The 220,330-nt window shown below is 68.5% G+C and carries 192 protein-coding genes and 1 pseudogene; 93 read left to right on the forward strand and 100 right to left on the reverse strand.

Features of this window, described 5'->3' with window-relative positions; all coding sequences use genetic code 11:
* Positions 1-396 precede the first annotated feature (396 nt).
* Together M8859_RS11755 and M8859_RS11760 are read left to right on the forward strand one after the other, a co-directional pair.
* Positions 397-1,401, forward strand: coding sequence for a glycosyltransferase (locus tag M8859_RS11755; RefSeq protein WP_195070680.1), 1,005 nt, complete (start codon positions 397-399; stop codon positions 1,399-1,401).
* Between the two features lie 379 nt (positions 1,402-1,780).
* Entirely contained in the window at positions 1,781-2,467 is a 687-nt protein-coding gene (locus tag M8859_RS11760; RefSeq protein WP_159926726.1) for a PAS and ANTAR domain-containing protein, read from the forward strand.
* Positions 2,468-2,498: 31 nt separating this feature from the next.
* Here M8859_RS11760 and M8859_RS11765 read toward each other — a convergent pair whose 3' ends face one another.
* Positions 2,499-3,575: a baeRF2 domain-containing protein gene (locus M8859_RS11765; RefSeq protein ID WP_195070679.1), complete on the reverse strand. Its 1,077-nt coding sequence runs from the start codon at positions 3,573-3,575 to the stop codon at positions 2,499-2,501.
* Between the two features lie 896 nt (positions 3,576-4,471).
* On the opposite strand from M8859_RS11765, the gene M8859_RS11770 reads away from it, so the two are divergent.
* Positions 4,472-4,633 (forward strand): hypothetical protein, encoded by a 162-nt coding sequence (locus tag M8859_RS11770; protein ID WP_159926730.1) that lies wholly within the window; start codon positions 4,472-4,474, stop codon positions 4,631-4,633.
* Between the two features lie 496 nt (positions 4,634-5,129).
* Entirely contained in the window at positions 5,130-7,889 is a 2,760-nt protein-coding gene (locus tag M8859_RS11775) for a hypothetical protein (RefSeq protein WP_249644216.1), read from the forward strand.
* Here M8859_RS11775 and M8859_RS11780 read toward each other — a convergent pair.
* A complete protein-coding gene (locus M8859_RS11780) occupies positions 7,868-9,343 on the reverse strand; it encodes an MFS transporter (RefSeq protein WP_201295276.1) in 1,476 nt (491 codons plus the stop codon). The two genes, M8859_RS11775 and M8859_RS11780, sit on opposite strands and share 22 nt — an antisense overlap.
* A 114-nt stretch (positions 9,344-9,457) precedes the next feature.
* Between M8859_RS11780 and M8859_RS11785 the strand changes: the two genes are divergently transcribed.
* The gene (locus tag M8859_RS11785; RefSeq protein ID WP_159926734.1) at positions 9,458-10,114 is read left to right on the forward strand and encodes an EthD domain-containing protein; all 657 of its coding nucleotides are present in this window, start codon (positions 9,458-9,460) and stop codon (positions 10,112-10,114) included.
* A 5-nt stretch (positions 10,115-10,119) separates the two neighbouring features.
* Here the strand turns inward: M8859_RS11785 and M8859_RS11790 are convergent, their stop codons facing one another.
* Positions 10,120-10,998 (reverse strand): LysR family transcriptional regulator, encoded by an 879-nt coding sequence (locus M8859_RS11790; protein WP_159926736.1) that lies wholly within the window; start codon positions 10,996-10,998, stop codon positions 10,120-10,122.
* Between the two features lie 71 nt (positions 10,999-11,069).
* On the opposite strand from M8859_RS11790, the gene dapA reads away from it, so the two are divergent.
* A complete protein-coding gene (dapA, locus tag M8859_RS11795; protein WP_195139816.1) occupies positions 11,070-12,005 on the forward strand; it encodes a 4-hydroxy-tetrahydrodipicolinate synthase in 936 nt (311 codons plus the stop codon).
* Entirely contained in the window at positions 12,002-13,540 is a 1,539-nt protein-coding gene (locus M8859_RS11800; RefSeq protein ID WP_159926740.1) for a DHA2 family efflux MFS transporter permease subunit, read from the forward strand. The genes dapA and M8859_RS11800 overlap by 4 nt, the downstream gene beginning before the upstream one ends.
* Before the next feature lie 84 nt (positions 13,541-13,624).
* Here M8859_RS11800 and M8859_RS11805 read toward each other — a convergent pair whose 3' ends face one another.
* Positions 13,625-14,179 carry a TetR/AcrR family transcriptional regulator gene (locus M8859_RS11805; RefSeq protein WP_159926742.1) on the reverse strand — a complete coding sequence of 185 codons (555 nt, stop codon included), beginning with the start codon at positions 14,177-14,179 and terminating at the stop codon, positions 13,625-13,627.
* An 84-nt stretch (positions 14,180-14,263) separates the two neighbouring features.
* Between M8859_RS11805 and M8859_RS11810 the strand changes: the two genes are divergently transcribed.
* Complete coding sequence (locus tag M8859_RS11810; protein ID WP_249644217.1) at positions 14,264-14,980, forward strand: SDR family NAD(P)-dependent oxidoreductase; 717 nt, start codon at positions 14,264-14,266, stop codon at positions 14,978-14,980.
* A gap of 9 nt (positions 14,981-14,989) precedes the next feature.
* Here the strand turns inward: M8859_RS11810 and M8859_RS11815 are convergent, their stop codons facing one another.
* Complete coding sequence (locus tag M8859_RS11815; protein ID WP_159926746.1) at positions 14,990-15,421, reverse strand: type II toxin-antitoxin system Rv0910 family toxin; 432 nt, start codon at positions 15,419-15,421, stop codon at positions 14,990-14,992.
* A 618-nt stretch (positions 15,422-16,039) separates the two neighbouring features.
* Here M8859_RS11815 and M8859_RS11820 point away from each other — a divergent pair.
* From M8859_RS11820 to M8859_RS11865, 10 genes are all read left to right on the forward strand, one after another.
* Positions 16,040-17,410 carry an ATP-binding protein gene (locus M8859_RS11820; protein WP_195070674.1) on the forward strand — a complete coding sequence of 457 codons (1,371 nt, stop codon included), beginning with the start codon at positions 16,040-16,042 and terminating at the stop codon, positions 17,408-17,410.
* Positions 17,410-17,835 (forward strand): roadblock/LC7 domain-containing protein, encoded by a 426-nt coding sequence (locus M8859_RS11825; protein ID WP_159926750.1) that lies wholly within the window; start codon positions 17,410-17,412, stop codon positions 17,833-17,835. Before M8859_RS11820 ends, M8859_RS11825 begins: the two co-directional genes overlap by 1 nt.
* 73 nt (positions 17,836-17,908) lie before the next feature.
* Positions 17,909-18,259: a DUF742 domain-containing protein gene (locus tag M8859_RS11830; RefSeq protein ID WP_159926752.1), complete on the forward strand. Its 351-nt coding sequence runs from the start codon at positions 17,909-17,911 to the stop codon at positions 18,257-18,259.
* Entirely contained in the window at positions 18,234-18,839 is a 606-nt protein-coding gene (locus M8859_RS11835; protein ID WP_159926754.1) for a GTP-binding protein, read from the forward strand. Before M8859_RS11830 ends, M8859_RS11835 begins: the two co-directional genes overlap by 26 nt.
* Positions 18,836-20,107: a cytochrome P450 gene (locus M8859_RS11840; RefSeq protein WP_159926756.1), complete on the forward strand. Its 1,272-nt coding sequence runs from the start codon at positions 18,836-18,838 to the stop codon at positions 20,105-20,107. The genes M8859_RS11835 and M8859_RS11840 overlap by 4 nt, the downstream gene beginning before the upstream one ends.
* A gap of 12 nt (positions 20,108-20,119) precedes the next feature.
* On the forward strand, positions 20,120-21,349 hold the full coding sequence (locus tag M8859_RS11845; protein WP_195070673.1) for a cytochrome P450 family protein: 1,230 nt from the start codon (positions 20,120-20,122) through the stop codon (positions 21,347-21,349).
* 291 nt (positions 21,350-21,640) lie between these two features.
* Complete coding sequence (locus tag M8859_RS11850) at positions 21,641-22,936, forward strand: cytochrome P450 (protein WP_370523807.1); 1,296 nt, start codon at positions 21,641-21,643, stop codon at positions 22,934-22,936.
* 203 nt (positions 22,937-23,139) lie between these two features.
* Positions 23,140-24,402: a cytochrome P450 gene (locus M8859_RS11855; protein WP_159926768.1), complete on the forward strand. Its 1,263-nt coding sequence runs from the start codon at positions 23,140-23,142 to the stop codon at positions 24,400-24,402.
* 9 nt (positions 24,403-24,411) lie between these two features.
* Positions 24,412-25,641: a cytochrome P450 family protein gene (locus M8859_RS11860; RefSeq protein WP_195070672.1), complete on the forward strand. Its 1,230-nt coding sequence runs from the start codon at positions 24,412-24,414 to the stop codon at positions 25,639-25,641.
* A 339-nt stretch (positions 25,642-25,980) separates the two neighbouring features.
* On the forward strand, positions 25,981-26,481 hold the full coding sequence (locus M8859_RS11865) for a flavin reductase family protein (RefSeq protein WP_159926780.1): 501 nt from the start codon (positions 25,981-25,983) through the stop codon (positions 26,479-26,481).
* Between the two features lie 24 nt (positions 26,482-26,505).
* On the opposite strand, the gene M8859_RS11870 is transcribed toward M8859_RS11865, so the two are convergent.
* Positions 26,506-27,372 (reverse strand): TIGR03619 family F420-dependent LLM class oxidoreductase, encoded by an 867-nt coding sequence (locus tag M8859_RS11870; RefSeq protein WP_159926782.1) that lies wholly within the window; start codon positions 27,370-27,372, stop codon positions 26,506-26,508.
* Positions 27,369-27,743 carry a MerR family transcriptional regulator gene (locus M8859_RS11875; protein ID WP_159926784.1) on the reverse strand — a complete coding sequence of 125 codons (375 nt, stop codon included), beginning with the start codon at positions 27,741-27,743 and terminating at the stop codon, positions 27,369-27,371. Before M8859_RS11875 ends, M8859_RS11870 begins: the two co-directional genes overlap by 4 nt.
* A 131-nt stretch (positions 27,744-27,874) precedes the next feature.
* On the opposite strand from M8859_RS11875, the gene M8859_RS37245 reads away from it, so the two are divergent.
* Positions 27,875-29,002 carry an acyl-CoA dehydrogenase family protein gene (locus M8859_RS37245; RefSeq protein ID WP_159926786.1) on the forward strand — a complete coding sequence of 376 codons (1,128 nt, stop codon included), beginning with the start codon at positions 27,875-27,877 and terminating at the stop codon, positions 29,000-29,002.
* A gap of 100 nt (positions 29,003-29,102) precedes the next feature.
* Entirely contained in the window at positions 29,103-31,346 is a 2,244-nt protein-coding gene (locus M8859_RS11885) for a hypothetical protein (protein WP_195070670.1), read from the forward strand.
* A gap of 12 nt (positions 31,347-31,358) precedes the next feature.
* On the opposite strand, the gene M8859_RS11890 is transcribed toward M8859_RS11885, so the two are convergent.
* On the reverse strand, positions 31,359-32,219 hold the full coding sequence (locus M8859_RS11890) for an alpha/beta fold hydrolase (RefSeq protein ID WP_195070669.1): 861 nt from the start codon (positions 32,217-32,219) through the stop codon (positions 31,359-31,361).
* 64 nt (positions 32,220-32,283) lie between these two features.
* Between M8859_RS11890 and M8859_RS11895 the strand changes: the two genes are divergently transcribed.
* Positions 32,284-32,868 carry a TetR/AcrR family transcriptional regulator gene (locus M8859_RS11895; protein WP_249644218.1) on the forward strand — a complete coding sequence of 195 codons (585 nt, stop codon included), beginning with the start codon at positions 32,284-32,286 and terminating at the stop codon, positions 32,866-32,868.
* 4 nt (positions 32,869-32,872) lie between these two features.
* On the opposite strand, the gene M8859_RS11900 is transcribed toward M8859_RS11895, so the two are convergent.
* From M8859_RS11900 to M8859_RS11925, 6 genes are read right to left on the reverse strand one after another with little or no spacing between them, the layout of a single operon-like run.
* Complete coding sequence (locus M8859_RS11900; protein WP_159926792.1) at positions 32,873-33,412, reverse strand: helix-hairpin-helix domain-containing protein; 540 nt, start codon at positions 33,410-33,412, stop codon at positions 32,873-32,875.
* Between the two features lie 21 nt (positions 33,413-33,433).
* On the reverse strand, positions 33,434-33,979 hold the full coding sequence (locus M8859_RS11905) for a GNAT family N-acetyltransferase (protein ID WP_223516607.1): 546 nt from the start codon (positions 33,977-33,979) through the stop codon (positions 33,434-33,436).
* Complete coding sequence (locus M8859_RS11910; protein ID WP_159926794.1) at positions 33,976-34,953, reverse strand: ABC transporter substrate-binding protein; 978 nt, start codon at positions 34,951-34,953, stop codon at positions 33,976-33,978. The genes M8859_RS11905 and M8859_RS11910 overlap by 4 nt, the downstream gene beginning before the upstream one ends.
* 33 nt (positions 34,954-34,986) lie before the next feature.
* On the reverse strand, positions 34,987-36,069 hold the full coding sequence (locus M8859_RS11915) for a FecCD family ABC transporter permease (RefSeq protein ID WP_249644219.1): 1,083 nt from the start codon (positions 36,067-36,069) through the stop codon (positions 34,987-34,989).
* Positions 36,066-36,875, reverse strand: a complete 810-nt coding sequence (locus tag M8859_RS11920) for an ABC transporter ATP-binding protein (protein WP_159926798.1) — start codon at positions 36,873-36,875, stop codon at positions 36,066-36,068. The genes M8859_RS11915 and M8859_RS11920 overlap by 4 nt, the downstream gene beginning before the upstream one ends.
* Positions 36,872-37,018, reverse strand: coding sequence for a hypothetical protein (locus M8859_RS11925; protein ID WP_249644220.1), 147 nt, complete (start codon positions 37,016-37,018; stop codon positions 36,872-36,874). The genes M8859_RS11920 and M8859_RS11925 overlap by 4 nt, the downstream gene beginning before the upstream one ends.
* 367 nt (positions 37,019-37,385) lie before the next feature.
* Between M8859_RS11925 and M8859_RS11930 the strand changes: the two genes are divergently transcribed.
* A complete protein-coding gene (locus M8859_RS11930) occupies positions 37,386-38,075 on the forward strand; it encodes a DUF8020 domain-containing protein (RefSeq protein ID WP_249644221.1) in 690 nt (229 codons plus the stop codon).
* A gap of 265 nt (positions 38,076-38,340) precedes the next feature.
* On the opposite strand, the gene M8859_RS11935 is transcribed toward M8859_RS11930, so the two are convergent.
* The 4 genes from M8859_RS11935 to M8859_RS11950 form a co-directional block, all read right to left on the reverse strand.
* Positions 38,341-39,402, reverse strand: coding sequence for an NAD-dependent epimerase/dehydratase family protein (locus tag M8859_RS11935; protein ID WP_159926804.1), 1,062 nt, complete (start codon positions 39,400-39,402; stop codon positions 38,341-38,343).
* A 224-nt stretch (positions 39,403-39,626) separates the two neighbouring features.
* The gene (locus M8859_RS11940; RefSeq protein ID WP_159926806.1) at positions 39,627-39,869 is read right to left on the reverse strand and encodes a hypothetical protein; all 243 of its coding nucleotides are present in this window, start codon (positions 39,867-39,869) and stop codon (positions 39,627-39,629) included.
* 42 nt (positions 39,870-39,911) lie between these two features.
* The gene (locus M8859_RS11945; RefSeq protein ID WP_159926808.1) at positions 39,912-40,238 is read right to left on the reverse strand and encodes a plasmid stabilization protein; all 327 of its coding nucleotides are present in this window, start codon (positions 40,236-40,238) and stop codon (positions 39,912-39,914) included.
* Between the two features lie 114 nt (positions 40,239-40,352).
* Positions 40,353-41,513 carry a lipase family protein gene (locus M8859_RS11950; protein ID WP_159926810.1) on the reverse strand — a complete coding sequence of 387 codons (1,161 nt, stop codon included), beginning with the start codon at positions 41,511-41,513 and terminating at the stop codon, positions 40,353-40,355.
* Positions 41,514-41,980: 467 nt separating this feature from the next.
* Between M8859_RS11950 and M8859_RS11955 the strand changes: the two genes are divergently transcribed.
* Positions 41,981-42,385: a hypothetical protein gene (locus M8859_RS11955; RefSeq protein ID WP_159926812.1), complete on the forward strand. Its 405-nt coding sequence runs from the start codon at positions 41,981-41,983 to the stop codon at positions 42,383-42,385.
* 30 nt (positions 42,386-42,415) lie between these two features.
* Here M8859_RS11955 and M8859_RS36840 read toward each other — a convergent pair whose 3' ends face one another.
* Positions 42,416-52,027: an IPT/TIG domain-containing protein gene (locus M8859_RS36840; RefSeq protein WP_283779602.1), complete on the reverse strand. Its 9,612-nt coding sequence runs from the start codon at positions 52,025-52,027 to the stop codon at positions 42,416-42,418.
* A 309-nt stretch (positions 52,028-52,336) separates the two neighbouring features.
* On the opposite strand from M8859_RS36840, the gene M8859_RS11970 reads away from it, so the two are divergent.
* Together M8859_RS11970 and M8859_RS11975 are read left to right on the forward strand one after the other, a co-directional pair.
* Positions 52,337-52,528, forward strand: a complete 192-nt coding sequence (locus M8859_RS11970) for a DUF6011 domain-containing protein (RefSeq protein ID WP_195139813.1) — start codon at positions 52,337-52,339, stop codon at positions 52,526-52,528.
* Between the two features lie 60 nt (positions 52,529-52,588).
* Positions 52,589-52,828, forward strand: a pseudogene (locus M8859_RS11975) (PaaI family thioesterase); the annotation flags it as partial.
* Between the two features lie 183 nt (positions 52,829-53,011).
* Here M8859_RS11975 and M8859_RS11980 read toward each other — a convergent pair.
* From M8859_RS11980 to M8859_RS12020, 9 genes are all read right to left on the reverse strand, one after another.
* Positions 53,012-53,410, reverse strand: a complete 399-nt coding sequence (locus tag M8859_RS11980; RefSeq protein WP_159926818.1) for an NUDIX hydrolase — start codon at positions 53,408-53,410, stop codon at positions 53,012-53,014.
* 67 nt (positions 53,411-53,477) lie between these two features.
* On the reverse strand, positions 53,478-54,248 hold the full coding sequence (locus M8859_RS11985; RefSeq protein ID WP_195070664.1) for an SDR family NAD(P)-dependent oxidoreductase: 771 nt from the start codon (positions 54,246-54,248) through the stop codon (positions 53,478-53,480).
* A 76-nt stretch (positions 54,249-54,324) separates the two neighbouring features.
* Positions 54,325-55,176 carry a helix-turn-helix transcriptional regulator gene (locus M8859_RS11990; RefSeq protein ID WP_159926822.1) on the reverse strand — a complete coding sequence of 284 codons (852 nt, stop codon included), beginning with the start codon at positions 55,174-55,176 and terminating at the stop codon, positions 54,325-54,327.
* Positions 55,177-55,203: 27 nt separating this feature from the next.
* On the reverse strand, positions 55,204-56,433 hold the full coding sequence (locus tag M8859_RS11995) for a cytochrome P450 family protein (RefSeq protein ID WP_249644222.1): 1,230 nt from the start codon (positions 56,431-56,433) through the stop codon (positions 55,204-55,206).
* Positions 56,430-57,701 carry a cytochrome P450 family protein gene (locus tag M8859_RS12000; RefSeq protein WP_249644223.1) on the reverse strand — a complete coding sequence of 424 codons (1,272 nt, stop codon included), beginning with the start codon at positions 57,699-57,701 and terminating at the stop codon, positions 56,430-56,432. The genes M8859_RS11995 and M8859_RS12000 overlap by 4 nt, the downstream gene beginning before the upstream one ends.
* Entirely contained in the window at positions 57,698-58,342 is a 645-nt protein-coding gene (locus M8859_RS12005) for a GTP-binding protein (protein WP_372492904.1), read from the reverse strand. The genes M8859_RS12000 and M8859_RS12005 overlap by 4 nt, the downstream gene beginning before the upstream one ends.
* The gene (locus M8859_RS12010; RefSeq protein WP_159926828.1) at positions 58,323-58,688 is read right to left on the reverse strand and encodes a DUF742 domain-containing protein; all 366 of its coding nucleotides are present in this window, start codon (positions 58,686-58,688) and stop codon (positions 58,323-58,325) included. The genes M8859_RS12005 and M8859_RS12010 overlap by 20 nt, the downstream gene beginning before the upstream one ends.
* Entirely contained in the window at positions 58,685-59,101 is a 417-nt protein-coding gene (locus M8859_RS12015) for a roadblock/LC7 domain-containing protein (protein WP_159926830.1), read from the reverse strand. The genes M8859_RS12010 and M8859_RS12015 overlap by 4 nt, the downstream gene beginning before the upstream one ends.
* On the reverse strand, positions 59,098-60,384 hold the full coding sequence (locus tag M8859_RS12020) for a sensor histidine kinase (RefSeq protein WP_249644224.1): 1,287 nt from the start codon (positions 60,382-60,384) through the stop codon (positions 59,098-59,100). The genes M8859_RS12015 and M8859_RS12020 overlap by 4 nt, the downstream gene beginning before the upstream one ends.
* A 603-nt stretch (positions 60,385-60,987) precedes the next feature.
* Here M8859_RS12020 and M8859_RS12025 point away from each other — a divergent pair.
* A complete protein-coding gene (locus M8859_RS12025; RefSeq protein WP_159926832.1) occupies positions 60,988-61,767 on the forward strand; it encodes an MBL fold metallo-hydrolase in 780 nt (259 codons plus the stop codon).
* Positions 61,768-61,771: 4 nt separating this feature from the next.
* On the opposite strand, the gene M8859_RS12030 is transcribed toward M8859_RS12025, so the two are convergent.
* Positions 61,772-62,224, reverse strand: coding sequence for a hypothetical protein (locus tag M8859_RS12030; RefSeq protein ID WP_159926834.1), 453 nt, complete (start codon positions 62,222-62,224; stop codon positions 61,772-61,774).
* A 139-nt stretch (positions 62,225-62,363) separates the two neighbouring features.
* On the opposite strand from M8859_RS12030, the gene M8859_RS12035 reads away from it, so the two are divergent.
* A complete protein-coding gene (locus M8859_RS12035) occupies positions 62,364-62,771 on the forward strand; it encodes a TIGR03668 family PPOX class F420-dependent oxidoreductase (protein WP_159926898.1) in 408 nt (135 codons plus the stop codon).
* A 94-nt stretch (positions 62,772-62,865) separates the two neighbouring features.
* Complete coding sequence (locus M8859_RS12040) at positions 62,866-63,297, forward strand: nitroreductase family deazaflavin-dependent oxidoreductase (protein WP_159926836.1); 432 nt, start codon at positions 62,866-62,868, stop codon at positions 63,295-63,297.
* Between the two features lie 500 nt (positions 63,298-63,797).
* Here M8859_RS12040 and M8859_RS12045 read toward each other — a convergent pair whose 3' ends face one another.
* Positions 63,798-64,103: a hypothetical protein gene (locus tag M8859_RS12045; RefSeq protein ID WP_249644225.1), complete on the reverse strand. Its 306-nt coding sequence runs from the start codon at positions 64,101-64,103 to the stop codon at positions 63,798-63,800.
* Between the two features lie 209 nt (positions 64,104-64,312).
* On the opposite strand from M8859_RS12045, the gene ald reads away from it, so the two are divergent.
* Entirely contained in the window at positions 64,313-65,419 is a 1,107-nt protein-coding gene (gene ald / locus M8859_RS12050; protein ID WP_249644226.1) for an alanine dehydrogenase, read from the forward strand.
* Between the two features lie 20 nt (positions 65,420-65,439).
* On the opposite strand, the gene M8859_RS12055 is transcribed toward ald, so the two are convergent.
* The 5 genes from M8859_RS12055 to pruA form a co-directional block, all read right to left on the reverse strand.
* On the reverse strand, positions 65,440-65,922 hold the full coding sequence (locus tag M8859_RS12055; protein ID WP_159926840.1) for an Lrp/AsnC family transcriptional regulator: 483 nt from the start codon (positions 65,920-65,922) through the stop codon (positions 65,440-65,442).
* A gap of 58 nt (positions 65,923-65,980) precedes the next feature.
* A complete protein-coding gene (locus M8859_RS12060; RefSeq protein ID WP_159926842.1) occupies positions 65,981-67,390 on the reverse strand; it encodes an amidase in 1,410 nt (469 codons plus the stop codon).
* A gap of 112 nt (positions 67,391-67,502) precedes the next feature.
* Entirely contained in the window at positions 67,503-68,945 is a 1,443-nt protein-coding gene (locus M8859_RS12065) for an amino acid permease (RefSeq protein WP_249644227.1), read from the reverse strand.
* A 126-nt stretch (positions 68,946-69,071) separates the two neighbouring features.
* Entirely contained in the window at positions 69,072-70,031 is a 960-nt protein-coding gene (locus M8859_RS12070) for a proline dehydrogenase family protein (RefSeq protein WP_159926846.1), read from the reverse strand.
* Positions 70,031-71,668, reverse strand: a complete 1,638-nt coding sequence (gene pruA, locus M8859_RS12075; RefSeq protein WP_159926848.1) for an L-glutamate gamma-semialdehyde dehydrogenase — start codon at positions 71,666-71,668, stop codon at positions 70,031-70,033. Before pruA ends, M8859_RS12070 begins: the two co-directional genes overlap by 1 nt.
* A gap of 123 nt (positions 71,669-71,791) precedes the next feature.
* Here pruA and M8859_RS12080 point away from each other — a divergent pair, with 123 nt between their 5' ends.
* Both M8859_RS12080 and M8859_RS12085 read left to right on the forward strand, forming a co-directional pair.
* Complete coding sequence (locus M8859_RS12080) at positions 71,792-73,039, forward strand: PucR family transcriptional regulator (protein ID WP_308221191.1); 1,248 nt, start codon at positions 71,792-71,794, stop codon at positions 73,037-73,039.
* 297 nt (positions 73,040-73,336) lie between these two features.
* Positions 73,337-74,515, forward strand: coding sequence for an MFS transporter (locus tag M8859_RS12085; RefSeq protein ID WP_223516583.1), 1,179 nt, complete (start codon positions 73,337-73,339; stop codon positions 74,513-74,515).
* An 86-nt stretch (positions 74,516-74,601) separates the two neighbouring features.
* On the opposite strand, the gene M8859_RS12090 is transcribed toward M8859_RS12085, so the two are convergent.
* Positions 74,602-75,771 (reverse strand): type III polyketide synthase, encoded by a 1,170-nt coding sequence (locus tag M8859_RS12090; RefSeq protein WP_195139808.1) that lies wholly within the window; start codon positions 75,769-75,771, stop codon positions 74,602-74,604.
* Positions 75,772-76,000: 229 nt separating this feature from the next.
* A complete protein-coding gene (locus tag M8859_RS12095) occupies positions 76,001-76,816 on the reverse strand; it encodes an SDR family NAD(P)-dependent oxidoreductase (protein ID WP_159926856.1) in 816 nt (271 codons plus the stop codon).
* 111 nt (positions 76,817-76,927) lie between these two features.
* On the opposite strand from M8859_RS12095, the gene M8859_RS12100 reads away from it, so the two are divergent.
* From M8859_RS12100 to M8859_RS12135, 8 genes are all read left to right on the forward strand, one after another.
* A complete protein-coding gene (locus M8859_RS12100) occupies positions 76,928-77,533 on the forward strand; it encodes a TetR/AcrR family transcriptional regulator (protein ID WP_159926858.1) in 606 nt (201 codons plus the stop codon).
* Between the two features lie 168 nt (positions 77,534-77,701).
* The gene (locus M8859_RS12105; RefSeq protein WP_249644228.1) at positions 77,702-79,708 is read left to right on the forward strand and encodes a serine/threonine-protein kinase; all 2,007 of its coding nucleotides are present in this window, start codon (positions 77,702-77,704) and stop codon (positions 79,706-79,708) included.
* 35 nt (positions 79,709-79,743) lie between these two features.
* Complete coding sequence (locus tag M8859_RS12110) at positions 79,744-79,884, forward strand: hypothetical protein (RefSeq protein WP_195070655.1); 141 nt, start codon at positions 79,744-79,746, stop codon at positions 79,882-79,884.
* Positions 79,885-80,291: 407 nt separating this feature from the next.
* Positions 80,292-81,353 (forward strand): protein kinase family protein, encoded by a 1,062-nt coding sequence (locus tag M8859_RS12115; protein WP_249644229.1) that lies wholly within the window; start codon positions 80,292-80,294, stop codon positions 81,351-81,353.
* Positions 81,354-81,491: 138 nt separating this feature from the next.
* Positions 81,492-81,938 carry an ester cyclase gene (locus M8859_RS12120; RefSeq protein ID WP_201295281.1) on the forward strand — a complete coding sequence of 149 codons (447 nt, stop codon included), beginning with the start codon at positions 81,492-81,494 and terminating at the stop codon, positions 81,936-81,938.
* 3 nt (positions 81,939-81,941) lie between these two features.
* Positions 81,942-82,418 (forward strand): DUF3237 domain-containing protein, encoded by a 477-nt coding sequence (locus tag M8859_RS12125; protein ID WP_223516577.1) that lies wholly within the window; start codon positions 81,942-81,944, stop codon positions 82,416-82,418.
* An 826-nt stretch (positions 82,419-83,244) separates the two neighbouring features.
* Positions 83,245-83,835, forward strand: a complete 591-nt coding sequence (locus M8859_RS12130) for a TetR/AcrR family transcriptional regulator (protein ID WP_308221193.1) — start codon at positions 83,245-83,247, stop codon at positions 83,833-83,835.
* An 89-nt stretch (positions 83,836-83,924) separates the two neighbouring features.
* Positions 83,925-85,484, forward strand: coding sequence for a phytoene desaturase family protein (locus tag M8859_RS12135; RefSeq protein WP_195070652.1), 1,560 nt, complete (start codon positions 83,925-83,927; stop codon positions 85,482-85,484).
* On the opposite strand, the gene M8859_RS12140 is transcribed toward M8859_RS12135, so the two are convergent.
* The 5 genes from M8859_RS12140 to M8859_RS12160 all read right to left on the reverse strand — a co-directional run bounded on the left by M8859_RS12140 (position 85,472) and on the right by M8859_RS12160 (position 89,600).
* Positions 85,472-86,458 carry a zinc-binding dehydrogenase gene (locus tag M8859_RS12140; protein WP_159926868.1) on the reverse strand — a complete coding sequence of 329 codons (987 nt, stop codon included), beginning with the start codon at positions 86,456-86,458 and terminating at the stop codon, positions 85,472-85,474. The two genes, M8859_RS12135 and M8859_RS12140, sit on opposite strands and share 13 nt — an antisense overlap.
* A 16-nt stretch (positions 86,459-86,474) precedes the next feature.
* Positions 86,475-86,897, reverse strand: a complete 423-nt coding sequence (locus M8859_RS12145) for an organic hydroperoxide resistance protein (RefSeq protein ID WP_159926870.1) — start codon at positions 86,895-86,897, stop codon at positions 86,475-86,477.
* Positions 86,898-86,899: 2 nt separating this feature from the next.
* Positions 86,900-87,346 carry a MarR family winged helix-turn-helix transcriptional regulator gene (locus M8859_RS12150; protein ID WP_159926872.1) on the reverse strand — a complete coding sequence of 149 codons (447 nt, stop codon included), beginning with the start codon at positions 87,344-87,346 and terminating at the stop codon, positions 86,900-86,902.
* 128 nt (positions 87,347-87,474) lie between these two features.
* A complete protein-coding gene (locus M8859_RS12155) occupies positions 87,475-88,593 on the reverse strand; it encodes a PQQ-dependent sugar dehydrogenase (protein ID WP_159926874.1) in 1,119 nt (372 codons plus the stop codon).
* Positions 88,594-88,700: 107 nt separating this feature from the next.
* Positions 88,701-89,600, reverse strand: a complete 900-nt coding sequence (locus M8859_RS12160) for a dienelactone hydrolase family protein (protein ID WP_195070650.1) — start codon at positions 89,598-89,600, stop codon at positions 88,701-88,703.
* A gap of 175 nt (positions 89,601-89,775) precedes the next feature.
* Here M8859_RS12160 and M8859_RS12165 point away from each other — a divergent pair, with 175 nt between their 5' ends.
* Entirely contained in the window at positions 89,776-91,827 is a 2,052-nt protein-coding gene (locus M8859_RS12165; RefSeq protein WP_223516571.1) for a CocE/NonD family hydrolase, read from the forward strand.
* 37 nt (positions 91,828-91,864) lie between these two features.
* On the opposite strand, the gene M8859_RS12170 is transcribed toward M8859_RS12165, so the two are convergent.
* On the reverse strand, positions 91,865-92,785 hold the full coding sequence (locus M8859_RS12170) for an LLM class F420-dependent oxidoreductase (protein WP_195070648.1): 921 nt from the start codon (positions 92,783-92,785) through the stop codon (positions 91,865-91,867).
* Positions 92,786-93,020: 235 nt separating this feature from the next.
* Here M8859_RS12170 and M8859_RS12175 point away from each other — a divergent pair, with 235 nt between their 5' ends.
* On the forward strand, positions 93,021-93,503 hold the full coding sequence (locus M8859_RS12175) for a gluconokinase (RefSeq protein WP_159928420.1): 483 nt from the start codon (positions 93,021-93,023) through the stop codon (positions 93,501-93,503).
* Here the strand turns inward: M8859_RS12175 and M8859_RS12180 are convergent.
* The 7 genes from M8859_RS12180 to M8859_RS12210 form a co-directional block, all read right to left on the reverse strand.
* Entirely contained in the window at positions 93,500-94,414 is a 915-nt protein-coding gene (locus tag M8859_RS12180; RefSeq protein WP_249644230.1) for a DUF5995 family protein, read from the reverse strand. The two genes, M8859_RS12175 and M8859_RS12180, sit on opposite strands and share 4 nt — an antisense overlap.
* A 149-nt stretch (positions 94,415-94,563) precedes the next feature.
* Positions 94,564-95,358 (reverse strand): M50 family metallopeptidase, encoded by a 795-nt coding sequence (locus M8859_RS12185; RefSeq protein ID WP_159928389.1) that lies wholly within the window; start codon positions 95,356-95,358, stop codon positions 94,564-94,566.
* Positions 95,359-95,438: 80 nt separating this feature from the next.
* Positions 95,439-97,121, reverse strand: a complete 1,683-nt coding sequence (locus tag M8859_RS12190) for a serine/threonine-protein kinase (RefSeq protein WP_249644231.1) — start codon at positions 97,119-97,121, stop codon at positions 95,439-95,441.
* A gap of 87 nt (positions 97,122-97,208) precedes the next feature.
* Positions 97,209-98,099, reverse strand: coding sequence for a bile acid:sodium symporter family protein (locus tag M8859_RS12195; protein ID WP_159928385.1), 891 nt, complete (start codon positions 98,097-98,099; stop codon positions 97,209-97,211).
* A gap of 89 nt (positions 98,100-98,188) precedes the next feature.
* Positions 98,189-99,241 carry a Gfo/Idh/MocA family protein gene (locus M8859_RS12200; protein WP_159928383.1) on the reverse strand — a complete coding sequence of 351 codons (1,053 nt, stop codon included), beginning with the start codon at positions 99,239-99,241 and terminating at the stop codon, positions 98,189-98,191.
* Positions 99,242-99,525: 284 nt separating this feature from the next.
* Complete coding sequence (locus M8859_RS12205) at positions 99,526-100,200, reverse strand: response regulator transcription factor (protein WP_159928381.1); 675 nt, start codon at positions 100,198-100,200, stop codon at positions 99,526-99,528.
* Complete coding sequence (locus M8859_RS12210; protein WP_159928379.1) at positions 100,182-101,870, reverse strand: sensor histidine kinase; 1,689 nt, start codon at positions 101,868-101,870, stop codon at positions 100,182-100,184. The genes M8859_RS12205 and M8859_RS12210 overlap by 19 nt, the downstream gene beginning before the upstream one ends.
* A gap of 245 nt (positions 101,871-102,115) precedes the next feature.
* On the opposite strand from M8859_RS12210, the gene M8859_RS12215 reads away from it, so the two are divergent.
* From M8859_RS12215 to M8859_RS12245, 7 genes are all read left to right on the forward strand, one after another.
* The gene (locus tag M8859_RS12215; RefSeq protein WP_159928377.1) at positions 102,116-102,493 is read left to right on the forward strand and encodes a hypothetical protein; all 378 of its coding nucleotides are present in this window, start codon (positions 102,116-102,118) and stop codon (positions 102,491-102,493) included.
* Between the two features lie 473 nt (positions 102,494-102,966).
* Positions 102,967-103,773, forward strand: a complete 807-nt coding sequence (locus M8859_RS12220) for an ABC transporter ATP-binding protein (protein WP_159928375.1) — start codon at positions 102,967-102,969, stop codon at positions 103,771-103,773.
* Positions 103,763-104,650, forward strand: a complete 888-nt coding sequence (locus M8859_RS12225) for an ABC transporter permease (RefSeq protein ID WP_159928373.1) — start codon at positions 103,763-103,765, stop codon at positions 104,648-104,650. The genes M8859_RS12220 and M8859_RS12225 overlap by 11 nt, the downstream gene beginning before the upstream one ends.
* Positions 104,651-104,652: 2 nt before the next feature.
* Positions 104,653-105,705 (forward strand): ABC transporter substrate-binding protein, encoded by a 1,053-nt coding sequence (locus M8859_RS12230; RefSeq protein ID WP_249644232.1) that lies wholly within the window; start codon positions 104,653-104,655, stop codon positions 105,703-105,705.
* Between the two features lie 160 nt (positions 105,706-105,865).
* Positions 105,866-107,077 (forward strand): NupC/NupG family nucleoside CNT transporter, encoded by a 1,212-nt coding sequence (locus M8859_RS12235; protein WP_249644233.1) that lies wholly within the window; start codon positions 105,866-105,868, stop codon positions 107,075-107,077.
* A gap of 91 nt (positions 107,078-107,168) precedes the next feature.
* Positions 107,169-108,113 (forward strand): GlxA family transcriptional regulator, encoded by a 945-nt coding sequence (locus M8859_RS12240; protein ID WP_249644234.1) that lies wholly within the window; start codon positions 107,169-107,171, stop codon positions 108,111-108,113.
* Positions 108,114-108,143: 30 nt separating this feature from the next.
* Positions 108,144-108,878 (forward strand): HD domain-containing protein, encoded by a 735-nt coding sequence (locus tag M8859_RS12245; protein WP_195140323.1) that lies wholly within the window; start codon positions 108,144-108,146, stop codon positions 108,876-108,878.
* Positions 108,879-108,932: 54 nt separating this feature from the next.
* On the opposite strand, the gene M8859_RS12250 is transcribed toward M8859_RS12245, so the two are convergent.
* On the reverse strand, positions 108,933-109,688 hold the full coding sequence (locus M8859_RS12250) for a siderophore-interacting protein (RefSeq protein ID WP_159928363.1): 756 nt from the start codon (positions 109,686-109,688) through the stop codon (positions 108,933-108,935).
* Between the two features lie 101 nt (positions 109,689-109,789).
* Here M8859_RS12250 and M8859_RS12255 point away from each other — a divergent pair, with 101 nt between their 5' ends.
* Positions 109,790-110,626 (forward strand): NADPH-dependent oxidoreductase, encoded by an 837-nt coding sequence (locus tag M8859_RS12255; protein WP_372492905.1) that lies wholly within the window; start codon positions 109,790-109,792, stop codon positions 110,624-110,626.
* A gap of 10 nt (positions 110,627-110,636) precedes the next feature.
* Here M8859_RS12255 and M8859_RS12260 read toward each other — a convergent pair whose 3' ends face one another.
* Together M8859_RS12260 and M8859_RS12265 are read right to left on the reverse strand one after the other, a co-directional pair.
* The gene (locus M8859_RS12260) at positions 110,637-111,629 is read right to left on the reverse strand and encodes an LLM class flavin-dependent oxidoreductase (RefSeq protein WP_159928359.1); all 993 of its coding nucleotides are present in this window, start codon (positions 111,627-111,629) and stop codon (positions 110,637-110,639) included.
* Positions 111,630-111,697: 68 nt separating this feature from the next.
* Positions 111,698-112,885, reverse strand: a complete 1,188-nt coding sequence (locus M8859_RS12265; protein ID WP_159928357.1) for a serine hydrolase domain-containing protein — start codon at positions 112,883-112,885, stop codon at positions 111,698-111,700.
* A 219-nt stretch (positions 112,886-113,104) separates the two neighbouring features.
* Here M8859_RS12265 and M8859_RS12270 point away from each other — a divergent pair, with 219 nt between their 5' ends.
* Entirely contained in the window at positions 113,105-114,541 is a 1,437-nt protein-coding gene (locus M8859_RS12270; protein ID WP_370523820.1) for an amino acid permease, read from the forward strand.
* Between the two features lie 22 nt (positions 114,542-114,563).
* Here M8859_RS12270 and M8859_RS12275 read toward each other — a convergent pair whose 3' ends face one another.
* The 7 genes from M8859_RS12275 to M8859_RS12305 all read right to left on the reverse strand — a co-directional run bounded on the left by M8859_RS12275 (position 114,564) and on the right by M8859_RS12305 (position 121,717).
* The gene (locus M8859_RS12275; protein WP_159928355.1) at positions 114,564-114,932 is read right to left on the reverse strand and encodes a DUF4345 family protein; all 369 of its coding nucleotides are present in this window, start codon (positions 114,930-114,932) and stop codon (positions 114,564-114,566) included.
* Positions 114,933-115,134: 202 nt separating this feature from the next.
* Positions 115,135-116,544, reverse strand: coding sequence for an MDR family MFS transporter (locus tag M8859_RS12280; protein ID WP_159928353.1), 1,410 nt, complete (start codon positions 116,542-116,544; stop codon positions 115,135-115,137).
* A gap of 184 nt (positions 116,545-116,728) precedes the next feature.
* Positions 116,729-117,130 (reverse strand): DUF779 domain-containing protein, encoded by a 402-nt coding sequence (locus M8859_RS12285; protein WP_195070642.1) that lies wholly within the window; start codon positions 117,128-117,130, stop codon positions 116,729-116,731.
* Positions 117,130-118,647: an aldehyde dehydrogenase gene (adh, locus tag M8859_RS12290; RefSeq protein ID WP_159928349.1), complete on the reverse strand. Its 1,518-nt coding sequence runs from the start codon at positions 118,645-118,647 to the stop codon at positions 117,130-117,132. The genes M8859_RS12285 and adh overlap by 1 nt, the downstream gene beginning before the upstream one ends.
* A 106-nt stretch (positions 118,648-118,753) precedes the next feature.
* Positions 118,754-119,956 carry a sigma-54-dependent transcriptional regulator family protein gene (locus M8859_RS12295; RefSeq protein WP_159928347.1) on the reverse strand — a complete coding sequence of 401 codons (1,203 nt, stop codon included), beginning with the start codon at positions 119,954-119,956 and terminating at the stop codon, positions 118,754-118,756.
* 257 nt (positions 119,957-120,213) lie between these two features.
* A complete protein-coding gene (locus M8859_RS12300; RefSeq protein WP_159928345.1) occupies positions 120,214-120,765 on the reverse strand; it encodes a DUF8020 domain-containing protein in 552 nt (183 codons plus the stop codon).
* A 604-nt stretch (positions 120,766-121,369) separates the two neighbouring features.
* Positions 121,370-121,717: a hypothetical protein gene (locus M8859_RS12305; protein WP_159928343.1), complete on the reverse strand. Its 348-nt coding sequence runs from the start codon at positions 121,715-121,717 to the stop codon at positions 121,370-121,372.
* A 217-nt stretch (positions 121,718-121,934) separates the two neighbouring features.
* On the opposite strand from M8859_RS12305, the gene M8859_RS12310 reads away from it, so the two are divergent.
* Together M8859_RS12310 and M8859_RS12315 are read left to right on the forward strand one after the other, a co-directional pair.
* The gene (locus M8859_RS12310) at positions 121,935-122,447 is read left to right on the forward strand and encodes a mycothiol transferase (RefSeq protein WP_236565634.1); all 513 of its coding nucleotides are present in this window, start codon (positions 121,935-121,937) and stop codon (positions 122,445-122,447) included.
* Positions 122,448-122,544: 97 nt separating this feature from the next.
* Positions 122,545-123,801: a metallophosphoesterase gene (locus M8859_RS12315; RefSeq protein ID WP_236565633.1), complete on the forward strand. Its 1,257-nt coding sequence runs from the start codon at positions 122,545-122,547 to the stop codon at positions 123,799-123,801.
* A gap of 15 nt (positions 123,802-123,816) precedes the next feature.
* Here the strand turns inward: M8859_RS12315 and M8859_RS12320 are convergent, their stop codons facing one another.
* Together M8859_RS12320 and M8859_RS12325 are read right to left on the reverse strand one after the other, a co-directional pair.
* Positions 123,817-125,310 (reverse strand): AIM24 family protein, encoded by a 1,494-nt coding sequence (locus M8859_RS12320; protein ID WP_249644236.1) that lies wholly within the window; start codon positions 125,308-125,310, stop codon positions 123,817-123,819.
* Between the two features lie 380 nt (positions 125,311-125,690).
* Positions 125,691-125,987 carry a hypothetical protein gene (locus M8859_RS12325; protein ID WP_159928339.1) on the reverse strand — a complete coding sequence of 99 codons (297 nt, stop codon included), beginning with the start codon at positions 125,985-125,987 and terminating at the stop codon, positions 125,691-125,693.
* 456 nt (positions 125,988-126,443) lie between these two features.
* Here M8859_RS12325 and M8859_RS12330 point away from each other — a divergent pair, with 456 nt between their 5' ends.
* The 13 genes from M8859_RS12330 to M8859_RS12390 all read left to right on the forward strand — a co-directional run bounded on the left by M8859_RS12330 (position 126,444) and on the right by M8859_RS12390 (position 137,975).
* Positions 126,444-126,593, forward strand: coding sequence for a hypothetical protein (locus tag M8859_RS12330; RefSeq protein ID WP_195070638.1), 150 nt, complete (start codon positions 126,444-126,446; stop codon positions 126,591-126,593).
* A gap of 415 nt (positions 126,594-127,008) precedes the next feature.
* A complete protein-coding gene (locus M8859_RS12335; protein WP_195070637.1) occupies positions 127,009-127,233 on the forward strand; it encodes a hypothetical protein in 225 nt (74 codons plus the stop codon).
* The gene (locus tag M8859_RS12340; protein WP_195140328.1) at positions 127,233-127,418 is read left to right on the forward strand and encodes a hypothetical protein; all 186 of its coding nucleotides are present in this window, start codon (positions 127,233-127,235) and stop codon (positions 127,416-127,418) included. Before M8859_RS12335 ends, M8859_RS12340 begins: the two co-directional genes overlap by 1 nt.
* A 343-nt stretch (positions 127,419-127,761) precedes the next feature.
* Complete coding sequence (locus M8859_RS12345; protein ID WP_249644252.1) at positions 127,762-128,580, forward strand: MlaE family ABC transporter permease; 819 nt, start codon at positions 127,762-127,764, stop codon at positions 128,578-128,580.
* A gap of 2 nt (positions 128,581-128,582) precedes the next feature.
* Positions 128,583-129,446: an ABC transporter permease gene (locus tag M8859_RS12350; RefSeq protein ID WP_159928329.1), complete on the forward strand. Its 864-nt coding sequence runs from the start codon at positions 128,583-128,585 to the stop codon at positions 129,444-129,446.
* Positions 129,447-129,452: 6 nt separating this feature from the next.
* Positions 129,453-130,892: an MlaD family protein gene (locus M8859_RS12355; protein WP_195070635.1), complete on the forward strand. Its 1,440-nt coding sequence runs from the start codon at positions 129,453-129,455 to the stop codon at positions 130,890-130,892.
* 1 nt (position 130,893) lies between these two features.
* Positions 130,894-131,916, forward strand: coding sequence for an MlaD family protein (locus M8859_RS12360; protein WP_195070634.1), 1,023 nt, complete (start codon positions 130,894-130,896; stop codon positions 131,914-131,916).
* Complete coding sequence (locus tag M8859_RS12365) at positions 131,916-132,926, forward strand: MCE family protein (protein WP_372492906.1); 1,011 nt, start codon at positions 131,916-131,918, stop codon at positions 132,924-132,926. Before M8859_RS12360 ends, M8859_RS12365 begins: the two co-directional genes overlap by 1 nt.
* 11 nt (positions 132,927-132,937) lie before the next feature.
* Positions 132,938-134,026: an MCE family protein gene (locus tag M8859_RS12370; protein ID WP_236565631.1), complete on the forward strand. Its 1,089-nt coding sequence runs from the start codon at positions 132,938-132,940 to the stop codon at positions 134,024-134,026.
* Positions 134,023-135,147, forward strand: a complete 1,125-nt coding sequence (locus M8859_RS12375; protein WP_159928323.1) for an MCE family protein — start codon at positions 134,023-134,025, stop codon at positions 135,145-135,147. The genes M8859_RS12370 and M8859_RS12375 overlap by 4 nt, the downstream gene beginning before the upstream one ends.
* Positions 135,144-136,322, forward strand: a complete 1,179-nt coding sequence (locus M8859_RS12380; RefSeq protein WP_159928321.1) for an MCE family protein — start codon at positions 135,144-135,146, stop codon at positions 136,320-136,322. The genes M8859_RS12375 and M8859_RS12380 overlap by 4 nt, the downstream gene beginning before the upstream one ends.
* Before the next feature lie 8 nt (positions 136,323-136,330).
* Positions 136,331-136,975, forward strand: a complete 645-nt coding sequence (locus M8859_RS12385) for an Rv1363c family protein (RefSeq protein WP_195070633.1) — start codon at positions 136,331-136,333, stop codon at positions 136,973-136,975.
* A 97-nt stretch (positions 136,976-137,072) separates the two neighbouring features.
* Entirely contained in the window at positions 137,073-137,975 is a 903-nt protein-coding gene (locus M8859_RS12390; protein ID WP_195070632.1) for an oxygenase MpaB family protein, read from the forward strand.
* Positions 137,976-138,047: 72 nt separating this feature from the next.
* Here the strand turns inward: M8859_RS12390 and M8859_RS12395 are convergent, their stop codons facing one another.
* From M8859_RS12395 to M8859_RS12405, 3 genes are all read right to left on the reverse strand, one after another.
* Positions 138,048-138,752: a DUF6081 family protein gene (locus tag M8859_RS12395; protein WP_249644237.1), complete on the reverse strand. Its 705-nt coding sequence runs from the start codon at positions 138,750-138,752 to the stop codon at positions 138,048-138,050.
* A 5-nt stretch (positions 138,753-138,757) separates the two neighbouring features.
* Positions 138,758-139,681 (reverse strand): SAM-dependent methyltransferase, encoded by a 924-nt coding sequence (locus M8859_RS12400; RefSeq protein ID WP_159928313.1) that lies wholly within the window; start codon positions 139,679-139,681, stop codon positions 138,758-138,760.
* A 175-nt stretch (positions 139,682-139,856) separates the two neighbouring features.
* Entirely contained in the window at positions 139,857-140,324 is a 468-nt protein-coding gene (locus tag M8859_RS12405) for a hypothetical protein (protein WP_201295321.1), read from the reverse strand.
* 424 nt (positions 140,325-140,748) lie between these two features.
* Here M8859_RS12405 and M8859_RS12410 point away from each other — a divergent pair, with 424 nt between their 5' ends.
* The gene (locus M8859_RS12410) at positions 140,749-141,645 is read left to right on the forward strand and encodes a Sco1979 family transcriptional regulator (protein ID WP_159928311.1); all 897 of its coding nucleotides are present in this window, start codon (positions 140,749-140,751) and stop codon (positions 141,643-141,645) included.
* Between the two features lie 572 nt (positions 141,646-142,217).
* Here M8859_RS12410 and M8859_RS12415 read toward each other — a convergent pair.
* The 3 genes from M8859_RS12415 to M8859_RS12425 all read right to left on the reverse strand — a co-directional run bounded on the left by M8859_RS12415 (position 142,218) and on the right by M8859_RS12425 (position 145,081).
* Complete coding sequence (locus M8859_RS12415) at positions 142,218-143,228, reverse strand: zinc-binding dehydrogenase (RefSeq protein ID WP_195070631.1); 1,011 nt, start codon at positions 143,226-143,228, stop codon at positions 142,218-142,220.
* 54 nt (positions 143,229-143,282) lie between these two features.
* The gene (locus M8859_RS12420) at positions 143,283-144,032 is read right to left on the reverse strand and encodes an LGFP repeat-containing protein (protein ID WP_159928307.1); all 750 of its coding nucleotides are present in this window, start codon (positions 144,030-144,032) and stop codon (positions 143,283-143,285) included.
* Positions 144,033-144,199: 167 nt separating this feature from the next.
* Positions 144,200-145,081: a LysR family transcriptional regulator ArgP gene (locus M8859_RS12425; RefSeq protein WP_159928305.1), complete on the reverse strand. Its 882-nt coding sequence runs from the start codon at positions 145,079-145,081 to the stop codon at positions 144,200-144,202.
* Between the two features lie 74 nt (positions 145,082-145,155).
* Between M8859_RS12425 and M8859_RS12430 the strand changes: the two genes are divergently transcribed.
* Complete coding sequence (locus tag M8859_RS12430) at positions 145,156-145,779, forward strand: LysE/ArgO family amino acid transporter (protein ID WP_236565630.1); 624 nt, start codon at positions 145,156-145,158, stop codon at positions 145,777-145,779.
* Between the two features lie 7 nt (positions 145,780-145,786).
* Here M8859_RS12430 and M8859_RS12435 read toward each other — a convergent pair whose 3' ends face one another.
* Both M8859_RS12435 and M8859_RS12440 read right to left on the reverse strand, forming a co-directional pair.
* Positions 145,787-146,593: an LLM class flavin-dependent oxidoreductase gene (locus tag M8859_RS12435; RefSeq protein ID WP_195070630.1), complete on the reverse strand. Its 807-nt coding sequence runs from the start codon at positions 146,591-146,593 to the stop codon at positions 145,787-145,789.
* A 151-nt stretch (positions 146,594-146,744) separates the two neighbouring features.
* Positions 146,745-147,332, reverse strand: a complete 588-nt coding sequence (locus M8859_RS12440) for a TetR/AcrR family transcriptional regulator (RefSeq protein WP_249644238.1) — start codon at positions 147,330-147,332, stop codon at positions 146,745-146,747.
* 66 nt (positions 147,333-147,398) lie between these two features.
* Between M8859_RS12440 and M8859_RS12445 the strand changes: the two genes are divergently transcribed.
* Both M8859_RS12445 and curA read left to right on the forward strand, forming a co-directional pair.
* Positions 147,399-148,172, forward strand: a complete 774-nt coding sequence (locus M8859_RS12445; RefSeq protein ID WP_159928299.1) for an SDR family oxidoreductase — start codon at positions 147,399-147,401, stop codon at positions 148,170-148,172.
* 60 nt (positions 148,173-148,232) lie between these two features.
* Complete coding sequence (gene curA / locus M8859_RS12450) at positions 148,233-149,249, forward strand: NADPH-dependent curcumin/dihydrocurcumin reductase (protein WP_159928297.1); 1,017 nt, start codon at positions 148,233-148,235, stop codon at positions 149,247-149,249.
* Here the strand turns inward: curA and M8859_RS12455 are convergent, their stop codons facing one another.
* From M8859_RS12455 to M8859_RS12465, 3 genes are all read right to left on the reverse strand, one after another.
* A complete protein-coding gene (locus tag M8859_RS12455; protein ID WP_195070627.1) occupies positions 149,250-149,603 on the reverse strand; it encodes a hypothetical protein in 354 nt (117 codons plus the stop codon). It abuts the gene before it with no gap.
* A gap of 85 nt (positions 149,604-149,688) precedes the next feature.
* Complete coding sequence (locus M8859_RS12460) at positions 149,689-150,507, reverse strand: SAM-dependent methyltransferase (protein ID WP_159928293.1); 819 nt, start codon at positions 150,505-150,507, stop codon at positions 149,689-149,691.
* Positions 150,508-150,658: 151 nt separating this feature from the next.
* Complete coding sequence (locus M8859_RS12465; RefSeq protein ID WP_195070626.1) at positions 150,659-151,414, reverse strand: IclR family transcriptional regulator; 756 nt, start codon at positions 151,412-151,414, stop codon at positions 150,659-150,661.
* 256 nt (positions 151,415-151,670) lie between these two features.
* Between M8859_RS12465 and M8859_RS12470 the strand changes: the two genes are divergently transcribed.
* From M8859_RS12470 to M8859_RS12510, 9 genes are all read left to right on the forward strand, one after another.
* Positions 151,671-152,711, forward strand: coding sequence for an NrtA/SsuA/CpmA family ABC transporter substrate-binding protein (locus M8859_RS12470; RefSeq protein ID WP_159928289.1), 1,041 nt, complete (start codon positions 151,671-151,673; stop codon positions 152,709-152,711).
* A gap of 1 nt (position 152,712) precedes the next feature.
* Positions 152,713-153,552: an ABC transporter permease gene (locus M8859_RS12475; RefSeq protein WP_159928287.1), complete on the forward strand. Its 840-nt coding sequence runs from the start codon at positions 152,713-152,715 to the stop codon at positions 153,550-153,552.
* Positions 153,549-154,328: an ABC transporter ATP-binding protein gene (locus M8859_RS12480; protein ID WP_249644239.1), complete on the forward strand. Its 780-nt coding sequence runs from the start codon at positions 153,549-153,551 to the stop codon at positions 154,326-154,328. The genes M8859_RS12475 and M8859_RS12480 overlap by 4 nt, the downstream gene beginning before the upstream one ends.
* Positions 154,325-155,350: an ABC transporter substrate-binding protein gene (locus M8859_RS12485; RefSeq protein ID WP_159928283.1), complete on the forward strand. Its 1,026-nt coding sequence runs from the start codon at positions 154,325-154,327 to the stop codon at positions 155,348-155,350. Before M8859_RS12480 ends, M8859_RS12485 begins: the two co-directional genes overlap by 4 nt.
* Complete coding sequence (locus M8859_RS12490) at positions 155,347-156,447, forward strand: LLM class flavin-dependent oxidoreductase (protein ID WP_195070624.1); 1,101 nt, start codon at positions 155,347-155,349, stop codon at positions 156,445-156,447. Before M8859_RS12485 ends, M8859_RS12490 begins: the two co-directional genes overlap by 4 nt.
* Positions 156,444-157,613, forward strand: coding sequence for an LLM class flavin-dependent oxidoreductase (locus M8859_RS12495; protein ID WP_195070623.1), 1,170 nt, complete (start codon positions 156,444-156,446; stop codon positions 157,611-157,613). Before M8859_RS12490 ends, M8859_RS12495 begins: the two co-directional genes overlap by 4 nt.
* Before the next feature lie 13 nt (positions 157,614-157,626).
* Positions 157,627-158,334, forward strand: a complete 708-nt coding sequence (locus tag M8859_RS12500; RefSeq protein ID WP_159928277.1) for a class II aldolase/adducin family protein — start codon at positions 157,627-157,629, stop codon at positions 158,332-158,334.
* Between the two features lie 31 nt (positions 158,335-158,365).
* Positions 158,366-159,307: an ABC transporter substrate-binding protein gene (locus M8859_RS12505; protein WP_249644240.1), complete on the forward strand. Its 942-nt coding sequence runs from the start codon at positions 158,366-158,368 to the stop codon at positions 159,305-159,307.
* Between the two features lie 604 nt (positions 159,308-159,911).
* Positions 159,912-160,193, forward strand: coding sequence for a hypothetical protein (locus M8859_RS12510; protein WP_159928273.1), 282 nt, complete (start codon positions 159,912-159,914; stop codon positions 160,191-160,193).
* Positions 160,194-160,350: 157 nt separating this feature from the next.
* Here M8859_RS12510 and M8859_RS12515 read toward each other — a convergent pair whose 3' ends face one another.
* Together M8859_RS12515 and M8859_RS12520 are read right to left on the reverse strand one after the other, a co-directional pair.
* Positions 160,351-160,578 carry a hypothetical protein gene (locus M8859_RS12515; protein WP_236565628.1) on the reverse strand — a complete coding sequence of 76 codons (228 nt, stop codon included), beginning with the start codon at positions 160,576-160,578 and terminating at the stop codon, positions 160,351-160,353.
* Between the two features lie 359 nt (positions 160,579-160,937).
* Positions 160,938-161,891, reverse strand: coding sequence for a DUF5996 family protein (locus M8859_RS12520; RefSeq protein WP_195070621.1), 954 nt, complete (start codon positions 161,889-161,891; stop codon positions 160,938-160,940).
* Positions 161,892-162,802: 911 nt separating this feature from the next.
* On the opposite strand from M8859_RS12520, the gene M8859_RS12525 reads away from it, so the two are divergent.
* Both M8859_RS12525 and M8859_RS12530 read left to right on the forward strand, forming a co-directional pair.
* Complete coding sequence (locus M8859_RS12525) at positions 162,803-163,030, forward strand: hypothetical protein (protein ID WP_159928267.1); 228 nt, start codon at positions 162,803-162,805, stop codon at positions 163,028-163,030.
* Positions 163,027-163,767 carry an oxygenase MpaB family protein gene (locus M8859_RS12530; protein ID WP_159928265.1) on the forward strand — a complete coding sequence of 247 codons (741 nt, stop codon included), beginning with the start codon at positions 163,027-163,029 and terminating at the stop codon, positions 163,765-163,767. The genes M8859_RS12525 and M8859_RS12530 overlap by 4 nt, the downstream gene beginning before the upstream one ends.
* 313 nt (positions 163,768-164,080) lie before the next feature.
* Here the strand turns inward: M8859_RS12530 and lipB are convergent, their stop codons facing one another.
* Together lipB and M8859_RS12540 are read right to left on the reverse strand one after the other, a co-directional pair.
* Positions 164,081-164,716: a lipoyl(octanoyl) transferase LipB gene (gene lipB / locus M8859_RS12535; RefSeq protein ID WP_159928263.1), complete on the reverse strand. Its 636-nt coding sequence runs from the start codon at positions 164,714-164,716 to the stop codon at positions 164,081-164,083.
* 180 nt (positions 164,717-164,896) lie between these two features.
* Entirely contained in the window at positions 164,897-166,000 is a 1,104-nt protein-coding gene (locus M8859_RS12540; protein WP_159928261.1) for a glutamate--cysteine ligase 2, read from the reverse strand.
* A 281-nt stretch (positions 166,001-166,281) separates the two neighbouring features.
* Here M8859_RS12540 and M8859_RS12545 point away from each other — a divergent pair, with 281 nt between their 5' ends.
* Entirely contained in the window at positions 166,282-167,037 is a 756-nt protein-coding gene (locus M8859_RS12545; protein WP_195070619.1) for a ZIP family metal transporter, read from the forward strand.
* A 14-nt stretch (positions 167,038-167,051) separates the two neighbouring features.
* On the opposite strand, the gene M8859_RS12550 is transcribed toward M8859_RS12545, so the two are convergent.
* Together M8859_RS12550 and M8859_RS12555 are read right to left on the reverse strand one after the other, a co-directional pair.
* A complete protein-coding gene (locus M8859_RS12550; RefSeq protein ID WP_159928257.1) occupies positions 167,052-167,717 on the reverse strand; it encodes a hypothetical protein in 666 nt (221 codons plus the stop codon).
* Positions 167,718-167,875: 158 nt separating this feature from the next.
* Entirely contained in the window at positions 167,876-168,817 is a 942-nt protein-coding gene (locus M8859_RS12555; RefSeq protein WP_249644241.1) for an alpha/beta fold hydrolase, read from the reverse strand.
* Positions 168,818-169,221: 404 nt separating this feature from the next.
* Between M8859_RS12555 and M8859_RS12560 the strand changes: the two genes are divergently transcribed.
* Complete coding sequence (locus M8859_RS12560) at positions 169,222-170,433, forward strand: cytochrome P450 family protein (protein WP_159928253.1); 1,212 nt, start codon at positions 169,222-169,224, stop codon at positions 170,431-170,433.
* Positions 170,434-170,560: 127 nt separating this feature from the next.
* On the opposite strand, the gene M8859_RS12565 is transcribed toward M8859_RS12560, so the two are convergent.
* The 6 genes from M8859_RS12565 to M8859_RS12590 form a co-directional block, all read right to left on the reverse strand.
* Positions 170,561-171,445 carry an alpha/beta fold hydrolase gene (locus tag M8859_RS12565; RefSeq protein WP_249644242.1) on the reverse strand — a complete coding sequence of 295 codons (885 nt, stop codon included), beginning with the start codon at positions 171,443-171,445 and terminating at the stop codon, positions 170,561-170,563.
* A gap of 271 nt (positions 171,446-171,716) precedes the next feature.
* On the reverse strand, positions 171,717-187,253 hold the full coding sequence (locus tag M8859_RS12570) for a non-ribosomal peptide synthetase (protein WP_249644243.1): 15,537 nt from the start codon (positions 187,251-187,253) through the stop codon (positions 171,717-171,719).
* A 262-nt stretch (positions 187,254-187,515) separates the two neighbouring features.
* A complete protein-coding gene (locus M8859_RS12575; protein WP_223516449.1) occupies positions 187,516-188,616 on the reverse strand; it encodes a magnesium and cobalt transport protein CorA in 1,101 nt (366 codons plus the stop codon).
* A gap of 117 nt (positions 188,617-188,733) precedes the next feature.
* Positions 188,734-189,348 (reverse strand): hypothetical protein, encoded by a 615-nt coding sequence (locus tag M8859_RS12580; protein WP_195070616.1) that lies wholly within the window; start codon positions 189,346-189,348, stop codon positions 188,734-188,736.
* Positions 189,349-190,361: 1,013 nt separating this feature from the next.
* A complete protein-coding gene (locus tag M8859_RS12585) occupies positions 190,362-191,273 on the reverse strand; it encodes a manganese catalase (RefSeq protein WP_159928245.1) in 912 nt (303 codons plus the stop codon).
* A 187-nt stretch (positions 191,274-191,460) separates the two neighbouring features.
* Positions 191,461-192,168 carry a hemerythrin domain-containing protein gene (locus M8859_RS12590; RefSeq protein WP_195070615.1) on the reverse strand — a complete coding sequence of 236 codons (708 nt, stop codon included), beginning with the start codon at positions 192,166-192,168 and terminating at the stop codon, positions 191,461-191,463.
* Between the two features lie 387 nt (positions 192,169-192,555).
* Between M8859_RS12590 and M8859_RS12595 the strand changes: the two genes are divergently transcribed.
* Both M8859_RS12595 and M8859_RS12600 read left to right on the forward strand, forming a co-directional pair.
* The gene (locus M8859_RS12595; protein WP_159928241.1) at positions 192,556-193,518 is read left to right on the forward strand and encodes a DUF8129 domain-containing protein; all 963 of its coding nucleotides are present in this window, start codon (positions 192,556-192,558) and stop codon (positions 193,516-193,518) included.
* 700 nt (positions 193,519-194,218) lie between these two features.
* Positions 194,219-195,487, forward strand: coding sequence for a TMEM143 family protein (locus M8859_RS12600; protein ID WP_195070614.1), 1,269 nt, complete (start codon positions 194,219-194,221; stop codon positions 195,485-195,487).
* Between the two features lie 124 nt (positions 195,488-195,611).
* Here the strand turns inward: M8859_RS12600 and M8859_RS12605 are convergent, their stop codons facing one another.
* Both M8859_RS12605 and M8859_RS12610 read right to left on the reverse strand, forming a co-directional pair.
* The gene (locus M8859_RS12605; protein ID WP_195070613.1) at positions 195,612-196,205 is read right to left on the reverse strand and encodes a hypothetical protein; all 594 of its coding nucleotides are present in this window, start codon (positions 196,203-196,205) and stop codon (positions 195,612-195,614) included.
* A gap of 215 nt (positions 196,206-196,420) precedes the next feature.
* Positions 196,421-197,506: a fatty acid desaturase family protein gene (locus M8859_RS12610; RefSeq protein WP_195070612.1), complete on the reverse strand. Its 1,086-nt coding sequence runs from the start codon at positions 197,504-197,506 to the stop codon at positions 196,421-196,423.
* A gap of 312 nt (positions 197,507-197,818) precedes the next feature.
* Here M8859_RS12610 and M8859_RS12615 point away from each other — a divergent pair, with 312 nt between their 5' ends.
* On the forward strand, positions 197,819-199,003 hold the full coding sequence (locus M8859_RS12615; RefSeq protein WP_249644244.1) for an NAD(P)/FAD-dependent oxidoreductase: 1,185 nt from the start codon (positions 197,819-197,821) through the stop codon (positions 199,001-199,003).
* Between the two features lie 317 nt (positions 199,004-199,320).
* Here the strand turns inward: M8859_RS12615 and M8859_RS12620 are convergent, their stop codons facing one another.
* The gene (locus M8859_RS12620) at positions 199,321-200,721 is read right to left on the reverse strand and encodes a DEAD/DEAH box helicase (RefSeq protein WP_249644245.1); all 1,401 of its coding nucleotides are present in this window, start codon (positions 200,719-200,721) and stop codon (positions 199,321-199,323) included.
* A 439-nt stretch (positions 200,722-201,160) separates the two neighbouring features.
* A complete protein-coding gene (locus M8859_RS12625) occupies positions 201,161-201,493 on the reverse strand; it encodes a hypothetical protein (protein WP_236565627.1) in 333 nt (110 codons plus the stop codon).
* 475 nt (positions 201,494-201,968) lie between these two features.
* Between M8859_RS12625 and M8859_RS12630 the strand changes: the two genes are divergently transcribed.
* Complete coding sequence (locus M8859_RS12630) at positions 201,969-203,171, forward strand: FAD-dependent monooxygenase (protein WP_159928229.1); 1,203 nt, start codon at positions 201,969-201,971, stop codon at positions 203,169-203,171.
* Between the two features lie 3 nt (positions 203,172-203,174).
* On the opposite strand, the gene M8859_RS12635 is transcribed toward M8859_RS12630, so the two are convergent.
* From M8859_RS12635 to M8859_RS12645, 3 genes are all read right to left on the reverse strand, one after another.
* Positions 203,175-203,699 carry a MerR family transcriptional regulator gene (locus M8859_RS12635; RefSeq protein WP_249644246.1) on the reverse strand — a complete coding sequence of 175 codons (525 nt, stop codon included), beginning with the start codon at positions 203,697-203,699 and terminating at the stop codon, positions 203,175-203,177.
* Between the two features lie 235 nt (positions 203,700-203,934).
* Positions 203,935-204,378, reverse strand: coding sequence for a MerR family transcriptional regulator (locus M8859_RS12640; RefSeq protein WP_195070609.1), 444 nt, complete (start codon positions 204,376-204,378; stop codon positions 203,935-203,937).
* Positions 204,375-204,725: a hypothetical protein gene (locus tag M8859_RS12645; protein WP_195070608.1), complete on the reverse strand. Its 351-nt coding sequence runs from the start codon at positions 204,723-204,725 to the stop codon at positions 204,375-204,377. The genes M8859_RS12640 and M8859_RS12645 overlap by 4 nt, the downstream gene beginning before the upstream one ends.
* Positions 204,726-204,842: 117 nt before the next feature.
* On the opposite strand from M8859_RS12645, the gene M8859_RS12650 reads away from it, so the two are divergent.
* The 7 genes from M8859_RS12650 (at position 204,843) to M8859_RS12680 (ending at position 211,784) form a co-directional block, all read left to right on the forward strand.
* The gene (locus M8859_RS12650) at positions 204,843-205,220 is read left to right on the forward strand and encodes an ArsR/SmtB family transcription factor (protein ID WP_159928223.1); all 378 of its coding nucleotides are present in this window, start codon (positions 204,843-204,845) and stop codon (positions 205,218-205,220) included.
* Entirely contained in the window at positions 205,217-206,338 is a 1,122-nt protein-coding gene (arsB, locus tag M8859_RS12655; protein ID WP_249644247.1) for an ACR3 family arsenite efflux transporter, read from the forward strand. Before M8859_RS12650 ends, arsB begins: the two co-directional genes overlap by 4 nt.
* A 70-nt stretch (positions 206,339-206,408) precedes the next feature.
* Positions 206,409-206,819, forward strand: coding sequence for an arsenate reductase ArsC (locus M8859_RS12660; protein WP_159928219.1), 411 nt, complete (start codon positions 206,409-206,411; stop codon positions 206,817-206,819).
* A 183-nt stretch (positions 206,820-207,002) separates the two neighbouring features.
* Positions 207,003-208,763, forward strand: a complete 1,761-nt coding sequence (ctaD, locus tag M8859_RS12665; protein ID WP_370523819.1) for an aa3-type cytochrome oxidase subunit I — start codon at positions 207,003-207,005, stop codon at positions 208,761-208,763.
* A 118-nt stretch (positions 208,764-208,881) separates the two neighbouring features.
* Positions 208,882-210,579 (forward strand): GMC family oxidoreductase N-terminal domain-containing protein, encoded by a 1,698-nt coding sequence (locus tag M8859_RS12670; RefSeq protein WP_249644248.1) that lies wholly within the window; start codon positions 208,882-208,884, stop codon positions 210,577-210,579.
* 51 nt (positions 210,580-210,630) lie between these two features.
* Positions 210,631-211,119, forward strand: coding sequence for a GNAT family N-acetyltransferase (locus M8859_RS12675; protein WP_159928213.1), 489 nt, complete (start codon positions 210,631-210,633; stop codon positions 211,117-211,119).
* Positions 211,101-211,784 (forward strand): NAD-dependent epimerase/dehydratase family protein, encoded by a 684-nt coding sequence (locus M8859_RS12680; RefSeq protein WP_308221194.1) that lies wholly within the window; start codon positions 211,101-211,103, stop codon positions 211,782-211,784. The genes M8859_RS12675 and M8859_RS12680 overlap by 19 nt, the downstream gene beginning before the upstream one ends.
* A gap of 6 nt (positions 211,785-211,790) precedes the next feature.
* Here M8859_RS12680 and M8859_RS12685 read toward each other — a convergent pair whose 3' ends face one another.
* The 8 genes from M8859_RS12685 to M8859_RS12720 form a co-directional block, all read right to left on the reverse strand.
* A complete protein-coding gene (locus tag M8859_RS12685) occupies positions 211,791-212,924 on the reverse strand; it encodes a MarP family serine protease (RefSeq protein ID WP_236565635.1) in 1,134 nt (377 codons plus the stop codon).
* 153 nt (positions 212,925-213,077) lie between these two features.
* Positions 213,078-215,786, reverse strand: a complete 2,709-nt coding sequence (locus tag M8859_RS12690) for a fumarate reductase/succinate dehydrogenase flavoprotein subunit (RefSeq protein ID WP_159928209.1) — start codon at positions 215,784-215,786, stop codon at positions 213,078-213,080.
* Positions 215,783-216,523, reverse strand: coding sequence for an ABC transporter ATP-binding protein (locus tag M8859_RS12695; protein WP_195070606.1), 741 nt, complete (start codon positions 216,521-216,523; stop codon positions 215,783-215,785). The genes M8859_RS12690 and M8859_RS12695 overlap by 4 nt, the downstream gene beginning before the upstream one ends.
* Positions 216,520-217,380: an ABC transporter permease gene (locus M8859_RS12700; protein ID WP_195070605.1), complete on the reverse strand. Its 861-nt coding sequence runs from the start codon at positions 217,378-217,380 to the stop codon at positions 216,520-216,522. The genes M8859_RS12695 and M8859_RS12700 overlap by 4 nt, the downstream gene beginning before the upstream one ends.
* Positions 217,377-218,801, reverse strand: coding sequence for an ABC transporter substrate-binding protein (locus M8859_RS12705; RefSeq protein ID WP_249644249.1), 1,425 nt, complete (start codon positions 218,799-218,801; stop codon positions 217,377-217,379). Before M8859_RS12705 ends, M8859_RS12700 begins: the two co-directional genes overlap by 4 nt.
* A 12-nt stretch (positions 218,802-218,813) precedes the next feature.
* Positions 218,814-219,041 carry a 4Fe-4S dicluster domain-containing protein gene (locus tag M8859_RS12710; protein ID WP_043690033.1) on the reverse strand — a complete coding sequence of 76 codons (228 nt, stop codon included), beginning with the start codon at positions 219,039-219,041 and terminating at the stop codon, positions 218,814-218,816.
* Positions 219,042-219,827, reverse strand: a complete 786-nt coding sequence (locus tag M8859_RS12715; protein WP_195070603.1) for a GntR family transcriptional regulator — start codon at positions 219,825-219,827, stop codon at positions 219,042-219,044.
* 270 nt (positions 219,828-220,097) lie between these two features.
* Positions 220,098-220,330 (reverse strand): integrase core domain-containing protein (locus M8859_RS12720; protein ID WP_249643902.1); only part of this gene is annotated, 233 nt, incomplete at its 5' end.

A 220,330-nucleotide genomic window follows, 5' to 3' on the forward strand; every position in this document is an offset into this window, starting at 1 on the left:
GAGTGCCCGCGTGGGGCGGGGCCGCCCGCTGAATCCGGGCCCCCGGGGGGGGGCGGGGCCCCCCCCCCCCGCCCCCGCCACGTCCGTAAGCCTATCCGCCCTCGGGTGAAGGCTCACTCTCGTGGCGGCTCGAGCGGAGGTGTCGCGGTGGCCACGCCCGCGCATCTCGGCTGGTTCGCGGGCCTGTGCCCAGGTCCGCCGATGCTGGGCGGTCGACCTCGTGCCTTCCATGCCGCGTCGGCACTCGTGAATGTTTGCTAGACATTTGCCTGGGTAGAACCGGCACACGTCAGCCCTCAGTCCCGGAAGGCCCGATGCCATGGTTGTCAGGCTCGACCCCCGCCGCTTCCGCGCGCTGATCGGCGCGCGGTCACCGTCGGCGAATCCGGGGGCGGCATGATCGGCTACTACATCCATCACCACGGCTGCGGGCACCTGCTGCGAGCGCAATGTATTCGCGCGCACATCGATCAACCGGTCGTCGCGCTGTCCTCGTTGTCGCCGGCAAGCCACCAAGGCTTCGACGACACGGTGGAGTTGCCCGCAGGCGACCGGGCCGCGAGAGCCGACGACCCGACCGCGGGCGGGATGCTGCACTGGGTGCCACGCCGTGATCCCGGCCTCGCCGATCGGATGGCGGCGGTCGCCGCCTGGATCGCCGACACCCGCCCCGACGCCCTGGTGGTGGACGTGTCGGTGGAGGTGGCGCTGCTGGCCAGGCTGCACGGTGTGCCGGTCGTGGCGATGGCGCTGCCGGGTACCCGGACGGACCCGGCACATCAGATGCTGCACCGCATCGCCGAACGATTGATCGCGGCGTGGCCGCGCGGGCTCTACGACCCGTCGTGGCTGCACCCGTATGCCGACAAGACCCACTACGTCGGCGGCATCACCCGCTTCGCCGAGCGCGTGCCGGCCCGGGCGGTCCGCGGGGACGAGCGCCCTGTGGTCCTGGTACTGGCGGGAGCAGGTGGCGCACCGTTCACCGCAGCGATGGTTCGCGCGTGCGCGCAGCGCCACCGCCGATACCGGTGGCGCACTCTCGGATCGGGTGACTGGGTCGACGACCCGTGGCCGCAGCTGTGCGAGGCCGACGTGATCGTCTCGCACGCCGGTCAGAGCGCTGTCGCCGACATCGCCGCCGCGGGCAAACCGGCCATCCTGATCCCGGCGGAGCGCCCGTTCGGCGAGCAGCACGCGACCGGTCGCGCTCTGGCCGCCGCGGGCATGGCGCTCACCCTCGACCGCCGGCCGGACCTCGACGACTGGCCCGCGCTCCTGGAGCGGGCGCGGGCGCTGGATACGGATCGTTGGCGGTGGTGGCATACCCGGGGTGCGGCGGCACGAGCCGCGGCGGCTGTCAACGAGATCGACGCACGCGGCCTTTGTTCCGCGTCGTGAGAACCGCCGCGTCGTGAGAACCGCCGCCATCACCATCGCGGCCGGGAGTACGGCGCATGGTGCGGCTCGGCGCGGGACTCCCGACTCCGGCCCGACCACCACGTCGGGGTCGTCATGAGTTACCCGGCAGCACGTGCGCGGGCATCCGGCGCGCCGCGTACCGATGCGAGGGGGCGGTCGCCACTGTCGTCGTCGGCGCCGCGATCCGGGTGCGGAGACCCCGCTCGGGCAATAGCCGAGTTCTGGTGTTACTCGGCGTGAACCGCGTCCCCCGCAGAATAAGATGATGTTGTCACCTCGGGAGGTGAGCGGTCGGGACGTTGCGCTTCGATCGGCGGGATTCACGGTGAGACGCTGCAGGTAGGAGCATACTGACGCGATGAACGAATCGGGCGACCGAATCGTGGACACGGCTGAAGGAGCGGTAGCCCGGGTGGTCGGGGCGGGGACGCCCCAGACGACGGGAAGCTTCCGGTTCTGGTTCGCCGATCAGCGGTGGGAGTGGTCGGACGAAGTCGCCGCGATGCACGGCTACGCGCCCGACACGGTGACGCCGACGACGGAGTTGCTGCTCGCGCACAAACACCCCGAGGACCGGGATCATGTCGCCGAGGCGATCGAGAAGTCGGTTCGCAACGCCGAACCGTTCTGCAGCCGCCACCGCATCATCGACACCGCCGGTGCGCCGCACCACGTCATCGTGCTGGGCGACACGATGACCGACAAGGACGGCACCGTCGTCGGCACCGCGGGTTACTACGTGGACCTGACGGCCACGATCGCCGAGGAGCGGCAGGATCTCCTCGACGGCACCCTGCCGAAACTGTTCGAGGCACGCGCGCTGATCGAGCAGGCCAAGGGGGTGCTGATGCGGATCTACCGGATCAACGCCGACCAGGCCTTCCACGTCTTGCAGTGGCGTTCGCAGGAGACCAACGTCAAGTTGCGCGACTTGGCCGCCCAGCTCATCGCCGAGATCGACGACTTGCCCCCGGCTCCGCCATCGGTGCAGACCGCCTTCGACCACATGCTGCTGACTCTGCACGAGCGCGTCCCGAAGTCGTGATGTCGGATCGTCGGCACGACGCGATTCCGGCCTAGTGGCCGCGCAGCACGGCGCCGACCCCGTCGCGCAGGCCGGCCACGGCGTCGACCAGCGTGATCTCGGCCCCGATGGCCAACGCGGCCACCGGCAGGGCTTCGTCGGCGCGGCGCATCTCACCGGTCGAGCCGTTCGTGGCCGAGCCGATCACGAAGTTCGGCGCGGTACCGGCGAGCACCAAGCGGTCGCCCAGCGCCGTGCGGTCCAGCAGTAGCCGCTCCACGGTGGCGGCGCGCAACGCGGTCGTGGTCGCGGCCAGCCCGGCCACCGCCAGGCCGTCCGGGCGCTCGATCTCGGCGGTGAAGCGCTCGAGCACCCGACGGCGTCGCTGCGCCACCACGCGGTGCAGGATGTCGCGAACCTCCGCGTCGAGGGCCTTCGGGTCCGAAGCCGGTGTCAGCGTGCCGGATCGGGCCTCGATGACGTCCCGGCCCTTCGCGTCGAACGCCGCGCGCAGCTGCGCGCGAGCCCGAGCTTCTCCGGCGAGCACGACCACTTCCGCGTGCACGGTGTCGGCCAGCCGGTCCAGTTCGTGCGCGAACTGGCGAATGTCGCGATGCGCGGTGTCCTCGACGCGGTGGCGAATCGTACGACGAGACCGGTCGTCGCGCCGGAGCTCGGGCACCGGCTGGTCCAGGCACCGGAGGGATTCCTCCAGTTCGCTGCCATGACCGTCGAGCGAATAGAGTTCCGAGCCCACCCGGTCCACGAGTGCGACGACATGCGGGACCTTCTCGGCCTGCATCTCGATGAGGGGTAGCAGGTAGGGAAGGGGCGAAACCCGGACGGTCTCGGTGTCCGGTGGCCAAGGCAAGCGTTCGTCGGCGAGCACCTCGGTCTCGTCGGCGATGAGCAGCCTGCCGTAGCGCCCTCGCGCCGCTGGGTGCAGGGTGATCGCCTGGGCCAGCAGCCGCCGGATCCGTGGCCGGGCCCCGCTGCGGTCCAGCTCGGCGTCGATCGAGCGCCAATGCAGCTCGGACGGACCGCCCGCGCCCTCGGTGTCGTGGGAAGTGTCGAAACAGACCGATGCGAAGGGGCCGTGCTTCGAGAGTATCCGCCGGAGGTCCGCCATCGGTATCACCTGGTTTCCCTGGCCATGGACGCTCTCGCTCGGGAGCTTCGGCAAACGTCTAGCGTTCGCTCGGCCCGGGAAATTCGCGCTCGAGTGACTTCGTCGTGTGTCCCGAAGGCTTCGATTCGGCGAACCACAGTGGGTGAGTACCCCGGCGTGTCGTGCCGAATCAGGGCACCCGGATCTGCGGGCACGGTGTACGGAATCGTGATCATTCTGCTGTTTCGTTGTGCGCGAAGTGGTTTCGGCCAACTTTCCATCGGCTCGGAGCGCCGGTGGGTGAGGTTCGGGGGACGGTTGTGAGCGCCGCTCGCCGATGGGTGGTCACCACTCGGGATCAATCCGCGAGAGTTGGCCCCGCGACGCTGCCCGGTTCGGCAATCGTTCGGCCATTGAGGAGCGGCCACCTGCGAAAGGTGGGGTCGGCGCCGCAGGCCGCGGGCGCCGGCGAACTTCGCCGATCCGAACGCGGCCGACCGCGAGGAGGGCGGTCCGGCCGCCACGAAGCCGGGGATCGAGGAGTTCAACGCGGTCGGGGGCGGGCGCCTCGAGCCCGGCGCGGTGAGCGATTTTCGGCGTCCTGCTCTTTTTCGGTTTCGTGTAATAAAGCTGTTCTAATGTCCGTTTTTACTGTTCAGCGGGCCGCAATCACCCAAGCAACCGCTTGGTGTCCGGATCGTAAACCGAAAAGATCGGTTTGTTTCAGGTGGGCTGTGGTAAATGTGGAGGTATCGGATCGACAGCGCGGTCGTCCGATAAACGGGGCGAGGAACCCGCGCTGCTCGACGTTCAGCCGATTCGAAGCGCTCTGTCGCTGATTACCGGCGGCGCACGAACACGAGGGCTCTCCGCAAGAATGTGTACGACTACGTGCACCAGCGCAGAGGAACGTCATCGTGATCGAGAAGCCCGAAGCGCCCGTCGCCGCGGACGACGAAGAACGAGATCGGATCGTATGGCCCGACCCGAGCCCGCTCAGCGGCTGGTGGGCCGAAGTCATGGCCCATCGCCGGATCACCCGGCCACACACCTCCGCCGCGGACCCGCGGCACAACTGACCCGAACCGGCGGGTTCGTCCACCTTTCGCGACGTGCGGAGGGTACGCGTCGAACGCCGTGTGCGGGCCGGTATCGGCGGCCGCGGCATCGGCGCGTATTTGCGGGCTGTGCGCTGCTCTATAGCGCCGTAGTCCGAATACCGCCCGTGAAAGTGTTTGCGCCGCAGGGCCGGAAACGCCGCGCCGACGTGCCGGTGACGTAAATCGCTTGTCGTGGCATGCGCACGACAGCACGAGGGCCACAAAATTCGCTGAGCGCCTCTGCGACATACATCTTCGAGCCGTTCGAAATGGAAGGTTCGGTCGAGTTCCGCCGAATCGTCGAAGACGCCCGCCCCGAACGAGTCTCGCGAATTGCGGGGCTCGTTCGGTGTGCCGTCCACGTGGTTGCCTACTACCTTCCCGCCGAACCGTCGGCGCTCGTGTCTCGGAGCCCCAACAGGTTTGGCGTCTGCTTCAATGGGTGGTCAGAATCGGCCGAGGACACGGGGGCGTCATGTCCGGCACCAGAGCTGTCTCCTTCCGAGGAGTCGATGTGCTCGAAGACCTGCTGCGCTGGTTGGTGCGGCGACCGCCGCGCGGGGAGCGGATGCTGCCGATGGTGGGTCTCTGTGGTGACCTCACCAATGTCGAGGCATGCCTGGACATGTTCGGCTCGGCACTCGGCGGCGCGGTGCACGTGGCCGTGGACGTGGACGTCCTCGACCCCTTGCCGGAGGGCAGCTCGCTGGTCGAGGACACCACGCCGGGCCTGACCGTTTTGCGGCAACTGCTCTACAACATGTGCAAGGGGTTGTCGGCGGACCGCTTCGGGCGTCTGCGCCCATTGCCTTTCCGGCGCTACCGGTTGGCCGAATGGTTGATGGCGCGCAAACTGAGTTCCGACAACGAACTCGATGAACTGGCGTCGCTGTTGCGCAAGGACTTCGGCCGTTGGGGCGAGGAATTGCTGGGCGAAGCCCAGGCCACGGTGGGCACGGTACAACGAATCCTGTTGGGCGTTTTGCGTATCGTTCTGCCCACGGCGGTGTTCCGGGCGCGCACGGGCGGGCGGATTCCCGGCGTGGGACGTGAGTTCCGGTGGTTCATGCGCCAGCAGTATCTCGCGCCGGAACAGTCCAGCCAGTTCGTCGGATTCGCCCACCGTCTCACCGAGGGCGCCCGCCGCCAAGAGCACGCCGAGCATCTGGCCAAGCTGCTGGTGCATGCTTTTCTCGAAGACCTGCGGGTCGCCTACCGCCGTCGATGGTGGAGCATCGGCGCCGCACGGCGCACCACCTATCCGGTCGTGATCCTGCGCGCTCTCGACGGCGAAGCCGGTCCACGGCTGCTGGATCTGATCAACGACATCCGCAACGAGACCGGCAAGGACGACCCGCTGCTGGTGGTGGCAGGCACGCGGACAGCGCCGTCGGGCGTCACCGCGCGACCCGCATACCGGGTGCGGCGGTTGTACGAGATCTGGGTGGAGGAGTTGCCCGTCGCGCGGCAGCGGCAGCGCCCGCGGGCCTGGCAGTTGTGGTTCGCCGTGCCCGCGACCGGCTCCGACGACGACGAGGCGGACCCGTTCCGCCGGATCGAGGTCCCGGCGCCGCCGTGGTGGGCACGACGGGCGTTGTCGGCGAGCGTGGTGTTCCTGGTGGCGGTGCTGGCGGTGGCGGCGGGCGGGTTCGCGACCTGGCGGCCGTGGCACGCGGGGGAACCCGTGTGCGCCACCGGAACGGCCGTCGAGTGGGTGCGCGTCGTCCCCGGTACGGACGGCAACTGCGTCGGTTTCAGCGCATACGACCCGGACGATCCCGACTCCGGCGGGCGGGGCTTCCTGTTCGCGCGCGACGAACCGGGCAGTCGCCGCCTGGTGGAAGCACAGCGGCGGGTGTACAAGCAGAACCTGCTGGTCGAGCGGCTGGCCGCACAGCAGCCGGCGCGGCCGCTGTTCACCCTCGTCTATTTCGGTCAGTTGACCGGCGTTCCGGGCGATTACCCCGCGCAGAGCGAGGACATCGAGGGCTTGGCGCTGGCTCAGTACAACGCGCTCGAATCGGTCGCGTTGTCCGACGCCGTCACGCCCGACACGGTCCCGCTGATCCGGCTGCTGCTCGCGAATACCGGTCCGGCCAATCTGCAGGGTCTCCAAGTCGTCGAGCTGCTGACGCCGCTCATCGAGGCGGAGCCGAGCATCGTCGGCGCGATCGGGCTCGATCAGAGCCGGATCGCGACGCTGGGGATGATCAACTCGCTGACCGGCCTCGGCATTCTGATGGTGGCGCCCAGTTTGTCGGCCGACGAGATGGTGCTGTCCTCGCCGCTGTACTTCCAGATCGCCCCGCCGAACCACGCGATCGCCGACATGATCAAGCAGTACCTGAACTCCCTTCCCGGGCTGGCCGGGCGCGGCGTCCGGATCTACCATCGGCCCGACCCGACCGATCTCTACACCGAGAACATGGCTGCGGACCTGCACATCCTCGCGGCCGACGGCCGGGCGATCTGGGACGGCTCCTGGGACCAGCGTGATGCCTTCACCGGGTCGGACAACACCGACGCATGCGACGAGGTGCTGTTCTTCGCGGGCCGGGATTCGGAGTTCCCCGACTTCCTGCAGAGCCTCAACAAAGCGTGCGGCGACCAGCGGGTGATGCTGATCGCGGACGACTCGGTCAACCGGTTCATGGCCAGCGTGGACCGGCGCAGGGCGGCCAACAGTGCGCGCCCGCTGGTCTACGTGGCCAAAGCGAGCCTGGTGACCTGCCGGAACAAAGGCCAGGGATTCCGCAGCCGGGTCGAGTTCTACCACCTCGCCACCACCGTGGACCCGGACATCCCGAGCTGGAACGCCTGCGCCGAGGCGGACAAGCCGCTGGGCGAGCGCGTCCAGCTGCATCCGCTGGGGGAGCGGGTCGCGTTGGCCTACGACGCGGTCGGGTTGTTCGTACGGGCAGTACAAGCACTGGCCCCGGCCGTGTCCGGGGTCTGGACCGAGCCGATCCCGATCAGCGCGGCCGCGGTGTGGGCCGCCCTGCGTGACCTGCCCCGGCATCCGGTGATCGAGTCCAGCAGTGGCGTGCTGGACTTCTCGGTCAGTCAGGGCGCCCACGCCGGCCGGGTGGCGCACGACAAGTGGGTGGGCATGCTCAGCGTGGAGCAGATCTGGGATCCCTCGACCAACGCCGAACCCGTGATGATCTACGGCTGCGGCCGGGCGAGCGCCGAGGACACGGCGCGGTGTCGTCCCTACCCCCTCGGCGGCGGCTGAGCGGCCTGCGCCGCGTCCGGCTCCCGCATAGCGCTCAGCGGCTCGGCCAGCTCCTCGAGCGACCGCCCTTCCGCCCGTACGCCGTAGGCCAGTTCGACCAAACCCGCCGCGAACATGGCGAGCGCGCCGATGGTGAACGCCAAGGCGGTCTTCCCGAGGTCTCCGTCGGAGGACAATTCGGCGAACACCAACGGTCCCGCGACGCCGCCCGCGACGGTCCCGATCGCATAGAAGAAGGCGATGGCCATGGCGCGAGTCTCCATCGGGAAGATCTCGCTGACGGTCAAGTAGGCGGCGCTGGCGCCGCACGAGGCGACGAACAGCACGGCGGTCCAGCAGGCGGTGAGGGTCGTCGCGGTCAGGTGGCCGCCCGCGAAAAGCCATGCGGTGCCCAGCAACAGCACCGCCGATCCGAGGTAGCTGCCCGCGATCATCGGCTTGCGCCCGATCGTGTCGAACAGCTTGCCCAGCAGCAGCGGACCGAGGAAGTTGCCGAAACAGAGGACCGCGAAGTAGTAGCCGACCCGATCGTCCGGAATGCCGAACGATCTGGACAGGATGAGCGCGTAGTTGAACGTGATGGCGTTGTAGAGGAATGCCTGCCCGATGAACAGCGACAACCCGAGGACACTGCGCCGTGGATAGTGCCGCACCATCACTGCCGCGATCTCCCGGAAGGAGATGGTGCGCCGCTGCTTGATCCGGATCTGTTGATCGGAGACATCCGCGAGCGCCGTGCCGGTGTCGGCCCGGACCTCCTCCTCGATCGCGGCGACGGTTTGTTCGGCTCGGTCCTCGCGTCCGTGGATGAACATCCAGCGGGGGCTCTCCGGGACATGCCTGCGCACCAGCAGGATGACCAGACCGAACACGGCGCCGAGCGCGAAGGTCAACCGCCAGCCCACATTCGGCGGGAACAGATCGGTGTTGAGCGCGATGATGGACAGCAACGCGCCGCCGACGGCACCGAGCCAGTAGGTGCCGTTGATGACGATGTCGATGCGTCCGCGGTATTTCTTCGGGATCAACTCGTCGACGGCGGAATTGATCGCCGCGTATTCGCCGCCGATGCCGAAACCGGTGAGGAAGCGGAAGAAGACGAACCACCACATCGAGAACGACAGGGCTGTCATCGCGGTCGCGAAAAGGTACACCGCGAGGGTGATCAGGAACAGCTTCTTCCGGCCGAATCGGTCGGTCAGCCAACCGAAGAAGAGCGCGCCGGAGCCGGCGCCCGCGACGTACAGGGCCGCGGCGAGGCCGGAAACCTGTGCGGCCGTGATGTTCAGGCCACTGTCCGGTTCCGACAATCTACTGGCCACACTGCCGACGACGGTCACCTCGAGCCCGTCGAGGATCCAGACCGATCCCAGCCCGATCACGACCATCCAGTGCCACTTCGACCACGTCAAGCGGTCCAGCCGGGCGGGGATGTCGGTTGATATGGTCCGCACGGATCACCACCTTCAGAAGACTGAGGTTCGTTTACCCCGAGCCGCCGCGACCAACCGCCGTGGTCGGCTAGGCTCGCACAGCGACTGAAACATGTTCTAGAAAGTGGCCCGCCGATGAAGACGATCTATGCGCTGTGGGGCGTTGGCGACCTGCTGACCGCCGATCCGGTGTCTCGCCTGTCCGGTGCAGGCGCGGTGCAGGCGAACATCTCGGACGCGGCGGTCGAGATGGCGATGCTGCGGATCACGACGTTCGACGCGCCGGTGCAGGCCGTCGTCAGCGTCTGGTGGGCGGGAACACCGCAGCCGGAGGCGGCCGAGCGGGCGCTCGGCGCCGTGGCGGAGCGGGTAGCCGGCTGGCACGTCGAGGAGGCGACGCCGATTCCGCCGCCGGTCACCGCATTACACGAGCGGGCGCCGGGATTGTCGAACATCGCTTTCCTGCGCGAACCGGATGACCTGTCACACACCGAATGGCTGGATCGCTGGCGTAACCATCACACCGCGATCGCCATCGAGACCCAGGCGACGTTCGGCTACGTGCAGAATCTGGTGACGGGGCCCGCCACGGCCGGTGCGCCGGAGATCGCCGGGATCGTGGAGGAGCTGTTCCCGATCGAGGCCCTCACCGATCCGCACGCCTTCTATGGCAGCGGCGGCGACGCGGCGGAGCTGGCCCGCCGAGTCGACCGCCTGATGGCCAGCGTCGCGACTTTCGGCGGCGACCGGAACCTGGATGTGGTGCCCACCAGTCGATACCGGTTGCGCTGAGTGGTTCAGCGGCCGGGGGAGCGTCCCGCCGATTCGCGCAGCGCCGCTAGTGCGGCGCGCACCGCGGGATGATCGCCCGCGCCGCGGCGATAGGCCAGATGCGTGCGCCGTCGCGTCGGCAGGGCGCCGAGTACGACGCCCGCGGGACATTCCCGGGTGCCGAATTCCGGCACCAAGGCGACGCCCTGACTCGCGGCCACGAGCGCGAGGACCGTGCCGAAGTCGTCGGCGTGGTGCCGGATCCTGGGTGTGAAGCCGGCCGCTTCGCAGGCGCGTACGGTCATCGTGTGGCACAGCGTGCCGGGAGTGCTCGCGATCCAGGGGCTTTCACGGTGCGCCGACAGCGAGTCGGTGGAACGTGCCGCGAGGTAGACGATCTCCTCGAACAGCGGCTCGCTGTGCAGGGCCGGATCGGCGGAAACCGGCACGTAGTCGTACTCCTGGATCAGCGCGACATCCAGTGTCCCCGCACGCAGCGCGTCGGGCGCCAGCGCCGGATCCAGTTCGGTGACCCGCAGTTCCAGTCTGGGATGCGCGCTGCTCAGCGTGACGAGCGCGGGAGAGAGGATGGTCCGCACGGCGGTGGGGAACGCGCCGATGCGCAGCGTCCCGGTCAGTTCGGCGCGAGTCGCGGCCAGATCGGCGGTGGCCTGCTCGAGCACCGCGAGGATTCGCTCGGTGTGCTGGACGAGAACCACGGCCGCCGGGGTGAGCCGGACGCGCCGCCCGGTTCGCGCCAGCAACGGCACACCGGCCTCCCGTTCCAGCGCGGTGAGTTGCTGGGAGACCGCCGAGGGGGTGTAAGCGAGGGCTTCCGCGACCGCGGCGATGGTTTCGCGACGCGCCAGTTCGCGCAGCAAGCTCAGCTTGCGGACATCAAGCATCAGTTCACCTTATGGTCTGCGACAGAAATGTGAACTGGATCTGATGGTTCGGTCCGTTCAGGCTTGTCCCTATGACGCTCGCAGGTCTCTTCGTCCCCTTGGTCACGCCGTTCTCCGCCGACGGCGCGCTGGCCGCCGACGCGCTGGAGCAGCTCGCCCGCGAGGTCCTCGACGACGGCGCGACCGGCATAGTCGCGCTCGGCACCACCGGTGAACCCGCGACCCTGACGGCCGCGGAACGCGCGCAGGTGGTCGCCGTCTGCGGGCGCGTCTGCCGGGAACGCGACGCGCCGCTGATCGTGGGAGTGGGATCGAACTCGACGGCGGCTTCCGTCGAAGCGCTCGCCGGCCTCGACCCCCACTGCACCGCGGCGCTCACCGTGGTCCCGTACTACACGCGTCCGTCCGAGGCGGGGGTGCTCGCGCATTTTCGCGAACTCGCCGCAGCCGGTCCCGTGCCGCTGGTCGTCTACCACATCCCGTACCGGACCGGCCTGTCCCTCGGGTTCGACACCTTGCTCGCGCTCGCCGAAATACCCGGGGTCATCGGGGTGAAGCACGCGGTCGGGGCCATCGATGACGTCACCATTGCGTTCATGAGCGCCCGGCCCGCGGACTTCGCGGTGCTGGCCGGTGACGACCTGTTCGCCGCACCGATGCTGGCCCTCGGCGCGGACGGCGCGATCGCGGCTTCGGCAGCCGTGCACACCTCGTCGTTCGCCGCGCTGGTCGGCGCGTGGCGCACCGGTCCGCTCGACGCGGCTCGATCGCTGGGCCACCGGCTCGCGACGCTGTCGGCCGCGCTGTTCGCCGAACCCAATCCCGCGGTGATCAAAGCGGTGCTCGCGGCGCAGGGTCGCATACCGAGCCCTGCGGTCCGATTGCCTCTGCTACCTGCGAGCGAGGGCGCGACGCGGGCCGCGTTGACCGCGCTCGCCGAATTCTCGGCACAAGGAACCGCCATCGACTGGTGTTGTGGCCCCGGAGATGCCACGCTCAAGCGGTGACACAACCTCCGGATACCCAGGCGGCTGGGCCCGACCCGACGACCGACAAACTCGACGCGGCCGTCTTCAAGATCGCGGGCGTCGTCGTGCTCGGCGCGATCATGTCGATTCTCGACATCACCGTCGTCAGCGTCGCGATCCCGACCTTCCAGCGGGAGTTCGACACCAGCTACGCCATCGCGGCGTGGACGATGACCGGCTACACACTCGCGCTGGCCACCGTGATCCCGCTGACCGGGTGGGCGGCCGACCGCTTCGGCACCAAGCGGCTCTACATCATGGCCCTCGTCTTCTTCGTGCTCGGCTCGCTGCTGTGCAGCACGGCGTGGAACATCGAGTCGCTGATCGCGTTCCGCGTGATCCAGGGTCTCGGCGGCGGCATGCTGATGCCGCTGGGCATGACGATCATGACCCACGCCTCGGGCCCGCATCGGGTCGGCCGGGTGATGGCGGTACTCGGCGTGCCGATGCTGCTCGGCCCGATCGGCGGCCCGATCCTGGGCGGTTGGCTGATCGAGAACTTCAGCTGGCACTGGATCTTCCTGATCAACCTGCCGATCGGCGTGGTCGCCCTGGTGCTCGCGGTCGTCGTGCTGCCGGGTGACAAGCCGGAGCCGTCGGAGTCGTTCGACTTCATCGGCATGCTGCTGGCCTCGCCCGGCCTCGCGCTGTTCCTGTTCGGCGTCTCCTCCATCCCGGAGGAGGGGACGGTGATCGCGGGGAAAGTGCTGATCCCGGCCGCTATCGGCGTGCTGCTGATGACGGCGTTCGTGTTCCACGCGCTGCGCACCGAGCACCCGCTGATCGATTTGCACCTGTTCGGCAACCGCGCGCTCACCTTCGCGGTGCTCACGATGGTGCTGTTCGCCGTCGCGTTCTTCGGGGCGGGCCTGCTGCTGCCGACCTACTTGCAGCAGGTGCGCGGTGAGTCGGCGCTGCAGGCGGGTCTGCTGCTCGCGCCGCAGGGCATCGGCGCGATGCTCAGCATGCCGGTCGCGGGCCGTTTCGTGGACAAGATCGGCCCCGGCAAGATCGTGCTCATCGGTATCGCGCTGATCTCGATCGGGACGGCCTACTTCGTCCAGCTCGACGCGGACAGCTCGTATCTCCCCATGATCGGCGCCCTGTTCGTCATGGGCCTCGGCATGGGCTGCACGATGATGCCGATCATGACCGCGGCGATCCAGACGCTGACCCACCAGCAGGTGGCCCGGGGGTCGACCCTGATGAACATCGTCAACCAGACCGCGGGCTCCATCGGCACGGCCACCATGTCGGTGGTGCTGACCAACCTGCTGAACAACGAGCCGCTCGCCCGTCCGGCGATCGCGGCGAACTTCGATCCGGCGCTGGCGAGCCAGCTTCCGCCGGGCACAGTGGAAACCGGCCTGCAGCAGGCCGCGCACGCGTTCAGCCAGACCTATGTGGTGGCGCTGGTGTTGATCGTGCTGACCTTGGTCCCGGCGTTCTTCCTGCCGCGCACCAAGCCGAAGAACCCGGAGGCGGCCGACGCGGTGACCGTGGTCCACGCGTAGCTGTAGGTGTCCCGGGATCGCCCTTCTGCCAGGCGATCCCGGGACCATGGCATCGAGCGGGCATAGCCGGACCGCCGAGCGTGTTCACCGTCGGCTTCGGAGGCCGTCGAACACGATCTCCGCAGCGCGTCGCCACGACGGCGAGCCTGTGGTCTCCCCGAGCAGCGACAGCGCCCACAACAAGTTGACGACGTCTTCGTCGGTCGCGTCGGCGCGCAGCTCGCCTGCTTCCCGGACGCGTGCGAGAACCGTCGACAGATGCGACATTCCGCGATGGCACGCCTCCGCCAGCCGAGCGGCCGCGGGATGGTCTCCGGTGAACGCCTCGAGCAGCCCGCGATCGCCGGTCAGCCTGCCGAGCAGGTCTTCGACGAACCCGGTGAACGCCGTCCACGCGTCCGGCTCGGCCGCAGCGCGGGCGGCGATCTCGTCCACCGCCGCCAGTCGCGGCGGCAGGAGGGCCTCGATCAGGGTGTCGCGGGTCGGGAAATGGTTGTACAGCGTCCCGATGCTGACGCCCGCGCGCCGCGCGATCTCCTCCAGGGAACCCTCGAGGCCCTGCTCGGTGAAAACGTCGGCCGCCTCCCGCAACAACTTCTCCCGGTTGCGGGCGGCGTCCCGGCGCAGCGGTTTGGTCACGCTGCCATCCTACAAAATCTGAGGGCGCCCTCGATTTCATGCTACGGTGAGAAATCGAGGGGGGCCTCAGATTAAGGAGAGAACATGTCGGACCATGGAACAGCGGTGATCGTCGGCGTCGGCCCCGGCCTCGGGATGTCGATGGCCCGCCGCTTCGGCCGGGAAGGGTTCCGCGTGGCGCTGATCTCGCGCAGCGATGCGCGGCACGCCGGATACCTCGCGGACCTGGCGGCGCGCGGCATCGACGCCACCGCCCACGTCGCCGATGTCACCGACCGCTCGCGGCTCGCCGCGGTACTCGGCGACATCCGCCGCGAAGGTCCGATCGGATCGGTCTACTACGGGCCGGGGCCGACGCAGCAGCCCGTGCCGATCACCGACATCGATTCCGCCACGGCGCGAACGGCCTTCGAGTGGGTGTGGCCCGCGGTGGACGTGGTGGCTGAAGTGCTGCCCGGCATGCTCGATCGCGGGAACGGCGCTCTGTTCTTCGCCGGCGGCTTGTCCAGCGTCCGCCCCATGCCCATGCTCGGCCACCTCGCCCTCGCGACCGCCGCGCTGCGCAACTACGCCCTCACCCTCAACGCGGCGCTGACGGGACGCAACGTCTACGCGGGCACCCTCACCATCGGCGGACTCGTCGAACGCGGCGACATCCACACCATGGTCACGGCCGACCCGGCGCGTTTCGGCAGCCCGGAAGGTCACACCCTCGATCCGGACGAGCTGGCCGAGACGGCGTGGCGGATGTATCGCACCCGCGACCGGGCCGAAGAAGTCTTCGATGCCTTGGGCGGATGACGGCCGGGGTCAGCCGTAAAGTGCGATGAAGCGGTCGAGGGAGCGTTCGATATCGCCCTTGACCGCCCGGGCCACCCCGGCGCCGATCGGGCCGAACAGCGGCGCGCCGCCGAGTTCGATGTCGACGGTGACCTCCGAGCCCGAGCCCTTCGGGGCGACGAGCAGTTGCAGGCCCAGCTTGGTGCCGCCCTTGCCCGCGCCGGTCAGATGCAGGCGGCTCGGCGGCTCGGCGGCCCGAACCGTCCAGGTGACCCGATTGCGCAGCCCCTTTACCGAGGCGATGCCGACCAGTTGGGTGCCGACGGTCAGCTCGGTGGGCACCTCGCCGCGCCAGGCTTCGTGCATGGTCAGCCATTTGTCGAGTTCGGCGAGGTCGGAGGTGTGCGCCCAGGCCTCCTCCGGCGAGATCGGGACGTCGACCGAGACCTTCAGCTTTGCCATGGGCGCATGGTATCCGGTACCGCTGGTCCGCCCCGTTGTGAGGGCGCGGACGCTCGGCCCCGAGGTGAACACAACCCTTCGTAGTCGAATTCCAGAGCCCGGCAATACTTTTGTTGATGTGTCAGTGAGCGTCCATTCCACTGGGCGGTTCCGGCCGCCGGGAGCCGCCGCCGTCGACAGCGGTGGCCCGCCTCCGCCGAAGTCCACCTGACCTGCGGTTCCGTATGCAGCGCAAACGGGGTACGGCTTGTATGGCAGCCCAACAGTATTGCGCAGCAATGTCGCGATCGGCGGCACGTATCGTCCCAGCTCCGGGAAACCGAAAGTGTCGGTGGGATCGGCAGAGACTTCTCCGGAATGCTGCTAATGTGCGAATGGTCGGGTTCTGGTTACCGTTCGGATACGATCCGGGCGGTCGGCGATTGACATGTAATCGCCTGTCCTGCGGGCACTGTGCGGTAGGCACTCTCGGCGAGTGCCGGTGCCGCCGCGGGGTTTCCGGTACTCCGACGCGGACCCCACCGACCGGTCCGTTCATGGTCGGCAGGCGAGGGAAGGCGAGCGAAGCAGGATGGCAGTGGGCCGATTCCTCGAGACCAGTCAACGACGAAAGAACTGATGAATCAAGATATCGCCGTGGTGCTTTCATGGATCCTCGCCGCCGCTTTGGTGATCGCCGTAGCGGGGGCGTTGTACGCAGTGCAGTATGCCAAGGCTCAGCGAGCCAAGGTCGAGGCCCTGACCAGGGAACAGCGCGCGACAGAGGACACGCTCGAGCGGTTCGCCGCCACCACGCTACCCGCGGTGGCCGAATCGATCCGCCGGTTCGAGTCGCAGGTTCCCCCGGTCGAAGTCCAGGCGGGCATGGAGAATTCGCGGCTCGCGCAGATCCTGCGGTGGATCTCCGAGCGGTACGCCGACGATCTGAGCCTCATCCGCTCGGAGACCAGGGACCTGACCAACAACGAAGCGCAGCAGGCGATCAAGGCCGCCGAAGAGGCCGCGCGCAACGAGGTGGCCTCGGCGTCGCGCCAGGCGACCAGCGCCGCCGTCCGTTCCTTCGGCACCTCCGTGGTCAGCCTCGGCGCGGACGTCAGCCAGGTGGTGAGCGCCGCGCTGCGTGAGCATCGCGACGACCAGGTGTACGAAACGCTCACCCGTATCGACCACACCGTGCAGCAGATGATCCGCCAGGCGCAGTCCTACGTGATCGTCTGCGGTGGCCTGCCCGGCCGTCGCTGGCCCGCTCAGACGCTGACCGACGTGGTCGGCGGCGCCATCGGCCGCGTCCGCGAATACCTGCGGGTGCGACCCAACCAGCTCGACCGCGTCGTGATCAGCCGCGCGGTGGAACCGCTCGTGCACACGCTGGCGACCCTGCTGGACAACGCGTTGCGGTACTCCCCGCCGACTTCCTACGTGGACGTCAACTTCCAGGAGGGCCATCACGGCGTCACCGTCATCATCGATGACGCGGGCGTGCGGATGAACGCCGAGCAGATGGAGGAGGCTCGCCAAGTGCTCGCGCACGAGCGGCCCGTCGACATCCACCAGCTCGGCCCTTCGCCGAAGGTCGGCTTCCCGGGTATCGCCGCGCTGGCCCGCCGCTACGGTTTCACCGTCTACATCGATGGCCCGAACGTCTACGGCGGCATGCGCGCGATGGTCTACATCCCGGAGTCGCTGCTGGTCACACCGCAGAACGTCCAGGAGGTCGCGCCCGTGACCGAGGCAAAACCGGAGCCGGCAACGGTTCCCGCGCCCGCCGCGCCGAGCGAGCAGCCCGGCGACGACGAGCATTCGCTGACGGTGAGCGAGATCACCAGCGGGGGGTTACCCAAGCGGCGACGCAGGACGGTCGCGCTAGCCCCGGTGGGGCCGCGCACCGAACCGGGGCTGGCTCGCCCCGAGGTCGCCGCAGCTTGGCATACCGGCTCCAAGAGCGGCCGCGCCGCCGCATCTGATGACACGGAAGGGATGACATCCTGATGGCCACACCCGTGACCGACAGCAGCAACAAACTGGGCTGGCTACTCGAAGATCTCAGTATCCCGGGTGTGCGGTTCGCGGTGTTGCTGTCCGACGACGGCCTGCGGATCGCGCACTCCGCGGGGATCGCTCGCGACGAGGCGGAACGCTTCTCCGCGGCGGCCTCCGGCCTGCGCTCACTCGGCAAGGCGCTCGGTGAGTTCTGCGGCGACTCCACCAACGGCGTGCGGCAGAACATGACCGAGTACGACCAGGGCATGATCCTCATCACCGCGGCGGGGGAGGGCGCGCTACTGGGCGTCGCGACCACCAACGACATCGATGTGGGCCTCGTCGCACACCGGATGAACGAGCTCGCAGGCCGGGTCGGGCGCGAGCTCGGCAGCCAGCCGCGCAGGCGCGTAGACGGCAGCGAAATGCCATGATCGAGCGCAGCGAGCGAGTCAAAGGTACTGCGCCGCTGGGCATCACGGAGCCGAGCAAGCGCGAGGTGCCGTCATGAGCAAGCCGCGGCGCGACCCGGACCTCGTCCGGGCTTATGTGCGCACCGGAGGGCGTACGCGTCCCACTCGCGAGCTGGACCTGGTCACTTTGGTCCTGACCGCCAAAGATCCACTCCCCGGCGCGTCGCCCGATGCGCGCCGGGTCATGGCCCTGTGCAGCCGTCGGGGTGCGCTGTCGATCGCCGAGATCGCGGCGTACCTCGACCTGCCGCCGTCCGTCGTCAAGATCGTCACGTCCGATCTGATGGACGGCGGGCACCTGGTCACCCCCACCCCGGCCGAGTCCCTGCCGGAGATCGCTCTGCTGGAGGAGGTACTCAATGGGCTCCGTGCTCTCGCCGTCTGATCGCGCCGTCGACTACGTGCCGGAGACCGTGACCCGCTCGGTGAAACTGCTGGTGGCCGGCAACTTCGGTGTCGGCAAGACCACGTTCGTGAGCAGCGTCTCGGAGATCAAGCCGCTGCGCACCGAGGAGACCATCACCGAGGCCAGCGTCGGCGTGGACGATATGGCCGGGCTGCCCGGCAAGTCGCAGACCACGGTCGCGATGGACTTCGGCCGCATCACGCTCAGTCCCAAACTCGCCCTCTACCTGTTCGGCACGCCGGGGCAGCAGCGTTTCGTCCCTTTGTGGGAGGAGCTGGCTCGCGGTGCGCTCGGCGCGCTCGTGCTTGTCGACACCCGTCGCATCGAGAAGTCCGACGAGGTGCTGTCGGTGCTCGAGGAGCGCGGCGTCCCGTATTCGGTGGCAGTCAACCAGTTCGAAGGAGCGCGCCCCTACCCGCTCGACGAGGTGCGCGATGCCCTCGATCTGGAACCCGGCACACCGCTGACGACGCTGGACGCGCGTGACCGGGGCACTTGCCTGCGCTCACTGATCACGCTAGTCGAATTCTTGTTCCACCGTTTGGAGTCGCGCATTTGACCACGCCGCAGTCCTCGACCTACCCCGCGCACCTATCCAGTGGCGCCTGCCCGGTCGCGCACGGATCGCCGATCGACACCGACGGCCCCCGGATCCCGCTGTACGCGGAGGGATTCGCGGCCGACCCGCACGGGGTCTACCGGGAGATGCGCAGGCGCCACGGTTCGCTGGTCCCGATCGAATTGTCGCCCGGAGTCCCCGCCACCCTGGTGATCGGATACCAGGAAGCCCTGCGGATCCTGAACGATCCTGAGCACTTTCCCGCCGATCCCCGCATCTGGCAGAAGAACATTCCCGAGGACTCGCCCATCCGGCCGATGATGGAGTGGTACCCGAACGCCCTCCGCAACAGCGGCGCCGCGCATGCCCGCTACCGGGGCGCTTACACCGCCAGCATCGACGCCATCGACCTGCACGAGGTGCACTCGATGGTCGAGCGTATCGCCATTCCGCTGATCAACACCTTCTGCGCGAAGGGCTCCGCCGATCTGGTGACGCAGTACGCGTTCCCGCTCGTCTTCGAGGTGCTCAACCGGATCGTCGGCTGCTCCACCGAACTGGGGCAGCGGGTCGCGACCGGTATGGCCATGCTGTTCGACACCGTCGAGGCGGCCAAGGGCATGCAGATGCTCTCCGAGGCATTGATGGAGCTGATCCACCAGCGCCGCGCGGAGCCCGGCGACGACGTCACGTCCCGGTTGGCCCATCACCCGGCCAAGCTCGACGACGAGGAAATGCTCTCGAACCTGATCAGCCTCTACGGTGCGGGGATCGAGCCACAGCAGAACCTGATCACCAACACGCTGCTGTTGATGCTCACCGACGACCGTTTCGGCGGTGACGTTCTGGGCGGCAGCCTGTCGACGCGCGACGCGCTGGACGAGGTGCTGTTCAACGACCCGCCGATGGCGAACTTCTGCATCACCTATCCGCGGCAACCCATCCTGGTCGACAACACCTGGTTGCCCGCGCACCAGCCGGTGCTGGTGAGTCTCGCCGCCTGCAACAACGACCCGGCCATCCGCGGCGGTGACCGCGCAGGCAACCGCTCGCATCTGGCGTGGGCGGTCGGACCGCACGCCTGCCCCGCGAAGTCGGTGGCGTCCGTGGTCGTCCAAGAAGCCATCGACCAGCTCCTCGACGCTCTCCCCGAAATGCGGCTGGCCATACCCGCGGACGAAGTGGTCTGGCGTCCCGGCCCTTTCCACCGGGCGTTGGCGGCCCTGCCGGTCGTCTTCCCCAAGTCCCCTCCGTTGAACCTGGTGTAAGGAGAGCGTCCGATGTCGCAAGAGCCGATTGTCTTGGACCTGACCGGTTCCGATATCCAAGGCGAGGCTGCGCGGCTGCGCGAGCGTGGGCCGGTGGCCCTGGTGGAACTGCCCGGCGGGGTGCCCGCGTGGTCCATCACCGATGCCGTCGTGCTGAAGAGCCTGCTGGCCGACCCCCGCGTGTCGAAGGATCCCCGGCAGCACTGGGCGGCGTTCATGAACGGCGAGATCACCGAGGAGTGGCCGCTGCACCCCTGGGTGGCGGTCGACAATATGTTCACCGCCTACGGCGCCGAACATCGGCGGCTGCGCAAGCTGGTCGCGCCCGCGTTCACGCACCGTCGCACCGTGGCGCTTCGACCGCGCATCGAAGCGATCACCGCCGAGCTGCTCGACCGCCTCGCGGCGACCCCGCGTGGCACGGCGGTCGACCTGCGTGAGGGCTACGCCTACCCGGTGCCCATCCAGGTCATCACCGAACTGATGGGTGTGCCCGAACATCTGGGCCCCGGCGTGCGGAAATGCGTCGACGGGTTCTTCGACACCTCGTTCGGGCCGGAGGAGGCCCAGGCCAACTATCTCGAGATGTTCCGGCTGATCAGCGAACTCGTGGCATACCGTCGGGAGACGCCCGGCGACGACATCACGAGCGTGCTGATCGCCAGCCGGGACGAGGAGGACGGCTCGCGGCTGGCCGAGAAGGAACTCGTCGACACGCTGATGCTGGTCATCAACGCCGGGCACGAGACGACGGTGAACCTGCTCGATCAGGCCATCTACGCGTTGCTCACTCGCCCGGATCAGCGAGCCGACGTGGTGGAGGGCCGGACCCCCTGGTCGGATGTGGTGGAGGAGTCGCTGCGCTTCGAGGCGCCGGTCGCGCACCTGCCGCTGCGCTACGCCGTCGAGGACATCGACATCGCGGGCGTCCGGATTCCCAAGGGCGAGGCGATCCTGGCCTCCTACGTGGCGGCCAACCGCGATCCGAAGGTGCACGGCGCCACCGCGGGCGAGTTCGACGTGCGTCGGTCGGTCAAGGAGCATTTGGCTTTCGGCTACGGAGCGCACCACTGCCTGGGCGCGCCGCTGGCCCGGCTGGAAGCGGAGATCGCCCTCCCGGCGCTCTTCCGTCGCTTCCCGGACATGCGCCTGGCGGCCGACCCGTCCGAGCTGCGCCCCGTGCCCAGCTTCATCTCCAACGGTCACTCCGAGCTGCCGGTGTTCCTGGAGGCTGCGGAGTAGTCCGGCCCGTACGGGCTTTGCGATCACACCTGTCGGCAGCGGAGTTCGTTCGTCCCGTGCAGGACTCGATCACCCGCGTATCCCTCGCGGATACGCGGTGTTCCGCCGCGGGTGGAGAGGGTGTCCGCCGACACCCGATCGCCTCGATTTCGCGCACGAGATATGCTGTGCCCCAGTGGATTACGGCGTAGAGTCGGATCCAGCCACGTCCGCACGACGACCCGGCCTCCGGCTGGGCACGTGTCATGCGCCTACCCTGCTCGTCGAACGTTCCGTCTTTGGAGTCACGTTTTGACCACCCCACAGTCCTCGTCATCGTCCGCGCTGTCGTCGGGCGGCTGCCCCGTCCGGCACGGCTCACCGGTCGGCCCCGATGGTCCCCGGGTCGCGCTGTACTCGGATGAATTCGCCGCGGATCCCCATAGTGTCTATCGAGAGATGCGCCGCCGGTACGGTTCGCTGGTGCCGGTGGAACTGGCGCCCGGCGTGCCGGCCACGCTGGTGATCGGTTACCACACCGCCTTGCGCATCCTGAACGATCCCGACCATTTCCCGGCCGATTCGCGGACCTGGCAGAAGAACGTCCCCAGCGACTGCCCGGTCTTGCCGCTGCTGGAATGGCGTCCGGCGGCGATCCGCAACTCCGGCCCGGAGCACACCCGTTACCGGCAGGCCACGGTCGCGGGCATCGATGAGATCGACCAATTCGCACTGCAGGCCACGGTGGAGCGGATCGCCGTTCCGCTGATCAACAGCTTCTGCGGCGACGGCTCGGCCGACCTGATCGCGCAGTACGCGTTCCCGCTGTCGTTCGCGGTGATCAACGCCATGCTCGGTTGCCCACCCGACATCGGACAGCGGGCGGCGATGGGACTGGCCGCGATGTTCGAGGGCGTGGATGCCGAGCAGGGCAACGCGATGTTCAATGACGCGATGTCGGAACTGGTGGCGCTGAAACGATCCCAGCCCGGCGACGACATCGTCTCCCGCATATTGCAGCACCCCGTCGATTTCGACGACACGGAGATGGTCCAGCAGGTGCTGATGCTCTACGGCGCGGGCATCGAGCCGCAGCAGAACCTGATCATCAACACCCTGCGGCTGATGCTCACCGACCAGCGGTTCGCCGGCGGCATCATCGGTGGCAGCCTGTCGACGCGGGACGCGTTGGACGAGGTGTTGTTCACCGATCCGCCGCTGTCGAACTATTGCGTCACGTTTCCACGTCAGCCGATCCTGATCGACGGTGTCTGGCTACCGGCGCACCAGCCGGTGGTCATCAGCATGGCCGGATGCAACAACGATCCCGCGATCAACACGGGCGTATACACCGACAACCGGTCTCATCTCGCATGGAGCGTCGGGCCGCATGCCTGCCCGGCCCGATCGGTGGCCTATCTGATCGCCCAGGACGCGATTGATCAGCTGCTCGACGCGTTGCCCGAGATGCGGCTGGCCGTTCCCGCCGAAGAACTGGCCTGGCGGCCGGGCCCGTTTCACCGTTCGCTCACCGCGCTGCCGATTGTCTTCCCCGAATCCCCTCCGTTGCCTGTCTTCCCGGACCAGCAGGGGAGCGAACCGGCCTAGCCGCGAGCCGTCCGGCGATGGTAGGAACGCGGGATCGCGATTCAGAAGGGAGGCAGCCGCTCAGAGGCCGCCTGCGCACATGCCGACGAGGGTGCGCGCCGGCCTGTCGCCGATAACCACGCATCGAGTCGACCCACCGCGTCGCGCGCGCACGTGCGCGGCGAACGCGTTCGTCGACTGCTTGTTCTCTGGAGCTCTGTCTTTTGACCACGCCACACTTCCCGCCGTCCGCCGCTGCGAACGGGTGCCCCGTTCGACACAGCTCGCCGATCGACACCGACGGTCCTCGCTATTCGCTGTATTCGGAGGAATACGCGCAGGACCCGCACAAGGCCTACCGCGAAATGCGCCGCATGTACGGTCCGCTCGTTCCGGTCGAGTTATCGCCGAATGTGCCCGCCACTTTGGTGATCGGCTACCACACCGCGCTGCGCATCCTCAACGATCCCGATCACTTCCCGGCGGATCCCCGCACCTGGCAGAAGGACATTCCAGGTGAGTGCCCGGTCTTGCCGATGCTGGAATGGCGGCCGAACGCGCTGCGCAGCGCGGGCCTGGAACATCTGCGCTATCGCCGGGCCAACGTCGCCGCCGTCGCCGGGATCGATCTGCACGCGCTGCACGGAACCATCGAGCAGATCGCCATTCCGCTGATCAACGCGTTCTGCGAGGACGGCGCGGCGGACATGATCAGCCAGTACGCGTTTCCACTCAGCTTTGCGGTGCTCAACGCGATGATCGGCTGCCCGCCGGACATCGGACAGCAGGTCGCGACCGGTATGGCCGCCATCTTCGAGGGCGTCAACGCCGACAAGGGCAACGCGATGCTCACCGACGCGCTGTTCGAACTGGTGCAGTTGAAGCGGAAGGAACCGGGCGACGACATCTCCTCCAGGTTGCTGCGGCACTCCGCGGGCCTGGACGACGTGGAGATGATCCACCAGTTGGCGACGCTCTACGGCGCGGGCATCGAACCACAGCAGAACCTCATCGTCAACACGCTGCTGCTGATGCTCACCGACGAACGCTTCGCGGGAGACTTTCTCGGCGGCAGCCTCTCGACGCGCGATGCCCTGGACGAGGTGTTGTTCAACGACCCCCCGATGGCCAACTACTGCGTCAGCTACCCGAAGCAGCCGATCCTCATCGACGGCGTCTGGCTGCCCGCGCACCAGCCGGTCCTGATCAGTATGGCGGGCTGCAACAACGATCCCGCGATCGGCGTCGGTCAACGTATCGACAGCCGTGCGCACCTGGCGTGGAGCGTGGGGCCGCACGCGTGCCCCGCACGGTCGGCCGCGTATCTGCTGGCCCAGGACGCCATCGATCAGATCCTCGACGCACTGCCCGAATTGAAGCTGGCGGTCGAGCCCGGCCAATTGAGCTGGCGGCCCGGTCCATTCCATCGCGCCCTGGTGTCCCTACCCGTCGTGTTTCCCAAATCCCCTCCATTGACTGTTTTCTGAGGAGTCCCGATGGACACACAACCCCTAGTCCTCGACCCGGCCGGCGCCGACATCCAGGGCGAGTCCGCACGAATCCGGGAGCGCGGGCCGGTGGCCCTCGTCGAATTGCCGGGCGGCGTGCGGGCATGGTCGGTCACCGACACCGCGGTGCTCAAGCAGTTGCTGGCCGACCCGAGGGTGTCGAAAGACGCCAGGCAGCACTGGCCCGCGTTCATCAACGGGGAGATACCCCAGGATTGGCCGCTGTTCCTGTGGGTCGCCGTGAACAACATGTTCACCGCGTACGGCGCCGATCACCGCAGGCTGCGCAAGCTGGTCGCCCCCGCGTTCACCCACCGCCGTACCCAGGCGATGCGCCCGTTGATCGAGCAGATCACCGCGGACCTGTTGGCCGAGCTCGCCGCGATCCCGGCGGGCGAGGCGGTCGACCTCAGGGAGCGTTTCGCCTACCCGCTGCCGATCCAGGTCATCAGCGCGCTGATGGGCGTACCGGAATCCCTGAACGCCGGTTTGCGCACCTGCGTCGACGGGATCTTCGACACTTCGCTCGGACCCGAGGCGTCACAGGCGAATTACCTGGAGATGTACCGGATCCTCGGTGAACTCGTCGCCTACCGGCGCGAGACGCCCGGTGATGACATGACCAGCCTGCTGATCGCGCATCGCGACGAGGAGGACGGCTCGCAGCTGACCGATCAGGAGCTGATCGACACGTTGCTGCTCGTCATCAGCGCCGGGCACGAGACCACGGTGAACCTGCTCGATCAAGCCGTTTTCGCGCTGCTGACCCATCAAGAGCAGTGGGCGGAGGTGACCGAGGGGCGTGCGGCTTGGAGCGATCTGATCGAAGAGGCGCTGCGCTACGAGGCGCCGGTGGCGCACCTGCCGCTGCGCTTCGCCGTCGACGACATCGAGATCGGCGGCCGGCGCATCGCCAAGGGCGACCCGATTCTCGCCTCCTACGCCGGGGCCAACCGCGATCCGAAATTGCACGGCGCCACCGCCGACGAGTTCGACGTGCGGCGACCGACCAAGGAGCATCTGGCTTTCGGCTACGGGGCGCATCACTGCTTGGGCGCGCCGCTGGCCCGGCTGGAAGCCGAGATCGCCCTGCCTGCCCTCTTCCAGCGCTTCCCGAAGCTGCGTCTGGCGGCGAGCCCCGCCGAACTCGGCGCAGTGTCCAGCTTCATCTCCAACGGACATGCCAGGCTTCCCGTGTACCTGGCACCGGTGGACTAGGAGCAGGAACGCGCCCCCGGTCGCGGGCGGGGGCGCGTGCACCGGGGGCGCGTGATCGACGCCGCTGTGTGGACGTGAACGCAGGTGGCTCGCAATGTGGCGATCGCCACTCTGCATTTTCAGTGTCGGCGCGGAAGCCGTTGTGGTGGACTATCATCCACGGGATGTAGATCGGAAAGCTGGTCTACGCAGCCGTCGCACGGGCGACCCACCCTTGTCGGCGTCGGCGTCTCAGACGAATCTGCCGCCGCGGTCGAAGGTTTGCGCCGCTCGGCCCGGCATGTTTGCGCGACGATCGCGCGGGCATCCGGAGAACGTCGCATCACGCTGGGAGGACCGATGGCTACCGAAGACCGGACCGCAGTGTTCGACGCGGTGGTCGCGGCGGCGGACTACCCCGTGCTGCTGGTCACAGTGCAGGCCGAAGGCCGGCGCGCGGGCTGCCTGGTCGGTTTCGCGACGCAGGTCAGCATCGAGCCGCGCCGGTTCCTGATCGGCCTGTCCAAGAAGAACCACACCTATCGGGTCGCCCAGCGGGCCGACCGGCTCGCGGTGCATTTGCTGGGCAGCGAACAGCGCTCGCTTGCCCGGCTTTTCGGCGGTGAGACCGGCGACGACATCGACAAGTTCATGCATTGCGGCTGGCACTCCGGCCCCGGCGGCATTCCCGTGCTCAGCACGGTGCCCTGCTGGTTCAGCGCCCACATCCGCGAGCGGTACGACTTCGGCGATCACGTCGGAGTGCTACTGGAACCCGAGGACGGCGCCGTGCTGCGCCACGCGGCGGAGACATTGCATTATCACTCGGTCGCGGATCTGGTTGCCGGGCATACTGTCTGAGGTGGTCACGTCGCGATCCGGCTGTCAGCGCGGCGTGTTCGCAAGGCCGAAGCGTTCGGCGAAGGTGGACAGCTCGTCGCGCGCGATTGCCGGGTCGCCCGTACTCGCGCTCACCACTACGCGCGTAACGCCCTGCTCGGCGAGGCCTTCGACTCGTTCGGCCGGCATGTCGATCGATCCCCAGCGCGTGTACTCGAACGCGTGAGCGCCGCGCCCCTCCGCGTCGGCCGCCGCGCGGACCTCCTGGAGCTGGCGGGCGCGTTCGGCCGGTCCGAGCATGCCGCCCGGGAAGTATCCGTCGCCGCGCGCTCCGGCGCGGCGGGCGGCTGCCCGGCTCGATCCACCGACATGGATCGGCAAGGGCTCGCCCCCAGCGGGCTTCGGGTAACTGCACAGGTTCTCGAATCGGAAGAACTCACCGTCGAAGCTAACGCCGTTCGCGTCGCCGGACCACAGCAGTCGCAGCACGTCGATGGCCTCGTCGGCGCGACGGCCGCGGGTGGCGAAATCCACGCCCATCGCTCGCGCCTCACCGGGCAGGCTGCCCAGTCCCACCGTGAGCAGGCGCATCCGGCCCTTGGACAGCACATCGATCGTCGCCAGGCGTTTGGCGAGCACCACCGGATGGTGATAGGGCAGCAGCAGCACCGCGGTGCCGAGCAGGATCCGGTCCGTCGCCGCGGCCACGAAACTCAGCGCGTCGAGCGGATCGGCGAACGGCACCGACGGCGTGATCTCCATCGGCCCGACGGTCGCGCCCGGATACAGGGCGATGTGCTCGGGCAGGTAAATGGCCTCGAATCCGCAGCGCTCGGCGTGCTGTGCGTAGCCGATCAGCCGGTCGGGGTCGACGCCGAAGATCGGCGTGCTGTAGCTGACCGCGAACTTCACCGCTGCTCCCGCACCCGGTCGAACTCGCACGCCGCGGCCAGGCGGCCGCGCAACTGTCTGCGCACGTCCTCCAGGCGGTCCAGGTAGGAATCGACCTCGGCCAGCTTGCGCCGCAAGGTGGACACCGAATCCGGGCAGACGTCCGCGGAGCCGTGACCTGCCCGCAGGCAGGCCACGAAGGGACGGACGTCGTCGAGGTCGAAGCCGGCGCCGAGCAGTTCGCGGATCTTCCCCACGATGAGCAACTCGGTGTCGTCGTAGAACCGGTACCCATTGGCCGCGCGGCGTGGCCGCACCAAACCGTGCTCTTCGTAGTAGCGCAGGGCGCGCGTGCTCGTGCCGGCCCGCCGCGCCAATTCGCCGATGCGCATCCGTCCTCCTTCGCCCAGGTCACCGCAAACGCTAAACCTTCTCGTCGACGTCAAGGCAAGCGTCTGCCTATTCTCGGGTGAGCCGTCCGGCGGTCGTGCCCGCCGATTTCCTCCCGACCAGAGAGCGATTCGTGACGAGTGCCCATTTCTTCCTTCCGATCCGAGACGACGAACGGGAACTGCTCGATCGGGTCTCGGACCTGGCGATCGGATTCGCCGCCGAGGCAGCGGATTACGACGAGCGCGCCGAGATCGCCGTCGCGCATCTCGACGCGTTGCACACGGCGGGAGTGAATCAGGCGGTCCTACCCGAATCGGCAGGCGGCGCGGGGTTGAGCTACTCGGGGCTCGGGCGCCTGATCCGGATTCTCGCCAAGGCCGATCCGTCCACCGCGACGATCTGGACGATGCACGCGGGGGCCGGTGTCGCCCTGGCCGAATTCACCCGGGAGACATTGGGTTCGTTCTTCGCCGAGGAGTTCCGTGCGGGCAAGCGCTTCGCGAACGCGCTGTCCGAACCCGCCAGCGGCAACCGTTTCCTCCAACCACAGCAGGTCGCCATGCCGACCGAGGGCGGATGGTCGCTCAGCGGGGCGAAGCGGTTCGTGTCGGGAAGCGAGATCGCCGATTATCTGCTGGTCAACGCGCTCGTGGCGGGGGAGCCCGCCTTCTTCGGCGTGGTCCCCGACGAGACGGTGTCGGTCATCCCGATCTGGGACACTCTCGGCTTGCGCGCTACCCGCAGTCAGCTGCTGGCGTTCGACAACACCCTGTTGCGCGCCGATTACCGAGGGCGGGGTCCTCGGCCCGAAGATTTCGCGGTGATCCCCGCCGGTCTGCCCGCGATCTCGCTGGGTATCGCCGATGCGGCGCTGGACGCGCTGGTCGAGCACGCTCGGGCCAGGGAGATACTGGGTAAGCCCTTGGCGCACCAGCAGTGGGTGCAATACGACGTCGCGGACGTCCAGACCCGGCTCGCGGCGGCGCACACGCTCTATGAACAGGCGTTGTGGCAGGCCGACAACGGGATCGCGTCGTTCTTCGACAACCTCGCCCGGGCGAAATACCTGGCGAACAAGGTCGCGGTCGAGGTGGCGCAACTGGGCGTCCGGGTCGGCGGCGCCTCCGGGTATCTCAAGCGGTCCCCGATCCAGCGCCACTTGCGCGATGCCCAGGCGGGCCAGCTCATGGCGTATTCGACCGAGGTGATCGCCGGTGTGATCGGCAGGGAAGTCCTGGGCGTGCCGGACGGGGCGTGAATCGCAGGAGTCGATCGAAGACCGCAGCCGCCGAGAATCCGGACATATCACGCGAACAGGTCGTGACTCGTTTACTCCTTGCGGCTACACTCCGCGCCTTGTGAGTACTGCCGCGGCAACCGGGCCCCGAAAAGAACGTTACGTCTGGGGCGCGGCCACCGTCGTCGGTGTGATCGCCGGGTATGTGTCGGTGCTGCTGGCCGACGCCAGGCATTACTACACCGACGACACCGAGGCGCAGTACGCCCCCATGTGGGTGATGCTCGGCGAGTTGCTGCGCGACGGCCGCTTTCCCGCGCTCGTCCCGCACGAGTGGATGGCGGGCAACTACACCCTGGAAGAGGCGGCGCTGTTCAATCCGCCGCAGCTGCTGGTCTATCTCCTCGCGCCCTCGATGGACGACCTCGCCGCCTACGCGACCGCGGTGAAGCTGGTCTTCTCGATCATCGCCGCGCTCGGCGTGTTCCGCATCTGCCTCGCCTACGGCGCTCGCCCCCGGTGGGCCGCTGTCGCGGGCGTCGCGTTCCCGCTGAGCGGCTGGTTCCTGTTCTTCGACCAGGCCAGCTGGTTCACCCCGCACGTGGCGACCGCCTGGATGGTGCACGCCTGGGCGTCGGCGGTGCAGTATGCCCGCGGCCGGAGTGGACCGCTGCCGGTATTCGTCTTCCTGTACCTGACGCTCACGGTTCAATACGCGTTCACCGCGGTGCAATCGGCGCTGATCATCGCCGCGGTCGCGGCCGGTGAGGTGGTGTATCAACGCCGTTGGGCGCCGACGGTCCGGCTCTGCCTCGCGGCGGGGTGCGCGGCGCTCACCGCGGCGATCGCGAATCTGTCCGGCATCCTGTCCTCGCAGGTGACCTGGCGCGGCAGCGTGCAGATCCACAACGACCCGTTTCTGACGGTGCCGTGGTCGGAGTCGCTGAACGCGAGCCTGCCGAGCACCACGCCCGCGTTCACCGCCTGGTGGGGGCACGTACAGCCGCTGCCCATGGTCTACATCGCGTGGTTCCTCATCCCGGCGCTGGCGTTCATCGGCTGGCGTGCGGCGCGCTCCGCCGCCAGGGACCTCAGCGGACCGGTCTTCTTGGCGGTCGCGGTGCTGATGTGGACGGCGGGCCCCGGCGCCATCGGTCCGCTGCGCTGGCCGGCCCGCGTGCTGCCGATGCTCGCCATCGTGTTACTCGTGCTGGTCTGCGTCTTGCTGAGCCGCCACGGCACCTTCGCCGCCTCGCGCCGACGCGCCACAGCCGCCGCCGTACTGATCGGCCTGTTGTTCGTGCGGTCGGTCTCGGCCGCTCCGGAACTGGTGCTGCGGCATGTGGCGGGGGCGCTCGCGGTGGGCGCGCTGGGCGCGGCCGCCCTGTGGGTGGTGCGCCATCGCGGCGCGGCTGCGGCGTGCGCACTGGCCGTCCTCGCCATGTTCCCCATCGCCTACGCGCAGGTGGCCGGTGCGCCGAGCACGCCGATGTCCTACAACTTCCCGGAACGGCGCTCGGCGATGCGCGCCGCGTTCCCCGACTTCGACGGCCTCACCTTGCAACTGGCCGACCGCGCCGCCGTCCACCCGCGAGACCGGAACCTGGCCGGCGCCTACGGTTCGCTGGCCATCGGCAACTACGCGAAGGCGCTCGGCCTCGACTACGTCAACGCCTATACGCCGATCGGGCACGCCGCCTTCGCCGGCATGCTGTGCATGGCCTGGGACGGCAGCACCTGCCCGGACGCGTTCCGCCGCGCCTTCGCGACCGAAACCGTCACGGGGGCGAGCATCGTCGACTTGATGAAGGTCGACCGGGTGGTCCTGCATCGCACGCAATACCCGGACGCCCGCGACCGTCCCGCGCCCCCGGGCTGGCGGTGGGCGGACTACCCGGGCCACGAGCGCCACATCTGGGTGCTGGAGCGCGCCGCCGGGCCCGTGTCCACCCGCAACGGGCCGATCGCCCACACCGCGGGGGTGGCCGCCGAGACGAAGAACGCGCTCGACGACATCACCATCCGTTCCGTGGTCAGCTCCGCCAGCGGCGGGCGCGTCGTGTTCTCCCGGCTCGCCTGGCCGGGCCACCGCGTCACCCTGAACGGGCGCGAGCTGGCGGCGGGCACGATCGGCGGCGTGTTCCTCGCGGTCGACATCCCGGCGGGCACCTCGGGCGCGGAATTGATCGTGGACTGGAGTCCGCCCGGCAGCCGGATCGGGATCGCGACCACCGCGGCCGGGCTCGTCGGACTCGGCCTTTTGCAGTGGGCGTACCACCGGACGCGTCGCCGCATGACCGAGGAACCGTCCGAGGCTGCGCAGACCCCCGTGGCCGCACCTGAACTGGTGACCGTGGACGCCTGAGCGCCTGCGCGTCTAGCGCGTGTTCGGCTCCGGTGCGCGGTGGCTCTCGACCAGGAACGCCGTCATCGCCTCGGCGACCGCCGCGGGCTGGTCGAGCATGGAAAGGACGTAGGCGTCGTCGATTTCGACCAGCTTCGCCTTCGGGATGAGTTCGGCGAGCCTGCGTCCGTGCTCGCGGGGCATCACCTTGCCCGCCGACGACCACAGGATCAGCGCGTCCCCCTGGAAGTCGCGCAGCGCTCCGGTATTCGCGATCAACTCCGGTTTGCGGAAGCCCGACTTGGTATAGGCCAGCAGGTCCCGCCGGATCCGGGCGTCCCGCAACCCCGGCTCGGTCCAGCCGCGCACCAGCGCGTCGGGCAGCGGGCGCCGCGCCATCCAGCCGAACAGCAGCGGCGAGCGGCGCAGCCACGGCACACGCAATTGCCGTAGCGCCAGCGAGATCCCACCGGGGAGATAGGTGGCGACGGTGGCCATTTTGCCCGGCAAACCGGGTGGGAAATTGTCGAACGCCTCGCACGGCAGCACGATCAGCCTGCCGACGCGTCGGTCGAGCCCGTAGGCGGTGAGGAACAGCGCTCCGCCCCAATCGCTGTGCACGAGCGTCACCTCGCGCAGGTCCAAGGCTTCGAGGAAATCGGCGACCAGCCGATTCAAGCCGCGCAGGCTCAGGTCGACATCGGGGCGCAGCGGGAGAGGATGGGCGCCGAGCGGCAGGTCCGGCAGCACATAGCGGAAGCCGCTGGGAAGGGCGTCGAGTACGTCGTCCCACAGCGTGTGGTTCATCAGCAGGCCGTGTAGCAGGACGACCGGAGGTCCGTCACCGCGCTCGACATAGTGCACCCGGCCCGCGGGGAGTTCGACGACAGGCATGTCCGCCTCCATTCGAGCGATCGCTCTAGAGTATTTGCTCTAGTCTGGAATGGTGACCGAGAAGATGTCAACCAGCACCCGGGAACGCCTCGTGACCGTGACGGCCGAGCTGATGCGCACCCAGGGCTACGCGGGAACCAGCGTCAAACAGATCACTGTCGCCGCCGAGGCCCCGATGGGCTCCCTCTATCACCACTTCCCGGGCGGCAAACCCCAGATCGCCGCCGCCGCGCTGCGCGTGTCCGGAGCCGCGTACATCCAGTTGCTGCCCCTGCTGCTCGATCCCCATGACGACCTGCGCGAAGCGGTGCCCGCCGCCTTCGCGGCCGCCGCCGAGCAGATCGAGCAGACCGGCTGGATCAACATGTGCCCGGTCGGCACCGTCGCGGGGGAGGTCGCCGACAGCGAACCCGCGCTGCGCGAAGTCGCGGCCGAGGTCATCGCCGCGTGGATCGAGGAGGGCGCCGACTATTTCGTCCGGCGTGGCCTGCCGGTCACGGATGCGCGCGACCTCATCCTCGCCGTCCTCACCGCCCTCGAGGGCGCTTTCGTCCTCAGCCGCACCCTGCGCTCCACCGAACCCTTGCACGCGGCGGGCCGGTCGTTGCGCGCCCGCATCGAGCAGGTGCTGACCACGGTCCGCGCATAGCGGTTCACTCCTCGAGCGAACGTCCGGTCGTTTCGAGCGCTTCGCGCAGCAGGCGAACGGCTTTCGGGCCGACGCCGTGCAGCGCCAGCAGTTGCGTCTGCGTAGACGCGGCGACCTGCGCGAGCGTGGTGATCCCGGCGGCGACCAGCGCTTGGCGGGCCGGTCTGCCGATGGCCATGGGCAAGTCGCTCACGACGGCGTCCACGTCGTCCCCGGCGGACACCTGTGCCGCGAGCCGTTTCGGCGCTCGCGCGAGCCAGGCGCGCCGCACCCAGTGGTTGAGCTGCTGGCCGTTGATATCCGACAGCGAGATGCGGACGCCGATCGGCACGGCGCCACGGGTCAGCCGCTCGGCGGTCGGGTGCGCCGACAGGACTTCGTCGGCGTCCGGTCCGGACAGATGAAGCTGGGCTCGCCCGTCCTCGCCTACCGCCGCGAACTGTTTGTCGCGCACGGCGAACGCGACCACACCGGATCGGGTGCTCTGTTCGACGGTCTCGGGCAGCGCCAGCGCGGCCTTGCGTAGTTGGGCGCGGGTCGTCATGCGCCCAACTGTGGCACAGCGTTACGTGCGAGTCAGCGGGATCTCCAGGTGAACGGTCTGGAACCCGGGACCGGGCCCGCGGGCGTCGTGGATGATCTCGCCGAAAGTGAGCCAGAAGTCCAAGGCTCCGGGAGTCCTGGCGTCGGTGTGCAGATACAGACGCTCGAATTCCGGTGTTGCGGAGACGTAGTCGATCGCCGCGCCGACCAATTGTGTGGCCAGACCACGCCGGTGGTGCTCAGGGCGAACGTAGACCCGGAACAGCTGCGCGGTGCTCTGGTCGGGGAATTGTTCGGCCAGCCACTGGGGGTGTGGTGGATGACGCGGACCCTGGGCGCGGATCGCGGTGGTGGCGACGACGCGGCCTTCGTGCTCGGCGACCCAGAGCCGGTTGAGCGGGTGGCGCAGATACGCCGTTTCCGGGTCGATCACATCGTGATGGTGCTCGGGCAGATAACCGATGCCGAACACCTCGTAGAAGGTGTCGAGCATGACGCTGCGGGCGCCGGGAATATCCTCGGGGCAGGCCACGCGCAGTCGGTAACCGGTGGCCGCGGGCGCGCTCACCGTTGCGCTCCGATTTCACGATCCAGTACTTCCAGGCCCTCGACGGCGACCGGTCCCGGGCCGGTGTAGCCGAACGGGACGGCGACGATCCGGTTGGCGCGGATCGCGCGCAGCTCCGCCAGTTCGGGGCGGCCGCGCAGCGCCTCGCGCGCCGATTCCGGGGTCTGGGCGCCTTGGGTGAGCAGGATGATCACCTCGGGATCGCGCTGGATCAGCGTTTCGGTGTTGACTTCGACGTTGCGTTCGGCGAGGTCGCCGAACACGTTGTCGAGGCGGAGGATTCCCATCTGGGTGGCGACGGTGCTCGTGCTGCCGTAGGCGCTCAGCTCGGCGCCGTCGCGCGAGATGATCAGCGCCGCGGCGGGCCGGGTCACCTGATCGGCGCGGTGGCGGTCGGCGATCGCGGCCACTCGCTGCCGCAGAGCGGCGACCTCGGCGTTCGCCGCCGCGGACGTGCCGAACAACCGGCCGTACAACTCGATGTCGGCGAAGATGTCGTCGAAGCTTCCCGCGGCATCGCGGCAGTAGCCGCGGCTCACCAGCAGCGGGATGTTCACCCGTGCCAGATCATCGGGCGTGACCGCGGCGCCCTCGAAACTCACCACCAGATCGGGCGTGCGGTTGATGATCTCCTCGCGCGCGAGTTCGCCGGTGGGAGCGGTGACTTCGACGTCCTTCAGCGCGTCGGCGTACCGGCCGGGAAACGGCGCGGTTTCGAAGGTGCGGGTGACGATGCGGTCGGCGGCGCCCGCGGCCGCGATGAGTGGTGCCGCGACGGAGCCGACCGTCACCACGCGCCGGGGCGCGGCGGTGAAGGCCACGTCGCGGCCACAGCTCGAGATCGTCATCGGAAAGCCCTCCGACGCTTGGACGGGGGCGGGAGCGGGGCTGCCGCAGCCGGTGAGCAGCGCCGCGGCGAGCAGCGCGACGGGTAACGGCGCGAGCCGGGCGGCCCGGGTGAGACCAATGGACACGATGATCGATGTTCCTTCCGTACGGGCTCGGTTTCAGGCGGGTGACTGCCGGAACCGGCGGATCAGCATCAGCAGCAGCGGCGCGCCGACGACGGCGGTGACGATGCCCAGCGGCAGCTCGCGGGGCGCGAAGACGACGCGGGCCGCGACGTCCGCGACGACCAGGAACAGGGCGCCCAGCACCGCCGAGAGCGGGATCAGCCTGCGATGCGTGCCGCCGCCGCAGAGGCGGGCGACATGCGGCACGATCAGGCCGACGAAGCCGATCGCGCCCGCGACCGCGACGACCGCGCCGATGGCGAGCGCGACGATGCCCAGCGCGAGCATCCGGAGCCGCACCGGCGATTGGCCCAGCGCGCGGGCGGTGTCGTCACCTGCGGCGAGCACGTCCAACCGCGTGGCCAGCAGCAGCAAGGAACCGACCGCGGCCACGGTGACCAGCGCCGTGGTGGTCACCGACGACCAGCCTGCCGAACTCAGCGAACCGAGCAGCCAGAACAGCACGGTCCGGGCGCCTTCCTGATTGTCGGAGGCGAAGATCAGGAAACTGGTGGCCGCGGAGAACAGGTAACCGATGGTGACCCCGCCCAGCAGCAGCCGCAGCGAGGTCATCTGCCCGTTGATCCTGGCGATGGCGAACAGCAGGACCGTCGCGGCCAGCGCACCGGCGAACGCGCTGGTCGCCAGCGCGCCCGCGGTGGCCGCGGTGACGCCGAACAGCAGTGACACCGCCGCGCCGGTCGACGCGCCGGAGGTGACGCCGAGGATGTGCGGGTCGGCGAGCACGTTGCGCACCATGGTTTGCAGCACCGCGCCCGCGACGGCCAGCGCCGCGCCGACCATCGCGCCGAGCAGCACGCGCGGCACGCGCACCAGCCAGACGATGGAATCCTGGGCCGGTGTCCAGTCCGCGACCACGGGCGTCCCGAAGGTGTGGTGGCCGACGATGCGCGCGACGGTGCCGGGCGGCACCCACACCGGGCCCAACCCGGTGGCCACGATCAGCGCCACTGCCAGCGTGGCGCCGAGCCCGCCGAGCCACAGCAGGGTCGTCGCGCGGTGTCGCGCGTATTCCAGATCGTCGGCGTCCTCGGTGTGCGACCGGGTCGTTGTCATCGGACGGCAGCCTTCCCGGTATCGAGCGCCTCGGCGGGCGATGCCACCTCGCGCGGGCCGAACAGCAGTTGAATCGCGCCGAACGCGGCCGACATGTGGACCGAGACGCCGTAGACGGGTTCGAGGATGCCGGGCGTGAGCACTTCCTCGACCGGCCCCGCGGCGGCCACCCGGCCTTGGTGCAGCAGCACCAAGCGGTCGCAGTAGCGGGCGGCAAGATTCAGGTCGTGCAGCACCACCAGCGTGGTCGTGGTCGTCAGATCGCGGATCAGACCGAGTAATTCGTGCTGGTAGCCGATGTCGAGATGATTCGTCGGTTCGTCGAGCAGCAGGTGGTCGGCCTGCTGCGCCAGCGCGCGTGCGATGAGGACCCGTTGGCGCTCCCCGCCGGAAAGCGCGGTGTAGGGGCGATCGGCCAGGTGACGGGCGCCGACGCGAGCAAGCGCCGTAGCGGCGGCGATCCGGTCGGCACGCGAGTAACCCTGCAGCGCACCGGCCCACGGAGCGCGGCCGAGCAGCACGGTCTCGGCGACGGTGATGGGCGTCTCGGCGGGCGACTCCTGGGCTACCACGGCCAGGCGCGCCGCCAGCTCGCGCCCGCGCAGCGCCTCGACGGGAGTGCCGTTGATGGCCACCACACCCGACCGCGGCCGCAGCGCACGGTAGAGCAGGCGCAACAGTGTGGATTTGCCCGACCCGTTGGGACCGATCAAGCCGACGGTCGTGCCGGGCTCGGCGACCAGCCCGACGCCGTCGAGCACGATCCGACCGTCATAGGAGAAGGCTACGTCGTCCACCGTGATCATCGGCTCACCACGTCCGCGGCGCGTCGCGACGGCACGGTCCAGGCCGGCGCGACGGTGTCGTCGAGGCCGAGCGCCGCGATCGCGGCACGGGCCACCGCGCTGACCGCTGCCTGCTCGTCGGCGTTCAGCGCGGCCGGGAACATGAGCCTGCCTCGTTTAACGCGGGCACTCCGGTGAGCCGCTTGTCGGTCACGCCGACCACGGTGGCGTGGCCGCGCACGGTGACCGTCTCGTATGTCCTCCGTCGCGTATTCCGGCCGGAAGCAGCGTGCTCATCGAGCCGGCCCAGGTCTCCACCCTCAGCAGATGTCCCACAAACCCTCCAAGTGTCGAGCAGCAAATAATGATAACCATTGCCACTAAGTGCGCAAGGGCGGTCGCTGGTCGAGAAGGGTGAAAGGTCTGTGCTGCAACAACTGCCGTGAAGAAGTTGTTGATAACGACAATCATTATCAATAATGGTCGAGTTGGGCACTTCAGCCCGACCGATTTCACGATGAGGAAACCCCCATGTTGCTGAGGACACTTGCCGCGCCCGCGCTCGCCGCCCTGACCGCCGCGACGGCCACCGCGCACGCCGACCCGGGTGACGACCGGTCCATCTCCTTCACCGCGCACGCCACCGACACGGCCTCGATCATCGAAATCGACTCGGGCGCATTGGTTGTCGAGGATGCGACGCTGAAAGTCAAGTCCCGACACGGCGTCACCGTCGCGGGCACGCCGCTGACGTTCACCCTCGACGAGTTCGAGTTCCCGATCATCGCCGAGATCTCCGGCCGCACCGCGACACTCACGCCGGACCTGTCGCTGGACCGTGCGGTCTACGAGCCGGTCGCGCTGCCGTTCGAGGACAAGGCGCCGTGGAAGACCGAGTACGACCGTGAGCAGGCCGCTTGGTCCCGTATGACCAGCACCATCAGCATGGGCGCCACCATCGGCACTCTGGTCGGCGGCATCGGCGGCGCGGCCGTCGGTTGTGTCCTCGGCGGCATCGCGGGCGCGACCATCGCCGCGGGCACCATCGCCGGTTTGTTCGGTCCGTTCATCCCGGCCGCGGCTGTGGGCTGCCTCGTCGGCGTCGCCGCGGTCGGCGCGCTGGGTACCGTCGCGGGCCAGATCCTGGTCACCGCACCGGTGGCCATCGGCGCGGCGATCCAGTACTTCACCACGATCAACGCGCCCTACCCGGCGAAGTAACCCGTTCACCGCCATTCGCTCGGCAACGGAGGATGCCGCCCGGTCGGAAGGGGCGGATGTGCCGGAGAACGGGGTCGGGTTGCCCGATTCCCCAGTGTCTCAGCGGTAGTCGGGTCCGTGACGTCTCACCACGTCCGGGCCCGACGCTTCCTCTCCGAGCGCGTGGTCCATTCGAACCGTCGCCATCCGCGCATAGGGGAAAACAGCCTCGGTGGGCCGATCCGCGGCTTCGGCGGCGAGCGGAATTCCGGACGCCGACCGGACCTCAGCCGACGCCCAGCTCTCGACCACCGACCCCGGAGGTGAACTCGCGCCATCGCCAGGGGCCACCCGCGTCGCGAGCCAGGGGCGGAGTGTCCTCTCCTGCGCCCGCGCGCAACCCGGCGAGCAACTGCCGGAGGGTGTCGACGGCCGTGAACCGCGGCGTCCAACCCAGCTCTGCCCGCGCGCGGCCGGTATCCAGCAGCGGCAGCCGCATCACCGCGTCGAACAGGTCCGGCGCCGCGGGCAGCGCCCTGGCGTGCCATCCCACCGCCAGCGCCGCGCGCACCAGCGCGGGCGGCACGGTCACCACACGCGCATCGAACAACTCGGCCAACCGGTCGCGGTCGATCACCGGTTCCGCGGCTAGGTTGAACGGTCCACGGGCGTCGGTGGTGATCGCGAGCGTGTAGGCGCGGCCGGCATCGTCACTGTGTACCGCCTGGAATCGCAGCCCCCGCGGAATCGGCAGGACCGGCGGCAGTCCGGGCCGGATCAGGCGATTCGGCAGCAGCGGACCAGCGAACAGGCGCCGTTGCTGGCTGGCGGTCTCCCGTCGGAAGATGAATCCCGGGCGCATGCGAACCACCCGGCGGTCCGGGTTCTCGGCCTCGAACCGATCCAGAAGTCTTTCGACGTAAGCCTTCTCACGCGTGTACGCGGCCGGTGGCCATCCGTCGGTCGGCCAACTCTCCGGCACCGGCTCGTCGTCGTGACACGGGGAGTAGGCGCCGACGGACGAGGCGTAGATCAGAGCGGGGACCTGTGCCGCGGCCACGGCGCGCAGCACGCGTTCGGTGCCGCCGACATTCGCGCGCCACGTGACCAAGGGCTGATGAGTGGGCTGGAACAACCAGGCCAGATGCACCACGACGTCGGCCCCGTGGAAGTGGGATTCCAGGTCGTCGGTCCGCACGTCCGCGCGGACCCATTCGACGCCGTCGCGCAGCTTGCCCGGCACGCGCCGCGCGATCCCGACGATCGAGCTGACCGCTGCCTCGCCCGACAGCGTCTCCAGCACGCTGGTCCCGACGTTTCCGGTGGCACCGACCACAACGACGCGCATGTCTGCTCCTTGGCTCGGCGGCGAGATTCGTGAGCGAGGTACCCAGCATCCCGGCGGCGAATCATCCGAGCGGCGGGTCGGCGGGGAACGGCAAACAGCGTGCCCGGTCCGCGAACTGGCAGGACATGGCGCGTTGCGCAGCGGACCGGCGTAACGACGTGGAGAAACACGCGGGGAGGGTGGCCCTATGGGCTGCACCCTCCGCCGTCGGTGGTTGTCTATCGTCAGATATCGGATTTGGCCAGACGCTGGGCCAGAAGCTCTTTACCCAGCCGACCGCCTTTGCGGCTGTCGGCTTGCGCCTTGCGGAAGAACTCCACCAGTTCGGTGTCTCCGTCCCGCTCCGCGTCCCGGATGAACGTGTCCAGACGCAACGCGTTCTCCAGCGACGCCTCGACGAACCAGATCAGGTTGTAATCCTTGTCCCTGGTGCCGGTGACGGTGCCGGTTTCCTGCTGCTCGGCCATTTTCACTCCTCTCGCTTCTCGATCCTCGACGGCGCGTGGGGCTCAATCCCGTCCGAGCGCGTGCGCCAGTTCCTTCTTCGTCATCTTCGAGCGGCCTTCGACATTGCGCTTCTTGGCCTCGTTGTACAGCTGATCCCGCGTCGGACCCTGTGCACCGCTGTGCGAACGCTGCCCTCCGCGTTGCTGCGGAGACTTGTCGTCGGTCGAGGTCTTGCTCGCGGTCTTGGACTGCCCGGACTGGGCACGATTCTTGTTGACCGTGCGAGCGGCCATCTCCTTCGCGCGACCGGTGCTCGCGCCCCGGTCTTTCGCCGAATCCTTGATGTGCTCGTATTGACGTTCCTGCTTGTCCGTCCAAGCCTTCGGCATGTCATCACCTCCTGTAATCACGGCTTACCCCGCAGATCTCGACGCAATCCGGCCCTGACGGCTTCCGGCGGTCCGGAGCGCACCACCTGCGCGGTCGCAGCGGGGCTCGCATCGTCAACAGTTGGAAGGGGCGGGCTCTCCACGAACACGGCCTCCGAGCCACGCCGCCACCGCGGGGGCGCCCACGGCGGCCGCGGACAGGTGATCGAAGGCGGGCACGTGCAGCATCTGGAATGGCACCCCGGCCGCGCACCAGCGGCGGGCGGTGTTGTCGATGGCATGAAGCGGAATCAGGTGGTCGGTCGGCGAATGCCATTCGAATATCGGCGTTTGGGGAGCACCGTTGTAGAGCTCCACGCTGTTCTCCTCCGCCACCGACCAAGCGCCGGGCTGTTCGAAAATCGCGGTGTTCTCGACGAACTCGCGTGCGCTGCCGCCTGCGCCGATGGCGAGGATTTCGTTGGTGCAGCTGTTGGCCATGGCGTCACGCAGCGCGCGGCCGCGCTCGTTGAGATTCGAGCTCATCGGCACCCGGTCCGGGTACTCCCGCTCCAGGCCGATCGCCGCCGCCATGGCCAAGCCGAAGGCCGGGTGCGGGTTGAGGCCGAGCCCCTCCGCCATCGCCACCAGGTTCAGCGGGGCGGCGCCGATGGCCGCGCCCGCCAGCTTCAGGTCCGGAGCGTAGGACGGTTGCAGCGCGGCCGCCCAGGCCGTCGCGAGACCGCCGCCGGAGTAGCCCGCCAGCGCCACCGGGCTCTGCTGAACGGCTAGTTCGGGCAGCTGTTTCGCCGCACGGATGCCGTCCAGGGTGATCTGGCCGCCCAAACGCCCGGCTCCGAGTGCGAAGTGCGGTCCGAGATGGTCCGGCAGCGCCAGACTCCAGCCCTGCTGCAGCAACACGTTCAACATCGGCGTCGCCATCGACAGATTGAAATCGTTCGCGTAGAGCAGGCGCGATACCGCGCAGTTGGTGCCGAGTGAATTGATGAAGTGCTGGTAGGAAAGCAGCGGCATGCCGGGTTGCTGGAAGGCGGGGGTGACGATCGTGGTGGTAGCCGCGATCGGCGCGCCCCGCGAATTGGTGGAACGGAACTCGACCAGCCTGACGGTGGCGCCGGGGAAGGAAGCCAGCGGCGGCAAGGGCCGCACGTCGAGCACGTCACCTGGTCGGTGCGCCCCCACATTGGCAGGGGCGGCGTAGAACGGGTCTGGATCGGGCAGCGGATACACCGGTTCCGCGGTTGCCGTCGTCGCCAGCAGCAGCGTGAGTGCCATACCGCCGAGCGCACCGAGGGCGCGGGCCGAACCGATGCGTCTCCTGCCCGGAACACGAAGAAATGGACGAGTCACGACCTTGACCTCCAGGGGTAGTTCGCCGCATTCGTCGATCAGCCGGCTGAAGTCTTCTGTCTGTCAGCAAATTACCAGCGAACTATCGAAGTGAGACCAGAATGGACCAGAAAGGCAAATAGAGCTGCTGTAGAACTTCGAGCCCTGCCGGTTTCAGCTGGGTATTATGGTGCGCAGCAATCTGATAGCCATTGCCAAGCGCGCGCGTGGGTTCCAGACCCTCAGCCGCGTCGACGGGCCGGTCGGCGAGGGTTCGATCCCCCGCGTGCGCGGCCGTCGGCCGCGAACGGGTCCGACGACGCCCGTTCGGTCCGTCGGCTCACACTGTTCGCGGTTGCGGCTCGGCCGGATCGCAGAACAGCGACGAGGTTCAGGACGAAGGAAGGAGCGGTATGTCCAAGACAGCAACTCAGAAGGTCCGCGAATCCGGCCCCGAGTCACCCGAGAAGGCACGTTCGGTGCCGGACACCGAAACCCGATCGCCGACCCGATCGGACACCGCGGCCGCCAGGCGCGCCGCAGTGCGTGTCCCGGTTCCCACGCTCGGCATGCGGATGGCGCGAGTCCCGCTTCCGCCCGGTCCGCGCACCGTGGCGACCGGTGTTTCCTCGGCGACCACGGCGGTGCGCAAAAGCGTGCCGGATCGGGAGTCGTTGCTCTACTTCGGCGGCCTCGGCGCGGCCGCGATCGGCGGGCTGGTGTCATGGCCGGTTGCCGGGGCGATCGGCCTCGGCGTCTGGGTGGCGGAGCACGCTCGTCGTGAGCCGGACACCGCGCGCAACGGGGCCGAAGCGTGACGAAGCCGCCGGGGTCCGGCTGACAAGGGACTAGCCGACGAGATAGGTGTAGTGGACGCCGTTGCTGATGCCGCCGGGGGCCGTGACCGTGACGGTGACGACGCCCAGCCCGGCGGGCACCGTGGCACGGACCAGCGTGTCGGACAGGACGGTGAGCGACGGCGAAGCCGTCGTGCCGAAACGTACCGCCGTCGCGCCGGTGAATCCCGTGCCGGTGAGGACGACGGTGGTGCCCCCGGCGGCAGGCCCCTGGTCGGGATGGATCGCCACGATCGCCGGTGCGGAGAGATAGGTGTAAGCGGCGCCGTTACTGGTGCCGCCCGGGCCGGTGACGGTGACAGCCACCGGTCCGGCGGGGCGAGCAGGGGTTACGGCCGCGATCCGGGTGTCGGAGATCACGGTGAAGGAGATCGCGGGAGTGGTTCCGAAGCGGACGGCGGTCGCCGTGGTGAAGCCCGCGCCGGTAAGGATGACGGTGTCTGCGCCCGCGGCCGGACCCGAAGGGGGGACGACCGAAGTGAGAGTGGGCGCGGTGACGTAGGTGTAGGTGTCGCCGTTGCTCGTGCCGCCCGCGGTGGCGACGGTGACCGCGACCGGTCCCGCCGTACCCGCAGGCACAACGGCGTTGAGCTGCGAACCCGAGACCACGGTGACGGAGACAGCGGCACTCGCGCCGAAGCGCACCCCCGTAGCGCCGGAGAGGCCGGTGCCGGTGAGGACGACGGTGTTGCCGCCGGTGGTGGGCCCCGAAGCCGGGACGACCGAAGTGAGAGTGGGCGCGGCGACGTAGGTGTAGGTGACGCCGTTGCTCGTGCCGCCTGCGGTGGCGATGGTGACCGCGACCGGTCCCGCGGCACCGGCTGGCGCCACAGCGGTGATCTGGGTGTCGGAGACCACGGTGTAGGACGATGCCGGGGTCGCGCCGAAACGGACGGCGGTCGCGCCGGTGAATCCGTTGCCGACGAGCGTGACGGTGTTGCCTCCCGTTGCCGACCCGGAGCCGGGGACGGCTGAGGCGACGACCGGCGCAGGGACGTAGGAGTAGGAGAAGCCGTTGCTCGTCCCGCCGGGCGCGGTGACGGTGACGGTGACGTTCCCGGTCGCCCCGGCAGGCGCCACGGCCCTGATTTCGGAATCCGAGACCACCACGAAGGAGACCGCGGCGGTCGCACCGAAGTCGACCGTGGTAGCACCGGTGAACCCCGTGCCGGTGAGGACGACGGTGTTGCCACCGGTGGTCGCACCCGAATCCGGCATCGCCGATGCGAGGGACGGCGCCGCGACGTAGGCATAGGGGACGGGGTTGCTCATGCCACCCGCCGTGGTGATGGCGACGCCTATCGTCCCGGCCCCGGGGGGAGCGGTGGCGCTGATCTCGCTGCCGGAGATGACCCTGAACGCCGCAGGCACGCCACCGAAACGCACCGCCGTGGTTGCCGTGAGGTCCGTGCCCGTGAGGGTGACGGTGTTGCCGCCGGTTGTGGGTCCGGCGGTGGGACGGATGGAGGTGAGGGTGGGTGCGGGGACATAGGTGTAGACGATGCCGTTGCTGGTGCCGCCGATGGCGGTGACGGTGACCGAGGTAGCGCCGGTGCCCGCGGGGGCGACGGCGGTGATCTCGGTATCCGACACGAGGGTGAACGAAGGGGCGGGTGTGGCGCCGAAGGTGACCGCGGTGGCGCCGGTGAGTCCGGTGCCGGTGAGGGTGACGGTGTCGCCGCCGGTCTCCGGTCCGGAATCCGGGACGATCGCGGCGAGTGCAGGTGGGGGCACGTAGGTGTAGACGACGCCGTTGCTGTCCCCTCCGGTGGTGGTGACCTCGACAGTCACCGATCCGATCCCCGCGGGGGCGACCGCTGTGATCCGAGAATCGGAGACCATGGTGAAAGACACCGCCGGTGTCCCGCCGAAGGTGACCGCGGTGGCGCCGGTGAGTCCGGTGCCGGTGAGGGTGACGGTGTCGCCGCCGGTCTCCGGTCCCGAGCCCGCGACCACCGAGGCGATCGTGGGTGCTGGGACGAAGACGTAGGCGAGTTGGTTGCTGGTGCCGCCGATGGCGGTGACGGTGACCGAGGTGGCACCGATGCCTGCCGGGACGACAGCGGTGATCTCGGTATCCGACACGAGGGTGAACGAAGGGGCGGGTGTCGCGCCGAAGGTGACCGCGGTGGCGCCGGTGAGTCCGGTGCCGGTGAGGGTGACGGTGTCGCCGCCGGTCTCCGGTCCGGAATCCGGGACGATCGCGGCGAGTGCAGGTGGGGGCACGTAGGCGTAGAGGACGTCGTTGCTGGTTCCGCCGGTGGCGGTGACGGTGAGCGCGGCGGTGCCGGCGCCCGCGGGCGCGACCGCGCTGATCTCGGTGCTCGACAGCACCGTGAACGAAGCGGCGGGTGTCGCGCCGAAGCGCACCGCGGTGACACCGGTGAATCCGATGCCGGTGAGGGTGACGGTGTCGCCGCCGGTCTGAGCTCCGGCATCCGGAACCACCGCGGCCAGGGCCGGTGCCGGCACATAGGTATAGACGAACGGATTACTCGTCCCGGCAGCGGTGGTGACGACGACGTTCACCGAACCGATCCCGGCAGGTACCCCCGCACTGATCTCGGTGTCGGAAACCACGCTGAAGAAGGTCGCCGGGCTGGGTCCGAAGGTGACCGCGGTGGCGCCGGTGAATCCGGTGCCGGCGAGTGTGACTGTATTGCCGCCGGTCTCCGGGCCGGAGGCGGGCGCCACCGCCGCGAGAACCGGCGCCGGGACGAACACATAGAGCAGACCGTTGCTGGTGCCGCCCACGGCGGCGACGGTAACCGCGGCGGCGCCGGTGCCCGCGGGCGCGACCGCGCTGATCTCGGAGTTCGACAGCACCGTGAACGAAGCGGCGGGTGTCGCGCCGAAGCGCACCGCGGTGACACCGGTGAATCCGGTGCCGGTGAGGGTGACGGCGTCGCCACCGGTCACCCGCCCCGAGCCGGGGACGACCGCGGCAAGGGTCGGTGCCGGGACAAAGGTGTAGAGGCCGTCGTTGCTGACACCTCCCGGGGTGGTGACGGTGACCGAGGTGGTGCCGGTGCCCGCAGGGGCGACGGCGGTGATCTGGGTACCGGAAACCACCGTGAACGAGGTCGCCGGGGTGAGACCGAAGGTGACCGCGGTGGCGCCGGTGAATCCGGTGCCGGTGAGGGTGACGGTGTTGCCGCCGGTCTCCGGGCCGGAATCGGGGACGATGGTGGTGAGAGTCGGCACCGGGACGTAGGCGTAGGCGACACTGTTGCTGACGCCACCCGTGGTCGTGACGTTGACCGCGGCGGTGCCTGCGCCCGCCGGGGGGACCGCCTTGATCTCGGTGGCCGACACGACGGTGAAGGAAACCGCGGCGTTCGCACCGAAACGCACCACAGTCGCACCGGTGAGACCGGCGCCGGTCAGAACGACGGTGTTGCCGCCGGTCGACGGTCCCGCGCCGGGGACCACCCCGGTGAGGCTCGGCGCAGGGACATAGACGTAGGAGACGCCGTCGCTGGCGCCACCCGGGGTGGTGACGGAGACATTCACCGTGCCCGTTCCAGCGGGCGCGACGGCGATGATCTGGGTGCTAGACAGCACGGTGAAGGAGATCGCGGCTGTCCCACCGAAATCGACCGCGGTGGCGGCGGTGAATCGAGTGCCGGTGAGGGTGACCGTATTGCCACCGGAGGTGGGCCCTTGGTTCGGGGCGACCGCGGTGATGCTCGGAGTTCCGAGGTAGGTGTACGGGACCGCGTTGCTGGTGTCGACCAGGTTGGTGACGGTGACCGGCACCACCCCGGCCCCGGCGGGAACGACGGCCGTGATCCGCTCGTCCGAATCGACGGTGAAGGACGTTGCCCCGGCAGCGCCGAAATTCACCGCGACCGTCCCGGTGAAGTTGTCGCCCTGGAGCACGACCGTGTTGCCGCCGGCTTCGGGCCCTACGTCGAGGACCGCCGCGACCACGGCCGGGGCGCCGCCGTAGGTGTAGAGCACCCGGTTACTGGTGCCGGAAGGCGAGACGACGGTGACCGACACCGTTCCGGTCCCAGCCGGGACGACGGCGCTGATCTGCGTACCGGACAGGATCGTGAACGAACTCGCCGCGACCGCACCGAAGAGCACCGAGGTGACGCCGGTGAGGTCGGTGCCCGTGAGGACTACGGTGTTGCCGCCCTCGACCGGACCCGAATTCGGCACGACCGAATCGAGACCGGGGACGAGAAGATATGTATAGGAGACACCGTTGCTGGTACCGCCCGGTGTGCTGACGGTGCCCGCGGCCGTACCGGTGCCCGCGGGGGCGACGGCGGTGATCTGGGTATCGGATACGACGGTGAACGAGGTGGCGGATGTGGCGCCGAACCGCACGGCAGTGGCCCCGGTGAAACCGGTGCCGGTGAGAGTGACGGCGTTGCCGCCGGTCGCGGGCCCCGAGCCGGGAACCACCGTGGCGAGAGTCGGCGCCGGAACGAAGGTGTAGGAGACACCGTTGCTGGTACCGCCCGGGCTGGTGACCGTCACCGCGACGGTGCCGGTGCGTGCGGGGGCGACGGCGGTGATCTGGGTGTCGGAGACGACGGTGAACGAGGTTGCGGGTGTGGCGCCGAATCGGACGGCGGTGGTTCGGGTGAATCCGGTGCCGGTGAGGGTGACGGTGTTGCCGCCGGTCGTCGGTCCGGAGCGAGGGGCGACCGTGGCCAATGTCGGGACAGGGGTGTAACCGTAGGCCACGAAGTTGCTGGTGCCACCGGGCGTGGTGACGTTGACCGCCGCGATGCCGGTGCGCGCGGGGGCGACGGCGGTGACTTGGGTATCGGAGACCACCGTGAACGAGGTGGCCGGGGTACGGCCGAATCGGACGGCGATCGTGCGGGTGAGGTCGGTGCCGGTGAGGGTGACGGTGTTGCCGCCGGTTTCCGGGCCGAAGCGGGGGGCCACATTGCTCAGTGTGGGTGGCGGGGTGTAGCCGTAGGCGACGAAGTTGCTGGTGCCGCCGGGGCTGGTGACGGTGATGGCCACGGTGCCGGTACCCGCGGGGGCGACGGCGGTGATCTGGGTGTCGGAGACGACGGTGAACGAGGTGGCGGGTGTGGCGCCGAACCGGACGGCGATTGTGCGGGTGAGGTTGGTGCCGGTGAGGGTGACGGTGTTGCCGCCGGTTTCCGGGCCGAAGCGGGGGGCCACATTGCTCAGTGTGGGTGGCGGGGTGTAGCCGTAGGCGACGAAGTTGCTGGTGCCGCCGGGGCTGGTGACGGTGATGGCCACGGTGCCGGTACCCGCGGGGGCGACGGCGGTGATCTGGGTGTCGGAGACGACGGTGAACGAGGTGGCGGGTGTGGCGCCGAACCGGACGGCGATTGTGCGGGTGAGGTTGGTGCCGGTGAGGGTGACGGTGTTGCCGCCGGTTTCCGGGCCGAAGCGCGGCGCCACGGTGCCGAGGGTGGGAGCCGGGGTGTAGCCATAGGCGACGAAGTTGCTGGTGCCGCCCGGCGTGGTGACGGTGATGGCCGCGATGCCCGTACGGGCCGGGGCGACGGCGGTGATCTGGGTGTCGGAGACGACGGCGAAGGAGGTGGCGGGCGTGGCGCCGAACCGGACCGCGGTGGCCCCGGTGAACTCGGTGCCGGTGAGGGTGACGGTGTTGCCGCCGGTTTCCGGGCCGAAGCGCGGGGCCACGCCAGCGAGTGTCGGCGCCGGAAGATAGGCGTATGTCACCGGGTTGCTGGTGCCCCCGGCTGTGGTCACGGTGGCATCCACCGTGCCGGATCCGGCGGGCGCGACCGCTGTGATCCGGGTATCGGAGACCACGGTGTACGACACTGCCGCGTTCGCGCCGAAGTGGACCGCGGTCGCGTCGGTGAATCCGGTGCCGGTGAGGGTGACGGGGTTGCCGCCGGTCTCGCGTCCTGAGCCGGGGACAACCGTGGTGACCGACGGTACCAGCACATAGGTGTAGCCGACGCTGTTGCTGTCGCCGCCCGGAGTGGTGACGGTGACGTCGACCGCGCCCGTCCCCGCGGGCACGACGGCGCTGATCTCGGTGCTCGACATCACCGTGAAGGAGATCGCCGCTGTCCCACCGAAATCGACCGCCGTGGCCCCGGTGAACTCGGTGCCGCTCAGGGTGACGGTGTTGCCGCCGCTCTCCGGCCCGGAGCCGGGGTCGACGGAGGCGAGCGCGGGTGCCGGGACGAAGTTGTAGAGGACGCCGTTGCTGTCGCCACCGACGGATGTGACAGTGACCGCGGCCGTGCCGGATCGCGCGGGAGCGACGGCGATGATCTCGGTATCCGACACCACCGTGAACGAGGTCGCCGGAGTGAGACCGAATTTGACGGCGGTCGCATCGGTGAATCCCGTGCCCGCCAAGGGCACGACGTTGCCGCCCGTCTCGGGACCGGAGCCCGGCTCTATCGGAGCCAGTGCCGGTGCCGCGGCGTAGGTGTAGGTCACCGGGTTGCTGGTGCCCCCGGCTGTGGTCACGGTGGCATCCACCGTGCCGGATCCGGCGGGCGCGACCGCTGTGATCCGGGTATCGGAGACCACGGTGTACGACACTGCCGCGTTCGCGCCGAAGTGGACCGCGGTCGCGTCGGTGAATCCGGTGCCGGTGAGGGTGACGGGGTTGCCGCCAGTCTCGGGTCCGGAGTCCAGCGCTATGGAGGCCAGTGCCGGTACGGGGAGGTAGGTGTAGGCGACCGGGTTGCTGGTGCCACCGGCTGTGGTGAGGGTGACGTCGGCCGAGCCGGTCCCCGCAGGTGCGACCGCGGTGATCTGGGCATCCGAGACCACGGTGAAGGTCGGCGCCGGTGTTCCGTCGAAGGTGACGGCGGTGGTGCCGGTGAGGCCGGTGCCGGTGAGGGTGACGGTGTTGCCGCCGGTCTCGGGTCCGGAGCCCGGCTCTATCGAGGCCAGTGCCGGTGTGGGGAGATAGGTGTAGATCAGTGGGTTGCTGGTGCCACCAGCCGTGGTCACGACGGCATCCACCGTGCCGGATCCGGCGGGCGCGACGGCGGTGATCTGGGCATCCGAGACCACGGTGAAGGTCGGCGCCGGTGTTCCGTCGAAGGTAACGGCGGTGGTGCCGGTGAGGCCGGTGCCGGTGAGGGTGACGGTGTTGCCGCCGGTCTCGGGTCCGGAGCCCGGCTCCATGGAGACCAGTGCCGGGGCCGCGACGTAGGTGTAGGTCACCGAGTCGCTGGTGCCACCCGCGGAGGTGACGGTGACACCGACGGAACCGGTCCCCGCGGGCACCTCGGCGGCGATCTCGGTGTCGGAGACGACCGTAAAAGCGATCGCGGTATTCGCGCCGAAACGCACGGCGGTGGTTTCGGTGAGGTGGGTGCCGGTCAGGATGACGGTGTTGCCGCCCGTTTCCGGGCCGAAGCCGGGAACGATCGAGGCGAGCGCGGGCGCCGCAACATAGCGGTAGACCATCGCGTTGCCGGTACCGCCCGCGGTGGTGACGGTGACGTCGACGGTCCCGGTGCCCGCGGGCGCGGTAACGCTGATCCGGGTGTCCGAATCCACCACGAAAGCGACCGCCGGTGTGCCGCCGAAGCGGACCGTGGTCGTGCCGGTGAAGTCGGTGCCTTCCAGAACGACGGTGTTGCCGCCGCTCTCCGGACCGGAGCCCGGGACGACCGAGACGAGAGTCGGTGCGGCGACAAAGGTGTAGAGGACGCCGTTGCTGGTGCCACCCGTGGCGATGACCGTGACGACGACCGGCCCGGCGGTCCCGGCGGGCGCCACGGCGGTGATCTCGGTGTCGGAGACCACGGTGAACGAGCTCGCGGGTGTGCCATCGAAGAGCACCGCGTCGGCGTCGGCGAGGTTCGTCCCGGTCAGGGTGACGGTGTTGCCTCCGGCTTCCGGTCCCGAGGCCGGGACGACGGTGGCCAGTGCCGGTGCCGGGACGTAGGTGTAGGTCACCGGGTTGGTGGCGCCACCGGCGGTGGTGACGGTGATGTCGACTGTGCCGGTGCCCGTTGGGGCGACAGCGCTGATGCGGGTGTCCGAATCCACCACGAAAGCGACCGCTGGTGTGCCGCCGAAGCGGACGCCGATGGCGCCGGTGAGGTCGGTGCCGGTGAGCACGACGGTGTTGCCGCCGGTCTCCGGACCGGAGTCCGGTGCCACCGTGGCGAGTGCCGGCGCCGGGACGTAGCTGTAGGTCAGGTCATTGCTGGTGCCACCGGCGGTGGTGACCGTGAGGTCGACTGTGCCGGTTCCGGCGGGCGCGACGGCGGTGACCCGGGTAGCGGAGACCACGGTGAAGGAGGCGGCGGGGGTCGCGCCGAAACGGACGGCGGTTGCGCCGGTGAATCGGTTGCCTTCCAGGACGACGGTGTTGCCGCCGGTCTCGGGACCGGAATCCGGTGCCACTGTGGCGAGTGCCGGTGCCGGGATGTAGGTGTAGGTCACGGGGTTGCTGGTGCCACCGGCGGTGGTGACGGTGATGTCGACCGTGCCGGAACCCGTTGGGACGACAGCGCTGATCCGGGTCGGGGAGATCACGGTGAAGGAGGCCGTCGGTGCGCCACCGAAGCGGACGGCGGTGGTGCCGGTGAGGGCGGTGCCCTCGAGGACGACGGTGTTGCCGCCGGTCTCGGGACCGGAATCCGGTGCCACCGTGGCGAGTGCGGGTGCGGCGACGAAGGTGTAGGGGACCCCGTTGCTGGTGCCGTTCGGGTTGGTGACGGTGACGGCAACCGTGCCGGTTCCGGCCGGCGCCACGGCCGTGATTCGGGTGCCGGAGATGACGGTGAACGAGTTCGCCGCGGTCGCACCGAATTTCACTGCCGTGGTTCCGGCGAACCCCGTACCGGTGAGGACGACGGTGTTACCGCCCGCCGCCGGGCCGGAGTGGGGGCTGACCGAGAACAGTGACGGCACGGCGAGATAGGCGTAGGTGAAGCCGTTGCTGGTACCGCCCGTGGTGGTAACGGTGACCTGTACCGTGCCCGTCCCGGGTGGAGCGATCGCCGTGATCCGCGTCGGGGAATCGATGGTGAACGTCGTCGTGGTCGAGCCGAATCGCACCGTGGCGGGACCGGTGAACCCCGTGCCGGTGATCACCACGCTGTTGCCGCCGGAGGCCGGTCCGAAAGCCGGCGAGAGCGAGGTGATGGTAGGCGAAGTCGGGGTATAGGTGTAGGGCAGTGGATTGCTCGTGCCGACCGGCGATGTGACGGTCACCGGGACGATGCCCGTCCCCGGCGAAACAGTCGCAGTGATCTGGGTCGGCGAGACGATCGTGAACGAGCCGGCGGAGGCGCCACCGAAATTCACCCCGGTCACTGCGGACAGACGCGATCCGTTGAGGGTGATCGTGGTCCCGGTCGGCCCCTGGGCTGGACTGATCGAGGCCAGAGACGGAACCGCCACATAGGTGTAGGGCAGTGGGTTGCTCGTGCCGTTCAGCATCGCGGAGACCGTCACGTGCACCGTCCCGGCTCCGGGTGGGGCGACAGCCCTGATCCGGGTATCGGATTCGATGGTGAATGTCGTTGCGGCCGTGCCGAAATACACCGTCAAGGGGCCGACACCGCTGAATCCGGCGCCGGTGATCAGCACGCTGTTACCTCCGGACGTGGGCCCCGAAGCCGGTGAAAGCGACGTGATAGTAGGCATGGGCCTGCCCTCCGGCGGTGATGTGAGCTGAAACAGAGTGCGCCGCCGACGATGTCGTAGCCCGGCCTATTCAGTAATCCTCGAGCTACCGCAGCTTCGCAACGAATCCCCGCTCCGTTTTTGTCCGTTTTCTCCGCGACTTTTCCTTCGAAGGCCCTCTGGGCCCGCCTCGCCCGGCGTTCGTACCGGCGCACTCCGTACGGCGGCGGGTGCTGGAGCCGCGGACCTGTTGACCACCCCCGACTCTCGATTCGATGTCGGTCCCTTATGTCAGGCTGTCGACAGATCTGCCCGGCCGGAGGAGAAGACATGGCTGAGACCGGCGAAGCCCCCACCGTGAGACTTGTCGCGCATTGCCGCCGTTGCCGCGGCTGGCTGCTGTCACCCGAATCGGTGGCTCGAGGCATCGGGCCGACCTGCGCGGTCCGGGAAAGCGCCGAACTGCGCGCCGTCGCCGCACGACAACCACGGGAGCTGACCTTGTTCGACATCGCGGCATGAGGTGATCGCGCTGGTGCCGGCGCGGTCGTCCCGTATGCGAGAAGTGGCGGATTCGCCACGGAGACGGCGGGCGACGGTTACACCCGGTACTACCTCGACCCCAACCCGGCCACCATCAACGCGATGTTCACCGTGCACGGCGGTGTGCTGTCCACCTTGATGAATACGGCGATGGGCAGCGCCGTCTTCACGAAACTCGGTGATGGCGTGGCGTATACGACGCTGGAGCTGAAGGTGAACTTCATCCGGTCGGTGACGCTGGACGGCTCGCGGCTGACCTCGCGGGCGGCCAGCGGCTAGCCGCAGAAGCTGGCCGGTATTCGATCGCGTCGGTCGCCGGTGCGAGCTTCGGAGCGCTCACCCCCGCATGGTGCCTGTTTCGGCGCGCCGCTCGCGCTGCTGGAAGTACGCCACCTCGGGCCGGGCAGGACTCGGCCCGAGGGGTAGGCGCTGCTCGCCGTCACGGGGGGGTATCCCGGTGGGCTACCAGTCGACCGCGCCGAGTTCGTGGAGTCTGCGGAAGACCAGCATCGAGCCGGGGGCCACGTGGTCCATCGCGGCGTACTCGCTGACGGTGAAGTAGCGCAGCTCGGCGATCTCGCTGGTCGGTCGCGGTTCGCCGTCGAGTTCCGCGGTGAAGCAGGTCATGTGCAGCCGGGTGCCGGGGGAGTGCCCATACGCCTCGGCCTGGAACACTCCGAGTTCATCGAAGGAGACGACGCCCACACCGAGTTCTTCGCGCACCTCGCGGCGCAACGCCGCCTCGGGCGTCTCACCGGGGTCGATCTTGCCGCCGGCCATGTAGAAGACTTCCTTGCCGACCGAGCGCGCCTGCAACAGGCGACGATCCCGGACATGGGCCAGCGCGGCTGTGCGAATCACCGGCCCACTGTACTGAGCGGCCCGAACGGGGCGTCGACCGGATTTCCAGCCGCCGCCCACCGGCCGGTCAGATCAGCTCACGGGAGACGGCCGCGACCAAGCCGCCGTCGATGATCAGGTCCTGCCCGTTGACGTAGGACGCCTCGGCGGAGGCGAGGAATGCCACGGCGTCGGCGACATCCTCGGCGGTGCCCAACCGGCGGGCCGCGACCTCGGCGAGCACGGCGGTGTGCGCTTCGGGGCCGACGTTGTCATGGAACATGGGCGTCTCGATGTAGCCGGGGCTCACGGAATTGACCCGGATTCCGCGCGGCCCCAACTCTGCCGCGAAGGTGCGGGCCAGGTTGTGCACGGCCGCTTTGGTGGCCGCGTACAAGGAGCCGCCGGGCAGACCGCGGTGCAGCGTCCACGACGCGTTGATGACGATCGCCGCGTGCTCGGACAACAGCGGCAGGGCCTTCTGGATGGTGAAGAAGACGCCTTTGAAGTTGATGTCCACGACGCGATCGAACTCGTCCTCGGTGATCTCGCCGCTCGGCCCGAACGACGCGACCCCCGCGTTGGCGAATACCACGTCCAAGCGTCCGTGCCGGTCGCCGATGGCGGCGGTGAGCGCGTCGAGGTCGGCCAGACGCCCCACGTCGGCCCGGATCGCGATCACACGGTCGTCGCCGTTCAACTCTTCGAGCGCGGCGTCCAGCCGAGTCTTGTCCCGGCCGGTGATGACCACCTGCGCGCCTTCGGCGAGCAGCCGTCGTGCGGTGGCCAGTCCCATGCCGCTCGAACCGCCGGTGATGAGTGCGACCTTGCCGTCGAATCGGGAGATGTTGTGCGTCATGGGAATCAGCGTGCCGAAGCGAGCACGGGCCGAACAGTGTCCAGTTGACCTAGGTGTGGCACCACCAGGTTATGCCTCATGCCGAGACGGCGAGTCCGATCCGCGTCAGCCCTTCGACTCGCTGCGCGGTCTCGGTGCCCGGTTGCGGGTTGTAGAGCACCAGGAACCAGTCCGGGTGGTCGGCCACCGCGAGGGTGGTCGTGTCGAACAGCAGGTCACCGGCCTCCGGATGGCGCACCGCCTTCACGGCTTGGACGGCGGCGTCCACGTCGTGGCGGGCCCACAACCGGGCGAACTCGGGGCTCGCGGCGGTGAGTTCGCCGACCACCCGGCCGAACTCCGGGTCACCGGGGGCATGCGCCGCGTCGGCACGGAACGCGGCAACGACCGCGGGCGCGATCGCGGCCCACTCCACGTGCATTCCGCGATACCTGGCGTTGGTGAAGAACGAGATCAAGCAGTTGTGGTCGGCGTCGGTGAATCCGAAGACGGCTCGCGCCGCGTCGTTGACCGTGAGCAGATTCCAGCAGCGGTCACGCAGCACCGCGGGTCGCGAGCCCCACGCCTCGATCAGCCCACGCAGCTGCGGGGTGACCTCGGTGTCGCGCGTGCGGCCGGACGGCGGCGGGTTGAGGCCGGCGAGCAGATACAGATGCCTGCGCTCCGGCCCGGACAGGCGCAGTGCCGCGCCGATCGCGTCGAGTACCTCCGCCGACACCGTGATGTCGCGTCCCTGCTCCAGCCACGTGTACCAGGACACGCCCACGCCGGCGAGCATCGCGACCTCCTCCCGCCGCAGCCCGGGCGTCCGGCGACGGCCTACCGCCGACAGGCCGACGTCCTGCGGCGTCAGCCGGGCTCTACGGGTGCGGAGGAAGTCGCGGAGCTGGGCACGCCGGTGCAGCTCCGCCGAGGTTTCGCTGGCCATAGCCACGGTAACAATCGGCGCTTCGGATCAGTTCCCGATATACACCGGGAACGCTTCGAGGTCGTTCTGGGTGAGCACCGGCAGATTGCGGATCTCCTCGACCGGCACGGCGAAGCGCAGGCCGGGGAAGCGGGCGAACAAGGCGGGCAGCGCGATTCCCGCTTCCAAGCGGGCCAGCGCCGCACCCGGGCAGATGTGCGGGCCGTAACCGAATGCCAAGTGCCGGTTCGCCGTGGGGCGGGCGACGTCGAACTCGTCGGCGTCCGGGCCGTGCACGGCGAGGTCCCGCCCGATCGCGCGGTAGGACATGACGACTCCCTCGCCCTTCTCGATGACGGTGTCGCCGACGACGATGTCCTCGGTCGCGAACCGCATCAGCAGATGGGTCACCGGGCTGTCCCAGCGCAGGGTTTCCTCCACCGCGGCATCCCACGTCAGATCGCCCGCGCGAACGGCGCTCAACTGTTCCGGGCGTCCCAGCAGGGCGCGCACCGCGTTGAGGATGAGCCCGATCGTCGTTTCGTGCCCGGCGGCCACCAGCGCTTTCAGGTTGCCGACCACCTCTTCCTCGGTCAGCGGCTCGGTCTCGCCGCCGACGAGGAAAGCGCTGGTCAGGTCGTCGGTCGGATCGGCGGCCTTCTTGCGCACCAGTTCGGTGAAGTAGGCGTCCAGCTCGTCGATCACCCGCAGCCGCTCACCCTGCGGCGTCAGCAGGGAGAAGAACGCTTCGTACCAGCTGAGCAGCATCGGATGGTCGGCCCGATCCACGCCCATCAGCTCACTGATGACCCGCATCGGCAGCGGATAGGCGAACACCGTCTTGAGGTCCACCACGCCGTCGCGTCCGGCCTCGGCGAGGTCGTCAAGCAGTTCGGCGGTCATGCGCTCGATCGCCGGGCGTAGCGCGTCCAGCCTGCGTTTGGTCAACGCCTGGGTGGTCTTGATCCGCAGTCTGCGGTGTTCGGCGCCGTCGACGGTGAACATGGAACGGCCCGCGTCGATCATGCCGATCAGCGGCCACTGCCTGGTCACCACGCCGGACCGCCACAGCGACCAGGCGCCGATGTCCTTGACCAGCCTGGTGTCGACGAGCAGTTGCCTGGCCAGCGCGTGCTGAGTGACGGTCCAGGCGGGTACGCCGAGCAGTTCGATCCGGGCGAGCGGGCCCGCGGCGCGCAGCAGGCTGGTCTCTGCGGCCAGGTCACCGACCATCGGATCGATGGCAAGGGTTGCGGCATGCGGGCATTCTCTGCTCACGGGGCACCTCCGACGGTACGAACGGGTGTGAAACGGACGGGGAGGGATGTCATGCCGCGCAGGAAGGCAGAGGGCCGACGGACCAGGTTCTGGGCGGGCACCGCCAGGTCGAGGTCAGGCAGCCGGTCGAGCAGGACCTCGATGCCGGTGCGCGCGATGACCTCGGCGATCTCTTGCGCGGGAAAGGGGCAGCGGTATTCGCCGTAGCTGAACGCGAAATGCGCGCTGTTGCCTGCGTGCGCCGGTTCGGCGCCGTCGCGGACATGCTGGCGCACATGGGGATCGGCGTTGGCCGCGGCCAACCCGAGCAGCAGCATGTCCCCGGCTCGGATGACCTTGTCACCCAGCCGGGTGTCGCGGGCGGCCCAGCGCCCGGCCAGGATCTGGGTCGGCGTGTCCTCCCACAGCACTTCGTTCATCGCCTGTCCCACACTGTGGCGCCCGCCGCCGAGCGCGGCGGCGAACCTGTCGTCGGTGAGCATCAGCCGCACCGAGTTTCCGATCCAGTCGGCCGTGGGCAGATACCCCGCGGCGGTGACCGCCATCAGGTCCAAGACGTATTCCTGATCGGTGAACGGGCCGGGATGGGCCAGCATCCAGGACACGAGGTCGGCGCCCGGCGCGGCCTGCTTGGTCGCGAGCAGGCGCTGTATGTGCTCGGCGAACTGCTGATGCGCGGCCTGGGCGTCGGCCCCGCCGTCGGCGAGCGTCTTCATCGTCCAGGCCAGCCGCGGTCCGTCCTCGTCGGGGAAACCGAGGATCCGCGCCAGGGCCAGCACCGGCAGCGGCTCGGCGAAATCGGCGACCAGCTCCGCTTCGCCCCGGCCACAGAACGCGTCGATCAGGCGGTCGGCCAGGTCCTCGCAGGTGCGCCGCAATTCGAAGGTGTCGACGCTCTCCAGCGCGGGCTCCACCATCGCCACGTGCCTGCGGTGCTCCGCGCCCGCGGTGAAATAGATCGACGGCATCGGCTGCCCTACCATCGGCAGCAGCGGCCAGTCCGGCGGGATGTTCGGCCACTGGTTCCACCGGCCGACATCGCGGGGGAACAACTCCGGATCGCTGGTCACCTGGTGCAGTTCGCGGTAGCCGATGACCAGCCACGCGGGGACGCCGCCGGGCAACTCGACGGCGACCACCGGTCCGTGCTCGCGGCGCATCTCGTGATAGAGCTGGTGCGGGTCGGTGTGGAAACGCAGCCCGCTCAACGGGACCGGGGCGGCGTGGACGGGGCAGTTGCCGGTGGAACTCGGCGCGGGCGTGGTCATGACGCGGCCTCCGGAGTCGGGAACAAGGGGCGCGGGGCGGCCGGGGGCGGGGCGGTGGCGTAGAGGTGCTCGACGAGGGTGATGAGTACGCCCTTGCCGGACTCCCGAGAACGGGCGTCGCAGTCGATCACCGGCACATGCGGATCGAGGTCGAGCGCGTCGCGGACCTCGTCGGGACGATGTCCGCCGCCGAAGTCGTTGCAGGCGACTATGAACGGCGTCTTCTGGTGTTCCAGCCGGTCGACGGCGTACCAGGAATCCGCTATCCGGTGCGGGTCGACCAGCACGATCGCGCCGAGCGCGCCGGTGAACAGCCGATTCCAGAGGAACCGGAACCGTTCCTGCCCCGGTGCGCCGAACAGGTACAGCACCTGCTCGTCATCGATGGTGATCCGTCCGAAGTCGAAGGCGACGGTCGTCGTCGATTTGCCCGGCGCGCCGCTGGGGTCGTCGATGTCCAGCCCCTCGTCTGTCATGATCGCCTCGGTGTCGAGGGGCCGGATCTCGCTCACCGCGCGGACCATCGTCGTCTTGCCGACGCCGAAACCGCCGACGATGACGATCTTCAGTCCCCGCCTGGTCGCCCGATGCAGCGGTGCGTCCGCGCGGGCGGGGCGCGGATCAGAGTTTGCGAAGTCCAACGAGCACCTTCTCGAGCGTGGTGGTGTCGGGCAGGGAATGCCATGGCTCGCCGGGCCGGCCGGCCTGCGGCGGTCGCACGGTGATCTTGCCCGCGTGCAGCAGGTCCGACAGCAGGATGGTGACGATGCCGACCGGAATGCGCAGTTGGGCGGCGATCTCGACGACGGAGGTCGGGGCGTGGCACATGTCGAGGATCGCCACGTGCTCGGACTGCATGCCCGGCGCCGGTGCGCACTCGCTGACCACCAAGGTGACCAGGTCGAAGGTGTCGGAGTCCGGCTGGCTCCGCCCCCCGGTCAGCGTGTAGAGCCGATCGGGGTCGTCGTCCCGGCCCGGCCTGGTCACGGCACGCCCGCTCCGGGGAAGCGCGGCGTGGCCGCCAAGTGTTCGCCGAGCTGTTCCACCAGTTCCCGCATGTTGTGGCCGACCAGCCCCGCGTCCGCGTCCTCGGCGGCGACGACCGCGATGTGCGCGCCGAGCCCGGCTTCGACGACGAACAGGATGCCGCCGTAGAACTCGGTCATCGACTGTCGTACTCCCGCCCGGCCGTCGCCGAATTCCACCGAAGCGCCGTGCGAGAGGCTCTGGATGCCCGCCGCGATGGCGGCGAGCTGGTCGGCCCTGTCCACGGTGAGTTCGGGCGTGTGGCAGATCTTCAGCCCGTCGCTCGACAGCAGTAGGGCGTGCCTGGTGCGCGGGGTGCGGGTGAGCAGCTGTTCCAACAGCCAGCTCGGGTGCGCGGTCTCGGAGGTTGTCATGGTTGGTTCTCCACGGAGGGTGCGGGGGAAGTGGCGGCGGCGCTGTCGGTCGCGCGCTTGGTCACCGCGCGCTGGAACGCACCGAGCGAGTCCGGCCGGGCCGGGAGCGGAGCCGGCGTGGCAGGTTCCGGCGCCGCGAGCCCGTCCGGGTGGACGGCGGCCAGCGTGCTGCCTCGGCGTCGCTTGGGCAGCGCCGGGCTCGCGACGGCGGGAGCGGGCCGGGCGGGTGGATGCGCGGCGCTGCGAACGAACTCCGGATCGGCGTCCGAGTGTTCCGGCGGCGCGCTGGTGCGGGCCCGCTCCCGTGCGACCGGCAGCGTGCCGGTGGTGGTGGACGGCTGGGGCCGTTGCGAGCGAGTGGTGAGATCTCGCGGGATCACCACGACCACGGCGGTGCCGCCGATGGCCGACGGCCGGTAGGAGACGGTGAGTCCGTGCTTGCGCGCCAGATGGCCCACCACGGCGAGGCCGAGCCGGGTCCCGGTCAGCGAGGACAGGTCGACGCCGGAGCCGCGTGCGTCCGGTCCGGTGGCCGACACCGCCGCCTCGGCGCGGCGCAGGGCCGAGGCGCTCATCACCAACCCGCTGTCCTCGATGGTGATGATGACGCCCGCGGGGACCTCGGCGGCGTAGACGTGCACCTCGGTGGTAGGCGGGGAGAAGTTGCAAGCGTTGTCGAGCAGCTCCGCCAGCGCGTGCATGACGCCTTCCGCTGCGTGACCGGAGATCGCGATATCGGCGATCGCGCGCAACCGCACCCGCTGATAACCGGCGACGCGTCCCATCGCGCCGCGCAGAATCGATTCCATGGCAATCGGTTTGGCCCACCTGCGGCCGGATCGCGCGCCGCTGAGCACGGCGATGCTGTCGGCCAGCCTGCCCGCCTGGGCAGTGCGGTGATCCAGTTGCAGCAGGTCGGCGAGCACGGTGGGATCGCCGTGCCGATGCTCCATCTCGCGCAGCTCCGCCAGCATGCCGGTGGTCATCGCCTGCATGCGGCCCGCGGCCCCGGCGAAGGCCGCCATGGCCGCGGCGCGACGGCTCTCGCTGCTCTTCGCGCGCGCTGTGTGCTCGGCGACCGCCTGGTTCGCGGCGGTGACCTCGGCTTGCGCCTCGGCGGCGGCGAACGCGCGGTCGGCGAGGGCTCGGTCGGCCTCTCGCCGGGCGTGCCGGGCTTCCCGGTGGAAGTGGACCGCCGCCGTCACCGCGGCGCACAGGGCGATCGCGGCGACGGCGCCGCCCGCAGCGAGTGAAATGCGGAATTCGTCGGGTGCGTAGTACACCGCCGTCGTGACGACGGCCGCGCCGGCTATAACACAGGCCGACAATGTCGCGTACGGCGTTTTCGAGCGCCGTACAGCGCTTTCGCCGGGCTCACTCGCCGGCACATCCAACGACTCTGACAAGTTCCGTACTTCCGCACTCGCGCTCACCGCGGGGAAATGGCATCCCTGACCCCCTACTGCGTGCCTACCTCACCCCAAATACGCAGACCGACAAGCAATTTCGAATCTCGCGGGGCCGAGCATAGCCGCCCGGCCGGTGTGGCGCCACTCGAAGTGAAACGGATACGAACGCGCTCGGCCGAATGTTTCGCATGCCGCGCAGATGCTCGGAAGTCACTGCGCCGACCCACAAAGGCTCCGCGCCAGCTCGTTCGGCTGGAGAATTGTTCGATGGCGGTTTGCCTAGAATTCACTATTGATAGCCGGCGTTTGCCGGACACCGCATTTCCGGCGGTGCTTGAAATGTCGATTATCGCGTTCCGTTGCGGTGTCGCGTCTGGCGGAAGCGATCCGTGCCGGGCGGGTCCACGTCGCCGGAGCTCGTCTGCCTGCGGCAGAATCGCCGGGCGCGCCGGGCGCGCGGTCTCTACCGTCGTTCGGATGAGAATCCTCCAGATCAGCCCCCAGCTGCATGCGCTCCAGTTCCCCGAAGTGAATGATCTCAACGTCTTCGTGTGGAACGACGACGCCGAAGTGAGCCTGATCGACAGCGGCCCTCCGGGTTCGGCCGAGGAGATCGGGCGTGGACTCGCGGAACTGGGATTCGAGCGCGAGCAGGTGCGCCGGCTGGTGATCACGCACGCGCACGCCGACCACATCGGCGCCGCCGCGGCGATCCGCGACTGGGGTGCGCAGGTGCTGGTGCATCGCGCGGACGCAGGCGTCGTCCGTGGTTCTCGGGTGGCTCCGCCGCCGGTGCTGCGGGAGTGGGAGATCCCCATCGCCGAGGCGCTGCCGCCGTTCTCCCCGCCACCTCCGTCACCGGTGGACCGCGAACTCGACGACGCCGATCGCATCGCCTTCGGCGGGGGCGCTGAGGTGATCGCCGTGCCCGGGCACACGGCAGGCAGTATCGCCCTGCACCTGGCGCGACATCGTCTGCTGTTCACCGGCGACACCTTGGCGAATGTCGGAGGCGTCACCATGCCCGGCGTCTTCAACGCCGACAGCGCGGCCGTGGAGGACGCCGTTGCCCGGCTGGCCGGACTGGAAGTGGAGACGATCTGTGTCGGCCACGGCGATGTGCTGTTCGGCGCGGCGGCCGCGGCGTGGCGCGCCGGGCAAGGTGTGCGGGAAGGCGGATGGGTCCCGCCGTGGGATCAGCGGTGTGGCCGGCCCACGGGCCGTCGAGCCGGGGCCGAAGCCGATCCGCTGACGTGATCGATCAGAGTTGCGCGGTTTGCTCGCACGGAGGCAGGCCGTCGGCCTCGCGGAGTACTTCGGCGACGGACTCCAGGTACAACAGCGTGCGCAGCGACACGCCGTTCACGGCTTGGCCGAGGCGGCGCAGCGCCGAATTGTCCAGGTGGGCGATCACTTCGGCGTCGTCGGCCCGATCGGGGCCCGGATCGAAGACGAAGTAATTGGGGTCGAGCCCGAACACGTGGGCCAGACCGGCCCGAGCCTGCTCCGGGAGTGCGGTGAGCTGTCCGCGCCGAACCTTCGCCAGCTGCCCCGGCTCCAGGTCGTACCCGGCCGCGGTCACCCACGTCTCGACCGTATCGTCGGCCAGTGGTCGCCCGTGCGCCCGCTCCCACATCTCGAACGCTAGATTCACCCGGGCAGTTATATCGATGTCCACGACCGCCTCCACCTTCTGGTGATTTCGCCAGTTCACGGGTCAAACATTCCCTCGACCGTAGCGTGGGAGTTGTCGATCGCCGTGATTTCACGGCAAATGTCCGGTTGCATAGGGGATGGAACGGACCCGATACCCGATTCGCCGGTGTGACGACTTCGAGGAGGTGGGTGTGCGGCTGAGTTCACAGGAGGCGCGCAGGCGATTCGCGACCGGTCCGGTCGCGCGGTTGGCAACCGTTTCGGCGCAGCTGCGCCCGCACCTGGTCCCCATCGTGTTCGTCGTGGCGGGCGAGGTGATCTACACCAGCGTCGACGCCAAGCCGAAGACGACCACCGCGCTGCGCCGGCTGGCGAATATCGCGGCGAACCCGGCGGTCACCGTGCTCGTCGACCGTTACGACGAGGACTGGGCCCAGCTGTGGTGGGCACGCGCCGACGGGGATGCCCGCATCGCGGAGGCCGCCGAATCGGAAGCGGCGATCCGCCGTTTGTCCGAGCGCTATCCCCAATACGAGCGACAGCCGCCACCGGGGCCGGTGATAGCCATCGATGTGGCCCGCTGGTCGGGGTGGTCCGCGCGCTGAGGGGGGACCGCCGTTTCGGGTACAGTCCGATTCGCCGGGGCCTCGAGCGGAGGCGTCGTGCCGTGCCACCTGTCGAGCTGACCGTGAGGATCGCATGCCCTCGAATTTCGCGTTGAAGGCCATGAATACGGCGCATCGCGCCCTGCTGAAGCTCAGCTTCGGGAAGCTGGGCAACGAGTTCGCCGGCATGCCGTCGCTGGAGCTGACGACCACCGGCCGCAAATCCGGTCGCCCGCACGCGGTCATGCTCACCGCGCCGATCGTCGACGGCGACACCTACGTCATCGTCGCCTCGCGGGGCGGCGACCCCGTGCACCCGGCGTGGTTTCTGAACCTGCGCGACAAGCCGGACGTCGTCGTGTCCGTGCAGAGCGGACCCAAGGTGCCGATGACGGCCAGAGTGGCCACCGCCGAGGAACGGGCGCAGCTATGGCCCCGGATCACCTCCGCGCAGCCGACCTACGCCGACTATCAGACGAAGACCACCAGGGAGATTCCGCTCGTCCTGCTGACGCCGAAGAAATGAGACCCTCTCCCACGATCGGCGCCGGCCGGACTCGGTAGTCGCGCAGCGCCAGACCGAGACATCCGGCCGCCGCGAGCGCGCCGACGCCGAACATCGCCGGATAGCCGAGGCCGAAGGCATTGTGCAGGAACGAAAGCAACGCCGGTCACCGCGCTCAGCGCCACCACGGCCGCCCGCGCGGTGCCGGGCCGGTCGATCCGGCGCGCGGCGGACTGGATCGCGAATCCGCAGCCGAGGTTGACGACGCACACCAGAGCGGAGAACGCGATCGGCGCCGCATCGACCCGCGGCGCCATCAGCACGGGCAGCACCGCGTACGCCGGTCGCGCCGGAGGCGAACAGCCACAGCGCGGCCGGTATCGCGACGGTGCGAAAGCGCCGGTGTTCCGCAGCCGGAATTCGTAGATCATCGCGAAGCCGACCCGGATTCCTCTGCGGGGTAACGGTTTCCGGTGCCTGGGTGACCCACACGGCCGCGATCAGGCACAGCCCCACGTTGATCAGGTCCGCCAAGGTGTTCGGCCACGGCGCCTGAGCCAGCTGCCGCCGACCGCCATCGCCGATCCGAGGGCCGAGCCACACAGCACCCGTCCCGCCGATATCAGCGGTACCGACGCGGACCCGAACGCGAGCAGCAGCGATCCGGCGGCGGCGAGGAGCAGCAGCGGCGTGAATTCGTTTCCGCCTCGGGCGATCGCGAACATCGCCGCCGCGACGCCGCGCCACCGGACGGAGACGTTCGGGTCGTGGGCGCTGTGCCGGTCGGTGTCGTCATCACCGGCCTCGTAGTCGCAGTTGGTGCACACCGGACACGGTCGGCCACAGGTGTCACGCGGAACTCGGCGTCGAAGATGTTGCGGAGAAAGCGGCGGCGGGGACCGCTGTATCGGTGGATTCGAATGATAGATTCGTAATATTGAGAATTATATTCAGAAATATAGCACTAAGCCAGAATAAAATTCATACTCACTGGAGCGGTTCGTCGAATGGCCGTCCCTCGATGACAGGAGTGCAGGTGAGAATCGGAATCCCCCGCGAGATCAAGAACCACGAGTACCGGGTGGCATGCACGCCGGCCGGCGTGCACGAACTCGTCTCGCGTGGCCACGAGGTGTATCTCGAGGCGGGCGCCGGACGCGGTTCGGCCTTCCCTGACGACGCGTACACCGTGGCGGGCGCACACGTGCTCGAGACCGCCGACGAAGTGTGGGATACCGCCGATCTGGTGCTGAAGGTCAAGGAGCCCGTGGCCGCGGAGTACGGCCGCATGCGGGCCGGTCAGGTGCTGTTCACTTACCTGCACCTGGCCGCGTCCAAGGAGTGCACCGACGCGTTGCTGTCGGCGGGTATCACCGCGATCGCCTACGAGACGGTGACCGCCCCCGACGGCACGCTGCCGCTGCTCGCGCCGATGAGCGAGGTCGCGGGGCGGTTGGCGGCGCAGGCTGGGGCCTATCACCTGATGCGCAGCGTGGGCGGACGCGGTGTCCTGATGGGCGGGGTGCCGGGTACCAGGCCCGCGAAGGTCACCGTGCTCGGCGCGGGCGTCGCGGGTGGCAACGCGATCGCGGTGGCACACGGTATGCGCGCCGATGTCACCGTCCTGGATCTGAACATCGCAAGGCTGCGCGAGATCGATGCGCGCTACGCGGGCCGGGTCCGCACCGTCATGTCCAACACGCTCGAGGTGCAGACCGCGGTCCGCGAGGCGGACCTGGTGATCGGCGCGGTACTGGTGCCGGGCGCCAAAGCGCCGACCCTGGTGCCCGGTGATCTCGTGGCGCAGATGAAACCGGGCTCCGTGCTGGTCGATATCGCGATCGACCAGGGCGGCTGCTTCGCCGACTCGCGGCCGACCACGCACGCCGAGCCGACCTATCAGGTGCACGACTCGCTGTTCTATTGCGTGGCCAACATGCCCGGCGCCGTACCCAACACCTCCACCGTCGCCCTCACCAATGCGACACTGCCGCACGTGATCTCGCTCGCCGAGCGGGGATGGCGCGGCGCGGTCGAGGCGGATTCCGGGCTGGCCGCGGGATTGAGCACCCACCGCGGCGCGCTGTTGTCGGAGACGGTGGCGCAAGCACACGGGTACCCCGCCCGGACTCTCGCCGCTTAGGTCCTGCCCAGGACGGTCGGTCAGGCGTTCCCGGACCGCGGACGCATGTGCTCGAAGATGAGGATCGTCTCGGTCGAGGCGACCGCGGGGTGGGCGCTGAGATGATCCAACACGAAAGCGCGCAACTCGTCGGTGTTCGCGGTGGCGACGTGTACGAGGTAGTCGTCGGCGCCCGCGATGAAGTACACGTTGAGCACTTCGTCCAGTTCCGACATACGCGCGCCGAACTCGGCCAGTTGCCTGCGCGCGGTCGCGCGCAGGCGCACCGCGATCATGGCTTGCAGGCTGCGGCCGAGGGCCGCCGGATCGATGTCGGCGTGGAACCCGCGGATCACGCCGCGCTGCACCAGCGATCGCACCCGGCCCAGACATGTCGAGGGCGCGATGCCCGCGGCGGCGGCGAGCGCGTTGTTCGTCATGCGTCCGTCCCGGGCCAGCTGGTCGAGCAGGATCCGGTCGATGTCGTCTATCGCGACGGTCGACGTCGAGTCGGGTTTGGCCATAGGCCGACGTTACCGAATCCCATTCGCCAGGCCGCGCGTCCGCGTGAAGCTTCTTCGGCTATCGGGCGGAGCGGCTCACCGGACGGGGGTGCGGACGCGCTTGCTCGAGTTGCGCGGCGATCGGCAGAATCGCCGTCTCGCCGTTGGTGGGGCCGATCAGCTGAACCGCCAGGGGAAGCCCGTCGTCGCCGACGCCGGCGGGCAGGGACGCCGCGGGGTGCCCGGTGACGTTCCAGAGCGCGGTGTAGGCGACCATCGGAACCGAGGCGAGCTGAGCTCGCACGGTGTTCGCTCCGTCGAGCACGCCGACCAGCGGCGGGCGGATCGCGATGGTGGGCGTCAGCAACAGATCGCATTCGGTGAAGATCCGATCCACCTTGCGCGCCAGCACCTCTCCTCGCCGGATCGCCCATTCGACCACCGGCCTGCGTGCCCAGGCCCCGAACATGACCGTCTGCCTGGTGCGGCGTTCGAGCAGTTCCGGGTGATCCACCTCGGCCAGTTCGGCGCGCACGCCGCCGAAGAACTGCGGGAAGAAGGCGTGCGTGGAATCCGGGTAGCTCGGGTCGATCTCCGCCACCGTATGGCCCAGCTCGGCGAGCAGCTTCGCGGTGTCGCGGACGGCGCGCACGTGCTGCGGATCGAGTTTCACCAGAGGGGTGGGGGACTTGGTGCTGTAGCCGATGCGCAACGGCCGGGCCGGTTCGCGCGCCGCCGCTTCGAAGGAGATCGCCGGATCCGGCGCCCGGAACCGGTCGGTGGGAGTGCTGCCGCGGATGACGTCGTAGACGACGGCGGAGTCCAGTACGCCGCGGGTGAGCGGCCCGGCGACACCCAGCGCCCACCACAGGTGCTCGTTCGGGGCGATCGGCACGCGCCCGCGTTGCGGTTTGAGACCGAACAAGCCGCAGCACGCCGCGGGAATCCGGATCGATCCGCCGCCGTCACCACCGAGTGCGGCGGGCACCAGCCCGCCCGCCACCGCGGCGGCCGAGCCGCCGCTCGATCCGCCGGGGGAGCGGCTGGGATCCCACGGGTTGCGGGCCACACCGAAGGTACTGGACTCGGTGAACGGCCACTGCCCGAATTCCGGCATGGCGGTCTTGCCGACGATGATCGCCCCGGCCGCGCGAAGCCTGCGCACCGCCTCGGCGTCCGACACCGCCGGAACCGAATTCGCCCGGGTGCCGAAGGTGGTCACCACACCCGCGACGTCGAATTCGTCCTTCACCGCGACCGGGACCCCGTGCAAGGGACCGACCGCGCCGCCCGCCGCCCGCTCACGGTCCCGCTCGACGGCCTCGGCCATCGCCTGCTCGCGCAGGACGTGGGTGAAAGCGTTGAGATCTGCCGCGGCGTCGATCTGGTCGAGCGTCGCCTCGACGAGTTGCTCCGTGGAGAGCGCACCTTGCGCCAGAAGCTCGCGCTGTTCGAGCACACCCGAGGAAACGATCTCCTGCAGATCCATCCGCTACCGCTCCTTCCCGGGACGCCGAAGCCGACATTCCCGACCGTATGCGGTGGAGCGACCGTTCCGCAACGAATACCGCCCGGCGAGTCTGTTCGGTTCGACGGGCAGATCAGGTCGCCGGGCCCGCCGTCGTGGCGGAACCGGAGCGCTCCAGCTTGGAGTGGGTACGCGAGTAGGCGAAGTAGACGATCAGCCCGGCGACCAGCCAGATCGCGAAACGCGCCCAGGTCTCCCACGGCAGCGACCAGATCAGGTACAGCGAGAAGCCTATGCCGATCAGCGGCACGACCGGCATGAACGGCAGCCGGAACTCCCGCGGCTCGTCGGGGCGGGTGCGCCGCAGCACGATCACGGCGACGGACACCACGATGAACGCCATCAGGATGCCGATATTGGTGAGTTCGGCGACCACGGTGATGTCCAGCAACCCGGCCATCAGCGCCGAACCGATGCCGACGATCCACGTCACCCGGGTGGGCACCTTCCGTACCGGATGGGTCTTGGCGAACCATTCCGGCAACAGCCCGTCGCGGCTCATGGCGAACCAGACGCGGGTGACGCCCAGCATGAAGGTGAGCACCACGGTGACGATGCCGACGATCGCGCCGACCGCGATGATATTCGCGACGCCCGGCTGCCCGACCGACTCGAACGCCGTGGAGAACCCGCTGGTCGGGCTGATCTCGGTGTAGTTCTGCATGCCGGTCAGCACCAGGGTGGCCAGTACGTAGAGCACCATGGCGATGGCCAGTGAATAGATGATCGCCTTCGGAAGGTGCTTCTTGCCGTCGGTGGACTCCTCGGCCGCGGTGCTCATCGCGTCGTAGCCGAACACGGCGAAGAAGACGGTGGCCGCGCCCGTCCACACCGCGCCCGCGCCGAACGGGAAGTAGGGGGTGTAGTTCGAGCTGTCGATATGGAACACACCGAGCACGACGATCAGCACGACGAGAGCGACCTTGATGCCGACGGCGACGGTCTCGAACCGGCCGACACTGCGGATGCCGCGCGAGAGCAGCCAGGCCGTGCCGAGACAGAACAGGACGGCGAACACGTCGACGACATGGCCTTCGCCGGTGCCCGAGGCGCCCATCATCCAATCCGGCAACGTGATGTCGACCTGCTCCAGCAGGAATTTGAAGTAGCCGGACACGCCGATGGCCACCACCGCCGCGACCGCGATGTACTCCAAGAGCAGATCCCAGCCGATGAACCAGCCGGCGATCTCGCCGAGCGACACGTACCCGTAGGTGTAGGCGGACCCGGTCTTGGGCACCATCCCGGCGAACTCGGCGTAACACAGCGCGGCGGCGCCACTGGCCACACCCGCGATGAGGAACGAGATCAGCACCGAAGGACCGGTGACGGAGTGCGCCACCGCGCCCGCCAGGGTGAAGATGCCCGCGCCGATGATGCCGCCCACGCCGATCGCGGTGAGCTGCCACAATCCGAGCGACCGCGACAGCTGCTCGTCGGCGGGTGCGCCTTCCTCCTCGATCTCGCCGAGTGGTTTCCGGCGCGTCATCTGGCTGCGTAGGTGCGCAAGGGACATGGACATCCTTTCGTCCACTGCGCTACGTGACGAGGCGGTAACGCAGAATCGCATGCTCAGCTAATACGACCACAGGGACGTAGTGGTCCGTCAGCTGAACAAATAAAGTTCAGTGCTTGCTGCGGCTCAGCGGTCGCGGCCGAAGGAACGCAGGAAGAACGCGATGTTGGCCGGGCGCTCGGCCAGCCGCCGCATGAAGTAGCCGTACCACTGGTCTCCGTAGGGAACGTAGACGCGCAGCGAATGGCCCGCCGCGACCAGGCGCCGCTGCTCGGCGTCGCGGATGCCGTGCAGCATCTGGAACTCGAAATCGCCGGATTTCCGGTCGTTCTCGCGTACGCAGCTCAGTGCCGCATCGATCAGCGCCGGGTCGTGCGTGGCTATCATGGGGTAGCCTTTGCCCTCCATCAGGACCCGCAGGCAACGCAAATAGGACTCGTCCACCGCGGATCGGCTCTGAAAGGCGACCGAGGCGGGTTCACGATAGGCGCCCTTGCACAAGCGGATCCGTGATCCGGGCCCGGCGAAGGCCCGGCAATCCTCCTCGGTGCGTTTGAGATAAGCCTGCAAGACTGTGCCCAGCCACGGAAAGTCCAGGCGTAGCTCGCGCACGATCGCCAGTGTCGAATCGGTGGTGGTGTGATCTTCGGCGTCCACGGTCACCCAGACTCCGGCGGCCTTGGCCGCCGTGCAGATCTCGTAGGCGTACTCGCGGGCGATGGCGTACCCGTTCTGCGGAAGCGCCTGCCCCAGCGCCGACAACTTGAGCGACACCTCCAGTCGAGGTACCGACGTCTCGTTCCCGGCCCGCAGCTCCGCCAGCGCCGACAGCAGCCGCAGGTAGTGCGCGACGGTTCCGCGTGCGCGGTCGAGATCGGTGGTGTCCTCGCCGAGGTAATCGATCGTCACGAATCGGCCGGAGCCCAGCAGTGCCGACGTCGCAGTCACCGCGTCGCGCTCGGTCTCGCCCGCGATGAAACGGTCGACCAGCTTCTTGGTGGCCGGCATGCGGGTGATCGCGCGCTCCACGCGCGAGGAACGGGAGGCCGCCAGGACGGCGGGCCGCAGCAGTCCGGAGAAGGCCATCACAACTCCTGGTGCGGGTAGCGGTGGTCGGTCGCGGGGACGAACGTCTCCTTGATCGTGCGAGCGGAGGTCCAGCGCAGGAGGTTCTGTGCCGAGCCTGCCTTGTCGTTGGTGCCGGACGCGCGCGACCCGCCGAAAGGCTGCTGGCCGACGACCGCCCCGGTGGGTTTGTCGTTGATGTAGAAGTTGCCGGCCGCGAAGCGCAACCGGTCGGCGGCGGCGCCGATCGCCGCCCGATCCTCGGCGACGATCGCGCCGGTCAGGCCGTAGGGCGAGCCGCGGTCGACCAGGTCGAGCGTGGACTCGAAGGATCCGGCGGCCGAATCGTCGTAGACGTGCACGGCCAGGATCGGGCCGAAGTACTCGGTGCGGAAGGCCTCGTCGGAGGGGTCGTCGCCGAGCAGGACGGTGGGCTCGACGAAGTAGCCGACGCTGTCGTCGGCGTGACCGCCCGTGGCGATGGTCAGGCCGGGGGTCGCCTTGGCGCGTGCGAGAGCGGCCGCGTTCTTGACGAAGGCGCGCTGATCGATGAGCGCTCCGCCGAAGTGGCTGAAGTCGGTGACGTCGCCGTAGCTGAGCGCGGCCACCCGGTCGACGAAATCGCGGCCCATCCGATCCCACACCGATCGCGGGATGAACGCCCGCGAGGCGGCCGAGCACTTCTGGCCTTGGTAGTCGAACGCGCCGCGGATCAGCGCGGTGCTCAGCACCTCGGGATCGGCGGAGCTGTGTGCCACGACGAAATCCTTGCCGCCGGTCTCGCCGACCAGGCGGGGATAGGAATCGTAGTGGTCCAAATTCGCCGCGACGGTGCGCCACAGGTGCCGGAAGGTCACCGTGGAGCCGGTGAAATGGATGCCCGCGAGCCGGTGATCGGCCAGCGCGACCTCCGATACCTCGGGTCCCCGACCGTGCACCATGTTGATCACGCCGGGCGGCAACCCCGCCGCCTCGAGCAGCTTCATCGTCCAGTACGCCGCCACCGACTGGGTGATGGCGGGCTTCCACACGACGGTGTTCCCCATCAGCGCGGGCGCGGTGGGCAGGTTGCCCGCGATGGCGGAGAAGTTGAACGGCGTAATGGCGTAGACGAAGCCCTCGAGTGGCCGGTAATCCACCCGATTCCACACTCCGGGCGTCGAGATCGGCTGATCCGCCAGAATCCGCCGGGCGAAATGCACGTTGAACCGCCAGAAGTCGACCAGCTCGCACGGGGTGTCGATCTCGGCCTGGTAGGCGGTTTTGGACTGGCCCAGCATCGTTGCGGCCGTGATGGTTTCCCGCCACGGACCGGCCAGCAGGTCCGCCGCCCGCAGGAAGATCGCGGCCCGCTCGGGGAACGGCAGCGCCCGCCAGTCCGGGGCCGCGGCGGTCGCCGCCGCGATCGCGTCGCGGACCTCGCCCGCCCCGGCCGTGGTGAGGGTGCCGAGGACGGCGGCGTGCCGGTGCGGCTGCACCACCTCGATCCGCTCGCCGTCAGCGTGCCGGTGCACACCGCCGATGACGTGCGCGACGTCGGTCGGCGTCGCGGTGAGTTCGGCCAGCTTCACCCGCAGGCGTTCGCGTTCCGCCGTGCCGGGCGCGAAGCTGCCCACCGGTTCGTTGACCGGCGGGGGCGGGGATACGACGCCATCCATATGACCTCCAGATTCGATGATTTTCCGGTAAGGGGAAGTCAACACCGGAAAACTGCCCGGAGAATGAGTCAGTCGGACAAAGATGGGACAAACGCGTTGTCGAGTTGGCCGAAGGACGGGAACGTGGCCGGGGATGGTGACGAGGTCGCCGCGGACGTCGACCTCTTCGGGCTGGCGCAGATGATCGCGCGCAACGCGGGCGGGATGGTGTCGATCGAGGACCCGCAGTCGCATGTGCTCGCGTACTCGGCGTCCGACGAGACCGCAGATCAGTTGCGTGTGCGATCGATCCTCAATCGGGAGGGGCCACGGGAGTATCTGACCCTGCTGCGGCAATGGGGCGTGTTCGATCGTCTGCGCGACACCGACGAGGTCGTCGATGTGCCCGCACACGACGAGCTGAACATCAAGCGCAGGCTGGTGATCGGCATTCGCCGACCCGCGGACGCGGATGCCCGCGCGCCGCGGGTGCTGGGCGCGATCTGGCTGCAGCAGGGCGATCGTCCGTTCGAACCGGACGCGGCGGACATCCTGCGCGGCGCGGCGGCCATCGCGGGACGCCTGATCTCCCGCAGCCTCGACGCACCCACCGCCGAGGCGCTGCTGATCCGGCGGTTGTTCGGTGCGGGTGGTGCGGCGGTCGACGCGGCGGCGGTGGCGCACGCGCTGAATCTGCCGTCGAGTGGTCCGGCGGCGGTGATCGGGTTCGTGCCGGTGGCCGCCGAGCAGGCGGTCACCGAGCCGGTCGTCCTGGGCACCGTTCTGCGTCTGCACGCCAGCTCTTTTCGCGGTGACTCGGTGACCGCCACGATCGGTGATCGCGTCTACGTGCTGCTGCCCGGCTATCGGTCCGCGCAGGCTGTGGCGGCCTGGACACGGCAGTTGCTCGAGCAGTTCGAAGCTCAGCGCTCGCTGTCGTTGCTGGCCGCGATCGCCTGCCCCGTCCCGGATCTCGGCCGGGTGGCCGAGGCACGCGCCGAGGTCGATCGAGTCCTCGACAGCACGGTCGCGACATCGTCCAGGAGCCGGGTGACCACCCTCGCCGAAGCGCGGACCGCGGTGCTGCTGGGTGAGGTGCTCGATCTGGTCGGGTCGCGGGCGGAACTGCGCGATCCACGGCTGCGGGCCCTGTTCGACTACGACCGCAAGCATTCCGCGAACCTGCGCGACAGCGTCGAGACCTATCTGCGCGAACACGGCGACGTGCGCAACGCCGCCGCGGCGCTGCGCGTGCATCCGAACACGTTGCGCTACCGGCTTCGTCGCGTCGAGGACATTCTCGGCATGGATCTCGACGACCCCGCCGATCGCCTGCTGCTGGAGATCCAGCTCGCCCTGCACCGCCGTCCCCGCACACGCGCGCAGAGCTGACGGCGCTCGGTACGCCGGTTCGGTGCTCGGCTTGCCGGTATCGCCCAGCGGCGTCGTCTATTGCTCGGAAAGAATTGTCTCCGAACAGGGTTGTGATCCCGGCGCACCGCAGGAGTGACCCGGGCAAATGGATGGATCTCGTCGGCGGTTCGACCTATGCTCGGCGGCGGCAAAGGAGGTTCTCATGTGTATGGCCAAGGTCCTCGCTTCGGCGTAGGTCTGTACTGACACCACGCTCCGAAGCGGCATACGGACCCTTTCCGGCCCTTCACAAGGAGCTATCCTTTGCGTGCCCTCATGTCCGCGCGCCTCGGCGCGGACTTCACCAAGCTCTGGACCGCCAGCGCGGTCTCCAATCTCGGCGACGGCTTCGGCATGGTCGCGGGCCCGTTGCTCACCGCTTCGCTGACCACCGATCCGGTGCTGATCGCCGGTGCCGGACTGGCACAGCAACTGCCCTGGCTACTTTTCTCTCTGTTCAGTGGCGCGATATCCGACCGGCTGAACCGTCAGCGGATGATCGTCGTCGTCGATGTCCTGCGTGCCCTCGTCGTGGGCGCGCTGGCCGTGGCCATCGCCACGGACACGGTTTCGATCGGGTTGTTGTACTGCGTTCTGTTCCTCTTGGGTGTCGGCGAGACTCTCGCCGATACCGCGGCCGCCGGACGGCTGCCCGCCATCGTTCCCTCCGAGCTGCTGCCCGACGCGAACGCCCGACTCGGACTGACCTTCTCGGTGATCAATATGTGGGTGGCCAAACCGGTAGGGGCCTGGTTGTTCGCGTTGTCCGCCGCTGCCCCGTTCGGGGTGAATGCGGCGACCTTCCTGCTGGCAGCGTTGATCGTGGCGGGCATGCGTCCGTACTCGGCGCCGTCGAGCGAATCCGGGGGGTTGTTCCGTGACATCCGCGAGGGGATCACCTGGATCCGGCGGCACAGGACGCTGCGCGCCTTGATCGTGACGATGGGGGTCATGCAGATTCCGTTCTGCGCGGCTTTCGCCACCTTCGTGCTATACGCGAAGATCCGACTCGGGGTGGGGGACGCCGGATTCGGGATCCTTCTCACCACCCATGCCGCGGGGGCGCTGGTCGGCTCGGCGTTCGCGGCCCGGCTCCAGCGGCGGTTCGGCGCGCTCGCACTGTTGCGGTTCGGTCTGGTGATGGAGACGTCCACCCACCTAGTCCTGGCGCTCACAGCCAGCGCATGGGTGGTCGGAGTGACGCTCGCGGTGTTCAGCATTCACGCGACGATCTGGGGCGTGGTGGTCTCGACCGTCAAGCAGCGGGCGGTCCCGGATCGTCTGCAAGGGCGGGTGGCGAGCGTGCACAGCTTGCTCGATGTCGCGGGCGTCGCCCTCGGCACGCTGCTCGGCGGCTTCCTGGCCCGGTGGTTCGGACTGACCGGCCCCTACTGGATCGCCTTCGCGGCGATGACCGCGATCACGATCATCGCTTGGAAACGGCTGCGTGGATGAGGGAGGCGCGGCAGCCTGTTCGCGGGAACGGCCGTTGTCCCGAGGTAGGACGCGCGAGTGGGCCGGATGGCCGAGAGTCGGCATGATCACCGGCGAACGACGTCGAAGACGATCCCCTCGATCGTGACTCCGGGCGCGAACGAGAACGCGACGCCTGTCGAGGTCGGTTTGTTCGCCCCGGCCTGACCGGCGATCCGTTCGAGCACGAAGATCAGTGAGACGCTCGACATGTTTCCGTACTCGGCGAGAACATCCCAGCTCGGCGACGAGGCTTCCGGCGGGAGGCCGAGCGATCGAGCGGATTCGAGCAAGATCTTCGGCCCCCCGGGGTGGATCGCCCACTCATCGATGTCCGGCTGTCGCAATCCATTGCGGCGCAGAACCTCCTCGACGACGGGAGCGACGCCGTTGTAGATGTACTGGGGTACGTTCTCCGACAGCTCGCACGTGATGGCGTCGTGGTTGACGCCGACCGCGATGCCGTCTTCGGTGCCCTCGAACAGGTGGGTGAAGTTGTCCCGGATGACGATCGTCCCGGCCGCGGCCTGCCGTGTGCCTCGGTCCGCCCCGACGACGACCGCGCCGCAGCCATCTCCGAACAGGCTGTGCCCCACCGCGTCGCTGACGTCTTCGACGGGGACGGCGTGCACCGAGTTGAGCTCGATGCACAGGACCATCGCCTTCTGGTCCGGGTTGGCCCGGACGAAATCCGAGGCGGCGCGAATTCCGTTCATCGCGGCCGCGCAGCCCATGAAGTTGACCACCAGGCGAGCGACCGACCGGGGCAGTCCGAGGTCTTCGACGACCGCGACGTCGACGCCGGGCGCCATGACGCCGGTGCTCGTGGCGAACACGACCAGTCCGAGGTCGGCCGGGTCGACACCGTCGAGCGCGCGCCGCGCCACATCGACCGCCAGTGGAACGGCGTGGCGGTAGAACAGATTCATGCGATCCTGGATCGTCGCCGGTTCGCCGTTGGGCGCATGATGTCGAGGATCCAGCGGGTCGACCGCGAATCGCCGGGTGTCGATCATGGTCTTGCGGAAGATGCGTCTGATCCGAGTTCGCTGCTCCGGATCGGTGAATTGCTCAGCTATCCAGTCCGCTGCGACGGATTGGTCGAGGACTTGGTTGGGCGCACCGGTCGCGATTGCTTCGATGACGGGTATGGTCGTCGGCGGCGCCGACGAAGTTGCCTGCTCGCGCGTGTGCCTAGCTGTTCGGGTGCGAAGTACGTGGTCGAGAGCGATTGACATAGAGCCGTTCTTCCTCGATCGAGCGATTGGGGGTTGGTACTCCAATCATCGAAGAGCAAATGTTTGGCAAATAGGAACCCCAGGGGTGAGGGTCCCCCACCCTGGGTCGGATGTCGCTCAGCGTGCGAGACCCATGCCGTCGGCAAGCCGTGATCTCGCCATGGGCGGCCGCAGCGGGACGTTGCGGCAGACCGATTGGCGCGTATGAGCATTCGTCTCGGTGCGAACGTCAGCCGGGCGCTTTGCGGCTCAGATGCTCCCAGGCGCGATATTGCGCCACACGCGCCTGAAGGTCCTGCTGGACCATGTCGAAGGATCCGGCGCCGACGATGAGACGCCGCGGCGGGTCCGGCAAGTCGACCAGTTCCATGATCACGGGGGCGGCAGTATCCGGTGCGGGGCCGGCGTCGTCGCCCCACATCTCGGTCAGCTTCTCGCGCAGCTCCTGGTAGTGCGGGTCGGGTGTCGTCATCGTGGTGCCCGTGGTGAACAAGCCGGTGTCATAGCCGCCCATCTGGACGATGGTGAGTTCGACGCCGAACTGCTCGGCCTCCATCGCCACGGCTTCGCTCACCGAGTCGAGCGCCGACTTGCCGGCTGCGTACAGGCCGACCATCGGAAAACCGCCGCCGGTGCCCATCGTCGTGACCTGCAGGATGCGCCCGCCGCCCTGCGCGCGCAGGTAGGGCAGCACGGCCTGGGTCACCCAGATCGCGCCGAACAGGTTGACGTCGAAATGAGCTCTGATCTGCGCCTCGGTCGCCTCCTCCACCATGCCCAGGAGCATGGCGCCCGCGTTGTTGACCACGATGTCGAGCCTGCCGAAGGCCGCGAACGCCTGCTCCGCGGCCGCGAACACGGCTGCGCGGTCGGTGACGTCGACCGGCAGCGGTACCAGGTCGTCGGGATATCGCCGGGCGAGTTCGGCGAGGGGCTCGACGTTACGCGCGGCCCCGACCACCTGGTCGCCCGCCCGCAGTGCCGCCTCCGCGAACGCCCGGCCCAGTCCTCGTGACGCACCCGTGATGAACCACACCCGGGCCATGGGCTCCACCTCCTCTTGCTTGGTCTGTTGTGACGAGACAAGACGGTACGTCTCGAGTGGTCCGCTGTCAAGACGGTCCGTCTCGTCTTGCATTCGTGTTAGTATCCGGGCATGGTCAAACAGCCCGATCCCGCCCGTCGCAGCGAGCGTTCCCGGCAGGCCATCCTCACCGCGACCCGAGAGTTGGTCTCCGAGATGGGATACGCCAAGCTCTCCATCGAGGCCATCGCGGCCAAGGCCGGTGTGGGCAAACAGACGATCTACCGCTGGTGGCCCTCCAAGGGCGCGGTGGTCCTGGACGCCTTCCTGGCGCTCAGCGAAGGCGGCCCGGAGCAGAGCATGGCGCTGCCCGACACCGGCGACCTGGAAGCCGACCTCAAAGTGGTAATGCGGGCGACGGTGGCCGAGTTCGCCGACCCTGCCTTCGAGGGCCCGATCCGCGCGCTCAACACCGAGATCATCAACGACCCCGCCCTGGCCGCCCAATACCGCGCCAAACTGGCCGGACCCCTGGACGAGGCCAAGAAGCACCGGCTGCGCAGCGCGCAACGAGCCGGGCAACTCGCCGCCGGCGCCGACCTCGACCTGGCACTCGAACTGCTGTACGCGCCCCTTTACCAACGCTGGCTGCTCCGCTCCGGCCCGCTCACCACCGAATACGCCGACGCCCTCGTCGAAATCTTTCTCAAAGCCATGCGACCGGACAGCGCCGGGTAAGGTGCGTGCGCCTCGGGCCAGGCGGCGGCACCGCTGCGCCATATGCCTGCCGAACGGGTCCGCGGCGCTCTACAGTTGAGCGCAAGAACCCGGGCCATGGCCCCGGGAAGGCGTTCGGCTCGGTCCGCGCAGGACACCCTCCGGGTCCCCGTCACGGAGGACGACGAGATGACGACGCGAGGTCAGACGCTCGAGGTGGGTTCGCGATTCGGGCCGTATCGCCTGGATCGTTTGATCGGTCGTGGCGGCATGGGGGAAGTGTTCGAGGCATACGACACGGTCAAGGACCGCACCATCGCCTTGAAGGTGCTGCCCGAACGCCTGCACGACGACCCGGTGTTCCGGGAGCGGTTCCGGCGCGAATCGCATGTCGCGGCGCGGCTGCAGGAACCGCACATCATCCCGATCCACGACTACGGCGAGATCGACGGCCGGCTGTTCATCGACATGCGGCTGGTCGGCGGCGCCAGCCTCCGCGCGCTGCTGAACGAGCAGGGGCCGCTGGAGCCGGAGCGGACGGTCGCGATGGTCCGGCAGGTGGCGGCGGCACTGGACGCCGCGCACGCCGACGGCTTGGTGCACCGCGACATCAAGCCGGACAACATCCTGCTCACCCCCGACGGGTTCGCCTATCTGGTCGACTTCGGGATCGCCCAGTCGGCCACCGGCGAAAGTCTCACCGGCGACGGCTCGGCGATCGGATCGTTCCACTACATGGCGCCGGAGCGCTTCCACTCCCGCGCGGTCACCCCCGCCGCCGATATCTACGCCCTCACCTGCGTGCTGTACGAGTGCCTGACCGGTTCGCGGCCGTACCCGAAGGACACCGAGGCGCAGATCGTCTCGGCGCACCTGTTCGAGCCGCCGCCCCGGCCGCACTCCCGTCGCCCCGATCTCCCCATCCGGTTGGACGCGGTGGTCGCGCGCGGCATGGCCAAAGACCCGCAGGCGCGGTACGGCACGGCGGGTGAACTCGGGGCGGCCGCCCAGGCGGCGACAGTGGAGGCCGCAGGCCCCGGCCATTCTCCGGAACGGCCGACCGAACCGGGGGACGGGAGTCCTTCGCCCGTCGCGGGTGCGGCGGCGACCGGAACGCCGCCGGGTCGCGAGCACGACGGGCGGCGATCACGCCGCCGCCGAGTGCTCCGGGTGTTCGCCCTGCTGTGCGCCGTCCTGCTCGCCGCCACCCTCGGCGTCCTCGGCTGGGAGCTGACCCGGCCGGACACCGGCACCGCCGTTCCCGACGCGAGCGCCCCGAACGGCCCGGACGTCGAACTGCTGTCGCTGGTCGGCCCGTCGGGCTACAAACGCGCCAACTGCGTGCACGAGGACGCCGATCCGCCCACCGTCGCGGTCGTGTTCTGTGCCGCGAATCCCGCGGCGAGCGATCCCGCGGCGCGGTTCCTGCGATTCGGCGATGTCGACCAACTGCGCGGCTACACCTCGGCGTTGCTGGCAAGCCTGCAAGGACACAACTGTCCCGGAGATCCGCCGGGGCAGGACGGACCCATGCTGCGCGACGGCGCGGAAGTCGGCCGCAAGTCGTGTTTTCTCAGCAAGGTGGACGATCCCGCCGCGCCGCGGCCCGCACTGCTGATCACGGACGAGCAGGCGTTGGCGGCGGCGCTGTACCTCTGGGAGCCCGCCGAGCAGCAATACCGCGACTATGTGGCCGCGCGCAGCGGCTTCGGCTTCCGTACCCCCGGTACGGGCCGGGATCCGGACTACTACACGCAGGCCGACCGTGCGGTGCTCAACCATCTGGCCGGTGATTTCGGTCCGGCCAACTGCCGCCACGCCGATCCGCCGCCCGGTCCGGCGGACGCGGTGCTGGCCTGCGGTACGAAGGCCGGGTTTCCGTCCGCGGAGTTCTACGGCTTACCCGACCAGGAATCCGCGACCTACCTGTACGAGGCCAATCGCGCACAGTTCTCGGGTCATGTGTGCGGTAGCGGCGAACCGGGCGACGACGTGTGGCGGCAGGACGGCGACGTCCTCGGCCGCTTCTTCTGCTACCCGAACACCGATCCCGCACTCGGACCCAGTTGTCTGTTCGTGGTGCACCACAAGTTCGCGATCGCGGGGCATTTCTGCACGCTGCGCGCCGATCATCCGGACGAGGGGCCCAAGAGCGAAGCCGACTTGACGGCGTGGTTCCACCGCTACTTCGGCTAGGCCCTGAACAGGCCGTGGGCGCGATAACCGGCGCCTTGGCCTCGGCCACCGCCAGCGCAGCGGTGATCGGAGTGATCTTCTTCGCACTTTGGATGATCAACGCAGCACTGCGGATACTGCTCGGCGGCAGTCTGATCGGCGAGCGCCGCAAACCCGATGCGGCGGAACAACACTGACCTAGCCGCGCACACAGCCGACATCACGGCGTTGATCATCGACGACATCTTCGGTGGCGATCTCGTTGTTCGCGAAGCCTCTTGGCGCACCGAAGTCGAGGGATATCACTGGTAGAACCGCCTACCGAGCGGTGACCCGCGAGTTCCGGCGCGGTCAGGCGATCTCCGCCGGCCGGATCGTGGAGCGGCTGCCGGGATCGACACGGCATCGCTGGGCGGAATACCTGATGCTGCGGGCGCGGGTGCGCAGTCAGCTCGGGGTGTCCCCCCTCCGGTCTGATCGCGGCAAGACCCGCTATCGAAGCGTTCACACGCGACATCGACAGAGCCGATTACCATCGGGAACGATCGTGCGGGCCGTGCACTCGGCGGGCAGCCGTGGGTACCACGGGTCGACGAAAGGTGAGATGGGCAATCAGTTTCGCGGCCTGATCGACACACTGCGATCCAGATCGGTCGAGGCGTGCCGAGAGTTGTGCGGCGGTGTGGCCGAAGGATACCGATGGGGATTCGTCCGGCCCTTGGCGGATATCGTCGAATCCTTCCAGCACCTCGATCAGCGCGGGTACGTCCGATTCGAGCCGAGCGCGGCCGAGTTGGCAATGCGCAGGGTGAGCGACCCGCTCGTACGATTGGGCAAAGGCATCGGCTGGACGTACCGCGCCAGGTCTCCCGGCGGAGGTTTTTCGGTGTACAAGCCGGGATACCTGGAAGACATGTCGGACGGGAATGCCCCCATACCGTTGCGGTACGGCATTCCCTTCGGGGCAGGACACCTCGCCTACCGCGAGCAGGCCGCCTACCGCGTCGACGAAGCTCTCGGATTCGGTCGGGTCCCGCCCACAACGGTCGCCGACGGCCCGTATGGCCTCGGCTCGAACCAGATCTGGGTGCACTCCGGCCCGGCGCACCCGGTCACGCTGGTCGAGGATCTGTCTCCGGAACAACGGGCCACGCTCGAAATCAAAGCCGGGCTGCGCCACCTGATCACCGGGTATCCGCGGGTGCAATGCGAACAGATGGCGGTGCTGGATTACGTCATCGGCAACACCGACCGCCATCTCGGAAACTACCGCACCGGGCGGCACGGCGAGATCGTTGCCATCGACCATCAGCTGTCGTTTCCCGAGTCGCCGGATCCACGGATCGGTATTCGCTCCGGCTTCGTCAAACAATTCCTCGACGTCGAATTGAGCGAGGAGGTCATGGCACAGGTGAGAGCGGTCGATCTCAATCGGCTGCGCGCGGCCCTGCTCGACAGCAAAATCAGCGAGAAGGCCGTGGACGGCGCGCTCGCTCGGTTGGTCGAGATTCGCACGCACGGCAAGATCACCGGCGCGGCTTGGCCCGGCGAGTTCACCGGATTGCGGGTGCCCTGGCATTTCACCGAACCGTTGCCGGTCGGGTGGATCGAAAAGGTCAGGCACATGCCCGAATACGAGAACGGTGTGGTCGAGGTCAGCGACTAGGTGACCTAGCGCCTCGGCCCGGCGCCGCATGTCGAAGCTCGCCACGGCGGCACCTGTTGTGTCGCGCCGGAGCCGAGCGCTGGACAACCGATGACCGACGGTCTAGACAAAAAATGCGGTCGACCGTATGGTTTCATTATGGATAGTGTCGGGATGATGGCCCTGGCGACAGAGCTCGCCATGGTCAAGAGTCGACAGGACGTGCCGGCGGCATTGCGCCTCATGCATCCGGAGATGATCTTGGAGGCGCCCGCCTTCGGGACGGTGGCGCGCGGACTGAGGGACAACGAGGTCGCACTGCAAACCTTCTTCGCCTCGTTCCCGGACTATGACATCGAACTGGGCGGACGCGCGGCGGACGGAGAGACGCTGGTGTGCTGGGGCACGGCGCGAATGACCATGGCGCACAACCGGTTCGGAGTCGAGCCGAACGGCCGGCGGGCCGAGCTGCCGGTGTTCCTCCGCTTCGCGTTCGCGGACCGGCTGATCGCGGAAGAGTACTTCCACATCGATTTGGCGGAGCTGTGCGCCCAGTCGGGCGTCTCCACCGACGCGGTACGGCGGAAGCTGTTCGGAGGGAGATGAATCGTGGACGCACGGGTCAAGGACGTCGCCGGAATCGAGACCCGGCCACTGTTCGATGTCGTGGTGGATCTGGCGCCGCCCCTGCCCATCGGGAACGGGCGGGTGCTGTTCGGAGCGGCCGGTGGGTCGTTCGAGGGGCAGAAGCTGCGCGGCGCGGTGGAACCGGGCGGGGGTGATTGGGCGCTGTTCCGGCAAGACGGGAGCATGATGCTCGATGTCCGGCTCACCCTGCGGACCGACGACGGCGCCCTGCTGCAGATGACCTATGGCGGGCGGTGGGCCATGCCGGAGGAAGTGCGGGCCGAGATCGGGAATCCGGCCACGCGGCATCTCGTCGATCCGGAGCGCTATTACTTCCGCACCACGCCGGTGTTCGAAACCGGTGCGCGAAATTATCTGTGGGTCAACGACCTCGTGTGCGTGGGCTCGGGATATCCAGTCGAGGGCGGCATCGCCTATCGCGTTTTCGAGGTCCTTTGATCCGGGGCTTCGTGGTGGATGCGGCCATGTTCGACTCTTGGATATCGGGGACGAGTCGACTGTGGGTCGCAGCGGCATTGTGGCGAGACCGATCGGACAGTGCTCGATATTCGCCGGAATGCCGATGATTCGCGTGGAAATCCCGCCGGAGGACGCGCAGACGCCCATCGTCAGCACGTAGGTACAGCAGCTTCTGGAACGGGAAGGCGTACATCGCGACCGTGCACGAAGCCAGCAGCGCGATCAGCAGCTGCCGGCCGCCGTGAACGCGAACATCGTGATGCAGTCGCCGGTGCGCGCCACGCAGATGGTGAACGCCCTGCCTTGGGCGCGGAATGGTGAATTTGCGGTGCGGCTCTGGCGCCGTGGAGGACCGAGTACTACCCGGCTGTTCCCGCATGACCCAGCGCCATCACCGTCGGCGCCACCATCGGCACCCTGGTCGGCGGCATCGGGCGGCGCGGCCGTCGGCTGTGTCCCGGCGAAGTAGATATTGGCGACCCGACGAAACGTTCGTTGGGGGACACCCGACCCCGTCCGATCACCGCCGGGCGGGGTCTTCGGCGTTCCGGGCGGCCGGGCTCAGCGCGGTCGGGCGACGTCGAGCAGTATCCGCAGCAGATCTTCGGGAGCGTCTCGCATCAGGTTGTGCCCGCTGTCGAGCGCATGGGTCGTCCACCCGGCGTCGTGCCGCAATCGCTGATAGGTGGCGGTGAACGGCGAGGGGGTTTCCCACCCGGTGGCGTAGACGTAAACCTTGCGCCGGATATGGGCGAGATCCCCGGTGAGCGTGAGCGGTTGGAGAACCGACGCGAGCGGGTGCGCCGTGGCTCGTGGTCGAAGAAGGGCAGCGGCCGGACGGCGTCACCGGTGTCGACCACGTCCAGATACCACCGCCGTTCTTCCTCCGAAACCAACGCGTGGCATCGACGAGATCGGGGTGGCCGGACTGTGTGCGCGGCTCGGGGTGTCCAAGGAGACCTTGTATCGGCACTTCGGCACCAAAGACGGGCTGGTTCGAGCGGTGCTCGAGGTGCGCAGTGAAAGGGTGGGCGCGCGGCTGGTGAGGGCCGTGGAGTCGGCCGGTGACGATCCCGCCGGGCAGTTGGTCGCGGTCTTCGACGTGCTGGAGGAGTGGTACGCACAACCCGCCTTTCGCGGCTGTGCGATGGTGAACGCGGCAGCCCAGCACTATGACGGCGAGGTGCGGGCGATCACCGCGCGGCACCTGCATCGCTATCTCGACCTCTTCGCCGGTATCGCCGCCCGTGCCGGAGCGGAGAATCCGGACGTCCTGGGTCGTCAATTGCTCATGCTGGTGGAGGGGGCGACAGTCGTGGCGGCGATGCACGGCACGGCGGGTGTCGGCCGGCAGCCTCGCGCCGCCGCTGCGGCCCTGCTCGCCGCCGGCACCTGAGCGGCTTCGTCTTCGCGGAGCGCTCCCGCTTCCTATTGTCGTCGGCCGGGATGCTGTCGTCCGGCGCCGATTCGTGCTATCGAGAACGGATGACGCCGACGCGCTCCTTCTACGATGTCGTGATCGTCGGCGGCGGGCACAACGGTTTGGTGGCCGCCGCGTACTCGGCACGGGCCGGGCGGTCGGTGCTTGTGCTGGAACGGCAGGCGCACACGGGTGGCGCCGCGGTGTCGGCGCGGGTGTTCGCGGGCGTCGACGCGCGGCTGTCACGGTATTCGTATCTGGTGAGTCTGCTGCCCCGGGCGATCGTCCAGGATCTGGGCTTGCGGTTCGAGACGCGGCGGCGGTCGGTCTCGTCCTACACGCCGGTCGGTGACGGGGGTCTGCTGGTCTCGTCGGCGCAGGCGCGGACGGCGGCGAGTTTCGCCCGGCTGACCGGGTCGGATCGAGAGTTCGCCGCGTGGCGGCGGTTCTACGAGTCCACGGGGCAGTTGGCCCGGCGGGTCTTCCCGACGCTGACCCGGCCGCTTCCGTCCAAGGAGGCGCTGCGGCACATCGTGGACGACGCGGCCACCTGGGAGGCGCTGTTCGAGCGGCCGCTGGGCGAGACGATCGAGTCGACCTTCGACGACGACGTCGTGCGCGGGGTGGTGCTCACCGACGCGTTGATCGGCACATTCACCCATGCCCACGATCCGTCGCTGCGGCAGAACCGCTGCTTCCTCTATCACGTGATCGGTGGGGGAACCGGCGACTGGGACGTGCCGGTCGGCGGCATGGGCGCGCTGACCGACGCGCTGGCCGAGGCCGCGCGTGCGGCAGGCGCGGAGATCGTCACCGGCTGCGAAGTGACGAGCATCGAAACCGACGGCCGCACAGCGGAGGTCGGCTATCCGGACGGAAAGGTCGGCGCGCGTCACGTGCTGGCGAACGTCGCGCCGTACACACTCGCCGGACTGCTCGGTGACACACTGCCGCCGAAACCCGAAGGCGCGCAGCTGAAGATGAACATGCTGCTGCGCCGTCTTCCGCGGCTGCGCGACGCCGAGGTCGATCCGCGCGCGGCATTCGCCGGGACCTTTCACATCGGCGAGTCCTACGCTCAGCTCGACCGTGCCTACGGCGAGGCCGCGATCGGCCGTATCCCGTCCGCGCCGCCCGCCGAAATCTATTGCCATACCTTGACCGACCCGACGATCCTGGCGCCCGAACTGGCCGCGGGTGGCGCGCACACCCTCACGCTGTTCGGGCTGCACGCTCGCGGGAAGCTCTTCGCCGCCGATCACGAGGCGGCGAAGAACCAGATCGTGGAAGCCACGCTGGCGCAATTGGATTCGGTGCTGGCCGAGCCGATCGCGGACTGCTTGGCGACGGATGCCGACGGCGCGCCCTGCTTCGAGGCGAAGACGCCGATCGAACTCGAGCGCGAGGTCGGCCTGCCCGGTGGACACATCTTCCACCGGGATCTGGCCTTCCCCTATTTCCCGGAGGACGCCGACCCGGCCGACCCCGCCGCCCGGTGGGGCGTCGCGACCGGCCACCGCAATGTGTTCCTGTGCGGTGCGGGGGCGATCCGCGGCGGCGGCGTCAGCGGCATCCCCGGGCACAATGCCGCGATGGCTGTGCTCGACGCCGATCAGGCGGGCTGAGCGCGCAGCGCGATCTTGGCGGCGCGGCCCGGCGTCTCGGTGGCGATCGCGGCGTCCGCCGCGGCCTCCAGCGGATACGCGCCTTCGACGTCCAGCCGCAGCACGCCGCGGGCCGCGAGGTCGACCAATTCGCTGATGAGCTGTCCGCGGTGCTCGGGGTCGATCTCCTCGATCCGCTTGGCGCCCCAGAAGCCCTTGACCACGGTCTGACCGAAGATGAGACGGCCCGGATCGAGTGCGAGCGGCTGACCCGACAGCGCGCCGAAGGAGATCAGCTGGCCGCCGGGTGCGAGCAACGCCACTTCATCGGCTGCCGCGCGCCCGCCCACCTGATCGACCGCCCGGAGGATCGGAGCGCCCGACGTCGCCGCTTCCACTTGGTCGCGCCAGCCCTCGCTCTCGGTGTCGAGCACCGGCTCGTAGCCGAGTTCACGCAGCGCCGCGGCCGAGCCTGGGCCGCGAACCAGATTCAAGACGCGCAGACCGCGTTGCCGCGCGAAGACGTTGACGAGCCTGCCGACCGCGCCATTGGCGGCATTGATCGCCAGCCACTCGCCGGAACGCAGACCGAGATCCTCGATCAGCATCAGCGCGCTCAGCGGCATGGCCAGCAGCTGCGCCGCGGTCTCGTCGGGCACCGTGTCCGGCAGTGGAACGACCTGACGAGCCGGGACGACGAAGTACTCGGCCCACACGTTCTGCGCACCGGAGACCGTCACTCGCCGGCCGACCGACATGTGGGTGACCCCGGGGCCCACCGCGTCGACGCGCGCGACCGCCTCGCTGCCCGGGACGGCGGGCAACTCGGGCCGGTAGCCGTACACGCCGCGCACGATGGCCAGGTCGTGATTGTGGATCGGCGACAGGATCAGCGCGAGCCGCACCTCGCCAGGCCCGGGTTCGGGTACCGGGCGTTCGGCGGTGGTCAGCACGTCCTTCGGTTCGCCGAATCGTTCGATGACTACGGCACGCATATCCGCTCCTTCTCGATCAGTCGTCGGCGACAAGGACCTGGACGTCGATGTTGCCGCGGGTCGCGTTGGAATACGGGCACACCTGGTGTGCCTTGTCGGCGAGCGCCTGCGCGTCCTCCCGGGACAGATGGGGGAGCGAGACCTCCAGCGTAACCGCCAAGCCGAAGCCGCCGGCGCCGTTCGTGCCGATGCCGACCTTCGCGCCGACCGCCGAGTCATCGATGTTCGCCTGCGCCTGCTTGCCGACCAGGCGCAGCGCGGAATGGAAGCACGCCGCGTAGCCCGCCGCGAACAGCTGCTCGGGGTTGGTGCCCTCGCCGCTGCCGCCCATTTCCTTGGGAGCCGACAGGCCGACATCGATCTTGCCGTCGGTGCTGCGTGCGTGGCCGTTGCGGCCGTCCCCGGTGGCCAGGGCCTCGGCGGTGTAGAGGATCTGCATGTCTAGTCTCCTTCGTTCACTTGTGACTTCAGCGCGTCGGTCAGTCGGTGCAGGATGTCGCGCAACGCGACGACGTCGTCCATCGACAGGCCACTGGCCTCGGCCATCTGGGCCGGGATGTCGCCCGCCTCGGTCCGCAGCGCGCGCCCGCGCTCGGTGAGCCGGATGTCGACGCGTCGCTCGTCGGCGGCCGACCGCCGCCGCTCGACCAGTCCCGCCGCCTCCAGCCGCTTGAGCAGCGGGGAGAGCGTGCCGGAATCCAGGTCGAGCGCGTGGCAGACATCGCCGACGCTGCGTTCGTCGCGTTCCCACAGCGCCAGCATCACCAGGTACTGCGGATAGGTGAGCCCGAGCCGTTCCAGCTTCGGGCGGTAGACCGCCGTCATCGCCCGGGACGCCGCGTAGAGCGGGAAGCACAGCTGCTTGTCGAGGGTGAGGTGATCGGTCATGAGCAATAACGTAGTGAGCAATTTTATTGTGCACAATAGAAATGACCGGTAACGCTCGTCACAGCACCAGCATCCGAGGCGCTACGGCAGTGCGGCCGACCGACCTCGGTGCCGATTCCCTCGGTGGCTCACCGGGCCGGGAAACGCAGGACGCGATCGTCACCGTCCGCGGGGTCGCCCCGGCCGTCGGTGTTGGAGGTGGTGAGCCACAACGCGCCGTCCGGTGCGACCGCCACGGTGCGCAACCGGCCGTAACGGTCACGGAGTTCGGCTCGAGGGCCACCCGTGCGACCTTCCGTGAGCGGCACGGTCCACAGCCGCTCGCCCCGCAACGCGGCGGCGTACAAGGTGTCCCCGGCGATGGCGATGCCCGAGGGGGAGGATTCGGCGGTGGTCCAGGTCACCAGCGGATCGGTGAAGCCCCGGTCGGCGCCGCCCGAGCCCTCGACGTCGGGCCAGCCGTAGTTGCGGCCGGGCTCGATCAGATTGATCTCGTCGAACCGGTTCTGGCCGAACTCCGCCGCGAACAATCGGCCGTCCCGGTCCCATGCCAGTCCTTGCACGTTGCGGTGGCCGAGACTGTAGACCGGCGAGCCGGTAGACGGATTGCCCGGAGCGGGGCGGCCTTCGGGAGTCAAGCGGAGGATCTTCCCGTTCGGGCTTGCCGGATCCTGCGATCGTCCGGCTTGCCCGGCGTCGCCGGTCCCGGCGTACAGCATGCCGTCCGGTCCGAACGCGATCCGCCCACCGTTGTGGTTTCCCGCCTCGGCGATTCCGGCGATCAGCACCTCCGGCCGGCCGTCGAGCCGGAACCGCACGATGCGGTTGTCCGTCTCGGTGGTGAAATAGGCGTATACGTAGGGATTTTCCGCGTAATCCGGCGCGACGGCGAGTCCCAGTAGTCCGCCTTCGCCGCGTGCCGCGACATCTGGCACTTGATACACCTGCTCCGGCGCACGGCCCGCGGCGACGCGCAGTATCCGTCCGGAGTCCCGCTCGGAGACCAGCGCGGCGCCGTCGGGCAGGAAGGCCAGGCCCCACGGAACATCGATGTCGGTCGCGACTTCCTCGGCGGCACCGAGGTCGGGCCACCCCGCCGGGTCGCTCGGTGCGATGGTGCCTGCACTCGCGGGCGGCGGGCTGCTCGGTCCGGCCGGGTTCTCTTCGCCACATGCCGCCACCGCCGTCACCAGGAGCACGGCGATCACCGCACGCGCTCGCGGCGCCTGCGAGTCCGCCCTCGCCATGGGGCCTCCGGTCATGCGCTGCCCTCGCGCGGCCCATCGCGATCGACGGCCGGAACCCGCGCCTCGCAGAGGCGCTCGGATCCCGAGGAAGCGGCCCGCAGTCGACATCAGCCCAGATACGTTCCGTACCAGTCCAATACGCGACGCCACGCCTCGGTGGCCGCTGTGGCGTCGTACCGCTGGCCGGTGTCGTTGAAGAAGGCGTGCTCGGCGTCGGGTGCGGTGAAGATCTGGTTCGGGTTGCCCGAGCGGGCCAGTGCCGCTTCGGCGGCGGGCCTGGAGGCGTTCACCCGAGCGTCGGACGCCGCGTACACCCCGAGCACCGCCGCCTTCGACGCGGACAGATCACCATTGTCCGGGAAAGGCCCGTAGAAGGGCGTCGCCGCGGCCAGCGGTGACGGGCCGGAGGCCAGGAGCAACCAGGTCAGGCCACCGCCGAAACAGAAACCGGTGGCGCCGAGCTTCTTACCCTCGACCCGGCGCTGGAGTTCGTCGAGCCCGGCGCGCAAATCGGCGACGAGCTGTTCGGGTGGAATACGTCCGAGTTCGGCGGTGGCCGCGGCCGGATCGGTGAACGCGGCCGTGCCGCCGCGCGCGGAGAGGAGGTCGATCGCGAGCGCGGAGTATCCGGCGCCCGCGAATCTGCCTGCCACCGAACGGATGTGGTCGGTGAGACCTTTGTTCTCGTGGACGACGAGCACACCGCCCCGTGGTTGCGGAGCGGGTGCCCAGGCGGCTTGCAACGACGTCCCGCCGGCGCCGGTGAACGTGACGGGGGTGGCGGGGAGTGCGGAGGCGGCACCGGGTGGCGGCGTAGGGGACGAAGGGGACGGCGCCCGCTCGGAGCTTCCGTTGTCGCTGTTCGCGCAGGCGGCCAGTAGGGCGGCCGCGGTGGTGCCGCCCAGCCCGAGCAGCCCCAGCCTTCGCAGTGCCTCCCGCCGGGTGAGTATGCCGTCGGCGTGATCGGCCGCGATCTCCTCCGCGATGTAGCGCTGCAGCGGCGTCATGCGCCTCACCATAATCCGCATCGCCCGCGCCTGGGCGGCGTTCACCCGCTGTCCGCCCGCGACAAACCGGCCCGACCGCACCTCCCACAAGATTTGCCAGCAGATTGCTAAGTTCGGCGCCAAGTCGGGCAATCGATGGCCGGTCTGTGAGCCGGATACCGGTCGAGGGAGCGAGATGGCATCGCGGCGTGTCGTGGGACGAACGTTGATCAGGGCGGTCCGGATGGCGGCCACGGCCGTGGTGCTGGCGACCGTGGGTCTCGCGACGGCGCCCGCGGTGGCGGAGCCGTCGGTGGACGCGCACCGGGTGCGGTGGACCGCGTTGCACGACGGTCCCCAGCCGTATGCCGACGTGCACATCGACTGGGACGTCCCGATCCGGATGAGCGACGGTGTCGTGCTGAAGGCCAACGTCTACCGGCCGGTGAAGCAGGCAGGCGTGGTGGAGCAGCAGCCGCTGCCGACCATCGTGAACCTCACGCCGTACACCAAGCTCATGACCAATCTGATCGATACGGCGCTCGCCGTGCCCGGATTACAGCCGCTGACGCTGCGGCTGGTGAACCGGGTGAACCTGTCCCGGACGCCGGTCAGTGGTTTCGGTGACCTGCTGCACGCGGTCGACGGCGGCACCGTGCAGACCGTGCTCGGTCTCGATCGCAACCTGATCCGTGCCGGATACACCCAGGTTGTCGTCGACGTGCGCGGTACCGGTTTCTCCCAGGGGGAGTGGGACACCCTCGGCGAGCGGGAACAGCTCGACACCCGTGAGGTGATCGAATGGGCTGCCGCGCAGCCGTGGTCGAACGGCCGGATCGGGATGAGCGGCGGCTCGTACTCCGGAATCAACCAGCTCCGTGCCGCCGAGAACGCCCCCGCGCCGCTGAAGGCGATCTTTCCCGTGGAACCGGGCAGCGATCTCATGCGCGACGTCGTCGCCCCGGGCGGCGGTGTGGGGACGACGTTCCTTCCGATGTGGCTCAGCACCGTCAACCAGTTGAAGCTGATTCCCGACGTGCGGTCGATGCTGAACGGCACGTTCGACTGGCAGTGGCTGCACGAACGGATGTCCGACCCGGCCAGCAATGTCGACCTGCTGGCCCAGGCGCTGCTCACCCCTTCGCTCGATCACGTGCCGCCCGCGCTGGCCGACGCGCTGGACGCCGACAGTTACTTCCGGCGCGGCATCCAGGGACATCCGGAACGCATCACGGTGCCCACCTTCGTCTACGGCGGCTGGCACGACATCTTCGCCAACAGCGCGACCAAGCTCTACAACGCGATTCCGCTGCCCGCGGGCAAGAAACAACTGATCGTCGGCGACACCTATCACGCGAATCCCGGTGCGGGGACCGGTGTTCCCGGCGCGCCGCCGCGGCTGGACGTGTTGCAGCGGATCTGGTTCGACAAGTGGTTGAAGGACATCGACCACGGCTTGGGCGAGTTCGGGCCGATCACCGTGTGGGAACAAGGCGGCGGCTGGATCACCCTCGGGCAGTTCCCGCAGAAGGACTTCAACCATCGCCGCGTGTACCTGTCGGCCGCGCCGAGCGGCACCGCCGGAAAAGCCGTGCACGACGGATCGTTGACGATGAGCGTTCCGGACGAACGGCGGACCTTGACGGTGGCGCCGGGCCTGGCCGCGGCGTGTTCCCGCGACACCGCGCAGGGCTCGGCCGGGATGGCCGCGGTGCTGGACGTGTGCGCGAAGGACTCGCGAATCGCCGAGCGCAACGCGCTGACCTTCACCAGCGTGCCGATGACCGAGCCCACGGTCATCTCGGGCCCGGTGAACGTGCATCTCAACACCGTGCACGACGCCGCCGACGGCTACTGGAGCGTCACGGTGAACGACGTCGCACCCGACGGCTCGTCGAAGGTGCTGACCACCGGGCAGCTCACCGCCTCACTGCGCGCCATCGACGAACAGAAGAGCGGCCGCACGCCGACCGGCGACCTGACCGACCCGTTCAACCCGATCACCCTCGACAGTGTGCAGCCGGTCGTGCCCGGTGAGCCGGTGGCGTTGGACATCGCGGTCATCCCGACTCAAGCGGTGCTGCAACCCGGACATCGGCTGCGGATCGACGTCTTCGCGGCCAACTCGCCGAAGGCGCTGGCCTTCCGGCCGATGCTCAACAACACCGAACTGAAGCCTCAGCACCTCAGGTTGGATCCGTCGGCGCCGAGCTTCGTCATCGTGCCGACCAACCGCCCGCTGGGCTGAGCCGCGTGGGCTGCTCCGAAGAGCGACCCACGCGAACTCACAGTTGCGAGCCCACCTCCGCGGAAATCAACTCGAGATGCCCGAGATCGCTCAGATCCAGCACCTGAAGGTAGATGCGGCTGGTGCCGATCTCGGCGTACCGGCCGATCTTGTCCACCACCTCGGCGGGAGAGCCCGCCAGGCCGTTGGTCTTCAGCTCGTCCACCTCGCGTCCGATCGCCGCGGCCCGGCGCGCCACCTCGGCGTCGTTCGCACCGACGCAGACCACCAGCGCGTTGGAGTAGACCAGATCGTCGGCCGCGCGGCCGCGCGCTTCGGCCGCGGCGCGCACCCGGTCGAACTGCCGCGCGCTGTCCTCGATCGAGGAGAACGGCATGTTGAACTCGGTGGCGTACTGCGCTGCCAGCCGGGGGGTGCGGGTGGCGCCCTGCCCGCCGATCACCACCGGCACCGGATCCTGCACCGGCTTGGGCAGGGCGGGGGAGTCGGTGATCTGGTAGTACTTGCCGTCGTAGCTGAAGGTGTCGCCGAGTTTCGTCGCCCAGAGCCCGGTGATGACGGCCAGCTGTTCTTCCAGCCGGGCGAATTTGTCGGCGGGGAAGGGGATGCCGTAGGCGGCGTGCTCCTCGGCGAACCAGCCGCTGCCGAGGCCCAGCTCGACCCGGCCGCCGGACATCTGATCCACCTGCGCGACCTGGATCGCCAGCGGGCCGGGCAGCCGGAAGGTGGCGGCGGTGACCAGGGTGCCCAAGCGGATCCGCTGGGTCTCCCTGGCCAGACCGGCGAGGGTGATCCAGGCGTCGGTGGGGCCGGGCAGCCCGTCGGCGCCGCCCATGCTCAGGTAGTGGTCGGAGCGGAAGAACGCGTCGAAGCCCAAGTCCTCGGTGGCCTTGGCAACGGTGAGCACTGTGTCATAGCTCGCGCCCTGCTGCGGCTCGGTGAAGATGCGTAGTTCCATGTCTCCCGACCCTAGTCTGTCGGCCGATCGGCGACTCGCGCCGATGGTCGCGCTTTGTCCGGCCGATCGCGTAGTTGCGGTCCTCGAAATCCAGAGGCGCTCGGTGCGATCGTCACTGCACGGGCCGACGAAGTGCCCAGCCGTGGGATTGTGGCCGATGACAAGTTCGCGAGCACGAGATGCGCCACCGTAGGGGAAGAAGGTTCGAGTGCGCGATGTACCGGTGATCGTCGTGATGGGGGTGTCGGGTTCGGGAAAGACGACGGTCGGCACCCGGTTGGCCGACGCGCTTCGCGTCGAGTACGCCGAAGGCGACGACTTCCACCCGCCCGCGAACGTCGCGAAGATGGCGGCAGGCACGCCGCTGGGCGACGCCGACCGCGAACCCTGGCTCGACGCCCTGGCCGCCTGGATGGCCGAGCGACGCGGCCGGGGAGCTGTCGTCACCTGCTCCGCCCTGAAACGGGCATACCGCGACCGGCTACGCGCGAGTGCCCCCGATACGTTCTTTCTCCACCTGCACGTCCCTCGGGGTGAACTCGAGCGCCGCATGGCCGAGCGGCGCGGGCATTTCATGCCGTCGAGCCTGCTCGATTCGCAGCTGGCCGCCCTCGAGCCACTGGATCCCGACGAGGACGGCGGCGCCGTCGACGCGACACGACCTCCCGCGGATGTGGTCCGGGAAGCCGTGGCAGCACTGCGGAGATATGCCGGTTAGAGACCGCCGAGACCGGACAGAGTTTCGAAGCCCAGATCGAGCCCGCGCCACAGTGCGTCGATCTCGGCGGTGACGACCGGCGCCGAGGCGGGATCCCGCATGGCCAACCCGTTGCCGAAGATGACGACATTGGCGCCGGCGTCGGCCAGACGGAGCAGGGGACCGGTGGCGACGCCGGGACCGAGCAACGCGTCCAGGCCCTCGCCGAAGAAGTAGAAGCGCCACAGCGGCCCGAGGTCACCGCCGTAGACCGCCTTGGTCGTCTCCACGATCAGCGCGCCCTGCTGGGCGATCGCGTCGACGATCCGGAAATAGTCGCGCGCGTTGGCGACGGTGCTGCCGACAGCGGCGACGGAATAGGACAGGTCGACGGTCAGATGCGCGTTGTAACCGGCCATCGCGACGCGCGCGGGGGACAGCTCGCAGCGGCGGGTCAGGCCGAAATAGTGCGCCCAGTGCGGTTCGGCGGGGGCGCCGGTGAATTCGGCGTGCACATTCCGCAGGAAGCGCGACAGCAGCTCGAGGCTGATCCGATGCGCCCATTCCGGGTCGTCGAACGACGCGGAGTCGCGCTGGAGCGGCAGGACGGCGGCGTGTTCCACCGCGTCGAGCCCGAGGGCGAACGCACCGCGCGGGTCGCGGCGGCCGACCAGGATCTCGGTGATCCGCCGGTGCTGGTCGATGGCCTGCTCCAGCTGCCGCAGTGACGAACCCGTCAGCGTCTCGGTGTCGGACAGTTGCGCGATCGTGGCGGTTTCGGCTGGGGTCAACGGGACGCTGCAGCCGGCGGAGAACGGTGCGGCGGAGGCGGTCGGCCCGACGAGGAAGATCGAGGCGAGTAGCGCCGTGACGACCGGCATCACCGCCGAAAGCAGGTGCCGCGCAGGCGTGCGCGCGAGGAGGGTTGCCATGCAGGCTCCGGGGGGGTCGTGAATCGCGTTCTGCGCCGGGCAGCCGCCGTGGGTGCGCTCGGCGATGTGCCGCCGCGAGTAACGCGTCGGCACGGGGCAGGATCGGAGCCTAATCGACCTCAGCGCACCGCGCAGTGTGGCCGCGGCGGTCAGCGCGCGGCGAAGCAGGAGCTGGCGGGCGCGCCCGGCAGGCAGATCTCGGCGATCGCGGAGACGAGCAGCCACGCACCGACCAGCAGTGAGCCCACGGCGATCGTGCCGAACACGAGAACCCACAGTAGGCCGGGCAGCCGGGTGAGCCGGGCGAGCTGATCGGCGTCGGAATCGACGTCCTGATAACGGGAACGCTGCTGCCGCGATCGGCCCCTTTGCAGTTCGATCACCGGACGTGCCCCGGCGAACAGCAGGAACCAGGCGCCCAGGTACGCGAAACCCGCTTGCAGGGTGTCGGTTCCGAACCAGGAGACGACGAAGACCACCGCCGCGAGCCCGAGCACGGTGATGCCGCCGTAGATGTTCCTGATCTTGATCAGGACCGCGGCGAGCAGGACGATGGCGGTCCAGAGCATCAGGGTGATCCGGCTCGCGCCCAGCAGAGCGGCGAACCCCAGACCGAGCAGCGGCGGCGCCGGATAACCCGCCATCGTGGTGAGGATCATCCCGAGGCCGTAGGGTTTTCCACTCGACACCGTGAGCCCCGAAGTGTCCGAATGCAACCGGATGCTGTTGAGCTTGCGGCCGGTGAGCAGCGCGACCAGCGCGTGCCCGCCTTCGTGCGCGATGGTGACGATATTGCGGGTGAACCGCCAGATGGGGGTGTAACCCACCAGCACGAGCGCCGCCACCGCGGCCGCCACCACCAGCCACCACGGCGGTTGCGCCTGAGTGGTCGTCAGACGTTCGGCGATGGAAGCACCGCGCTCGACAAATTCCGCTCTCTCCACCGCCGCACCTTAACCGCCCGACCACGCCCGCGCTCGGGGCATGCGTTCACCGGCGGCGTCGAACCATGACCGTCCGGGCCTCACTTCTTGCGCAGCACCCCTTCGATATTGCCGAGGATGCCGGTGAAACTGTAGGAAAGCGAACCGTCCGGCCGCAACGTGACCGTCGACCGAGAGCCGTTGTCCTGGCAGTCGGCCGCGCCGCCGGAGAGCCGTGCGACGAATGTCAGCTCTGTCTCGCCCGCGCCGGTCAGTGTCTCGGCACGTGAACATCGTTGGCCGCTCAATTTGCCGGTGTTCGACGACTGCGCGATCTCCTGGCCCACTTCACCGTCTCGAATGGTCAACTCGATGTCGAACGACGCGAGGAAGTCGCGCGCGACGCCTGTCCACTCCCCGACGAAAGCCTGCGGAACACTCGTGCCGGCAGGACTGTCGCCGGTCGTATCCGCGTCACCGGTCGGCGTCGCGGTGGCTGTGGCGACATCGCGGTTGGGACGCGTGGTCTGCACGGTCGAATCGGTCGGATCCTGCTTCCGCAGCTGGGCGCCTACGACGAAGGCGGCGACGGCGACGGCGACGGCGACGCAGACTACGAGCGCGCCGGCGATCAGCAGAGCGCTCCTCGTGCGGCGCGGAGGGGGCGCAGTGGTGACCGGACCGGATCGAGGCGCGCTCTGGTGCGTGGGGTGATGGGGTGGTTGTCCTGTGAACGTGGGGGGTGCCTGGTGCGGGCGGAAACGACCGGTCTGCATAGGTACCGATGGTCCGAGGTCGCCCGGTGTGTACTGGGGGTTGTCAAGGGGGCGGTGGACCATGGTGTCGGCGGTGCGCGCCGGGTTCGAGGCAGCAGGTGCCGGAAACTGCCGGTCGAATGGGCCGGAGTCCAGGTTCAGTAGCTCGACCGCGCGGCGGCCGACCTCCTCGAGCACCGGCGCGGGCAGCCAGCCGCCGCGGTCGGGTATGCCGAGCGCGGTGAGGCGGGCGAGTAGTTGGTCGGGAGCCGGGCGGGCCGCGGCGTCCTTGGTCAGGCAGGCCGCCACCAGCGGGCGCAGCCGTTCGGGCACGTCGTCGAGCTGGGGGTCCTCGTAGACCACCCGCCACAGCATCTGCACCGTCTCGCCGACGCCGAACGGTCCGTGACCGGTCGCCGCGAATACGAGGACGCCGCCCAAGGCGAAGACGTCCGCGGCCGGGCCGACCGGATCGCCGGTCACCTGCTCGGGACACATGAATCCCGGTGAGCCGATCACCTTTCCGGTGGTGGTGAGCTTGCTGTCGTCGACAGCGCGGGCGATGCCGAAATCGATCACCTTGGGACCGTCGAGGGCCAGCAGGACATTCGACGGCTTGAGGTCGCGATGCACCACACCGGCCCCATGGACCGCCGTCAAGGCCTCGATCAGCCCGTGCGCCAGCACGAGCAGCGAGTTCTCGGTGAACGGCCCGAACCGGTCGACCGCGTCGGCCAGCGAGAACCCCGCCACGTAGCCGGTGGCCAGCCACGGCGGATCGGCGTCCACGTCGGCGTCGAGCACTGGCGCGGTGAACCTTCCGCCGACCCGTCGCGCCGAGGCGACCTCGCGCCGGAAGCGCTCACGGAATTCGGCGTCGATCATGTCCGGACGGATGACCTTGACCGCGACGGTGCGGCCACCCGCGTTCCGTCCCAGGTAGACCCGCCCCATGCCACCCGCGCCGAGCACGCCGAGCAGACGGTAGTCCCCGATCCGCGTCGGATCGTTCGTGCCGAGCGGTTGCATGGCGCAGCTTGTTCCCTTCGAATGGCGTCGATCCTCCGAGAGGCTACCGATCGGGCACGTCGGTGTCCGGGCAGCCCGCTGCCGCCGCTAACCCGCCATGCTCGGCGCGGCCGCGGGCTGCTCCCGCCGGGCGCGCCTGGCCAGCAGATATGCCGCGCCCGCCGCGGGAATGTTCATCAGGACTCCGTACACCGCGCCCGGGACGGCCATGGTGTCGTTGTGCAACACCGAAGCGGCGACGGCGATCGCGAGCGCCGCGTTGTGCACGCCGATCTCCATGGCCGAGGCGATCGCCTGTTCGGTTTCCACCCGCCACAGCCGGGGGACGAAGTAGCCGACGGCCAGACTGATCACGGCGAAGGTCAGGCAGATCGCCGCCAGCTTCCCGACGTGCTCCGACAGCACGTCCAGATTCGTCCCCACTCCGGCCGCGATCACCAGCACGAGGACCACGACGGACAGGATCTTGACCGCGCCGCGCATCCGCCGCGACCACCCGGGGAACCGCCGGTGCACCAGCATGCCGATCGCGACCGGCACGAGCACGATGGCGAAGACCTGGGCGAATTTGTCCGGGCGCAGTCCGACCGATCCTTCGCCTTCGAGGAACAACGCGTAGGACAGCGCGACCACCACCGGCATGGTGAACACCGCGAGCACCGAATTGATCGCGGTGAGCGTGATGTTCAGCGCCACGTTGCCTCCGGCGATGTGACTGAACAGGTTGGCCGACGCGCCGCCCGGCGACGCGGCCAGCAGCATCATGCCCGCGGCCAGTGCGCCTTCGAGCCCGAACAGCTGGATCAGGCCGAGGCACACTGCGGGCAGCACCACCATCTGGCAGGCCAGCGCGATCACCGCCGCTTTGGGGTAGCGCAGCACGCGCGCGAAATCGTCGATCGTCAAGGTCAATCCGAGCCCGAACATCACCAGGGCCAAGGCAGGCGGCAGGAACACCGCGAAAACCGATGAACCCATTCGGATCTCCTCTCCGCCGAAGGGCCGGTTCCGCCCGGCCGATCCGGGGATCGACGTTATCGACTCACGGCGGAGGTGGCCAGGCCCGATCAGGCGGTGACGGTCACACCCCTGGCCGCCGACTCGCGTGCTTTCGCCAGCAGGCCCACGGTGATGACGGCGTCGCGCGGATCGACCGGAACCGGTGCGCCGTCGAGTAGCGCGGCAGCCATCGCGGAGTAGAACGCCGGGTAATCGCCGGGCGCGGTTGGTGTGGGCGCGAAGCCGGATTCAGCGCCCAGGACGCCCCAGCGGTCGGGGTCTACCGTCCCCCACGGCGATCCGTCGTCCGGGCGGCGACCGGACCGCAGCGCCTCCTCCTGCGGGTCCAGGCCGTAGGTGACATAACCGGCCGCCGACCCGAGTACCCGGAAACGCGGACCGAGATGGGGGGCGACGGCGCTCATCCACAAGTGGGAGCGGACGCCGCCGGTGTGGGTGAGCGCGACGAACGCGTCGTCGTCGGTGGTGATCCCCTCGCGCCGCCGGTCCAGCTCGCAATAGACCGAGCGCACCGGCCCGAACAGCGTCAACGCCTGATCCACCAGGTGGCTGCCGAGGTCGAGCAGGATGCCCGCGCCCTCTTCGTCGGTGCCGATCTCCCGCCAGCCGCCTTTCGGCACCGGACGCCAGCGTTCGAACCGTGACTCGAAACGGCGCACCACGCCCAGCTTTCCGGTGCGCACGAGTTCGCGCACGGTACGGAAGTCGCTGTCCCAGCGCCGGTTCTGGAAGACCGACAGAGCGACCCCGGCCCGCTCCGCTCGCGCGACGAGGTCTTCGGCGTCGGCCACCGACACCGCGAACGGTTTGTCCACCACCACCGGCAACCCGGCGTCGAGCGCCCGCCCGGCCAGCGGCGCGTGCGTGTGGTTGGGCGTCGCGATCACGACCAGATCGATCCCGGTCGGCGCGGCGAACAACTCCTCGGCCCGCGCGACCACACGCACACCCGGGTGCTCGCGACGCGCCTGCTCGGCGCGTTCCGCCGACGACGTGACGACCGCCGCCACCCGCATCCGAGGCTCGGCGGCGATCAGCGGAGCGTGGAACACCGACCCAGCCAAGCCATAGCCCACAATGGCGACGTCGAGGATGCTCATACCGCGACGCTACCGTCGCACCGCCCCGTGTCGGGGCTCGGGAGCACGGACGCGAATCTTCCGGGTGATGGACGAGTGCGGCTCGCCGACGAACCACTACATCGCGGACATTTCCGGCGGAACTCGCCGCCCGCTGCCGTGACGGCCCGATCCTCGGACTCGTCATCCTCGCGTGCTGGTATCGACTGCTCGGCTGCGTGCCCGACGCCGCGCGTGCGCCGCACGAGCCGACGGCACAGCCATTCCCATCCGCACCGCGTCAACGACCGCGGCGGGCCGTTCGTTCAGTGCGGAGTCGCCGCCGAGTACTCCTGCTCGGGCCGTCCGGTGCTGCCGTACCGTAGGCGCATGCGCACGGCGCCGCTCGAGACGAGGGCGGCGAGGTAGCGTTGGGCGGTGGCGCGGGAGACGCCGATGGCCGTGGCCACCTCACCGGCGGACAGTGGTGCGCCCGCCTCGTGAATGGATCGCAGGACAAGGTCTTTCGTGGGGGAAGGCGCCGCCGTGGCCGGTGCCGTCGTGGTGGCGGTGGGGCGCAGTGCGTGCAGCGCGGCCGACACCCGGGTGTTGTCGATCTGTGGTGCGGCGAGGATGCGTCGGTAGCGGGCGTACGCGGCCAGCCGCGCGGCCAATTCGGTGTGCGGGAACGGCTTGATCAGGTAGGCCAGCGCGCCCGCCGTGATCGCCGCTCGCACGGCGTCGCTCTCCGTTGACGCGGTGAGAATCATGGCGTCGCAGCGGATCTCGCGGACGAAGTCGATGCCGGAACCATCGGGAAGGTAGATGTCGACCAGCGCCAGGTCGACCGGCTGCGCCGCGATGAGCGTCCGCGCGGCGGCGAGGGTGTTGGCGGTGCCCGCCACGGTGAACCCCGCGATGGATTCGACTATTCCGGCGTGCAGATTCGCCACCCGGAAGTCGTCGTCGACGACGAGGGCGGTCAGAGCTGTTGTGGCCACGGCACCTCCCTGCCGACGAGCACGCCCGGCATGCGCGCGATGAATTCGGCGCCGGTGAGCGGCGGCCTGCCGCCACCCGGGCTGGACAGCCGCACGTCACCGCCGTGGGCGCGCGCGATCTGGCGGATGAGGGCCAGGCCGACCCCGCGTCCGCCGGGAGCGCCGTGGTCCTCCCGGGTGGAGATCCCCTCGGTGAACAGCGTGTCGACCAGCCCGGGCGCGACTCCGTCTCCGCTGTCGGCGACCGTGATGTGCAATGTCGAATCCTCCTGTACCAGCTCGACTTCCACCTGACGAACGGGACGGTCGGTGGCGCGGACGGCCTCCATCGCGTTGTCGAGCAGATTGCCCAGCACCGTCGTCACGTCCACCGGATCGATGAGATCGCCCTCGACCCACGTGTTGGCTCCGAGCACGAGCTCCACGCCGTTCTCCCTGGCGTGCGCGGCCTTGGCGGCCAGGAATGCCTGGAGGTAGGCGTCATGGATGGCGTCGATGCCGGGTGTCGCGGCGCCGAGCGGGCCCGCGCCGACCAGTTCGTCGATCGATCGCGAGGCCTCCTCGACCCGCCCGCTGTGCAGCAGGCCGCTGATCAGATGCATCTTGTTGGAGAACTCGTGGCGCTGCGCGCGCAGCACCGTGCTCATCGACTGCACGGCGTCCAACTGCCTGGTCAGCGATTCCACGTCGGTGCGGTCGCGTACGGTGAGCACCGCGCCGAGGTCGCGTCCTTCCCGGCTGACCCGGCGCGCCGAGACGACGACGGCGTGCGAACCGACCGTCGCCGGGGAGGGCTGCTCGTCCATCCGGCGAAATGTCTCCAGCACCCGGCGCGTCAACCCGATCTCCGCCACCGGCCGCCCGATATCCGGCGCGATACCGAGCAGCCTGCGTGCCTCGTCGTTGACGAAGGTCGTCCGCCACGACGCGTCGACGGCGAGCACGCCGCCGCCGATGCCGTGCAACACGGCGGCTTGGCCGCGAACCAGTTCGGCCAGTTCGTCCGGCTCCAGTCCGAGCGTCAGGCCCCGCCATCGCCGGGCGAGCAGGATCGAGCCCGCGATGCCGACCAGCAGCGCAGCGCCGACCAGCGCGCCCGCGGTGCGCAGATCGTCGAGCAGCTGATCGCGCACCGCGTCGGTGGAGATGCCGACGCTCACCGCGCCGACCACCTGCTCGGAATCAGGGGCTCGAACCGGGACTTTCGCGCGCACCGAGTCGCCGAGCGTGCCGCGTTCCTCGGTGATCGACTCCCGGCCCGCGAGCGCCGCGGACGGGTCGGTGCTGACGTGTTCGGCGAGCCGGCCGGGATCCGGATGCGCTAGTCGGATGCCCGCGTCGTCGACGATCACCACGAACAATGCCCGGTTGCTCAGAGTGGCGTCGACTGCCAGCCGCTCCAGTGGGCCCGTGGCGAGCTCCTGATATGTAGCGGAATCATCGCTGATGGTGCCCGGCGCATACCGGGCCACCTCGCGGCGCACCACCGGGTCGGCGGCGACCGTCCGCGCGACGGCCAGCGCGCGCTGCCCATAGGTGTCGCGCAGCCGCTGATCGCTGAGGTAGCCGAATACCGCGAACGCGACGCCCAGCGTCAGCGTGACGACGACGATCTGCGACAGCAGAACTTGTGTCCGCAACCGCACGGCCCTCGCGCCCTCACTGGCCATAGCCGCAGCATAGACCACTCGCACACGCATGAGCAGAACGCGCAAAACCTGCGAATTTCGCGTTTGTGTCTGTTGCGCGCACAAGCTCCACGTTGTGACGCAGAACACGTACGGTTCGCTTATCTCGATCTGGAGAAGTGAGCAATGGCGCAATCACTCATCGAGCCGGAAGCGCAACGAAGCACTTCTCCAGGGCCGAAAACAATACTCGCTCTTGATCATCCACCATCGATCCGAGACGCACCATGAGCACTATCAACAAGGGGAACAGCAATACGGGGGATGTCGAGTGGTCCACTGGCCCGAGGGTCCGGCCGCTGGTGTACGGATACCTTCGCTTGGACTTGCTGGAGGATTCGGAAATCTCCCGGTGCCAGGCCCAGCTGGAGGCATTCGCCAGGGAGCACGACTATGAGTTCGGGGCGGTGTTCCACGAGCCGTCACCGCAGACCTGCTCGGTTCCGCACGCGTTCGCCGAGCTCGTGCACGCGTGTCGCCGCTCGGGAGCGCCTGTGGTCGTAACGCTCGCGGGCCACCTGTCCGGGATGGCGATGCCGCGCATCTGCCTACTGGATTTCCTCGCGGCCCGCGGCAATGCGCACCTCATGGAATTGCCGGCATGACACGTCGAGGTGTATGTCGTTCCCTGTTCATCCCCCACGGCGGCGGTTCCGCGATCGACGATGGCCGGCGCGACCCGGATGGGATGTCTCCTGGAGCAGGAATTCGACGACGATGAAAGAAGTGGAGAGATACGGATACCGTGTGCACTACCGCGATGCCGATGGGCAGGCGTATCAGTCCGAGTGCATCCGTACCGGGAATCTGCACCGCGCGCTTTATCTCCCCAGTCGACTGACCGGCCGGACCGACGTATATCGGGTCGACATTCTCGAGACCCATGAGACGAAACGGATCCAGGCATGAAGGTTGCGGACACGTCGTCCGGCTGCGGCGGTCTCACCTCCTATGGAGCCTGTGCAGAATGCGCAAAAGCGGCAAATCGCGCGTTTGGGGCGGTTGTGCGCACAAGCTCCGTCATGTGACGCCGGACACGTACGGTCGCCCTATCCCGATCTCGCAGGAGTAGGAAGCAATGACGCAATCACTCATCGAGCTGCGGAGCGCCACCAAGCGCTTCCCCGGCACCGGCGGCGGAATCCACACCGCCGTTCGGAATTTGAACCTCGAGGTGCGGCCCGGCGAATTCGTCGCCGTAGTCGGCCCGACCGGATGCGGGAAGTCCACCACGCTCTCGCTGGTGTCCGGCCTGGAACCGGCCTCGGCGGGCCGGACGCTGGTGCGCGGCAAGGACGTGGACGGCATTCCGGACGGCATCGGCTACATGTTCCAGCAGGACGCGGTGCTGCCTTGGAAGAGCGTGCTGGACAACGTCGCGTTCGGCCCGCGCCTGCGCGGCGCGTCGAAAGCCGACGCGCGGGCGAAAGCAGCCGGGTGGGTGCGCACGGTCGGCCTGGCCGGGTTCGAGAGTTACTACCCGCACCAGCTGTCCGGCGGCATGCGCAAGCGCGTCGCACTGGCGCAGACGCTGGTCAACGAACCGGAGATCCTGCTGATGGACGAGCCGTTCAGCGCGCTGGACGTGCAGACCCGCCAGCTCATGCAGGACGAGTTGCTGCGGGTCTGGGCGGGCACCAACGCGGCGGTCATCTTCGTCACGCACGACTTGGAGGAGGCGATCGTGCTCGCCGACCGGGTGGTGGTCATGACCGCGAGCCCCGCCACCGTCTGCGGGGACTTCACTGTCGGCTTGGCCCGGCCGCGCAGCGTCGAGGACGTGCGCTTGACCATCGAGTTCCGCGACATCTACAAGGAAATCTGGGAAACGCTGCGCGACCAGGTCGAGGCGGCCCGAGCGAAGGGAGCCTCCCGTGTCGCATGACGTACTCGTCCAGGATGCCGTGACCGAGCCGGTACTGGAGAACGAGACCGAAGAGCAGATCCTGGCCCGGGTGCGGACCAACGCGCGCCGCGCTCGCCTGCGCACCTGGGGGCTGCGCGCGGCGCTGGTGGCGCTGTGGCTGGGCGCGTGGGAACTCACCGCGACGGTGTGGATCGACCCCTTCTTCTATTCCAAGCCCTCGCTGATCTGGGCGCGGTTGGTCGAATGGTTCACCGAGGGAACCCAATTCGGCACGATCTGGTTGCAGATCTACACCACTGTGCAGGAGGCCGTGCTCGGTTTCGTCATCGGCACGGTGGCAGGCGTCGTGCTCGGCGTGCTGCTGGGCCGCAGCCGGTACTGGGCCGAAGTGCTCGCGCCGTTCATCAAAGCGCTCAACGCGGTTCCGCGTATCGTGCTCGCCTCGCTGTTCATCATCTGGTTCGGCCTCGGGTTGAGCTCGAAGGTGGCGACGGTGGTGGTGCTGGTGTTCTTCGCGGTGTTCTTCAACGCGTTCACCGGGGCACGCGAGGTGGACGGCAATGTGATCAACAATGCCCGCATTCTCGGTGCGAGCCGTAGGCAAGTGCTGGTGTCGATCGTGCTGCCGAGCGCGACCACCTGGATTCTGTCCAGTCTGCACACCGCCTTCGGCTTCGCCCTGATCGGCGCGGTGGTGGGTGAATACGCCGGTGCGAGTAAAGGTCTGGGCCTGCTGATCAGCAATGCGCAGGGCACCTTCGACTCGGCGGGAATCTACGCGGGCATGATCATCATCACGGTGATCGCACTGATCGCGGAGTGGGGGATCGGCATGGCGGAGAACCGGTTGCTGAAGTGGCGGCCGTCGCAGGCGACATCGAACCACGGGATCTGATCATGAAGCATCGCAAGCATTGGGCGCTCGTCGTCGCCGCGGTCGCGGCACTGCTGCTGACCACCGGCTGCCGCGACTCGCGGGTCATTCCGATGGCTGACGGCCGCCCTCAGATCACCATCATGGTGGGCGGGCTGGAGAAGGTGATCTACCTGCCCGCCATGCTCACCCAGCAGCTGGGATTGTTCAAAAGCAACGACATCGATGTGAAGCTGCTCGGCGAGCAGTCCGGCGCCACCGCGGAAACCGCACTGCTCAGCGGTGACGTGCAAGGTGTGGTCGGATTCTACGACCACACCATCGACCTGCAGGCCAAGGACCAGTGCATCCGCTCGGTGGTGCAGATGTCGGACGTGCCGGGCGAGGTGGAACTCGTCTCGGCGGCCGACGCGGCCACCGTCACGTCGGTCGCCGACCTGCGCGGCAGGAATCTGGGCGTCACCTCGCTCGGTTCCTCGACCGACTTCCTCACCCAGGCGCTCACCGGCAAGGAGGGCATGACCACCGCGGACTACACGCGGGTGAAAGTCGGTGCGGGACAAACCTTCATCGCGGGCATGAACCACGACGGCATCGACGCGGGCATGACCACCGACCCCACGGTGGCGCAGATGGTGAACTCCGGCCAAGCGCGGATCCTGGTCGACATGCGCACCGAGGCGGGGACGAGGGCCGCCCTGGGCGGGTTGTATCCGGCGACGTCGCTGTACATGAGTTGCGCGACCGTCGATGCCCACCCGGAGATCGTGCAGAAGCTGGCCACCGCGTTCGTGCAGACGCTGCAATGGATCCAGACGCACACCCCGGAGGAGATCGCGGAGAAGATGCCCTCGCAGTACGCGAGCGCGGGCAAGGACCTGTACGTCCAGTCGATTCGCGACTCGATCGGCATGTTCAACGGCGACGGGTTGATGAAACCCGAGGGGGCGCAGAACGTGCTCGACATCCTCGGGAAGTACTCGAAGAACGTGCGCCCCGTGCGCGATCGCATAGACCTGTCCGAGACCTACACCACGGAATTCGTGGAGGAGGCGTTGCGCGCGCCGCGCCAGTAGCACCGGCGGGTACCCAGCCGCACCGCCCGAGAGCTCGCGTTCTCTCGGGCGGCGCGGCCGGTGGAACTCGCGAACTTCTCAACTGTGGGGGCACCGCACCATAGACCGACATGAGAGGTGCTCCCAGAAGCGGTTACCCGGCACGGCATCCGAGGTGCGCGTGCATTATCTGATCGGGTTCGCCGGGCTGGTGTGCTTCCTGCTGCTGGCTTGGTTGCCGAGTACCGACCGCCGCGCCGCCGCCGGTCGGCTGCCGCGCATCGCGGTCCTGCTGGTCGCGCAGCTCGCGCTCGGTTTCCTACTGCTCAAAACCGGCGTCGGGCAGACCGTGATCCGCGCCGTCAGCGACAGTTTCGCGCACATACTCGGCTACGCCGCCCAGGGCACCGCGTTCATCTTCGGCGACCTGCCGAACACCGGCAGCAGCGGGCCCGCGTTCCTGTTCGCGGTCCTGATGCCCATCGTGTTCGTCTCCGCCCTGATCGGCATCCTGCAACACCTGCGGGTGCTGCCGCTGATCATCAAGTTCCTCGGCCTGCTGCTGTCGTGGGTGAGCGGGTTCGGCAAGATCGAATCGTTCAACGCGGTGGCCGCCGCCATTCTCGGGCAGTCGGAAGTCTTCATCTCGCTGCGCGGCATGCTGGAGGACATCCCGCCGCAGCGGATGTACACCCTGGCCGCGTCGGCGATGTCGACGGTCTCGGCGGCCATTCTCGGCGCTTACATGCAGCTCGTCGACCCGAAGTACGTTACAGCGGCGATCATGCTGAACATGCTCGGCGCATTCGTGGTGTGCGCGCTGATCAATCCCTACTCCGTCACCGACGCCGACGATGCCGAATTGCTCGGCGCGGAGATCGCCGCCGGTCGCAAGTCGCAGTCGTTCTTCGAAATGCTCACCGACTACATCCTGGTCGGTTTCAAGGTCGCCTTCACCGTCGCGGCCATGCTGATCGGATTCATCGCCCTGCTGGCCATGGTCAACGGCATCTTCGCCGCCCTGTTCAACGGCACCACGTTCCAGGACGTGATGGGGCACGTCTTCGCCCCGTTGGCGTGGCTGACCGGCATCCCGTGGCACGAGGCGGCGGACGCGGGCCGGTTCATGGGCACCAAATTGGTGTCCAACGAGGTGGTCGCCATGCAGGAATTGCGCGAACAACACGATGGACTGTCCGACCGCACCGTCGCGATCGTGTCCACCTACCTGGTGTCGTTCGCGAACTTCTCCACGATCGCCATCGTCACCGGTGCGGTCCGCAGCCTCAGTGAGAAACAGGGAACCGTCATCGCCCGCACCGGGCTGCGCCTGCTCTACGGCGCCACCCTGGTCAGCTTCCTGTCCGCCACGCTCGTCGGCCTGTTGAGTTGAGCCGGAAGCAGACGACCGACGCATATCGTGTGTCCGGATCTGTGGGTTACGTGTCCTTGCGGACCCGGCCCCGTGGCTCGAGACTGGGCTCATGAAGGCAAGCGGTGACGTCGTGGTCGCGGTATCGGACGGGGTTCTGATGCTCGACGTCGCCGGACCGGTGCAGGTGCTGCACTGGGCCGGACACCGGGTCCTGTTCGCCTCGCCTGACGGAGCTCCGGTGCGTACCGACGTCGGCGTGCCGCTCGGTGTCGACGGTGCGCTGCGCGAGCTGGGCGGCGCGGTCGGCACGTTGCTGGTGCCCGGGTATCCACCGGGAGACCGTGTTCCGGCCGTGCTCGTGGACGCGGTGCGCGCGGCCGCGGCCGCGGCGCGGCAGGTGGCCTCGGTGTGCACCGGCGCGTTCGTGCTGGCCGAGGCCGGATTGCTGGACGGGCGGCGCGCCACCACCCATTGGCTGGCGTGTGCCGCACTGGCCCAGCGGTTTCCGCTCGTCCGGGTGGACGCCGACGCCATCTATGTGCGCGACGGTCCGATCGTCACATCCGCGGGCGTCACCGCGGGAATCGACATGGCGCTGGCGCTGGTGGAAGAGGAGCACGGCGCCGAACTCGCGCGTTCGCTGGCCAGACATCTCGTCGTGTTCCTGCACCGGCCCGGCGGCCAGTCGCAATTCAGCGTGCGTACGAGTATCCCGACGCCACGCACCGACAGCGTGCGTCAGGTGGTCGACGCCGTGATCGCCGACCTGTGCGCCGACCACAGCCTGGCCGCCATGGCCGCCCGTGCCGCGCTGAGCGAACGTCACCTCAGCCGCCTGTTCCGGCAGGAGATCGGCGTGACGCCGGGGCGTTACGTCAAGCAGGCTCGGCTCGAAGCCGCTCGAGCGCTGCTGGAGTCCGGCGACGAGCCGATGGCGGCGATCGCCCGCCGCAGCGGATTCGGCTCCGAGGAGACGATGCGCCGCACCTTCCTCGACCTGCTCGGCGCCTCGCCGAGCGACTACCGCAGGCGCTTTCGCGCGCCCGCGCGTTGATCGCACCCTTCACTCACCAGGAAGCCGACCATGTCTTTGTCACGCCGTGCCGCGCTGGGCGCGGGGATCGCCGCGAGCGCCTACGTCGTCGCCGCGAAACCTGCTACCGCACAACCACTTCCGCTCATTCTCCCGACCACCTCGTTGGCGGGCAGGGTGAGTGCGCTGATCGACACCCACCTGCCGCCGTTCCTCCGCAATCACAGCGTGCGGGGCTTCCTCTTCGGCCGCGCCGTCGCCGAACGGCAGGGCCTGCGACCCGGTGCGGACTACGACGAGGAGACCATGTACCTCATCTGCGCACTGCACGACATCGGTCTGGCCGACCTCGCCGATGGCGACCAGAGATTCGAGATCGACGGCGCCGACTACGCCGCGCGATTCCTCGAGGACAACGGTGTCACCGACGCCAGAGTGGACACGATCTGGGACACGATCGCCGCGCACCTGTCCGGTTTCACCGACTCGCCGGTGTGGCGCCGCCGCAGGCCGCCGGAAACCTGGATCGCCGTGGACGGCATCGGTGTCGACGTCGGCGGCGCGCCGACGGACCTGCCGCCCGGTTTCGCCGACCTGGTGCACGCCGCGTATCCGCGGCTGGGCGGCAGTCGCGCGCTCGGCGCGGCGGTCGAAACCCAAGCTCTGGCGAATCCACGCAAGGCCCCGCCCGGCAGCCTGGCGGGTTTGATCCTGCAACAGCGCCATCCGGAACTGCCGTCTCTGACCTGGGACGAGATCCTCGCGTCGAGCGGCTGGCGCGACTGAGCTCCCCATGCCCCGCGGGTGGTGCGGCGGGGGCGCACAGCGGAGGCTGCCGGTTCAGCCGTCGGCTTCCTCGGTCGCCCGCTGTTGCGCCTTCCATTCCCGGAAGCCTTCCTCGGTGCGGCCGCGACGCCAGTACCCGGAGATCGACGCCGCCCACTCGGCGGGGACACCGCGTTCTCTGCGCACGTAGCGGCGCAGATCCTGCATGACCGCCTTGGCCTCGCCGTGGATGAACACCTGGACCTGCCCCGGCGCCCACGGCGCGGCGCGGACGGTTTCGGCGAGCAATTCGCCCGGCGGGCGCACACCGCGGTGCAGCCAGGTCAGCTCGATGCCGTCCGGCTTCTTCAGCGGCAGCTCGTCGTCCGGGCCCGCGACTTCGACGTACGCCAGCCCGGTCGCCTCGCCGGGCATGGCCTCGAAGGCCGCGGCGATGGCGGGCAACGCCGCCTCGTCACCGGCCAGCAGATGCCAGTCGGCATCCGGCCGGGGGGAGTAGGCGCCGCCGGGGCCGTACACGTCGATGGTCGCGCCCGGCTGAACCTCGGCGGCCCACGGTCCCGCGATGCCTTCGGCGCCGTGAAAGACGAAGTCCACCGCGATCTCCCCGGCCACGGAGTCCACCGAACGGACGGTGTAGGTGCGCAGCACCTCGTTGCCGTCCTGCTCGAAGATGAACTTCACGTACGAGTCGGTGAACTCGCTGGGCCGGAACGAGGCCCAGCCGGGGCCGCCGAGATGCACCCGGATCAGGTGCGGGGTCAGCCATTCGGTGCGTTGCACCGTGAAGGTGGTGCGGGGGCGTGCCAAGGGAACCTCCGATTGGATTAATTAGGATTGCCTTACTTACCCTACCTGCGTTCGGCTCAGGGTGCGGGCAACCGCTGACGGCGCGCCGCCCGAGCGGGAAGATGAGCGCCATGACGAAGTCCGTGCCGACACCGACCCACGCCGTGCAACAGCGCTATCGCGACCCCCGGCCGGTCGAACCCGCGCAGTGGAACCCGGTGTTGCAGGTGCTGCACGAACATCGCTCGGTGCGCAGCTATCTGTCCGACCCGGTGTCCGACGCCACGCTGCGCCTGCTGATCTCCGCGGCGCAGTCCGCGCCGACCTCGTCGAACCTCCAGGTCTGGAGCGTCGTCGCGGTGCGTGACCCGCGGCGCAAGGCGCGTTTGGCCGCGCTCGCGGGCGATCAGGCCCACATCGTGCAGGCGCCGCTGCTGCTGGTCTGGACGGCCGATTTCGCGCGCGCACGCCAGCTCGCCGACGACCGGAACGCGCCGCTGGAGGGCGTGGACTACCTCGAATCGAGCTACGTCGGATTCATCGACGCCGCGCTGGCGGCGCAGAACGCGGTCGTGGCGGCCGAATCGCTCGGGCTCGGCACCGTCTACATCGGTGCGCTGCGCAACAAGCCGGAAGAGGTGGCGGCCGAGCTGGGCCTGCCGCCGCGGGTGTTCGCGGTCTTCGGCCTGGTGGTCGGCCATCCCGACCCCGCCGAGGACGCGCGGGTGAAGCCGCGGCTGCCGCAGGAGGCCGTCCTGCACCGGGAGACCTACGATCTGGACGCGCAGCGCGCGCACGTGGCCGAGTACGAGACCCGGATCGCGGAATTCTATGCCGAGCAACAGCTCTCGCATTCCTGGACCGAACGCGTGCTGGCCAGGCTGGCCTCGGCGGCGGCACTGAGCGGCAGGCACCGGCTGCGCGAGTCGCTGACCAACCACGGCTTCCGGCTGCACTGACCCTGCCGCATCAAGCCGCGACCTTCTCGGTGAGCAGTTCGAACGATCGGGCGCGGTCGTCGATGTCGTAGACCAGAGTGTTGATCATCAGCTCGTCGGCTTGGGTGCGCCGCAGCAGGTCCGCGAGCTGACCGCGCACCGTTTCCGGCGAACCGAGCAACTGGCCGGCCCGGCGCTGCCGGATGAACACGCGCTCGTGTTCCGACGGGCGGAAGGCGGCCGCTTCCTCCGGCGTGGCGAGCGCCTGCGGCGTGCCACGCACCAGATTCAGAAAGGCCAGATCGCGCGGACCGGCCAGAGCTTCCGCGCGCTCGTCGGTGTCCGCGCAGATCACCGCGACCGCCACCATCGCGTGCGGATGCTCCAGGCGCTCCGAGGGCCGGAAGTGCTCGCGGTACAGGGCCAGCGCGGGCTCGGTGTTGTCGGGGCTGATGTGGTGGGCGAACGCGAACGGCAATCCGAGCACGGCGGCCACCTGGGCGCTGTAACCGCTGGAACCCAGCAGCCAGATCTCCGGCTCCTCGCCGCGGCCCGGCGTCGCGGCGATGCCGCCGGGATCGGCGCCGCGAAAGTAGCCGAGCAAGGCGGCCAGTTCCTGGGGGAACGACTCCGCCGACAGCCCGTCGGCGGTGCGCCGCAGCGCGCGGGCGGTCGCCTGGTCGGTGCCCGGCGCGCGGCCGAGGCCCAGGTCGATCCGCCCGGGATGCAGCGCGTGCAGGGTGCCGAACTGCTCGGCGACCACCAGCGGAGCGTGGTTGGGCAGCATCACCCCGCCGGAACCTACCCGGATGGTCGACGTGGCCGCCGCCAAGTGGGCCAGGAGCACGCTCGGCGCCGAACTGGCGATGCCGGGCATGTTGTGATGTTCGGCGACCCAGAAGCGGTGGTAGCCCAAAGCTTCGGTGCGCCGGGCCAATTCGGTGGTCGCGTCGAGCCCCTCGCCGACGGTGCGACCGGACTGCACCGGCGCCAGGTCCAGTACGGACAGCGGGACGTCGATCATCTATCTCCTCCAGAGTGCCGATCTCCAGTGCCAACGCCCGGCGTCCCCGGTGTATTTCGCCGGAAGGCTCAGCCGCGCGCGATCGCCCGGAACACCTCGATGATCTCCTGCTCGTCCTGGGTGGTGCCGTGGTCGCTGAGCTTGACGATGACGGTGCCGCTGGGCGGGTCGACGTAGACGTACTGCCCGTAGACGCCGACGGCGGTGAGGTCGGCGCCGTCCCCGCCGGTCGGATGCCACCACTGCGCGGTGTAGGGCCAGTCGCCCACCCGGTGCGGGGCCGGGGTGCGGATGCGCTCGATCCATGCCCTCGGCACGATCTGCGCGTCGCCCACCCGCCCGTCGTCCAGCACCAACTGCCCGATCTTGGCGAAGTCGCGGGCCGTCGCGTTCAGGCAGCAGAACCCCTTCTCCTGGCCGCCGGCGCGATCGAGATTCCACAACGCGTCGTCCTCGGCGCCGATCGGAGCCCAGAGGTCACGCTCCAACAGCTCGCTCAGCGCCACGCCCTCGACCCGAGCCAGCGCCATGCCCAGCAACTGGGTGTCCACGCTGCGGTACTCGCCCTTGCTGCCGGGCGGGAACCGCAGGCCGTGGTGTTCGCGGACGAACTCGGCGAGATCCTCGGTGAGATACATCCGGGCCGTACCGGTCAGAGGCATGTACTTGTTGTAGTTCTCCGAGACGTCGACACCGGAGGCCATGTCCAGCAGGTCGCGAATGGTGACGGTGTCGTACGCGCCGCCGGTGGTCAGCTCGGGCAGGACCTGCACCAGGCGGTCGTCCTCGCGGAGCTTCCCCGCGGCGATCGCCCGGCCGGTCAGCAGCGACACGATGGACTTCGCCACCGACCAGGAGGACTGGCGGGTGGTCGCCGTGACGCCGTCGCGATACCACTCGTGCGTGCGCGCGCCGCCGCGCAGGACCAGGAACGAGTTGGTGTGCGTGGCGTCGAGGAAGTCGGCGATCGAGAGGTGCGAGCCCTTCCAGGGCACGCGGTCGGGCAGCGGCCGCGGGGCGACCGGCAACGGGCGCGGGGCGGGGGAGGCGGTCACCGTCCGGCTCTCGAACAACGCGCCCTGCTCGGAGGGTGGGTCGGTCATGAGCCGCAGTAGCGTCGGCGGCGACGGAATGTGCAGGACCGCCGTTGTCGCGAACGCCGCGCCGACCAGGACGGCGACGATCACGAGCAGGACAACGGTCGTGCGGAGCGCATAGCGGACCGCCCGCGAGCGCCCGGCTGGCAAAACGGTCATGACAAATGCTCTCAGTGGGGGAACCGATGATGGCACGCCGGAACGCAGCTCCGATAGATGGGCGGCCTGGAGCGGCCCGGAAACGACGCGTCCCATCGGGGCGGTAGCGTGACGAGCTGATTCAGGCCGAACGCGCGATGGTCTGACATCGGGTGTTCGGCGCACCGGCCGGCGACCGGCGTCGTCGCGTCGCGGCCCAGCGAGGGGAAGGACCACGATATGACCGCCTCCGACCGTCACCTTCAGGATGCCGGACCGTTGGATCCGGCGGACAGCGGGGACTCGGAGGGCTATGCCCGGGGCCTGAGCCCGCGCACCATCCAGATGATCGCCATCGGCGGCGCGATCGGCACCGGTCTGTTCTACGGCGCGGGCGGTGCGATCGAGCAGGCGGGCCCCGGCCTCATCCTCGCCTACCTGGCGGCGGGCCTGGCCATCTTCGTGATCATGCGCGCACTCGGCGAACTGCTGACCTATCGGCCGATCTCGGGCAGTTTCGCCGAATACGCCCACGAGTTCCTCGGCCGCTTCGCCGGTTTCGTGACCGGATGGTCGTACTGGGCGGTGTGGGTGGCCACCTGCATGGCCGAGATCACCGTGGCGGGTAAGTACGTCGAGTACTGGTTCGACATCGCGCCGTGGATCACCGCGCTGGTCGTGCTGGCGGTCATGTTCGGCGCCAACCTGATCTCGGTGCGGCTGTTCGGCGAGGGCGAGTTCTGGTTCTCCGCCATCAAGGTGACCGCGATCATCGGCATGATCCTGCTCGGCATCGGCGTGCTGCTGTTCGGCTTCGGTCACGCCTCCGATCCCACCGTCACCAATCTGTGGGCCGACGGCGGCGTTTTCCCCAACGGCATCGGCCAGTCGCTGCTGGTGTTGCAGATCGTGCTGTTCGCCTACGTCGGCGTGGAATTGGTCGGCGTCACCGCCGGAGAGGCGCGCGAGCCCCGCAAGACGCTGCGCAAGGCGATCAACACGCTGCCGTTCCGGATCGGCCTGTTCTACGTCGGCGCGCTCGTGGTGATCATGTCGGTGTCCAGCTGGCGCAATTTCCACGCGGGCAAGAGCCCGTTCGTGGAGGTCTTCGAGCAGATCGGCATCCCCGGCGCGGCGGGCATCGTGAACTTCGTGCTGCTCACCGCGGCGCTGTCGTCGTGCAACTCGGGCATCTACTCCACCGGCCGGATGCTGCGCACCCTCTCGTTGCACGGTGAGGCCCCTGCCCGGCTGAACAAACTGAGCGCGAACGCGGTGCCCTATGTCGGCATCACCGCGTCGGCGGCGGCGATGGTGCTCGGCGTGGTCGTCAACGTCATCTCCCCGGACAAGGCTTTCGCCTACATCACCTCGGTGTCGACCATCGGCATCATCTTCGTCTGGGGCGTCATCTTGGTCTGCCACCTGCTCTACCGTGCGAAGGTGGCCCGCGGCGAGCTGCCCGCGAGCGACTACCGGCTGCCCGCCGCGCCGTACACCACCGTCCTGGCGCTGGCCTTCCTCGGGCTGGTGGTCGTGCTGCTGTTGTTCACCGACAGCGGGCGCACGGCGATCGTCGTGGGCGTGGTGTGGGCGGCGCTGGTGTCGGCCGGCTACCTGGGGTTGCGCAAGCTGAGCAAGTCCGGCGCGGCCACAGGCAGCGTGCACAGCAGGTAGCGATCGGGCGCTGGTCGCGGGCTCACCGGGCGGTGAGGAACAGGACCGCGGCGCCGAGCGCCTCGACGCCGCAGTAGAACCAGTTCGGGTAGAAGGCGGTCCGCTCGTCGAGCACGGCGGCCGCCACCCGGCCGAGGGCCATGCCCGCCAGCGCGGCGGCGACGGCGACCATGATCCCGGAGCGCAGGGAACCCAGGTCCGCGGCGGCCACCGCGAGCACTGCCGTCATCGCCACGCCGAAGCCGCCGTAGACGGCGCGGACCTCGTAGCGTGCGCTCGGTTCGGTGAGGTGGATGCCGAACGGCCGAATCAGTGCGACGGGTGCGGCGAGCGCGTACACACCCATGCCCAAAAAGAAGACGCCGACGATTCCGCATACGGCCTGTGCCACTGCGACCTCCAGGGTTTCGGTTCGGTTGGAAAACCCAGCTTGTACCGAGTCGGGAGCCGCCGCTTCCGAAAACCCGCCGCTTTCGACGCGTCGCCCGGACCGGCGCGCTCGACCGATCGGATCACTCAGGCTGTGGTCGGAATGGTCGGTGAGCCCGACCACCGAGTGACCGAGCCGACGGTCGCCTGGCCCAGCACGGACGTCAGGCACTCTCCGAGCGTCGCGGCATCATGGCCGCCGCGACCAGGAGGACCACGGCCATCGCCGCGATGGTGACGAAGACCAGATGGACCGCCGAGGCCAGCGTGGCGGGCGCCGGATGGTCGGTGGGGCCGACCTGGGAGTTCACGATCGCGCCGAACACCGCGACGCCCACCGCACTGCCGATCGAACGCGCGAACATGTTGGCCGAGGTGACCACGCCCCGCTCGGTCCATTCGGCGCTGGTCTGCGCCGCGATCAGGGTCGGGGTCGCGACCAAGCCCATGCCGGCGCCGATCACGAAACAGGACGCGGCGATCTGCCACACTGTCGAGTGCTGCGTGATCAGCAGCGTGCTCGCCGCGCCGAGGGCGGCCGAACCGCTGCCGATCAGCGCGGTCGTACGAAAGCCGAGGCGCAAGTACACCTTCCCGGCCAGCGAAGCGGCCAACGGCCAGCCCAGGCTGAGCGCGCCGACCGTCAAGCCTGCCACCAGCGCCCCGGTACCGAGCACGCCTTGGGTGAACGTCGGGACATACGAGGTCGCTCCGAGCACGATGGCGCCGACCAGAACCGACACCAGGCTGCTGGCGATCACCACGCGGCGGGTGAACACCCACAACGGCAGGATAGGATTCCGCGCTCGGCGTTCCACCAGCACGAACGACACCAGCATGGCCGCGCCGCCCACGAAGATGCCGATGCCGACGGGAGAGGACCAGGCCCACGCCTGGCCGCCTTCGAGCAATCCGAGGATCACCGCGCCCGCGCCGACGGTCAGCAGTGCCGCGCCCGCATAGTCGACGCTCTGCCCGCGCCGCGGCGCGCTCTCGGCGAAGCTGCGCACCAGCATCCACGCGGCCAGCGCGCAGAGCGGAAGATTGATCAGGAAGATCCAGCGCCAGCTGACGTACTCGGCGAACAAGCCGCCCAGCACCGGGCCCGCCACACTGGACATGGCCCACACGCTGGCCAGATAACCCTGCACCCTGGCGCGTTCCGACAGCGTGTACAGATCGCCCGCGATCGTCATGGTCATCGGCTGGATCGCTCCCGCGCCGATGCCCTGCACGGCGCGGAAGATGATCAGGCCGAGCATGCTGGTCGCCATGCCGCACAGCAGCGAGCCCAGCGCGAAGATGGTGATCCCGAACAGGATCACCGGTTTGCGGCCCACGGTGTCGGCGAGCTTGCCGTAGATCGGCACCGTCACCGCTTGCGCCAGCAGATAGATGGAGAACAGCCAGGGGAACTGCGCGAAGCCGCCGAGGCTGTCGGTGATGGTGAGCACCGCCGTGGCGATGACCGTCGAATCCAGCGCGACCAACGCTGTCGCCAGCATCAGCGAACCGAGGATGGCCCCGCGCTCGGAGCGCAGGCCGATGGACGCGGGCACAGTCTCGGTCGCCACCGGGGCCCCTCTCGTTCGCCAGACTAACCACCTCGAACGACGGTATCCGCTGACCAGCTATTCCCGCACCGAGTTTTCTCCTGCCCCGAAACGAAAGAGGGGGCTGCTCACCGAGGCGCGGTCCGGTGAGCAGCCCTGGTGGTGCACCGGCCGCTGCCGTATCCATCAGCGGCCGGTGCACCGGTCATTGCGGCAGATCCGCCCCGGTGCGTGGCGGCCTCGTCTCGAGGACGGCGAGTTCCTCGTCGGTGAGCAGCCGGGAGCGGATCAGGAAGCGCACGCCTTCGGGCGCTTCCAGGGAGAATCCGCTACCCCGGCCGGGCACCACGTCGACGGTGAGGTGGGTGTGACGCCAGTATTCGTACTGGTCGGCGCTCATCCAGAACGGGGTGTCCGCCGCCGGATACCCGAGCAGCACGTCCGAGGCACCGACCCGGAATTCGCCGCGCGGGTAGCACATCGGTGAGCTGCCGTCGCAGCAGCCGCCGGACTGATGGAACATGACCGGGCCGTGCTGTTCGATCAACTGCCGCAGCAGCGCTTCCGCGGGGCCGGTGAGGTCGACGCGGTGCACCTGATCCGGCATCAGAAGAATCCGAGTTTGTCCGGCGAGTAGCTGACCAGCAGGTTTTTGGTCTGCTGGTAGTGGTCGAGCATCATGCGGTGGTTCTCGCGTCCGATGCCGGATTTCTTGTAGCCGCCGAAAGCCGCGTGCGCGGGATAAGCGTGGTAGCAGTTGGTCCATACCCGGCCCGCCTTGATGCCCCGACCGAGCCGGTAGGCGGTGTTCATGTCGCGGGTCCACACACCGGCGCCCAGGCCGTAGAGAGTGTCGTTGGCGATCTTCAGCGCCTCGTCGACGGAGTCGAACGTGGTCACCGACACGACCGGCCCGAAGATCTCCTCCTGGAAAATCCGCATGTCGTTGCGCCCGGCGAAGATCGTCGGTTCGACATAGAAGCCGTCGGGAAACCCCTCGACCTTGCGCGGGCCGCCGCCGGTGAGCACCTCGGCGCCTTCCTGGCGGCCGATGTCGATGTAGGACAGGATCTTCTCGTATTGGTCGTTGCTGGCCTGTGCGCCGATCATGGTGGCGTCGTCCAGCGGGTTTCCGCTGCGGATGGCCTCGGTTCGCTCGACGCAGCGCGCGATGAACTCGTCGTAGATCGAGGAATGGATCAACGCGCGGGACGGACACGTGCACACCTCGCCCTGGTTGAGCGCGAACATCACGAACCCCTCCACCGCTTTGTCGAGGAAGGCGTCGTCGGCGGCCATGATGTCGGGCAGGAAGATGTTGGGGCTCTTGCCGCCCAGCTCGAGGGTGACCGGGATGATGTTCTCGCTGGCGTACTGCATGATCAGCCTGCCGGTGGTGGTCTCGCCGGTGAAGGCGACCTTGGCCACGCGCGGGCTGGCGGCCAGTGGCTTGCCCGCCTCGACGCCGAATCCGTTGACCACGTTGAGGACCCCGGGCGGGAGCAGATCCGCGATCAGTTCCACCACCTTCAGGATCGAGGCGGGGGTCTGCTCGGCAGGCTTGAGCACCACCGCGTTTCCCGCGGCCAGCGCGGGCGCGAGCTTCCAGGTGGCCATCAGGATCGGGAAGTTCCAGGGAATGATCTGGCCGACGACGCCGAGAGGTTCGTGGAAGTGGTAGGCGATGGTGTCGGCGTCGATTTCGCTGATGCCGCCTTCCTGCGCGCGGACCGCGCCGGCGAAGTAGCGGAAGTGATCGACCGCCAACGGCAGGTCGGCCGCCTTGGTTTCGCGCACCGGCTTGCCGTTCTCCCAGGTCTCGGCCACCGCGAGCGCCTCGAGGTTGTCCTCGATCCGATCGGCGATCTTGTTGAGGATGTTGGCCCGCTCGGCCGCCGACCTGGCGCCCCACGCGTCGGCCGCCTGATGCGCGGCGTCCAAGGCCAGTTCGATGTCGGCGGCCGAGGAGCGCGCTACCTCGCAGAATGTCTGACCGTCCACCGGGGAGGGATTCTCGAAATAGCGGCCCTCGACCGGAGCGGTCCATTCACCGCCGATGAAGTTGTCGTAGCGCGCCGCGAATTCGACGACGCTGCCCTCGGTTCCCGGCTTTGCGTAGCTCATGGCGGGTACCTCCTCGCTTGTTGCGGACGTGATGCACACGGCGGAGCGGCCGTGATGCGGGTCACTATGCCCGGCGAGGGTTGAGGAAACGTTGAGGCGCGCGAGTTCAGCCGCGCAGGGCGCTGTGCAGCCGGGCGGCCGCGAGCGCGCGACGACCGTCGCCCGCGGGGAGCAGGCGCAGCGCGTGTTCGTGGATCTCGATGTCGTGGGGCGCGCGCTCGCCGTAGCGCAGCGCGTGCTCGACGGACCGGCTGGACAGCACCGCGGTGCGCACACCGACTTCCAGATAGTCGCGCCACTGCACGATCCCCGGCGTGTCCGAGTCCGGCAGCAGGGGTCCGCGATACAACTCGACCGCGGTGGCGGTATCGCCCGCTTCCAGCGCCGCCAGCACGTCCACGGCGTCACAGGACAGCGGGCTGATCAGCTGATAGACCCGGCTGGTTATCTCGCCGCCGGTGGCGCGCCGCAGGTGGGACATCTCCGATTTGAGCGTGCTCGCGCCGACCGGCCGGTCGCCGTACACCGCGAAGTGCAGGCGTTCGTGGGTCCAGCCGTCGGGCTCGAGCGCCAGCAACGCCAAGATCTCCAGCTGCCTGGGGCGTAGCCGCACAGGAGCGCCTTCGCGGATCAAGCGGGCGGCGCCGAGACAGGTCAGCCGGACCCCCGGCGCGGCCATCCGGTGGTGCAGCTTGGTCTCGATGGCGGTGACCAAGGTCCTGGCCGTGGACATCGCCAGCGGGTGGGCGCGATCCCAGGTGGTGGACAGATCGAGCACGCCGAGCTGGCGACCGTCCGCGGCGCGAATCGGCGCGCAATAGCAGACCCATCCGTGCAGAGCGGCGACCAAGTGTTCGGCGGAGAACACCGTGTGCGGCCGTTCGGTACGCAACGCCAGCGACAGCGCGTTCGTGCCCATGTGCGCCTCGTCCCAGCAGCCACCCGGCGCGAAGTTCACCTGTTCGGCGCGGCGGCGCATCACCGGACCGCCGTGCGACCACAAGATGGTCCCGGTCTCGTCGGTGATCGCCGCGACGTAGCCGGCGCCCTCGGTGATGTCGCGCAACTGATCGGTCAGCTCGGATACCGGTGTGCGCAACGGGGACTCGGCCCAGCGGGCCGCCACATCGGCTTCGGCCAGGGGCGCGTGCCTGCGCGCCGGATCGACCGTGCGCAGCGACCGCAGCCACGATTGCGCGACCTCGCTGCGCAGCGCGGTATCACCCTGCGGTGTCCCGGCGGGAATCCATCGGGACCACTCTTGTTCCAGTGCGGCGCGTTGCCGCGAGAGGGAACTGCGCTGTGCCATCTGGCGGATCCTGTGTCGTCGCTCCGATCGTCTGCGTGCCCTCCCATCATGCCCCAGCGCGCGCCCGGACATTCCGTTTCGGCTTGCCGTCCACGGGACTGGACGACTCGCGGTGGACGACGGCTGTCGACGATCGGATCGCCGCGTCCCCCTCGGCCGAATGCCGCGCGAAGCGTGCGTGTGCCCAGGGAATCCCGGCGGTGCGACCGGCGGTCGGTGTGCGGTCGTCGTCGGCGGCCGCACACCGAACCAGCTGGTTACGGCGTGGAGAAACCGATCAGCGCCCCGATGCCGGCTCCGATCGGAATGGTGACCAGTGCGCCGACCCCGCCGAGGAAGAAGCCGATCACGGCGCCGATACCCGCGCCGATGAGGGCGCCGACACCGGCGTTGTGCTGCTTGCGTGCGAGCGTCTCGTCCTCATTGATCTGCGTGAGGCGCTCGGTCACCGCGGGGGCGCCCACCGGCGTCACCGTGAGGGTGCGGCCCGCGTCGCTGATCGCCGGCGCGAGTCCGTGCGTCGCGCCGGAGGCCTGGAACGCCAGGGGCACGGTCGCGACGACCTGTCCCGCGCCGTCGCGCAGTTCGACCGCCCTGGCGTCGGCGGTCAACGCGAAACTGCCCGCGTCCAAGGTGGTGACCACCCCGGTGCCGTCGGCGGCGGGCGCCGAGGTGAACCCGATTCCCTGTTCGACACCGTGCACGCTGACCTGCGCGGGTGTGGCCGGCTGGGCGTGCGCGACGCCCGTCGCTATTCCGGTGGCTCCGACCGCGAGTAGGGCGGTGGCGGCGAATCTGTTGACTCTCATCGTATTCCCCACATAGTCGTGTCGGCCACGAGTGCCGACGAATCCCCAAGATGCCGGGTTTCGGCCCCACCCATTCTGGCCGCAGGGCTTTCCCGAAGCAATCGTTCTGCGAATTTCACGAGAAATCGATGAGTTGCCCGCAATGCTCTCGCGCGCGAATTCTGCCCGGGCAGAGCCGGTTTCGTGTGCTGATTTCGAGAGATTGCAGAATGTGTGCTGATTCCACCGGGGTGGTTCGGAATTAGATCGGCGTCACACCGAGTTTTCTCGAAAATTGCTGGCACCTGTCGAATTCGCGGTGGGCTCGATAGCCGGTGCTCTGCGCTGCCGGACGCACCGCGACTCGGTGCGACGCCGGGGGAGATCTTCTCCACTCGGTCGTTCGCGGTGTGGCAGGCGGTGATTCGAGGCTCCCCCGGTGTTGCGGCACTCGCGCCGGATGGCGGAGATGGCATCGGTGTGGACGTTGCCGCCGACGTAGGCGATCGTCTCCACGGTTCGGGTGATTCCGGCTCCGCGCCCGTGCTGGGTGCGGACGCCTTCGTGGCGTCCGGCCTGCGCGGAGCCGGAGATCACCGGGCGTAGCGCGCCGGAGAGTGCGTGCTCAGAACGCGCTTCCGGTGCCGGGCAGCAGCCAGGCGATGCCGGGCCAGATGCCGAACGGGCTGCCCCAGAAGCCGTACGGGTTGCCCCAGTGGCCGTAGCCGCCGTAACCACCCCAGCCACCGTAACCACCCCAGCCGCCGTAACCGCCCCAGCCGTGGCGGTGGTACCCGCCGTGGCGGTGCCAGCCGCCGTGGATCTCCTCGGCCTGACTCGTCTGCGTGACGGTGGGCTGCTGTGCCATCGCGGGCGCGGCGGCCGCGGCGACGGGTGTCAGCGCGAGCGCGGCGACCATCGCCACGCGGACGACCGCTCGCCGTGCGCGCCCGGTCTCGACGTCGTGGATCATCGGTACTTCCTCACTTCGGTACGTTCCTTGTCCTGCCGGTGACCCGATTCGGCGGCCATCGGCCCAATCTCACCATCACGCATCGTACCGTTGTATAACGGTACATTCAATGTGGTTCGGTCGTGCGAGAATTCGCCCCGCCCGGGCACGTCGACGCTCGTGCAGGCCGGTCGCGCTGGGTACCGTCGGAATACCCGACCTCGAGGAGGAGTCGACCGTGGCTACCAGTGCCGATGTGCTGACCGACGCCTACGAGCGGATCAAGGAGGTGGTGCACGAAGCGGTGGACGGGCTGGCGGAGGACGACCTCGGCTACCGCATGGATCCCGGCGCGAACTCGATCGCGTGGTTGATCTGGCATCTGACCCGCGTGCAGGACGATCACATCGCGGATGTGGCCGGTACCGAACAGGTCTGGACCGCGCAGGGCTGGTACGACCGGTTCGGCCTGCCCATCGACGAGTCGGCGACCGGATACGGTGACCGCCCCGAGGGCGTGGCCGTGATCCGTGCCTCCGCGCAACTGCTCGCTGGGTACTTCGACGCGGTGCACGAGCAGACGCTGCGCTTCGTGCGCGGCCTCGGCGACGACGACCTCGACCGCGTCGTCGACAGCCGGTGGGATCCGCCGGTGACGCTGGGGGTGCGGCTGGTCAGCGTGATCTCCGACGATCTGCAGCACGCCGGTCAGGCCGCGTTCCTGCGCGGGGTGGTCGAGCGAACGAGGTGAGCGGTGGCGCGGGGCGCGTCGGCGCAGCCGTGCCGTAGGTTGGTGCCGCGCATCCGATATGTTCACAGAGAGTGCCGCCGTAGTGGTTGGAATTGTTGTGGTCGCAGCCATCGTGCTCGTGGTACTGATTGCCGTCGCGGTGGTGGCGCTGCATTGGTACGTGTGGCGTCGCTTGGTCCGGGATACGACCGTCGTGGGCTCACCAGCCCGGCGGGCGGGCACGGCGATCGTGGTGGCGGGGCCTGTGCTGCTGGTCGGCACCACGGTTGCCGAAGTGGCAGATGCTCCGTTCGCTTTGGTGCGGGTTATCGCCTGGCCCGGCTACCTGTGGGGTGCGCTGTTCGTCTATCTGCTGCTGGCTTTGGCGGTCGGTGAGCCGATCCGCCGCCTGTTGTTGCGCCGCTTCGATCACGGCGAACCGGTGCCCGAACCGGTCGTCGCGGCCGAACCCGTTCAATCCGCGCCTGCGCCGGATCCCGTGCCGGAGAACGCCTCCGCGAGCGACCAGGCCGGACCGGCCGCCACGCGGCTACCGCGCCGCGTCTTCGTCTCGCGGGTGGTGAGCGGAGCGGCCGTCGCCGCGGCGGCGACCACCGTCGGCGTCGGCGCCTACGGCGTCCTGGACGGACCGAGCGTCAAGCGTGTCACCGTGCCGCTGGCGAAGTTACCGCGCCAGGCCGGTGGATTTCGCATCGCGGTGGTCAGCGACGTGCACCTCGGCCCGATTCTCGGGCGCGGTTTCGCCGAGCGGGTGGTGCGGACCGTCAACGACACCCAGCCCGACCTCATCGCGGTCGTCGGTGACCTGGTGGACGGCAGCGTCGAGCACCTCCGCTCGGCCGTGGAACCGCTGGCCGGGCTGCGCGCCCGGCACGGCGCGTTCTTCGTGACCGGCAACCACGAGTACTTCTCCGGCGCCGAGCAGTGGATCGAGCATGTCCAGGAACTCGGCATGCACCTGCTCGCGAATGCCCGCACGGAGTTGCCCGGATTCGACCTGGCGGGCGTGAACGACGTGCAGGGCGCACGAACCGGCCAGGGACCGGACTTCGCCGAGGCGCTCGGCGATCGCGACCGCGCCCGCACCGCCGTCCTCTTGGCGCACCAGCCCGTGCTGATCGAGGACGCGGTGGCGCACGGCGTCGATCTCCAGCTGTCCGGCCACACCCACGGGGGCCAGATCTGGCCCGGCAATTACCTTGCGGCCCTGGCCAATCCGACAGTCGCCGGGCTCGAGCGGTACGGCGACACCCAGCTGTACGTCTCCAGGGGAGCCGGGGCGTGGGGTCCGCCGGTGCGGGTGGGCGCACCGTCGGACATCACCGTCGTGGAACTCGTCTCGCTCCAGGCTTGATGACGGATCTCGCCGTCATCCGAACAGTCCGCCGAGCACACCGCCGCTCTGCCCGGCTTCCTGTCCGCCGCCGGTGCCGCCGAGGAAGCCGCCCGGCGGCAGCTCCGACGGCTGCACGATGACGAAACCGCGTCCGGAGAACGACAGCGTCATCCCCTCCCCGGTGCTGCGGCCCATCAACCGGCCCAGCCCGAACGAATCGTTGCGTTTGATGCCGGTCTGCAGACTCGACGACCAGGCCACCGCCGCCTGCGGGTCGGCGTAGGTCGGCTGGTCGACATTCAGCACCACCGGCGTGCCGTGCGTGGTGATGGCGATGCGGCCGCGGCCGGTGAAGACACAGTTGAACAAGCCGGCGTTGCTGGCGAACCCGGCGGCGCCCTGCACCATCCGGATGTCGTAGCGCAGGGTGGAATCGAAGGCGAGCACGTTGGCGCCGTTGATGGTGAGACCGTCGGTGCCGTCCAGATCGATGGTGTGCACATCCGCTGCGCCGTTGGCGACGAACAGGTCGCCGCGCCCGGTTACCTTCATCAGGGGAACGCCTTCGCCGGTCAGCCGCTGCTGGATCGCCCGGCCGATGCCGCCCGCCCCGAGCGCTTGGAACTGCAGGTCGCCCTGGTAGGCGACCATCGATCCGGCGCGAGCCATCACGTCGCCGTTGACGGCCACCTTGATCATCTTGCCGCCCTGCTTCTGGATGCCCGCGCCGGTGACTTCGGCGTGGCTGGGGGCGAACAGTTCGCTCTGCATCGGCAGCGCTCCTTGCTGAGGTGAGGGCATCGGTGGTGGCGGCGCCGCGGACGGGGCGGAATAGGCCGGTGGCGGCGGGTAGGTGGGTTGCGGCGGGTAGGCCGGTTGCGGCGGGGAGCCTGGTTGCGGCGCGGGCTGGTGCGCCTGCGGTGGGGCAGGTGGATACGGGGGAGCAGAGGCGGTTTGCTGTGGCGGGGGCGGAGCAGATCGATACGCCGGTGGGGGAGTCGAAGCGGGTGACGAGGTCGGCGGGGCCGGCTCGTCATCGATGTTCACCCCGAAAGCCGTTGCGATTCCGGCCAGCCCGTTGTCGTAACCCTGCCCGACCGCGCGCACCTTCCATCCGCCGCCGCGGCGGTAGATCTCCACGCAGACCACGGCGGTCTCGGTGCTCAGCCCTGTCATCGGGAAGGCCAGCGTGCTCGAGGCGGAGGCGATGGTCGCGCGCAGCGAGCCCGCGGACGCGAAGGTGGGCGGACCGTTGCCGTCCAGGCTCGCGGTGACGACGACACGGTCCACGTCACCGGGCAACGCGCTGGTCTGGATGTCCACCACGTCGCCTGCCCCCCGGCCGTGCCGGTAGGTGACGCCCGGTGCGACCGGCTGGTTGAAGAAGACGAAGTCGGCGTCGGAGCGCACCCGCCCCGCCGCGTTCAGCAACAGCGCGGATACGTCGACGGGAGCCGAGCAGGTGACGGTCACCGCCAGCCGATCGCCCGGCGCGGGGCGGTTCTCACCGCGGGCGAGGTCGGTCACGGCAGGCCGTCCGATCCGTCGGGGCGTCGTCGGGTTGACATGCGATTCACGGTTTCCAGTGTGTCGTGCGTCCGGAACCCGCGCCACCGGCATACCCGGCCGGACCACGACAGGCGCTTGCGTCCGTTCGCGGGCGGCGTCCTGGTCGCGGCGACAGCTCCTGCGTCCCGGTGAGGTCGGCAAACCATGGGCCGGTCGCGGGCCAGCACCCGCCCGAACGCTGATCGCCGCCTGAGCGTCCCCGGCATACGGCCCTCGCCGCACCCCGGCGACACGGCATACGGCGCGACGGCACCGCACCTGTTCGGCTGCGGCGGCCGATCCTCGGAAGCGCGACTAGAGCCCGGCCGTATCGATCGGGCTCTGGTCGGCAATCCGGCCTACAGGACTTCGGCGTACATGGTGCCGTCGAGGATGCCGAATTCGACTTGTCCGGGGAACAGGGGCAGGGCGCCGGTGGCGTGCTGGGTGTGGTTGATCGCGATGGTCTCGGTGGCCCACCGGTGCAACGGTTCGGGTAGACGAAGAACCCGATGGTCGGTGCAGCGGACGTACGGGTAGGTGATCTCGCCGGGCCCGGCGAGCGGGTTGTGGATGGCGAGGGTGGCGATGTCCAGGACCAGTCCGGTGTGCTTGGCGGAGGCGACGGTCGGTGGCTGCAGTTCGATGTCGTCCATGACCGAAGACGGTAGCTCGAAGGATGCCGGAAGTGGGTGATTCCACGCGAATGTCGGTGGGATTTCATGGGAAGTGGGGGACGGCGAGGTTCATCTAGTTGGGTGAACCCCACCGCTACCACCAGCGATCGCGGCAGGCTTGGGCGTACCGGTGCCGCGCTGGATGCCCCGGAGCCACCGGGACAGCGATGAGCCTAAGCGACGCTGAACGTTCGCGGTGGCGTTTCCGTTGAATCGCCGGACGTGGCCGCCCGGTCCGGATCCGGCGGCGACCGACCGGTAACCGTCGTGGGAATGCCGCGCGACCGGCGGCGCGGCTTACTATGCGTCCGGCGTCAAAGAAGCTGTGTGCGTTGAGTATCCGGCACGGCTGTGTGTTTCTTTTCGGTTTTCTTCAGGAGGGTGAAAGACGTGCTCTACGTAGTCATTGCGGCCATTGTCGTTACGTTGTTGGCCGTGTCGGCCGCGGCTATGGTCTGGGATCCACGCCGTCGCCCCGAGTTGGACGAGTACGAGTACGAGTACGACCTGGACGAGAGTGACGCTACCGCAGGCGAGTACGTCCGCCAGCGCGGCGTCGAGTGGCCGCGCAAGGAGACCGTCTGACCTGTGTGGCGCCGCCCGGCGGGCGGTGGAGGAACTTGGGTGCCCAGCCGAGTGCGGCTGGGCACCTTTTGTTTTGGGCCGCCCCGCTCGCTCGGCGGCCGGTGCCGGCAATCGACTCTCGCATCCGTGCTGTGGCTGGGTCGGGTGATCTCCTCGCGGGCCGATGCTGCCGTGTGATACCAGGAATTTTGAAAAACATAGCGAGACGCTATCAAGACGATTCGACTGCCGCCAACAGCATATATGGGCGGCTGTCGATGATCAGATCACCCGGCAGGGTTCCAATTATGTGAGAATGATGGGTAACATAACGGCGGTATCGGCAGCCCGGCTCGGGTAGTGCGTCACGCTCGCGGGGGTGTGGCGGACGATCCGGCCGCGCGGTGGCGATCGGACGGAAAGGATGCATCGGCGCATGCTCAAGACGCTGGACCGAATACTCGGCTACGAGATGAAGGTCTCGGAGTTCCTCGGCACCCTCATCATCCTCGGCATTCCCTACGGACTGGCCGGGGTGGTCTGGACCCTCACGCACACAGGCCATTTGCGGAACATGCACGGCATCGACCTGGTGATCTCGTTCCTCGGATCGATCGTGTGCTGGCCGGTGCTCACCTTCTCGAATGTGTGCATGACCTGATGATGGCGATGGTGTGGCTCATCGACGTCGTGGTGATCGTGGTGAAGATCCTCGGTGGGCGGATGAAGGTCAACCCGGTGTTGCGTCTCGGGTTGTGGCTCGCGGTGTCGAGCGCGGCGGTCGCGGGGTTCGCTGTTCTCGGGGCGCTGATGGTTCTGCTCCAACGTTGGCTGGCGAGCATGTGAGGGGTCGAAGTCACCCTCTCAGCGAGAGATCGTCTGATCACATATACGTACAGTCTGGCGAAGGATGCTGTGGGTATCTACCATGCTTGCTGTCAAACCTACTGGTGCAGAGGGTATAGTCGCCGGTTCCTTGCGCAGCACTCCTTGCTCATCCGCGCAGAGCTATAAGAATAACGATTAACATAATGCTTGTTTGACGCCTGTGAGGTGTGCAACACTGCACACCGCATGCCACCGCCGACGGTCATTGCCGCGCGGGGCGGATTCCAGAAAGGACCGGCGAAGAGTGACTGTCCCCACCCTCCATCGCGGGCCCGCCGACCCTGTCGGCGGAGCGAGCGAGCTGGAGAAGATCGTCGACAGCGTCTCGGGGCTGTGGCGCAGGCACCCGCAGCGATCGCTCGAGACATTGGGGCGGCAAGTCATGCTCGGCCGGGAAGCGCTCGCGCAACTGATCGTCTCTCTGGTGCGCCGTCGTTTCCCTTACCAGGAATTCATCAAGCAGTGCGCGTTCATGGCGAACGTCTCGGCCGCGCCGACGGTGTTCGTCGCGATTCCCATCGCGGTGGTCGTCTCCATCCAGGTCGGCGCGCTCGTCAACCAGGTCGGCGCGACGACGTTCATCGGCGCGGTGGCCGGTCTCGGCATCATCCGTCAAGGCGCGCCCTTGGTGTCGGCGCTGATGGTGGCGGGCGCGGTGGGCTCCGCGATCTGCGCCGACCTCGGCTCCCGGACGATCCGGGAAGAGATCGACGCGATGATGGTGATGGGCGTCGACCCGGTGCGCCGCTTGGTCGCGCCGCGGCTGGCGGCGGCGGTGCTGGTCAGCGTCCTGCTCTGCGGCTTCGTGGTCTTCGTCGGCTTCGCGACCGCCTACATGTTCAACGTCTACGCCCAATCCGGGACGCCGGGCTCGTTCATCAATTCGTTCGCCTCCTTCGCGGTCGCGAACGACCTCCTGGTCGCGCTGGCGAAGGCCGCGATCTTCGGGATGCTCACCGCGGTGATCGCCTGCGACATCGGCTTGCACGCCCACGGCGGTCCCGGCGGCGTCGCGAACGCGGTGAACTCCGCGGTGGTGAGTTCGGCGCTGATGTTGTTCGCCACCAACATCATCCTCACCCAGCTGTACAACACGCTGTTCCCGACGAAGGTGGTGTGAGCATGGCCAGCACCTATACGCCGCCCGCGATGCAGCCGGTGCGGGCCGTCGGGAAAGCCGCCATGGTTCCGGTGCACGCCAATCAGCGCATCGGGCACCAGGCCTTCACTTTCGTTCGAGCGGTCGTGGCGATCCCCTTCGTGCTGAAGCACTATCGCAAGGAAGTGGCGCGGCTGATCGCCGACGTCGGCTGGGGCAACGGCTCGCTCATCGTCGGCGGCGGCACGATCGGCGTCGTGGTGATCCTGTGCGCCTTCGGCGGGATCATCGTCGGGATGGAGTCGTTCACGGCGCTGAACCTCCTCACCATGTCGCCGCTGACCGGCGCGATCTCCGGTTTCGCCACCACCAGGGAGCTGGCGCCGATCCTCGCGACGCTGGCCTTCGCGATCCAGGCCGGTTGCCGCTTCACCGCGCAGCTCGGTTCGATGCGCATCTCCGAAGAGATCGACGCCCTGGAATCCATCGCCATCCGTCCGCTGCCGTATCTGGTCAGCACCAGGATGATCGCGGCGACGCTGACCATCATCCCGCTCTACAGCATCGGTCTCGCCACCGCGTACCTGACGACGAAGATCACCGTGCTGTTTCTGGGCGGCACCGCGGCGGGCACCTACGACCACTATTTCTTCCAGTTCCTGATCGGACCGGACGTGTTCTTCTCCCTGCTGAAAGTCGTGGTGTTCGTCCTGCTCGCGACGTTCATCCAGTGCTACTACGGCTACGTTGCCACCGGCGGCCCCGAGGGTGTCGGGGTGGCCGCCGGGCAGGCGATCAAGATGGTGATCGTCGTGATGGTCTTCGCGAATCTGTTCCTGACCCTGACGATCTGGGGCATCGATCCCGGATTCCGGATCTCGGGGTAAGCGCCGATGATCCTGGATCCCAGCGGTCGCGGGCCCTCCGGCCGGCAGTTGACGCTCTACGGGCTCGCCGTGCTCACCACGATCGCCGCGCTGCTGTATCTGCTGGCGCTGCGCTACACCGGTCACTTCGAGGACAAGGTCCCGGTGACCGTAGTCCTCACCAGTACCGGTGACGGGTTGCCCAGCCGCGCCGACGTGAAGTTCCGCGGCATGGTGGTCGGCCGCGTCGCCGGTGTGGACGTCGTGGCGCGTGGCGCGCGGCAGCACGCGAGCGTCGATCTGAAACCGGGCGTTGTATCGACCATTCCGGCGAATGTCACGGCGCGGGTCATCCCCAACAATCTGTTCGGCGTCACCGCGATCGAACTGCTCGACAACGAGCCGGGGACCGGTAGCCTGCGCGCGGGCACGACCATCGCGGAGGACACGAGCTCGGCCACCGTCGCGTTGCAGACCACCTTGAACGTGCTACGCGACGTGCTGAACAACATCCAGCCCGAGAAACTCGGCCGAGTGCTCGCGACGCTGTCGGCCGCGCTGGACCCCGCCGCGCGGGCGCCGGGCTCGACGATCCAACGACTGGACCACTGGCTCACCGAGGTGCGCGGGATTCCCGAAATCGGTGATCTGCTGGGTGATCTCGGACGCGCTTCGGTAGCGCTGAGCGTGTCCGCGCCCGATCTGGTCGGACTGCTCTCGGAGTCGGTCACCAGCGCGCGAACTCTCGCCGAACGCCGTGCCGAGCTGATCAGCCTGCTGACTACGGGCAACGCGACGGTGGATTCGGTGAACGCGCTGTTCGCCCGCAATCCCGATGCGGGCAAGTTCCTGGTGGCAGGCCTGGACGACTTGTTCGGCAACCTCGCCGACGATCCCCAGGCCATCCCGTACACGGCGCGGAATCTGAACGTCGCGTTGCAGCGGCTGGCCACCACTTTCCGATTCGGTCCGATGAAGCAGATGGTGTGGAAGATGGATGTCTCCTTCACGCCGTTCCAGCAGTACACCGCCGCGGACTGCCCGCGTTACGGTGACCGGTACGGACCGCGCTGCTTCGGCGCGTCTGTTCCGGATACCGCGCCGCCGCAGCAGTTCCCGCCGCAGTTGCTGCCCGGATGGCTCGACGCGGCGGGGCCACGGCCGATCCCCGCGGCGCAGCCGGAGCAACCTGTTCTTCAAATCCCCGGCCTGCCCGCGATTCCGGGATTGCCCGCGATTCCGGGTCTGTCGTTGCCCGGCCTGCCCGGGCCAGGCGCCCCCGCACCCGCGGAGCCCGGTCCGGCGCCGCAGGGAACCGCCCGGCCGATCGCCCTGCGCGGCGCCGACGCCGTCGCGGCGATCGTCGGCGGCCGACCGACCGTCGCGCAATTGCTGTTGCTGACCCCGGTCCTCGCGGGCGGCTCGGTGACCGTGTCCGAGCAAGCTCCCGGCAACGGAGGGCGATGAGATGAGATCCACCAGAGCGCTGATCGGTTTCAGCTTGTTCGCGGTCGTGGCGATCGCCCTCACCTACACCATCTGGTCCACTTTGCAGCGATCGGTCGAGGGGCGCACCCAGCCCTACTCGGCGGTGTTCTCCGATGTGCTCGGCTTGCGCGTCGGCGACGACGTCCGCGCGGCGGGCGTGCGGATCGGCCGGGTGGACAAGATCGACTTCACCGACGGGTACCTGGCCAGAGTCGATTTCCGGCTCGAGGACGGGCAGCGGCTGACCACGACGACAAAGGCGATGGTCCGCTACCAGAACCTGATCGGGCAGCGCTACGTGGCCTTGGCCGCGGGCGATGGGGCGGGGACGGTGCTGGAGGCGGGCGCGCAGATCCCGCTGGAGCGGACCGAGCCCTCGTTCGACGTGTCCGCGCTGCTGTCGGGGTTCGAGCCGCTGTTCGGCGTGCTGCAACCCGATCAGGTGAACTCGTTGTCGGAGACGCTGATCCAGGCGTTACAGGGCAGCCAGGTGTCGCTCAGCGCCTTGATCACGCAGGCGGCGCAGCTGGCGGGCACGTTCGGTCAGCGGGACGAGATCCTGGGCGAGGTGCTGGGCAACCTCAGCAGTGTGGTGACCGGTCTGGCCCATCGCAGCGGCGAGCTGGAGACGCTGCTCACCCAGGCGCGCGCGCTGATGGAGGGGTTGTACGCGCAGGGCGAGAGCCTGAAGCACTCCGTCGACCGGGTCGCGGGCACCACCGACTCGCTCACCCGCTTGGTGATGCAGGTCAAGCCGGGGCTGGCGACCGCCCAGCGGGAAGCCACGACGGGTGTGGCGCTGCTGCTGCTCAACGGCGCCTCGCTGGACCAGGCAGCGGTGGAGTTGCCCACGGTGCTCAACGGCATCGCCCGCTTCACCGGCTACGGGGCATACGGCAACGCCTACCTGTGCAGCCTCGACATCTCGCTGTGGGGCGTGCTGCTGCCACCGGGACTGTTCTCACAGGTGGGCGGCGATTCGCATTCGGAGGTCTGCCGGTGATCGAGAAATTGCGGCTGCCGGGTTTCCTGCGCAACCGGCATCTGCGGCTGGGGCTCCTCGCGGCCGGGCTCGTCGCTGCTCTGCTCGTCGGTTCCAGCGTGCTGAAACAGGCGCGGCTGGGGGACAAGACGATCGAGGCCGAGTTCGCGCAAGCCGCGGGCCTGCGCCCGGGTGCGACGGTGGACGTCTCGGGTATCGAGGTCGGTGCGGTGCGATCGGTGCGTCTGGAGGGGCCGAAGGTCGTCGTCGAGCTGCGCGTCCGTCGCGACCTGCGGCTGGGGCCGGACGCGCGCGCGGCCATCGAGATGTCCACCATCCTCGGCCGGTTGCACGTGGATCTGCTGCCCGGCGATGGTAAGGGCCTGCCGGGCAACCGGATTCGCCTGATCAACACGACCGTGCCGTACAACTTGAGCAAGGTGATCCAGGATCCGCAGTACAAGAATTCGTTCGAGCGGATCGAGCGCATCGATCCGCGGAAACTACGGCAGGCACTGGACGCGGTGAACCAACAGCTGGGCGATTCTCCGCAGTTGGCCGTGCAGGCGCTCGACAGCATCGGCGCGCTGGCCAAGGTGGTCGACGATCGCCGCGACGAGGTCGACGCGCTGCTCAAAGGCCTCGATCAGGTCTCCCAGCTGGTTTCGGACAATCAGAACAGCGTGCTGCTGTTGCTGACCCGCGGCGAGGCCATCGGCGCCGCGGTGCAGAAGCGCCAAGCGCTGCTGCGGCAGTTGCTCGACAACGTCGCCAGCCTGTCGGGCCTGCTGCGCGATATGGGCTTGGAGAACAACGACCAGCTCGAGCCGCTGATCCACGACCTGAACACGATGTCGGAGGGGCTGGCGAAGAACCGCGACAACCTCGACCGGCTCTACGAGATCATGCCGGTGACGTTGCGGCAGTTCACCAATGTGACCGGCAACGGTCCCTACGGCGAGGTGTGGGCGCCGTGGTTCTTCCCGGACAACTGGCTGTGTTTCGCCCAAGCCGTACAGGGGTGCAAGTGAGGAGAATGCGAATGCTGGGCAAGGCCACGGCGGTGTGCGCGGCCGCCCTGTTGGCGGCGGGATGCTCGCTGGTGCCCGACAGCCTGACCACGCTGCCCGACCGCTATCTCGGCGAACATCTGCGGATCAGCGCGGATTTCGAGAACGTCGCCGGTTTGTACGCGGGCAACGAGGTGGCCGTGCTCGGTGTGCCGGTCGGCCGCGTCGACACGGTGGAAGCCAAGGGCAGCTATGTCCAGGTGACCATGAGTCTCGACAAGGGGGTGGCGATTCCGGCCGACGCGATCGCCGCGCTGGTGTCACCGCAACTGATCACCAATCGGCACGTCGAGCTCGCCCCGGCCTACAGCGGTAGCGGACCGGTGCTCACCGACGGCACGCACATTCCGCTCACGCGGACCCGCACACCGGTCGAGCTCGACCGCATCCTGCAGAACTTCGATCAGCTCGGCGCCGCGCTGAAGGGCGATCCGGACAACGGCCCGATGGCGAGCCGGGTGCTGTTCCCGCTGCTGGACGGCAACGGCGACCGGCTGCGCGCGACCCTGGACGCGCTGTCGGCCGCGTTCGAAGTGTCCTTCGCGAATGCCGACCAGATCTCCAACACCATCATCAAGCTCACCGAGATCACCCAGATCATCGCGCAGAATGACCAGACGGTTCGCGATTTCAGCGGCAGGCTCACCGAGTTGATCGCTCTGCTGGGCCAACAGGCGCCCGGTCTGCAGGCGGTGCTGGAGCAACTGGATCAGTTCGTCACGAACACCTCGACGCTGGTCGGCCGCAACGGTGACCAGCTGGCCGGCGCGCTCGACCGTTTCACCGCGATCACCGCGCAGATGCGGGCCAACGCCCGCGGGCTCACCGAGATCATCGATGTGGGGCCGCTGCTGTTCGAGAACCTGTCCAACGCGGTCAGCCGGGAACACCAGGCGCTGCGCCTGCACGCGCTGACCGACAAAGTGGTGCTGGACAACGAGGTCGTATCCCAGTTCTGTGAACGAATCCAGCTGCGCCTCGACGGTTGCCGCACCGGGAAGCCGCAGGATTTCGGTCCCGATTTCGGGTTGACCGCCGCACTGCTCGGGATCGCAGAATGAACCGGGCGACCGCGCTGAAGCGCATCACCGCCGCCGTGGTGACCGTGGCGGCTGTCGGCGGGGCGACCGGTTGCGGCGTCGGCGTCTCGAATCTGCCGATGCCGAAGCCGGGGCTCGGCGCCCCGGGCTACCCGATCCACGCCACCTTCCGCGACGCGCTCAACCTGCCCGACCACGCGCACGTGAAGATCGGCGGCACCGACATCGGCGTGGTCACCGGCATCAGCACCACCAACTTTCTCGCCGACGTCGAAATGCTCATCCGCGAGGACATCCAGTTGCCGCGCGGCACCACCGCGGAGCTGCGTCAGGCGACACCACTCGGCGACATCTTCGTCGCGATGACGCTGCCTCCTGCCACCGAGGGCGCAGAGTTCTTGTCGGCGGGCGACACCATCGGCGCCGATCACACGGCGGCGGCCGCGTCGGTCGAACAGCTGATGATGTCGGTGTCGATGCTGATCAACGGAGGCGGCATCAATCAGGCCGCGAAGATCACCGCGGAGCTGAACACAATGTTCGCCGGCCGGGCTCCCGAACTCGCCCACCTGATCACCGAACTGACCGCCGTGATCGCCGCGCTGAACGCGCGCACCGACGACATCGACAACGTTCTGACCGGAATGAACGTCCTGACCGGCGAATTGGCCCGGCGCAAGGCCGAACTCGGGGCCGCCGCGGACACCTTCCCGCAGTTGCTCGCCTTGCTCGCCGAGAACAACCAGGCCATCGTGGATCTGCTCGACAAGGTGTCGGTGACCATGACGGCGCTCGGCGATTTCACCGAGACCACCGGACCGCAAGCGGTGAGCCTGTTCGACAGCATCCAGCAGTTGATGTCGGGTTTCACCCAGATGGGCAACGACTTGGGCGGCACGCTCGACGGGCTGCACACGATCTACCCGTCGCTGATGGGCAGCCTGGACGGGCCGGTGCTGGCGGTGGCGGCGACGGTGTCCTACCTCAGCGTCGGCGCACTGACCGACCCGTCCGGCAGCCGACTGCCCGAACTCGGTGACGTGCCCGCCTTCATCGGCAGCTTGGCCCAGGTCATCGAGAAGGTGATCGGCCGGGTCACCAGTCCGCCGCGGCAACCGGAGCAGGAAGAGGGCGGACGATGAATCCACCGTTGTGGCAATGGCTGGTCCGTCGCCGTGTCGCCGTCGCGAATCTCGGTCTGGTCGTGGTGCTGCTGGCGGGCGCGGCCTACCTGGGCGCGGTGGTGCTGCGGATCGACCCGATGCGCGGCACGTACGCGGTCACGGTGGACTTGCCGTCCTCCGGCGGGCTGCTACCGGGCAACGACGTCACCTTCCGCGGCACCCGGGTCGGGTCGGTGCGGGAGGTGACAGCGTCCGGTTCCGGCGTAGCCGCGATCGCCGAAATCGATGCTACGGCGAAGATCCCGGTCGGCGGCACGGTCGTGGTCGGTCGGCTGTCGGCGGCGGGCGAGCAGTATCTGGACTTCCGGCCGGACGCCGACACCGGGCCGTATCTCACCGACGGCGCGCTGGTCGACCGATCCCGCACGTCCGTGCCCGTCTCGGTGCAGTCGATGCTGACCAATCTGAGCGGGCTCATCGGCGGCATGAACCCCGATCGGCTGAACGTGATCATCGACGAACTCGACAAAGCGCTGGCGGGCGGGCCGGACCAGCTGCGGAACATGATCTCCGGGATCAGCCGGGCCATGGCCGGGTTGACCGATCTGCTGCCGCAGACCCGGCAGCTGATCGAGAATCTCGAGATCATCGCGGAGACGACCTCCCACGCCCAACCGGACCTAGCCACGTTGACGCGGGCCGGTGGGGTGCTGTTCGAGCAGTTGAGCGCCGCCGACCGCGAAGTGCGTCACCTGCTCGACGAAGGTCCCGGCCAACTGGCCACCCTCGGCGGGTTCGTGTCCCGCACGCAGGACCCCATCACCGATCTGGTCACCAATTTCGTCGCGATCACCAGAGCCGCCAAACTCCGTGAGCCCGCGATCGCCGCACTTTTCCCGGCGTTGCGGGCCGGTTCGGAGGCGCTGGGCATCCCGGCGCACGACAACGCATTCCACACGATGGTCGACATCTGGCCGCGACCGACCTGCGAGTACGACACCATCCCGGTGGTGCCCACCCAGAAGATGACCGACACGCGCGTGCGTCTCTACAACTACTGCGTCACCGACGACCCGGCGCTGCAGATCCGCGGTTCGGCGAACGCGCCGCGGCCGAACGTGCCGGACAACGGGTCCGGACCGCCGCCGGGCGTCACCGGCGACGAACTGTCCCGACCCGCTCCCGGCAACTAGGAGAAACGATGAGCGACACCGACGTCGAGAACACCGACGAAACGAAGGACACGACCGCGACCGAGGTGCGCGAGCCCGAAAACGCGGCGGACGACGCCGCCGACAACTCCGGTGCGCGCCGGCCCCGGCTGCGGAGCCGGTTGGGGGGACCCCGCGCGACCCTGGTGGTGCGCGCTGCGACCGCGGCCGCGCTCGTCCTGGCGGTCGCGGCGGCGGCCTTCTGGTTCGTCCAGAACAAGAACAACGAAGACCTGCTGGAAGCCCAGGATCAGGCTCGTACCGCCGCCTGCCGGTACGCACCGGTGCTGGCGAACTACGACGCGAAGGATCTCGACGCGTATTTCGCCGCGGTGCTCGACGGCGCCACCGGGGACTGGAAGAAGCAATTCGACTCCACCAGCCGCGAATTGCGCGAAGTGCTGACCCAGGGCGAGGTGGTGTCGAAGACGAACGACGTGCAGTGCGCCATTCGCACCGCCGATGAGAGCTCCGCCGAGGCCATCGTGGTCATCGGACAGAGCATCACCAGTCTCGGTACCCAGGGCAAGCCCGCGCCCGGGCAGCTGTCGATGGTGCTGCGCCTGGAGAAGTCGGGCGATCGCTGGCTGGTGAACAAGGTCAACTCGCCGCTGGCGCCGCCGCGGCTGCCCTGAACTGTCCGCGGCGACACGGCAGCGGACGCACACGGCTGTCGCCGACGCGGCTGAGCCGGGTCGCGCGAGGTGTAGGGAAGACAAGGGAAGGACCGTCATGTCCGCTGTGGCAGAACCATCGAACGGCGCCGTGCCGCTGACCAAGGATCGCACCCGGATCCATGTCGACGCGGCCCATCGGCCGCTTACAAAGCGCCCGATAAAGCTGACCGACGCGTTGGACTTCTGGTCCTTCGCGGGCGCGGCGGCGAATGTCGTCATGCAGATGGCCCGCCCTGGCGTCGGTTACGGTGTCGCCGAGAGCAAAGTCGAGTCCGGGTCGCTGATGAAGCACCCGTGGAAGCGGGCGCGCACCACCACCCAGTATCTGGCCGTCGCTATCCTGGGCACCGACGAGGAACGCGAGGCCTACCGCGAAGCGGTGAACGTCGCCCATCGCCAAGTGCACTCGGCGCCGGGTGCGCCCGTGCGATACAACGCGTTCGATCGTCACCTGCAACTGTGGGTGGCGGCGTGTCTGTACATCGGCTTCGAGGACACCTACCAGCTGCTGCAAGGCCGGATGGACGACGAGCAGGCCGAGGCGTTCTACCGCTCGTCCTCGACGTTGGGGACCACGCTGCAGGTCACCGAGGACATGTGGCCGGCCACCCGGGCGGACTTCGACCGGTACTGGAACGAGGCCTGCGCCCACGTGGCGATCGACGACTACGTGCGCGGCTATCTGAACGATCTGCTCGACCTGCGGATGATCCACTGGACGCTGCGGCTGCCGTTCCGAAACCTGTTGCGCTTCCTCACGATCGGGTTCCTCGCCCCGCTCTTCCGGGAGCAGATGCGGGTCGAATGGACCGCTGCCGACCAGCGACGTTTCGAGCATCTGTTCGTGTTCGTCGCGTTCGTCAACCGGTTCATCCCGCGGTTCGTGCGCCACGGCGGCACCTATGGCCTGATGGCCGACATCCGCCGCCGTATCCGCAGACAGAAGAACCTGATCTGAGCCGAAACCGCCGCGGACGGACCGGGGACCACGTGACCGGGGCGCTGAAAAGTGCCCTGGCCGGGAAGGCCGTCAGTCGACGGTGAAGTTGCGCCAGGACCCGTGCAGGCCCTGCCCGCGCAGCGAGGTGCTGCGGCCGTCTTCGATCGGATGCAAGGTGATGATGCCGAAACCGATCTGCACCGTCTCCGGCAGCTGCGGCGCGCGCGTGGTGTACACGGGGGAGTCGTCCACGTACCAGTCGGCGGTGCCCGCTGTACGGTCGATGGTGACGGCGTAGCGGTGGAACTCGCCGGGCTTGATGTCGACCCCGGCCAGCGGCGCGTGCACCACGTGGGTGAACGCCTCTTCCTGGGGGACGACGCCGGGCACGAACAGCCGTTCGTGGATGGCGTACGCGTGCTTGCCGGTCGCGATCAGATCGAAGACCTGGGCGCTGCTCATGTCGAGGACGTTGAACGCGGCGAACCCGTCGCGGTAGTCCTCGCCGGTGACGTCGATGTTCTCCGCGGCCATCTCCACGGCGAAGGTCCGCGCTCCGGCGGTGAGATCGAACGCCTCGGTCGACACCAGCAGATGCTTCGGATTGTCCAGTATCTGGACTTCGGCGTGGGATCGGGTGAAAGCGTCGATCCGGAGCGACACGGTGCCCTCGCCGACCTCGGTGTGTGCGGCCGGATCGGCGTAGCGCCAGGTCTGGTCGGCACCGAGCGGGACCTCCAGGAAACGCCACCGGTCTTCGCGCAGCTCCGGGCCGTTGAGGTCGTCGTATGTCATCGCGTTTACCTTTCAGCCGAGCCGTTCTCGGCGGAATCCGATAGGTCGTGCTCGGTCGCCCGGCGGCGCAGTGTGGTCACGACGCCGTTCGACGATTTGTAGCCGACACCCCCGAGTAGGAGACGTTCCTCGGTCAGCCGTGGACGTATCGCGGGACCCATCGGCCACCAGTCGTCGAGTTCGACCAGACCCGGCTCGATCAGTTCCAGATCGCCGAAGTACGAGGCGATCTGCTCGCGGGTACGGTACCAGCCGGAGCCCAAACCCATTTCGGTGAAACGTCGTTGGAGCTCGATGGCCATGTCGTGGGCCTCGCCGCCGTCGGCGGGATCGTAGAAGTGCGTGATCGCGACATAGGAGCCGACCGGCAGCGCATCGATGTACTGACGCATGATTCCGGCGGGATCGAGGTCGTCGTCGACGTGATGCAGGATGCCGCAGAGGATCAGCGCCAGCGGGCGGGTGAGGTCGAGGTGCGGGGTGACCTCGGAGTGCGCCAGCAGGGTGTTCGGCTCGGTCAGATCCGCGGGGACGAAATGGGTGTACTCGTTGCGCTCGAGCAGCACGCGGCCGTGGATGTTGCACACCGGGTCGTTGTCGACGTACACGACGCGCGCCCGGGGGTTCTCCTGCTGCGCGATCTCGTGGGTGTTGCCGACGGTCGGCAGACCCGCGCCGATGTCGAGGAATTGGTCGATACCGACCGTCCCGGCCAGGTACCGGACCACCCGGTGCAGCCACCGGCGGTTCATGCGGGCGACTTCGCTCTGCCGCGGAGCGACTTCGGCGACTTTGTCGCGTACGTAACGGTCGACTTCGTAGTTGTCTTTGCCGCCCAAGGTGGCATCGTAGACGCGAGCGATGCTCGCGCGGGTCGTGTCCACGCCGACCGGGGCGCGGACACCGGTCTGGGGAGCGGAATCGGGCATGGAGACCTCTCTCTAGTTTCCTTAGCCTGGCTCACAGCCTAGGGTCCGCCGCATCGCCGAGCAATCCGTGCGGATTCGTTCGGCCAGTGCTGATTTCGTGGGATCGATCGGCTGTCGCGCCGAATACGATCGCGCATCAAGACCGGTCGGTACTCATCTCGATGACGTGCTCGACTCAGGACGCGCCGGGCCGGTGCAGCACCCGCCCGGGCAACCATCCGCCCTGCACATGTGTCACTCGCCACCAGTGGATGTGCACCGCCACCGCCTCGATGGGCGTGGACAGGAACGGTTCGACCCGCGGCTCCTTCCGTAACAGCGTCCGGAAGGTCTCTTCTCGCTCGCTCGCCTCCGCCCGGACCACGGCCGTGCCCAAGCCCTGTGCGAACGGGTTCAGGAAACCCTCGGGGACGACCTTGACCCCGATGCTCGGATTGGCTCGCAGGCTGTCCAACGTACGCCCCCCGGACTCGAGCACGAGCGTCAAGCGGAACGGATCCCCGTTCAGCGCGGCGAAGAACGCGTTCGAGCACCAGTTCACGCCGTCTTTCGACGTCGCGAGGTCGATGCTGGTGAAGCCGAGGATGCCGGTCAGCTTGTCTCGGATGTCCTGATCGGTGATCTGCACGTCGTTCGATGTCATGGCGGGCTCCGTGGTGGGTGACGGGTGCTGACTCGTGCGACCGACGCCACCGGGGACGAGACGGTCGCCGGGCCACGGCGGCCGCAGCGGGGGCCGCCGCGCCACCGGGTCGTGCAGCACCATCTGGGGCCGCGCCCGCCGAGCGGGCCGATCCCTGTGCTGACGTCATGGCGCTTCTCCTCCGCGTGGCCGCCGTCGGGGGCGACTCTACGCACACCCGTCCCAGCTCGCGGGCGATTCAGGTCGGGATATTGCATTGTCGCTCTTGCGAATCCATGCGTGCGAACACAATCTCCGCCACGCGCTCGCGGCGGAATCGGCGCCAGGGTGGGGCCGAGTAGGATCGTCAACCGACGTTTCAGACAGCTGTGATGGTGGAGGCACAACGCCCCGCGGTCTAACCCCCGATCGGCCGGAGGCATGCATGACGAACGACGAGGACAGTGGTGACCACGCGGATTTCCCTGCGGCGGAACGTGGTCCGACCGTCCTGCGGATCGCGCTCGGCAGCCGGTTGCGTCAGCTGCGCGAGGGCTGCGGGATCAGTAGGGAGGCCGCGGGCGACGCCATCCGCGGATCGCACGCCAAGATCAGCCGGCTGGAGCTGGGCCGGACCGGATTCAAAGAACGCGATCTGCACGACCTGCTGACTCTTTACGGAGTTGTCGACCCGGCTGAACGTGAAACGTACTTCGAGCTGGCTCGCCGGGCCAACGACCCGGGCTGGTGGCAGCACTACAGCGATCTGCTCCCGGCGTGGTTCGAGACCTACATCGGCCTGGAACAGGCCGCCACCACCATCCGCACCTACGAGGCGCAATTCGTTCCCGGGCTGCTGCAGACCGCCGACTACGCGCGCGCGGTGATCCAGCTGGGCAACACCGACGAGACCGAACGCCGCGTCGCCATCCGTATGCGCCGCCAGCGGATCCTCTACCGGGTGGCCGCCCCCACGCTCTGGGCGGTCATCGACGAGAGCGCGCTGCGCAGGCCGGTCGGCGGGGTGGAGGTGCTGCAGGAGCAGATCGAGCATCTGCTCACGATGGCCGACCGCCCCAGCATCAGGATTCAGGTGCTGCCGTATTCGGCCGGCGGGCACTCGGCCGCGGGCGGTCCCTTCAGCATCCTTCGTTTCCCCGAACCCGAGCTGGCCGACATCGTCTATACCGAGCAGCTCACCAGCTCGTTGTATTTCGACAAGCAGCGCGATGTCGAGCTGTACATGTCGGTGATGAATCGGATCAGCGTAGAAGCGCTGTCTCCGGTCGACAGCATTCGTTTCCTACGCGATCTGCTCACCGAGATGCGGACGGGCGATTAGGACTCGGGCGGCGGCGTCAGGCCCCGCCTCCGCGCTCGACTTGGTGTGCTTCCCTGTGCGCGGATAGTTTGCCGATCGGGTAATCCGCGCCTTCGCAGGCGGTGATGTGAGCCCTCGGGCGCGGTCTCCGCGGAGCATTCGAGAAACCGGCCGGTCGGCTCGATGTGAGTCTGCTCCGCTGAATCTGTCAGATGCCGAGGGGGTTACTCGTGCTGAGGCATGAAATCCGTTGCACGCGGGACGAACTCGACGGAATGAGATTATCCGCAGATAACAGTTCGGCATCGTAAGCCCTTCGACGATGCGGAGCTGTTATCAATCGCCACTCGGCTACCTCGATATTCCCTGTTTTCGGTGGCGGTGGCGTCCATGCACATGCACGCGCGCATGTACGTACCGATGGACGATCACCGATGCGACGCGGCCGCTGTCATGTGGCAGTATCCCTGTCGAGGTCGGGGTCTGACGATCGGCTCGGGCACTGGCTGGTTCGGCCGCGGCGGCCCCAACGCGAGTTGGGGTCGCCGGCGGAGCCGGTGACAACACGTTCCGACATCCGGATTGCCGAGAGTTCACGGCGTCAGCACGATCCGGATCGGGTCGCCTTCTTTGTTCTCCAGCGCGTGCACCGCTGCCTCCGCTTCCGCGAGCGGGAGGACGGCGCTGACCGACCCGGCGAAATCGATGCGATGGGCGCGGCGCAGGCGCACCAGTTCGAGCACGTGATCCGGTTCGGAGCCGTAATGCCCGCGCAGCTGCTGTTGCCGGAAGCTGAAGATGGTGCCGTTCGTGATCGTGATCGGCTTGTCGGTGAGTCCGACCAGCACCAGGCGTCCTTCCTCGGCGAGACAACCGACGGCTTGCTCGCGGACGTGCGCGGCGCCCGCGAAGTCGAACGCGGCATCGAGTCCCGCGCCTTCCGTGGCGGCGTACACCTTCTTCGGCAGGTCCGGGTCGGACGGGTCGAGCGCGAGGTCCGCGCCGAATGCGAGCGCACGCTGCCGCGCGGCGGGCAGCGGGTCGACGGCGATGATCGGTGCGGCGCCGATCAGCCGGAGCAACTGGACCCCGTGCGCGCCCAGCCCGCCGACGCCCCAGACGCCCGCCGACTCGGCGGCCCGGACCTGGCCGGTGCGGGTGATGGCAGCCCACGGCGTCGAAACCGCGTCGGGGATGAAACAGGCTTGTTCGAAGGGCAGATCGTCGGGAATGGGCACCACGGTGTCCACGGCGGCCAGTGCGTAGTCCGCCCAGCCGCCGTCGTAGTCCACGCCTCGTGTGTAGGTCTTGCCGTCGCGGATCTCACCTGCCTGCAGCAACACTCGATCGCCGGGCCGGGGACCCCGGACGTCCGGGCCCAGGGCATGCACCGTGCCCGCGACCTCGTGTCCGAGAGTGACCGCATCGTCGGCCAGGTACATCGGCGAAAGCACGCCCTCGATGAGGTGGACATCCGATAGGCAGACACCGGCGGCCGCGACCTCGATGAGTACCTGGCCCGGTCCAGGGGTCGGCACCGGTACTTCCTCCAGGCGGAATCGCCGCCCGTTGGTGGCGCGCGGATACAGTCGTCCAGCAAGCATGTCGAAAACTCCTCCGCGGACGGTCGGTTGCTTCGTGTGCTGCGAGTCCCCTGGTCAGGGGGTCCAGGTGATGCGGCCGCCCTCGAAGTCCTGGGCTTTGCCGTTCTGGAAGTCGTATTCATCGCTGGTGGGGTAGCCGTAGCGGCCGGATTCGCCGCCCGCGGCTTCCCAGGACTCCCGGATGGATCCCCAGATGACGTGGGCGCCGGTGCGCGCTGACCAGTAGATGGCGCCGCCGCCGAAGAGGTTGTAGCGGCCGCCGCGGGCGCGGGCGGCGGACTCGTCGGTGATGGGGAATCCCAGCGGGCTGCTCTCCCAGCCGTAGGAGCCCCATTTGTCCCGGATGGCGCCGCCGATCTGGTGTGCGGCGGTGCCGAGGGACCAGTAGATGGAGCCGTTCTGGAAGACGTTGTAGCTACCGGGTTTCGACGGTGTCGCCGCTTCCCTGGTCACGGGGTAGCCGAGCGATCCGCCCTCGTAACCGAGATTGCCCCACTTGTCGCGGATGGCGCCGCCGACCTGGTGAGCTCCGGTGTCGGGATGCCAGTAGATGGAGGAGGATCGCTCGAACGCTTGATAGCGGCCACCGCGTGCGGCGGGAGACTCGGGGTTCACGGGATCGCCGAAGAACGCCCGCCCGCCTGCCTGGTCGTATTCGACTTCGATCGCCCCGCCGACGTCGTAGGGGCCGATCGGGCGTGCGGCCGCGTCGGTCCCGTTACCGGTGAGCAGTGCGCCGAGCGCGGCGGCGCTGGCGAATGCCGCGCGGGCGCGCGAGCGATGCGGGCGACGGTGCCGTGCCAAGGGAACTCCTGTGCATCTGGGTGTCGGGTGCGAAAGGGAGCTGAAGATGTGGTCGGCGTGCGGTGATCGAACTTACCCCGCTGTGCCCCGTCGCGGACGGATACGCGGTGCTCGGGGCGGCCGGTGTCGTGCCGCGCCCCGGTGAATCCGGATCGTCCCGGCCGGTGTCAGCGCAGCACGTTCGCCGCCTCGGCGGCGATGGTGGCGGCGACGGCGCTCAGTGCGGGAGAGTCCAGGCGCCACTGCTGCCAGTACAGCGGGACGTCGACGACGACGCCGGGGTCGATCGAGACCAGGCGGCCGGTGACTCGGTCCTCGCGGGTTTGCAGGTCGGGGAGCATGCCCCAGCCGAGCCCGAGCCGGACCGCCTCGGCGAAACCGGTGGACGAGGGCACGTAATGGCGCGGCGGATCCAGCGGCTTGCGACTGCGTCTGCGTAGCAGCCGATCCTGCAAGTCGTCTTTGCGGTCGAACAGCACAACTGGAGCCGTGGCGTAGGACTTCGCCGTCGCGCCCGCCGCGAACCAGGTGGCGGTGAACTCCGGGGTCGCCATCGGCCGGTAGCGGATCGCGCCGAGACGCTCGACCTTGCAACCCTGCACCGGCCGCGCGGTCGAGGTGATCGCCGCCATCACGGTGCCGTCGCGCAGCAGCCGGGTGGTGTGTTCCTCGTCCTCGCGGTGGATCTCGAAGCACACCCCGCGCGGTGCGCGGCCGAGCGCGGGCAGCACCCAGGTCTCCAGCGAGTCGGCGTTGACCGCGATCGGCACCCGGATCGGCCCGTCCGAGGGCTCGCCGCCGAGTTCGCGTGCGGCGTCCCCGGTCAGCAACTGGATCTGCCTGGCCAGCCGGAGTACCGCCAACCCGGATTCGGTGGCCGTCACCGGTTTCGCGCGCTGCACGAGAATCCTTCCCGCGGCGTCTTCCAGCGCCTTGATCCGCTGGCTGATCGCCGACGGCGTGACGTTCAACCGCCGTGCCGCGGCCTCGAAAGTGCCCTCGGTGATCACGGCGTCGAGGGCGCGAAGCTGGTCGAGCTGGAGATCCATATCAAGGAATTCTAATGATGGATAAGAATCTTTAGCTTGCCTGGATATCTGCCGGGGTCCTAGCGTCGCTGGACGTGAGCGTTTCCTCCGCGGCGGTAGCGGCCGCGTCCGGTTTGGGCTTCGGCCTGTCGTTGATCGTGGCGATCGGTGCGCAGAACGCGTTCGTGTTGCGCCAGGGAATCAGCGGCAGGCATGTGGCGGCGGTGGTCGCGGTGTGCGCGCTGTCCGACATCGTGCTGATCGCCGCTGGGATCGGCGGGTTCGGTGTGGTGGTGGAGGCTGCCCCCGGGGTGCTCGTGGCGGCTCGCTACGCGGGCGCGGCGTTCCTGATCGGTTATGCGGTCCTGGCGGCCCGGCGCGCGTTCGGCTCTGCCGCGCTGATCGCCGAACCGGCAGGTGCCACCGCGGCGCTCGGTGCGACGGTGGCCACCGGCCTGGCGCTGACCTGGCTCAACCCCCACGTCTATCTGGACACCGTGGTGCTGCTCGGCTCCTTGGCCAGCACCTACGCGAGCCCCGATCGCTGGTTCCTCGGCGCGGGAGCGATGCTGGCCAGCGTCCTCTGGTTCACCGCACTGGGTTTCGGCGCGCGGCTGCTCGGGCCGCTGTTCACCCGTCCGCTCGCCTGGCGGGTGTTGGATACGGTGATCGCGGCGGTGCTGCTCGCCCTCGGGCTGGTACTGCTGTGCACCGGGTGAGCCGCGATCACAGCTGTTCTTTGATCTTCGCGGCGAACTCGTAGTCGGCGCGCCACTCCGCTCCCGTCGGGGCGAGGATGACGCGTTCGGCGCCCGCCTCCGCGTAGGCGGCCAGTTGCTCGGCCGCATGGCCGGGATCGGTGGCCAACGGGGGCGCCACGATCGTGACGGTGAGCGGCTTGCGGTCGTATTCGTCGGCGAGCGAGGCCAATTCCACCACGCTCGCGCTGATCTGACGGGGTTCGAGCCCGATGGCGACCCAGCCGTCGGCATAGGCGGCGGCGCGTCGACGAGCACGCTCGCCGTCACCCGCTACCAGCAGCGGCGGCATGGTCGCGCCGGGCGCCAGGGTGACCTCCGTGCCGTCCGGGAGAGTGGCCTGCCGCCCGGCGACCAGGTCGGGCAGTACGCGCAACGCCTCGTCCGTGCGCCGTCCGCGCTCGGCGAACGGCGCGCCCGCCGCGCGCCAACCGATGTCCCCGTGCGCCGGGTTTCCGGTGCCGACGCCCAGGATCAGCCGGTCGCCGGAGACGTATTGCAAGGTGGCGATCTGCTTGGCCGCCCACGCGACCGGCCGCAACGCCAGCAGCAGCACGCCGTAGCCGATGCGGACGCGGTCGGTGACGGCGGCGGCGGTGGCCAGCACCACGGTGCTGTCCAGGATCGGCGCGCTGGCCACGAGATGATCGGTGGACCAGACCGAGTCGATGCCGATCTGCTCGGCGAGACGGGCGGCGGCCCGCACGTCGCGCAGGATGGGACGCGCGGGATCGGGGGTCGAGGTGGGCAGGATGGTGCCGATTTCCAACGTCATGCCTCGACGCTACGAAGTCGCGCCGCCCACGCCAATGTTCCGGTCGCTCGAGTCGATGCTCTGTACGCTCATCTCGATTCCGCTGCGCGCCAATGATTCCGTTGTTCGACGCGCGGATGCGTCCGTTCCTGCGACAGCGGTCGCGCTTCGGTCAGGCCGATGCGCGGGGCAGCAATGCCTCGACCAACGGGAGGGACCGGGCGGCCGGACCGGTGGCGCCGAACGCCTGCGTTGTCGCGTAGACGCCCTCCATCACCAGCATCAGCTGGTCGGCCAGCGCGTCCGGATCGGGGATCGGCGCGCACGCCGCGAGTTCGCCGACCAGGGTGCCGAACTGGGCGCGCACCCAGCTCTTCATCGCGACGGCGTGTTGGTGGCCGAGCAGGTCGTGGTCCGGGAACTCACCGAGCGCGATGAGGAAGGGGCAACCGCGGCAGGATTCGGGACGGACCTGTTCGGCCAGCGCCTCGAACAGGGCGAGGATGCGTTCGCGCGGACCGTCCCCGCTGGCCGCCGCGGTGAACCACTCCCGGTAGTGGCGGTCCTCCCGCTCCAGGTACGCGGCGACCAGATCGTCTTTGGAGCCGAAGAGCCGGTACAGGGTGGGCGGCGCGACATCGGCCTCGGCCGCGACGCGATCCACGCCGGTCGCGCGAATTCCCTGTTGGTAGAACAGCTCCCGTGCGACGACCAGGATGTGCTCCTTGGTTTCCGCGGCGGCTCGACGTTTCGGTTCCACGGGTCTACAGTAGCGCTTGTCAATGATGTTAGGGAACGTTCCATAACAAGAGTGCGGGAGTGCTGAATGACCGAGTCGAACGGGAAGACCGCCCTGGTTACCGGGGCCTCGCGGGGGATAGGCCGGGCCATCGCCGAGCGCCTTGCCGCCGACGGCGCCGAGGTGGCCGTGCATTACGGCACCAACAAGGAGGCGGCCGAAGCGACGGTGTCGGCGATCCGGCGCGCGGGCGGCCGGGCGTTCCCGGTGCGCGCCGAACTGGGCGTCGAGGGCGACATCGACCAGCTGTTCGGCGAATTGGCGGCAGGCTTGGGCGGCAGGCCGTTGGACATCCTGGTGAACAACGCCGCGATCATCGCCTACGAGGCCACCGTCGAGCAGGCCACGCCCGAGGACTTCGACCGGCTGTTCGCGGTCAACGTACGGGCGCCGCTGTTCATCGTCCAGCGGGCGTTGCCGTTGCTGCGCGACGGCGGGCGCATCGTCAACATCTCCTCCGGCGTCACCTGGTTCGCCACGCCGGAGGTCGTCTACGGCATGACCAAGGGCGCGCTCAACGTGCTGAGCAGGTCGCTGGCGAACACGCTGGGGCCGCGTGGGATCACGGTGAACACGGTCTCGCCGGGCATCACCGACACCGACATGAACTCCTGGCTGCACACCAACGACGGCGCGATCGCGGGCGTCGCGGGCATGACCGCGCTGGAGCGCGTCGGCAGCGGCGCGGACATCGCCGACGCGGTGGCCTTCTTCGCCTCCGACGACGGGCGCTGGGTCACCGGCCAGACGCTGGAGGTGAACGGCGGCTTGTTCCTGGGGCCGAAAGCGCCGTCGTGGTGAGCGCCGGACACGATCGGGCGCGGACGTCCGGCGCCCGCGTTTCCGGTTAGGGTGGGGCGCATGGTCGAGTCGACGCGAATCGTGCTTGCTTCCCGGCCGGTGGGCGCGCCCACCCCGGAGAATTTCCGGACCGAGATCGCGAAGCTCCCCGCACCGGATGAGGGCGAAGTCCTGCTGCGCACCCTCTACCTGTCGCTCGACCCGTACATGCGCGGCCGTATGAGCTCGGCCGAGTCCTACGCCGACCCGGTGGAGATCGGCGGGGTGATGGTCGGCGCCACCGTGGCCGAAGTGCTCGAATCCCGCGACCCGTCGGTCGCGGAAGGCGATGTGGTGCTGGCCTATTCGGGGTGGCAGACCCACGACGTCGCCCCGGCGCGTGGGCTACGCAAGCTCGACCCGGGCAAGGCCCCGGTCTCGACCGCACTGGGTGTACTCGGCATGCCCGGGTTCACGGCCTACGCGGGACTGCGCGAGATCGGCAAACCCCAGCCGGGGGAGACACTCGTGGTGGCCGCGGCCACCGGACCGGTGGGCTCGGCCGTCGGCCAGATCGCCAAGATCGGCGGCACGCGCACGGTCGGCATCGCGGGTGGGCCACGCAAGGTCGCCTACCTGGACGAACTCGGCTTCGACGTCGCGCTCGACCATCGCGCCCCCGACTTCACCGAGCAGTTGGCGGCGGCGGTGCCCGACGGCATCGACGTCTATTTCGAGAACGTCGGTGGCGCGGTGGCGGACGCGGTCTATCCGCTGCTGAACACCTACGCGCGCGTGCCCGTCTGCGGGCTGATCGCCAACTACAACGCGGCCGGCGCTCCGGAGGGGCCGGACCGGCTGCCCGCCTACTACGGCCGCATCCTGACCAAGAGCCTGACGGTGCGCGGATTCATCCAGACCGAGTTCGTCCGCGAGTTGTTCCCGGACTTCCTGCGGCAGATGGGGGAATGGGTCGCCGAGGGTCGTGTGCGTTATCTCGAGGACGTGGTGCCCGGCTTGGCGGCAGCGCCCGAGGCGTTCATCGGCATGCTCGAGGGGCGTAACTTCGGCAAGGTGGTCGTGCGGGTCGCCGACTGATCAACGCGCGACCGCGCCGCCGCCGATTCCGAGGTACACCACCATCAGCACGAACAGGAACCAGCCCGCACCCTGCCAGATCGGCCAGGTCCGGCCGCGGCGCCACTGCACATAGGTTTCGACGAAGGCGCCGATGCCGCCGATCAGCAGGATCGCGGACGGTCCGAGCACCACGGCGACCTGCGCGGCGCTGTCACACAGCAGCCTGTCCCGTTCCGCGCACTCGCGCTGGGCGGCCCACAGCAGGATCAGCACGAAGACCAGCGCGGCGGTGGCGAGCACCGAGGCGACGTAGGTCACGGCGCGGCGGAAGCCGCGCGGATCGCGCCAGCGCTTCTCGACGTCTTCGACCATGTTCACCGCCTTCGCCGTCCGCGGCCGTCGGGTCCATCCGACGTGATTGCCGCGCCGCGACGGCTCAAACGTCGCCCGCTTCGGCTCAGGGCTTGCGCCCGACCCCCGCCCAGTACCAGGCTGATCGCGGCTCGGCATCCGATTCCGCACGCCAGGCGGTGATCGGCACGACACCCGGCTCCAGGAGTTCGGTGCCGGTGAAGAAGGTTTCGGTTTCCTCGCGGCTGCGCGGCCGGAACGCGATGCCCGCCCGCTCGGCCGCGGCCGTCGCGCGCGCCATCGCACGCGGGTCGAAATCGGCGGTGGAATGGGTGAGCACCAGGTAGCTGCCCGACGGCGCCGCGTCCAGCAGCCTCCCGACGACGCCGTGCGGATCGGCGCTGTCGGGTAGGAACATCATGATCGCCACCAGGATTATCGCGATCGGCCGGTCCGGGTCGAAAGTGTCGGCCAGGACGGGCGCGTCCAGAATGGCGCGCGGATCGCGGAGATCGGCGTCGAGGAACGCGATCCGGCCTGGTGGTTTGCCCGCCATCAAGGCTCTGGCGTGGGCGAGTACGAGAGGGTCGTTGTCGACGTAGACTACGCGCGCGGACGGATCGATCCGCTGGGCCACCTCGTGCGTGCTGCCGGCTGTGGGCAGGCCCACGCCGATGTCGAGGAATTGATCTATGCCCGCCTCGCCGGCGAGGCAGCGCACCGCCCGGCCGAGGAACGCGCGATTGGCGCGAGCCATATCGCGGATGCCGGGAATGTGCGTGGCGATCGTGTCACCGAGCGCGCGGTCGGCGGGGTAGTTGTCCTTGCCGCCGAGCCAATAGTCGTAGACCCGCGCCTCGTGCGCGAGGTTCGTGTCGAGCTTGATCGGCGACCCGGCGCGCACCCACGCGTGACCGTCCGGCATGGCGACTCCCTTCCGAGGCGGCGCCGGGCACAGCCGGCGCGGCACCGCTGTCGCCTCCCGAATGACGACCCCGTGTGACGAATTACGCGTCAAGGATAGGGGTGCGAACATCTGGCACACGGTGATTCGACCGGATGATCCCGATCTTCGCTCAGACCTGGTCGGCGGCGGCGAATCCGGCCGAGATCTCCTGTGCGGTGACCTTCGCGAGTTCGACGAAGAACGGCACGCGTTCGGGAATCATCAACGTCGTGGGGCCGCGCAGACCCAGCGCGAACCGGCAGCGGCCCGCCGGGTCGAGGATGGGCAGCCCGATGGTGCGGAATCCGGGATCGAGTTCCTCGTCGTTGTAGGCGTACCCGCGCTCGCGTGTGGTGACCAGTTCCGCGCGCAGCTCGCCCGGCCCGGACACCGAGCGCTCGGTCCCTTCGTCGTAAGGCAGCTCGCGCAGCTGCTCGTCGGTGGCCTCGGACCAGGCCAGCAGCGCCTTGCCGAGCGCGCTGGCGTGCAGGGGCAGGCGTACGCCTTGGAGCGCGTGCCCGTCGGTCTCCCGCCACCGGCTGGTGCCGAGCAGTACGGCGTGGATCCCGTGGCGGGTGGCGACCGAGCAACTGGCGCCGGTGGTGCCCGCGAGGTGTTCCAGATATGGTTCGGCGAGGTAGATCCGGTGCTGGCGGTAGGCGATCTGTCCCCACTCCGCCAGTGCGCCGCCCATGCGATACCTGCTGGATTCGGCGTTCTTCTCCAAGAATCCCGCCTGCACGAGCGTGGCCAGCAGGCGATGCGTGGTGCTCACCGCCAGGCCCTGCTGCCGCGCCACCTCCGAGACGCCGCGCTCCCGGCCGTCGCGGAAGCAGTCCAAGACCGAGAGAGCGCGGGTGACGGTCTGCACGCCGGAGGGTTCCACGAATGCGACGGTAACACAGGGCTGCGGACCAAACCGTTCGATCTTTCCGATATTTGGAAAGCGATGAGAAGGTCAAGGTGGATACTTCCGCAACACTCCGTTTAGGAGCGGAAGTAAGGGGGGTTTCGGGCGAGCTGGGCACTGACCCCGATATGTCAAGCTTTCCGATCCACGGAAAGCATTACCTCGTGACCAGGTCTCCTCCTCCCTACTCTGCGAAGGCATTGATCGACATTTCCGACAAGGAGTCCTCACGATGTCCCGCAGGCGGCAAGCCCTCATGCGCATCGCGCTAGCGATCGTTCCCTTAGTCGCACTCGTCGCCGCGTGTGGTTCGGACGCCGACGACGACACCGGCGCGGGATCCTCTTTCGTGCTGAAGGTCGCCGATCCCGGCAACTCCGGGCCGCTGGCGGTCGGCAAGCGCGACGGAACCTTCGACGCGGCGCTGGCGCCGCTCGGCGCGAAGATCGAGTGGGTCGGTATCACCCCCGGCTTCAGCTCGAACCTGAAGCTGTTCAACACCGGAGAACTCGACGTGTCCGGCGCGGCGTTCAGCCCCGTCGTCGGCGCGCTGTCCAAGGACGTTGGCGTGCGGATCGTCGCGGTACAGGATCCGGCGGGCAAGGATCAGAGCGGCATCATCGTGGCTCCGGAATCGGGCGTGCGTTCGGTCGCCGAGCTGGTCGGCAAGCGCGTCGCGGTGAATCCCGCCGCCAAGGGCGAGTACATCCTGCTCAAGGCGCTCGCGCAGGCAGGGGTCCCGGCCGACAAAGTGACGCGGGTTCCGCTGCAACAGAAGGACGCCGCTTCAGCGTTCGCGACCGGCAAGGTGGACGGCTGGGCGTCGTTCCTGGTGCCCTACCAGGAGGCCAAGGCCAACGGCGGTGTCGAGATCGCCACCGAGAAGAGTATCGGCTCCAACGACAATACGGTCGTCGTGTTCCGCACCGAGGTGCTCGAGCAGCGCCCGGACGTGGCGGCGAAGTATCTCGAAGTGCTGCAGGGTCTGTCGGTGAAGCAACGGGCCAACCCGGCCGAGTTCGAGAACGTCTTCGAGAAGACCGGTCCGCGCGCGCTGTCGGGCCAGCGGCTGTCGGACGCCCACCGGGTCGGCGCCGAGGCCAGCGTGCCGCACCTGCCGAACGAGGCGGACGCCGCCGCCTTGGCCGACGTGGTGAACACCTTCTTCGACAACGGCGTCATCACCCGCAGGATCACCGCCGCGGACATCTTCTACGACCTGAAGTCCAAGCTGACGCCCGAGCAGCTGGCATCGGTCCAGGCGGGCAGCTGAGATGGCGGTGATCGCCGCGGCGGGGCCGGGGCCCACTGAGCTCGCCCCGCCCCGTAGCCGCGTCGGAAAGCGCAGGCCCACTTGGTTCTCGGTGCCGTTACGGTTCCTGCTTCCGGCAGTGATCGTGGCCGGTTGGTGGGTGGGCTCCGCGACCGGAGCACTCTCCGAGCGTGTGCTGGCGGGCCCGCCCGCCGTGTGGACGGCATTCACCGAGCTGCTCGGCACCGGCCAGCTGGTCGACTTCGCGGTCGCGTCGTTCGTGCGCGCCGCGCTCGGCGTCGGCATCGGCGTGGCCATCGGGTTGACGCTCGGGCTGCTGTCCGGGTTGTCCGGCCTCGGTGAGGAACTGGTCGACTCGACCATGCAGATCCTGCGCGCGGTGCCGTTCCTCGCGCTGGTGCCGCTGTTCATCGCCTGGTTCGGCATCGACGAGCTGTACAAGGTGCTGCTCATCGCCGTCGCGACGGTCGCGCCGATGTACGCGTACACCTACCTCGGCGTCCGCAACGTCGACCGCAAGATGGTCGAGGCCGCCCGCGGTTTCGGGCTGGCGGGCCCGCGGCTGGTGCTGGAGGTCGTCCTGCCTTCGGCGCTGCCCGGGGTGCTGATGGCGCTGCGGGTGTGCTTGTCCATCAGCATCACCGGTCTCATCGCTGCCGAACAGGTCGGCACCAGGGAGGGTGTGGGCTACCTGGTCACCTTGGCCCAGGAGTACAACCGCACGGACTACATGGTGCTGTGCGTCGTGTTGTACGCGCTGCTCGGTCTGGTCTTCGACGGGCTGGTTCGGCTGGCGGAGCGCTTCGCGATGCCATGGCGCGGACAGGTGGCGATCCGATGACCGCCGTCACCGAACCCGGAGCGGAGCTGACCACCGCGCCCGTGCCGACCGAACCGGTCGCGGTATCGATCACCGGCCTGCGGAAGTCCTTCGGCGACAAGACGGTTCTCGACGGCGCCGATCTGACCATCCGGCGCGGCGAGTTCGTCGTCCTGCTCGGGCCCAGCGGCACCGGCAAGACCACGCTGCTGCGCCTGCTCACCGGACTCGAAGCGCCGGACGCAGGGGAGGTGCTCGTCCCCGGCAGGCGCACCACCGTGTACCAGGAGCCGCGGTTGATCCCTTCGAAACGGGTGCTGGCGAACGTCATCGTCGGGCAGCGCCGGTCCCGGCACAACCGGGAAGCGGGACTGCGTGCGCTCGCCGAGGTCAACCTCGTCGGCAAAGCCCGGCAGTGGCCTGCCACACTCTCCGGCGGCGAAGCGCAGCGCGCTGCGTTGGCTCGCGCCCTCGTGCGCGACCCCGAACTGCTGCTGCTCGACGAGCCGTTCGCGGCGCTGGACGCGCTGACCCGCTTGCAGATGCAGGATCTGGTCGGCGACCTCGTCGCCCGGCACCGTCCCGCGGTACTGATGGTGACCCACGACGTCGACGAGGCGATCCGGTTGGCCGACCGGGTGCTGATCCTGGACAACGGGCGCTTCGCCGTGGATGTCGACATCGACGTGGCCCACCCGCGCGACCGCGCCGACCCCGAGACCCTGCGCTACCGATCCCTTTTCCTCACCCAGCTCGGCGTGGGTCACACCACGCCCGCTCCAAGGAGTGCCCCATGACCGACACCCTCTGGTACACCCGTTGCCCGGTTCCGACCGCGAGCGGGCTCGCGCACAGCCTCGGCTGGCTCGGCGATACCGCCACGCGGGCCGGGCTCGACTTCGGCGTCCTCCAGGACGCTGGACCGGAGCTGGCCGGCCACCACTTCCTGCACGACCTGTCCGGGCTGATCCGGGAGGGCGGCAACGTTCCGGCCCTCGCGGCGCGCGCACAGGGATCGCCGACCCGTTTGATCGGATTGACCTGGATCGATGAGGCACAGGCCATTCTGGTCGGTCCGGACTCGACGGTCCGCGGCCCCGCCGAGCTGACCGGGCTGCGCGTCGGCGTTCCCGCGTGGGCACAGGACCAGGCGCGCAGCTTCCCCCGGGCGATGGCCCTGCACGGCTTCGCGAACGCACTGTGGCTCGGTGGACACACCCTGGCCGACGTGACCATCGTCGAACTCGGCGTCGAGCGGAACCCGCAGGTGCGCACCGAAGTCCAGGCGAACCGGCGCGCCGTCACCTGGGGTGTCGAGGAACTGCTGCGCGGCGAAGTGGACGCCGTCTACGTCAAGGGCGCCCGCGCTCAGGAAGTCGCGCGAGAGCACGGTCTGCGCGTCGCCGTGGATCTGGACGCCACCGACGCCAAACGCTCGCGGGTCAACAACGGCACCCCCCGCCCGATCACCGTGCACGCCGACTTGCTCCAGGCGCGTCCGGAGGTGGTCGTGGAGTTCCTCGCGCAGAGTCTGCGGGCGGCGGACTGGGCCGCGGGCGATTTGCACGGGGTGCGGGAGGTGTTGCAACGGGAAACGCTGTCCGGCCCGGAGGGTGTCGTCGCGGCGTACGGCGAGAACTTCCACCGCGACCTGCACCCCTCGCTGTCGGAAGAGCGGATCGAGCTGCTCGGCGTGCAGAAGCACTTCCTCTACACACACGGTTTCCTCGCCGCCGATTTCGACCTGGACTCCTGGGTCGCGCCCGAACCGCTGGCCCGGGCCAGGGAACTCGTCGAGTCCGGGCGGGTGCCCGCATGACGGAGTTCCTGTGGCGTCTGCCTTCCCGCGGCGACGGCCGCCACGCCCGACCGCGACAGCGCAACCGCGGCGGCTTCGGCGGACCCGTGCCGGGGACACCCGCGACCGACCTGCGGCCGGGACGGTACGGCCCGTTCGACGACCTCGCCCAGATCATCGATGCCGCCGAACTGGCCGGACTGGACGGGGTGCTCGCGCCCTACGACCCGGACGGCGAGGAATCGTGGATCGTCGCGGGCGGCGCGCTGCGCGGCACGCGATACTCCCGCGTCGTCGTCGAATTCCAGCCCGCCTTCGGGACACCGGTCTACGCCGCGAAGATGTCCGCGACCCTGCAACGTATTTCGGGCGGACGCCTGGCATGGCGGCCGGCCGTGGACACCGACCCCGCCGACGCCCGGACCCGCGGCGATCGCGTCACCGGAGACGACCGCTACGCCAGGGCGGCTGAATTCCTCACCGTCGCCCGCGGCGTATGGAACGACGCTCCGGTGGCCGCGGCGGGATTCGCGGGCACCGGGTTCCACTACGCGGGCGCTCATTACGACGTGATCGACGGTGGCTTTCGCGGCATCCTGTCGGGGCTGCCGTTCCCCACGGTCTACCTGTCCGGCGATTCCGCCGCGGCGCTCGAGCTTTCGGCCCAGCACGGGGACGTGCACGTTTTCACCGAGACCGCGGCGGGCGTGCGGACCGCGATCGGCGCCCTGCGCGCTCGCGCCGCGGCGGCGGGACGGACGGTACGGGCTGGACTGGAGCTGCCGGTCATCGCGCGGGAAACCGAGGACGAGGCGTGGGCGCGCGTCGAACGGCAGTGGCGCGAGGTGCACCCGGATGGACCCGGCGCACGGGAACACGATCTGGGCGACGGCCGCTGGTCGGGGTTCGCCGACCTGGGATACGCCGCGAGCATCGGCCTCGTCGGCAGCTACGCCCAGGTGGCGCACCGCCTTACGTCCTACGCCGAGGCAGGCGTCGACAGCGTGGTGCTCTCGGGGCACCCGCACATCGAGGAACTGCATCGCGCGGGCGAACATCTCTTGTTCCTCGCCGACCCGGTCGGGCGCACCCTGACCGCTCAGGAGGCAACCGCATGACCATCGACATCTACTGGCGCATCGGCATGGAGGGTGACCACGCCTCGCTGCGCACCCCGCGCCGATACAACCGCGGCCACGCAGGCGGTTACGGGCCGGGCAACATCGCCCCCGCCATCCGTGGCGGCGCACTCGACGGCTACGGCTACATCGACCACATGGCGGCGGTGGCGAAAGCCTCCGAATCGGCCGGTTTCCTCGGCGGCTTGCTGCCGTCGTTCCCGGTGACCGACGACCCGTGGGCGGTCGCGGCCGCGCTGGCCGGGGAGACCACCACCTACCGGTTCATGGTCGCCTTCCAGCCCGGCTTCCTGCATCCGGTGCAGGCGGCGCGGATGTCGGCGAGCTTGCAGCGCGCTACCGGCGGCAGGCTGGTCTACAACATCATCAGCGGCGGCGGCGGGCCCGCCCAGCTGTGGTGGGGCGACAAAGTGGCGCACGACGATCGCTACGCGCGCACCAGCGAATTCCTCGACGTGCTGCGCGGCGTGTGGGACGGCGAGCCCTACGACCACGACGGCCGGTTCTTCCGCACCGAGGGCGCCGCGCTTGCGCCGGGCATCGCCGGACAGCCGTTCCCCGAGGTGTACTTCTCGGGGTCCTCGGCCGCCGCGGTCCAAGCCGCAGGCAAGCACGCCGACTACTACCTGTCCTGGCTGGAGCCGTTCGGCGATCTGCGCGCCAAGTTCGACGGCGTGCGCGCACACGCCGCGACGATCGGCCGGACACCGAGATTCGCCGTCCGCATCGACATCCTGGCCCGGCACACCGAGGAGGCGGCCTGGGCGGAGATCGAGAAGGGCTGGGCCTTCATCGACCGCGGCGCGGCCGAGCGGGCCGCCAAGGGCGATTCGGTCGGTGCCGCCCGTATCCAGGGCTGGGTGCCCGAAATTATCACCGGGTACCGCGACCTGGAAGTACAGCCCAACGTCTGGTGCGGGTTCAGCCTGATCCGCGGCGGACCGGCGTTCGGCCTGGTCGGCAGCTACGAGCAGGTGGCGCAGCGGCTCGACGAGCTGATCGACCTCGGCGTCGACGCGTTCATCCTCGCTGGCAACCCGCACCTGGAGGAGGCCTACCGCGTCGGCGAAGAGGTGCTTCCACTGCTCGGCCGGTCCCGGCTCACCGCGTCTGCCGCCGCGACGTCCCTTTCCCCCGCTCGATGATTCAGGAGAGACAATGACCACCACCGAGACCCGATTGCCGGAGTCCGTCACCGCTTTCGTCGCCGCCGCCACCCGCGACGCGCAGAAGGCGTTCCGAGTGTTCCGGGAGACCGGCACCGTTTCCGGCAACGGCACCGTCAACTTCGTGGAACGCGTGCCGGGCGAGGAGATCGCCGTCGCCTTGAACGAGCCGGGGCCGTGGGCCGACGACCGTACCGTCGCGCCGGTGATCGCCACCTTCGACGGCGAGGTGCTGTCCGGGACCGGCTCCGCCGGCTTCGTCACCGGCTACGCGAAGGTGTTCCGCGCGCATCCGGAGATCACCTCCGTGGTGCACATCCACACGCCGTGGCTGGGCGGATGGGCGCAGACTCACCGCACGCTGCCGATCCGATACGCGGCCTCGCAGCGCCTCACCCTGTCCAGGGCCATTCCGCCGCACATCGATCGCAGCATCGGGGCGGGGGATTTCATCCTGTCGAAGCTGGTCGACGACCCGGACCTGGTCGCGATCTTCGAAGCGAACGGCGGCGCGAACGTGATCGGCCGCTCGGGGTTGCTGGAGCTGGCGAAGTTCGTCGTGCTGCTCGAGGAGGGCGCGCAATATCAGGCGATCGCCGAAACCCTCGGCGGCGCGGTCGAATTCGATCCGTCCAACCTGGCGGTGCAGTGGAGCCGCAGCGGACTCGCCGACGAAGCCCGCCGACGCGGCTTGATCTGACCGGCGCCACCCACCGAAATCGAGGACCATCATGACCGTTCGTGTCGGCTACTTCCCGCACAACAATTCACTGTTCGTCCTGCGCCACCGCGGCATCTTGGAAAAGCTGCTGCCCGATCCGGAATGGGTCGACCTGCGTGACCTGCCCCGCCCGGCGCCGGTCGACCCGAGGACGGGACTGCCGTCGTCGCATTCGGATCATCTGTTCACCGGAGGCTACGACTTCATCGGCACCGGCTTCACACCGCCGCTGACCGCGCTCGCGGGCGGGCGCGACATCGTCTACGTCGGCATCTCCGGACCTCGGGTGGAGAACGGCCGCCTGGTCACCAAGGCCGATTCCGGTATCGAGACCGTGTTGGATCTGAAGGGCAAGCGAGTCGGCATCGCGCACGGTTCCTGGCAGACCACCCTCGCGTTGCTCGCGCTGGACAGCGCGGGACTTGCCTGGCGAGACATCGAGCCGGTGGACACCGACGTGCACGACGGCGGCGCGGCGCTGCTGCGCGGTGACCTGGACGCCTGGGTCGGCGCGTACCCGGGTCTCGCGGCGGTCGAGGCGGCCACCGAGCTGCGGACCCTCGTGGACACCGAGTCCCTGTTCAGCCATCCCTCGCTGTGGTTCACCCGCCGGGACTTCGCCGAAGACAATCGCGCGGCGCTGACGGCGATCATCACCGCTTTGCAGCAGTCCGACGCCTGGATCAGGGAGAACCCGCGAGCGGCCGCACAGTACTTCGTGGACGACGCGATCGCCCGTGGCGCCACCGCGAGCCTGGACGAGTGGGAAGCCGCCCTGCGCGGCAGGCCGTTCGGCGTCGAACCCGTATCCGAGGATTTCCTGGACGAGCAGCAGCACGCGGCGGATCTGCTGACCGCAAACGGTCTGCTGCCGCGGACGGTGCGCGTCCGGGATGTGGTCCTGCCGTGGATCGGCCGGACGGTGCTCGCCGAATCGGTGGCATCGGTCTGAACGGCTGAACGGCTGAACGCGCCGCAGTGTCGGATCGACGCCCCGGCGCGTTTGGTGTTCCGCCCCGGTCAGCGAGGTGAAATATCCGGTCGGCCACCGTGTCTCTCGGTTGAGCGCAGCTCGAACCAATACGCTGCGACAACGGTGGCATAACCGGCCACGACTGCCGTCGCGGTGACGATCAATAGTGTGATGAGCAGTGGAATCAAGAAAGCGGTGTGCATTGTGCCCTCCCCGCGGTCACGGTGATCTCAGCGGAAGGTTCGGCGCCGCACTGCACCGACATCATGTCAGCCCCTGCACTGAGTGAAATCCTAAAGGTCGCAGCCTTCTCCGGCACGGCACGTGCCTGTGAGTTGAATCATGCGCACTACGGTGTGTCGCGGGGAATACACCTTCGCCATGCGGTCTAATTGATCTTGTCACGAGTTTTCCCGGTCATCGCTCGTAAAGCGGCACACGACCACGACACGGGACCGCCGGATCGGCGGCCGTGGATGTCGCGGTGCCCGTGGTGCGCCGAACTGCTCGGTAGCCGCAGCTCTTTCTCTCGAATCTGTCTCCAGCATCACCTCGGCATGCGAAAAGGAGAACGAACGTGAGCATGATCCTCGCCGCGCTGCACGACACCGTGGTCGCGCAGCAGTTCGAAAATCCGACTGCGGAAGAGCCGCCGATCGCGGACAAATTCATGCAGCTGGGCCGCTACTTCACCTGGTTGGTCCAGCTCTCCGGAATCACGGCGATCACTTACGGCGGCGGCAGGTTCGCGTGGGAGAAATGGAACGGCGGCACCCTCCAGTCGCCGAAAATGGTCGCCAGTGCGATGGCAGGCGGCGCGGTGGCGACGAGCGCGGGCACCATCATGAACGCGATCATCGGCTGACGCACGGCCCCGCACGCGTGACCACCGGCCCGACGGCCTCTGTCGGGCCGGTGTCTTCGTATCCGATCGCTGGTCTCGATTGCTCGGTTCGATGCACACGGAAGGGCGGCCCATGCGGGGTGCCCGGACGATCCGGCCCGCTGTAGCGACAGTCGGGTCAACGCCCTCCGGTGCAGTACCCCTCCGGGGTGTACTGGCAGGGACGTTCGTTGCGACCTTGGTATCCGCCGTGGTTGCTGCTCAGGCCCCGTCTTCCCACGCCGGAACCGCGCTTGTCGGCAGGGTCGTGGGAGTACCGGTCCGCTGTGGTGGTCACGATGGGCTCCGGCGAGGCGATGGCCGCCGCCGTCACGACCGCCCCGCCGATCAGCGCCGAAGCCACCACTCGACCTACTGTTACGCGCATCCTCGTGTTCTGCATGAGTTCTATCCCGTCGATTAACGTGCCGTCATATAACGATACATTGATCAGTGGACCGATATATGCACAACTATTCCCAGGAGTGGGAGCGATGATGTAAGCGCTGATCAGGCCGACGAGGCCGGTCACCCCGGGCGGGTGGAAGTCTTACGCCCTGTCCGACGTGCCGTTCGGCCGGGCGCGAAGCGGCTTCGGGGTGTGGCAGGTGAGCAGGGGCTCCGCCATGGACGGCATGCCGAGGCGTGTCGCCGAGGTGGGTCGAAGGAGCGTGACCGTCGCTGTCGCGGCACTCTCCCGGCTCGGCCGATCACGGCTGTGCCACATTACGTCGGGGGCCGGCGCTTGTGGTTCCAGCGGCCCGGGTCCGCCTCCAGGGCCGAGCGGTCCCAGTGGCCGAGTTCGGCGGCGGCCGCATATGTCGTGTCGAGGAACTCGAGCAGCGCCGATTCGGGCGCTTCGGCGGTGCGAACTGCCTCATACGGCAGGAGGAACTGCCGGTAGTCGCCGCTGTAGGAGGCTGCGCGCGGGCCGACCCGGTAGTCGGCGAAGCCGGCGGGTTCCGGGTACGCGTAGGCATAGAAAGCGCCTTCGGTCCCGCCGCCGGGCCAGAAGCCGCAACTGCTCAGTTCGTGCGAGTAGCCCTCGACCATGACCCAGTCGCCGCAGTTGGGGGCGCCGCCCGGGTGTGGCGGCGCGGCCCGCCCGGAGAATCTGGTGCATGCCAGGTCCATCGCGCCCCAGAAGAAGTGCACCGGGCTCACCTTGCCGAGGAAACGCGAACGGAACTGGTGCATGACGCGATCGGCGGCGATCAGTTGGCGCCAGAACAAGGTGGCGGACGCGGCGTCATAGGAGCGATGCTCGTAGTCGTCGGCGAACGGGACGGCGGGCTCGACCTCGTTGGGTCTGGCCTGGATGTGCACCGGAATGCCGAGTTCACCGAGTGCTTGGACGGTTTCGCCGTAGAAGACCGCCACCGGCTTGGGCTCGAGCGCGACCTGGCGAGTGCGGCCGTCGCTGGAGCGGATGTGCAGCCGGTGGTCGAGGAAGTCGAATTCGATGTCGAAGCAACCGGACGCGTGCGGGATGGCGGAGGTGGTGAGTCCCCTCGGGCTGACGTAGAAAGTGACCTGCCACCAATGGTTGACCAGCGGCGCGCGCGAAAGCCTGATCTTGCCGACAATCTGTGTCCACATATGCAGCGTCTCGCGAGTAGAAGTCCAGCTATCGACGCGCAAGGCGGGCCAGGCTTCGGGAGCGGCATCTGTGCCCGTCATCGCTGCACCTCCGCTCATTCGGCAATTCTTGGCGCCTGCGCCGCGTTCAGACGCCCAGGCAAGTGCGGCGCAGTGTTCCTGGCATCTCAACCTACCCGGTGAACAGGTGCTCGCAGGCCCGAATGCTGAACAAATAGCAACCGTCTGGCAAATTCGATGCGAAGTGCTGTCGAGTCGGTCGCCGGACGGGTGAGCGAAGACGGAACACGATCGAGGCGCGACCCCTCAGTGCCGGTGTGGCCAAATTTCGTGCCCGGTCCGCATGCTCGTCACCGGCAGTGCGGCACCCTTCTTCATCGCCCGAGCCCTACGCCGGGAGTTCGGATCCCAAACCATGGCCGCGGCCGCACCGCTGAGCAGAATCAGGACGATGGCAACGATTGCCACCCACAGCAGTACCACCGCTATTTCTCCGATCATTTCCGTCCGCTCCATATGGCACGTTATGCTCAGGCGGACAATTGATTTCGTACTTGTGAGCATTCTTCACACGCGCCGCCGACGCGAATCGACACGCGGATTCTGTGGTGTGACAGCACGCTGGACGCCGGGGTTTGGGATACGTCCGGTAACGCATAATGCCGCGATCGGACGGCGACCGGAAGCGTCGGTGTCAATGCCGAGATCGAGGATTTGATCGAGGATCGGTGCGAGTGCTATACGCGCATTTCGAGTCGGTGACGGGGCGGGGCCGGTTCGCCTACCGGCTCGAACTCACCCGCCATCCGCAATATTCCCGGGCAGGAATCTTCGACGGACCCGGGAGTCACCCTGCTGTGACACGGAGTTGTGGACCATGTCGCAAGTGGGCCGAATCCGGCAGTGGTCGGCCGTTCGAGTCCCATGCGACCTCGCGGAGGTGACTGATGAGATAATGGAACGTATACTTTCTCATACACTCAGGAGGTGTTGTGGGCGATCATATCGTGACCCGGAAAGTGTTGTATGACAACGAAGCCGGTGGTCCTGATACGAACCAGGCGGCATCTCGGCAGGGCGTGGGTCCAGGCGGGTACCTGGACGCCGCCCTCGTCCGCACCATCCTCGTCCCCGCCGCCATGCGGACAGCAGGAACCGCCAACTGGTGGGCGCCCGGTTGGATGGCGCCGGTCGTCGCTCGGGCAAGGCTGCGGGAATGAAAACCACGCCCTTGGAACGTGGTTCCCTTCTCGGTCGTTACCTCGGCGACCGCCGTTTCGCCCTCACTCTGCCCCGCGCGGTCGGGCTGCAAATACTGCACCCATCCGTCGCGGCTGCCATCGTCGATCACGCGCCGAGCAGTTTGTGGGCGCACAAGAAGCGGACGGTGTCGCGAATGATCTACCTCGCGTACACCCTGTGCGATCCGCACCCGGCGATCCTGTACGGGCACGGGGTGGTGCACGGCGTCGACAGCCGGGGCAAGCGCTACAGCGGCCTGACGCCCGAACTGTTCTTCTTCCAGCACGCCACCTACGTCGACACCCTGTACACGGCCATCGAAACCTTCGACCGCCCCCTGAGTGTCGACGAGAAGAAGGCGTTGTACGCCGATTGCTGCGAGTGGTATCGGCGGTACGGGATCTCGGCGCGGCACATGCCGCGGACCTGGGCGGACTTCGAGGACTACCTGGAATCGGTGTGCGCCACCGAACTGGCCGTCACCCCCGACACCGACAAGCTCGCGCCGCAACTGCTGCGGCCCGACGTCTGGTTGCCCCGCGCCCTTCCGGACTTCGCCGTGCGAACTCTGCTGCACGACCGAACCCGGCAACTCCTGCGAATCTCTTTGCAGCCCGGCGACCGGACCGCGACCGCCGCTTACGCGAAGGTCGTGAAGACGGGCACGCGCGCATTGACCTCCCGAGCGCGATTGGTGCCCGCGGCGCGCGCCTGACGCCTCGGTATCAGGACTGCCGACCTCTACCGGCCGGGTTCTCGGATGGTTCGGCCGATCAGATGTGGCGGGATGTCCGTCGCGACTCCTACGATGCCCGCCGTGGAAACTGCGCAGCTCATCCCTGGCTCTCGCCTGCAAGGTCGCTGCGCTGCACCGGGTACCGACCCCGTGGTTCTCCTATATCGCTGAAACTGCGGTGCCGACCTTCATCGCTGCTGCCGTGTGGAGGTACGGAAGTATCCGCAGACCGGGCGCAGACGTGCCGGGATATCGTCTTCGGCGGTCGGTGAATCGTTCGCGAACTCTGCGGTCAGCTCGCTTCGAAGGCGGTGGCGACGGTCCGGCGCACTTGCTCCATGGTCGTTGTCCCGGATTCGCGCGCGACGGAGGTCATGTCGACGTCGGGGAGTCCGCAGGCCACAGCCCAGCGCCAGGGGTCGAGATCACCGTCCACATTGAGTGCGAAGCCGTGGCTGGTGATACCACGGCTCTGGCGCATGCCGATGGAGACGATCTTGCGGTCGGTCTGCTTGGTCCACACGCCGGTGAGCAGTTCGGAGCCGGGTGGGGTGTCGCGGCGTTCGGCGGGAACACCGAGGCGGCCGAGTGCCTCGATCAGGCGGAACTCGACCTCACGGATGTAGTCGACCACCCCTTCGCCTGCGCCGAGCCGGACGATGAGATAGCCGACCAGCTGACCGGGTCCGTGGTAGGTGAGCTGGCCCCCGCGAGTGGTCTGCACTACCGGGATGTGGTGGGCCGGGTCCGGCAGGTGTTCTCGTGGCGTCCGGCGACCAATGGTGTAGACCGGCGGATGACTCAGTAGCCACAGCGTATCCGGCCGCGCGCCGCTGTGGCGCTGCTCGACCAGTTCGGTCATGCGCTCCATGGCCTTGTCGTAGTCGACGAGGTCGTCCTGGATCAGAGTCAGCGGCCGGGACTGCATGCTCCGACGATATCGCGCTCCCTCGCCGGGCGGCGGCGCCAGGGGAGAGGACGAGCACGGGCCGGTCGGCGTCGACGAGTGCGCCGCGAAGGTGCGGTTCGATGACACCGGCACCATTCGAGCGCCGGCCGGATCCGCCATCAGCTGTCCGCCGATGACCGTCGAGCTGGGACGGGCTGCTCAAGCGCATCCCTCGAGGGTCGCGTGTGCCAGTTCCGCGACCACGTCCGCGATTTCGTGGCGGGCGCGCCTGGCTCGGATCTGACGCCGGGCGCCGTTGCCACGCGCGTCCAGAGCCACGATCGCCCGCGCGACGAAGGCGTGGTCACCGGACTCCCGGAGCGCGGGCTCGATGTGACCGACGAGTTTGTCCAGCAAGTCGCGGTGGGGGACTACCCGGCCTTCGAGCGGGTCGAGTCCGCCGCCGTCCAGCCCCGACCGCGCGGCGTTCCAGTAGGCGGCGCGAAGTACTTCGGCCGGGATGGGCGGGGCGGGCTCACCCCGTTCGATCGATCGCAAGCCCGTGGCGACGGTAGCCCTGATCAGCGCGGCGAGGAGTGCGGCTTCCTCCGCGGTGGCGGGGACGTCGCTGACGCGAATCTCCACCGTGGGGAAGGATTCCGAGGGCCGGATGTCCCAGTACACCATCTTGTTGTCCAGGATGCTGCCGCTGGCCCGCATCATCGCCACGATCGAGTCGTAGTCGTCGACGGAAGCGAAGTACGGAGGTGGTCCCGCGCTCGGCCAGCGCCGCCACAATATGCTGCGCCAACTCGCGTACCCGGTCTCGCTGCCACGGTAGATCGCGGAGTTGGCGGTCAACGCCAGGAACACCGGCAACCACGGGCGCACGTAATTGCCGACGAGGATCGCGGTGTCCCGGTCGGGGACACCCACATGCACGTGACAGCCGCACAATCCTTGCTCATGGGCGATCATGCCGAAGGTGTCGGCGATCCGCCGGTATCGAGGCGTGTCGGTGACCGGGAACTCCTCGGGCACCGTCGGGGGCACCGCGACGGCGAGCAGTCGAGCGTCGTTGTCGGCCGCGCATTCGGCGACGGTCCTGCGCAGCGTGCGCAACTCCGTGAGTAGGTCGCCGATATCGGAGTGGACACCGCTACTGGTCTCCACCTGACAGCTGGTCAGTTCCAGTTGCAGGTCGATGTCCGCCTTCTTCGCCGCTTCGGCGACCTGGGTGTTCTTGGGCGTCGGGGCGCCTGTTTCCGGATCGGTCAGCAGGAATTCCTCTTCGACACCGACAGTCGGTACATGGGTATCCATGGTCGTGGTCGCTCCCTTCTGCCAACTGTCCGGCGCGCGCGCCGACGATGCGAACGAATGTGATCGGACCGTACCCCCGGTTCGAACGGCCAAACAGGCAGCGGCGGATGGTCGTGCCACTGATCTGCCACGTCGCCGACACGGGCGGGGCAGCCCGGGTCGCCACGCGCACGAGTGAGGATCGTCCCGGTTGCGAGCGTGGACGTTTGGGATCGGGGCGGTCGGATAGCTCGTAGTGAGCGTGGTTTCGGTTGTCACCGTGTGTGGATGAGGGATGAAGAGTGCCTGGAGTATTGGTCGCGGGTGGCTGGGGGTTGCTGGCGGGATCAGCGTTGCTGATCGGAGCGCTGGCGGGCCTTTCGAAGCGGATCCCGGCACGAGTGGTGGCCGGTGTCATGGCTTTCGGCAGCGGCGTGCTGTTGTCGGCGGTGTCGTTCGAGTTGATCGCCGAAGCCCACGAACGCGGCGGGATGGCCGCGACCGCCGCGGGCGCTGTGACGGGGGCAGTGCTGTACACCCTGGCGAATGTGGTGCTCGCGCGTCGCGGTGCGCATCACCGGAAACGCTCGGGTGATCAGCAACCTTCCGAAGCCGAGCAATCCGGTTCCGGCACCGCGATCGCGTTGGGCGCGCTGCTGGACGGGATACCGGAGTCGATGGTGATCGGCACCAGCCTCGTCGGCGGCGGCACGGTGAGTGTGGTCACGGTGGCCGCGGTGTTCATCAGCAACGTTCCCGAAGGCCTGTCCAGTGCTTCGGGAATGCTGCGAGCCGGACGCAGCCGCGGATACGTGTTCACCCTGTGGGGAGGGATCGCGGTGATCAGCGCGGTCGCGGCCATGACCGGGTACGGGCTGCTCGGCGGGGTCCCCGCCGCCGTGCTGGCCGCGATCACCGCGCTCGCGGGCGGAGCGATCCTGGCGATGATCGCCGACACGATGATCCCCGAAGCATTCGGCGACGCACACCTGTGGATCGGATTGATCATCGTGGCAGGATTCCTCGCCGCGTTCGGGCTGTCCCAAGTCCAGCCCTGACCGGTGCCGCGTGCTCAGACCAGGGCGGCTCGGGTCCGCGCATAGGCGATGACCTCCTGTGCGTGAGCCGAGTCGTCGTTGTCCGCGCGGCCTTGGCGCAGGTGGTGTATCGCGTCGTCGAGTTCTGGTCCTGGTCCGCGTTCGGCGAGCAGGACTGTGACGGCCTCCCAGGTCTGTATCCGCGGGTCGGGCCGAGAACAGAGTTCGTCGAGGTAGCGACCGGGCTCCACGAGTCGGAGCGCTCTGCGCGCGTATGCGTGCACGCGCGAGGGCAGTTCGCTGCGAATGGCGTCGATGTCGGTCTGCAGCACGTGTTGGCCCGGTTGAGCCGGGTCCAGGCGCAGAGACCACGGCGTGGTCAGCCGGTCGGGTAGGGGATGGGTGTCGATGAGGTCGGGGCCGGTGGCTTTCTCCAACGGTGTGGGCGGTAGGCCCCGTCGTGCGTTGCGCCAGTTGCAGTATTCCCACCAGGCGGTCGGTGTGGCGTTCAGGTCCAAGCCGAAGCTGAGCACTTGCTGTCCGCTGACCCATGTGCGGGTGACCCTGGTGCGGCCGACGGAGGCGACACCGCCGGGCTCGACCCGTATCCAGGTGGGGTCGGCGCCGTCGAACCCGTACTGCTGTAGCAGTTTTCCTGTTTCACGCAGCAGGCGGCGCAGTGCCGAATCGGGTGAGACCATGTCGGCAGACTAGCGACGCGCGCTGACACGGCCGAGCCGCAGTATTCGCGTCCCGTCGACCAGCGGGCGGGTTGACGGCAGTCCCCGATCCGCCAACCCTGACAACCGGACGAATCCGGCGTTCTGTTCCGGTGCTCGGCTGCTCCCGTTCGTGGTGATCAGTTCAGGAAGGTCGTGATCCGGGGGATCGCCGCGGCGGGACAGTCCTCGTGCACGGTGTGGCCGCAGCCGGGGAAGATAACCGCTTCGGCATGGGGGATTCGGTCGGCCAGTCGGGTCGCCTGGGAGGACGGCAGCCATTGGTCGTCGCCGCCCCAGATCACCAGGGTGGGTGCGCTCACCTGGTGCAGTCCGGCGTCGGTGCGGCGGTAGTCGAGATTTCGCCACAGGGCCAGGAAACCGTCGCGGTTGGCGGGCCGCGAGAACGGCTCGTAGAACTCCTCGATCAGTTCGTCGGTGACGAGCTCCTGGTGGGTGAACGTACCGCGGATGCTCTCGGCGTAGAGCGACCGGGTCATGAGGTCGGTGGTCAGTTCACCGATCACCGGGGTTTGGAACAAGGGTGTGATCGGCGCCTTCTCGGCGTCCAGCCCGGGGGAGTCCAAGAGCACCAGCCGCTCGACGCGTTCGGGATGCTGTTCGGCGAAGTACAGGCTCCAGGCTCCACCCCAGGAGTGCCCGACCAGCGCGGCGCGATGCAAGCCGACGGCGTCGAGGAAGCTCGCGATGGCGTCCGCCATGGCGGGCAGGTCGAAGGCGAACTCGGCGCTGCGTGATTCGGTGTAGCCCTGGCTGGGCAGGTCCACTACGTAGACGGTGTGCCGCAGGGCGAGCGCGGGGGCCACCTCTCGCCAAGAGTAGCCCCACAAGCCGCCACCGGCGATCAGTACGACGGGCGATCCGCTACCGGAAACCGTGTAGTGGAATCGAGCGAGATCGGTTTCGGCATATCGTGATTCGACACCCGTCAGGTATCGGGAGGGCAGGTCCGACCTCGGCGGCTCCCAGGCGTTTGCGACCGGAACAGTCGGCGCGAACAGCGCGGTCATGGTGGCGGCGAGGGCAAGGGCCGAGCGGGGGAACCGGATCTTGGTTCGCATGGGGCACTCCTTGGCAGGTGGATGTCTTCGATCAGAGGACGAGACAGCCACCGCCGACGTGATGGTATGTGGCCTGTTTCACCACTCGCGCCGCCCAAGGCCGGGCTGAGCGAGTTTCGCGCTGCGGGTGGTCGGGCTCCTACCGCGTATGCACGTCGTCGCGGGCGACGGTTCGTGCGCTGGCAGTTCGGCACGGGCGCCAGGGGGATGCCGAGTGTGAAGGCTCCGGCGACGCCGAACGTGATCTCGATGATGCCATCCATCGGTTTTGTGCCGCGAAATTGCGTTCCGGGGCAGAAGAATTCGGTTCGGATGAAGCGACGCGGAGCGGCGGTCCACACTACTTGGCGCCGCAACCGACCCGGCTGCGTGCGCGCCACCTGTTCGCGATCCTGGGAGACAGCATGACCGAGGCCGTGATCCAGCTGCCCACCGCTGGAGAATCCATCTTCGACACCTATGAGCGAATCCGTGTACGTGGGCAGGTGGTTCCGATCGAACTGCCCGGCGCGGTCGAGGCGTGGCTCGCGGTCGGTCACGAAGCGGTCGGTGAAGTCCTCGCCGGCGACGGCACGCTGTTCAGCAAGAACGCCCGCAACTGCCCCGCGTTGCACGATGGGACCATCCCGGCGGACTGGCCCCTGCGCGCGCTGACCGACATCGACCACATGCTCAACAAGGACGGGGACGATCACCGCCGGTTGCGCAGGGCGATCGGCCAAGCGTTCACCCCCGGCCGAGTGGCCGCGCTGGAACCGCGAATCCGGCAGATCACCAGCGAACTCCTCGATGAGCTGCGTGATCACGACACCGAGATCGATCTGGTGCCCCACTTCACAACACCCTTACCGGTGCGCGTGATCTGCGAACTGTTCGGTGTGCCCGCGGCCGAACAAGCACAGATCCGGCGCTGGGCCACGACGGTCGTGGCACACACCAGCACAGGGGACGAGACGAAGGCCGCCGTGGAGGGAATGCTGGCCTATCTCACCGAACTTCTCGACCGCAAGCGGCGCTCACCCGGTGACGACCTGACCTCGGCCCTGCTGCGGGCCGACGTCGAGAACGGTTTGAGCGAGGAGGAACTGGTTCAAACGTTGTGGCTGGTGATCATCGCCGGACATGAGACGACAGTGCACTTGCTGGGGAACGCGGTCATCGCGTTGTGCACCCATCCCGGGCAACTCGCCAAAGCCCGCGCCGAGGATCGGTGGACGGATGTGGTGGAGGAGGCACTGCGTTTCCGTTCCTCGGCATGCGTGATGTTCAACCGCTACGCGCTACGGGACGTCAGCATCGCCGGGGTCGACATCCCCGCGGGCGCCATCGTCGGGTGGTTCGCCGGAGTCGGACGGGATCTGCGACGGTATCCCGACGCCGATGTCTTCGACATCGATCACGATCATCGCGACCAACTGGCCTTCGGCCACGGGCCGCACTTCTGCCTCGGCGCGCCGCTGGCACGACTGGAAACCCGAATCGCGCTGTCCGCGCTGTTCGACACGTTCCCGCGCCTGAGCCTCGCATGTGATCCCGCCCTGATCCCGCACAGCCCACAGTTCATCACCAGCGGTCCCCTCACTCTTCCGGTGCTGCTCGAACCTCCCGCGAACTGACCTCACCGCACAGAAAGGTCCGGGCACTTCGCTCGAGGCCGTCGCGACTCGCGGAACCCCTGCCGGTCAGGCGGGGACGGCGCTCGCACACTGCTGAACACAGTGCGCGGGCGCCTCCGGTCGCGCTCTACGACGGCGCTGTCATCCTGGTGATCTCGCGGACGATCAGGTCCGGCTCGGTAAGGGGGACGTAGTGGCCGGAGTGTTCGGCGATGACGTGACGGCCCTGGTGCGCTCGTGCGGCGCGGTGGGCATGGGAGGCGATGGCCTCGGCGCGGATGGCGGCGTTCATCCCGTCGCCGACGCGCCCGCCGGAGATGACGGTGACCGGAATCGACCCGTGGTCGGGCGGGTTGTCGCGCCAGGTGGCGAGCTCGTCGAGGAAGGTACGGGCCTGGTGCCGCTGGGTGCGCAGCACGCCGGAAGTGAATCCCTCTCGCCGCAGGTCACGGCGAACATCGGCCGGGATGTCGCGCAGGTGCCTTCGAAACAGCACTTTGGTCAGCCCCAGCGGCGTGAGGACGGTTCCGACACCGAGCGCGATGCGCTCGCCTCGGCGGAAGCTGCGGCTGAACAGCACATCGGCCGCTTCGTCGGCGGGGTCGACCAGTATCAGGCCTGCGATCCGATCGGGGCGACGGGCGGCGGCGAGGCGCACGATCGGGCCGCCGGCACTGTGGCCGACAAGGATGAACGGTCCCGGCTCGAAGTGGTCGAGCACGTCGTCGAGATCGTCGGCCATGCGATGCAAAGTGCGGCCCGCCGAGTCGGGCGCACTGCGGCCGAGGCCGGAGCGGTCGTACACGATCGCTCGCGTGAAACGGGCAACTTCCGGTTGCACCTTGGCCCACGACGATCGGCTCGTGCCGGCCCCGGCCTCGAATACGACGGTGGGCGTGGTGGTATCGGTGACGGAGCGTGGATCAGGCAACACCATCGCGAACAGTCGGCGCCCGCCCCGGGTGGCGACCCAGTCCGCGATGCCTTGCGTGTGTTGGGCGGTATCCGTCATTCCTACCTTCTTCGGTGGGTTGCTCGCGCCGGTCGCCAGGGCGTGGTGTCCAGGGGATACGGGCGGCGCTCGGTCATCGAATCCGCTGGGGCTTCGAGTGATCGGCCGTCCGATACCCTTCGGCGACTCGGCTGCGGTGGCAACTGCGTTCCGGTAGCTCTGTCGAGAACAGGGTAGTTGCCGGGCACACGCGACGGTGAAGCCCAACGGCTACACCGTCCGCGAGCCACCTCGCCGCACCGATGTTCGTATGCATACGTCACCGGTACGCTTACGAAGACTCCTCGTAACCCCGACGAATCCGGCCCTCCTGCCATGCCTTTGTCAGGACGTCGGCGATCTGGGCCAATCCCCTCGCGGTGGTCATCTGCCAGTGCGTGGTGGAAACCGCGTGGTTGTGTACGGCCCCGTCGACGATGTCACCCCAAATCGTCGCTCCGACGCGACCTGTCGGGTCGTCCAGGGCGGCGGTGAAATAGAGGACGTCGCCGTGGTAGATCGGCGGGTGGTACGCACTGCGCAGCATCACGGATTGCACGGCGGCGTCGAGTATTCGGCCCACTCGGTCGGAGCCGAAGGAGGCGAACGGTTCGGGCAGCTGCGTCAATCGCTGCGGGAGAGCGGCCCAATCCATGTCCGAGGCGGCGCCGAGATCCCCCGCGGCTTCACCGAGCAGGCCGCCGATGAGTTCGGCGACCGGTACCTGCCCGGCGTCGGTGACCACGGTGCCGGGCGGATCGGCCATGTAACTGTCCATCACCGCCAGCAGCGCGACCCGCTCGCCACCGCGCTGCAATTGCACCGCGATCTCGTGCGCGAGGACGCCGCCGAAGGACCACCCCAGCAAGTGATAAGGCCCGTGCGGTTGCACCGATCGAATCAACTCGACGTAGCGGGTCGCCCATTCCTCGATCGAATCCGGCATCGCGGCGGCGGTGGCCAGCACCGGAGTCTGCAACCCGTAGATGGGTCGTTCGGGGTCCAGGTAGGCGGCCAGTCCCGCGTAGGACCAGGAGATGCCGGAGACCGGGTGCACGCAGAACAGCGGCGCGGCCGAGCCCGCGGGACGCAACGGCAGCAGCATGTCGAACGCCGCCTCCGTTTCCAGGCTGCCGGCGGCGCGACGGGCGAGGTCGGCGACCAATCCGCTGGGCGTCGGCGTCGTGAACACCCGCATCACCGGCACCTTCGTGCCCAGCACGGTCGACAGCCGCGCGGTGAGCTTCGCGGCGATCAGCGAGTTGCCGCCGTGCTCGAAGAAGTTGTCGTCCATACCGAATCGGTCGAGGCCCAGCACCTCGGCGAAGGCGCCCGCCACGGATTGCTCCACCGGCGTGGCGGGCGCGCGGTATACCCGCGCACGGAACGCGGGGGCGGGCAGCGCACGACGGTCGAGCTTTCCGTTGTCCGTCAACGGGATGGTATCGAGCACCACGATCGCGGCGGGCACCATGAAAGCGGTCAGGAATTCGGTGACCCGGGTGCGGAGGTCGGCCGGGTCGAGGCGCGCGCCCGCCTCGGGCAGAACGTATCCGACCAGCTGATCCCCCAGCACGGGGTCGGTCCGCACCGCCGCGACAGCCTGACTCACCCCCTCGCACCGCAGCAGCGCCGTCTCGATCTCTCCGAGTTCGATCCGGAACCCGCGCAGCTGCACCTGCTGGTCGCCACGCCCCGTATAGGCCAGTCCGGACCCCACCCAGCGGGCGAGATCGCCCGATCGGTACATCCGCGAACCGGGTGGCCCGAACGGGTTCGCCACGAACCGGGTCGCCGTCAGGCCGGACCGACCCAGATAACCCCGCGACACCTGACCACCGGCGACATAGATTTCTCCGGAGGTTCCCCGCGGCACCGGATGCAGCCGCTGATCGAGCACATAGGTGTCGAGGCCGGGCAGGGCACGGCCGACGAGGGCAGCCGGACTGTCGATCAAGTCTTCGCCGATCGGCAGGAACGACACGTGCACGGTGGTCTCGGTGATGCCGTACATGTTGACCAGCCGCGGCGCGTTGCCGGGGTGGCGTTCGTACCAGCGCCGCAGCTGCCGCAGATCCAGTGCCTCGCCGCCGAAGATCACATAGCGCAGCGCCGACCCGCCGGTCGCGGCGTCCCGGTCGGTGTCCACGAGCTGGTAGAACGCCGAGGGTGTCTGGTTCAACACCGTCACCTGCTCGCGAATCAGCAGCTCCCGAAACGCTTCCGGGGCACGCGAGGTGGCGTAGTCGACGATCACGACGCTGCCTCCGGTCGCCAGCGCGCACCACAACTCCCACACCGAGAAGTCGAACGCGAAGGAATGGAACAACGTCCACACGTCGTGCTCGTCGAACCCGAACAACGGCCGGGTGGTGGTGAACAACTCCACCGCGTTGCGGTGTGTGACACCGACGCCCTTCGGCACACCCGTGGAACCGGAGGTATAGATGACGTAGGCGAGATGGTCCGGCCGCAGCGGCGCCGCGCGCTCGGCGTCCGTGACCGGATCATCCGGGAACCCTTCCGCCCGCTCCAGCAGCACGACCGGAAGGTCGTTGTCCGGCAGGCCGGATCGTTGCGCGGCTGTGGTCAGTACGCACACCGGCGTCGCATCGTCCAGCACGAACGCCAGCCGCTGCGCCGGGTAGGTGAGATCGATCGGCAGGTAGGCCGCACCTGCCGCCAGCACGCCGAGCAACGCGGCCGGCAGTTCCTCCGTCCGTGCCACAGCGACAGCGACAACGGATTCCGGCCCCGCACCCGCCGCGATCAACGCGCGGGCGATCCGATTCGCGTGCCGGTGCAACGCATCGAAGCTCACCGTGGCCTGGTCGAATCGGATGGCGGTGGCATCGGGTCGCCGCCGCGCCTGCTCGCCGACCAGCTCCGGCAGCGTCGCAGCGGGCGCCGCGACGCGGGCCGCCGCGTCCTCGCCGAGCAGGATCGCGCGTTCGGACGCGCTGAGCAGATCGATGTCGCCCACCGGCACGGTGGGATCGGCGGCCACCGCCGCCAGGATGCGACCGAAGCGCTCCGCGAAGCGCGCTACGGTCTCGTCGTCGAAGAGGTCGCTGGCGAAGGAGAATTCCGCGTACAGTCCTACGTCGTGGCCGGAGTCGGCATGCAGCGCCGCGGTGTTCTCCCGGAGGCTGAGCGACAGATCGAACTTCGCGGTGCCGACCTCGAAGTCGACTTGCTCCAAACGCATTTCGGGCAGGTCGAATCGCTGTTCGGGCAGATTGTCGAAGCTCAGCGACACCTGGAACAGCGGGTGTCTGGCGGTCGAGCGTTGCGGGTTGAGCAGTTCCACCAGGCGTTCGAAGGGCAGGTCCGCGTGGGCGAATGCCCGCAGGTCCGTCCTTCTGGTCCGGGCGAGCAGTTCCGCGAAGGACGATTCGCCCGGCACCTGCGTGCGCAGCACGAGAGTGTTGACGAACATGCCGATCAAGTCGTCGAACTCGGGCTCGCCGCGTCCCGCCACCGGCGTGCCGACCACGACATCGTCTGTGCCGGACAGCCGCGCGAGCAGGACCGCGAAGGCCGCGTGCACGACCATGAACAGCGTCACGTTCTGGTCCCTGGCCAGGGACCGCAACTGCCGATACAGCTCGGCGTCGACCGTGAAGTCGACGCGGCGACCGGCGAAGGTCTGCACCGGGGGCCGGGGACGGTCGGTCGGTAGCGGCAGTTCGTCGGGCAGTCCCGCCAGCGCCGAGCGCCAGAATCCGATCTGCTCGCAAAGGGGGCTGTCCGGGTCGTCCTCCGAGCCGAGCACGTCGCGTTGCCACAGACCGTAATCCGCGTATTGGAGCGGGAGCGGCGCCCAGTCGGGCGCGACCCCAGCCACGCGCGCGGTGTAGGCGAGCATCACGTCCCGGGTCAGCGGCCCCATCGACCATCCGTCGGCGCTGATGTGATGGGCGACGAAGACCAGGACGTGTTCCTCCTCGGACAACCGCAGCAGCGCGGCGCGCAACGGGAGTTCGACGGTGACGTCGAAACCTCTCCGGACGACCGCGTGGACTCGCTCGGCGAGTTCATCCGGGCTGATCCGCACGGGCAGCAGATCGAGCGGAACGTCGGAGGCTTCGAGCACCCGCTGCACCGGACCCGCGGGAGTCTGCGGGTAGACCGTACGCAACGTCTCGTGGCGGCCCACGACATCGAGGACGGCTTGCCCGAGGGCAGCCGGGTCGAGCCGGCCGACGAGCCGGACGGCGACCGGGATGTTGTCGACGGCGGAGGCGGTGTCGAACTGGTTGAGCAACCACATTCGTTGCTGGGCGAGCGACAGCGGAATCTGTTCCGATCGTGGGCCTGCCGCCGGCGTACGACGGCCCACTGCTCCCGCGTGGCGTTCGGACCGCGAGGCCAGCCCGGCCACCGTGGACGCCTCGAACAGGGCGCGCACCGGGACCGATGTCCCCAGTGCGGCGCCGAGCCGGGCCGCGACCTGTGTGGCCAGCAGCGAATTGCCGCCGAGGGCGAAGAAGTCGTCCTCGGCCCCCACCTGGTCGACGCCGAGCACGTCACCGTAGATACCGGCGACGATCTCCTCGATCGGCGTGGACGGCGCCCGGTAGACCGCGGGCGCGACCTCCGGTGCGGGAAGGGCGGATCGGTCGAGTTTGCCGTTGACGGTGAGCGGCAACCCGTCCAGCACGACGAACGCCGACGGCACCATGTACGACGGCAGCAGGGCGGCGAGCATCGTCCGCACCCGGGCGGGGTCGAGTTTCGCCGAGGCCTCCGACGGCACCAGATAGGCGACCAGGCGGTCACCGGCCTGAGCGTCGGTCCACGCGGTCACCACCGCCTGTCCGATCTCGGGGAGGCCGCGCAGGGTGGTCTCGATCTCTCCGGGTTCGACGCGGAAGCCACGGATCTTGACCTGGAAGTCGCTGCGGCCCCGGTATTCCAAGACGCCGTCGCGATTCCACACGGCCAGGTCGCCGGTGCGATACATGCGCTCACCGGTGCCGAAGGGGTCGGCGATGAACCGCTCCGCGGTCACCGTCGCCTGTCCGCGATAGCCGCGCGCCAATTGCGAACCCGCCAGATACAGTTCGCCCACGACACCGTCGGGCACCGGTTGGAGACGATCATCGAGCACGTACACCCGGTTGTTCCACTCCGGGACGCCGATGGGCACGCTCGCCTCGTCGCTCGTGACGACCCGGTGGCTGGTGATCGAGACCGCCGCCTCGGTCGGCCCGTACAGATTGAACAGTTCGGTGCGCGGATGTTCCCGGCGCAACCGCTGCGCGAGTCCGGCGGGCAGCGCCTCACCGATGGCCAGTACCCGCCACAGCGAATCGGGTAGCCCGACCGTGAGCAGAGCCTCCAGCATCGACGGCACGGCGTGCAGGGTGGTCACCCATTCCCTGGCCACCAGATCGGCGAGATAGGCCGGATCGCGGTGTCCGTCGGGTGCGGCGATGACCAGCCGCCCGCCGCAGGCCGCCGCCGACCAGAATTCCCACACCGACAGGTCGAACGTCGCCGCGGTCTTCAGCAGTATCGCGTCGGCGGCGTCGAGGCCGAACTCCAGGATCTTCCACTGCAATTGATTGGCGATCGCGGCGTGCGGCACCGCGACGCCCTTCGGACGACCGGTGGAGCCCGAGGTGAAGATCACGTACGCCAAGTGCTCCGGTCGCAGCGGGATGATGCGCTCGGCATCGGAGACCGATGTCGCGTCGAGTCCGGCGAGATCGAGTTCGGGCAGGCGCAGCACCGGCGCGACATCCGTGTCGAATCGTGTTCCGGCCAGCACACAGACCGGGTCGGCCGCCTCCAGGACATAGCGGACGCGTTCGGCGGGCTGATCCGGGTCCACCGGCACGTACGCGGCGCCCGACTTGGCCGTCGCGTACATCGCCACGACCAGGTCCACCGACCGCGGCAACGCGAGCGCCACCCGGTGCTCCGGACCGACGCCTCGCGAGATGAGATACCGCGCGAGTCGATTGGCGCGCGCATCCAGTTCGGCATAGGTCAGCTCGGTGGCGCCTTCCGGCGCGTCGGCGACCAAGGCGACGGCATCCGGCGAATTCGCCACGGTGGCGTCGAACAGCGAAACCAGTGTCGCCGAGGCGTCGACCGGCCGCTGGGTGGTGTTGCGCCGCCACAGGATCTCCGCGCGCTCCGCCTCGTCGAGGATGTCGATCTCGGCGACCGCGGTCTTCGGAGTACGCGCGACCGTCTCCAGCACCCGCGACAGTCGCGCGACGATGTCACGCGCTGTCGAGGCGTCGAAGAGGTCGGCGGCGTAGGTCAGGAAGCCGTGGATACCGGCCGCGGCGCCGGACTCGGCATAGGTGTCGGTGACGATCAGGTGCAGGTCGAATTGCGACAGACCGGTGTCCGGATCCACGGCGGAAACCGTCAGACCCGGCAGCTCGAGGATGGCCTCGGACAGGTTCTGGAATGAGAAACCCACTTGGAACAGCGGGTGGCGGGCGGTGGAGCGAACCGGATCGAGCACTTCGACCAGCCGCTCGAACGGCACATCGCCGTGGGCGAACGCCTGAATGTCGGTATCGCGTTGCCGAGCCAGCAGTTCGGTGAACGGTTCACCGCCGTCGATCCGGGTGCGAAAGACCAGAGTGTTGACGAACATGCCGATGAGGTCGTCCAGCACGGCTTCACCACGGCCCGCGATCGGGGTACCGATGGCGACGTCGTCGGTCCGACCCAGCCGGGACAGCAGCACCGCGAAGGCGGTGTGCACCACCATGAACAGCGTCGCGCCGTGGTCGTGGGCCAGGTCGGCGAGGGCCTGATGGGTTGCCGCGTCGACGTGGACCGCCACCTTGCCGCCGGCGAAGGACTGCACGGCCGGACGCGGCCGGTCGGTGGGCAGATCCAGCTGATCGGGCAGGCCGGCCAGGGCGTGACGCCAGTAGGCGATCTGCTCGGCGGCCAGGGAGTCCGCGTCGCTTTCCGAACCGAGGAGTTCGTGCTGCCAGATGCTGTAGTCGGCATATTGCACGGGCAGCGGCGTCCAGTTCGGCGCCGCACCCGCCGCGCGTGCGCCGTAGGCGACCATCAGGTCTGTGGTCAACGGACGCAGGGAGAAGCCGTCGGCGCTGATGTGGTGCACCACCAAGGCGAGCACGTGCTCGGTGGGGCCGGGTCGGTCCACCTCGGCGACACGGAACAGCGCCACCGCGACGGGAACTTCCACGGTTACGTCGAAGGTGCTCGAAAGGAAGTCGCCGACAACGGCTTCCACGTCACCAGCCGCCACCGTGCGAACCTCGAACCGCGGCGTGGCTCGCTCCGGTGCGAGGATCACTTGCGTGGGCCCGTGCGCGGTCTGCGGGTAGACGGTGCGGAGGATTTCGTGCCTGGTGACCACGTCCACGATGGCGGCGCGCAACGCGTCCACATCGAGCGCTCCCGTCAGCCGCACCGCCATCGGAACGTTGTAGGCCGCCGATCGGGTGTCGAACTGGTTGAGGAACCACATCCGTTGCTGCGCCGAGGACAGCGGAACATGCTCGGGCCGCCGGTGGGCGGTGAGCGGTCGCCGCCCGCCGGAGCCCGCGTACCCGGCCAGCCGGGCGGCCAGGGCAGCGACGGTCGACGCCTCGAACAGCATCCGAACCGGCACCTGGGCCTCCAGCACCGTGCCGAGCCGGGCCGCGGCCTGGGTGGCGAGCAGCGAGTTGCCGCCGAGGCGGAAGAAATCGTCGTCGGCGCCGAGTCGCCGGGTGGTGCGCAGCAGGTCGGCGAACACGTCGGCGACGGCCTGTTCGAGCGGCCCCGACGGCGGCCGGAACGGGGCGTTGGGCAGCCGCGGCTCCGGCAGCGCGCGCCGGTCCAGCTTGCCGACCGGAGTCAACGGGATCTCGTCGAGTACGACGACGGCCGTCGGCACCATGTGGGCGGGCAGTGTGCGCCCCACTTCGTCGACGAGTGCACCGGTGTCGATGGACGCGTCCGGCGCGGGCAGCACGTAGGACACGAGGATGGTCGCACCGGCATCGGTTTCCCGCCCGACCGTGACCGCGAAATCGATGTCCGGACGGCGGGACAGCACGGCATCGATCTCTCCGAGCTCGATCCGGAAACCGCGGACCTTCACCTGGAAGTCGTTGCGGCCGACGTAATCCAGGACGGTCTGCTCGCCGGTTCGGCGACGGCGCACGACATCGCCGGTCCGGTACAGCCGCGCGCCGGGCGGACCGTAAGGGTCGGCGACGAACCGGGCCGCGGTGAGCGCGAAGCGGTCGTGGTAGCCGCGCGCGAGCTGGCCGCCAGCGAGATACAGTTCGCCGGCGACGCCGTCGGGGACCGGGCGCAGCCTGCCGTCGAGCACCAGCGCGCGCATGCCCCGGATCGGCCCGCCGATCGTCACCGGTTCGTCGGGCGACAGCGGATCGCTGATATTGGTCATGATCGTGGTCTCGGTCGGCCCGTAGCCGTTGTAGAACTCGCGGGTCCGCCTGCCGGAGATCGGCTGCACCCAGCGTCGCACCAGCTCCGGCGGGCAGGCCTCGCCACCGGCGATCACCACCCGCAGCCGGTCCGGTCCGGCCGGATCCATCGATGCCAACGCCGCGGGCGTGACGAAGGCGTGGGTCACCCGTTCACGGCGCAGCACCGCGGTCAGATCGTCGCCGCCGTAGACGGTCGGTGCGACCACCACCATGGTCGCCGCGCCCCCGACGGCCAGCAGCAACTCCAGCACCGATGCGTCGAAGGACGGCGAGGCGAAATGCAGTGTGCGCGAAGCGCTTGTCACGCGATAACGCTGGCGCTGCTCCGCGCAGAAGCTGGGCAGCCCGGTGTGGGTGACCACCACACCCTTCGGTGTGCCCGTGGAGCCGGAGGTGTAGATGACGTAGGCGGGGTGCTCCGGACGGAGCGGTCGCGTCCGGTCCCGGTCGGTCACCGGGTCGGTGCTCTGTTCCCCGAGTCCGCGCGTGAACTCGGCGCTGTCGATGACCAGCCACTCCACCCGCTCGTCGGGTAGGTCGCCGCGCACCGCGCCGACGGTCAGGCCGAGTACCGGGCGCGCGTCCGACACCATGTGCGTCACCCGCTCGCGCGGATAGTTCGGGTCGACCGGGACGAAACCCGCACCGGTCTTCGCCACGGCCCATACCGCGAGCACCGACTCCGGTGACCGCGGAATGCCCACGGCCACGAGATCTTCGGGCCCGATGCCGCGCGCGATCAACGCCCGCGCCAATCGTGTGGACTGCTCGTCGAGTTCGACGTAATCCAGTTGGGCATGCGTTTGGGAGCCGTCGGCGAAGATCACCGCGACACCGTCGGGGTTCTCCTCCGCGGCGGCGGTCAGCAGGTCCGGCAGCAGCGCGACGGCAGCGGGCTCGACCCGGTTCGGTGGCACTGTCGCAGGGCCCCCGGACACCGCGCGCCGGGCCTCTTCCGGCTCGAGGATGTCGATGTCCCATACCGCCGTCGACGGTTCCTCCGCCGCCGCACTCAGGATGCGCGCGAATCGGGTAAGGAAGGAGCGGATGGTCGATTCCTCGTAAATATCGGTGGCGTAAGCGAATACGACGTCCATCTCGCCGATTCCGTGGGCGGCGTGCCGGGGTTCGATGAGCACTTGCAAGTCGAATTTGGCGGTGACCTCTCCGGTGTCCAGTGCGGTGACGGTCAGATCGGGCAGCTGCAAGGTGGGTTGCTCGATGTTCTGGAACGACAGCATCACCTGGATGAGCGGATCGGCCACAGCGCTGCGGGCGGGAGCGACTTCTTCCGCCACCCGCTCGAAGGGGATGTCCGCGTTGCCGAAGGCCGAAAGAGCCGCTTCGCGGGAGCGTTCGACGAGGTCGTAGAAGGTTGCCGCGTGATCGGCCACGACGCGCAGCGCGAGGGTGTTGACGAACATCCCGACGAGGTCGTCGAGTGCTCGTTCGCCGCGTCCGGCGATGGGGGTTCCGATGACGATGTCGGTGCCGCCGGACAGGCGTGCCAGCAGTGCGGCGAGAGCCGCGTGGACCACCATGAACAGGCTCGCGTTGTGCTCGCGCGCGATCCCGGCCAGCCGTTCATGCACCTGTGCCGGGATGGTGACCGCCGTCGCCGCGCCACGCGTCGACGGCGTGCCGGGACGGGGGCGGTCGGTGGGCAGCTCCAGCGGCCCGGAGAGCCCGGCCAGCTGCTCGCGCCAGTACGACAACTGCGCCGCGGCAACCGAAGACGGATCGCTGTCGGAGCCGATCACGGCGTGCTGCCACAGGGCGAAGTCGGCGTATTGCACCGGCAATGGCGACCATGACGGCGCGCCGCCGCCGGTGCGGGCGAGGTAGGCGGTGGCCAGATCGCGGGCGAGCGGGACGAGAGACGACCCGTCGGCCGAGATGTGGTGCACCACCAAGACCAGCAGATGTTCGTCGCCGGAGCTGAACAGCCGCAGCCGAATCGGCGCGGACGCCGTCACGTCGAATCCGGTGGACATCAATCCGGTCACCATGTCCGCGACGCCGGTGGCGCCGAACTCGACTACCAGTCCATCCGGGAGTACGGCGTCGACCGGCAGGATCTCCTGGTACGGCAGCCCCTCCGGGTCGGCTGGGTAGCGGGTGCGCAGCGCCTCGTGCCGCACCAGCACGTCGACCACCGCCTGATGCAGTGCGGGCTGGTCGAGGGCGCCGGTCAGCCGCAGGGCGAAGGGCATGTTGTAGGCGGGGGAATCCGGATCGATACGGTTGAGCAACCACATCCGCTGCTGCGCGAGGGAGAGCGGGACCCGCTCCGGTCGAACCGAACGAACGAGCGCGGGCCGGGCGGGCGCGCCGTGAGCGGCGACCCGGGCGGCGAGAGCGGAAACCCGGGTCGCCTCGAACAAATCACGCACCGTGACCCGCGCGTTCAAAGCTTCGTTGACGCGCGCGACGGCTCGGGTGGCCAGCAGCGAGTTGCCGCCGAGCGCGAAGAAATCGTCGTCGAGACCCGCCCGGTCGACGCCGAGCAGATCGGCGAACACCTGAGCGATCGCCTGCTCGACAGGCGTGCGGGGGGCACGGAACTCCTCGGCCTCGAATACGGGTTCCGGTAGTGCCCTGCGATCGAGTTTGCCGCTGGTGTTCAGCGGCAGCTCCGCCAAAGCGACCACCGCGGAGGGAATCATGTACGCGGGCAGCACCGCGGCGACCGCCGCGAGCAGGTTTCCCTGGTCGATGACCTCGCCCGGTCGGGGGACGGCGTAGGCCACCAACCGGTCGCCCAGAGGCGCTGCCACCACCGCCGCGACCGCCTGGCTGACCGACGGTTGCGCGAGGAGGGCGGTCTCGATCTCGCCGAGCTCGATGCGCTGGCCGCGGAATTTGACTTGGGAGTCGGTGCGGGCCAGATATTCCAGTCGTTGTGAACGGCCCGCGTTCGGTGCGCGCCACACGACCAGGTCGCCGGTGCGGTACATCCTGCTTGCGGCCCGGAAGGGGTTGGCGACGAACCGGGTGGCGGTCTGCGCGGACTGGCCGACGTAGCCGCGGGCGAGCTGCTCTCCGGCGAGATACAGCTCGCCGGGCACGCCGGCGGGCACCGGTCGCAGTCGCGCGTCCAGCACGTAGACCTGCGTGTTCCATTGGGGTGTGCCGATCGGCACCGCCGGTTCCTCGGCGGCGCCCGCGGGCCAGGACGTGACCGAGACCGCGGCCTCGGTGGGACCGTAGAGGTTGTGCACCCGTGCGCCGGTGACCGCGCCGACCGCGTGCACGGTTCGCGGTGGCAGGGCTTCGCCGATCACGAGCACCTCCCGCAGCGTGGGCAGGGATCCGGCGGGCAGGTGCGCGGCGAACTCCGTGAGCATGGAGGGCACGAAGTCGGTGACAGTGACCCTCTCCGCGCCAATGGTTTCGGCGAGATATGCCGGGTCGCGGTGTCCGTCGTGATCGGCGACGACGAGTTTCGCGCCCGACCGCAGCGGCATGAGGTAACCCCACAACGAGACGTCGAAGGTCGTCGCGGTCTTCTGCAGGTACGCATCTCCCGGGCCCATCGGATAGTGGGCGAGCATCCACGCGATCTGGTTGTCGATCGCCTGATGCGAGACCATCACGCCTTTCGGCCGTCCGGTGGAGCCGGAGGTGAAGATGACGTACGCCGGGTGCTGGGGAAGGACGGGGCGCAGCAGTTCACCGGCATCGACCGCCGTGCCCGGCAGCAGTTCGGTCCGGACGGTGTCCAGACACAGCACCGGCATGTGCGGCGGTATCGGCACCGCATCGGTGGTGCTGCTGAGTACGCACACCGGTTCGGCGGTGTCGAGGACGTGTCCGATGCGTTCGGCGGGGTGATCGGGGTCGACCGGCACGAACGCCCCACCCGCGGTGAGGATCGCGTACATGCCGACGACCAGATCCACCGAACGCCGAACCGCCAGTCCCACCAGCGATTCCGAGCCGACACCGTGGCCGATGAGCACTCGCGCGAGCTGGTTGACCCGCTCATCGAACTCGCGATAGGTCAACTCCTGCTTCGCGTCCGCGATGGCCACCGCATCGGCGTGCCGCGCGACAGCGCGCCGGTATCCGTCGAGCAACGGCCCAGGGGTGATCGGATAGCGCGTGTCGTTCCAGTCGCGCAGGATCGTGGTGCGTTCCTCCGCGTCGAGCAGCTCGATGTCTCCCACCACACGATCCGCCGACTCGGCCACGGCGGCGAGGATCGCGCGGTATCGCCGGGCGAATCCGGCGACGGTGGCTTCGTCGAACAGGTCCGTGCAGTAGGTGAACCCCGCCGCGATCCCCAGCGGGGTGCGGTTGTCTTCGCGCGGCAGCATGGTCAGCTCGAGATCGAACTTCGCCACCGGCACCGGCACGTCCACCGCCGAAACCGTCAGCGCGGGCAGTTCCAGCGTCGAGGGCGCGAAATTGTGGAAGGTGAGCATCACTTGGAACAGCGGGTGATGCGCGCTCGACCGCACCGGATCCAGCAACTCCACCAGACGTTCGAACGGCACCTCGGCATGCCCGAACGCTTCGATGTCGTCGCCGCGCACCTGCTCGAGCAGGTCGGCGAAGCCGCGGCCGGGGTCGATCTCGGTGCGCAAGACCAAGGTGTTGACGAACATGCCGATCAAGTCGGACACCGCGGCGTCACCGCGACCGGCCACCGGCGTGCCGACGGTGATGTCACGCGTGTTCGACAACCGTGCCAGCAGCACCGCGAAGGCGGCGTGCGCGACCATGAACAGCGTGGCGTCATACCGGCGCGCGAGGCGGATCAGCGCCGCGTGCGTGGGCGCGTCGATCGTGAACTCGTAGCTCGCGCCGCGCCCGGAGAACACCGCGGGGCGTGGCCGGTCCGCGGGCAGATCCAGCCGCTCGGGCAGGTCGGCCAGCCGCTGGCGCCAATACCCGATCTGGCGGGCGAGGATCGAATCCGGGTCTGTCTCGTCCCCGAGCATCTCCCGCTGCCACAGCGTGTAGTCCGCGTACTGCAGCGGCAGCGCCGCCCAGCCTGGGGCCGCGCCGGCCGCCCGGGCAGCATAGGCGGTCATCAGGTCGCGGGTCAGCGGCCCCATCGAGGAACCATCGCCCGCGATGTGATGGACCACGCACACCAGCACGTGGTCGCTGTCGTTCAGTCGCAACAGCCGCACCCGCAGCGGCGGCGCCACCGTCACATCGAAGCTTTCGCTTATCGCCGACAGCGTGTTCTGGGGTATCTCGGCCTCGCCGATCTCCCACACCGTCAGCTCCCGGACCGCCAGCGGGTCCGAAATCGCATGCACCCGTTGGCTACCGGAACCGTCGTGCTCCGGGTAGCTGGTACGCAGCACCTCGTGCCGCTCGACCAGATCATCGATCGCCGCCCGCAGAGCAGCGACATGCAGCCGCCCACGCAGACGCACCACAAGCGGGATGTTGTCGGTCGCACTCGCCGGGTCGAACCGGTTGAGAAACCACATCCGCTGCTGCGCATAGGACAACGGCACCCGCTCGGGTCGCGGCATCGGCCGCGGCGCCGAATCGGACCGTTCGGTCAGCTCGGTGAGCCGTTCGGCCAGTTTCGCCACCGCCGAGGCCTCGAACAGCAACGTGACCGGTACCCGCACACCCAACTCCGCACCGATACGCGCCGCGGCCTGCGTGGCCAGCAGCGAGTTGCCACCGAGTTCGAAGAAGTCGTCGTCGACGCCGACCCGGCCGGCATGGTCACCGCCCTGCGGCAGCAGCACGGCGGTGAAGGTTTCGGCGACCAACCGCTCGGTCGCTGTGGTGGGCGCCCGGAATTGCCGTGCGGCGAGCACCGGTTGCGGTAATGCGGCGCGATCGAGTTTGCCGACGGGGGTGAGCGGCAGATCGTCGAGCACCGTGATCGCACCCGGGATCATGTACACGGGCAGCGTTCGTGCGACGAATTCGAGGAGGTCGGTGGTGTCCACCCCGACCCGGCCACCGGCCGGATTCTCCGCGGACACATGGCGCGGCAGCACATAAGACACCAGCGTTTGCGCCCCCGAGGGCAGTGTCATCCCGAGCGTGACCGCATAGTCGACGTCCGGATGCGCGGTCAACGCGGTGTCGATCTCGCCCGGCTCGATCCGCAAGCCGCGGATCTTGACCTGGAAGTCCACTCGGCCGTGATATTCCAGCATCCCCGCCGTGGTGCGCCGCACCAGATCACCCGTGCGGTACATACGGCCGCCGGCTGCCGCGGTGAACGGGTTGGCCACGAATCGTTGCGCGGTCAACCCGGGACGCCGCAGATAACCTTCGGCCAGTGCGGGTCCGGACAGATACAACTCACCGACCACTCCCGGCGGCACCAGACGTAATCGCGCATCGAGGACATGCGCGCCCAGCCCTGGGACCGGCGTGCCGATATGCGGCGAGTCGTCCACGGCGAGCGCCGCGGTGCCGGTCGCGACGACCGTGGTCTCGGTCGGGCCGTACAAGATATGGAACGCCCGGCGCTGCGCCCACCTCGCGACCAGTTCGCCACCGACCCGCTCACCGCCACACAAGATCGCGCGAAGGTCGTCGAGCCCCGCCGGGTCCAGCGATTCCAACGCCGCCGGGGTGATGCACAGATGCGTAACCCGCTCCCGCCGCAGCAGGTCGGCCAGCTCCACACCCCCGAACACCGTCGGCGGCGCCACCACCAGCGTCGCGCCCGCCGAGAACGCCAGCAGTATCTCGACCACCGAGAAATCGAAACTGGGAGAACACAAGTGCGTCACCCGCGATCCCCGCGTCACTTGCCGTGCGGTGACCTCGTGCTGAACCAGACCCGCCAGACCGGCATGAGTGACCGCGACCCCCTTCGGCCTGCCCGTCGACCCGGAGGTGTAGATGACGTACGCCACATGCTGCTCGGTCAACGGCCGCAGTCGGTCCAGATAGGAAATCGAATGCGCCGGCTCGGCGGCGATTCGCTCCCTGTGTACGGCGGCATCGAGTTCGACCCACTCAACAGCACCAACCGGTAGCCCAGCCCGGTCCGCCGCGACGGTCACACCCAGCACGGCGCCGGAATCCGCGAGCATGTGCGAAACACGCTCCGCTGGATGACCCGGGTCGACCGGCAGGTAGGCCGCGCCCGTCTTCGCCACCGCCCACACCGCCAGCACCGACTCCACCGACCGCGTCAGAGCTACCGCTACGACGTCACCCGGCCCCGCCCCGAACTCGATCAGGTAGCGAGCGAGCCGCGAAGACTCCTCGTCCAGCTCTCGGTAGGTCAGCTGGCGCTGATCAACCGGGTCCCCGCTCGGATTGAACCGAAGCGCGACCGCGTCGAACGCCGTATCGACCGCCGCCGTCAGCAATTGCGGGAACAGGCGATTGCGTGATCGGGAATGGTGGACGCGACGTGCGGAACGGCGTGTTGCGGTCATGCGGTGGGGTCACTCTCTACATCGAGCAAAATGCGCCCCGGCAATGAAGCAGCAAGCAAGGCCTCGAATGCTCGAACCCATGACCGGAGCGTGCGGTCGGACCTTAGCGAACGACGAGTGGATCGACCTGCCGTCATTGGGAAGCCATCGGTGCCGCTGGATCGACCGCACGCCGAGCAACGTCAGCCGCGCCGGCTCCTCGGTGGTGTTGTCGCCGGGCCAACTCCTGGCTACGCCGGTCGGCCGTCGGTCACGGCCCTGGTCAGAGCCAGCCGTTGCGGCGGAACAGCAGGGCCAGCCAGCTGCAGGCGACGACCATGAGGATGAGGACCGCGGGGTAGCCCCAGGGTTGGCGCAGTTCGGGCATGTGGTCGAAGTTCATGCCGTAGATGCCCGCGATCATGGTGGGGACCGCGGCCAGGGCGACGAGAGCGGAGATCTTGCGCATGTCGGTGTTCTGGCGCACCGCGATCCGCGCCAGGGAAGCGGTGATCAGGGCGGAGAGGGCGTCGTCGAAGTCGTGGACGCGTTCGGCGGCGGTGGCGTGGTGATCGGCGACGTCGCGCAGGTAGCGGCGTACTTCCTTGCCGAGCCCGGAGTCGGGCTTGGTCAAAGCCTGCAGCGGGACTGCCAGCGGGGTGATCGCTCGCCGTAGTTCGACGACCTCGCGCTTGAGCTGGTAGATGGCTTCGATGGTGAGCCGGGAGCGGGGGGTGAAGACCTCTTCTTCCATTTCCTCGACGTCGGCTTCGACTTGCGCGGTGACCTCGAGGTAGGCGTCGACGACGTGGTCGGTGATCGCGTGCAGCACCGCGGCCGGTCCCAGCGCCAGCCGGGCGGGGTCGGTCTCGAGTTCGGCGCGGACCTCTCGTAGTCCGGAGTGGGCGCCGTGGCGCACCGCGACGACGAAGTCGGGGCCGCAGAAGATCAGGATTTCCCCGGTCTGCACGATCTCGCTGACGGCGTGCATGTCGTGCTCGACGTAGGCTACCGTGCGCAATCCCAGTACCAGGGTCTGGTCGTAGCGTTCCAGTTTCGGGCGCTGATGCCCCACCACCGCGTCCTCCACGGCCAGCGGATGCAACCCGAACAAGGCGGCGACCTCGGCCATCTGCCCGGCATCGGGTTCGTGCAACCCCAGCCACACGAATCCGCCACCCTCACCGGCGGCGCCGTCACCCGCGGCGCCGGTGGCGGTGTCGCGGACGGCGGCCAGCGCTTGGGCCGGGGTGAACCGGCCCGGTTCCCGGTGCCCGTCCCGGTAGACCCCGCAGTCCACGACCGCCCGCGCCACCGGCACCGGAATTCGCTTCAACGACACGACCGCGTCGGCAGCCGCGTCCCGGCCAGACTTGTTAACCACCGCACGAGCCTAGAACCCACCGGAACCCGGGGGCGCTCGCCGGGGTCGCGATCTGCTCGGTATGGGGGATCGACAGTCGATGCGCGGCTCGCCGGAGGCGGACGCCTGCGGGCCGGTTCATGGTCCGTCGGTGTCGCCCGCTTCCGAAGACGGGGGTGGTGTCTTACTGAAATGGATGTGCACGGGCATGCGGAAGAGGTTCGTCGAGCCGCTGCGCATCCACTGGGTGACTGCCGCCACGGTCGATCCGATCGACACCGCGATGGCCAGGAACGCCCACGGCGTGAGGCTCGCCGAGGCGTACGCGTGCTGACCGAAGCCCGGCACCGCGAGCTTGCCGTTGTTGAACGCCCAATTGAGCAACGATCCGACCTGACCACCCAGATCCGAGGTGCGGGAGACCATGGACTTCAGCTGGCCGCCCTTGCTGTTGACATAGAGGGCCGTGATGAGCACGAACACGGTTGTGGCCAGCGTGGACATCGTCGCCAGCCGTGTGAGCGCCTCGATGCGGAACCGCAGATTGATCACCACGGCCAAGACGGTGACGACGATCGCCGCGCTGGCGAGCAGTGCCCAGAAGCCGGTGATCTGCGGGGCGCGCGGATTGGATCGTGACCAGACATTGAGAAACACCGTTGTAATTTGCATGCGGCCGAACGCATTCGCGCGGACGCTGCCATCCGCGCCGGACGCGGTGATCCACGGCTGGAACAGTAATGCGAGTGTCACCAGGCTGCCGATTGCGGCCCAGGCATAGCCCCAATATCCGCGCAGCGCAACCTGATACGCCCTCGGCCCTCGCGCCGTGGCATTACTGACGATCTTTCCCCGGCCATTTCGAGGAGTGTTCCCTCGCCACGGCGTCGGCTGCACCATTGGCTCAGTCTAAGACCGGCTGATTGTCCGAATCGGAGTTTATCGCCACTGCTGGGAATGCGTGAATCCAGCCCTTCGTGCGTCCTCACGAAAAAAGCCACGCGTTGATGGCGGCGCGACGGCCAGGTAAATCGTGTATGAACTTTCCGACCCGTCGAGATGCTCCACTGAGACGACTCGTAATTCCTGGCGCGACTGCGTGCCCAACCCGCAGGGCGAGTTGCGGGGGCGATGCCTTCGTCGTACGGGACCGGGAGTCCCAGGGCAGCCGGGACCGATTCGGCGACCGCATGCTGATCGGGTGACGGCGGTCACCGGCGGCGACCAGGAATGAACCTTGCGGTGGAAATGAGCGGGTCTGTCGGGTGCCGGCGATCGCTCAGGCGCCTGCGTCAGCCGGAACGCGGATCATCTCGCACACCGAAGGACGCGGAGTCTCAGTTATTCGGCGGGTGTGAAGACAGTGAACTTCGCACCGGGTTCGAATACTCCCGCACGGTCGGGCACGACGCCTGACGCGCTGGCGGAGTCCCTAGTGCGTCGGGTCCGATGTTGTCGGCGATTGTAAAAATCATGAAAATTCCGGTGGTGCGGTCAATTTCGCACTCGCCGAGGATCTCAGCGGCGTGCAAGTCACGCCGAACTGCTCGACAAAGCTACATTCGCAATGCCGGATAGCGCATGCCAGCGCCCGACTTCGCCTCGGACTACTCGAGCCCGAGCCCGGATCCCATGAAAACCATCGGTTCCCTGCGTAATTCACAATCGGCGCTGCGGTTACGGGTGTACTCACGCCGGTGCGCCGGCATCCGACCACGCTCTCGTCGAACGGGTGACGCCGGCGCACCGGTGACCGGATCACCAGGTCAGGGCTTGTCCGGGTCGAGGGCGTCTTTCACCTTGCCGATCAGTCCCGCCTCGGTACCGAATGCCGCCGAGCGCGGCTCGCCCTGGGAGCCGTCGTAGGTGGCGTAGAGCTTCGGGTCCGGCGGCGGGGCGGAGGCCTTGTCGCCCAGCGGCTGCGGGTCGGCGAGGAAGCCGTTCTGGTGCACGCCGTCGGGGGCGACGCCGGTCGCCCACCGGCCCTGGTCGGACTGGGTGCCGTCGGACAGGTGCCACAGGCTCGTCGCGTGCTCGGAGTGTTCTTCGTCGAACAGCGCGTTCGGCGTGACCGTGCCCTCCAAGCCGTCTTCCTTCAGCTGTTCGATCGCCGCGAGCCAGAGATTCTGGTGGTAGGTGTCACGGGCGAGGTTGAACCGCAGCATGTCCTTGACGCCGGGGTCGTCGGTCATGTTGTACAGGCGCGCGGTCTGGAGTCGTCCGTGCGCCTCGGCGGCCACATTGGCGCGGAAGTCCGCCAAGAGATTGCCGCTGGCCACGATGTATCTGCCGTTCCACGGCACGCCGTTGCTGTCCGACAGCGAGGCCCCGCCGCCGGAGACGATCGCCTGCTGCGGATCCATGCCGCCCAGCACGGCGGCGACGACCGGATCGGCCGCGGCTTCCTGGGTGGCGCGGGTGGCGGGGGCTCCCTCGAGCAACCGCGCGATCATCGTGGCGATCATCTCGACGTGCCCGATCTCCTCGGTGGCGACGTCCATGATCATGTCCTTGTACTTGCCGGGCATCCGGCAGTTCCACCCCTGGAACAGGTACTGCATGGTGACGGTCATCTCCCCGAATGCTCCGCCGACGAGTTCCTGGAGCTTCCGCGCGTACACGGGGTCGGGCTTTTCGGGCTTCACGTCGAACTGCAGGTAATCGGTATGACGGAACATCTACGCCTCCAAGACGACGAACGGGGTCCCCACCCGCGTTGCGGATACCTCTGTCGATCCGGAGCAAACCTGGAAAAGATGACGGGTCCGAATTAGATTTTATTGTGCGGGAGCGGTATTCGTGTACACGAGCGACTACCGCTCGCGTCGTGGCGAACCTCGGGCGTACGCATCATCCGGAGCGCGCTCAGGTGCGCGTGGACGGGTGCTCGCCGCGTCGCAACGGCGGCAGATGCTCCACCACACCCGCCACCCCCGCGAGGGCGCGACTGGCGTGCGCGCACCCGCTCGCCCATCGTCGCGGCGCTCGGCGAGCCACCTCGTCGAGCCGGTCGCGCGAACGGTCCAGCGGCGCGAGCGGCACCGCCGCCAGCGCGTTACCGGGCAACCGCCGCGCGACGGTCGGATGCGGCCGTGTGGGCGCGGTGACCCGCACGGCCAGCCACGCCCAGCCCGCCCGGCGCAAAGCCTGCGCGTCGAGTGCCTCCTGCAACTTCGGCAGCAGCACGTCCTCTTCGTCCCGCACGTCCTGGCGCAGCAGCCCCTCGATTCTCGCGAACAGCCCGTGATGCTCGGGACTGTCGGCGTCGATCGTCTCCAGCTCGCTGAACAGCTCGTTGATCTCTTGATGCTCCTGCTCGACGCGCAGCGTGAGTTCCTCGCCGTCCGGGAGGACCTTCCGAGCCAGCGGCCACAGCACCGCCTCCTCCGCGAACGCGTGCGGGAAGACCAGCCGGCACAGCGCCGTCATCGCGTCCCGGCGGTCGTCGCCGCCGCTGCTGTCGATGCGGGACAGCAACCCGTCGAGGATTTGGTGATCGCGGCGCTGCAAGCTCAGCACACTGCGAGGACCACCCAGCTCCGCTTCGGTCTGATCGGCAAGTGAACGCGGCATCGGAGGCTCCTTCGGTCGGCTCGTGCTCGTCCTACCCGCACTCCGCGGAGCGAAACCGACCGCTCTGGCGAGTCGAGCCCAACCCGCGCATCCGCAGACGCCAACCCGAGAGCTGAAGGTTTGCCACGAGAGACGACTCCCAGCTGTACGGGCGCCTGGCTGCACGTAAGCCCGACGCAACCGGTGGCCCGATGCGCGACTTGGGCACAATCGCGCCGCAGCTCGAGCCGGATGATCCGTTGGCCGGGAGATTCCATGCTTACCTCGGCATATGTCGGTCAGGCATGCTTTTTCGGAGCAGGTTACTCTCGGGTAGTGCGGGGTATTCGGATAGTGGTGCACCTTGCGCCGACCCGATGCTGTCAACGTCGAAGGGACGAGATTCGCATGAGCACTCCCGACACCACCACGTTGCTGGCGCAGCTGCGCGCTGTCCTCGCTTTGACCAACACCGAAATTCAGGTCGCCGAAACCCGCATAGCTCAAGCCCGGACCGAAGCGGTGCGGCGCGAGCTGTCCGAGAACGCCGACAACGGCCGTGCCCGCGCCGAGGCCATCGAGGCCGCCATCCGCGACCTGGGCAGCGTCCCGGAATTGGTCGGCCCTTTCCTCGGGCGCGCGGCGGCCGCGGTCAAGGCGATGGTCGAACAGGCCCAGCCGTTCGACGAAGCCCTGCTGAGCGACCTCACCCTCGAACACCAACTCCTCGACCGCGCCCGCTACATCAAGGCCCTGGCTACCACCGCCGGTCAACGTCAGGTGGTGGCTCTGGCGGAGCGGTTGATCACCGCGCACTCGGCGACCGTGGACTGGCTGACCACCGTCCTGGCCGAGGACGCCCTCGGCGGGCCGGCGGCACTGCGCCGCACACCGCTGCAGGCGGCCACCGGAACTGCGGTGAAGCTGGTCAACATCCCGGTCACCTGGTCCGCTCGTGGTCTTGACCGGGCACTGGACACCGTCCGCGCGACCCCACCGGCGCTCGGCGAACTGCTCGCCCAAGGTGCGCGCGCGGGTGATGTCGCCGTCAAGACCCTGTCGGCCTCTCGCGACGCCGCCCTCGAGACCGCCGAGCAGGTCACCCGACGCGAAGGCGCCGATGCCGCCGCCGACGCGTTGCGTTCGATCCGTACCACCACCGGCGTCCTCGAACCCGAGGAGTTGCCCATCGACGACTACGACGAGCTGAACGTCACCCAAGCCGTCGCCGCGGTCAAGGACCTCTCCGACTCGGCCGACATTCGAGCGATCGTCGCCTACGAGGAAGCCCACAAGAACCGGCACGGTGTCGTCTCGGCCGCCCAGACGCGGCTCGCGGCGATCGCCCAAGAAATCGCCGGCATCAACTGAACGCCGCCGCCGAGCAGCGACACGCCCCGGCCAGCCGACGATGCCCGCCGCGCTGGTCGGCAACAGCGGCTGAGCATCGACCTGCGAGCAGCATCGCTGTCGGCGCCCACAACTAGAACGCGCCGCAGGCTTGCGCGGCGGCAGGCCGGGCACGGTCGTCCTCGCGCTGACAGGCGGGACGCCCCAACGGCGGCAGGCCGGGGCGTGGTCACCTCCGCGTCAGCACGAGGTGATCCGCGCTTCACTTCGAGCGTGCACTTCAGCCGAGCCTCTTTCGAAGTTCGGTGGTGATGTGCTTCTGACCTTGGTCTGCCGGTGGCGTTGTCTCAGCCGTTGTCATCGACCAGCGTGAAGGAGCCCGTGTAGCCGAAGTAACCACACGATGTCCACGGCTTCCTCAACCGTGGCACCGGGCCGCAGCTCGCCGACCATGCTCAACCGGAACACCGGCGCGGTGATGGCGTCCTGGTGTCGCTGGGTCGCGACGCGCACCACCTTGCCTGCCCTTGCCTGCCTCGGCATTGTGGCGCGGTCGCGAGCACGAGCCGCATGATGTCGCCAAAGGCCTCCCGCATCGAATCGACGGTGGCTGCGTGCTGCGTGCCGCACGACCTCTCCGGATCGATCAACGATCGGCGGTGAATATCGGTTTCCCCCTAGGGTTATGGCCGACGGGCTGGTCCGTCGAGAGGAGTTGCCGATGGATGCCGAACACTTCCTGCCGTTCCGCAAGAGCGCGGTGATATCTCTGTGTACCGACGAACTTCCTGATGCCGAACGCGAGTCGTTCGCGGAGTTCGCTCGTCTGCTGGCGGCTTTGGTGCACTACGAATTTCATGTGCGTGGTGAAAAGGTGCTCGACGCGTATCAGCTGGTCGATCCCGCGGAGGATGAACGGGCCATCCGTGCCGCGACAGCCGAGGATCGGGCGGCGGCGCGGGTGCGGGTGGAGCGGGAGCTGGTCGCGCTGGCCGAGGCGGCGGATTTCACGCGCATCGATGCCGCTGAGATTCAGCGCGCGTTCGCCGAGCACTCCCTGGTGAAGGTGCGGTTGGAGATCGACGAGGAGGACATCGAGACGGCGATGTTCTTTCGACGGGGGGTGTCGCAGCGCACCGAACAGGTGAGGTGGTTGTTCGGTCTGCGGCGGCGCAGCATCGAATTCACCAGCTACGGCAAAGTTCTGGTGTACGTCGCTTTCGCCGAGCGTCCGGAGGCGGTCGTGGATCGCCCCAATGGCGGTGTGCTGCTGAAGCTGTTCCAGAATGTCCCGAGAAACGACCTCGAGATGCTGTATCCGAGCGTTCGGGTGCGGATGCGGCCGCTGGACAAGCTGCTGATCGGGGTGCCCGCGGCGGTCTCCGGAATCGTCGTGGTCGTCACGAAGCTCGTTGCCTCGTTGGGGCCGCTGGTGCTGTTGCTCGCGTTTTGGGCCGGGTTGCGCGAGGAGTCCGTGCCGTTGGATCAGGCCACGCTGGTCACCCTGGGCGCGGGGGTGGCGGCTTTCGGCGGTTACCTGGTTCGGCAGTTCTCCAAGTTCAAGAACCGCAAGATCAAGTTGATGAAGACGCTGTCGGAACACCTTTACTTCAGCAATCTCGACAACGATGCGGGAGTGTTCCATCATCTGCTGGGTGCCGCCGAGGAATCGGAGGTGAAGGAAGCCGTCCTCGCCTACCATTTCCTGCGCACGGCCGACCGCCCGCTCACCGCCGCCGAACTCGATCAACGCGTGGAGGACTGGTTTCGCAGGCAGTGGGGGACGAGCTTCGACTTCCAGATCCGCGACGGCCTGCGCAGACTCCGGGACTGGGAACTGCTCATCGAGCACGAGCACGCCGCACTCGGTGTGCTGCCGCCGGACGAGGCCAGACAGCGGTTGGATCACTACTGGGACAACCTGTTTCGTGTCCGCCCTTCAGGAGACGGCACCGCCGATGCGCGCCGGGCCGCAGTCACCTCCATCTGAAGCGTTCACCGAGACCGGACTTGCTCGCGCAGACATCAGCGCACCGACATCGCTGCCGCTTCTCGTCTTGCTCCCTGTGCTGCCGAACGCGGAGGTTCGATTCGAGGGGCAGTCGGGTGCGTGCTCACCGAGTGGGGATTTCCAGGCCGTTGTCCCGGAGGAAGTCATCTACTACGCGGGTGGCTCGCTCCGGGGTGGAGTCGGATTTGATCACGGTGCTGATTCGCTGGGCTTGCGTGGTGGTCGGTAGGAAGCCGACCAGCAAGGCGGGCAGCAGGAGTCTGCGAGCCAGCAGCTCTTGCGCCGAGGCCACCCAGGGTCGGCGGATGACCGAGACGTTGACGCGGATCGCGTGTTCGTTGCCCGGCGGGACGCCCGGCCGATCGGTCTCCATTGCGGCATAACGAAATCCGTGCTCAAGGTTACATTCCGCACAGTCCATCGGTCCGCGACCGAGCCGATTGCCGCACTCGTCGCAGACGATCCGATCGAGTGCGGCGTCCACGACCCGCCAGTCGTGCCGGTCGGGCTCGGCGGCGACGAGCCGGGCGACCTCGGGCGCGGGTTCGCTCTGCCAGTCGAGGAAGAAGCGCCGCCACTCCTCCTCGACGATATCGTCGACCAGCCGCAGGCAACGATGGCACTGCGGGGCACCCGCGTACTCGTAACCGCGACACTCGACACACCGCACCACAGCGGCACCGACCTCCGGTCTCATACCACCCGATCCTCGTGCGACACGGCCACCGGCACCACCGAATCAAGCAGATCGAGGTGCGACTTCAGCCTCGAGAAGTTCACATCCCTCACATCTGATGCCGCAATGGCCGGCTGTCAGTTCCTCGCGATGCCTGGCGAGCGGGAACACCCGGGGCCGGAGAGCAGGCCGAAACGCACACCGCACCGATGGCGGTAGGCCCCGCCCTAGATCCGTCAGCGACTGCGATGTGGCATCCCGGCATCCGGGTGTCGATCGGGGGTGCGCAGGGGGGCGCCGACGTGGTGGAGGTGTCTCAGTGCCTCGCGGTAAGAGGAGATCAGCCCGGTTTCGTGATAGGGCACGCCGATCTCGGTGCAGTAGTCGCGGACGATCACCTGAGCGTGACGCAGGTTCGGCGTCGGCATGCTCGGGAACAAATGATGCTCGATCTGATAGTTGAGCCCGCCGAGGGCGACGTCGGTCAACGCGCCACCCCGCACGTTGCGGGAGGTCAGCACTTGGCGACGGAGGTAGTCGGGACGGTCGTCGCCGGTCAAGGTCGGCATGCCCTTGTGGTTCGGGGCGAAGATGCAACCCATGTACAGGCCGAAGAGGCCTTGATGCACGGCAAGGAACGCGAACGCTTTGTCGGCGGGCAGAACCGCGAACAGTGCGGCCAGGTACGCGGCGAAGTGGCCGAACAGCAGTGCGCCCTCCATTCCGCGGTGTTTGACCGATCGATTTCTGAGGGCGCGTACGCCGGCCACATGGAGGTTCAGGCCTTCCAGCAACAGCAGGGGGAAGAACAGGAACGCCTGCGTCCTCCCGATGAGACGAGGCAGACCTCGGCTGGACCGTGCCTGCTGTTGTGACCAGAGCAGAATGTCGGGTGCCACATCGGGGTCGAGTTCCTCGTGGTTGGGGTTGGCGTGGTGCCGGGTGTGCTTGTCCTGCCACCAGCCGTAGCCGAGGCCGATGCCGGCGTTGCCGACGAGACGTCCCACCAGTTCCGTCGGCTGCCGTAGCCGGAAGACTTGGCGGTGTGCGACATCGTGCATGACGAGTGCGATCTGAGCGAACGTCACGGCCATGAACCCCGCGACCAGCAGCGTCCACCACGAATCGCCGATGAGGACGAACGCCGCCCACCCGGCTGCGAACGCGACGCCGACGAGGCTCAGCCGGACGGCGTAGTAGACGGGACGCCGGTTCATCAGCCCCGCGGCGGAGATCCGGCGCAACAGACGGGCGTAATCACCGTCGGCGCCGCGCTGCGGTGACCGTGGAGATGACTCGGGGACCAAGGCAGGTGTCGTCATAGATCTTCCTGAGAGCTTGAGTCGGGGACGCCATCTCCGTCCGTCGACGATGCCGGCCGGTCGATGTCGGAGCGGGGCGCCGATTTCGATATCTCGAAGCTATCGGCCGGATTCTCGTCAGCCGTAACCCTCTGGTATTACATGGAATCGAACTGCGGTGTGATATTCGGTGCCCACCGCGGATCGAGGCGGCCGGTCGGCACGCTCACCCCCTCCAGGAAGGGTGGTGACCTAGATCACAGTCCAATTCTGTCAGGTTTCGCGCCGCTATCCGGTTCAGGAAGCGAACACCATCCAGACAGGAGTGAGACCATGAAACACCGCATCGTCGTTCTCGGCGCCGGATACGCCGGAGCCAACGCGGCCGGGCGCCTCGCCAAGCGGCTGCACCCCGCGGATGTCGAGATCACCCTCGTCAACGCCGACCCGGAGTTCGTCGAGCGCGTCCGTATGCACCAGCTGGCCGCAGGTCAGGAGCTGAAAAGCCGCGTGCTGACCGACGTCTTCGCGGACACCGGCGTGCGGGTGGTGTCGGCCCGGGTGGCCGCGGTCGATGCCGACCGCAAGACCGTCGACATCGTCGCCGCCGATGGCTCGCGGTCGATCGCCTACGACACTCTCGTCTACGCCCTCGGCAGCGCCGCCGCCGACTGTGGCGTGCCCGGTGTGGCCGAACACGCCTACGACATCGCCGGCAAGCAGTCCGCACTGCGGCTGCGCGAGCGGCTGGCGAGCCTGGGCGCGGGTGCGACCGTGCTGGTCGCCGGTGGTGGTCTCACCGGAATCGAGGCCGCCACCGAAATCGCCGAAGCCCGGCCGGACCTCGAGGTCGCCCTCGCTGCTCGCGGTGGCCTCGGCGACTGGCTGAGCGAGAAGGCCCAACAGCATCTGCGCAAAGCGTTCGACCGGCTCGGCATCACTGTGCACGAGCACACCGACATCGCCCGCGTCGAGCGGACGGGCGCCCAGACCGCCGACAGCCGCACGATCCCGGCCCGAATCACCGTGTGGACAGCCGGTTTCGCCGTCCACCCGATCGCCGCGGCCACCACCCTGCAGGTGTCGGCGACGGGGCAGATCGTCGTCGACGACACGATGCGGTCGGTGTCGCACCCCGACGTCTACGCCGTTGGCGACGCCGCGCTCGCCCCCGGGGCGAACGGCGATCCGCTGCGCATGTCCTGCGCCTCGGGTGTCCCTTCGGCTTATCACGCCGCCGACGCCATCGCCGCACGTCTGACCGGTCGCAAGATCCCCCGCAATTCGATCGGCTACACCGCCCAGTGCATCAGCCTCGGCCGCCGCGACGCTGTGGTCCAGTGGGTCACCCCCGACGATCAGCCCAAGCCTTCAGCTCTCACCGGTAGGGCGGCCGCGCGAGTCAAGGAGTTCATCTGCAAGAGCGCGGCCTGGAGCATTTCGCACCCGACTTCGATGCTCCCGTCCCGCCGCCGTCACATCGCCACCGCCGAGCCGACCCGCGCCCTCAACGCGTGACGCCGCGCCCTCTGCGGGCCGTGTCGGACGGGACGAGCCGACACTGCCCGCCCTACTTCCGCCGCAGCCCTCGAAGATCCCACTCGGCCGTGGTCTCGACCGGCCGAGTCGGACGGCCGGCCAAGATTTCGCGGCTACGCAATCGCACGGCAACCCATCAGGTGCGCGTGCGATGCCTCGCACCCGATGGGTTGCCCGCCGGTCCGGCTTCATCGGCCACGTTCACCAGCATTCGCTGTCCGGGAGTCCGCTGGCGATGCTCAGCACCTCGGCGATCTCGGTATAGGCCTGTCTGGGGAGCGACCGAAAAGCGGGCCCTATGCGGCCGTTCCGCGCGCGGAATGAGCGCGCGGCTTGGCGCGCGACTGCCCTTGCGCCGCATTGCCGTTGCGACGGCCGCTGCCTTGGCGCGGTCCGCCACTGCTCCTGCGGGGTCCGCCATTGCCTTGGCGCGGTCCGCCACTGCTGCGATACGGTCCGCCGCTGCTGCGGCGGTCGTCTTCACGTGCCGCCCGATCGCTGTAGGAGGGCGCGACGAATGGGGCAGTCGTGCCGACGAGCTCGGCCACCACGGGCGAATCGGCGGTGACCCGTTGCGGGGTCACCGTGATCTTGGCCTTGCGCATGAGGTCGGCCAGGTCGCGTCGTTCGCCGGGCAGCACCAGGGTGATCACTTCACCGGAGTTGCCCGCCCGCGCGGTACGGCCCGAACGGTGCAGGTAGGCCTTGTGTTCCGCGGGCGGGTCAACGTGCACGACCAGCTCGACACCGTCGACGTGCACGCCGCGCGCGGCCACATCGGTGGCCACCAGCACCAGGGCATCACCGGCGGCGAAGACCGCGAGGTTGCGGTCGCGGGCGCCCTGCGAGAGGTTGCCGTGCAGATCGACGGCCGGGATTCCGGCGAGGGTCAGCTGCTTGGCCAGTTTGCGAGCCTGATGCTTGGTGCGCATGAACAGGATTCGCCGACCCGAGCCCGAGGCGAGCCGATGCACGAGCTCGCGTTTGGCTTCGACGCTCGCGGTCTCGAAAACATGATGGGTCATGGCGGCGACCGGGGAGTTCGCCTCGTCGACGGAATGCAGCTTGGCATCCGGCAGGAAGCGGCTGACCAGCTTGTTGACGCCGTTGTCCAGGGTGGCCGAGAACAGCAGGCGCTGACCGGCCTTCGGGGTGGCCGCGAGAATGCGGGTCACACCTGGCAGGAACCCGAGGTCGGCCATGTGGTCGGCCTCGTCGATAACGGTGACCTCGACGGCATCCAGGGAGATCAGACGTTGGTTCATCAGATCCTCGAGCCGGCCGGGGCAGGCGACGACAATGTCGACACCGGCGCGCAGCGCCCGCACCTGCCGGTTCTGCGGGACCCCACCGAAAATCGTGGTGACGGTCATGCGATAGGCCGCGGCGAGGGGTTCCAGCGCGGCCGCGATCTGGGTGGCCAATTCCCGAGTCGGCGCCAGCACCAGGCCGGTCGGTCGGCTCGGTGCGCGTCTACCGGCGAGACCGCCGCCGAGACGGTTGACCATCGGAATGGCGAAAGCGAGCGTCTTGCCGCTGCCGGTCCGGCCACGGCCCAGCACGTCGCGTCCGGCCAGCGAATCGGGCAGGGTGTCGGACTGGATCGGAAAAGGTTCGGTGATCTGGGCGCGAGTCAACGCCTTCACCAGCGGTGCGCTCACGCCGAGCGCGGCAAAAGAGATGTCAGCAGAACTCATATGTGTTGCGGTGCCTTTCGGGCATCAGGTGGTGCCCGGGCCGTCTGCGGACCTTGCGGGTCCGCGCCGGGGGCACGAAATGGCGAGATTGCCGATGGGCAAAATCGATCGCCGTAATAAGAGCGGATGCGGCAAGCGCTGGTTGCGAAGCGAATGCGATCTACGACGCTTGGCGTGACAAGTCACGCACCTGATCGACAATAGCCTGTGATGGGGTGGTTCGTACTCATCGGGTGAGGTTTCTCGCATCTGGCCACGGCTGGGCAGCCGAACTCCTACTCGCCCGCCCCGTGACAGCGGACCCTCGGACACGCCGTCGCCGAGCGCGTACGGTGCCCGACCTCGCTGCCATCCCGGTGGCAGTCGAACTCCGCATCGCAGGCCGGGCCCGCACGCAGAGGCGCTGTCGTAGGACCCGGCGGATCAGGACGGCTTGGTATCAGTGCCCCCGCTGATCAGTGAGAGCGAGGCCTTCCTTGGCCTTGACCCGCCGGTGCTCCAGCAGTATCCACGCGATGCCTGAGCCGACCAGCGTCGTAGCGGCGATGGCACCGACAACGGCCCACCCGGCGAATCCGTAGCCGGCTGCGGTCAGAGTCAAGGCCGAAGCGACGATCCCCAGCACGCACAGGACAATCCCGGGGATGTTGTAGCCATCTTCGATCCCCTCCCCGGCATGGCTTCTGGTCGTGCGGCTGTGATCCGGAACCTCGCCGCGGGTCTGGCTGCGGCGATGGTGTGCCGGAACCAGGTGCTGGTTCGAGACGGTCATCGGGCTACCTCCACTTGCTCGCGTGTGCGGCCATGGTGCCGACGGGCTACCCGTGATCCGGACCAGTAAACTCCGGGCACTCGGTCTCATCGACCGGCGTCAGAATTCAGTGTGGCCGTCGACTTGTGGTGGGTCGCGGTGTGGGCAGGAAATCTACGGGGCGACGAGTTGGGCGGCGAGGGGCTGGGTCGACATCGCTGGCATTCAAACCCCCGGACGACGAGAAGGCCTGTTACGGCGGAGTCCTCGACGCCGACGTGGTCTGGGTCGACGGGTGTGCGGCGATCAGCCGGTAGCGGAAGGCGAATCGAGCTCGGCGAGATCGGCTGCGACTCCCTTTGGTTCATCGACACAGCATGGGCCTGCGAACCGCGATCCGGAATCAAGTGCGATCAATCGACCTTGACCTGAAGTCGACTTCAGCTGACATAGTCGCGGTACGGATCTCGACCGTGTCGAAAAGAGGTAGATCGTCGTGACTTCGCCATTGAAGGTGGCCATCGTCGGAGGGGGCATAGGTGGTGTCAGTGCAGCGCTCGCGGTGCGGCGTGCCGGGCATGAGGTGGTGTGTTTCGAACGGTCCAGCGAACTCGGCGAGGCGGGAGCTGGAATCCAGATCGGGCCGAACGCCTCACGGCTACTGCACCGCCTCGGGTTGTCCCACGCGCTCGCCGCCGTGGCCGTCGAGCCGGCCCGCGTGCAAATTCGCCGGTGGAATTCGGGAAAGATCATCAAGGAAATAGACGCCGGTGGTCATGTTGCCGCGATCTATGGTGCCCCGTACTACACAGTGCACCGCGCCGATCTGCACCGAGTGCTCGTCGATGCCCTACCTGGCGGAGTCATTCGTACCGGCCTTCGCTGTGTCGGCGTGGACCAGGACGACGACGGGGTGAGTCTCCGATTCGACGACGGCTCTGGTCATCGTGCGGACGTCGTTATCGGCGCCGACGGTCTCGGCTCCGAGCTTCGCCGGCTCCTCCATTCCGGCGCAGCGCGTTTCTCCGGGAAGGCCGCCTGGCGCGTCCTGGTCCCCGTCGATTCCGTCGCGCACCTGGCCGAGCCGCCCATGACGCGGATGTGGCTCGGGCCGGGCAAACATGTTGTCTGCTATCCGATCTCCGCGGGCAGTCTGCTCAACCTGGCCGCGGCGGTGCCCGCCCCGGACGCGGACATCGAATCCTGGACTCGCGAGGGCCCGGTCGATGAATTCGCCGCCGCGATGGCGGGCTGGGATCCCGATCTGCACACGATCCTCGCGGCCGCGACGACGACTCTTCGGCTGCCCCTTTTCGACCGGCCACCCCTCGAGAAGATCGGACTGGGACGGGTAACCCTGCTCGGCGACGCCGCGCACCCCATGCTGCCCTTCTTCGCCCAAGGTGCGGCCCAAGCGATCGAGGACGCCTGGGTGCTGGGCCGCAGCCTCGACGGGGTGAGCAGGGCCGGCGTGCCGGACGCGCTTCGTCGATATGAGCGAGCCCGGCACGCCCGCACCGCCACCGTCCAGCAACGATCCATCCGTAACGGTGATCTGTTCCAGTTGCCGGACGGCATCAGGCAGCGGGCTCGCGACGTGGTCATGCGCGGGTTCACCCTCAACCGGTTCGATTGGCTCTACGGCTACGACGCCGATCGTGCCGTGGCAGCAGGTGCTCGACTCCCCGGCCGGTCATGATGACTACGGGCGCCCCTTCCGCCCGTCGATGGATAGTTCGGTCAGTGCTTCGGAGCGTCGCTCAGGCTGCCGCGGCGTCCGCGGTGCGTGATCACAGGAACGGTCGCCGACAGACTTCAGGTACCTGTCGATCTCCTCGGCAAGGTATGGGCATCCGTCGATCGGGTCATCGCGCTGGCATGTCAACGTGTGGGACAGGTAGGCCTGGGCCGCCTGCAACCGAAGCTGCTGCTCCTCGCAGGCGGCCAGGCGCGCCCGGACAACCTGCCGCCACCCTCCCGAGTGGTGTTCGCCGCTCAGCACCGTGCGCATCTCATCAAGACTCATCAGCGCTGTCTGCTGCAACAGATGGATCAACGCGATCCGCCGTACGCCCGCCGCGTCGTACCGCCGCCGCACGGACTCATGAGCAATAGGCACCAGCAGGCCCTGCTTTTCCCACCACCGCAGCGCGGGCACCGCCACGCCGAACCGCCTGGCCACCTCGCCGATCGAGAACGTTACCGGCTCCTGAGCAGACCTTGGCATGAAGCCGACTTCAGCGATCCAGCGCCTCCAGTCGCGAGGCCTGGTCGAAGGTGTTCGACGCACGCACGATCGCCGCGCGGTCGAGTTGCGTTCCACGCTGGCGGGGATGCGCTGCTGCGGGAGGCCGAGGAGATGATCGCGTCCGTGCTCGGCGAGGTCGGTTATCCGATCGACGCGGTCGTCGAGTTGCGCGACCAGGTCAACGCTCGGTGAACGCTGGGACGCGGTGGCTCATTCAACAGTCACGGTGGCATCCGGTGACGTCGCTGTGATCGTCGGTGAAGGGCACTGGGCAGCGCGGGCTTTCACTGCACGCGATCAGGTCGTCGCATCCGGCCGCGATCGCGGCGCGCAGGGTGTCGCGCACCGCGGTCAGCTCGGCGAGCTTCGCGTCGATCTCCGCCAGTTTCGCCGTCGCGCGGGCTTGCAACCCGGCGTCGGCGCGTCGGCGCCCGATCCGGGTGAGGTCGAGCAGTTCGGCGATCTCTTCGAGGGTGAACCCGAGCCGCTGGGCGGCCTTGATCACCCGCAACACCGTCAGCGCTTCCTGCGGATACAGCCGGTGTCCGCCCAGTGACCGCTCCGGTTCGGCGAGCAGCCCACGGCGCTCGTAGTACCGCAGCGTTTGGGTATTCACCCCGGCGGCCGCGGCAAGCCGGCTGGTGCGCAACCCGGTCAACGCCGGTCCCCGCCGATCGCGGCATCGACCCGCACCGCGAGCGCGTCGAGGACCTCGACCTGGTTGCCGGGCACCTCGATGCGCATCACCAGCCCATCGATGGTGGAGTCGAAGGTGAAGGCGAAGAAAGAACAGCAGGCGGACTCGCGGGCGGCAAGATCGCGGGCGGTGGGTTCGGCGTCGGCGTCCAGCAGCAGATCCAGCCGTGTGCGGGTCGGCTGGCGCGCGCGCCGCGCGAACTCGGCGAAGAAGCGGTCGAACTCCGCGACCCGAACCGGTTGCTCGGCGGTGGGCAGGGTGCAGGAGTCCGGCACCCGATCGCCGGGAGAAGGCGTGATCATCGTCATGACCTGACGGTAAGCCTGTACCTGGGTACCGGATGCAACCCGAACAGAACAGTCCGTGCACTCTGTTCGCCCACTGTTCGCTTGCGATCCAGTATTGATATCGATCAATATAGGTCCATGTCGAAGTCGCAGCTTCCGATCGTTCCCGTACAGGCGTGTACGGCCGCGCCGATCGTGCGCCAACCGTTGCCCGCGCAGACCGCCGCCGAGCTGGCGGGGGTGTTCAAGGCGCTGTCGGACCCGGTGCGGCTGCGGCTGCTGAGCGCGATCGCCTCGCGCGAAGGGCAGGAAGCGTGCGTGTGCGATCTGTCCGAGGGCATCGACCTGACGCAGCCGACGATCTCACATCATTTGAAGGTGCTGCGCGAGGCCGGGCTGCTGGCCAGCGAGCGCCGCGCCTCCTGGGTCTATTACCGGGTGATCCCCGAGGCGCTGCAACGGTTGTCGGATGTGCTGCTGGTCGAAAGCGGCGCCGCCGCGGGGGTGCACGCGTGAGCGCCGCCACCACAACACGCGACCATGCCGTGGTGGCGAAGCTGTCGACGCTGGATCGGTTCCTGCCGGTGTGGATCGGTGTCGCGATGGCCGCGGGCCTGCTGCTGGGACGGATGATCCCCGGCCTGGGGGACGGGTTGAGCGCGGTGGAGATCGATGGCATTTCGCTGCCGATCGCGCTCGGGCTGCTGATCATGATGTACCCCGTTTTGGCGAAGGTGCGCTATGACCGGCTCGACACCGTCACCGGCGACCGCAAGCTGCTGATCGGGTCGCTGGTGTCGAATTGGGTGCTGGGTCCAGCGCTGATGTTCGCTCTGGCATGGCTGTTGCTGCCGGACCTGCCGGAGTACCGCACCGGGTTGATCATCGTCGGGTTGGCGCGCTGCATCGCGATGGTCATCATCTGGAACGATCTGGCTTGTGGCGACCGCGAAGCCGCCGCCGTGCTGGTGGCGTTGAACTCGGTGTTCCAGGTGCTGATGTTCGCGGTGCTGGGCTGGTTCTACCTGTCGGTGCTGCCCGGCTGGCTCGGGTGGCAGCAGACCACGATCGACACCTCGCCGTGGCAGATCGCGAAATCGGTGCTGATCTTCCTTGGCATCCCCCTGCTGGCGGGTTACCTGACCCGCCGCTACGGCGAACGCGCCAAAGGCCGCGCTTGGTATGAATCCACACTGCTGCCCCGCATCGGGCCGTGGGCGCTGTACGGGCTGCTGTTCACGATCGTGATCCTGTTCGCCCTGCAAGGCGAACAAATCGCCTCCCAACCCCTCGACGTCGTGCGCATCGCGATCCCGCTGCTGGCCTACTTCGCCATCATGTGGGGCGGCGGCTACCTCTTCGGCGCTGTGATGGGCTTGGGCTACGAACGCACCACCACACTGGCGTTCACCGCGGCGGGCAACAACTTCGAACTCGCCATCGCCGTCGCCATCGCCACCTACGGCGCCACCTCCGGCCAAGCCCTCGCCGGAGTCGTCGGACCCCTGATCGAAGTCCCCGTCCTCGTCGGGCTGGTGTACGTCTCCCTGGCACTACGCACACGCTTCCGTCTCACCACCCCCGCCGCACCCACACCTGCCGACTCGACGCAGGAAAAGGTGCTCGAGCGATGAGCGTGACCCGCGCACTGCTGTTGGTGCCGACCGTATCCGACATCTCCACCAGCTGAAAGGCCATTGATTCATGGCATCCAAGCCCACTGTTCTGTTCGTCTGCGTCCATAACGCCGGCCGCTCCCAGATGGCCGCAGGCTTCCTCGCCCACCTCGCCGGAGACGAGATCGAAGTTCGCTCAGCAGGTAGTGCACCCGCCGAATCCATTAATCCGGCCGCGGTCGAGGCCATGCGCGAGATCGGCATCGATATCTCCGACCGATCGCCCAAGATTCTCACTTTCGACGCCGTGGAAGCCTCCGATGTCGTCATCACGATGGGCTGCGGCGACACCTGCCCGGTATTTCCAGGGGTGAGCTACCGGGATTGGGTGCTCGAGGACCCCGCGGGCAAGGGTGTCGAGTCGGTGCGCCCGATTCGGGATGAGATCAAGACTCTCGTCGAGGAACTCGTCGCCGAACTTCTGCCCGCGCACACCTGACCACGAAACCGTTCGCCGGGCCGCAGCCTCGCCTGTGGGTCGGTACGCGCCATGGCCACCGATCGGGAACGGTCATCGAGAGAACACCGAGCGGGCGAGCCTCGCCTTTCACCCGGGTTTAGAGCCTCGATTCCCGGGTACGGCGAGCGCGTCCGACCAGGAAGAAGGTGCACGATGGCTGCGATGGCGCGTGAAATTCCACCTGTCGAGGCGACGCGGCCGTACCCCGCGCGAGTCGGGCCGAAAGGCTCGTTCCTGTGGAAAATGGTCACCACCACCGACCCCAAAGTGCTCGGAATCCTGTATCTCACCTCGGCGACCGGGTTCTTTCTGATCGGCGGCTTGATGGCGCTGCTGATGCGCGGAGAACTCGCCGCGCCCGGACTGCAATTCCTCTCGCCCGAACAATACAATCAGCTGTTCACCATGCACGGCACCATCATGCTGCTGTTCTACGCGACACCGGTCGTCTTCGGTTTCGCCAACGCCATTCTGCCGTTGCAGATCGGCGCTCCGGACGTGGCGTTCCCCCGGCTGAACGCGTTCAGCTACTGGCTGTATCTGTTCGGGGCTAGCATGGCCACCGCGGGTTTTATCACTCCGGGCGGCGCGGCTGATTTCGGGTGGACCGCTTATACCCCGCTCAGCTTGTCCGAGCACGCGCCGGGAGTGGGCGCGGATCTGTGGATCATGGGTCTCGCCGTCTCCGGTCTCGGCACCATCCTCGGCGCGGTCAACATGACGACCACGGTGATCTGCCTGCGTGCGCCGGGGATGACGATGTTCCGGATGCCCATTTTCACCTGGAACATCCTGGTTACGAGCATCCTGGTGCTCTTGGCCTTCCCGATCCTCACCGCGGCGCTGATGGCGCTGGCCTATGACCGGCATCTGGGTGGTCACATCTACGATCCGGGCACCGGGGGCACGATCCTGTGGCAGCACCTGTTCTGGTTCTTCGGGCATCCCGAGGTGTACATCATCGCGTTGCCGTTCTTCGGCATCGTCACCGAGGTGATTCCGGTGTTCAGCCGCAAACCCATCTTCGGCTACACCGCCCTGGTCTACGCCACCCTGGCCATCGGCGCTTTGTCGGTGGCGGTGTGGGCGCACCACATGTACGCCACCGGCGCGGTCCTGTTGCCGTACTTCTCGCTGATGACCTTCTTGATCGCCGTACCGACCGGGGTGAAATTCTTCAACTGGATCGGCACCATGTGGCGGGGCCAGTTGACCTTCGAGACACCGATGCTGTTCTCGGTCGGGTTCATCGTGACATTCCTGCTCGGCGGCCTGTCCGGCGTCATCCTGGCCAGCCCGCCGCTGGATTTCCACGTGCACGACACCTATTTCGTCGTCGCCCACTTCCACTACGTGTTGTTCGGCACCATCGTGTTCGCCACCTTCGCGGGCATCTACTTCTGGTTCCCCAAACTCACCGGCCGCTTCCTCGACGAGCGGCTCGGCAGAATCCATTTCTGGACCACCCTGATCGGATTCCACCTGACGTTCCTGATCCAGCACTGGCTCGGCAGCATGGGAATGCCTCGCCGCTACGCGGACTACCTACCCGACGACGGATTCACCGCGCTCAATGCCGTGTCCACGATCGGCTCTTTCCTGCTCGGCGTCTCCATGCTCACCTTCGTGTGGAACGTGTTCAAGAGCTGGCGATACGGCGAGGTCGTGACCGTCGATGATCCGTGGGGCCAAGGCAACTCCCTGGAATGGGCGACCACCTCACCACCACCGCGGCACAACTTCTACGAACTGCCGCGCATCCGCTCCGAACGCCCGGCCTTCGAACTGCACTATCCCCATATGTCCGAACGCATGCGCACCGAAGCCCACGCAGGCCGCACCACCCACGTCGCTCACGCTGTGGTCGCGGCAGCGGACCGGCAAGCCGACGTCGACGAGAGGCCGGCATCCGACCAACAATGAGCAGCCGATCCGCGCGGCTGGCTGCGGTGCAGACCGGTTGCGAGTATGGCCGGAAATCTCGATATCGCGTCCGTATCTCTCCTCCGGCCTGCGCGTTCGCCGCCATAGGCTCGAGCGCATGGACAGCCACTACGACGTGCTCGTCATCGGGTCCGGCTTCGGCGGCAGCGTTGCCGCCCTGCGGTTGACCGAGAAGGGATACCGGGTCGGCGTGCTGGAGGCCGGTCGCCGATTCGCCGACGACGAGTACGCGAAGAACTCCTGGCATCTGCGCGAGTACCTGTGGGCGCCGAAATTCGGCTGCTACGGCATCCAGCGGATGACGCTGCTCAACGACACTTTCGTCATGAGCGGGACAGGGGTCGGGGGCGGGTCGCTGGTGTACGCCAACACGCTGTACGAGCCGCCGGAGAAGTTCTACCGCGACAAGCAGTGGGCGCACATCACCGATTGGCGCTCCGAGCTGGCGCCGTGCTACGACCAGGCCAGACGAATGCTCGGCGTCACGCAGAATCCGGCGACCACTCCGACCGACCGGATTCTGCGTTCGGTGGCGCAGGACATGGGCATCGGCCATACCTACCGCCGCACGCCGGTGGGTGTGTTGTTCGCCGACAACGATTCCCGCCCCGGCCAGCAGATCGCAGACCCGTATTTCGGCGGAGCCGGACCGGCGCGCTCGACCTGCACGCACTGCGGCGAGTGCATGACCGGTTGCCGGCACGGCGCGAAGAACACGCTGGTGAAGAACTACCTCTATCTGGCCGAAAAGGCCGGGGCCACAGTGCACCCGTTGACGACGGCGACGGACGTGCGGCCGCGGCCTGCGGGCGGCTACGAAGTACGGACGGTGCGCACCGGGCGATGGGTCCGCAAGGCGAAGCAGACGTTCACCGCGGACCAGGTGATCTTCGCGGCGGCCGCGCTGGGCACCCAAAAACTGCTGCACCGGCTGCGTGACAGCGGCAGCCTGCCGCATGTCTCGCCGCGGCTGGGGCATCTTGCCCGCACCAACTCCGAAGCGGTGCTCGGCGCGCGCTCTCTGCGCAGGGACGCCGACTTCACCAAAGGTGTCGCGATCACCTCATCGATCCACCCCAATGATCACACCCACATCGAGCCGGTCCGCTACGGCAAGGACAGCAACGCGATGAGTTTGCTGACCACCGTGCTGGTGGACGCTCAGGAAGGCAGGGCGCGCTGGTTGCTGGGAGTGAAGGAACTGATCGCGCAACGCCGCCATCTTATTCGGCTGCACAGTCCGCGACGCTGGTCAGAACGCATGATCGGCGTGCTCGTCATGCAGAACGTCGACAACTCGATCGTGACCTACACCAAGCGCGGCTTGTTCGGCAGGCGAATGACGACCAAGCCGGGGGAGGGCGTCGCGCCGCCGACCTGGATTCCGGAAGGCCACGAGGTCACCAGGCGGATCGCCGAGAAGATCGGCGGCCTTCCGCAGGGGGCCTGGACGGAGCTGGTGAACATCCCGATCACGGGTCACTTCATCGGCGGCTGCGCCATCGGCGACTCGGCCGAGACCGGCGTCGTGGACCCGTATCACCGCGTCTACGGTCACCCCGGCCTGCACATCACCGACGGCTCGACCATTTCGGCGAACCTGGGCGTGAATCCCTCCCTGACCATCACCGCCCAAGCCGAACGCGCCATGTCGTTGTGGCCGAACAAGGGCGAGGACGACCCGCGCCCGCCCCTCGGGGACGCCTACCGCCGACTCGCGCCGATCGAACCGAAGAACCCCGTGGTGCCGGTCGCCGCGCCCGGCGCACTGCGACTGCCGATCACCCCGGTCTGAGCGGGCGGAAAACCGGTCGCGTGCGGGCGGGCCCGATGACAGGATCGGGTCGTGCCCGGTCATGTCACCCTCGAACCGCTCCATGAAGACCTGCTGACCGATCTGCTGCGCACCGCGGTGGCGGACGCGGAGCCAGGCGAAGTGATGCCGGTCGAAGGACCCGATACGAGCTGGAATGCCGACCGGGAGGCGAGCTTCCGGAAGTTCCATCGAAGCCGGGCGCTGGCGAGTCCGCCGGTCGAATCGACCTATTGCGTATGCGCGGACGGTGAGGTGGTCGGGGCTGCGCGCCTGTGTCCGCTCCCCACCGCGAAGGGTGCAGCGGAGGCGGGCGTATGGATCGGCCGCTCCCGCCGGGGATCGGGCGTCGGAACGGCGGTGCTCACCGCATTGATCCAGCGCGCGACCGTCGAGGGCTACTCGCGAATCTTCGTGAGCACCACAGCGGACAACACGGCGGTGCTGCGCATGCTCACCGCCCGCGGGATCGGATACACCGTGAACGACGATGCGGTCACCGCTTGGGTGAGCTGCCGTTGAGCTATCGCGCCGCGCTACTCGGCCTTGCCGGAGTCAGGGCCCGCGAACACGCCACGGCGCAGGCGCGGCAAAATGACACCGTGCGCATCTTCCTGGCCGGTGCGACCGGCGTGATCGGTGTCCGCTTGCTTCCGCTGCTGATCGAGGCGGGGCACGAGGTGGCGGGGATGACCCGGTCGGCGGCGAAGGCCGACCAGGTGCGGGCGGCGGGCGCCGAGCCGGTGGTGTGCGATGTCTACGACGTGGAAGCTGTGATCGCCGCGGTGGCCGGGTTCGGAGCCGACATGGTGATGCATCAGCTCACGGATCTGCCGGACGACGCGGCATTGCTGCCGGAGCGGGCCGAGGCGAACGCGCGCATCCGCACCGAGGGCACCCGGAACTTGATCGCCGCCGCGCGGGCAGCGGGGGCCAAACGCTTTCTCGCGCAGAGCATCGCGTGGGAGCCGCCCGCGGGCCGGGGTGCGGTGATCCAGGAGCACGAAGCGGCCGTGCTGGACTTCGACGGTGTGGTGGTGAAGTACGGCCAGTTCTACGGGCCGGGCACCTATTTCGAGACCGAACTGCCCCCGCACCCGCGCGTGCACGTCGACGACGCCGCGGAGCGGACGATTCCGCTGCTCGACGCGTCGAGCGGTGTGGTGATCGTCGCCGACGCTTCCTGACGCGGGTCAGGAGGCGCAGGGGCCGGTGTCGACGGGCCGGTCGGATCGCCATGCGTGGTCGAGTCGATCGAGGACCTCCGGCAGGCTCGTGGCGAACCCGACGTTGCTGTCGTTCTCGTCGACACCGAACACGATGCCCAGCACGCGCCCGTCGCGGTCGACCAGCGGCCCGCCCGAATTGCCGTGCTGGATCGAACCGTCCAGGGTGTAGATCTCGCGTTCTCCCAGACCGGTGCGGTAGATGTCGCGCACCTGGCGCGCGGCCCGGCTGCGCACCCGGGTGGCGGACGCGGTGTAGGACCCGCCCCTGGGATAGCCGAGCGCGATCGCGTCGGCCCCGGGCCCGGCGGGTTCGGGCGCGACGGTCAGGGCTGGTGCGCCGAGGCCGGGGACGGCGAGCACCGCGATGTCCATGATCGGATCGAACTGCACGACCGTCGCGGGGAGCGGTCCCGTCGCCGCGTCGACGGACACTTTGCCGGCTCCGGCGACGACGTGAGCGTTGGTCAGCACTCGTTCCGCGGCGATGACGAATCCGGAACCGGATTGGCGTATTCCGCAGGTCGGTGCCAGGTCTTGGATACGAAGGACACTGGGCCGCAGTTCGGCGGGCATCGGTCCCTCGACGATGCGGGGATCGACCGGCGCGAGCGGGCGGGCGAGCCCGGCGTCCCTGATCGGGCCGGTGAGCACCTCGGACAAGCCGGTCAGCCAGAACGGCGCCACGCTGTCGACGGTCCGCACCGTCGCCGAATGACGCACCAAGGCGGCGGATTCCATTGGCGCGGTGAACAACCACACCACCAGGGGGACCGCGAGCGCATGGGTGAGGCATCCGAAGAGAGCGTCCGCGCGTCGTGCGACGGGAGCGGAGACCCCGGCGCGCGCGGCGCATCCGGCCCGGTGCCCGGCGACCGCGCCGAAGGCGACCAATCCGACGATCACCGTCAGCACCAGCAATAGCCGCACGGCGCCCGGAGCCAGCTGGCCGAGGGCCGTCGCCGAGAGCGCCGCACCGAGGATGGCTCCGGCCAAGGCGCCGGCGAAACCGGGCAGCCCCACGATCGCGCCGCGGCGCCAGCCCAGCACCGCGGCGGCCACGAGGATGCCGAGCACGGCGAGATCCAGCCAGTTCGGCACGGTCAACGCCACACTCCCGTCGCTGATGAGGAAGACGGCGACGCACTCGTCGCCGGCCGTCCCGCCGCCGCCCGGCTATAACCCGGCTAGCGAGTCGGCAACGGTCGAGCCGCTAATCTAATCAGCGATTCGAGCTGCGGCAACCACGTCGCGCTAGGCCGTGGGCTGGGTCGCCAGCGCCCGCCGGGCATACGCGCGCACATCGGCGTCGGTGTCATCGATCGCGGTGCGCAGCGCGTCGTGCGCTGCCGGTAGGTCCGGCCACGCCGACAGCGACAGCACCGCCGCCTTGCGGACGTCGAGATGCGGATCGTGCAGGGCCGCGGCCAGGACAGCCACCGCGAGATCCGGGTCGGCGCCGGCGAGCCCGCGCGCCGCGCCCACCCGGATCTGCCAGGCCGAGTGGCCAACCGCGGTCTCCAGCGCCGTGACGTCGGTTGGCTCGGCGCCCAGCTGTGCGAACGCGGTCAGAGCCGCGGCGCGCACCAGCGGATCCGGGTCGGCGGCGAGACGGCGGATCACCTCTGTTCCGCCGTCGCCGATGGCGGCAAGGCCGTGGGCGACCGCGATCCGCACTTCTCGGTTGTCGTCCGCGGCGAGCGTGGCCACTCCGGTGCGATCGTTCAGCGAGACCAGCGCGCGGACCGCCTCGATGCGGACGCGATGATCCACGTCGGCCAGGGCCGCGCGATACCGCGCGGCATCGCCCGCCCGCAGCGCGCGCAACAGGTCGATCACGGTGGCCCGCACGACGGGATCACTCGAATCGAGCCGGTCGGCGAGCCCGGCCGCCGAGGGCAGGACCTCCACGAGTTCACGCAGGCCTGCCGCGGCGACGCGCCGCACCGAGGCCGCCTCGTCATCCAGGGCGTCGGCCAAGGCGGTCGCGAAGCCCTCCGGTGTGTGCTCGGTCAGCACCGAGATCGCCGCGGCCCGAACGCCCGCGTCCGGATCCGTCAGATAGGACGACAGATGCGCCACGGTGGGTTCGTCGAGCGCGAGCAGCTCGACGATTCTCGGCGACGGGGGAGTGGCGGGCTGCGCCGAAGTGCCGGATCCGGCGCGATCCTGCTCAACGGCGGCGGTGTGCGGCGCACGGCCTGCGATCAGGTGCGGTTGGTGCACCGTGACGGCGTCGGCATCGGCCGAGGGCAGGTCGTCGAGCCCGGGAACCGGAACCAGATACGGCGCCACCGGCCGCTTCAGGAACGCCATGGTTCCGTCGGGGTTCTTGCGCAGGTTCAGGTGGTATCGCCATTCGACGTCATCGCGTTCGGGTAGGTCGGCGCGCTCGTGGTAGAGGCCCCAACGGGATTCGGTTCTGGTCAGTGAGCTGCGGGCGGCCATTTCGGCGCAGTCGCGGATGAACGACACCTCCACCGCGCGCATCAGCTCGTGCGGGGTGCGCGCGCCGATGCCCTCGACCTCTTCGCGCATCCGGTCGAAGGTCTCCACCGCGATGGCCAGCTTGGTGGCCGTCTTGGGCGGCGCCACATAGTCGTTCACGAATCGGCGCAGCTTGTATTCGACCTGCGGCTGCGGCGGCCCGTCCGGGTGGCGCAGCGGCCGGTAGATCAGCTCGTGCGCCGCGGCCAGCTGATCTTCGGGCAGCTCGGCGGGCGCGGCGAGGTCCTCCAGGGTGGACGCGGCATGCGCACCGGCGAGATCGCCGAAGACGAAGGCGCCGATCATATAGTTGTGCGGCACGCACGCCAGATCGCCCGCGGCGTACAAGCCGGGCACCGTGGTGCGGGCGTGCTCGTCGACCCACACGCCGGAGGCGGAGTGTCCACCGCACAGGCCGATCTCGGAGATGTGCATCTCGATGTCGTGGGTGCGGTAGTCGTGGCCGCGGTTGGCGTGGAAGGTGCCGCGGGTCGGCCGCTCGGTGGTGTGCAGGATGCCCTCGAGCGTGCTGAGCGTCTCGTCGGGTAGGTGCGACACCTTGAGATAGATGGGGCCGCGCGCGGACTCGATCTCGCGCTTGACCTCGGCCATCATCTGGCCGGACCAATAGTCGGAGTCGACGAAGCGCTCGCCGTCGGCGTTGACCTGGTAGCCGCCGAAGGGGTTGGCGACGTAGGCGCAGGCGGGGCCGTTGTAGTCCTTGATCAGCGGGTTGATCTGAAAGCATTCGATGCCGCTGAGTTCGGCGCCCGCGTGATAGGCCATCGCGTAGCCGTCCCCGGCGTTGGTCGGGTTCTCGTAGGTGCCGTACAGGTACCCGCTCGCGGGCAGTCCGAGCCTGCCGCACGGTCCGGTGGCCAGGATGACCGCCTTCGCGCCGACGGCGACGAATTCGCCGGTGCGGGTGTGCAGTGCGGCGGCGCCCACGGCGCGTCCGTTGTCGGTGAGAACGCGCACCGGCATGAGCCGGTTCTCGATGCGGATCCTCTCGCGCATCTTGCGCTGGCGCAGTACCCGATACAGCGCCTTCTTGACGTCCTTGCCCTCGGGCATCGGCAGCACGTAGGAGCCGGAGCGGTGGACGCGGCGCACCGCGTACTCGCCGTACTCGTCCTTCTCGAACTTCACGCCGTAGCGCTCGAGCCGCTGCACCATGGCGAAGCCGCGCGTCGCGGTCTGGTACACGGTGCGCTGGTTCACGATTCCGTCGTTGGCCCTGGTGATCTCGGCAACGTAGTCCTCCGGTTCGGCCTTGCCCGGGATCACGGCGTTGTTCACGCCGTCCATGCCCATGGCAAGCGCACCGGAGTGCCGCACGTGCGCCTTCTCCAGCAGCAGCACGTTCGCGCCCTGCTCGGCGGCGGTGAGCGCGGCCATGGTGCCCGCCGTGCCGCCGCCGATCACGAGCACGTCGCAGTCCATCCGGATGCGTTCGGACAGTTGCGGAATGTTCACAGCTTCTCCAGGATCTCGGCCTTCGTCGCGGCCCGGTCGATCGCTTCCCGCGGGCTGGGCACCGGTACCACCGCCCGCAGGGTGCCGCCGCCGAGCACGGCGATGCGGTCGCCGAGCAGCAGGGCCTCGTCGAGATCGTGGGTGACGAAGACGATGGTGGTGGGGTGGGCGCGCCAGGTCTGGATCAGCAGGCGCTGCATGGTTTCTCTGGTCTGAGTGTCCAGCGCGCCGAAGGGCTCGTCCATCAGCACGGCGCGCGGCGCGGCGGCCAGGCTGCGCGCCAGCTGAACGCGCTGGCGCATGCCGCCGGACAGGTCGCGGGGCAGATAGTCGGCGTATCCGGTGAGCCCGACCTCGTCCACCCAGTGCAGGGCGGCGGCTCGCCGCTGGGCGCGGGGCGTGCCGCGCAGGCGCAGCGCGAGTTCGATGTTCTGTCGCACGGTGCGCCACGGCAGCAACGCGTCGTCCTGGAACACCAAGGCGCGGTCGGCGGCGGGGCCGGTAACGGGGGCGCCGTCGGCGAGGATGGCACCGCCTTCCGGGGTGCGCAGCCCGGCGACCGCGCGTAGCAGGGTCGACTTGCCGCAGCCGGATTTGCCGACCACGACCAGAATTTCCCCCGGCGCGATCGACAAGTCGAGTCCGTGGAGCACCGGTTCGCCGCCGTAGGCGATCCGGACACCGGTGAGGCTCAGGCGCATTCCGGTCGAGGCCGGGGCGTCGATCACTGTGGTCATACTTCGACCTCTCTGGGAAGCCAGCGGGTGATACGGCGGCCGGCCAGCTCGACCAGCCCCGATGTCGCGAAACCGAGGACGCCGATGGTGATCATGCCGACGAACACCGCCGGATAGTCCACGATGGTGTAGGCCTGCCAGGTGCGGTAGCCGACGCCGAGCCGTCCGGAGATCATCTCCGCGGAGATGAGGCAGATCCATGCCACGCCGACGCCGACCGACAGTCCACTGAAGACACCGGGCAGGATGCCGGGGAACACCACCCGCGCCAGCACGTCCAGCCGGGACGCGCCGAGCGTGCGGACCGCGTCCTCCCAGATCGTGGGCAGGGCGCGCACCGCGTGCCGGGTGCTGACCAGCACCGGGAACAGCGACGCGGTGAAGGTGATGAACACGATGCCCGACTCGTCGCTGGGGAACAGCAGGATCGCTACCGGGACAAGGGCGATGGCCGGGATCGGCCGGATCAGTTCGGCCAGCGGGCCGATGGTGTCGGCGAACAGCCGCGACCGGCCCAGGCCGATGCCCGCGATCACGCCGACCACCGCGGCCAGTCCGAATCCGGTGACGATCCGCAGCAGCGATTGGGCGATATCCAGGTAGTACTGCTCGGCGCGCAGTTGCGTGCCGAATTCGGCGACGATCTCGGTGACGGTGGGCAGGGTGTCGAAGCGCAGGCCCGCCCGCACGTTGGTGACCGTGAGCAGTTGCCACAGACCCACCGCGACGGCGACCGAGGCGACCCGCAGCAGCCGGGAGCGCCATGCCGAGCGCGGTGCGGGGGCGGTCTCCGGCCGGGTCACGGCGGCCTCCGCCGCGCCCGCCCGCACCGCTGGGACGGCGAGTTCGCTGGTCATCCGCGTACTTCCGTGACGGCCTGGTCGTAGGTGACCGGTGCGGCGGACGGATGCGCCTGCCGGTAGCGCTGCGCGGCGGCGGCGGTGGTGAAGGGCAGGTAGCGGGCGCCGTCGCGCAACCAGATCGACTTGTCGGCGAACCAGCGCGTGCCGAGTTCGGTGTCCGGGATGTAGGCGGCGCGGATCGTTTTGCCCTGCGCCTTCGCGGCCTGGATCGCGCGCAGCAGGCAGGTCGGGTCGGCGGCCGGTTGGGGTTTCGGTTCCCCGTCCAGCCACAGTTCACCTGCCAGTGCGGGATTCTCGGCCGCGATGCCACAGACGGGATCGCTGCCGGTGACCCGCGTCGGGTTGGCGGTGTCGGTCGATTCCCGGTCGTAGTCGCGTCCGGCGTCGGCGAACGCTTTGCGCAGCGGCGCGTCGTCGACGAACCGGTCGATGTCCAGGTCGGCGAAATCTCCAATCGACTTCAGGTAGGCCACATCGCCTTTGAGCGCCGCGATCAGGCTCGGCTCGAGCGTGGTGTCGAAACTCGTTCCGCCGGGACCGTTGTAGAGATACACCACCTCGTGAGGCAGACCGGAGCCGTCGGCGACGATCTTCGCGGCTTCGAACGGCTTCTCCCGCAGGAACTGGGTGGCGTCCAGTTGCGCGGCGAGGAACGCCTGGAGCACTTCCGGGTGATCGGCGGCGTAGGAACGCCGGGCCACCACGCCGTGGAAGGTCGGCACGCCGAGTTCGGCGCCGTCGTAGAGCAGTTTGGCCTTGTTCTGGAAGACGACCAGGCCGGGCCATGCGACGAACTGCGACAGCGCGCCCACCTGGCGCGATTCCAGCGCGGTCGCGCCGACCTGCGGCTGCTGGTTGAGCACCTCCACGCCCTTGGCCGGATCGATTCCGGCCCGCGACAGCGCCTGCACCAGAGTGCCGTGTCCGGCCGAGCCGACGCTGGCCGAGATCTTCTGCCCGGCCAGGTCGGTGATGGTGGTGGCCGCCGAGTCGTTCGGCACCACGACCATGTTCAGCGCGCCTTTGGGGTTGTACCCGGTGACCGACACCAGTGCGGTGCGCGCCCGCTCGTTGGCCTGGGTGCGGGAGCCGTTGATCAGCAGGGGGTAATCGCCCATAGAACCGATGTCGATCTTCTCGGCCACCATTTGCGCGGTGATCGGCGCGCCGGTGTCGTAGTCCTGCCATTCGACCTGGTATTTCGCCCCGCCGTTATCGGTGATCTTCTGTAGCCGCTGCTCGAGGTAGCCCTGCGCGCGCAGCAACGTGCCCGCGGTGACGGTGTTGATTGTTTTGGACTGGTAGCCGACGACCACCTTGACGGTGCCGGCCGGGGTGTCGTCGGACTGCTCGAGCGAGCACCCGGTCAGCGCGAGCGCGGCGGCGAGCAGGACGGGGACGAGTTTCACTTTCATCGGTCTTCCAGATCAGCGGAGCAGGTAGGGCATGTTGACGGTCACGGCTCCGGTGGGGCAGCGGGCCGCGCAGGGGCCGCAGTACCAGCACTCGTCCACGTGCATGAAGGCCTTGCCGTTGTCGGGGTTGATGGCCAGCGAGTCGAGCGGGCAGATCTCCACACAGAGGGTGCATCCCTGGATGCAGAGGGATTCGTCGATGGTGACGGGGATGTCGGCGCGCTGGTTCACGAGTGCCATCTAAAGGACCTTCCATTCGGGGGTGCTGCGGGTCAGGCTGCCGCGCATGGTGATTCGGTCGCCGCGCATCCGGATGTATTCCAGGTCGACCGGGCGGCCGTCGTCCAGGCGCGTCAGTCGCTCCAGCATCAGCAGCGGCGCACCGCCGGGAACGTCGAGGGTGGAGGCGGTGTGCGGGTCGGCGGGAACGGCCTCCACAGCGAGGTCGGCGGAGCCGAGGGAGTGGCCGCTGATGCGTTCCAGCAGCACGAAGACATCGGTGTGCTCGAGGTCGTGGCCGAGCACCTCGGTGCCGATGTCGGGCGTCAGATAGGTGAGGTCGAGGCTCAGCGGCAGATCCGCCAGGTAGCGCAGCCGCTCGAGGTAGACCACGCGCTCGCCCGGCGCCAGACCGAGCCTGCGCGCGACGGCGGGCGGCGCGGCGACGTGCATCGCCGCGCGCACCTCGTTGCGCACGGTGCCGTGGCCTTTGAAGGTCTCCTGCAACCCCAGCAGCGCGTCGAGCCCGTGGTCGTACTTGCGGGTGGCCACCCGGGTGCCCACTTTGGGCGCCCGGTCGATCAAGCCCTCGTCCTTCAGCAGCGTCAGGGCGTCGCGGACGGTATTGCGGGAAGCGCCGTATTCGGCGGCGAGCTGCTGTTCGCTCGGCAGCGCGCCGTCGAACGCGCCCGCGTGCAGTTGATGGCGCAAGATGTCGGCCACCCGCCGCGCTTGATCGGCGCGCAACTGCCGCACCGGCGTGGGTTCCGCTGCCACTTTCTCCGCCTTTCCGTCGCTGACCTGCACGAATAGCGACGATAACGGGGGTTGCGGGCGGGGCCGTGCCGGTGTTCGCGCCCGCGGAATTCAGGGGATGTTATTGCGCCGGGCTCCGCCCGGTCCGACCTGGCGATATGCGCCGCTGTTCGGGGAATACGCCACGTAGTGCGCCGTGCCTCGAATTCCGATCACGGCGATTCGAAAAGGGGAACGCGGGGGCTGAGCGGCCCTTGTTTACTGTCGCGCACCGTAGGTACCTAGGAATCGACCGGCGAATCTCCGAAGTCGCCGCACTGTCTAGGTGTACTGACCTGAGAGGTTGGGGACGCGGCTGGCTGGTGGGTGTCCGCCGAGTGCGGTGTGGCCGCGGTGGTGATTGTAGGCGTGAAGCCAGTCGGTGAATGCGGCGCGGCGTTCGGTTTCGGACCGGTAGGGGCGGGCGTAGGCCCATTCCTCGAGCAGGGTGCGGTTGAACCGTTCGACCTTGCCGTTGGTCTGCGGCCGGTAGGGCCGTGTGCGTTTGTGCGTGA

The sequence above is a fragment of the Nocardia sputi genome, assembly GCF_023501985.1.

Excerpts from the sequence above, each read along its gene's own strand:
- M8859_RS11755 (WP_195070680.1), top strand. The coding sequence starts at position 397 with ATGATCGGCTACTACATCCATCACCACGGCTGCGGGCACCTGCTGCGA.
- M8859_RS11760 (WP_159926726.1), top strand. The coding sequence starts at position 1,781 with ATGAACGAATCGGGCGACCGAATCGTGGACACGGCTGAAGGAGCGGTA.
- M8859_RS11765 (WP_195070679.1), bottom strand. The coding sequence starts at position 3,575 with ATGGCGGACCTCCGGCGGATACTCTCGAAGCACGGCCCCTTCGCATCG.
- M8859_RS11775 (WP_249644216.1), top strand. The coding sequence starts at position 5,130 with ATGTCCGGCACCAGAGCTGTCTCCTTCCGAGGAGTCGATGTGCTCGAA.
- M8859_RS11785 (WP_159926734.1), top strand. The coding sequence starts at position 9,458 with ATGAAGACGATCTATGCGCTGTGGGGCGTTGGCGACCTGCTGACCGCC.
- M8859_RS11790 (WP_159926736.1), bottom strand. The coding sequence starts at position 10,998 with ATGCTTGATGTCCGCAAGCTGAGCTTGCTGCGCGAACTGGCGCGTCGC.
- dapA (WP_195139816.1), top strand. The coding sequence starts at position 11,070 with ATGACGCTCGCAGGTCTCTTCGTCCCCTTGGTCACGCCGTTCTCCGCC.
- M8859_RS11810 (WP_249644217.1), top strand. The coding sequence starts at position 14,264 with ATGTCGGACCATGGAACAGCGGTGATCGTCGGCGTCGGCCCCGGCCTC.
- M8859_RS11815 (WP_159926746.1), bottom strand. The coding sequence starts at position 15,421 with ATGGCAAAGCTGAAGGTCTCGGTCGACGTCCCGATCTCGCCGGAGGAG.
- M8859_RS11820 (WP_195070674.1), top strand. The coding sequence starts at position 16,040 with ATGAATCAAGATATCGCCGTGGTGCTTTCATGGATCCTCGCCGCCGCT.
- M8859_RS11825 (WP_159926750.1), top strand. The coding sequence starts at position 17,410 with ATGGCCACACCCGTGACCGACAGCAGCAACAAACTGGGCTGGCTACTC.
- M8859_RS11830 (WP_159926752.1), top strand. The coding sequence starts at position 17,909 with ATGAGCAAGCCGCGGCGCGACCCGGACCTCGTCCGGGCTTATGTGCGC.
- M8859_RS11835 (WP_159926754.1), top strand. The coding sequence starts at position 18,234 with ATGGGCTCCGTGCTCTCGCCGTCTGATCGCGCCGTCGACTACGTGCCG.
- M8859_RS11845 (WP_195070673.1), top strand. The coding sequence starts at position 20,120 with ATGTCGCAAGAGCCGATTGTCTTGGACCTGACCGGTTCCGATATCCAA.
- M8859_RS11860 (WP_195070672.1), top strand. The coding sequence starts at position 24,412 with ATGGACACACAACCCCTAGTCCTCGACCCGGCCGGCGCCGACATCCAG.
- M8859_RS11865 (WP_159926780.1), top strand. The coding sequence starts at position 25,981 with ATGGCTACCGAAGACCGGACCGCAGTGTTCGACGCGGTGGTCGCGGCG.
- M8859_RS11875 (WP_159926784.1), bottom strand. The coding sequence starts at position 27,743 with ATGCGCATCGGCGAATTGGCGCGGCGGGCCGGCACGAGCACGCGCGCC.
- M8859_RS11890 (WP_195070669.1), bottom strand. The coding sequence starts at position 32,219 with ATGCCTGTCGTCGAACTCCCCGCGGGCCGGGTGCACTATGTCGAGCGC.
- M8859_RS11895 (WP_249644218.1), top strand. The coding sequence starts at position 32,284 with ATGTCAACCAGCACCCGGGAACGCCTCGTGACCGTGACGGCCGAGCTG.
- M8859_RS11900 (WP_159926792.1), bottom strand. The coding sequence starts at position 33,412 with ATGACGACCCGCGCCCAACTACGCAAGGCCGCGCTGGCGCTGCCCGAG.
- M8859_RS11915 (WP_249644219.1), bottom strand. The coding sequence starts at position 36,069 with ATGACAACGACCCGGTCGCACACCGAGGACGCCGACGATCTGGAATAC.
- M8859_RS11920 (WP_159926798.1), bottom strand. The coding sequence starts at position 36,875 with ATGATCACGGTGGACGACGTAGCCTTCTCCTATGACGGTCGGATCGTG.
- M8859_RS11925 (WP_249644220.1), bottom strand. The coding sequence starts at position 37,018 with ATGTTCCCGGCCGCGCTGAACGCCGACGAGCAGGCAGCGGTCAGCGCG.
- M8859_RS11930 (WP_249644221.1), top strand. The coding sequence starts at position 37,386 with ATGTTGCTGAGGACACTTGCCGCGCCCGCGCTCGCCGCCCTGACCGCC.
- M8859_RS11935 (WP_159926804.1), bottom strand. The coding sequence starts at position 39,402 with ATGCGCGTCGTTGTGGTCGGTGCCACCGGAAACGTCGGGACCAGCGTG.
- M8859_RS11940 (WP_159926806.1), bottom strand. The coding sequence starts at position 39,869 with ATGGCCGAGCAGCAGGAAACCGGCACCGTCACCGGCACCAGGGACAAG.
- M8859_RS11945 (WP_159926808.1), bottom strand. The coding sequence starts at position 40,238 with ATGCCGAAGGCTTGGACGGACAAGCAGGAACGTCAATACGAGCACATC.
- M8859_RS11950 (WP_159926810.1), bottom strand. The coding sequence starts at position 41,513 with ATGGCACTCACGCTGCTGCTGGCGACGACGGCAACCGCGGAACCGGTG.
- M8859_RS11955 (WP_159926812.1), top strand. The coding sequence starts at position 41,981 with ATGTCCAAGACAGCAACTCAGAAGGTCCGCGAATCCGGCCCCGAGTCA.
- M8859_RS36840 (WP_283779602.1), bottom strand. The coding sequence starts at position 52,027 with ATGCCTACTATCACGTCGCTTTCACCGGCTTCGGGGCCCACGTCCGGA.
- M8859_RS11970 (WP_195139813.1), top strand. The coding sequence starts at position 52,337 with ATGGCTGAGACCGGCGAAGCCCCCACCGTGAGACTTGTCGCGCATTGC.
- M8859_RS11985 (WP_195070664.1), bottom strand. The coding sequence starts at position 54,248 with ATGACGCACAACATCTCCCGATTCGACGGCAAGGTCGCACTCATCACC.
- M8859_RS11990 (WP_159926822.1), bottom strand. The coding sequence starts at position 55,176 with ATGGCCAGCGAAACCTCGGCGGAGCTGCACCGGCGTGCCCAGCTCCGC.
- M8859_RS12000 (WP_249644223.1), bottom strand. The coding sequence starts at position 57,701 with ATGACCACGCCCGCGCCGAGTTCCACCGGCAACTGCCCCGTCCACGCC.
- M8859_RS12015 (WP_159926830.1), bottom strand. The coding sequence starts at position 59,101 with ATGACAACCTCCGAGACCGCGCACCCGAGCTGGCTGTTGGAACAGCTG.
- M8859_RS12025 (WP_159926832.1), top strand. The coding sequence starts at position 60,988 with ATGAGAATCCTCCAGATCAGCCCCCAGCTGCATGCGCTCCAGTTCCCC.
- M8859_RS12040 (WP_159926836.1), top strand. The coding sequence starts at position 62,866 with ATGCCCTCGAATTTCGCGTTGAAGGCCATGAATACGGCGCATCGCGCC.
- M8859_RS12055 (WP_159926840.1), bottom strand. The coding sequence starts at position 65,922 with ATGGCCAAACCCGACTCGACGTCGACCGTCGCGATAGACGACATCGAC.
- M8859_RS12060 (WP_159926842.1), bottom strand. The coding sequence starts at position 67,390 with ATGGATCTGCAGGAGATCGTTTCCTCGGGTGTGCTCGAACAGCGCGAG.
- M8859_RS12065 (WP_249644227.1), bottom strand. The coding sequence starts at position 68,945 with ATGTCCCTTGCGCACCTACGCAGCCAGATGACGCGCCGGAAACCACTC.
- M8859_RS12070 (WP_159926846.1), bottom strand. The coding sequence starts at position 70,031 with ATGGCCTTCTCCGGACTGCTGCGGCCCGCCGTCCTGGCGGCCTCCCGT.
- pruA (WP_159926848.1), bottom strand. The coding sequence starts at position 71,668 with ATGGATGGCGTCGTATCCCCGCCCCCGCCGGTCAACGAACCGGTGGGC.
- M8859_RS12085 (WP_223516583.1), top strand. The coding sequence starts at position 73,337 with ATGTCCGCGCGCCTCGGCGCGGACTTCACCAAGCTCTGGACCGCCAGC.
- M8859_RS12090 (WP_195139808.1), bottom strand. The coding sequence starts at position 75,771 with ATGTCAATCGCTCTCGACCACGTACTTCGCACCCGAACAGCTAGGCAC.
- M8859_RS12095 (WP_159926856.1), bottom strand. The coding sequence starts at position 76,816 with ATGGCCCGGGTGTGGTTCATCACGGGTGCGTCACGAGGACTGGGCCGG.
- M8859_RS12100 (WP_159926858.1), top strand. The coding sequence starts at position 76,928 with ATGGTCAAACAGCCCGATCCCGCCCGTCGCAGCGAGCGTTCCCGGCAG.
- M8859_RS12105 (WP_249644228.1), top strand. The coding sequence starts at position 77,702 with ATGACGACGCGAGGTCAGACGCTCGAGGTGGGTTCGCGATTCGGGCCG.
- M8859_RS12115 (WP_249644229.1), top strand. The coding sequence starts at position 80,292 with ATGGGCAATCAGTTTCGCGGCCTGATCGACACACTGCGATCCAGATCG.
- M8859_RS12120 (WP_201295281.1), top strand. The coding sequence starts at position 81,492 with ATGGATAGTGTCGGGATGATGGCCCTGGCGACAGAGCTCGCCATGGTC.
- M8859_RS12135 (WP_195070652.1), top strand. The coding sequence starts at position 83,925 with ATGACGCCGACGCGCTCCTTCTACGATGTCGTGATCGTCGGCGGCGGG.
- M8859_RS12140 (WP_159926868.1), bottom strand. The coding sequence starts at position 86,458 with ATGCGTGCCGTAGTCATCGAACGATTCGGCGAACCGAAGGACGTGCTG.
- M8859_RS12145 (WP_159926870.1), bottom strand. The coding sequence starts at position 86,897 with ATGCAGATCCTCTACACCGCCGAGGCCCTGGCCACCGGGGACGGCCGC.
- M8859_RS12150 (WP_159926872.1), bottom strand. The coding sequence starts at position 87,346 with ATGACCGATCACCTCACCCTCGACAAGCAGCTGTGCTTCCCGCTCTAC.
- M8859_RS12155 (WP_159926874.1), bottom strand. The coding sequence starts at position 88,593 with ATGGCGAGGGCGGACTCGCAGGCGCCGCGAGCGCGTGCGGTGATCGCC.
- M8859_RS12160 (WP_195070650.1), bottom strand. The coding sequence starts at position 89,600 with ATGACGCCGCTGCAGCGCTACATCGCGGAGGAGATCGCGGCCGATCAC.
- M8859_RS12165 (WP_223516571.1), top strand. The coding sequence starts at position 89,776 with ATGGCATCGCGGCGTGTCGTGGGACGAACGTTGATCAGGGCGGTCCGG.
- M8859_RS12170 (WP_195070648.1), bottom strand. The coding sequence starts at position 92,785 with ATGGAACTACGCATCTTCACCGAGCCGCAGCAGGGCGCGAGCTATGAC.
- M8859_RS12175 (WP_159928420.1), top strand. The coding sequence starts at position 93,021 with ATGGGGGTGTCGGGTTCGGGAAAGACGACGGTCGGCACCCGGTTGGCC.
- M8859_RS12180 (WP_249644230.1), bottom strand. The coding sequence starts at position 94,414 with ATGGCAACCCTCCTCGCGCGCACGCCTGCGCGGCACCTGCTTTCGGCG.
- M8859_RS12190 (WP_249644231.1), bottom strand. The coding sequence starts at position 97,121 with ATGCAACCGCTCGGCACGAACGATCCGACGCGGATCGGGGACTACCGT.
- M8859_RS12195 (WP_159928385.1), bottom strand. The coding sequence starts at position 98,099 with ATGGGTTCATCGGTTTTCGCGGTGTTCCTGCCGCCTGCCTTGGCCCTG.
- M8859_RS12200 (WP_159928383.1), bottom strand. The coding sequence starts at position 99,241 with ATGAGCATCCTCGACGTCGCCATTGTGGGCTATGGCTTGGCTGGGTCG.
- M8859_RS12210 (WP_159928379.1), bottom strand. The coding sequence starts at position 101,870 with ATGGCCAGTGAGGGCGCGAGGGCCGTGCGGTTGCGGACACAAGTTCTG.
- M8859_RS12215 (WP_159928377.1), top strand. The coding sequence starts at position 102,116 with ATGAGCACTATCAACAAGGGGAACAGCAATACGGGGGATGTCGAGTGG.
- M8859_RS12220 (WP_159928375.1), top strand. The coding sequence starts at position 102,967 with ATGACGCAATCACTCATCGAGCTGCGGAGCGCCACCAAGCGCTTCCCC.
- M8859_RS12230 (WP_249644232.1), top strand. The coding sequence starts at position 104,653 with ATGAAGCATCGCAAGCATTGGGCGCTCGTCGTCGCCGCGGTCGCGGCA.
- M8859_RS12240 (WP_249644234.1), top strand. The coding sequence starts at position 107,169 with ATGAAGGCAAGCGGTGACGTCGTGGTCGCGGTATCGGACGGGGTTCTG.
- M8859_RS12245 (WP_195140323.1), top strand. The coding sequence starts at position 108,144 with ATGTCTTTGTCACGCCGTGCCGCGCTGGGCGCGGGGATCGCCGCGAGC.
- M8859_RS12255 (WP_372492905.1), top strand. The coding sequence starts at position 109,790 with ATGAGCGCCATGACGAAGTCCGTGCCGACACCGACCCACGCCGTGCAA.
- M8859_RS12260 (WP_159928359.1), bottom strand. The coding sequence starts at position 111,629 with ATGATCGACGTCCCGCTGTCCGTACTGGACCTGGCGCCGGTGCAGTCC.
- M8859_RS12265 (WP_159928357.1), bottom strand. The coding sequence starts at position 112,885 with ATGACCGTTTTGCCAGCCGGGCGCTCGCGGGCGGTCCGCTATGCGCTC.
- M8859_RS12270 (WP_370523820.1), top strand. The coding sequence starts at position 113,105 with ATGACCGCCTCCGACCGTCACCTTCAGGATGCCGGACCGTTGGATCCG.
- M8859_RS12285 (WP_195070642.1), bottom strand. The coding sequence starts at position 117,130 with ATGCCGGATCAGGTGCACCGCGTCGACCTCACCGGCCCCGCGGAAGCG.
- adh (WP_159928349.1), bottom strand. The coding sequence starts at position 118,647 with ATGAGCTACGCAAAGCCGGGAACCGAGGGCAGCGTCGTCGAATTCGCG.
- M8859_RS12295 (WP_159928347.1), bottom strand. The coding sequence starts at position 119,956 with ATGGCACAGCGCAGTTCCCTCTCGCGGCAACGCGCCGCACTGGAACAA.
- M8859_RS12300 (WP_159928345.1), bottom strand. The coding sequence starts at position 120,765 with ATGAGAGTCAACAGATTCGCCGCCACCGCCCTACTCGCGGTCGGAGCC.
- M8859_RS12305 (WP_159928343.1), bottom strand. The coding sequence starts at position 121,717 with ATGATCCACGACGTCGAGACCGGGCGCGCACGGCGAGCGGTCGTCCGC.
- M8859_RS12325 (WP_159928339.1), bottom strand. The coding sequence starts at position 125,987 with ATGGACGACATCGAACTGCAGCCACCGACCGTCGCCTCCGCCAAGCAC.
- M8859_RS12335 (WP_195070637.1), top strand. The coding sequence starts at position 127,009 with ATGCTCAAGACGCTGGACCGAATACTCGGCTACGAGATGAAGGTCTCG.
- M8859_RS12340 (WP_195140328.1), top strand. The coding sequence starts at position 127,233 with ATGATGGCGATGGTGTGGCTCATCGACGTCGTGGTGATCGTGGTGAAG.
- M8859_RS12350 (WP_159928329.1), top strand. The coding sequence starts at position 128,583 with ATGGCCAGCACCTATACGCCGCCCGCGATGCAGCCGGTGCGGGCCGTC.
- M8859_RS12355 (WP_195070635.1), top strand. The coding sequence starts at position 129,453 with ATGATCCTGGATCCCAGCGGTCGCGGGCCCTCCGGCCGGCAGTTGACG.
- M8859_RS12360 (WP_195070634.1), top strand. The coding sequence starts at position 130,894 with ATGAGATCCACCAGAGCGCTGATCGGTTTCAGCTTGTTCGCGGTCGTG.
- M8859_RS12370 (WP_236565631.1), top strand. The coding sequence starts at position 132,938 with ATGCTGGGCAAGGCCACGGCGGTGTGCGCGGCCGCCCTGTTGGCGGCG.
- M8859_RS12375 (WP_159928323.1), top strand. The coding sequence starts at position 134,023 with ATGAACCGGGCGACCGCGCTGAAGCGCATCACCGCCGCCGTGGTGACC.
- M8859_RS12380 (WP_159928321.1), top strand. The coding sequence starts at position 135,144 with ATGAATCCACCGTTGTGGCAATGGCTGGTCCGTCGCCGTGTCGCCGTC.
- M8859_RS12385 (WP_195070633.1), top strand. The coding sequence starts at position 136,331 with ATGAGCGACACCGACGTCGAGAACACCGACGAAACGAAGGACACGACC.
- M8859_RS12390 (WP_195070632.1), top strand. The coding sequence starts at position 137,073 with ATGTCCGCTGTGGCAGAACCATCGAACGGCGCCGTGCCGCTGACCAAG.
- M8859_RS12395 (WP_249644237.1), bottom strand. The coding sequence starts at position 138,752 with ATGACATACGACGACCTCAACGGCCCGGAGCTGCGCGAAGACCGGTGG.
- M8859_RS12400 (WP_159928313.1), bottom strand. The coding sequence starts at position 139,681 with ATGCCCGATTCCGCTCCCCAGACCGGTGTCCGCGCCCCGGTCGGCGTG.
- M8859_RS12405 (WP_201295321.1), bottom strand. The coding sequence starts at position 140,324 with ATGACATCGAACGACGTGCAGATCACCGATCAGGACATCCGAGACAAG.
- M8859_RS12410 (WP_159928311.1), top strand. The coding sequence starts at position 140,749 with ATGACGAACGACGAGGACAGTGGTGACCACGCGGATTTCCCTGCGGCG.
- M8859_RS12415 (WP_195070631.1), bottom strand. The coding sequence starts at position 143,228 with ATGCTTGCTGGACGACTGTATCCGCGCGCCACCAACGGGCGGCGATTC.
- M8859_RS12425 (WP_159928305.1), bottom strand. The coding sequence starts at position 145,081 with ATGGATCTCCAGCTCGACCAGCTTCGCGCCCTCGACGCCGTGATCACC.
- M8859_RS12435 (WP_195070630.1), bottom strand. The coding sequence starts at position 146,593 with ATGACGTTGGAAATCGGCACCATCCTGCCCACCTCGACCCCCGATCCC.
- M8859_RS12445 (WP_159928299.1), top strand. The coding sequence starts at position 147,399 with ATGACCGAGTCGAACGGGAAGACCGCCCTGGTTACCGGGGCCTCGCGG.
- curA (WP_159928297.1), top strand. The coding sequence starts at position 148,233 with ATGGTCGAGTCGACGCGAATCGTGCTTGCTTCCCGGCCGGTGGGCGCG.
- M8859_RS12455 (WP_195070627.1), bottom strand. The coding sequence starts at position 149,603 with ATGGTCGAAGACGTCGAGAAGCGCTGGCGCGATCCGCGCGGCTTCCGC.
- M8859_RS12460 (WP_159928293.1), bottom strand. The coding sequence starts at position 150,507 with ATGCCGGACGGTCACGCGTGGGTGCGCGCCGGGTCGCCGATCAAGCTC.
- M8859_RS12470 (WP_159928289.1), top strand. The coding sequence starts at position 151,671 with ATGTCCCGCAGGCGGCAAGCCCTCATGCGCATCGCGCTAGCGATCGTT.
- M8859_RS12475 (WP_159928287.1), top strand. The coding sequence starts at position 152,713 with ATGGCGGTGATCGCCGCGGCGGGGCCGGGGCCCACTGAGCTCGCCCCG.
- M8859_RS12480 (WP_249644239.1), top strand. The coding sequence starts at position 153,549 with ATGACCGCCGTCACCGAACCCGGAGCGGAGCTGACCACCGCGCCCGTG.
- M8859_RS12485 (WP_159928283.1), top strand. The coding sequence starts at position 154,325 with ATGACCGACACCCTCTGGTACACCCGTTGCCCGGTTCCGACCGCGAGC.
- M8859_RS12490 (WP_195070624.1), top strand. The coding sequence starts at position 155,347 with ATGACGGAGTTCCTGTGGCGTCTGCCTTCCCGCGGCGACGGCCGCCAC.
- M8859_RS12495 (WP_195070623.1), top strand. The coding sequence starts at position 156,444 with ATGACCATCGACATCTACTGGCGCATCGGCATGGAGGGTGACCACGCC.
- M8859_RS12500 (WP_159928277.1), top strand. The coding sequence starts at position 157,627 with ATGACCACCACCGAGACCCGATTGCCGGAGTCCGTCACCGCTTTCGTC.
- M8859_RS12505 (WP_249644240.1), top strand. The coding sequence starts at position 158,366 with ATGACCGTTCGTGTCGGCTACTTCCCGCACAACAATTCACTGTTCGTC.
- M8859_RS12510 (WP_159928273.1), top strand. The coding sequence starts at position 159,912 with ATGATCCTCGCCGCGCTGCACGACACCGTGGTCGCGCAGCAGTTCGAA.
- M8859_RS12520 (WP_195070621.1), bottom strand. The coding sequence starts at position 161,891 with ATGACGGGCACAGATGCCGCTCCCGAAGCCTGGCCCGCCTTGCGCGTC.
- M8859_RS12530 (WP_159928265.1), top strand. The coding sequence starts at position 163,027 with ATGAAAACCACGCCCTTGGAACGTGGTTCCCTTCTCGGTCGTTACCTC.
- lipB (WP_159928263.1), bottom strand. The coding sequence starts at position 164,716 with ATGCAGTCCCGGCCGCTGACTCTGATCCAGGACGACCTCGTCGACTAC.
- M8859_RS12540 (WP_159928261.1), bottom strand. The coding sequence starts at position 166,000 with ATGGATACCCATGTACCGACTGTCGGTGTCGAAGAGGAATTCCTGCTG.
- M8859_RS12550 (WP_159928257.1), bottom strand. The coding sequence starts at position 167,717 with ATGGTCTCACCCGATTCGGCACTGCGCCGCCTGCTGCGTGAAACAGGA.
- M8859_RS12555 (WP_249644241.1), bottom strand. The coding sequence starts at position 168,817 with ATGCGAACCAAGATCCGGTTCCCCCGCTCGGCCCTTGCCCTCGCCGCC.
- M8859_RS12560 (WP_159928253.1), top strand. The coding sequence starts at position 169,222 with ATGACCGAGGCCGTGATCCAGCTGCCCACCGCTGGAGAATCCATCTTC.
- M8859_RS12565 (WP_249644242.1), bottom strand. The coding sequence starts at position 171,445 with ATGACGGATACCGCCCAACACACGCAAGGCATCGCGGACTGGGTCGCC.
- M8859_RS12570 (WP_249644243.1), bottom strand. The coding sequence starts at position 187,253 with ATGACCGCAACACGCCGTTCCGCACGTCGCGTCCACCATTCCCGATCA.
- M8859_RS12585 (WP_159928245.1), bottom strand. The coding sequence starts at position 191,273 with ATGTTCCGTCATACCGATTACCTGCAGTTCGACGTGAAGCCCGAAAAG.
- M8859_RS12590 (WP_195070615.1), bottom strand. The coding sequence starts at position 192,168 with ATGCCGCGTTCACTTGCCGATCAGACCGAAGCGGAGCTGGGTGGTCCT.
- M8859_RS12595 (WP_159928241.1), top strand. The coding sequence starts at position 192,556 with ATGAGCACTCCCGACACCACCACGTTGCTGGCGCAGCTGCGCGCTGTC.
- M8859_RS12600 (WP_195070614.1), top strand. The coding sequence starts at position 194,219 with ATGGATGCCGAACACTTCCTGCCGTTCCGCAAGAGCGCGGTGATATCT.
- M8859_RS12605 (WP_195070613.1), bottom strand. The coding sequence starts at position 196,205 with ATGAGACCGGAGGTCGGTGCCGCTGTGGTGCGGTGTGTCGAGTGTCGC.
- M8859_RS12610 (WP_195070612.1), bottom strand. The coding sequence starts at position 197,506 with ATGACGACACCTGCCTTGGTCCCCGAGTCATCTCCACGGTCACCGCAG.
- M8859_RS12615 (WP_249644244.1), top strand. The coding sequence starts at position 197,819 with ATGAAACACCGCATCGTCGTTCTCGGCGCCGGATACGCCGGAGCCAAC.
- M8859_RS12620 (WP_249644245.1), bottom strand. The coding sequence starts at position 200,721 with ATGAGTTCTGCTGACATCTCTTTTGCCGCGCTCGGCGTGAGCGCACCG.
- M8859_RS12625 (WP_236565627.1), bottom strand. The coding sequence starts at position 201,493 with ATGACCGTCTCGAACCAGCACCTGGTTCCGGCACACCATCGCCGCAGC.
- M8859_RS12635 (WP_249644246.1), bottom strand. The coding sequence starts at position 203,699 with ATGCCAAGGTCTGCTCAGGAGCCGGTAACGTTCTCGATCGGCGAGGTG.
- M8859_RS12645 (WP_195070608.1), bottom strand. The coding sequence starts at position 204,725 with ATGACGATGATCACGCCTTCTCCCGGCGATCGGGTGCCGGACTCCTGC.
- M8859_RS12650 (WP_159928223.1), top strand. The coding sequence starts at position 204,843 with ATGTCGAAGTCGCAGCTTCCGATCGTTCCCGTACAGGCGTGTACGGCC.
- M8859_RS12660 (WP_159928219.1), top strand. The coding sequence starts at position 206,409 with ATGGCATCCAAGCCCACTGTTCTGTTCGTCTGCGTCCATAACGCCGGC.
- ctaD (WP_370523819.1), top strand. The coding sequence starts at position 207,003 with ATGGCGCGTGAAATTCCACCTGTCGAGGCGACGCGGCCGTACCCCGCG.
- M8859_RS12670 (WP_249644248.1), top strand. The coding sequence starts at position 208,882 with ATGGACAGCCACTACGACGTGCTCGTCATCGGGTCCGGCTTCGGCGGC.
- M8859_RS12695 (WP_195070606.1), bottom strand. The coding sequence starts at position 216,523 with ATGACCACAGTGATCGACGCCCCGGCCTCGACCGGAATGCGCCTGAGC.
- M8859_RS12700 (WP_195070605.1), bottom strand. The coding sequence starts at position 217,380 with ATGACCAGCGAACTCGCCGTCCCAGCGGTGCGGGCGGGCGCGGCGGAG.
- M8859_RS12705 (WP_249644249.1), bottom strand. The coding sequence starts at position 218,801 with ATGAAAGTGAAACTCGTCCCCGTCCTGCTCGCCGCCGCGCTCGCGCTG.
- M8859_RS12710 (WP_043690033.1), bottom strand. The coding sequence starts at position 219,041 with ATGGCACTCGTGAACCAGCGCGCCGACATCCCCGTCACCATCGACGAA.